Genomic DNA, 230,686 nt, shown 5'->3' on the forward strand with positions numbered 1-230,686 from the left:
CACATCAGCGACTCCAGCATCACGCTGTCGGCGTCCAGCCAGCCCCGTTCGAAGGCGGCCATGTGCATGGCATATTCACCGCTGACCTGATAAGCAAACGTGGGGACCTGCAACTCCTGCTTGACTCGTCTTACAACATCCAGGTAGGGCATACCCGGCTTGACCATCACCATGTCGGCACCTTCGGCAAGATCCAGTGCCACCTCATGCAAGGCCTCGTCACTGTTGGCTGGATCCATCTGGTACGTGCGTTTGTCGGCCTTGCCCAGGTTACCGGCGGAACCGACGGCATCACGAAAAGGGCCATAATAGTGAGAGGCGTATTTGGCGCTATACGCCATGATGCGTGTGTTATGCAGTCCTTCCTGTTCCAGTACGTCGCGAATGGCGGCGATGCGGCCATCCATCATGTCGGATGGCGCCACCACGTCGGCACCGGCTTCTGCATGGGAAAGCGCCTGTTTGATCAGGGTATCTACAGTCCGGTCGTTGATCACGTACCCTTGGTCATCGATGATGCCGTCCTGTCCATGACTGGTGTAGGGATCAAGCGCCACATCGGTCATGATACCCAGTTCCGGCAAGGCGGCCTTGAGTTCGCGCACACTCCGTTGGACGAGACCGTCGGCATGGTAGGCTTCCTCGGCAAATTCGCTTTTCAAATCGGGGTCGACGACAGGGAATACTGCCAAGGCGGGAATGCCGAGAGTCATCGCCTCACGAGCCTCGTCGATCAATAAGTCGATCGAGAGTCGCTCGACACCGGGCATCGATGGTACGTCTTCACGTCGCCCGGTACCTTCCAGTACGAAGACCGGCCAGATCAAATCATCTGGCGTCAGGGTGGATTCGCGCATCATACGACGTGAGAAGTCCTGCTTGCGCATGCGCCGAAGTCGGGTCTTTGGGTAATGACGCGAGGTAGTAAAGCTCAATGTCTCTCTCCGGTCGAAGCACGCCTTGACCGTCGCCTCTGCCTAGTCTGGTTGTCTAAGATGACAATCTTGTGACAAGCGAGGTCGGCGTAAGGAACCAATGGGGAACATCTTGATGATGTCTTGAAGTATATCAGTGCCGTCACACACCGACAGTGTCGGCTTGTCGCACGGCAAGGGGGCAGGACGACGGATCAGTCGTTCCGAGTGTCATCCGTATCGGTGGAGTCGCGCCGGACCAGTCGCCCGAACAGGATTCCCACCTCATAGAGCAGATACATGGGAACGGCCAGCAGGCTTTGGGAGATGATGTCCGGTGGTGTCAGAAGCATGCCGATGACGAAGCATCCCAGTACGATATATGGGCGCTTTTTGGACAGGCTTTCGACAGTGGTGGCGCCCGAGAAAATCATCAGGAAGGTGGCTATGGGGATCTCGAAGGCGACACCGAAGGCAAAGAAAAGCTTGAGTACGAAATTGAGATATTGGTTGATATCGGTCATCACGGCCACGTCTTCCGGCCCGGTCTGAGTAAAGAACTCGAACAATAACGGAAAGACGACGTAGTAGGCGAAAGCCGCGCCACCGTAAAACAGGCCCACACTCGAAGCCAGCAATGGTATCGCCAGGGATTTCTCGTTGTCGTACAACCCAGGGGCGATGAATGACCAGGCTTGATGCAGCACATAGGGTACGGCGATGAAAACGGCGACGACCAGTGTCAACTTGAACGGTGCGAGGAAGGGAGAGGCCACTTCCGTGGCGATCATCTGTGAGCCTTCCGGCAACAACGCCATGAGCGGCTGAGCGACGAAGGTGTAGATATCGTTGGAAAACGCATACAACGCGAGGAAGATGATGCCGATGGAGATCACCGAACGCATCAGTCTCGAGCGCAATTCGATCAGGTGTTCGATCAGCGGCGCCTGGGAATTGTCTTGATCCTTGGAGTCATGCGAGTCGGTCATGTTGACGAATCGTCCTTGTCAGCCGGCGTGGAGTCCGATGGAGCTCCCTGGTCCGTCGCAGACGGCGGCACTGAAGCACGCCTCGACAGCGCCTTGTCAAGGCGCTGTCGGACGTCGCCCCGCGTATCATCGACGCTGTCATGGGCATGATCAGTCTCGGCAGGGCGAGGTTTATCGATGGGAGCATCGTCGGGTTCGGCGTAGCTTTCGACGTCTCGCTTGACCTTGTTCAGGCCATCGTCAAGTTTCTTCTGCTGCTGATCGAGTTTCTGCCGCAGCTCTTCGGCCTCCAATTGTGCCGAAATCTCGCGTTGCATTCCCGAGACGGTACGCTTGATCTTGCCGATCCAGAGGCCGAGTGTGCGCGCAGCCTTGGGGAGCCGTTCAGGGCCGAGCACCAACAGACCCACAACGCCCAGAAGCAGGAGTTCCAGGAAGCCGATATCGAACATTGCCGGTTACTTTCGCTCGTCCTGGTCCTCGACCTTATGTTCGGCCTTGACGTCGTAAGTCGCGCCTTCGTCATCGTCGTGACTGACGCGCTGCTGGGAGTCGTCCTTGGCCTCGTCTTTCTCTTCCTCGTGCATGGCCTTCTTGAAGCCCTTGACGGCCCCACCCAGGTCACCCCCGACATTACGCAACTTCTTGGTGCCGAAGATGAGGATAATGATGCCCAGCACGATCAAGAGTTGCCAGATACTGATACCACCTAACATAATGCTTCCCCTCAATGGCTGGCCCCGGGGCCAGGTTAATCGGTCGATCGGGCGGCCTTTTCGTCTAATCCGGAGACACCGAAACGGCGTGCCAGTTCTTCCAGGACGTCGTCATGGCTGATGCCCAGATGTGATAACATCACCAGACTATGAAACCACAGGTCGGCCGTTTCGGCGATCACGGCTTGATGACAACCTTCCACGCCGGATTCCGTCTCCTTGGCTGCCAGAATGGTTTCCGTCGCTTCCTCGCCGACTTTCTCCAGGATCTTGTTCAATCCTTTATGGTGCAATGAAGCGACGTAGGAGGTGTCCGGGGCGGCCGAACGTCGTTGCTCCAGTACCAGGGCCAATTGTTCGAGTGTATCACTCATCAGACAGCTTCCTCGGTCTCATGTCCGCATCGTATGGCAAGATACCCATTAGTGCCAGGCCAACAACAGTATTCCCAGTCCTGCTGCGGTGAGTATCGGCCATGGCTGACCCGCAACCCACCCCAGCAGCGGATCCCAGGCCAGGGCAACGGCAACCAGCAGGAGGCCGATACGGATCCGGCGAGCACTACGTGTGACATGACGCATGTGTCGGCTGACGCGATCCATGGCGTCTGCCTGGCGTCGTCGTTGCTTGTGATCGACTTCCGCTCGGACCAGTGCCTGGTGCGCCAGTACCGGCAATTCCGGTAACTGGCGCGTCAGTTCCGGCGCCTGCCGCTTGAGCGAGTTCCAGAGCCCCTGAGGACCGGCTCGCTCGTGCATCCAGCGTTCGAGATAGGGCTTGGCGGTGCTCCAGAGGTCCAGGTCGGGGTAGAGTTGACGCCCAAGCCCCTCGATATTGAGCAGCGTCTTCTGCAGCAGCACCAGTTGCGGCTGGACTTCCATGTTGAAGCGTCGTGCCGTCTGGAACAGTCCCAGCAAGACTTGACCGAAGGAAATGTCCTTGAGCGGTTTTTCCAGGATCGGTTCGCAGACAGCACGGATCGCAGCCGCAAATTCATTGGCACGCGTATCCTCTCCAACCCATCCCGATTCGATATGCAGGGCGGCGACTTCATAGTAATCCTGGTGGAAGAATGCCAGCAGGTTGCGTGCCAGGTAGTCCTGATCTTCACGGGTCAGGCTACCGACGATGCCACAGTCGATGGCGATGTATTGTGGATCGCGGCTGGTCCCTTGGGTAACGAAGATATTACCGGGGTGCATGTCGGCGTGGAAGAAGTTATCGCGGAAGACCTGAGTAAAAAATATCTCCACGCCGCGTTCGGCGAGCTTTTTGAGGTCAGTGCCCTGAGCTTTCAGGGCATCGAGGTCGGCAACCGGCACACCATGAATGCGTTCCTGTACCATGACCCGTCGTCGCGTCAGTGGCCAATGAATCGCGGGAACATAGAGAAGCGGCGAATCCTTGAAATTGCGTTTGAGTTGCGAAGTGTTGGCGGCTTCCTTGTGGAGATCGAGCTCGTCGAAAAGCGTCGATTCATAATCGGCGACGACTTCTACCGGCCTGAGGCGACGGGCTTCCGGAATCCACCTCAGGAAATAGGCCAACCGGTAGAGTAGCGCGATGTCCTGGCGCATGACGCGTTCGATACCCGGACGAATGATCTTGACCACGACATCTTCATCGCCATGCAGTCGTGCTGCGTGTACCTGAGCCACCGACGCCGAGGCCAATGGATGGCGGTCAAAAGTGGCAAAGGCGTCGGCCAGTGGCGTCTCCAGTTCCCGTTCGACCAGAGCGACGGCCTCATCGCCGGAGAAGGGGGGCACCTGATCCTGAAGTCGCCGGAGTTCGTCGGCAATATCCGGGGGCAGCAAGTCCCGACGAGTGGACAGCATCTGCCCGAATTTCACGAAGACTGGTCCCAATGCTTCCAGAGCCAAGCGTAGCCGTTCGCCACGGGGGCGTCGGCCGACGGGGATCAGACGTAAGGGTGACAGACGGAAGGCCAGGCGTAATAACCAGGGGAGTCGGTCCAGTGGAATCAGAGTTTCCAGACGAAAACGCGTGACGACCCAGATGATGCGCAGCAATCGAAAGCTCATGTCACTCCTCGCTGCCTGTCCAGACGTTGCTGCACTCGCTCCACCCTGGCGTTTAATCGGTCGAGGGTCGTTTCAAGCTCGGTAAGATGGTCCCGGACCACAGCAGCCTGCCGGCGACCGGGGAGCAGACGGACTTCTTCCCGCAGGTAATCGCAGAAGTCCGCGCTGAATTCACGGCGAGCCCGGTGCTCGATACGCACCAGACAACGTAGCCCTTCCGCTACGCCGTGGGCGGGTCCATGTCCCATCCAGCGGGCGAGTTGACCTTCCCAGTCGATATCCAGGTCCAGCAACAGATCGCGGACGGCCTCAAGTCGCATGATGTCGCCTCGAACGGTCAAGTGGCCACTGAACATCAATTCTTCGATGGAACGCCCGGCCAGCAATTCCCTGAGCGTACGCTCGTCCAACTCGACCTCAGTGTCGAGGCGATCATCCTCATGTGGTGCGCCGAATGTCAGCGAGATGCCTTCGGGGGTGACGCCGAGCAGAGCGTCAACGCGCGGACGGACCAGGCGAAACAGCAATCGCGAACCTGCAAGCCGGGACAGTCGCGCCGGCGCTGCCGGGTCTCTGGCCAGCAGGGTATTGAGGAAATGTTCCAGACCAAGGCGCCACATTACAACTTGATGCCGCGATGCAGGGCGACAATGCCGCCGGTCAGGTTGGTATACTCGACACGCTCGAGACCGGCGGACTCCATCATCGACTTGAGTGTTTCCTGGTCCGGATGCATGCGAATCGATTCGGCGAGATAGCGGTAGCTGTCGGGGTCACCGGCTACCCACTCTCCCATCTTGGGCAACATGCGGAAGGAGTATTCGTCATAGACGCGTGACAACATTGCATGGCGTGGCTTGGAGAACTCCAGGATCAACAGTCGACCGCCGGGTTTGAGGACTCTGGCCATGGAGCGCAGTGCGGATTCCTTGTCGGTCACATTGCGTAGACCGAACGCGATGGTGATGCAATGGAACGCATTGTCAGGGAAGGGCAGGCACTCTGCGTTGGCCTGCACGTACTCCACATTCCCTCCCACACCGCGGTCGAGCAGCTTCTCGCGCCCGACTCGCAGCATGGACTCATTGATGTCCGCCAGCACGACTCTGCCTTCAGGGCCCACGCGACGCGAGAACGGCAATGTCAGGTCACCGGTGCCGCCGGCGATATCCAGTACCTGATGGCCTCGGCGTACCGCAGAACGTTCGAGGGTCAGGCGTTTCCATACCCGATGGATCCCCAGTGACATCAGGTCGTTCATGAGGTCGTAGCGTGCGGCAACCGAATGAAAGACATCGGCGACTCGCGAAGCCTTCTCCTCGAGTGGTACTTCCTGGTAGCCGAAGTGGGTGGTGCGATTGTCCATCTGTGATCCCCGGTCAGACTGCGAGTGACGCCATTGTAGCTTCCTGATGCTACGCTTGTCTTTGTCGAGGAGTGAGGCGGAGCCTGGCTCGCTGCAGGCCTAGAGCTCCTTGAACTGAATGGTTTTCGGCTGACGAGATTCTCCGGCGTCTTCCAGGCGACGCAGGTAATCGGCCCAGTTGGCTTCCTGATTGATCGCCAGCGAGTACAGGTAGTCCCAACTGTATAGGCCGCTATCATGACCATCGTCGAAATGCAGCTTGAGGGCGTAACGCCCGGCTTGCGTGATGTTCTGAAGTCCCACATCCTTCTTGCCGACCTGTAATACGGCGGTATCGCCACCATGACCGCGTACCTCCGCCGACGGTGAATAGACACGCAGGTACTCGACCGAGAGCCGGTAACTTTCGCCATTCTGGTAGGCGAGTTCCAACTCACGGGCCTTCTTGTGGTAGTGAACACGGATCGGGATAGGAGCGGACATGGGATCACCTTCGGTGAGACGTCGGAGGGAAGCGGATGACATCCACGTCCCTCTTCCGTCTTCGTTCTGTCTACGTCGAGCGCCATCGCCGCATCTTATAGAATATAGCGCGACAGGTCTTCATCGACGGCGAGTTCGCCGAGTTGCGAATCGACGTACTCGGCGTCGATCGTCAACGGACTTTCCAGATCGCCACCCTTGAACGAGGCCTCATCCAGCAGTCGCTCCATGACGGTGTGAAGGCGTCTCGCTCCGATGTTCTCGGTGCCTTCGTTGACTTGCCAGGATATCTGGGCGATACGCTGAATTCCCTCGTCGGTAAAGACGATTTCCAGGCCATCGGTCGCCAGCAGCGCTTGATACTGCTTGGTCAACGAGGCTGATGGCTCTGTTAGGATGCGCTGGAAATCATCCGGCGTCAGGGCTGCGAGTTCCACGCGGATCGGGAGACGTCCCTGAAGCTCGGGGATCAGGTCGGATGGCTTGGAAAGGTGGAAGGCTCCTGAGGCGATGAACAGGATATGGTCGGTTCGCACCATGCCATGCTTGGTCGATACGGTGGATCCCTCGATCAACGGCAGAAGGTCGCGTTGGACGCCTTCACGTGAGACATCCCCACCGCTGGACTGGCCGCTGCCCTTGGCGACTTTGTCGATCTCGTCCAGGAACACAATACCGTGCTGCTCGACGGCATCAATGGCCCGGCGCTTGATCTCCTCATCGTTGACCAGCTTGGCAGCTTCCTCATCACGCAGCAATTGCCAAGCGTCCTTGACGGTGACGCGTTTGGTCTCGGTCTTTTGTTTGCCCATGTTGGCAAACAGACTCTGAAGCTGGTTGGTCATGTCTTCCATCCCAGGCGGCGTCATGATGTCGATTCCGCCGGACTGGGGTGTTACCTCGATATCGATTTCCTTGTCATCGAGTTGGCCTTCACGGAGCTTCTTCCGGAATGTCTGGCGCGTGGTGTTGTCGGTACGCGGTTGGTCCTCCTGACCACGCGGTGGGGGTAGCAGAGCATCGAGGATACGATCCTCCGCCGCGTCATCGGCTTTATGGCCCACCTCCTCTTTTGCCTGTTCGCGTACCATCTTGATCGCCGACTCAGTCAGGTCCCTGATGATGGACTCGACGTCCCGGCCGACATAACCGACTTCGGTGAACTTGGTGGCTTCGACCTTGATGAAGGGCGCGCGCGCCAACTTGGCCAATCGGCGGGCAATTTCGGTTTTCCCTACGCCGGTCGGGCCGATCATCAGGATGTTCTTCGGCGTCACTTCCGGGCGAAGTTCATCGTCGAGTTGCATGCGGCGCCAGCGATTTCGCAGTGCGATGGCCACGGCGCGCTTGGCATCCTGTTGTCCAATGATGTACTGGTCCAGAGCGTGAACGATCTCGCGGGGTGTCATCTGAGTCATGGCTCAAAGCTCTTCCATGGTGAACTGGTGATTGGTGTAGACGCAGATGTCGCCTGCAATTTCCAACGATTTCTCGGTGATCTCGCGGGCAGACAGCTCGGTATTCTCGAGCAGGGCGCGGGCGGCGGATAGCGCGAAATTGCCGCCTGAGCCGATGGCAATGATCCCCCGCTCGGGCTCGACGACGTCCCCATTGCCGGTAATGATCAGTGAGGCGTTCTTGTCGGCGACTGCCAGTAATGCTTCGAGACGTCGCAGGGCCCGGTCGGTTCGCCAGTCCTTGGCCAGTTCCACGGCCGCTTTGACCAGGTGTCCCTGGTGTTTTTCAAGCTGGGCCTCGAAGCGTTCGAACAAGGTGAATGCGTCGGCGGTACCACCGGCGAATCCCGCGAGCACCTGGCCACGATAGAGACGCCGTACCTTGCTGGCGTTACCTTTGAGTACTGTATCGCCCAGGGAGACTTGACCGTCACCGGCCAAAGCGACCTGATCACCGCGGCGTACGGATACGATGGTGGTCATTGAGAGGCTCCGTCGCGAGGGGCGGCTTATGCCACACCCAGTGTGATTGAACGTTCCCATTCGGTGCGAATAGAGAACGCCATTGATAGCATGTTGAATGAAGTGCGGGCGCAGGCAGGTAAAATCAAGCGCGAATGCGGAGATCGGCTGGTAGACCAACGTACGGTCATGATGTTCTGGAATTCAATTCTGTACCTGGATCATCAACGGCTCGATACCCTGTGCCATCATCAGGTCCTGGGCCCGGTTGAGCTCACTGTCATCGGTATAGGGGCCGACCTGGACGCGATGGAAAATGTCGCCTTCGCTGGTCTGAACCTCGTTGACGCTGGCCGTCAGGCCGACATCTCGCAGGCGGCCTGCCATGTTGCTGGCATCACTGGACTGCCGGAACGAGGCAGCTTGCAACATGTATCGCTGACGTTGCTCGGAAGCCTCGCGGTTGTCGGCTTCGGCGATACGCTCGAGTTCAGCGGCGATAGGGTCGGTTGCCTCGCTATCATCGTTACTCTGACTCGTTTGTTCGGCATCATCGACAGTGGCGGTGGCGGTATCGACAACGCTGTCCATGCCTGGTGCGATCACCTCGGATTCCGGCAGTAAGGTATAGAATTCGAAAGTCGGCATGCGACCTTCGTCACTGTCGGAAGCCTGACCGCCGGGTTCCCCACTTGGACTCGAGGACTCGGTACGTTCCGGTGAGGATGCCTTGGGCAGGACCGTTGCCATCGGTTGCGGTGCAGAATCCTGCAGGTATTGTGCCAGGAAGAAACCAGCGATGAGTCCGCCCACCCCCCAGAACCAACCGGGAAAACGTGGGCGAGACGACTGTTTCGCAGATCGCTTGCGAGTCGTGGCACCGCGCCTTGAGCCTGATCCTTTGCGAGCCGCCATCGGTTACATCTCCTCCGGAGCGCTGACTCCCAGCAAGTCGAGACCGTTGCGGATGACTTGACGTGTGGCGAGTCCCAGGGCCAGACGGGCATTGCGCAAGGCGTCATCCTCGACCATGACTTTTACGGCGTTGTAGCAGGTGTGGAAGTCGCTGGCCAGGTCTTGCAGGTATTGGGCCACCTGTTGCGGTTCATGCATGCTTGCCGCATGGGCGACGACCTCGGGATACCGGGTCAGGCGATTCATCAGCGCTTTCTCCTGATCGGTATCAAGCCGGGAAAGATGGCTCATGGCCTGTGTATGGTCGAACGCCAGCCCCTCGGCTCGCGCTTTGCGTAATACGCTACAAACCCGAGCATGAGCATATTGAATGTAGTAGACCGGGTTGTCATTCGATTGCGAGCGGGCCAGGTCGATGTCGAAGGTCAGTTGCGAATCGGCGCGCCGGGCTGCCAGGAAATAGCGTGTCGCATCACGACCGACTTCGTCGATCAGGTCACGTAGCGTGACGTAGCTGCCGGCCCGCTTCGAAAGTTTGACTTCGACGCCCGAGCGAGTGACCAGCACCATCTGATGCAGGACATAATCAGGCCAGCCTGAAGGAATACCGGCTTCCAGTGCCTGTAAGCCTGCCCGTACCCGGGTGACGGTCGAGTGATGGTCCGCTCCCTGCTCGTTGATGACTTGTGTGAAGCCGCGCTGCCACTTGTCCAGGTGGTAGGCGACATCCGGCAGGAAATAGGTGTAATCGCCATCGGACTTGCGCATTACCCGATCCTTGTCGTCGCCAAAGTCGGTCGTGCGCAGCCACAGCGCGCCATCGCTCGTGTAAGTATGTCCGCCCTCGATCAGTCGCTTGGCGGTCGTCTCGACCTTGCCATCATCGTACAACGAGGACTCAAGGAAATAGACATCGAATTCGACGCCGAATGCCTTCAGGTCAAGATCCTGTTCGCGACGCAGGTAAGCGACGGCAAAGTCTCGGATCGCGTCGATATCGTCGGGGTCGGCCTTGGCCGTGACATGCCTGTCGTCGGCATGTACCGTCTCGCCGGCTAGATAGCTCTTCGCGACGTCGATGATGTAGTCGCCACGGTAGCCGTCTTGCGGCCACTCCTCATCGTCCGGACCCAGGCCCTTGGCGCGTGCCTGTACCGACCCGGCCAGATTGGCGATTTGGGCACCGGCGTCGTTGTAATAAAACTCACGCGTGACATCGTAGCCTGTGGCCTCGAGTAGCCGGCATATGCTGTCGCCGATGGCCGCGCCTCTACCATGACCGACGTGCAGTGGCCCTGTCGGGTTGGCGGACACGAATTCGACCTGCACTTTTTCGCCGGCGCCGGCTAAGCTGCGGCCAAAGGCGTCGCCAGCGTCGAGAACCCTGGCGACAATCTGTGCCACAGCGTCGGTGGCAGCAAAGAAATTGATGAAGCCCGGGCCGGCGATTTCAGTGCGACGCACGGTCGGGTCGTCCGGTATGGCAGCGTTCAAGATCTCAGCCAGATCACGCGGTTTCTTGCCCGCCGGCTTGGCCAGCATCAGCGCCAGATTGGTGGCGTAGTCGCCGTGAGCCTTGTCCTTGGTGGCCTCGACCTTGATGGTCGGGTCGCTATCGTCGGGAACATCGCCTTGCTGTTTGAGCGTGGCGAGAGCGTCCTCGAGCAGCGCAGTGATCGTTTCTTTCATGGAGTCCGGTTGTCCTGTGGCTCTGGCGTAGCGCGAGTCGCTGACAATGGTGAATCTCGCGGCAGAAGACGTGTCAGCATCGGTGTTGCAATGAGTGGCCGTCTATTATCGACAATTGCGGTGTCGCTTTAAACCCTGACTCGGCGTTGCCGGGGCGATTCTAGCTCAGTGTCTGAGGATCAATATCCAGAGACCAGCGTATCCGACGGGCGTATGGCGATGTTTCCAGCCAGTCGATCAGCCAGGAACAGCTTTCGTGAAGTTTGCTGCGATGGGTACTGGATAGCATTAACTGGACATGATAGCGCCCTTGGCGGCGTTCCATGGGAGCTGGCACGGGGCCCAGGCATTGCGTGGGATTGTGCCGATGTTGATCCAGCATGGCTTGCACGGCCTGTGCCGCAGACTCGGCGATGGCCATGACTTCATCGTCGCGAGGGCTTTCGAAGCGAGCCAGGGCCAGAAACCGATAAGGAGGGAGCGCAGCGATTCGGCGTTCTTCCAGGATATGCTCGGTCAAGGCTTCGTAGCCTTGCTCAGCCAGCAGCGTCAAGTGCGGGTCGTCACTGTGCAGCGTCTGCACCAGGACTCGGCCCGGGTGATGGGCACGTCCGGCACGTCCGGCGACTTGCTCCAGCAGCTGGGCACTATGCTCCAGCGCTCGAAAATCGCTGGCATACAGGCCGGCGTCGGCATTGACCACCACCACTAGAGTGACATGCGGCAAGTGGTGGCCTTTAGCCAGCATCTGCGTGCCGACCAACAGGCAAGGGGCACCGCGACGCACCGTGGCTAATGTCTTTTCAAGCGTTTCCTTGCGACGAGTGCTGTCACGATCGATACGGTGGACAGGCGTCTCGGGAAACAGGCCGGCGAGGGTCTCTTCCGTCCGTTCCGTGCCGGCGCCCAATGGCCGCAGGTCGGCACTGCCACAGTCCGGACAAGCATCGGGCAGCGGTCGATGAGCTTCGCAATGGTGACAGACCAGTTGCGGGGGCTGCCGATGGAGTGTCAGCCTGGCATCGCAGAGATGGCATTCGGCCAACCAGCCACAGGCCTGGCAGGCCAGTGTAGGCGCAAACCCGCGGCGATTGATGAAGACCAGAACCTGGTGGCCGGCATTCAGTGTGGCCTCAATGGCATCGATGGTCGGGGGAATCAACCCACCGCGGTTGGGACGGCCACGCATGTCGATCAATTCGAGCCGAGCCGGTGCATGACGGCTGGCGCGCTGGGTCAATCGAAGGTGGCGATAATGGCCCGCACGGGCATTGGCCAGACTCTCCAGGGCGGGAGTGGCGCTGCCCAGAATGACCGGTATGTCGTGATGGCGAGCGCGGACCAGAGCCAGATCACGGGCGTGGTAACGTAATCCGTCCTGCTGCTTGAGGGAGCCATCGTGCTCTTCATCGACGATGATGACACCAGGAGCCGACAGTGGGGTGAAAATGGCTGATCGGGTGCCTATGATGATTGGCGCGCGGCCGCTCCAGGCCGCCAGCCAGGCATCCAATCGTTCGGCATCGGTCAGGCCGGAATGCATGGCCACGACGGGGACCTGGAAACGACGTCGGAAGCGAGCCAGAGTCTGTGGGGTCAGGCCGATTTCGGGGACCAGAACGAGAGCTTGTCGCCCTCGGCCGATGATGGCTTCTATGAGTTGCAAGTAGATCTCTGTCTTGCCACTGCCGGTCACACCATGCAAGAGCGTGGGTGAAAACCGGTCCAGACCGTCATGTAATGCGGCGAGCGCCGTCGCTTGCTCCTGGTTGAGGGTGAGTGAGGGTTCCGCCAGTACATGACGGGGTGGTGTGGCAACGATCAACGGTTCGGTCTGCCGATGGGCAAGTCCCTTGTTGCGTAACCCTTCCAACTGGTGACGGGTGAACCCTTGTGCCGTGATGGCGGAATGGATCAGCCCCCGCGGATGCTGCTGAAGCAGCGCGAGTAATTCCCCTTGGCGTCTGGCGCGCCCCAGGTCCCGAGCACTGTGCTGTTTCCCGTCTTCGGTCAGTTGCCAGCGCTCATGGGTTCGGGCAGCCAGTGGTCGACCTTGCCGCAAGAGGACCGGTAGGGTCTGGTGCAGGGTGTCTCCCAGTGCATGCTGGTAATAGCGAGCGGTAAAACGTCCTAGCCAAAGCCAATCCTCGGGAAGCGGTGTGTCATCAAGCCAGGCCAGGATCGGTTTGAGCTTGTCGATGGACATCTCGCTATCCTGTCGGCATTCGATGATGATGCCGACCAGCTCTCTCCGGCCGAAAGATACACGGACTCGCTGTCCGGGGTGCCAGCCACTGGGGGGAGGCTCCGCTCCCGGCTGATAGTCGAACAGGCGACGCACGGGGGTGGGTAGAGCAACTCCCAGAACCTTGGGTGGGGGGATATCCTTGTTTGGCAATTGGCCTCCGGCATTGGGTTTGCTATAATACTGGCCCTCTATGGCGTCTCTGCCTAGGAACCGGTCCGCGGATCCGTGCTGTCGGGTCTGCGGTAGATAACCTGTATGCGGTGCCTGGCTCAATGATCAGGTGGCGGCATACCGCTCAAGAGGCATCACGATGAAACAAGCTATCCATCCCGAATACAAGCGTGTTACCGCAACGTGTTCCTGCGGTTCGACCTTCGATGTCGGCTCGACCGCCGATCATGATCTGTATCTGGACGTTTGCTCCCAGTGCCATCCGTTTTATACCGGAAAGCAGAAGCAGGCAACGACTGGGGGACGAGTCGAGCGTTTCAACAAGCGGTTCGGTGCCGCCATGCGTCGGGGGTGACGACTCCCCTGGCATCACTTTTTCATCAGTGATGACTGGCCGACGAGAAACCCGCCCGGTATGTCCGGGCGGGTTTCTTGCTGTATGGCGACCATCAGGTTGATCCGTGTCTTGAGGAATAAGGTCAACGTTATGTCCAATAGTGCGGCCATAAGGTTGAATGTATATGGAAAGGTTTTTCAGGCATATTACCAAACCCCAATAAAGACAATAACTTGAGGTAAGTTGTGGCTAGAGGGGTTTTTCTATATTCTGGCGCGACATCCTCATGACATGATCGGACGACACGCATGACTGACGCCAAGAAACAAGCGGCTCTGGATTATCACTCGCAACCGATTCCCGGCAAGCTCTCCGTGGAACTGACCAAGCCAACCAGCTCTGCCAAACATCTGGCCTTGGCGTATAGTCCCGGTGTGGCCGAACCTTGCCGTGAGATCGCCAAGGATCCTGAAAACGCCTACCTCTATACAGGCAAGGGGAATCTGGTCGCGGTCGTTTCGGATGGCAGCGCCATTCTTGGCTTGGGCAACTTAGGGCCGTTGGCCAGCAAGCCTGTCATGGAAGGTAAGGGGGTACTGTTCAAGAAATTTGCCGGTATCAATTCCGTCGACATTGAAGTTGATGCCGAAAGCCCGCAAGCCTTTGTGGATACCGTTGCCCGTATCGCGGATACCTGGGGTGGCATCAATCTCGAAGATATCAAGGCGCCTGAGTGCTTCGAGATCGAACGTACCCTGATCGAACGCTGCAATATCCCGGTATTCCATGATGATCAACATGGTACGGCCATCGTGACAGCCGCTGGCCTGCTCAACGCTCTGAACATTGCCGGCAAGACGCTTGAAGAGGCGCATATCGTGTGTCTTGGAGCCGGTGCTGCAGCGGTCGCATGCATGAAGCTGCTGGTATCGTGTGGAGCCAAGGCAGAGCATATCGACATGCTCGATCGTAAGGGGGTGATTCATAGCGGGCGTGAAGACCTCAATCAGTACAAGGCGATGTTTGCAACCGAGACCGATCGGCGCACACTGGATGATGCGATTGATGGTGCGGATGTATTCGTTGGGCTGTCCGGCCCGAATCTGCTATCTCCGGAGCAACTCGGCAAGATGGCTCCCAATCCAGTAGTGTTTGCGTGCTCGAATCCCGATCCGGAGATCCATCCGGACGTGGCTCATGCGACTCGCGATGACGTCATCATGGCTACCGGGCGTTCCGACTATCCCAACCAGGTCAATAACGTACTGGGGTTTCCCTTCATTTTTCGCGGGGCTCTGGATGTACGGGCGACGCGTATCAATGAGGAAATGAAAGTGGCTGCCGTGCATGCCCTGAAGGACCTGGCGCGCGAAGAGGTGCCGCAGATAGTCCTTGATGGCTATGAAATCGACACCTTGTCGTATGGACGCGGGTATATCATTCCTACGCCGCTGGATCCCCGTTTGTTGGGACGGATCGCCTCCGCCGTCGCCCAAGCGGCAGTCGATTCTGGCGTGGCTCGTAAGCCGTATCCGGCAAACTACCCACTGCAAAGCGTTGACGAGATCTACGCTGGCTGATTGATGGTCGGGTACCGTCGTGACGGACTGAGAACGCCGGCCACTGGCCGGCGTTCGTGATTTGCGTCCCCGTTATTCCCAGCTATAGAGAATCGACGCGCTGGTCGTCAGATCCTGGCGGGAATCGGTATCTGCAGGGGGCTGGGAGTTGCGTTTGATCTCATGCGATAACCGTAAAGCCAGCTTGGAGTTGAGCTTCGCTGTCAGCGATGAGAGAGAGCGTGTCGTTACGTTGTCCTGGGTGCCCTCCATGGAGAATTCCTGAGCAAGCGTCGCGTTTGGCGAAAATGCCCACTCATAATCCAGCGCGCCATAAGCCACGGCTTGATTCTCGACCTCATTGGTATCGGTGATGGAGTCGCGTCGATACCCCGGGCCCATCTCCAACGATAACTGATGCGTGTCGTTATCGAGGACCTGCCGACCATATCCTCCGATGGCTGTCAGCTGTTGGTCATAGCCACTGAAACGATCCTTTTCCCAACGAGCGAAACCGAATAAATAGTGGGGACCGTTGAAGTCATAGCGTTCACGCCATGCGGCGAGGTATTGTTCGGCGCTGGTGTCATCGTCGCGCGAGACATTGCGAATTTCGCCACGTAGACGGTGGGTCCAGCGGTCTTGAAGCCACGTGAGCGTGCCTTTCGAGATCAGTGACTGACTATCGGTGTTACCGGATAACCGGGTGTATCCCAGTTCGATATCGCCACTGAAGCGGGGATCTTCGTCCCCGGGGGCAGGCGGTGAATAGAACGGATCAGCATGGCAGACGGCGGCACTCATCGACAAGAGCACTGCTATGGCCAGGCCCGCTAGCAATGGTGGCATCAGTAGGCTCCCAGTTGCCTATCGAGTGTATGGACTCCACGCGGGGCAGGTGATCTAGGCAATGACCGGGCGGCATCCTTCCGCCCGGTGTGATCCGGAGTCAGAAGATGGCTTCGTAGGTGCCCGTGCCTTGGGAACCACTGTCGTCCTCGAGCTCACTATCGATGGTTCTCGGCTGATACTCGGGCAGATGGTTGGTGCGGAAGAGTTCCTGAATGCCACCTTGCTGATTGTCGCGTAACAGTCGGCCCGTCTCGGGGTCAATGCGCTCGGTCACGATGGTCTCCGGACGTTCAGGAATGGCCGACGGCTGACCATCGAGGGCGTCAGACATGAAATCCATCCATATCGGCAACGCTGCCTGTCCGCCGTATTCGCCGGTCGTTTCGTAGTTATCCTTGCCGATCCAGACCGTCGCGACCAAGTTGTCGTTGAAACCGGCAAACCAGGCATCACGATAGTCGTTGGTCGTACCGGTCTTGCCGACGATATCCTCCCGCCCCAGCTCCAGGGCGCGACGGCCGGTGCCGCGTTCAATGACATCACGCAGTATGTCGCGCAGGATATAGACAGCTCCTGGGTCCGCGACACGTGGCGCGACGGCATAGGACTTGCCATCGATTTTCTGTTCGGTCTGGTCGTCATTGCAGTCGCGGCAGGCAACACGAGGTGAGGCCTCGTCGATGACTTCGCCGTCTTCGCCGCCACGTGTGACACGCTCGATGAACCAGGGAGTGACCTGAAAGCCGCCATTGGCCAGTACAGCGTAAGCGTTGGTCATCTCCAGTGGTGTCAGGTCGGCGCTGCCCAAGGCCAGGGACAGTCCATTGGGCAAGCGTTCTTCGGCAAACCCGAAACCTTCCAGGAACTCTTTGGTGGGGCCGAGCCCTAATTGCTGTAGCACACGAACCGTGACCAGGTTGCGCGACTGGGCCAGCGCATCTCGTAACCGCGTCGGTCCACGGAATTCGCCGCCGGAGTTGACCGGGCGCCAGGTCTCACCGGCATCCGCTTGCACGATTGGAGCGTCGTTGATCACTGTCGCCGCCGTCATTTCATCGCTTTGCAATGCGGCGAGATAAATGAACGGCTTGAAGATCGAGCCGGACTGACGTCTGGCTTGGGTCGCCCTGTTGAACTTGCTTGCCGAGAAGCTGAAACCGCCCTGCAGGGCCCGGATGGCACCTGTCTTAGGATCGACCACGACGATCGAGCCTTCTGCATCGGGGCGCTGTGACAGACGCCATTCACCGTCGTCGCTCGCGAGAATGCGTACCAGGTCGCCTCGGCTGGCAATCTCCGCGGCGGAAGACGGGACGTTGCCCCGACTGTTCGCACTGTAATACGGGCGTGCCCATTCGAGTCCATCCCAGTCAATGGTGATCAACTCGCCTTCACGCGAAAGCACGCGCATCTCGCGCCCCTCGCTTGCGACGACAATTGCGGGTTGCAGCGGACCATAGCCCGGTGTGCGCTCAAGGACGCCAAGCCAGTTGCTGACGTCACCGTCGATGCCTTCGACCTCTGTTTCACTGCTTTCGGCGGCTTGGCGAGCGGTTTCCATGACCTCCGGCGATTCCGAGAGCTCTTCTTCCAGCCCGCTGCGTTCGGTTTGTTCCTGAGCTTCGACCAGGCTGGCGGGGATATCGGACCTCTCTGCCCCTCGCCATCCGTGTCGCGTGTCATACTCGATCAACCCTTGGGTCAGTGCGTTCTGAGCCATGGGCTGGAGCTCGCTGTCCAGTGTCGTGCGAATGTGATAGCCACTGGAGTAGGCTTCATCGCCGTAGCGCTCAACGGCAAACTGACGTGCCATCTCCGCCATGTAAGGCGCGTCGACCTCGACTTGCGCCGTGAAACGGCGGGCGGTGACGGGGGCGGCGACGGCCTCCTGGTACGCGTCCTGGTCGATGTAGTCCAGTTGGCGCATGCGATACAGGATCCAGTTGCGACGAATCAGCGATCGCTCCGGGTTGGCAAGTGGATTGAGTTCCGATGGCGCCTTCGGCAACCCTGCGATCATTGCCTGCTGGGCCAGGGTCAACTCGTCGAGCGGTTTGTCATAATAGGTATCGGCCGCCGCGGCAATGCCATAGGCACGGTTGCCGAGGAAGATCTTGTTGACATACAGCTCGAGTATTTCGCCTTTATCGAGCACCTGTTCCATTTGTAATGCCAGGAGAATCTCGCGGATCTTGCGGGTATATGTCTGGTCCAGGCTCAGCAGGTAATTGCGTGCCACCTGCATGGTGATCGTACTGCCCCCCGATTGAATGTCACCGCCACTGGCCGCTAGTTCGAAGGCGGCGCGCGCCAGACCTTTGGGATCGACGCCGGGGTGATCGAAATAGCTACTGTCTTCGGCGGCGAGCAGGGCATTGATCACGCCTTCCGGAATTTCGTCGAATTCCACAGGGATGCGTCGCTCGGAGCCGTATTCGCCGATCAGCTTGTCGTCACGCGTGAAAATTCGTAGTGGCGTTTGCAGTTCGAAGTTCTGCAGTTGACGTACGTCGGGCAAACCAGGCGCGAAGTATAGGGCAGCGCCGACCACGACCAGCAGGCTGGCTGCGCCCAGCGACAGCGCAAGCCAGGCCGCCGAAACGATTAACTTTTTGAACAGCTTCATGAAATAGCATTACCCGTAATGATCGGTAGCATTCGGACGGCGACGAGAAAGATGATCCATCAAGGCGGCCATTATAGGAACTTGGTTGCAGACGCACCAGCTTTGAAACCAAGACAGTGTGTTCGCGCGAGAGTTTCTGAGCTATGATGCATCTGGAATAGCTAATATGAAGCGGCTGACACTGGCCAGGAAGGCCGGTTCGCCGGGTAAGAAAACCAACAGGGAACGGTTGGGAGAATAAGCCAGTGCGGTTGAAAAGATCCAATCAGGGAATGATTGGAATCGATATCACCTCGTCGATGGTCAAGTTGCTTGAACTCATGCCATTGGCCAGAGGTTATCGTATCGAAAGCTGCACGTTGCAACCATTGCCAGCGGGAACAATGGTCGAGCGACGTATCCACGATGTCGACGCAGTGGTCGAGTCGGTTCGTAACGCACTCGAGAAGGCCGACGTCGCGGCAGTCGACGCATGTGTTGCTGTACCGTCCGGTTTGACGATCCTCAAGAGACTGTCAATGTCGTCCTGCTGGACGGATGAAGAAATAGAGGCCCGTATTCCCCTCGAAGTGGGCGACGATTTTCCCTTTCCCTTCAATGACGTCGCCTTCGATTTCCAGGTCATACCATCCGTGATGGATCACGACGGCCGGCAAACCGTTCTGTTGGCCGCGTGTCGGCGACTCGATGTCGACCGACTGGCCGACACTGTGTCGCAAGCCGGATTGCGCCTTCAGGCAGTCGATGTCGAGCCATTTGCGATGGCCCGAGCCTTGTCAGTACCGGCGCGCAAGGAGGGAGGTGAGCCTCAGTGGTGTACTGCCTTGGTCGATATCGGGGCAACGACCACCACGCTTCATGTCCTGTGGGATGGTTTGAGTCTCTACAGTCGAGACACCCCCTTCGGCGGCCACCAGCTAACCGAGAGTATTCGCGACCATTACCAGTGTGGTTGGGAGCAAGCGGAGGCCATCAAACGCCATGGTCGGCTGACGGCCGATGAGTTGGCGCAGGTAGTTGCTCCCTTTCTCGATACATTGGTACAGCACATTACCCGTTCGCTCCAACTCTATGAAGCAACGGGGCATCATCGCGATATCGGTCGTCTGGTGTTGGCGGGGGGTGGCTCGGTAACGCCAGGGCTGCGTGAACGTTTGGTACTGCATAGTGATCTGGACGTGGCGATAGCGAACCCGTTGCGGTCCATGTCGATATCGGATGACCATCATTGGCAATGGATGATGAACGCATCGCCGATGTTGCTGACTGCCTGCGGCTTGGCAATGAGGTCGCGAACATGACGGTAGCGATCAATCTGCTGCCCTGGCGTGCCGAACGGCGCGCGCGTCGAGCCAAGCGGTTCCATCGTATGTTGATATCGGTAGTGACGCTGGGCGCACTACTTGCCGGTAGCGCTACGCTACATCTGCGGCAGGCGCTCTCGGCTCAGGAGCGACGCAATGTATTCATTGAAGCACGTATCGAGCGGTTGGACCGAGACATTCGCAGGCTCGATGAACTGGAACGAGAGCACCAAAGGATTCAGGCGCAGATCGATGTGTTGACGCGGTTGCAGTTTCGTCGCCCGCATAGCGTGCGCATCGTCAATCAACTGACCGCAAGTCTCCAGGAAGGTGTGTATTACCGGCATCTCTCGCGTCGGGATGGGGCGCTTTATCTCGCTGGAGTGGCAAGTAACGACGCTCAGGTATCCGAGCAACTGCGCGCCTTGGCCAAGGCGCCTGTCTTCGATATCCCCGAGCTTTCAGCCGTCGAGTCGGGATCTGGTGGGGAGCGTCGCTTTGAACTCAAGATAACGGAACGGCGATCACCCTGGGAGGGACTCCATGCACCTGAAGCGTGAGTGGCAGTCCCTGCGTGAGCTGGAATGGCGGGATCTGGATATTCAGGAGGTGGGGCGCTGGCCAGTGTCATTGCAACTTCTCTGCGGCGGGGTGGTCACTGTGGCGCTCGGCTTGGTGCTGTACGGGTATCTTGTCATGCCTGCCAAGCAGGCCCTGATCGCCGCAGAGGAGCGCGAACAGGAACAACTGGCCGTGTATCGCGACAAGGCGCAGAGGGCGGTCGATTTAGCCTCGCTACGGGCCAGCGTGTCGATGCGTCGAGCGCGCCGAGATGCGTTGTTGGTGATGCTGCCCGATGATGCGGAAATTCCGGCGCTCATCGATTCCATCAGTGGTATCGCTCGCGACAATCAGTTGATGGTCGATGTCATTCGTCTGCGTGAACCGACAGTCAAGGATTTCTATATCGAACAGGACTTCGATATTCAAGTGCGCGGCGGTTATCACCATATCGCCGCATTCATGGCGGGCGTCGCAGGCTTGTCGCGCATCGTGACCCAACATGACTTCACGTTGGTACCGATCGGCAAGGAGGGGGAGTTGCGCCTATCGATGCTGGCACGTACATACCGGTATCGGTCGGACGCTGCCACCGAACCCGGCCTGGAGTCCAATTGATGTCTGGGACGCGCGTCATTGCATTGATCTTGTCGGGAACGTTGGCAGGCTGTGTCGACCCAGACCTGGGGGCGCTAGGCAATTACCTGGAAAGCCAGCGCGCCCGTTCGGACGTCATTAACGATGGCGGCCTGGGGGTGACACCGGTCTATCGGGCGGTGCCGTATACGCAAGATGGTGCGCGCAGCCCGTTTCGTGCCTACGATGAGCGGTTGCCGGAGGCAGCGGCGTCATCCAGAGGCAGTGTGCCCGGCCCGGGCCGGTCCCCCGAATCGCTGGCCGTCTATGATCGTCAGTCGCTGTCCCTGGTGGGCATCATCGACATTGGCGGCATGCGATCGGCGCTGATCCGAGATCCGGCAGGTCGCGTACATGACGCGCGGGTCGGTGATCATGTGGGGACCGAGTTTGGCGAGATCGTCGCGATTGGCGATGGTGGTATCACGCTCATGGAACGAGTGGCTGGAGAGGATGGTGGTTGGACCGAGCGAGTCAGCCAGTGGTTTCTCGGTGACGATGCCTGATAGCGCAGTGTGGTGGAAACAAGGACGTGGCGTGAGGAGGGAGCGCAATGACAGGGCGGATTGGCGAGGCTGGCCTGCTGGCTGCGGGGTTGCTGTCAGTGAGTATGTCCGTTTGGGCAATAACTCCCACGCAGCCGCCAGAGTCGCGGCCGGAGGTGACTGGCGATGGAACCACCTCGTCGGGGACATGGGAAAACGAGCCCATGGACGAGGGGCGCGCGCCGGATCCAATGTATTCCGGCCGCCGGCTTTCCTTGGACTTTCGCGGAATCGATGTGCGCGAAGTACTGGCGGTCATTGCTGAGTTCACTGACATCAATGTGGTGGTCAGCGATAGTGTCGTGGGCGAGGTGACTCTCAGGCTCCAGGACGTGCCCTGGGACCAGGCATTGGACCTGATTCTCCAGAGCCAGGGCTTGGCTAGCCACCGCGAAGGTAACGTGATCCTCGTGGCGCCGGCCGAGGAACTGGCTGCACGTGAGCGGGAAACAGTCGATAACCTGGGTAGCAGGGAAGCATTGCTGCCATTGGAAACAGAATACCTGCCCGTGCGTTACGCCAAGGCCGAGGCATTGGCGGCATTGCTGCGAGGCAATGATGGTCTGGGGGTGCTGTCGGCTCGTGGTCGTATTGGTGCCGACGCTCGGACCAATACCTTACTGATCCAGGATGTGCGTGACCGTATCGACAGGATACTCTCGTTGGTCGAACAGCTCGATGTCGCAGTCCGGCAGGTCCAGATCGAGGCCCGTATCGTCATTGCAAGAGACAGCGTCACCAAGGAGTTGGGCGTCAACTGGTCGGCTGCAAGTACCCGCGGTTTCAGGCAAGGCGCCGGTGATGTCGGTTACAGTGCCAAGGATCTCAACCCGGACGACCTCAACCGCGCCGAGGGTGGCCTGGAGGTCGACCTGGGCGATCAGGCCGATGCCTCGACAGGCTTGAACTTCGGTTATTTGGCAGGCGACGTGCTGCTCGATCTGGAATTGCGGGCGTTGGAGAGTGAAGGCAAAAGCCAGACCCTTTCTCAGCCCAGGATCATTACAGCGAATCAGCGGGCCGCCGTGATCAAGCAGGGAACCGAAATTCCCTATCAGGAATCGACGTCCAGTGGAGCCACCAGTACGGAGTTCAAGGAAGCCGTTCTGTCGTTGGAGGTCACGCCCCAGATCACCCCGGATGACAGCATCGTCATGGACCTGGCGATCAACAACGATACGGTATCCGAGCGCAGCGTCGGTGGTGCCCTGGCCATTGATACCAGTCAGATCGAAACGCAGGTGCTGGTCGGCGACGGTGAGACCGTGGTGTTGGGGGGTATCCTGACGCGGGATCAGATGCACAGCTTGCTGAAAACTCCGCTTCTGGGAGACCTGCCGATCTTGGGTCAACTTTTTCGCTATACCCAAGACTCCAGTGAAAAGGTAGAGTTACTGGTATTCATCACTCCTCGAATCATCGATGACAACGTGGCCGTTCACTAATGCAGGATCTTCCCAATCTGTTTCTGGTAGGCCCTATGGGGGCTGGCAAAAGTACGATCGGCCGTCTGTTGGCGGCTGAAATGTCTCGTGAGTTCTATGACAGTGATCACGAGATACAGCGGCGTTGCGGGGCCGATATTCCCTGGATATTCGATGTCGAGGGCGAGTCGGGATTTCGCGAGCGCGAGCAGCAGATGCTCGATGAACTCAGTGGCCATGACAGTATTGTATTGGCGACGGGGGGCGGTGCGGTGATGCGGGAGGCCAATCGCCGAACCCTGCGTGAACGCGGTACGGTGATTTACTTGTATACCACCGTAGAGCAGCAATTGCGCCGGACGGCAAAAGATCGTAATCGTCCCTTGCTGCAGACCGGTAACCCTGAAGAAATTCTGCGCGCCATGTTCGCCAAACGGGATCCTTTGTATCGAGCGACAGCCGATCTCATCGTCCGTACGGATCGCCGAGGTCCACGCTCGGTTGCCAATGAAATCGTGCGGCGCGTCACGCGATTGATCGACCCACTGACGTGTAAAGCGTGATGAAAACTTCCTTCACTGCCATGCAAGAGACCGCCATGCCTTCCAGCCACGATACCCGTACATTGACTGTCGACCTGGGTGAGCGAAGCTACCCGATTCATATCGGTACTTCCCTGCTTGGCAAGCCGGAGTGGTTGCAGCCGTATCTGGCCGGTCAACAGGTCATGGTGGTGACTAACGAAACCGTGGCGCCGCTATATCTTGAACGTTTCAAGGCAGGCCTGCCTACGGGGTTGGACGTGCGTGAGGTGGTCTTGCCGGATGGCGAACACACTAAGTCGCTGGACTCGGTAGCACTCATCTGGGACGCCTTGTTGGCGGCGGGGTTCAACCGGCGTTGTACGCTGGTGGCGCTGGGCGGCGGCGTCGTCGGTGACATGGCCGGCTATGCCGCGGCATGTTACCAGCGCGGTGTGGCGTTCGTTCAAGTGCCGACCACTCTGCTCTCCCAGGTCGACTCCTCCGTAGGTGGCAAGACCGGCGTGAATCATCCGCGCGGTAAAAACATGATCGGTGCCTTCTGGCAACCCAAGGCCGTGCTTGTCGACACCGACACACTGACCAGCTTGCCGGCACGAGAGATGTCGGCAGGACTGGCTGAAGTGGTCAAGTATGGCCTGATTCGCGATGTAGACTTCCTGGCATGGCTGGAATCACGGATGGTTGACATGCGTTCGCTACAGGCTGACGCGATGCGTGAAGCCATACTGCGCAGTTGTGCTATCAAGGCCGCCGTGGTTGCCGAAGACGAGACCGAACAAGGAGTGCGTGCCTTGCTGAACCTTGGCCACACGTTCGGTCATGCTATCGAAGCGCACCAGGGCTATGGGGCGTGGCTGCATGGAGAAGCGGTAGGCGCCGGCATGGCCATGGCAGCAGACATGTCAGAACGCCTTGGGTGGCTTGGCGCGCACGAGGTAGCGCGTGTCGAGCGCGTCATCGAGGCGGCTGGGCTGCCATTGGCTGCGCCTGAGTCCATGTCGGCGTCCGATTTTCTGACGGCCATGCGCCTGGACAAGAAGAACGTGGATGCGCGCATCCGGTTGATCCTGTTGCGTCAGCTCGGAGAGGCCTATATCGAGGAGTCGGTTCCGCCGGCCCAATTGGATGCGTTACTGCGCGACTATCCTCGTCGTTGAGCCGAGCGAGGATCGAAGACAGCTAGAATCCGCATGTCTTATGCATAATTGGCATGGCTCGGCTGGCCAATGACCGGGAAGTGATTATACTCTTATTCCTAAACTGTCTTTTCTACATAACATTCTGATATTCGGCGTTTTTTGTTGTTGATATAATGCCGAACAGGCAGTTTTGTGCCGTTTTTGTGGCATTGCATGGGGGCAGGAATTGCGTGAAGGGGCGGGCATCGCTATGCTGTACGGCCTTTTTCCGCGTCAGAAATACGCCATTTTGGCCAACAAAAATACAAAATAACCTTATAATATAGCACTGAATATTTCTGGACACAAGAGACCTGATCCCTGGTTGAGGCACGCCCATGAAACGAGGTTTACACCAGCCTGGCGAATACCGTGACAACTGTGGCTTCGGCCTGATTGCCCATATGGAGGGGCAGGCGAGCCACGAATTGCTCAAGACGGCCATCGAGTCCCTGACCTGTATGACCCATCGCGGCGGCATTGCCGCCGATGGCAAGACAGGTGATGGTTGTGGCCTGCTACTGAAAATGCCCACCGACTTCATGCGTTCCGTGGCACGTGAAAGCCTAGGCGTCGAGTTGGACGATGGGTTTGCCGTCGGCACCATCTTTCTGCCCGACGATGATGATCGTGAAGCCCGGGCGCGTGCGATCCTGGAAGGTGAACTCCAGTCCCGCGGACTGGCCGTGCGAGGCTGGCGCGATGTGCCGACGGATGCCAGTGTCTGTGGCCCCATGGCAAGAGACTGCTTGCCACGTATCAGGCAGGTATTTGTCGAGGCCAGCGACGATCGGGTCGACGCCAAGCTCAATGTCGACCTGTTCATGGCGCGACGCCGGGCCGAAGAGTCGCTGAAACACGAGGACGACTTCTATGTCTGTTCGCTGTCGACCAAGGTAGTTTCCTACAAGGGGCTCATGATGCCCGTGGATCTGCCGACGTTTTATCGTGACCTTGGTGATGAGCGTCTGGAAACGGCAATCTGTGTTTTCCATCAGCGCTTTTCCACCAACACGGCGCCGCGTTGGCCTCTGGCACAGCCCTTCCGCTTTCTGGCCCACAATGGCGAGATCAATACGATCGAGGCCAATCGTGGCTGGGCCAATTCGCGTAAGGAAAACTTCGTCAACGAACTACTGCCCGATATCGTCGAACTCGATGAGATCGTCAATACGTCGGGCTCCGATTCGTCGAGCATGGACAACATGCTCGAGGTATTGATGGCCGGCGGTATGGATATCTATAACGCCATCCGGATGATGGTTCCGCCGGCCTGGCAGAATGTCGAAACCATGGATGGCGAATTGCGCGCTTTCTATGAATACAACTCCATGCATATGGAACCCTGGGACGGGCCGGCCGGCATGGTAATGACCGATGGGCGCAATGCCGTCTGCATGCTCGATCGCAATGGGTTGCGGCCGGCACGCTGGGTGGTGACGCGTAACGGCTTCATTACCCTGGCTTCGGAGACCGGCACCTATGACTATCGTCCCGAGGATGTCGTCGCCAAAGGGCGTGTCGGTCCTGGCCAGGTACTGGGCATCGATACCGAGACCGGTGAGCTACTGCATACCGAAGATATCGATAAGCGTCTCAAGTCGGCGTATCCCTACAAGCGTTGGTTGAAGGATCAGGCCCAATACCTTGAGTCCGCCTTGACCGAACTGGCGCGTTTCCAGCCGCTCGAGTCCAACGACCTGAACAGCTACCAGAAGATGTTCCAGATCAGCTTCGAGGAGCGTGATCAGTTGCTGCGTCCACTGGCGGAGAGCGGCCAGGAGGCGGTTGGCTCGATGGGGGATGATACGCCGATGGCCGTGCTGTCGAGGCATCGGCGATTATTGACCGATTATTTCCGTCAGAAGTTTGCTCAGGTCACCAATCCGGCGATCGATCCGCTTCGCGAAGCCATCGTGATGTCGTTGGAGACATGCTGCGGTGCTGAACTCAACGTCTTCGAGGCGACGCCCGAGCATGCACATCGCTTGATCCTGACGACGCCCATCTTGTCGCCACGCAAGTTTACCGCTCTGGTAAGCCAGGACGATCCAGCGTTCGCCAGCCATCACTTGGCGCTGGCTTATGACCCGGAAGACCTGGGGCTGAAACAGGCGATCCTGAGGCTTTGCCAGCAAGCGGAAGAGGCCGCCAGGAATGGTAAGGTCATTCTGGTGCTCTCCGATGCCAAGCTGGTAAAAGGACAGTTGCCGATTCACGCCGCGCTGGCCGTGGGGGCGATTCACCACCATCTCGGCCGCAAGGCGCTCAGGCCGCGGGTCAATCTCGTGGTCGAGACAGGCTATGCCCGTGATGCTCACCAGATGGCAGTCCTGTTCGGCGTTGGAGCGACCGCCGTCTATCCCTGGTTGTCCTATCAGGTCATGGCTGACATGCATCGCACGGGAGAATTGACCGGGAGCCCTGCGGATGCCCGTGAGAATTATCGCAAAGGGCTACAGAAAGGGTTGTTCAAGATTCTTTCCAAGATGGGAATCTCGACCCTGGCTTCCTACCGTGGCTCACAATTGTTCGAGGCGGTAGGCCTCTCATCCGAGGTGATGGAGCTATGCTTCGCCGGCATGGCATCACGCATCGAGGGGGCCGGTTTCAGCGAATTGCAGATGCAGCAGGAGTGGCTTGCCCGTGACGCCTGGATTCCGCGCAAGGATATTGCCCAGGGGGGCTTGATGAAGTTCGTGCATAACCACGAATATCACGCCTATAACCCCGATGTCGTCATGTCCCTGCAAGAAGCCGTGCAGCAAGGCGATTACCAGAAGTGGAAGACGTTCGCGCAACTGGTCAACGAGCGTCCCGTCGCCACCATTCGCGACCTGCTTGCACTCAAGCCGGCACCCGAGCCGTTGCCGCTGGATGAGGTCGAGTCGGTCGAGGATTTACTACCGCGTTTCGATAGTGCCGGCATGTCGCTGGGCGCGCTGTCGCCGGAGGCTCATGAAGCGCTGGCGCAAGCCATGAATGAGACGGGTGGACGTTCCAACTCCGGTGAGGGGGGAGAAGATCCGGCGCGTTACGGCACCATTCGTTCTTCCAAGATCAAGCAGATTGCATCGGGCCGTTTCGGTGTGACCCCAGCCTACCTGGTCAATGCCGAAGTGCTGCAGATCAAGGTAGCCCAGGGCGCCAAACCCGGCGAAGGCGGTCAGTTGCCCGGCGGCAAGGTCAATGAGTTGATTGCGCGTCTACGCTACTCTGTGCCGGGGGTAACGTTGATCTCGCCGCCACCGCACCACGACATCTACTCGATCGAGGATCTGGCACAACTGATCTTCGACCTGAAGCAGGTCAATCCCCAGGCCCAGGTGTCGGTGAAGCTGGTCTCCGAACCGGGTATCGGCACCATTGCTGCCGGTGTGGCCAAGGCTTATGCGGATCTGATAACCGTTTCCGGTTACGACGGCGGGACGGCCGCCAGCCCGCTGACTTCGATCAAGCATGCCGGGAGTCCCTGGGAGCTAGGGTTGCCCGAAGTTCATCAAGCGCTGCGGATCAATAGCCTGCGTGACAAGATTCGCCTGCAGACCGATGGTGGCTTGAAGACCGGACTCGATGTAGTCAAAGCGGCCATTCTCGGCGCCGAAAGCTTCGGTTTCGGCACGGCGCCGATGGTGGCATTGGGTTGCAAGTATCTGCGGATCTGTCACTTGAACAACTGCGCCACCGGCGTGGCTACTCAACACCAGTATCTGCGAGACGAGCATTTCCGCGGCACCGTGGATATGGTCAAGCACTATTTTCGTTTCATTGCCGAAGAAGTGCGTGAGCTGATGGCCATGATGGGCGTGAGAAAGCTGACAGACCTGATTGGGCGCACGGATCTGCTCGAGATGATCGAAGGACAGACGCCATCACAGCGTAATCTCGATATGACGGCGTTGCTGGAAAATGACTTCGTGCCTGCCGATGCCCCCCAGTTCTGCCAGGTCGAGCGCAACGTTCCGCATGATCCGGGAGCCAAGAACCAGGAGGTGCTCGACGCCTTGTTACCGTCGATCGAGGCCAAGTCGGGCGGTGCTTTCGACTTCGAGATTACCAACTGCGATCGCTCGGTTGCGGCCCTGACCTCCGGTGCCATCGCCAAGCGATACGGTGAAGCTGGCCTCGAGGACGCGCCGATCACCATTCGTTTCAAGGGGGTGGCCGGCCAGAGCTTCGGGGTCTGGAATGCACGGGGTCTGAACCTTTACCTCGAAGGCGACGCCAACGATTATGTCGGCAAGGGCATGAATGGTGGGCGGATTACCATCGTACCGCCGGCCGAGAGCACCTTCGAAAGCCACAAGACGTCCATCATCGGCAATACCTGCCTCTATGGCGCGACCGGTGGCAAGCTGTTTGCCGCGGGTCAGGCAGGTGAACGTTTCGGGGTGCGCAATTCCGGCGTTCATGCCGTTATCGAGGGGGCCGGCGATCACTGTTGTGAGTACATGACAGGGGGCCTGGTCTGCGTGCTTGGCGAGACCGGAGTCAACTTCGGTGCCGGCATGACGGGTGGATTTGCCTATGTCATCGACGAGGATCGCACCTTCGTCGACAAGTACAATCATGAACTGGTGGAAATTCACCGTATCAACACCGAGACCATGGAGGCTTACCGACGCCATCTGCGGGAAGTCATTGAGGAGTATGTGGCCGAGACCGGATCCCAGCGGGGACGGGCGATTCTCGATGACTTCAGTGCCTATATTCGCCACTTCTGGCTGGTGAAGCCCAAGGCGGCAAGCCTCAACAGCTTGCTGGCCGAATCCCGTCGGCGGCCTGAGTAAGCGAGGAGAGAGACCATGGCAAATCAGTTGAACAATGACTTTCAGTTCATCGACGTGGGCCGTCAGGACCCACAGAAGAAAGCGGCGAGAACCCGGGCCAAGGAGTTCGCTGAAATCTACGAGCCCTACAAGCCCCAGGAAGCGGCAAGTCAGGCACATCGTTGCCTGCACTGTGGCAACCCCTACTGCGAATGGAAGTGCCCGGTCCACAACTATATTCCTAACTGGCTGAAACTGGTCAGTGAGGGCAACATCCTCGAAGCGGCAGAGATGTCGCATCGCACCAATTCGCTGCCCGAAGTGTGTGGCCGTGTGTGTCCTCAGGATCGACTCTGTGAGGGTGACTGTACCCTGAACGATGGCTTCGGCGCGGTCACTATCGGGTCGGTGGAAAAGTACATTACCGATACGGCATTTGCGCTGGGTTGGCGACCCGACATGTCCAGGGTGGAGTGGACCGACAAGCGGGTGGCCGTCATTGGTGCCGGACCGGCTGGATTGGGCTGTGCCGATATTCTGGTACGCAATGGCGTCAAGCCGGTGGTATTCGACCGATATCCGGAAATCGGTGGTCTGCTGACGTTCGGCATTCCCGAGTTCAAACTCGAGAAACATGTCATGGAGCGACGTCGGGCGGTGTTCGAGGAAATGGGCGTCGAATTTCGTCTCGACACCGAGATCGGCAAGGATGTCGCGATCAATGCATTGCTCGACGACTATGATGCCGTTTTCATGGGTATGGGCACCTACAAGTACATGCAGGGTGGCTTCCCGGGCGAGGACCTTCCGGGTGTCTACAAGGCGCTGGACTATTTGGTAGCCAACGTCAATCACTGCCTTGGTTTCGAAAAGAATCCTGACGATTTCGTGTCTCTGGAAGGCCAGCAAGTCGTGGTGCTGGGGGGCGGCGATACCGCCATGGATTGCAACCGGACGGCGATTCGTCAAGGAGCTGCTGACGTCACGTGTGCTTATCGCCGAGACGAAGAGAACATGCCGGGGTCCAAGAAGGAAGTGACCAATGCCCGTGAAGAGGGAGTCGAATTCCTGTTCAACCGCCAACCCGTGGCGGTGATCGGTGACGACAAGGTCGAAGGGGTGAAGCTTGTGCGCACACGTCTGGGCGACCCCGATGAAAACGGTCGCCAGCGTCCGGAAGTGGTGCCCGGCTCCGAAGAGATACTGGCTGCCGATGCCGTGATCATCGCCTTTGGCTTCCAGCCGTCCGACATCGATTGGCTCGAATCCAACAATGTGATGGTAGACGACCGTGGCCGCATCAAGGCCTCCGAACACGATGCCTATGCTTTCCAGACCAGCAACGAGAAGATCTTTGCTGGTGGTGATATGGTGCGCGGTTCCGACCTGGTGGTCACGGCAGTCTACGAGGGACGTCAAGCTGGCGAGGGTATCCTCGACTATCTGGGGGTATGAGCCCGAAATTGAGCCCTTAGGCCGAATCTGCTAATCTGTCGTCCCATCCTGGCGCGGTTTCCTGCTGCGCCTCTAGCTCACGTTTCGACAGGTTTTCCATGACGCGATATATCTTCGTGACCGGTGGCGTTGTGTCCTCTCTCGGCAAGGGCATAGCGTCAGCGTCACTGGCGGCGATCCTCGAGGCGCGCGGCCTCAAGGTCACCATGCTCAAGCTGGACCCCTATATCAACGTCGATCCCGGCACCATGAGTCCATTTCAGCATGGTGAAGTGTTCGTCACTGAAGACGGGGCCGAAACCGATCTCGACCTGGGACATTACGAACGCTTCATTCGTACCAAAATGACCCAGGGCAACAACTTCACCACCGGTCGTGTCTACGAGAATGTACTGCGCAAGGAGCGCCGGGGCGACTATCTGGGTGGCACTGTACAGGTCATTCCGCACATTACCGATGAAATCAAGCATCGCGTCTACGAGGGTGGCAAAGGGTTCGACGTCGCATTGGTCGAGATCGGTGGGACTGTCGGCGACATCGAATCACTGCCGTTTCTCGAGTCGATCCGTCAGATTCGCAGTGAAGTCGGCCCCAATCAAGCCATCTTCATGCATCTGACCCTGGTGCCCTATATCAAGACGGCTGGGGAAACCAAAACCAAGCCTACTCAGCATAGCGTCAAGGAACTCCGGTCGATCGGCATTCAGCCGGATATTCTCATCTGCCGTAGTGAAGTGGAGCTTGAAGAGAGTGAGCGTCGCAAGATTGCGCTGTTCACCAACGTCGAAGAACGGGCCGTGGTACCACTCCAGGACGCTGATAGTATCTATCGGATTCCTTTGATGCTCAGTGAGCATGGGCTGGACGAGTTCGTTTGCGACAAACTTCGGTTGGATGCTGCCGAGGCAGATCTGTCCGAGTGGATCCATGTGCTGGATGCCAAGCTCAATCCACTCAAGTCGGTCAATATCGCGATGGTCGGCAAGTACATGGAGTTGCTGGATGCTTACAAATCACTGAACGAAGCCTTGATCCATGCCGGGATTCAGGGGCGCGTCAAGGTCAACGTCGACTATATCGATTCCGAAGACATCGAGCATCATGGGGTCGAACGGTTGGCCGGCAAGGACGCGATTCTCGTGCCGGGAGGCTTCGGTGGGCGCGGTGTCGAAGGCAAGATAGCGACAGCCCAGTTTGCGCGTGAAAACCGTATTCCTTACTTGGGGATCTGCCTGGGAATGCAGGTTGCAGTGATCGAATTCGCTCGTCATGTGGCGGGATGGGACGATGCCAATTCCACGGAATTCACCCACGATACCCAGCACCCTGTGGTTGGCCTGATTACCGAGTGGATCACTCCCGAGGGAAGAATCGAACTGCGTGATGCAGCCTCCGATCTGGGAGGCACGATGCGTCTTGGCGGCCAAGTGTGTCATTTACGGCCAGGCAGCAAGGCGCATCAGGCCTATGGCACCGAGGAGATCGTCGAGCGCCATCGCCACCGCTACGAGGTCAACAATCAGTTCGTCGACGGCCTCGAGGAAGCTGGACTGGTGGTATCGGGCAAGAGTATCGATCAATCGCTGGTCGAGATGATCGAGCTCCCCGACCACCCTTGGTTCGTGGCTTGTCAGTTCCATCCAGAATTCACCTCGACACCGCGAGATGGTCATCCGCTGTTCTCGGGATTCGTGAACGCAGCCTTGGCCAAGAAGCAGGAGCGTGTGCGTCAGCAGACGCCTCAGCAGGGATAAGCGTGTTCACTATCGAGGTGAGGAGAACCGCATGACCAACCAGACAACCATCGAGTTCGCCGGCCTGAAGGCCGGTAATTCATTACCTTTCATGCTGCTTGGCGGCATGAATGTGCTGGAATCCCGGGACACGGCGATCGAGGTGGCCGAAGCCTATGTCGATGTGACTGCCAGACTGGGCATCCCTTACGTGTTCAAGGCCAGCTTCGACAAGGCCAACCGTAGCTCGGTCCACTCCTTTCGTGGGCCCGGGCTGGACGAGGGATTAGCGCTTTTGGCAGAGATCAAGGAGCGTTTCGGTGTACCTGTGATTACTGATGTCCACGAGCCCTGGCAGGCTGCACCAGCAGCGGAAGTTGCCGATATCATCCAGTTACCGGCATTCCTGGCTCGTCAAACGGATCTGGTTGTCGCAATGGCTGAGACAGGGGCCGTGATCAACATCAAAAAACCTCAGTTTTTGGCTCCGCACGAAATGCGTCATATCATCGGCAAATGTGAGGAAATCGGCAATCGGCGGCTAATTCTCTGTGAGCGCGGTACGAGTTTCGGTTACAACAACTTGATAGTGGATATGTTGGGCTTCGGTGATATGAAACAGACCGGTTATCCGCTGTTCTTCGATGTCACCCATTCATTGCAGCGCCCGGGTGGGCGTGCCGATAGTGCCGATGGTCGCCGTGCACAGGTGCTCGAACTCGCGCGTGCAGGGATAGCCGTAGGGTTGGCCGGTGTGTTTCTGGAGTCGCATCCGGACCCCGACAATGCCAAGTGCGATGGTCCCTGTGCCTTGCCACTGGATAAACTCGAGCCATTTCTGGCTCAACTCAAAGCGCTGGACGACCTGGTCAAGGGGTTTCCGGCACTTGAGATTTCCTGAGCGGAGCCGTGAACCACCGACTCAAGCTGAACAACGCTGACTGACGAAAGGACTGCATCACCATGACCAAGATTGTTGACGTTAATGCACTCGAGGTGCTCGATTCGCGTGGTAACCCGACGGTGCAAGCTGAAGTGGCGCTGGAGAATGGCGCCAAGGGTGTGGCATGTGCTCCCAGCGGTGCATCGACAGGCTCGCGTGAAGCGCTGGAACTACGAGATGGTGACAAATCGCGCTATCTCGGCAAGGGGGTTCTCAAGGCGGTTGGCGCCGTCAACGATTCGATTCGTGATTGTCTCATGGGAATGGATGCCGCCAATCAGCGCCGTATCGATGAAGCCATGCTCGAGCTCGATGGCAGCGATAACAAGGCCAACCTGGGGGCGAATGCCATCCTTGCGGTATCGCTGGCGGCTGCCAAGGCTGCGGCCAATGCCCGAGGCGTCGAGTTGTATGCTCATGTAGCCGAACTGTTTGGCCGGCAAGGGCAGTATACGATGCCGGTCCCCATGATGAATATTCTCAATGGCGGGGAGCACGCCGACAACAATGTCGATATTCAAGAGTTCATGATCCAGCCTGTCGGCGCATCGAGTTTCCGTGAAGCGTTGCGTATGGGGGCCGAGACCTTCCATGCACTCAAGAAGGTGCTCGCTGCACGTGGCTTGTCCACTGCGGTGGGGGATGAGGGGGGCTTCGCTCCTGACCTGGGCTCCAATGCAGAAGCGTTGGAGATCATCAAGCAGGCCGTAGAAAACGCGGGTTACCAACTGGGCAAGGACATCACCCTTGCGCTGGACTGCGCTTCTTCAGAGTTCTACAAGGATGGCCGCTACGACCTCTCGGGGGAAGGCAAGTCTTACGATGCGGCAGGTTTTGTCGACTATCTGGCCGAGTTGTGCGACCAGTATCCGATCGTTTCGATCGAAGATGGCATGGATGAGTCCGACTGGGATGGTTGGCAGGCACTGACCGACAAATTGGGCGATCGTATCCAACTGGTTGGTGATGATCTCTTCGTGACCAACACTCGTATCCTCAAGCGTGGCATCGATGAGCAGATCGGTAATTCCATTCTGATCAAGTTCAACCAAATCGGCTCGCTCTCGGAAACCCTCGATGCCGTCAAAATGGCGCAGGATGCCGGCTTCACTGCCGTGATCTCGCACCGTAGCGGTGAAACGGAAGACACCACCATCGCCGACCTGGCAGTGGCCACCAACGCCGGACAGATCAAGACCGGCTCGCTGTGTCGTAGCGATCGTGTCGCCAAGTACAACCGCTTGCTAGTGATTGAGCACGCACTTGGCGATCAGGCCGTTTATCCAGGTCTCAAGGCGATCAAAGGGCAGTGACTCAGGGGGATTCTGGGCAGTGTCGGGGGGTTGAGTCGTCAAGGACGTAAGCGATCGCTTAAGGTTTTGTAGGAGATCGCTTACAAAACGCTTAGGAAGTTGGCGACATTGATCAAAAAGTAACCAGTTAATTTATGTATGAAAAGATATAAATTACTGAAATTGCTAGGTTCGCTGTTTTCCTCGGCGTGATGTTACGAGTCAGGACGTCGCAAGAGACCACCTTGAGAACTCCTACCCAACTGCCAAAATGGACTCGGGATGTGGGAAAGCGAGGATTGCTTTTCCGGCAGGATGCCAACGGGATGCTAGTCGTGGTGCGCCGGGTGTGACAGGACGTCGCCTCCCGGCAAGGACGTCACCATAGGAGTCGAGCCAACGGACTGGCTCAAGGGAGTAGCTGGGAGCGGGCGACCTTCGGGTCGCCTTTTTCCTGTCTCAATACTCGCGTGTACGCCACGCGTTCTTCACTCGCGTTCCAGATACTCCAGCTTGCCCGACTTGCCATCCCATGATTCCGCGTCTTCGGGCGGATCTTTCTTTTCCGTGATATTCGGCCATGTCTCGGCCAGCTCCGCATTCAACTCCAGGAACTCTTTCTGGTTATCAGGCAATTCGTCCTCGGAGTATATGGCTTCGGCAGGACATTCCGGTTCGCACAGGGCGCAGTCGATACACTCGTCGGGATGGATGACCAGGAAGTTGGGACCCTCGTAGAAGCAGTCCACCGGGCAAACTTCGACGCAGTCGGTGTACTTGCACTTGATGCAGTTCTCGGTGACGACGAATGTCATGGAATCTCCTAGGTCGTGACTACGTGTGCGATGGTCACTGGAAGGTTCGTGTTATAAGCGACTGAGCCATTATAAGCCGCTATTCTAATGGCGCCCTATTCTAGTCGTGTGCTGCATACCCGGCAAGACGCCCCGGGATTGACAAGGAAGAACGATTGGGCATGAGCTCATGTCGCTAAGAAAGCGTTGAACGAATCACCGTGCGGTTCGGAGCGTAAGTCCGCTGTGAAGCACTCGAATCACGGCCCACCTCCTGTGCTGCAGGGTGTCGTCTACAAGTTTTCACGCCATTCATACAGCATATTCAATGCCTGGCGCGGTGTCAGTCCATCCAGGTCCAGGGAGGCTAGCTGGTCGATCAATGGGTGCGGCACCGTGGCGAACAGGTCCGCTTGCTGAGGTGTCGCGACACTGTCTTGCGGATCCGAGGCGGTTGAGGTAGCTGGTGCTTGCCAATTACCCTGATCGATTTCCTGTTGCTCCAGTGTGGCCAGTTTGTCTCGGGCACGAGCAATCACACTTTGCGGTACGCCTGCCAACTGGGCAACCTGCAGTCCATAACTCTGGTTCGCCGGCCCCTCTTCAACTCGGTGCATGAAGACGATGCCATCCCTGTGTTCGGCAGCAGTCAGGTGTACGTTGGCGACGCCATCGGCGTGTTCGGCCAATGCAGTCATTTCGAAATAATGCGTGGCGAAGAGAGTAAAGGCGCGTGTCCGGGTCAGGTGCTCGGCGCTGGCCCATGCCAGCGACAGACCGTCAAAGGTGCTGGTTCCTCGGCCAATTTCGTCCATCAGGACAAGGCTCTGCTCGGTGGCATTGTGCAAGATGCTGGCGGTCTCCGTCATTTCGACCATGAATGTCGAACGGCCACCGGCCAAGTCGTCGCTAGAGCCGATACGGGTGAATATCCGGTCCACCGGTCCGATCTCGGCACTGTCGGCCGGAACGAAACTTCCGGTATGGGCGAGCAGAGTGATCAGAGCCACCTGACGCATGTAGGTCGACTTTCCGCCCATGTTGGGGCCCGTGATCATCAACATGCGTCGCGAGTCACCCAGGCTCAGGTCGTTGGGAACGAAGGGGGTGTCGCTGACTTGCTCGACAACCGGATGGCGCCCGCCATGGATGACGATACCTGGCACCTCGGCAAGATGGGGACTGACGAAGTCCAGTGCTTGAGCGCGTTCGGCGAACGTCGTCAGGACGTCCAGTGCCGCCAGCGAACGGCCACTGGCTTGCAAGGCATCCAGATCGGTATTGAGGGTCTCTAGCAAATTGTCATAAAGATGCTTCTCGCGTGCCAGGGCACGCGACTTGGCTGAGAGCGCCTTGTCTTCGAATTCCTTGAGTTCAGGGATGATGAAGCGTTCGGCATTTTTCAGAGTTTGACGGCGAATGTAGTCGGCTGGCGCTTCGCGGGCCTGGGCGCGCGGAATCTCGATATAGTAGCCATGGACTCGATTGTAGCCGACCTTGAGACCCGTCAGCCCCGTCCGTTCACGTTCGCGAGCTTCCAGCTCGATCAGGTAGTCGCCCGCGTGTTCGGCCAGGCCCCGGTATTCATCGAGAGTGTCATCGAATCCGTCGGCGATTACGCCGCCATCGCGAATCACTACGGGGGGGTCGTCGACCAGCGCACGATTCAGTGTCTCGCTCAACTCCGGGTAGGGGCGGATATGCCGTTTTAGGTCGTCCAGTGCTGAGCCTTCGTCGAACGTCGTCAGGGCTTCCTGCAGATCGGGCAGGGCGTTCAGTGCCTCACGCAGGCGTGCCAGGTCGCGAGGACGGGCGCTACGTAGGGCGACCCGCGCCAGGATACGCTCGATATCACCGATTCGCTTGAGGTGGTCGCGCAGCGTCGTGAAACCATCGTCGTCAAGCAGACGCTGTACTGCCGACTGGCGCGCGCTGACCTGGCCATGGTCGCGTAAGGGTCGATTCAACCAGCGTTTGAGCAAGCGCGATCCCATGGCCGTAGCGGTCGTGTCGAGGACACTGGCTAGCGTGTTGTCGGTGTTGCCACCGAGGTTGGTATCGATTTCCAGGTTACGGCGGCTGGCGGCATCGATGATCACGGCATCATCGCGACTTTCGACGCCGATGGCCGTGACATGTGGCAGGCGAGAACGTTGCGTGTCCCGGGCATAGTCGATGAGCACACCCGCTGCGGTGAGTGCACACGCCAGATGGGCGCAGCCGAAACCGCGCAGATCGGCAACGCCTAGCTGGTCACATAACAGCCGTGTGGCAGATTCCTGGTCGAATAGCCAGTCGCTCTGCCGTCGTATGCCACGGCGTTCGTTGAAGGCGTCCGGCAGGCTGACGCTTTCGGCGACCAGTAATTCAGCCGGGTCGAGCCGCTGCACCTCGGCGAGCATTTCCGCCTCGCCCTCGACTTCCAATACACTGAAACGGCCGCTGGACAGTTCCAGCCAGGCCAACCCCCAGCGTTCGCCTGTTTGGTTCAGGGCCAGCAGCAGGTTGTCGCGACGTGCATCGAGCAACGCTTCGTCATGCAGCGTGCCGGGGGTGACGATGCGCACGACTTGCCGTTCGACCGGTCCCTTGGCGGTATTGGGGTCGCCCATTTGTTCGCAGATGGCGACTGATTCCCCCGATTTCACCAATCGAGCCAGGTAACTCTCGGCACTATGATAGGGAACGCCGGCCATGGGAATCGGTTTGCCGGCGGATTGGCCACGCTGGGTGAGGGTAATGTCGAGCAGGCCGGCGGCGCGCTTGGCGTCATCATAGAACAGTTCGTAGAAGTCGCCCATGCGGTAGAAGAGCAGCACATCGGGGTGCTCGCGCTTGATGTTCAGGTATTGCGTCATCATGGGCGTATGCTGAGTACTTGCCTGTGACATGGACATCCTTGAAAGTGGATCGCTATGGCGTCAGTGCCGCATGACACGGGCGCCTGCATTTCATCGACAAAGGCTTTATTCTACGCCCATGAAAGGCATCCGTCAGTGGCGTGATGTGGTCGGCCAAGGGAGTGTTATCGTGTCCGAAGTGGTTCTCGAAGCGCAAGACCTGGCGTCTCTCTCCGAACGCCTGGGCGAATTGTGCCGAGCGCGCGGTGTGATGCTGACAACGGCGGAATCCTGTACTGGTGGCGGCGTGGCTAGCGCGATCACGGATGTTGCGGGGAGCTCCGACTATTTCGAGACCGGTTATGTCACGTATGCCAATGCCGCCAAGGCCCGGCTATTGGGGGTGCCAACCGAACTCATCGACAGCCACGGCGCGGTGAGTCGTGCGGTCGTCGAAGCGATGGTTGCCGGGGCTTGCCGAGAGAGCGGGGCCTCTCTGGGGGTCGCCATCAGCGGTGTGGCTGGCCCGGGAGGTGGCAGCGATGACAAGCCTGTCGGCACCGTATGGCTAGCATGGGGTGATAGTCAGCGACAGCAGGCCGAACGGCAGCACTTTGCCGGTGATCGCCGCGCTGTACGCGAGCAGTCGGTGCGTGTCGCGCTGATTGGCCTGATCCGATGGCTGGAAGCGGCGTAAAAATTTTAGGATCAAAGCTAGGCGGCAAGGCGATTTTTCGCCATAATACTGTGTAGCCATACAGTACTTTCCCCTTTGACGATACCAGGAGGCCATGCATGGCACAGGACGACAACCGTTCCAAGGCGCTGAACGCTGCCCTTTCTCAAATCGAGCGCCAGTTCGGCAAAGGGACCGTGATGCGTCTGGGCGATGCGCCACGGGTGACGATGCCTTCGGTATCCACCGGCTCTCTGGGACTGGATATCTCCCTAGGGATCGGTGGACTGCCGTTCGGCCGGGTGGTGGAGGTGTTCGGGCCTGAATCTTCGGGCAAGACGACACTGACGCTGTCGGTGATAGCCGAAGCGCAGAAGCAGGACAAGACATGTGCCTTCATCGACGCCGAACACGCTCTGGACCCGAATTATGCCGAAAAACTCGGGGTCAACCTGGATGATTTGCTGGTCTCGCAGCCGGATACCGGTGAGCAAGCGCTGGAAATCTGCGACATGCTGGTTCGCTCCGGCGGTGTCGACGTGATCATTATCGACTCGGTGGCCGCGCTGACGCCACGTGCCGAGATTGAAGGCGAAATGGGGGACTCTCATGTCGGTTTACAGGCACGACTGATGTCGCAGGCACTGCGCAAGATTACCGGAAACATGAAAACGGCCAACTGCATGGTGGTCTTCATCAATCAGATCCGCATGAAGATCGGTGTCATGTTCGGCAGCCCCGAAACCACCACCGGTGGTAACGCACTCAAATTCTATTCCAGTGTGCGTCTGGATATCCGTCGTACCGGCTCGGTCAAGCAGGGCGATGAAGTGATCGGTAACGAGACCCGAGTCAAGGTCGTCAAGAACAAGGTGGCGCCGCCGTTTCGCCAGGCCGAGTTCCAGATACTCTACGGCAAGGGGATCTACCATGCCGGAGAGGTGGTCGACTTGGGAGTCCAATGCAATCTGATCGACAAGGCGGGTGCCTGGTATAGCTACAAAGGCAGCAAGATCGGTCAGGGCAAGGCCAATGCGGCGCAACACCTCGAAGACAACCCCGCCACCATGGAGGAGATCGAGTCGCAGATACGAGCTCAACTACTGGCATTGTCCGAGCCGGATAAGGCGGAGTCGGACAAGGAGGGGAGCGAGTCGGATGAGGCTGTAGCGACGGACGATGAACGTAACGAATTGCTGTAACACGTCGACAGCATCCGACGGATGAGTGAGAGCCAAGCCATGACGAGGACGACGGAGGTTGCCGATTCAGCGTCACCGCGGGATGATGCTATCCGGCTGCTGGCACGCCGGGAGTATGCCCGTGCCGAGCTGGAGTCGCGTCTCTCCACGAAGGGGCATGCGCCCCAGGCGATTGCCGAATGCCTGGATGCCCTGGCTGAAGAAGGCCTTCAATCGGATCGACGGTTCGCCGAACATTTCGTGCGATCCCGTCTCATGCGTGGCCAGGGGCCGGTCAAGATTCATGCCGACGTCAGTCAGCGTGGCGTTCCCAGGGAGTGGGCCGATGAGGCGTTGGCCGACGCTGATGTCGACTGGTATCAACTGGCATGCGAGGCGCTGGCCAAGCGTTTTTCCGAGCCTGGCGAGCGACCGAGAGACCGGGCGCGCCGCGAACGCTTTCTCGCTGGTCGAGGGTTTGATTTCGCACACGTCCGCTATGCATTGTCGCATGCCTGGGACGATGAACGGTGATACCAACACCGACCATTGACCAGCGCTGAAAGTTACCCCTTGTCTGCGTTATACTGATGGCTTTGCATGGCCTTGGGCCGCTTCGCTTATCGCCACGGATTCATTATGAAAAGCGCAGATATTAGACAGGCCTTCCTGACATACTTCGAAGAGCAGGGGCACACCATCATACCGTCGAGTTCATTGGTGCCCGACAATGATCCCACGTTGTTGTTCACCAATGCGGGGATGGTGCCATTCAAGGATGTATTCCTGGGGCGCGATCCTCGTCCTTATGTACGGGCGACCTCGGCTCAGCGGTGCGTACGTGCCGGCGGCAAGCACAATGATCTCGATAATGTCGGCTATACCGCTCGTCACCACACCTTTTTCGAGATGCTGGGCAATTTCAGCTTCGGTGACTATTTCAAGCGCGAGGCGATTCGCTTCGCCTGGGAGTTCCTGACCGAGCGTCTAGGGCTGCCCGCCGATCAGCTGTGGGTAACCGTGCATGTCAGCGATGATGAGGCCGAGAAGATCTGGAAAGAAGATATCGGCGTCGATCCCGAGCGCTTTTCCAAGCTCGAAGACGACAACTTCTGGCAGATGGGGGATACCGGTCCTTGCGGCCCGTCGTCGGAAATCTTCTTTGATCATGGTTCCGACGTCTGGGGAGGGCCTCCCGGTAGCCCCGAAGAGGATGGCGACCGCTACATCGAGATCTGGAATCTGGTCTTCATGCAATTCGATCGAGATGCACAAGGCACTTTGCATCCGCTGCCCAAGCCGTCGATCGATACCGGTATGGGGCTGGAGCGTGTGGCTGCAGTACTGCAGGGAGTGCACTCCAACTACGAAATCGACCTGTTCCAGAACCTCCTGCAGGCGGCATCCGCAGTAACCGGGCATACCGATATCCTGTCGCCGTCACTATGCGTGATTGCCGATCATATTCGCTCCTGCGCCTTCCTGATCGTTGATGATGTCCTGCCTTCGAACGAAGGGCGCGGATATGTGCTGCGGCGGATCATTCGACGCGCTGTACGCCATGGACATAAGCTGGGGGCGCAGGAACCCTTCTTTCATAAGCTCGTTGCGGCATTGGACGCCGAGATGGGAGATGCCTATCCCGAATTGCGTCAGGCTCGCGCTCGTATCGAGAGTGTGCTGGCCAAGGAAGAAGAACAGTTCGCACGAACACTCGATCATGGCATGGGGTTGCTCGAGACAGCCCTGAACGATCTCCAGAGCGATGTGCTGCCAGGGGAAACCGTATTCAAGCTTTATGACACCTATGGATTCCCGTTCGACCTGACGGCAGATGTCTGTCGCGAACGCGGTGTCACCCTCGATGAAGTCGGTTTTCAGCGTGAGCTGGAGGCTCAGCGAGAGCGTGCCCGTGCTGCCAGTCAGTTCGGTACCGACTACTCAGCGGCCATGGAGATCGAAGGCGAAACGGCGTTTACCGGTTACGACCAGTTGGAAGACAGCGCCGAGGTGGTAGCGCTACTCGACACTCAAGGCAATCCGGTCGATGCCCTTGCCGGCGATCAACGCGGCGTGGTGGTGCTCGACCGCACACCTTTCTACGGGGAGTCCGGCGGCCAGGTCGGCGATACTGGGTATCTGCATGCCGAGGGAGGACGGTTTCAGGTCACCGATACGCACAAGCAGGGAGGCCACCATCTACACCATGGCGTGATGGTCTCAGGGCATATGAAGGCCGGTGCGAGTGTGACGCCACGAGTCGATGCGGCCTTGCGTGCGGCCACCATGCGAAACCATTCGGCAACCCACCTGCTCCATAAAGCGTTACGCATGGTGTTGGGGGATCACGTACAGCAGAAGGGATCGTTGGTTAGTGCCGAGCGCTTGCGTTTCGATTTCAGCCATTTCGAGGCGATGACGCCCGAGCAGTTGTCCGAGGTCGAAGCCATCGTGAATGCGCAGATCCTGGAAAATGCGCCGACTCGTATTGAGCACATGAGCCTCGATGAAGCCAAGGCCAAGGGGGCGGCAGCGCTATTCGAGGCCAAATACGCCGACAATGTGCGTGTATTGACCATCGGGGCAGATGATTTTTCCATCGAGCTGTGTGGCGGGACTCACGTGGCGCGCAGCGGCGATATCGGTTGTTTTCATGTCATTGCCGAAACAGGGATTGCCGCTGGCGTACGTCGAATCGAGGCGATCACGGGAGAGAGCGCACTGGACTATTTCCGTGAGCAGGAAGCGCGAGTGATGCGTATTGGTGAGCGTGTCAAGGCCAAACCGGAGCAGGTGGAAAGTCGCGTCGAATCGCTCATCGAGCGCAATCGTAGCCTGGAAAAGGAACTCGAGCGTTTGAAAGCCAAGCTGGCCAGTGCCGCCGGCAGCGACATGGTGGACGAGGCCCATGACGTCGCTGGCGTCAAGCTCCTTGCCAAGCAGCTCGACGGTGTCTCTGGCAAGGAGCTGCGAGGCGTGCTCGACCAGCTCAAGCAGAAGCTGGGTTCCGGTGTCATTGTCTTGGGTGTTGCCGACCGCGAGGCGGGCAAGGTTAGTTTGATTGCCGGCGTGACCGATGATCTTACCGGCCAGCTCAAGGCCGGTGAGTTGGTCAACCATGTAGCCGCCCAGGTCGGCGGTAAAGGTGGCGGTCGCCCGGATATGGCTCAAGCCGGCGGCAGTGACCCTGGCGCGCTTCCCCAGGCGTTGGCGAGCGTACCGACCTGGGTCGAGGCACAACTCATTTGAGTCGATGTGGTCGGGGCGATCCCGACCCGAGTTTTCTCATTCACCCGTTCGGCAGCATGTCGAATGTAACCAGGGTAAGCTGTCTATGGCGCTATATGTACAAAAATTTGGCGGAACCTCGGTAGGCTCCGTCGAACGCATCAAGGCCGTGGCGGAGAGGGTCAAGCGGTTCCGTGACGAGGGCCATCAGGTCGTGGTGGTGGTTTCGGCAATGAGCGGTGAAACCAACCGTTTGATCGATCTGGCCAGTCAAATTAACGACGAACCGACGCCGAGAGAGATGGACATGCTGGTGTCCACCGGAGAGCAGGTCACCAGTTCGCTACTGGCCATGGCGCTACACCGGTTGGGCGTGGCGGCGACGTCCTATACGGGAGGGCAGGTCGGTATACAGACCGACAGCGCTCATACCAAGGCCCGTATCCAGCGTATCGAGACCGAAGAATTGCGTGCCGACCTGGATGATGGGCAGGTTGTCGTCGTCGCCGGTTTCCAGGGGGTCGATGACGAAGGCAATATCACGACGCTCGGGCGTGGCGGCTCCGACACCACTGGGGTGGCGTTGGCAGCAGCCCTGGGGGCGGATGAGTGCCAGATCTATACTGATGTCGATGGCGTCTATACAACCGATCCGCGGGTCTGTTCACGGGCGCAGCGTCTTGAAGCGATCACCGTTGAAGAGATGCTCGAGTTGGCGAGCCTGGGCTCGAAGGTGTTGCAGATACGCGCCGTGGAATTCGCCGGCAAATACAATGTCGCGTTGCGTGTACTTTCCAGTTTCGAAGATGGCCCCGGCACCTTGATCGTTGCTGATTCAGATGAAGAAGAGGACTCCATGGAAGAACCGCTGATCTCCGGTATCGCCTTTACCGATAAAGAGGCCAAACTCACGCTGCTCAATACGCCGGATGTACCGGGTGTCGCATCACGCATTCTGGGCCCTATCGCCGATGCCAACATCGAAGTCGACATGATCGTACAGAACGTGGCGCCAGTGGGGGATTACACCGACTTTACCTTTACCGTGGCCAAGAGCGATTACAAGCAGACCATGCAGATCCTCAAGGAGCAGGTGCTTCCGGACCTGGGTGGCGGCGAACTGCGAGGTGATGACAAGATAGCCAAAGTCTCGCTGGTGGGGGTCGGCATGCGTTCCCATGCCGGTGTAGCGTCACGGATGTTCCGAGCGTTGGCGGACGAGAACGTCAATATCCGCATGGTCTCGACATCGGAAATCAAAATCTCCGTCGTGATCGACGAAAAGCATATGGAACTGGCCGTGCGAGCACTGCATAAGGCCTTCGGTCTGGACAAGCAGGATATCGAGCCTGAGTGAATCCAGCACGCATGGACACGCTGATGGGGTCTACGCTAGAGGGAAGAGAGCATAACGGTGGTGTAGCGGCTTTCTTTCAACGTCGTTATCGGCTGATATTGTATTGAGGATTTGGCCGCAAGCGATGCATGGCGCATAATCGGCCGTCACACATCGCTTCTAGCCTAGGCATCCCGTTGGAACAGTCTGAGAAGGAGATCAGCTATGCTCATCCTGACCCGCCGTGTCGGCGAAACCTTGATGATCGGTGATGACATCACCGTGACCGTACTAGGGGTAAAAGGCAACCAGGTCCGTATCGGGGTTAATGCGCCCAAGGACGTTGCCGTTCATCGCGAAGAGATCTATCAACGCATACAGCGTGAACGGACCGATGATGACGATGACGTATTGTCCTGAATTCGCCCGACAAAAAGTTCGGTCGAGAGTTGGACAACGAACGGCATAAACGGTAAGATGCGCGCCGTGTTGATGAGGGAGAGATGGCCGAGTGGCTGAAGGCGCTCCCCTGCTAAGGGAGTATGGGGTTGATAGCCCCATCGAGGGTTCGAATCCCTCTCTCTCCGCCAATCCACGTCGATTGGCTGGCATCGATACACAAGAGATAAGGTTTGCGCCCGTAGCTCAGCTGGATAGAGTACCTGACTACGAATCAGGCGGTCGGAGGTTCGAATCCTCCCGGGCGCGCCATCTTTCCGAGCGGGCTCTGAGCCCCTCGCCTGCCTTGGGTCGAGTGATTTTCATCCTCGCATCAGGTGCGGATAACGTCAGCGCCCGTAGCTCAGCTGGATAGAGTACCTGACTACGAATCAGGCGGTCGGAGGTTCGAATCCTCCCGGGCGCGCCAAATTATGACCCGTCCTCCATGAGAGGGCGGGTTTTTCGTTTTGTTGCTCGCCGGGCCCGATCCTGCTGTCTGCCAATGGAATGATGCCGTCTGTCTCGGAGTCCGCGATCGTTTAGAGCGCCACACGTTGTTGTCGGCGCTCTTTTTTTAGTCCATCAAGAAATGCATCGAGTTGCGTTACACGACGAAGCGACATGAAACGATGCGCCGATTCGCTGTCGAGCGAACGCATGTGATTCAACCATTGTTTAAGCAGCGATACCACTATTCGTTCGGGAAGTATGCTACGCTGCAATGCGGCATAAGCGTTCAGAATGTTGGCTCGAGCCGACCATGGGGTAGGCGATAACTGTTCGCCGGTTTGTTGCCAGTGACGAATGCGGTACGCCAGCCACGGGTCTGCAAGCGCCCCGCGCCCTAGCATGACATCACGACATCCCGACAAGCTGCGTATACGCCAATAATCTTCAAGGCGCCAGATATCGCCATTGGCGATGACAGGAATGTCTAGATGGCGTCGCAGGCGATCGATCCATTCCCAATGTGCGGGTGGACGATAGCCTTCATCGCGGGTGCGCGCGTGGACCACGAGATGCTTTGCACCACCGTTTTCGGCCGCGCGTCCACAATCCAGAGCAAGACGGCGGTGGGAAAAGCCCAGGCGTATCTTGGCAGTTACCGGGCACGTGTCGCCGACCGCACGGTTGACTGCGGTGACGGTGCTCTCGACCCGAGAGGGATCACGCAAGAGGGAAGCGCCACCATCATGTCGGTTGACGGTCTTGGCGGGGCAGCCGAAATTGAGATCGATACTGGTGGCCCCGAGATCACAGGCCTGACGCGCATTCTCGGCGAGAGCGTGCGGATCGGAGCCGAGGAGCTGCAAGTGTACGGCGATGCCGCTAGGTGTCTTGGCCTGCTGTGTAGCGAGTTCGGGACAGTGTTTGAGAAAGACACGTGGAGGCAAACGATGATCTATCACACGTATGAATTCGGTCACGGTCCAGTCGAAGCCGGGACATTCAGTGAGTAGGGCGCGAGTATTGGCATCGATGACTCCTTCCATGGGTGCTAGGCCAACACGGCCTCGATGTAGTAAATTAACGACGTTTTGATCGGTCATGGAACTCTTCAACTCGCAGGGAGGCCATTGGTTTGGCACCATCAAGGGGTGACTCACCAATGTGCCATTGCATGACGTTCGGAAGCAGGCAGGTTATTGTACCAGTCGATGATGGCCTGTCGTGACATTATGACCGACCACTGATATCTGCCAAGGGAACGATTACCATGCAGGATCCACAACTGCTGCAGGAAGGTCTGAGCCTGATGGCCTTCGGTATGGGCTTCGTGTTCATCTTCCTGACCGTGCTGGTCGTGGCGACCACCTTGATGTCGGTGCTGATGGGTCGGTTGGCGCCGACACCAGCACCGGTCGATAGCGGCTCTCGAGCCGTGAAGCCATCCCAAGAACACGACGACGAATTGATGGCGGTGATCAGTGCCGCTCTGCATCGCTATCGCCGCCGCCGCTAGTTCGGTATAAGCCGCCATGCCGGCACATTGCCGAACGACTTCGCGGTCTCCTGTACAACTTCATGAGAATGATACACATAAGGACAAGGTCATGAGTGAGACCCAACGCCCGCTGGGCATCACCGACGTGGTGTTGCGTGATGCGCATCAGTCGCTGTTTGCCACTCGCATGCGCCTCGATGACATGCTGCCGATTGCCGAGAAACTCGACCGAGTCGGTTTCTGGTCGGTGGAATCCTGGGGAGGTGCGACGTTCGATGCTTGTATTCGGTATCTGGGAGAAGATCCCTGGGCGCGCATCAGAGCCCTGAAGGAAGCCATGCCGAATACTCGCCAACAGATGCTGTTGCGTGCCCAGAATTTGCTCGGATATCGGCATTACGCCGATGATGTCGTCGACAAGTTCGTTGAGCGCGCTCGTGTCAACGGGGTGGATGTGTTCCGCGTTTTCGACGCCATGAATGACCCACGCAACCTGGAACGGCCGATCAAGGCGGTTGTCGATCAGGGGGGACATGCCCAGGGGGCTATCTCTTATACCGTGAGTCCTGTCCATACCATCGACGGTTGGGTCGAGCTTGCCAAACGTATCGAGGACATGGGCGCTCACTCGGTGGCCATCAAGGACATGGCGGGCCTGCTGACACCCTATACCGCTTTCGAGCTGGTATCACGACTCAAGCAAGCGCTGTCGGTCCCCATTCACATGCAGAGTCACGCCACGACGGGGATGTCGACGGCAACCGCCGTCAAGGCCGTCGAGGCTGGTATCGACAATGTCGACACGGCGATATCCTCGATGTCGATGACTTATGGCCATAGTCCCACCGAGTCGCTCGTGGCGATCCTGAAAGAGACCGAACGCGATACTGGGCTCGATCTTGAGCAATTGGAAGATATCGCCGCGTATTTCCGTGAAGTCCGCAAGAAGTACGCAGACTTCGAAGGATCGTTGAAAGGCATCGATTCGCGCATTCTGGTTGCCCAGGTGCCGGGTGGCATGCTGACCAACATGGAAAATCAGCTCAAGGAGCAGGGTGCCGGTGACAAGCTCGACGACGTCCTGGTTGAAATCCCCAGAGTACGTGAAGATCTGGGATTCATTCCGCTGGTGACGCCGACATCGCAGATCGTCGGTACCCAGGCCGTAATGAATGTCATGATGGGAGAGCGCTACAAGTCGATCTCCAAGGAAGTCCAGGCACTGCTGAAAGGCGAGTACGGCGCGGCACCGGCTGCTTTCAATTCGGAACTCCAGCAGCGTGTGCTGGAGGGGAGCGAGCCGATAACCTGTCGTCCCGCCGATCGCCTGGAACCGGAAATGGATCGCTTGCGAGCGGCACTCAAAGAGAAGGCGAGCAACGAGAACATCCGTCTGGAGAGCGGTGAACGGGAAATCGACGATGTCTTGACCTATGCCCTGTTCCCGCAGATTGGCCTGAAATTCCTGCAGAACCGTGACAATCCCGATGCCTTCGAGCCGGCTCCACAGTCCCCTGTGGAGAATGCCCGGGACAGTCAGCCGCTGGCGAAGACGTCAACGACAATGCCCTCCGCTCCCGCGACTGGGTTGGAAACCTATACCATCACCGTCAATGGTAAGCAGTATGTGGTGGAGGTGGCCGAGGGAGGTCAAATCGACCAAGTGCAGGCCAAGGACAGCAGTCAGCCATCACCTACGACTGCCAGTGGGGAAAGCGCGCCTGTCGCTAGCGGCGAAGCGATTACTGCGCCGCTGGCCGGCAACATCTTCAAGGTGAACGTTTCTCCCGGGGACAGCGTAGCCGAGGGCGATGTCGTGATCATTCTCGAGGCCATGAAGATGGAAACCGAGGTGCGAGCCACCGGCGCCGGCACCGTGTCCGACATCAAGGTCAAGGAGGGCGACAGCGTCGCCGTCGGCGATACGCTGATCGTGCTTTAAGGACAGCCGCATGGAACATCTGCTAACACTCTGGTACGGCTCGGGACTCTATAATCTGGAATGGGGCCAGGCGGTAATGATCGTCATTGGCCTGGTCCTGCTGTACCTGGCGATCAACAAGAAATTCGAACCGTTGCTGCTGGTACCAATCGGGTTCGGCGGTATCCTGGCCAATATCCCCGAAGCGGGACTGGCACTGTCTGCCGCCGAACAGGCTGCGCATCTGGCGCGCCCTGAAGTGCTCGAGCAACTGGGCGGTGCGCTGGGAGTCAATCTTGAAGCCGGCGCCGGTGTCGAGACTTGGCGGCACACCATCACCGAGGCGCTACATAGTGATCTGTCGCCGGCGTTGCTGCGCGATGCCAATGACATGGCTCAGGATGCCGGTTTCGTTCATGGCATGCTGTATCAGTTCTATAGCGTTGCCATTGCTTCCGGTGTCGCCCCGCTGGTGATCTTCATGGGCGTCGGTGCCATGACGGACTTCGGGCCATTGCTGGCCAACCCTCGCACGCTGTTTCTCGGTGCGGCCGCCCAGTTCGGCATTTTTGCCACTCTGATGGGGGCGGTCGGTCTGTCGGCGATGGGCTGGATGGATTTCTCGCTCAATCAGGCAGCGGCTATCGGTATCATCGGTGGGGCAGACGGTCCGACCTCGATCTATGTATCGAGCATTCTCGCGCCAGAGTTGCTGGGGGCCATTGCCGTCGCCTCCTACTCCTACATGGCGCTGGTGCCGTTGATCCAGCCACCCATCATGAAAGCACTGACTTCCGCACGAGAACGACAGATCGTCATGACTCAATTGCGGCCGGTCTCCAAGCTGGAGAAAATCTGCTTCCCGCTGGTGCTGCTGATCCTGGTCGTTCTGTTCTTGCCGGATGCCGCTCCCTTGTTGGGCATGTTCTGCTTCGGCAATCTCATGCGTGAATGTGGCGTGGTCGAGCGGCTTTCCGATACCGCGCAGAATGCCCTGATCAATATCGTGACCATCTTCCTGGGATTATCGGTAGGCTCCAAGCTGGTCGCCGATCGTTTCCTGGCGCTGGAAACGCTGGGAATTCTCGGGCTGGGGATCGTTGCCTTCGGTATCGGAACGGCGTGCGGTATTCTCATGGCCAAAGTGATGAACAGTGTGAGTCGGATGCCCATCAATCCGCTGATCGGGTCGGCGGGGGTTTCCGCCGTTCCCATGGCGGCCAGGGTGTCCAACAAGGTGGGACTGGATTACAACCCACACAACTTCCTGTTGATGCATGCCATGGGCCCCAACGTGGCCGGGGTCATTGGATCGGCGGTGGCCGCCGGTGTGATGATCAAGTACTTGGGGTGAGCGAATGATGCGCGGCGCCATCGGGCGCCGCGTATCGTTTTCATGATCGCCTCGTGGCGATCACCACGGCACCGCGGCACCGTCGGTGCGTGGCTCCGTGCCAGCCGACAGAACCCCGGTGGCCGGATCGCGTCTGATGATCTGGCCGCGGCCGAAACTCAAGCCATCAACGCGCTTGACGATATGGTGACCTCGCCGTTGCAACGCTTGGGCAACGTGATCGGGGAAATGCGGCTCGACTTCCACGGTCGTGCCCTCGGTCCATTTCCAGCGGGGCAGGTCCAATGCTGCTTGTGGATTCAGGCCATCATCAAGCATGGCGCTGACGACTTGCACATGTCCCTGAGGTTGCATGAATCCCCCCATCACGCCGAAAGGGCCGATTGCCTCGTCGTTACGGGTGATGAAGCCGGGAATGATCGTGTGATAGGTCCGCTTGCCTGGTTCCAGGCAGTTGGCATGATCGGCATCCAGAGAGAAGGACCAGCCACGGTTCTGTAAGCTAATGCCCGTGCCGGGAACGACCACTCCCGAGCCGAAGCCTTTGAAGTTGCTCTGGATGAAGGACACCATGTTTCCGTCCTCATCCGCGGTAGCCAGGTAGACAGTACCTCCGGTAGCCGGACTGCCGGGTTCAGGGGTCCGCGCACGGTCGCCAATCAGCTCGGCACGTCGAGCGAGATACTCAGACGACAGCATTTGCTCGCTGCTGGGGCCCATGGAGTCACATTCGGTGATATAGCGTAGACCGTCTACATAGGCGAGCTTGGTGGCCTCTATGCGTTGATGTAATGTCTCGACTGTGTCGCGCCCCGGCTGCCCCAAGCATTCCAGCATGCCGAGTGCCTGCAGAGCGATCATGCCGCAACCGTTGGGTGGAATTTCCCAAATATCGCAGCCACGGAAGTGCGTGGCGATGGGGTCCACCCATTCGGGATGAAAGGCGGCTAGATCCTCTTTGCGCAGGAAGCCGCCATGTTTGCGGGAGAAGTCATCCATGCGCGTCGCCAGGTCCCCTTCGTAGAAGTCTCGCGCGTTACTGTCGGCGATAGCCTTCAGCGTACGGGCATGATCCGGTGCCTTCCATAGCTCGCCGGGGGTCGGCGCACGGCCGTTGGGAGCAAAGGTGTCGAACCAGGGAGCGAAGACAGCATCCTCATAGGCGCCGTACTCGTCGAATGCTTCTGCCCATAGCTGTTGAACCACGGGCGAGACCGGGAAACCTTGCTCGGCAATATCGATGGCAGGCGCCAGCAAATCGACAAATGGCAGCTTGCCGAATCGGTGGGATAGCGCTGCCCACGCTGCGGGCGCACCGGGTACCGTAACCGGCGTCAACCCATGAACCGGCATGCTGTCGAGGCCCTGTGCATGCACCGCTTGGCGGCTGATGCTGTTGGGAGCAGGGCCACTGGCGTTCAAACCGTGGAGTGTGCCATCCATCCACACGATGGCGAAGGCATCGCTGCCAATACCGTTGGAGGTTGGCTCAACCACGGTCAGGGCTGCCGCAGTGGCAATGGCGGCATCGACGGCATTACCCCCTTGTGTGAGTATGTCCCGGCCGATCTGGGCGGCCAGCGTTTGCGACGTAGCCACCATCCCGCGTTGGCCATAGGTCATCATGCGCCGGGAAGGGCTGGGATAATAATGTGCATCGAATGGCATCAGGAATCTCCTCAAGTGATGCGGCTGGCGAGATGCGCCTGGCACGTCGATTCAGGGGCGCGGCTTGCGTCAACCGAGGAATATACCGCCATAAACGAGAGCGCCGGCAACGACAAAGGCTGGATGTATCTTGAAACGCAGCAGAGCAATGGCTGCCGCCAGACCGATCAATACGGTATGTACAGCACCGGCTCCATTGAGACCATCCGTGAAAAAGCTCCAGGTCAGCCATGCCATCATCATGGCGATTACCGGGCGTACCCATTGGCTCATGCGCTTGACGCGCGGAGAATCCCGGTGGCGATAGAGCAGTCCCAGGGCTCCCAGCATCAACAAGAGCGAAGGCACTACCGTGGCGAAAACAGCGATCAGGGCGCCGCCGATCCCGGCAACATCGAATCCTACCTGGCCTGCCATCTTGGTGGCGATCGGGCTGGGTAGCGAGTTGCCGAGTGCCAGGGTCTCCGCGAATTCCTGACCGCTCATCCAACCGTAGCGGCCAACGACTTCCGCCTCGATCAACGGAATGATCGCCGGACCTCCGCCATAGCCGATGATGTTGGGGATGAAAAACGCCAGGAACAGGTGCCAGTAGATCATGACGTTTCCCCCTTGCTCGATGCAGAGGGACGCAGCAGGGCAGCGGCCAGAAGCGCACCGACGACCAGCCCGGGGTGAACGCCGAGCCAGTAGATGATAGTGCCGGAAGCGGCCATCATGGCTAGCGTGATCCACGGCCCCAATGTCAGACGCGACTTGCGCCAGAAGTCCCATGTCAACTGCCCCATCATGATCATGACGACAGGCACCACACCTTGGCCCATGCCACGGATCCAGTCGACGTCTCGGTAGCGACTGAATAGTCCCAGCAGCAGGATCATGGCCACGATCATCGGGAGAATGACGGCCAGTACGGCATTGATGCAGCCAATGACACCACCAATGCGGTAGCCGATGTAACCGGGAATCTTGGTGGCAATGGGGCCCGGCAACGTATTGCCGATGGCGAGAATATCGGCAAACCTGTCGTCATCGACCCACGCATGGCGGCTCACGACTTCCTCGCGAATCAGGGGGATCATGGCCGGACCGCCGCCGAATCCCAGTAGGCCAATACGCAGGAATGACCAGAACAGGGCAGGTTGTGTTGACAGTATCATCTCGAACTATCCTTAGTCGCGAGTGCGTGGCTTGGGCGAGCGGTTCTGATCGATTTGGTATAGTTTGACTGATTTTTTGCTTTTCATCGTTATATAGTAAAAAAATCGATTATTCGTGCAAGCCAATATAGGGGTGGTGCAGTGCAGGGTCAAGCGACGTGGTAGCGAGCGATCGTGGGGAATAAAGCGGTCAGTCCGGTAGGAATAGGCGTCCCTTGAGTCGAGCATGAAGCTCAGTTGACGAAGGACCATCGTCCTCTGGCCAACCTACGGACAGGGTGACCCCGGCGCTGTCGTAATCGGCCCGTTCGATAGGAATGGCGTGATCGGCTAACCAGGCCCTGGTCTCTGCTTCACTGGCGAAATCGACTTGCAAGCGACGTTGTCGTCGTTCGATGTGGTCCCGGCGGGGCAGACTGGCAAGAGCCTGGTTTACCGCCTGGGCATAAGCTCGCGCCAGCCCCCCGGTACCGAGTTTGGTGCCGCCGAAATAGCGAGTGACAACACAACCGATCTGGCCCAGATCAGCACCTTCCAGCACGCGGTACATCGGCCGGCCGGCGGTGCCACCGGGCTCACCGTCATCGGAAAAGCCGATGGCATTCTGTTCGCCAGGCGCTCCGGCGATGAAGGCATGGCAGTGGTGGCTGGCATCAGGGTAGGCTTGCCTGGCCTGATGCAGCAGGATGTCGACATCCTCGATGCAAGACGTATAGGCAACCCAGGCGATGAACCGGCTTTTTTCGACGTTCAGTTCGCTATCGTGCCGTTGGCCTGGCTCCAGGTCGGGGATCGAGTAACGCATCAGGCAGCCGTCGCGGGTTGGCGCATCACACCCATGACCAGTCCGAGCACTTGAATGTCGTCGTTCTTCAGATAAATGGGATCCATGTCATGGTTGGCGGGCTGTAATCTCACACCGGATTTCTCGATATAGAACTTTTTGAGAGTGACTTCCTGATCGTTGATCATCACGACGGCGGTCTCGCCGTTTTCGGCGCTTTCTTGTCGCTCGATGATGATGACGTCACCGTCGAAGATGTTGCAGTCGATCATGGAGTTTCCGCAGACCCGAAGGGCGTAAGTGTTGCGTTTGACCATGCGCGATGGTATCTGGACATAGGATTCATCGGGGCAGGCCTCGATAGGTAGACCGGCCGCTACGCGACCCAGCAAGGGTATATCGATCAGATCCTCATCCTTGATCTCTTCCCAAGCATCGCTCATGGGCAGGTTAGGCTGTCGGTACAGGTAGTGCGGAGTCGTTTGCAGCATGATCATTACTCCCTGGACGCGGTGCAGGCCTGTCATGCAGGGCGCATGATGACCTGTTTATATTTACAGTTATTTTGAAGCTTAGCAACCTTTGACGATCTGGCAAGTGGATCGGCCGGCATGGATCTTGTACGTCGATGGACCGTTGCCTGATCTTACACTAAAGTCATTGGCTGACGCAGCGCCAATGCTGGCGGGGAAAGGGCTTTCCATGTAGAGTGCCGAGCGGATTACCGATGCTGGGAGACACTGGTGAGCTTTCGCCTGCAAGCACAGGAGTTGACCTGTGAGCGCGACGATCGTTGCCTTTTCCGTGACCTCGACATTGAGGTGGGAAGTGGTGATCTGGTGCGCATCGAAGGTCCCAATGGTAGTGGGAAGACCACCCTGCTTAAAATTCTTTCCGGTCAACTGGACGATTATCGGGGCTCTCTCTCGTGGTGTGGCCAGGACTTGAGATCGGTGCGCGGTACCTTCCTTGCTAATCTGCTTTATCTGGGGCATACGTCAGGCGTCAATGCGGGATTGACTGCGTTGGAAAACCTGGCCTGGTATCAGGCATTGAGTGGTGATATCGGGGACACTGCCGGTCGTATGGCAGCGCTGGCGTCGGTCGGGCTTGCAGGTTTCGAGGACGTCCTGGTAGCTCAGCTCTCAGCCGGTCAACAGCGTCGTGTCGCACTGGCGCGCCTGGAACTGACGCCACGCCCACTGTGGATCCTCGACGAACCGTTCACCGCAATCGACAAGGAGGGTGTGGCCGCTCTGGAACATCGACTTGTCAGTCATGTGAGTCAGGGGGGCAGCGTGCTGATGACGACGCATCACGAAATGCCTTCCCTTGGTCAGGTACGTTCCATTCGGCTGGGCGAGATGAGGTGGCAATGAGTCATGTCGGTCCCCTCACGTTACGGGAACCCCGTGGCGGTCTTGGAGTCGCAGTGGTGGCTACCCTACGTCGGGATATGACGTTGAAATTGCGTCGTCGCAGCGAAGTCATGAACCCGCTGGTGTTTTTTGCCCTGGTCATAACGCTGTTCCCGTTGGGGGTCGCCCCCGAGAGCAAGCTGTTGTCGACGATCGCGCCGGGATTGTTATGGGTAGCGGCGTTGCTGGCGACACTGCTTTCGCTGGATTCGTTGTTTCGGGTGGATTTCGATGATGGCAGCCTTGAACAGATGATGCTGTCGCATCAGCCATTGGCGATGCTGGTGTTGCCCAAGGTGGCGGCTCACTGGCTATTGACGGGTTTGCCGCTGGCGTTGATGGCGCCCCTTTTGGGTGTTCTGCTGTCATTGCCGGCGGGTAGCTATGGCGTACTCAGTCTCTCGCTGGCACTGGGGAGCGCCAGCCTGAGCCTGGTGGGCGCCATCGGGGCAGCGCTTACCGTCGGCGTGTCGCGGGGGGGCGTGTTATTGTCATTGCTGGTGTTACCGTTGTATATCCCGGTACTCATATTTGGTACTGGCGCCATTCAGGCGGCGATCGCCGGCAGCGGTGTAGCGCCGCATCTGGCAATGTTAGGCGCGATGCTTGCGGCCGCGCTCATGCTGGCACCCTGGGCCATTGCAGCGTCGCTTCGCATCAGTCTCAATGGATAACGAGCATAATTAATGACAACGACCGATTGAGGACTAGCTAAGGCATGTGGCGCATTATTCACCAACTCGGGTCTCCCAAGGGCTTCTATACCTTGAGTGCGAGACTGCAACCCTGGGTCTGGGCTGCCGCCGCGTTGCTGATGCTGATCGGTGGCCTTTGGGGGTTGCTGTATGCGCCGGCGGATTACCAGCAGGGCGATAGCTTCCGCATCATCTACGTTCATGTGCCGGCGGCATTCCTGGCACAATCGATTTTCGTTGGCCTTGCCGTTGCCGCCGTCGTTTTCCTGGTCTGGAAAATCAAAGTCGCCGACATGGCTGCATCGGTCATGGCACCGTTCGGTGCGGGAATGACATTCGTGGCTCTGTTTTCCGGTGCTGTATGGGGAGTGCCGACATGGGGGACCTGGTGGGTATGGGATGCGCGTCTTACCTCGATGCTGATCCTGTTATTCCTCTACATTGGCATCATTGCGCTGCGCGGGGCATATGCGCACCGAGACAGCGGCTCGCGAGCCGCTTCCGTGCTGGCCATCGTTGGCGTGATCAATATCCCTATCATCAAGTATTCTGTCGAGTGGTGGAATACCCTTCATCAGCCGGCCACGTTCAGTATCACCGAGCGCCCAGCAATGCCGGCGGAAATGTGGCTCCCCTTGCTATTGATGGTGGTCGGCTTCTATTGCTTTTGCATCGCCTTGACGCTGATGCGCACGCGCAATGAAATACTGCGCCGGGAGTCGAGCAAACGCTGGGTGCGTGACTTGGTGAGGGGGCAGTGATGGCGTTCGATTCTGTGTCTTCCTTCCTGGCCATGGGGGGGTATGCCGCTTATGTTTGGCCTGCTTGGGGAGTGACCCTGGCGTTGTTGGTGGGTGCAGTGATCCATGCGCGGGCCGAACGACGCCTGTTGATGCGCGATCTGAAGCGTCGGGAACGCCGCCAGACTCATGTCTCGTCGAAGGAAGGCGTCGATGCATCCTAAGCGCAAGCAGAAACTTTTCATTATCATGGGCTTGCTTTCCCTGGCGGCGATTGCCGTCGGGTTGACGCTTTATGCGCTGCGCAGCAACGTCAACCTGTTTTTCAGCCCGATGCAGATTGCCGACGGAGAAGCCCCGATGGAGCGCCAGATTCGAGCCGGCGGTATGGTCAAGGAAGACAGTGTGTCGCGTAATTCCGAGAATCTGGATGTCGTGTTCACTGTCACCGACTATGTGGACGATCTGGAAGTGCGCTACAGCGGTATCCTTCCCGACTTGTTCCGGGAGGGACAGGGCGTCGTGGTCGTAGGCGAGATGAGGGAAGGCGGGTATTTCCAGGCCAGCGAGGTCATGGCCAAACATGACGAGAATTATATGCCCAAGGAAGTGGCCGATGCGCTCGAGGAATCCGGCTATTCACCCGAGGATTATGGGGTAAAGGTCAAGGGCGCCGATTAATGGAGCTGCCATGCCGATCAAGATGATTCCTGAAATTGGCCACTTCGCTCTGATCGTCGCGGTATTGATGGCGGTGATTCAGACCGTCATGCCACTGGCCGGTGCGGCCACGCGACGCCCTCTGTGGATGGCTTACGCTTCCCCGATGGCAATGGGGCAGTTCATTTTCGTTCTGTTCGCCTACTTGTGTTTGACAGCCAGCTACATGCTGGACGATTTCAGCGTGGTCAATGTCGCCAACAATTCCAACTCGATGTTGCCTTGGTATTATAAGTTCAGCGCCGTATGGGGGAATCATGAGGGCTCGGTACTTCTGTGGAGTCTGATCCTTGCCGGTTGGGGGTTCGCTGTCAGTCGCTGCTCGACGGGGCTGCCGCGCGATATGGTGGCCCGCGTGCTCGGCGTGATGGGGATGGTCTCGGCCGGTTTCCTGCTGTTCGTGCTGGTGACCTCGAACCCCTTCGAACGTTCGCTCCCCAGGGTTCCCGCTGATGGTGCCGACCTGAATCCCCTGTTGCAGGATTTTGGTCTGATCATCCATCCGCCCATGCTATACATGGGATATGTGGGGTTTTCCGTGGTCTTCGCGTTTGCGATTGCCGCCTTGCTCGGTGGTCGGTTGGACTCGGCCTGGACGCGTTGGGTTCGCCCCTGGACGAACGTAGCCTGGGCATTTTTGACCGTTGGCATCGCACTGGGGAGTTGGTGGGCCTACTATGAACTCGGCTGGGGCGGCTGGTGGTTCTGGGACCCTGTCGAGAACGCGTCCCTGTTGCCCTGGTTGACCGGCACCGCCTTGATTCATTCGCTGGCAGTGACCGAGAAGCGGGGAAGTTTCAAGAGTTGGACCGTGTTGCTGGCCATCTTCACCTTCTCGTTGTCGTTGTTAGGCACGTTTCTGGTGCGCTCTGGCGTACTGACATCGGTTCATTCGTTCGCCAATGATCCCTCACGCGGTCTGTTCATATTGGTCCTGTTGGGCATCACGGTGGGGCTGTCCCTGTTGGTATTCGCACTGCGCGCCCCTCGGGTCAGTCATGTCGTCGGATTTGGACTGGTCTCACGGGACTCGCTGCTGCTGGTCAACAACATTCTGCTTGTCATCATGACTGTCACGGTGTTGTTGGGAACACTGTACCCCTTGCTGCTTGATGCCTTCGGACTGGGCAAGATCAGCGTTGGTCCTCCGTACTTCAATGCGCTGTTCGTACCGTTGACGGTACTGTTATGCATCTTCATGGGACTCGGGCCGGTTGCTCGCTGGAAGCGCATGGCCGGTGGTGAGTTGCGTCGCCGCTTATGGCTCGCCGGTGTGGTCGCCCTGGCCATCGCCGCTTTGGCACCGCTCGTCTATGGCGGTGAATGGAATCTCTGGGTATCGCTGGGATTGGTGGCAGCGCTCTGGGTCGTGTTGCCGCTGGTGCGTGACATGACCGACAAGGTTCGCAAGGCAGCGTCGCTCTGGCAGGGGGTGCGGCGTCAGTCCCTGGCGTATTGGGGCATGGTGCTGGGCCATCTTGGCATGGCGGTCACGATCGTCGGAGTCACGGTGGTATCCAACTACAGCGTTGAGGAAAACGTGCGTATGGCGCCTGGCGATAGTGCCGACGTGGCAGGCTACACCTTCACTATGACTGGGTTGGAGAGTCGGCGTGGCGCCAACTTCCTGGCCGATACCGCAATCATGAAGGTCGAAGGCGATGACGGTGAGCACCTCTTCGTCATGGAACCGGAAAAGCGTCTCTATCTCGCGCGTGGCATGCCGCTGACCCAGGTGGCTTTGCGCCCCGGCCCGCTGCGTGACCTGTACGTGGCGATGGGTGAGGAGCTCGATGGCGATGCCTGGGCGATGCGTCTCCAGTACAAACCCATGGTGCGTTGGTTGTGGCTGGGTGCGATACTCATGGCGTCCGGTGGCTTGCTGGCTGTTGTCGACCGTCGCTACCGACGCCGGTCGACCGTCCAGTCGGGCAGTGAGTCGAGTTCGTCGGCACAGGAGGCGACGGCATGAAGCGTCGGTTGCTATTGCTGTTGCCGTTGGCTGGATTCATCGGGTTGGCGATCTTCCTGTACATGGGGTTATCGATGGACCCGTTCGGTCGTGATTCGGCACTATTGTCCGAGGAATTTCCCCCCTTTGAACTGTCGACGCTCGCGGAGCCGGATCGTCGTGTCGACGAATCGCTGTTCGAAGGGGAGGTCACGGTCGTCAATGTGTGGGGCGAGTGGTGCCCGACCTGCAAGCAGGAAATGCCGCAGTTGCTTGATCTGGCCGATCGTGGCATTCGCCTCATCGGCATCGATTACAAGGATACGCGCGATAAAGGGCGTGAATTCCTCGATGAGTTCGGTAACCCCTTCGAACTCAACATTTTCGATCCCAATGGCGACCTGGGCTTCGAGCTTGGCGTTTACGGCGCACCTGAGACATTCATCGTCGATGCTGACGGCGTGATCCGCTATCACCATACCGGCTACATCAAGCCAGAAGACGTGCGTGACACCATTTTGCCGGAGGTGGAAAAATGGCAGCGATAGGCCGCACCCTGATGGTACTGTGCCTGGTTGCTCTGGCTGGCGCGGTCAATGCCGATGCCGTGCGCGATTTCGATGATCCGGTCGTGGAAAAACGCTACCGTGAGTTGACGGCGTCGATGCGTTGCCCCAAATGCGAGAATCAGGCAATCGATGATTCCAACTCGCCGGTTTCCGCGGATATGCGCGATCGGGTGTATACCCTGCTTCAGGAAGGACGTTCGGATCGAGAGATTCAGGATTTCATGGTGGATCGTTTTGGCGACTATGTGCTCTACAACCCACGCCTCGAAGGGCGAACCCTGTTGCTCTGGGGGCTGCCTTTTGCATTGCTTGTCGTGGGTGCCACCGTCGTTGCCCTGATCGTGAGAGTCAGGCGCCGTGCATCCGCTCAGGCACTCTCGGCAGAGGAGCGTGCCCGGCTGGATGAGTTGATTCACAGCGAGAGGACCGAATGACGATACTCTGGCTTGCCTTTGCGCTGCTGTTGCTGCCGGCCCTGTGGCTGCTGGTTCGCCCATTGCGTCTGGCATCCGGCGTGCGCGATACCCAACAGTCCTATGAAGCCAATGACGTCACGACACAGCAGAATGTGTCAATTTATCGCCGTCGCCTGGCGTCACTGCAAGCCGCACGCGACCGGGGAGACGTCGACTCCGTGCGTTTCGAGGAGGATCGCCTCGAGCTTGAGCGCAATCTGCTCGACGATACCCAGGATACGGCGCGCCGCCCTCTCAAGCATGCTGGCTCGGGACGTATCGCCGTACCTGTCGTCATGCTATTGATGGTGGCAGCCAGCGTGGTGTGGTATCAGCAACGAGGCAGTGAAGGCGACTTATCGTTGTATGCCACTCAGCAGAAGGTAAGCAACCACCCCGATGGCTCGAACGCGATGATGATCGAGGCACTCGAGCGAGAAGCTGTTGCGCAGCCCGGCAATCCCAACGTCTGGTCCTCGCTGGTTCCTCTGTATCGAGAAACCGGCCAGGCGTCGGAAGCGATCCAGGCGTTGGAGCGCTTGATCGAGTTGGAAGGTCGCCATCCATCGCTGCTTGCGCAACTGGCGCAGACCCAGTATTTCGCTGCTGATCGAACCATGAGCGATGAGACGCAAGCTTTGGTGGATGAGGTGTTGCAAGCGGATCCACGCAATCCGAGCGTGCTCGGCATGCTGGGAATCCAGGCTTTCGATGAGGCGCGTTACGAGGAGGCCATCGAGCATTGGCGCCGGGCGATTGCGGGCCATGACAATCCCGATGCCGCCGCATCGCTACGTGAAGGCATTGCTGAAGCCCAGCGTCGGCTGGGCGTATCGGAGCCCAGGGTCGATGCCGGCATGGCCGGGACTGCCGGCATTCGCATACGCGTCAGTCTCGATGAGGCACTGGCTGATCGGGTCGAGACGGGCGATACCGTATATGTGATTGCCCGCGACCCGGAAGGCGAAGGCCCGCCTCTGGCCGTGGCGCGTGCACGAGCCGATGAGTTGCCGCTGACGTTGACGCTCGATGATGGCCATGCCATGAGCGAGCAGGCGCAACTTTCCGATGTCAGCGAAGCGAGACTCATGGTGCGTGTGTCCTCCAGTGGCCAGGCCACTCCCCAGCAGGGCGATCTGTTCGGTGAGCACGAGGCCGTTCCTGTAGGGCGTGACGAGACGGTGGATATCGTCATCGATCGGGTATTCGACTGATGCGGTTGACATCGATCAAGCTGGTAGGTTTCAAGTCATTCGTCGACCCGGTAACCGTTCCCTTTGACGGCAACATGACAGCCATCGTCGGGCCCAACGGGTGTGGTAAATCCAACATCATCGATGCCGTACGGTGGGTCATGGGGGAATCCTCGGCCAAGACGCTGCGCGGCGAATCGATGACGGATGTCATCTTCAACGGTTCCACGACGCGCAAGCCGGTCGGCCAGTCATCCATCGAATTGTTGTTCGACAATCGCGATGGAAGCATGGGCGGGCCGTATGCCCAGTACGCTGAAATTGCCGTCAAGCGCCAGGTAAATCGCGATAGTCAGTCGACCTATTTCTTCAATGGCCAGAAATGCCGTCGTCGCGATATCGCCGACTTGTTTTTGGGCACTGGCCTGGGACCGCGCTCCTACTCAATCATTGGTCAAGGCATGATTTCGCGCTTGATCGAAGCACGCCCCGAGGAGTTGCGCGCCACCCTCGAGGAAGCCGCGGGCATTTCCAAGTACAAGGAGCGGCGCCGCGAGACCGAAAACCGTATGCGCCGCACGCAGGAAAACCTGGCACGGCTCGATGACATTCGCGAGGAACTGGATAAACAGCTGGAGCGCCTCGAACGCCAGGCCGAAGCGGCCAAACGCTATCAGTCGCTGCAGCAGCAGGAACACCGCTTGAAGGGGGAGCTGGCCCTGTTGCGGGCCCGCGCTCTGCGTCATGAGCAGCAGGAAGATGAACGGCGTGCCACTGAATTGGAAACGGCGATAGAGCGCGAATTGCTGGGCCAACGGCAGTGTGAGACACGCCTTGAACAGGCGCGTGGCGATCACGATAATCTCGCTGCAGAACTCGAAGGACACCAGGCCCGTTTCTACGAGACCACGGCCGCCATCGCCAGACTCGAGCAGGATCTGGCGCATGCGCGCTCACGCGAGTCGCAGTTGGCTAGCGATCTTGAGGCCACTCAGCGGGAACTGGCTGAACTCGATGAACTCGGCGGGGCGGATGCCGAGCGGCTGGTCGAGCTGGACGAACGACTTGCCGAGATCGACCCCCGGCGGGATGAGGTCGCTGAATCCCTGGCTCATCTGGAAAGCGAGATCGAGGAGGCCGAGTCCCGTCATGCTGAGATCGCCGAGCGCTGGGAAGCCCTCAGCGAATCGCACCGCCAAGCCGGTTACGAGGCGGACCGGGCCCAGGATCGGGTACACAACTTGGAGCAAGCGCTAGAAGCGCTTGCCGCCGAAGAACAGCGTCGTCGCCAACAACATGGCGAGTTGCCCGATATCGAGGCGCTTCAGACTCAGCGTAGTGAACTGAACGAGCAGCGAGACAATGCCGAAGCTGCATTCGAGCGTGTCGAAAACCGGCGTCTCGAGTTGCAACGACAGCGTAGCGCGATTCAGCAGCAAATCTCGGACGATGAGCAAGTGCGCGAATCCGAACGTCAAGTCAGAAGCCGGCTGCAAGGGGAACTGGCATCATTGGACGCGTTGATTCAGGCCGGGCTGGCGGATCATGATGCGGCGCTCGAGGAATTCCTGGCACAGAAGGGGCTCGACGATGCACCGCGTCTGGGGGAATGTCTCCAGGTCGACCCGGATTGGGAAGAGGTCGTTTCCTGGGTGCTCTCTCCCTGGATCGGTGCTCGGTTGGTACCTGACACTCGCTGGCGGGATACGCTGGAAGGACTCACCAGTGGCGAACTCCCGTTGTTGGCCGCTCGGGATGACAGCGAGCCTGCCGCTGCCGGTCGGCTGGCCGCGAAGGTGCATGGTGCCGGTGCCGCTGGCTCACTGTTGGCCGGCATCATATGTGCCCGCTCCCATGATGACGCCTGGCAACAGCGGTCATCGCTGAAGGCCGGCGAAAGCCTGATCACGTCTGACGGCTTGTGGCTGGGGCGGGACTGGGTACGACGTCGTTGTTCCGCGGAAGCCGGTGACAGCCTGCTGACCAGCCGCCGTCGCCGTGACGAAGTGGCCGAGGAACTGGCAACGATCGATGCCCGGCTGACCGATCAGGATCAGCGTCTCGACGAGGCGCGAGAACGGCTGCGTGAGTGTGAAACGGAGCTGGAACATTGCCACCAGGATTCGCTCGACCGTGATCAGCAACGCCAGCAGGTCAAACTGCGCGAATCCAACCTGGCGACACGGCTCGACCATAGGGAAGCGCGTGCGCGCGAACTCGACGAGGAGTTCGAGAGATTGGCTGAGCAGCGCGAGACGCGTCGCGCTGAACTCGAGGAGGCGCGCAATCAGTGGCAGGTTGCAATGGCAACGCTCGATGACACGACACGCCAACGTGGCTCCATCGATGAGGAGCGTCGCCAGGCTCAGGAGCATTTGACTGCACTCCGTGATCGTCGACGGCCGTTGGCCGAACAGTCACAACAGTTGGCCCTCGAGCATCAGCGCTTGACTACCGAACGATCTGGCCTGGTTCAGCAGCGCCAGCGCGCGGAACAATCGCGAGCGCGCTTGTTGGAGAAACGTGATGAATTGCAGGCTCAGCGCGAGCAACTGCGGGAGCCAGAAGCAGACAGCCAGGAGCGTCTGGAGGCATTGCTTCAACAACGTGACCGTGATGAGCGCGCGCTGAATGAATGTCGTGATCGGGCTGCCGGGCTGGCGGAGCAGTTGCGACACGATGAACAGGCTCGGCAGCAACACGAGCAGGAACTGGCACGTTTGCGTGAGCAGCTTCAGGAAACGCGCATGCAGATTCAAGCACTGATGCTGAAAGCCGAGACTCAGGATGAGCAGCTTACCGAGCTGGGTCACGATGCCGAGGAACTGGCCCGCACACTGGATGCCGACGCTACCGAGTCGGCCTGGCAGAGTCATCTCGAGAGCGTCACTGACAGGATCCGTCGTCTTGGCGCCATCAACCTTGCGGCTATTGAAGAATACGATCAGCAGGCCGAGCGTCGCGATTACCTCGATGGACAACATGCCGAATTAAGTGAAGCATTGGAGACATTGGAGCGGGCTATCCGCAAGATAGATCAGGAAACGAGGACTCGATTCAAGCAGACCTTTGATCGGGTCAATGCAGGTCTGGGGGAACTTTTTCCCAAGGTCTTTGGTGGTGGAACCGCATGGTTGACGCTGACCGGCGAGGATTTGCTGGAGACTGGGGTTGCGATCATGGCATGCCCTCCCGGCAAGAAGAATACATCCATTCACTTGCTATCCGGTGGCGAAAAGGCTTTGACAGCACTGTCGCTGGTTTTTGCTATATTTCATCTCAATCCGGCACCGTTTTGTCTGCTCGATGAAGTCGATGCCCCTCTTGATGATGTCAATGTGAGTCGCTACGCCAATCTGGTTAAAGACATGTCCGAGTCGGTTCAGTTCATTTATATCACCCACAATAAGATTGCGATGGAATCCGCAGAACGATTGCTAGGTGTTACCATGCAGGAACCTGGGGTATCTCGGCTTGTCTCAGTCGGCGTTGAAGAAGCGACAGAGTTGGCTGACGCATGAAAGGCTTGCAATGACCCGTCCAACCGGTTTACAAGGAAAGAAGACCGATGAAGTTCAGGGACTACCGAAGGGCGATTGCTCTGGGCGCAAAAAGTTCCCCACCAGAAATTGATGGAACTTGACATTCAAAAAAAGTGGCCCTTTTTTTGGAATTCGCGCTATGCTGTTGACGAACAATGTACAGGCATGGCGCCTAAGCAAACAGGCAAGACGACCCATGGAACTAAGAGAGTGGCTTATCATCCTGGGGCTGGCGCTGGTGACCATCATCGTTATTGATGGTGTTCGTCGCCTTCAGCGCCAGCGTAGAGTCCCCCGCTTGGACCGGGCCGACAGCGCGTCGACCGGCGGGAGTGAGGGGAAGGAACCGGTGGATCCCGAACAGGCTGCCCGCGAAGCGGAAGTCAGTTGGGAGTTGCCTAACGGCGGCGCTCGGGTCATCAGGCCGGCGGAGCACGACGTCAAACCCAAACCCAAGATAAAACGACAGGATCATCCTGGTCCGTCTCGTGTGCTGTCGGAGTGGCGTCGTCAATATAATGATGCGTCATCCGACCCGTCATCGACTGCTGCCGAGGCATCCCCCTCCCGGGAAACGTCCTCTCCTGCCAGGGAATCCAGTCGAGAGACAACGCGCGCTCAGACGTCCAGGCCAGCTCCCGAGCAACAACCTCGGCCTGAGGTGGCGGCTCGTGATGAAACGGCAGGGACGCATGCAGCCGTCGGCGACGAACGAGTCGCGCAGGACCGGTCTGACCGCAGCGCATTTCCGCCTTCCCCTGAAACCGAGTCACCTACGGGCGAGGCGGCTTATACTGGCGTCAGCGCCGATGATGACAGCGCCGCTAGCGATGGTGACGAAGCCCGGCGTGAGCCGACTCTGGCTGCCTTTTCCGCCGATGAGGCCAATGAAGCAGATGCCGCTGCTGCGCCACTCTCTGCGGATCCGGAAGATCATGGCGATTACCATGATGCGGAGCGTTATCGTCTTGTCGATGTGGAAGGCGTGACCGATTCGCTGAAATCCAAGTCCGCCAAGGTCGGGGCTTCCGTGCAACGCTTCGGCACCTCCCTGCAAAAGGGGCTGTCGGAGCGCAGGGAACATCGCAAGAAGCATAAGCTCGACAAGGCGCAAGCCAAGGCTGAAGAACAGGCACGCAAGAATAGCCGTCGCCAGCAGGCCCAGGCCGAGAAGGACGCCCGGGAAAAAGAAGCTCGGCTAGCAGCAGAGCGTGAGCGCCTGGAACGCGAAGCCATCGACGCCCAGGATTACGATGATCCCCTCTTCGTACCGCGTGGCGCGCCCTCGGCCTCCGATCATTCGGCCGGCGCTCATGACGACGAGCGCTCCAGCACGGCGGAATACGCACGCGACGGTAGCGATGAAGGCTCGCCTGGAGTGACGTCACATCCTTCCTTCGAACGTGTGTTGCGTAATGACGTGAATGCTGATCATGCGCGTGAGACATTGGTGAATGCCGAAGAAGTCATCGTCATCAGTGTCATGTCGCATGAGGAGGAGGGGTTCTCCGGCGCCGCCTTGCTTGACCTGTTGCTGGCATGCGGTCTGCGTTACAGCAGCGATATGGGAGTCTTCCACCGTTTCGAAACCGAAGATCCCAACAGCGAACTGCAATTCTCGATGGTCAACGTGGTGAAGCCGGGGACGTTCCCCATCCAGTCGATGGATGATTTCCGAACGCCCGGTGTGACGCTGCTGATGCCACTCCCTTGTGCGAGTGACACCTTGTCCTCGTTCGAAGCCATGGTGGAAACGGCCATGGTAGTGGTTCGTCACCTTGGCGGTGAGCTCAAGGATGAGAACCATAGTGTCATGACCGCTCAGACTGTCGAATTTGCCCGTCAGCGGGTCCAGGAGTTCGAGCGTCGGCATCGATTGCACCGCTATCAGGCAACGTAGCGGTAAACCAGTCGCGTGAAGCAGTGAGGAAACCAACCTCGTGACACATTCACGGGGTTGTTTTCTTCCGGGCAAATATCAAGAATCGTTGGCTTACGGCTTACCCCTTCGACCGAGACAGGATCGCATGACCCAGCCCGACAAGGACACGCTCGACGACGTTGCGCGACTGCGCCGCGAGCTTGAAGATGCCAACTACCGCTATTACGTGCTCGACGAACCGGCCATTCCCGATGCCGAGTATGATCGTATGTTACGTCGTCTTCAGGAGATCGAATCCGATTATCCTGAGTTGGTGACGCCGGATTCGCCGACCCAACGTGTCGGAGCAGCACCCGCCGATGGTTTCCCCGAAGTCGAGCATGCCGTACCCATGTTGTCGTTGGATAATGCCTTCGATGAAGAAGAGCTGGCCGCTTTCGTCAAACGCCTTGGCGAACGGCTGGAACGGGATGCTGAACAGCTCGCGTTCTGCTGTGAACCCAAGCTGGATGGAACCGCTGTCGCGCTGGTGTATGAAAATGGCGTTTTGGTCAGTGGCGCGACGCGTGGCGATGGTCGCACTGGTGAAGGTATCACCACCAATCTGCGGACGCTGCGCTCGATTCCTCTGCGACTGCGCGGTGATGAAGTCCCCGGTCTGCTCGAGGTTCGTGGCGAGGTGATCATGAGCCACCAGGGGTTCGAGGCTCTCAACGCACGTGCTCGAGAGCATGGCGATAAGGTCTTCGCCAATCCCCGCAACGCTGCTGCAGGCAGCCTGCGTCAACTCGATCCACGCATTACGGCGACCCGCCCGCTGGAATTCTGCGCTTACCAAGTGGCTCGACTCGATGAGGATCTGACAACGGGCAGCCATTCGGCATTGATGGAGCGCCTGCAAGGCTACGGCTTTCGCACCAGTCCGGGGTGGCAGGTGGTCAAGGGCACGCACGGGTTGATCGATTATTGCCGTTGGCTCGGCGAGCGCCGCGACGCGCTGGGCTACGATATCGATGGTGCCGTGATCAAGGTCGATGACCTGCGCTTGCAGCGGGAACTGGGCTTCGTTGCCCGCGCACCGCGGTGGGCGACCTCCTTCAAATTTCCAGCCCAGGAGCAGATTACTCAGCTCAACGATGTCGAATTTCAAGTCGGTCGTACTGGTGCGATTACGCCTGTGGCGCGCCTTGAACCGGTCTCCGTGGCGGGCGTGACCGTGTCCAACGCGACCCTGCACAACGCAGATGAAATCGCACGTCTCGGTGTAAAAATCGGCGACTGGGTCGGAGTGCGACGAGCCGGTGATGTCATCCCCCAGGTGGTGCGCGTGTTGGAAGATCGGCGACCCGACACGGCACAGGAGATTGTCTTTCCCGAACGGTGTCCCGTCTGCGGTTCCCAGATCGAGCGTCTCGAAGACGAAGCGGTGGCCCGTTGTTCCGGCGGGTTGTATTGCAGCGCTCAACGCAAGGAGGCGTTGAAGCATTTTGCCGGCCGCCGAGCACTGGATATCGATGGTCTCGGCGAGAAACTCATCGATCAACTGGTCGACAAGGGCTGGGTCGAATCGCTAGGCGATCTGTTCCGTCTGACCGTCGATCAGCTGGCCGAATTACCACGCATGGGCAAAAAGTCATCACAGAACCTGGTCAATGCGCTGGAAGCGTCCAAGGACACGACACTGCCGCGCTTCATCTATGCACTGGGGATCCGCGAAGTCGGTGAAGCGACTGCTGCCAATCTGGCCCGACATTTCGGCACGCTGGAGGCGCTGATGGCGGCCGACAAGGCATCGCTGGAAACCGTGGACGATGTCGGGCCGGTGGTGGCTGCACATATCCATATTTTCTTCCAGCAACCGCATAACCGCGCGACCATCGATGACCTGAGACGGGCAGGACTGCGCTGGGCGGAGAGCGTCGTCGAAGTGCGTCCGCAGCCGCTGACGGGCCAGACCTGGGTGTTGACCGGCACGTTGGAATCCATGACGCGCGATGAAGGCAAGGCGCGTCTTCAGGCGCTGGGAGCCAAGGTGTCAGGTAGCGTCTCGCAGAAAACCGCCTGTGTCGTTGCGGGACCCGGCGCCGGAAGCAAACTGGCCAAGGCCGAAGAGCTTGGTGTCGACGTGCTGGATGAGGCGAGTTTCATCGAACGACTCAATGAATGGGAGAGTCAGACATGAGCGGACGTTTCGTCGAGGTACCCCATACCATGCTGCCAGGCGAGACGCTGGATGCACTACTGGAAGCCTTCGTGACTCGCGAGGGCTATGACACGACCGATACCGGCGACGGCATGCGTGGTTGGGTCCGTGAGCTCAAGCGACAGCTGGAGCGCGGCGACTTGTTGATCGCTCACGATCTTCAGACGGAGATGACCGAAGTGATGACACTGACGCAGTGGCGAGCTTTCGGTCGTGATGTCGGCGATGACGAAGAAGGATAGCGTCATCATGTCGGCGGCGGGCTCCCTGGGGGGCATGGAGGAGCCCACCCAGGGGAAATGGCGGGATGTCGGGTTACAGTAGCAGCGGGATCCCCGTCCCAGAGATCAACAGAATCAACGCGCCGCCAAGACGCGAAGAGATTTGCGCGAAAGGCATCAACTGCATGCGCCGCGCTGCGGAAAGCACGGCGACATCTCCGGTTCCGCCCATGTTCGCCATGCACAGCCCTGCCGTAATGGCCGACTCGATCGGGTAGAAGCCTACCAACTTGCCGAGCAGGCCAGCGCCCAGAGTGGCTCCCGTCACCACGGCGAAGACGATCATGACATAAGTGGGTGTCAGGGCCTCGATCACTGTGCCCAGATCCGTATAGGCCACACCGATACCGAACAACAAGGCAAACGTCCAGTTCCGGGCGACGAAGCCATACCACTGGCTGGCGGCGTCTGCCAGCGTTTGTGGCACCATGCCTGTGATCTTGAACAGGGCGACCAGAATGATCATCAAGGCGTAAGGGTGCAGTGGAACCAACTGGCCGAGCAGTTGCCCGCTAACGTAAAATCCCAAGGACAGCATAACGCCGATACCCAGGGCACCGAGATCCAGTTGGGGCTGGTGATCCTCGAGCTCGACCCCGGCCATGATCTGCCCATTGCCGGTCAGGTTGGGATAGCGTTCACCGAGTTTGGCGAGCAGGCTGGCAAAGACAATGGCGAAGACATTGCCCAGCGCCAGGGCAGGCACCAACAGCGAAATATAATAACTGGCCGGCTGGCCCAGCAACTGTTCATAGATCTGGCTCATCGGCACTGCACCCGCTCCCATGCCGCCACCAAGGATCGGCAAGGTGATCACCAGCACGGCATCGCCGATGCTGAAACCGACCAACATACCGGCGAGTGCGGCTAATACGACGGCGCCAATCACCGCACCGATAATCGGTACGAAGTAGCGTGTACCGATTTGCACGAGTGCTTTCGGATCCATGCCCAGGATACTGCCGGTAATCAGGGCGGCGATATAGAAATTGAGAAAGCCTCCGCCTTTCATGAAATCGGTGACCGTCGTGTTGACGCTATCCGGCATCACCGGGAAGTACATCAGCGTCGCAGCACCGAAGATAGCCAGGATGGCACCTCCGCCCAGGTAGGTACGTACGATCGGCATGCGGTCACCAACGAAGCCGAGGGCCTCACCGAAGATCATCATGATCAGCAGACCGCCAATCATGCCCGTTGGCAAGGAGTCGGTATAGATGGCGGCCAGCAAGACTATGGCCATGAGGGAAAACGCGGGCACCGGCATGCCCGCAACGCGTGGCCAGCTTGGGCGATTGTCAGTGCGTTTGGCAGTAGAGGTCAGGGTATGATTCATGGCGTCTCCTTCGAGCCGCCGCTGTCAGGATAAGCGGTCGGCCTCTTGGCCGTTCAGGGATAGCTTGGGTGTGGGCAGGATAAGTGCTGAGCCGTCGTGACCAAGATTGGCGAAGTTTGTAAATTGTTTTGTCATTATTGAAAGCGCTGCCTGGCGTGACGTCAGAGCAGGCTGGACTAGCCAATACCACCTTGGTCTAAAAACTGATGAAATAGGGGCGTCGAGCACAGGATGATCGGAACACCCGGGTGAAGCGTTTGCGACCACGACTGAATATTCTGATTTCACTACTGGCGGCACTCATGGTGGTGCTGTCGCTGGGCGTGGCCTTGTGGTTATTCACGGTCCAGTTGAGAGAGACAGCGGAGCAGGATCAGGCGACGCGCGTCACCGATCTGGCACGCAGCCTGGCGGAACGTGACAGTGTGCGTCGAGCATTACAGGCGAATGCAGCGAGGTCCGATAGCGCACTGCAAGCCGATGTCGATGGACTTCGTCGTGCACTGGATGTCGATTTCATGGTGGTGATGGACAAGCAGGGTATCCGCCTGACGCATCCCAATCCCAAGCGCATTGGGGAACCGTTCGTTGGGGGCGATGAAAGCGCTGCACTGGCTGGAGACCATTATGCCTCACGATCGCAAGGCACTCTGGGAACGAGTATCCGTGGGTTTGCCCCGGTATATGACGACAATGGCGAAACCATTGGTGCCGTGGCGGTCGGGGTGACGCTCGATTCTCTGACATCGCTGATAGCGGATAACCGCCAGCGTGTCGTCCTGGGGGTCCTGGCCTTGATGGCTTTGGGCATTGTCGCGGCCTCATTACTGGCTAGCTTCATCAAGCGTGTACTGCTGGGGCTGGAACCCGACCAGATCGCACGTTTGGTCCGGGAGCATCGCGCCTTGCTGGAGTCGGTGCATGAAGGGATTCTGGCCATCGATGCACACCAGCGCCTGACCCTGGTCAATCCGGCGGCGCAACGGCTGTTGGTGCAAGCCGGTATTGCTATTCCCGTGCCCGGTCATCACGTCGAAGAGTGTCTGCCGGGTACCGGACTCGTCGATGTATTGATCAGTGGTCGTCAGATTCTGGATCGGGAAGTCACGTTCAACGGGCGTGTCGTGATCGCCAACCGTGTTCCCATTCTGGAAGGAGGGCATGTCGTCGGCGCTCTGGCCACGTTGCGTGAGCAGAGCGAAGTTCAGCGACTGGCCGAGGAACTGACGGGCGTCCGCCGTTATGCGGAAGCACTCCGGGCTGCCAGTCACGAATTCAAGAATCGCTTGCACGTGATTCTGGGGCTGGTTCAACGCCGTGATCTGACGTCGCTGCGTCAGTATCTGGGAGAACTCAGCGATCAGCATCGCCTCGACGATGAAGGTATCGCGACGCGCCTGCGTGATCCGGTGCTGGCCGGCTTTCTGTTGGGCAAGCGTAGCGAAGCCAGCGAGCGAGGAATCCTGTGCGAGGTGGATATCGAGACGCCGTTGCCGCCACCTGTCGATACCGATTTGACGCATACTCTGGTCACTGTCATCGGCAACTTGTTGGAGAATGCCTTCGAAGCGCTCGACGACCAACAGCGTCGCCGAGTGCGGCTAACGCTGTCGCTCGACGAATCGGTGCTGTCGCTCCAGGTCGAGGATACCGGCAAGGGCATTGCCACTGCGGAGCAGGAGCGCATTCTGGAGCGAGATGTTTCCAGCAAAGGCGAGGGCCGGGGACTCGGGCTGGCGCTGGTGCAAGACCGACTCGATGCCCGGGAGGGGCGATTGTCACTCTACTCGGCGCCAGGCCGAGGCACCCTGGTGGAGGTCGAGTTGCCTTATGTGTCTTCAACTCATACAGACCGGGGGGACTAAGCGATGCGAGTCATGATCGTCGAAGATGATCCCATGGTCATGCGGCTCAACATCGATTATCTACAGCGTATACCGGGGATGACCGTCGTGGCGTGTTGTCAGAATGTTCCCCACGCTCAGGAAGTCCTGGAGCGGGAAACGGTCGATCTGATTCTGCTGGATATCTATCTGCGTGACCGCAGCGGCCTAGAGATCATGTCGTGGTTGCGTAAACGCGGCCGTGACGAAGATGTCATTCTGATCACCGCTGCCGACGAGATGGATACCGTGCGGTCGGCTCGGCGCTTGGGAGTCAGCGATTATCTGGTCAAACCATTCACCTTCGAGCGATTCCAGGAGGCCGTTCAGGTCTGTGCACAGTCACGAACGGCACTGGCGGCATTACCCGAACGGGTGGCGCAGCGCGATATCGATTCTCTCTTCAAGCCGCCGCGAAGATCGATGTCATTGCGCCATGACGGGTTGCCCAAAGGTCTCACCCCCTTGACCCTGGCTCAGGTAGCGGATGCGGTGTTGTCGCAGGGTGAAACGCATTTCGCGACCGATGCCCTGCATGGTGCAACCGGTATGTCCCGGGTATCGTTACGTAAGTACCTCAAATACCTGGTTGAACAAGGCATGCTCGAGGAGTCCTTCCATTATGGGCAAGTCGGACGCCCATCGTTCAGCTATCGTTGCCGTGATCGCCAGGCGCTGGCGGCGTTGACGCGTCACGAGTAATCAATCATGCCCCCGTATGATGTCTCGAATCAGGCGCCTGCCGGGATTCAAGTGATCGTTGAGTGAACTCTCCAGGGGCATGGGTTCGTCACATAGTCGCGATGCAATCACCTCGGCGCACAGCGGGGCACTTGCGAGTCCTCGCGAGCCATGGGCGGCCGTCACCCAGAGGCCTTCATGATACCGACCGCTAACCGGCGGAACCCGCGTTGCATCCTTGGCCAGTGTCGCGTAGGCCTGGCGCCAGGTGTCCGCTTCCGGTACCGGGCCGGCATAGGGCGACTTGTCGGGGCTGGCAGCACGAATGGCGCAGCGCGCCGTTAGTCGGTCAGGTGACAGCAGCGCACCGGCTCCGTGCAACTCGGCGACATAAGCGGGCAGGGTACGTTCCAGCTCGGTCAGATTGGCTTCGTGGTCGGCGGGCCGTGGTCGTGCATCCGCGTCATTGGGTGTGAAAGTGGCACCGAAAGTCAGTCGGCCATCAAAGGCGGGTGGTACATAACCGCCTGCACATACGACCCGACGGAGCTCGGTCATGCCTGATGGCAAGGGTAACGAGGATATCTGGCCGCGTATCGGCTGGCAGGGCAGCCACGAGAGGTCGCGAAAGGTATTCGCCTGCCAGGCGGTGGCGACGATCACATGCTCGGCCGACAGTGCAGCGCCATCCGTCAATGACACTCGCCAGCCCTCGTGAGTCCTCACCAGGTCATCGACGTCTCCTTGTCGCCACGTCACGCCGGGCATGGCCGCCAGATGATGGCACAAGGCATCCGGTCGTACCCAACCCGCCTGCGGATAATCGAGCCCGCCATGGGTCAGCGGCGTTCCGGCCAGTTCGCTCGCTGTCGAGGCATCGACGGGCCTTACGATCTCCGCCGGCAGAGGATGATTGGCAAGGAATCGCTGTTGGCGACGCCGCTCACGGTCGGACGTGGCCAGTTGCAGGACGCCACAGTCCTGCCATAGCGTCCGGTCGGGATCGAGTTCGGCCAGCCAGCGTTGGCTATATATCAGGCCGGCGAGATAGATGTGGCTCTGCAGGTTGGTATCGGCAGCCAGTTTGATGTAGAGCGCGCCCTGGCGGTTGCCCGACGCGCCTGCCCCCGGCGCGTGCCTATCCAGCAGTGTCACTTCGATGCCGCGGCGAGCCAGGGCGTGGCTGACTGTGGTGCCGGCCAGCCCCGCACCGATGACCACGACATGATGAGGTGGCTTGGCTTGAGGAGGACGGTACCAGGGGGTCGCGTCTCGCGTCGTGTCGTCGCGCGGTGCATCGATGACACCGGCGAGCATCTCGCGCTTGCGACCGTAGCCAACCCGTTTGTGCCAGTCGAAGCCTGCTGCCTTGAGACCGCGCTTGACCACGCCGGCACAAGTGAAGGTTGCGAAGGTGGCGCCCGCCCGGCTCTTGCGTGCCATGAGCTCGAATAGAGGTGCCTGCCACATGTCGGGATTCCTGGCAGGAGCGAAACCGTCCAGGAACCATGCATCGGCACGACCGTCGAGTTGGGCCAGGCGTGTCACACTGTCCCCAAAATGCAGGTCCAGGATGACTCGGTCGTCGAGCCAAAGTCGGTGCACACCAGCGACGGGATCGGGCCATTGATCGGTCAGTCGCTTGGCTTTCGCGGCGATATCGGGCCAGGCTGTGAGTGCGCGAGCCAGATCCTCTCGTCGCAATGGGTAACGCTCTGTGGATACGAGATGGAGGCGCGCCCTGGCGGGGGCATGCCGCTCGAAACAGGTCCAGGCACACAGCATGTTGAGTCCGGTCCCGAACCCGGTTTCGGCGATGGTGAAGGGGCGTGATCGTGTCCAGGCCGCAAAGCGTTGCGGGAGATCATTGCCATGCAAGAAGACGTGTTCGGCTTCGGCACGACCATCGTGACGGGAAAAGTAGACGTCATCGAAGACGGTCGAGTGGGGCGCCTCCTGCTCCGTATCGTCCCGGCGCCAAGCGAGAGTCGCGGTGTCCAGGGCGGCCAGCGGGGGGAGGGCATAAGGATTCGACATGGCCTGATGTTGATCAATATTTGAACGATGAAAGAGAAGCGGCGCTAATTCTCGGACCGGTGAATGCGTCCGCCGTGTTTCAACAGAGTTTTCCACAGTCACTGTGAAGAAAGCGCTTGTGGAAAACTCCGTGTTGGCATGCTGTCGTCGCGTTCAGGGAAGCACTTTCTTGAAGGGTTTCACCGTCACCTTCGAGTAGACACCCGCGATTACGAACGGATCGGCATCGGCCCATGATTGGGCAGATTCGAGGTCATCGAACTCGGCGACTACCAGGCTGCCGCTGAAGCCGGCATCGCCAGGCGTTTCGGCATCGATGGCGGGGTGTGGGCCGGCGAGTATCAGGCGTCCTTCGTCTCGCAGTTTTTCGAGACGCGCCAAATGGTCGGGTCGTGCCGCCATGCGCCTGTCAAGGCTATCTGCCACATCTTCGCTGATGATTGCGTAAAGCATTGCTGAATTTCCTCGTTCAGGTAGAGCACACCGGGACATGCGTCCCCACTGAAGACATTGACCCCAATCAGTGGGGCGCGCACCATAACGAACCTATTCTGACAAAGACGCCTGTCGGCGTCATGCCAATGACCGTTTCTCACGCTCTGACCGATTCATTGGTCGACGCCCAGGGCATCGACCTGCATATGCATTCCACCGCGTCCGATGGTGCCTTGTCACCGGCGGAGCTCGTAGCGCTCTGTCACCAGCGTGGACTGACCCATATTGCGTTGACCGACCACGATACCATGGCGGGGGTCGAGGCCGCCGAGGCAGCGGCCAGCTCGTTGGGTCTTCAGGTCATGCCCGCAACGGAACTATCCTGCCAGTGGCGGGGCGTCAATATTCACGTCGTCGGTCTGTTGCCCGAGGGCGCGCAGGGTGACCTGGTCGAAGGTCTCCGCCGTCAGTCCGAGGCACGGCGTGCACGGGCGCAGGAGATTGCCCGCCGTCTCGAAGGGGTGGGGTTGTCGAATGCGCTGGAACGGGCGCAACAACAGGCGGGGGGCGAGCGGCCGCTGGGCCGCCCCGATTTCGCTCGCGCCCTGGTGGATGCCGGATTGGTACCGGACATGGCTAGTGCCTTCAAGAAGCACCTCGGCGCCGGTAAACGGGGAGACGTCAAAATGCATTGGCCCTACCTCTCCGAGGTGGTGGAATGGATTCGCAGTGCCTCGGGCGTGGCGGTCCTGGCGCATCCTTTGCGTTATGGCCTGACGCGACGCAAGCGGGGACAACTGCTGGATGATTTTCTGGCAGCGGGAGGGGAAGCCGCCGAGTTGGTCAACGGATTCCAGAATCCGGATGTGACTCGGGATCTTGCCCGGCAGCTCGACGCACGCGCCATGTTGGGCTCCTTGGGAAGCGACTTCCATTTTTCCGGTGGGCCCATAGCGCCCGGAACCATGAGCCCGTTGCCACGTACGGCATTGGCACCGGTCTGGTCGCACCCGACATTGAGCCAGTACGCCGGGGCCGGTGCGAGAAGGACGTGATGCCTCATGGCGATGATCATGTCGCCAGTCACTCTTACTACATGGCCGAGGCCACCAGTTCTCTCTTATGCTGGTAAGAGCCATGTTCCGATGGACGCAAGGAGAGACCATGAGCCAATTCTTCCAGATGCATCCCGAAACGCCACAGAAGCGGCTGATTGATCAGGCCACGGCCATCATCCGTAACGGTGGAGTCATTGCTTATCCGACCGATTCCGGCTATGCCCTGGGGTGCCACCTGGGTGACAAGAAGGCCATCGAGAGAATCAAGTGGCTGCGTTCGCTGGACGACAAGCATAATTTCACTCTCGTATGCTCGGATCTGTCCCAGATCGGCACTTATGCCAAGGTCGACAATGATGTCTTCCGCCTGCTCAAGACGTATACGCCCGGTCCATATACCTTCATTCTCAATGCCACGACCGAGGTGCCGCGCCTGTTGTTGCACCCCAAGCGTCGTTCGATCGGCGTGCGCGTCCCCGATCACCGTATTGCGAAAGCGCTGCTGGAGGCACTGGGTGAGCCGCTGATGAGCGTGACCCTGATCCCGATCGGTGAAGAACTGCCGATGACCGACCCCGAGGAGATTCGGGAGCGTTACGGCGCGCATCTGGATCTAGTGATCGATGGAGGAGCTTGTCATCTCGACCCCACCAGTGTCATCGATCTGCGGGAGCTACCGCCGACTATCGTGCGTCAGGGCCGAGGTAACGTGACCCCGTTTCAACTGTGATGGTTCCCAAGCCAGTGCGATGCGCCCTATGTCTCCTCGGCATCGGACGCATCGTCTTCCCGGGTACGCGGATCCGGAGTGTCTTCATCCAGCCAGGTACCGCAACGCAGGCAGTAGCGCGCCTTGTGCTCATGTCGGTCGTAGCCACAACCGGGGCAGGCTTCGTCGGAGTAGCGGTCGGCGCGGATCGAGCGAATCACCTCGGCCGAAAAGACGCCGGTCGGCACCGCGATGATCGAATAGCCGAGCAGCATCACCGCCATCGAGATGAACTGTCCCAGCGGAGTCACCGGTGTGATGTCACCATAGCCGACGGTGGTTAGGGTCACGATACCCCAGTAAACGGCGCGGGGAATGCTGGTGAAACCGGCGTCATCGGGTTCGATCAGGTAAACCAGCGAACCGAAAATGGTGACCAGCATGAATACCGTGAACAGGAACAGCAGAATCTGATGCGAGCTGCGCTTGAGCGCTTCGACCAGCAGCCGTCCCTCACCGACGAACTGCATCAGCCGCAAGACACGGAAGATGCGCAGCACACGCAGGATACGCACCATCACCAGCGACTGGGCACCAGGGACCACCAGCAGTAGCCAGGTCGGCAATATGGCCAGAATATCGACGATGCCGTAAAAGCTCTTCAGATAGAGCCAGGGCCGCTCCAGGCAGTACACACGCACCGCCAGCTCGATGGTGAACACGATGGTGAATCCCCACTCGGCCCAGTAAAAGACCGGGCCATACGCTGCGTGCCAGACGGGCACGCTATCGAGCATGACCACGGCGACACTGGCGAGTATCAACACCATCAACACGATATCGAAGCCCTTCGCCATTGGCGTGTCGGATTCGAATATCACTTGGAAGACCCGCGTACGCAGGCCTTCACCAGCAGGTTTCAGATGCGGCAACACGCATGGGCTCCTTAGTGAAGTCGACGCCGTCAGCGTTGGATGTCATATATTGCCCGTGACAATGCCAGGGCCGTCTGTCCCGACTCTCGGGTTAACCACGGCGTTTTCTTCAGTGCCTCCGCGAGCGACGCCGATAGTCGGCGAATCGTGGCCGTCATAGCGTCATCGTCACGTTCCGCGAGCCGGCTCAGTATCGCTTGGGCCTGCGTTTGAAAGCCAGTCTGGCCACTGTCCGTTGCGGCGTCCAGCGCCGCAATCGCGCAGGAAAATTGGCCGGCAGGATGATCGGGGCAGGGCGGCAGCGTCCAGTCGTTGGTCAGCAGTGAAGTCCCTCGTGCTGCCTTGCTGGTCGAGGCCGGTCTCAGTGTCACCGCGTGAACCAAGTGGTCTGCACTAGACCACAGACTGTCAGGGTGACCTTCCTTGAGTTCCAGTTCGATTTCATGGATCGGCAAGCGGCGTCCCGCTGCCCGGATTTCGCCGTTGTCCCAGGCCAGCTCGATGCGCCCCTTCTCGTCCTCGAGTAGCCAGGTCGTACGTTCGAAATCGGTCGTGAAGCGTGGTTCGAGGGCCTCGAGCACATCGGTGCCGAAGGTCTGGAAGGGTGGTAGTGACGCCAGGTTGTCGAGATCCAGGGTCTCGCCTTCGATCGGCCACTCCCACTCGCCTCGTACCGTGAGTCCGGTATTGGCATCGCCAGCGGTTTTCAGGGTCTGTACGTACCCCGTGGGTGTTCGACGTATCCGCAGGGCAACTTTTGCCGCCTGCAAGGCTCCCTGTGGTGTGTCGAAGTAAGTATTGCCTAGTCGCTTGCGTTCACTGTCGATGCCTTGCAACCAGACCACATCAGTCGGTGAAGCAGCAGCCCGAGGGGGGAGCGCGAGTTTCAGTTCGACTTCCTGACTCATGGCGATGGTATCCAGTCGGTAAAATTTTCGTGAATCTTATATGAATTTTTCATGACGATGACGTCGTCAATCACTATACTGACGCCGCCATTCCTCAAGCGTATGACAGAACGTTATGGTAACTTCCAATCCCTTTTCGGCGATGTTCGGCCGTTCGCCATTCCAGCCATTGCTGGCACACATCGTCAAGACGAGCGAATGTGCCGATGAGCTGGTGCCATTCTTCAAGGCCACGCTCGACGGCGACTGGGAACAGGCCTCACGTCATCGTGAAGCGATTACTCGTCTCGAACATGAGGCCGATGAACTCAAGACCGATTTGCGCCTCAACCTTCCCAACACGATGTTCCTTCCGGTCTCTCGGTCGGATCTGCTCGATCTGATCAGCGTACAGGACAAGATCGCCAACAAGGCACGCGATATCACCGGCATCATGCTGGGACGTTGCATGCAGGTACCCGAGCCATTGGCAACGCCGATGAGTGAGTACCTCCAGACGGCGGTTGCATCCGTGTCACAAGCCCGCAAGGCGCTGGAAGAGTTGCAGGATTTGCTGGAATCCGGGTTCGGACGCAATGTGTCCGACGTCATGCAGAATCTGATCCGCGAGTTGCACCTGCTCGAGCATCAAGCCGATGACCAGCAAATCACGATACGCCGGAAACTCTTTGAACTGGAGAACGAACTTCCGCCGGTGGAAGTGATTTTCCTCTACAAGATCATCGATTGGATCGGGGAATTATCCGATCGCGCTGAACGTGTGGGCAGCCGCTTGCAAATTCTGACCGCTCGTTGATCTGACACCCGCCGTCCCGGCGGGCGTCTCGTTTCTGGGTGCTTCATTCCTGACCGACAACCTCATAGGAACCGTCCCTATGTCGATCATTGCGCAACACGGCGATATTTTCCTCATCCTGGCATGTGCCTTCGGCTTCTTCATGGCCTGGGGCGTGGGAGCCAACGATGTGGCCAATGCCATGGGCACCTCGGTGGGCTCCAGGGCAATCACTATCAAGCAGGCGATCATCATCGCCGTGATCTTCGAGTTCCTCGGCGCCTGGCTGGCGGGTGGTGAGGTTACCGATACCGTTCGCAAGGGTATCATCGATCCCGCATTACTTGAGGATGATCCTCAATTGCTGATCTACGGAATGCTGGCGTCACTCCTGGCGGCAGCGATCTGGTTACTGATCGCGTCCAACCGTGGCTGGCCGGTATCGACCACGCATTCCATCGTCGGCGCGATCGTCGGTTTCGGTGCCGTAGGCCTGGGAATGGAAGCCGTTGGTTGGGGCAAGGTTGGCCAGATCGCTGCGAGCTGGGTGGTATCGCCGCTGATGTCCGGCTCGATCGCGTTCATGTTATTCAAGACGGTCCAGCACCTGATCTTCGAGAACGACGATCCCTTTGCCGCTGCCAAGCGCTATGTCCCTTGCTACATCTTCCTGGTTGGTTTCGTGGTGGCCATGGTCACCTTCACCAAAGGGCTCAAGCATGTCGGGCTGGATATCGGCTTTGGTGCGAGCTTTCTGATCTCCATCTTGATGGGCCTGGCAATCATGGCTTTGGGCATCGTGCGGGAACGGCGGCTCGAGTACAAGCAAGCAGAGCAGGATACGTTCGGTTTCGGCGGGGTCGAACGCGTCTTCGGCGTCTTGATGCTGTTTACGGCCTGTGCCATGGCGTTCGCCCATGGCTCCAACGACGTAGCCAATGCGGTCGGGCCGTTGGCGGCAGTCATCAGCGTGGTCGAGAGCGAGGGTGCCGTCGACACGGCAGCGCTAGTGCCCTGGTGGGTTCTGATACTGGGCGGCGGCGGCATCGTGGTCGGTCTGGTGACCTACGGTCATAAAGTCATCGCCACCGTCGGCACCGGCATTACCGAGCTCACACCAAGCCGCGGTTTTGCCGCCACTTTGGCAGCCGCAACCACGGTGGTGCTCGCGTCGGGAACCGGTTTACCGATCTCCACGACCCATACACTGGTCGGTGCCGTACTGGGGGTCGGGCTGGCGCGGGGTATGGCAGCACTTAACCTACGCGTCATCGGCACCATCGTGATGTCATGGTTGATCACCCTGCCGGCCGGAGCGGCTCTGGCGATACTGTTCTTTTTCATGCTCAAGGGGATGTTCGGCTGATTCGCGCTACGTAAATGATTATCAACTTGTTGGATCATGCGCGTCGTGATACTTTTTCAAATGAGAGTGTGTTTCATTGTCATTGGGAGAGATGAGTCATGACGGATCCAAACAGGAAACCCCGGCGTATCGTGAATGCACGTCGCGTGCTGGCCGTAGGCACACTGGCTGCCACTGCTCTGGGTAACGTAGCCCAAGCTGATTCCGACACGGCACCACTGGGTGGCAATGCGTCCGATAGCTTGCTCCTGGCGTCCGCTGAAGGTGAGGGCGAAGGTGCCGGTGCAAGCGGTGGAGAAGGCGAGGGTGAAGGAGAAGGAGAAGGAGAAGGCGGTGGGGCCAGTCTGGCGCCGGAAGTTTCCCTGATGCGGGATCTTGGCTTCATGACCGGCCATCTGCGAGCCGGTATGGCGCTGTATGAAGCCGGTGATCTGGAAGCCGCCAAGACTCACATGGGCCACCCCATCGAGGAAAAATACGATGCAGTGGCTGAACCCCTGCAGGAACGTGGTTTTGGTGGATTGAAAGACCGCCTTCTGGAGCTGAGTGCCGCCGCCGAAGAAGAAGCTGACGTCGCTGAGGTTCGCCGTCTGTTCGATGAAGTCATCGCGGGCGTCAATGAGGTACGAGCCGACTCCTCCGGCACGGCACGCGATCAGTTGATGGGCCTGGCAGCGCTGACTCGTGTTGCGGCACAGGAGTACGATGTCGCGATTGCGGATGATGGCTCGATCGACAACCTCCATGAATATCAGGACAGCTGGGGTTTCCTGCGCACTGTTGAAGAGCAAGCAGGCAAGTGGGCTGATAGCGATGATGCCGCTGCCGGGGAAGCCGCCGGGAAGATCCTGGAACAGATCGACGCCGTCAAGGAGGCCTACGGCGACCTGCAAGGCAATGATATCACCAGACCGGATCCCAGCCTGTTGTTCGGCGCTGCGGCACGTATGGAACTTGCTGTCATTGCTATGGACTGACTCGCATGATGATCATCGGGAATGTGCTGGACCCGTATGAAGTGGCGGCCTTGCGAGAGGCCGCTGATACCTTGACGTATGACGATGGTCGAAAGACCGCAGGGCGCTATGCCCGCGACGTGAAACATAATACCCAGGCGGGGGCCGCGCCTGAACGTGATGCCATCCTGACCAAGGTCAAGACGGCATTGAATCATCATGATGTCTTTCGGAGTGCGGCCCGACCGCGCCATTTCGCACGTCTGTTGCTGTCACGCTATGGTCCCGGCATGGAGTATGGATCCCATGTCGACGATCCCATCATGCAAGGCAGCCGTACCGATCTGTCCTTCACCCTCTTTCTGTCGGAACTCGATGCCTATGACGGTGGAGGGCTAGTGATCGAGGATGCCATCGAAGAGCGTGTCCTGCGTCTGGCGCCTGGTGATTTAGTACTGTATCCCACCAGCGCCTTGCACCGGGTGGAACCCGTCACTCGGGGCGAGCGCCTGGCTGTCGTCGGCTGGGTCACCAGTTGGGTCCGCGACGCTGCCAAACGCGATATCCTGTACGATCTTGATGAAGCCACTCGAGCCGTTTTCGAGGCGCAAGGGAAAACGCCTGCATTCGACCGACTCCTGAAGGCCAAGAGCAACCTCTATCGGATGTGGGCAGACGGGTAGAGACGGTAAGTGTCGAACCATGAGTACGACACGGCGCTGTTTGAGCTACCAGCAGGCAGTGACAAGTCGGCGCTGCTGATTCATTGATCCGCCGCCGCCTGCCGGTAGTGCCGCGACCAAGGCTCCTTTGCTACACTCGTCGTTTCCGATTCACTCGTCGTGCCGGAGTCAGGCTCTTGAATACCGCGTTACCCTTCGTTGATTGGTTCCGCCATTCATCGCCCTACATCAATGCTCACCGTGGGCGAACGTTCGTCATTCTCATCGAAGGCGAGGGGATGGCCTGTGATCATGGTGAGCAATTGGTGCAGGATCTGGCATTGCTGCATACCCTGGGGGTGCGGCTGGTCGTGGTCTTCGGCATCCGCCCTCAGGTACAGTCTGCGCTGGTTGACGCGAATATCGAACCGTCTCGCCACGAAGGACGTTGGATCGCTGATCATGAAGTCATGTCGCGGGTCGAGCGGGTCGCTGCCGAACAGCGCTTATGGCTGGAAGCCCGGTTGTCGTTAGGGCTGCCCAACACGCCGCTGCATGGCATTGAACTCACGGCCGTATCGGGCAATCTGGTCATGGCCAAGCCACTGGGCGTACGCGATGGCATCGATTTCGACCATAGCGGTGAAGTGCGTCGGGTGCGGGCCGTAGCGATAGAAGGCCTGCTGGATCAGGGAGTCATGCCGGTACTGCCTCCCTTGGGATATTCCAGCACCGGTGAAGTCTTTGATCTGGATGCGGCAGAAGTCGCCCAGCAAGTCGCAGTCGCGCTCAAGGCCGATAAGCTGATTTTGCTTGGCGATGCCGAAGGCCTCCACGACGATCAAGGTCGGTTGCTGCGCCAGATGAGCCCGGCGGAGGCCGAGCCGCAGCGTCGTCAGGCGGCGATCGGCAGTGAACTGGCTCGTCATCTGTCGGCTGCCTGCGCAGCCGCCAGACATGGGGTGGCACGCACTCACCTGGTGTCGTGGCGTGACCGCGACGCCCTACTCGGTGAGCTGTTCACTCGCGACGGCGTCGGCACCATGATCACTCAGCATCGCTATGAGCAGTTGCGACCTGCCGAGCTCGGCGATATTGCCGGTCTGCTGGAACTCCTTGAACCGCTCGAAACGCGGGGGATGCTGGTGGCTCGTTCACGCGAGCGGCTCGAACACGAGATCGACGACTACGTCGTCATCGAGCGTGACGGAATGATCGTTGGTTGTGCCGCATTGCATGCGTTTCCCGACGATGCGATGGGAGAGCTGGCATGTGTCGCAGTCCATGATGATTACCGGGGTGGCAAGCGGGGCGAGATGTTGTTGGCCGAGATCGAACGACGCGCCCGGCGCTACCGACTGACGAAACTGTTCGTGCTGACCACTCATACCAGCCACTGGTTTGTCGAACATGGCTTTCAGCAAGCGGATATTGCCGACCTACCTCCCCTCAAACGGGATACCTACAATCAGGCGCGCAAGTCGAAAATCTTGCTCAAGTCTCTGACCTGACCCATCTTTCAGCACCTTCTTGCATACCGATGACGACTACCGGACGGCCTCTGAACCATGGCGTCCGTTATCGTATGCGTTGGTGCTGGCCTACACCTCGAAACTAACTGTCTCCAATTAGAGACGATTTAACTTTCTGATTTATAAGCAAATAGCAGATGGAAGCAAAATGGTGTTGCCATGTGGCGACATTATGGGCGGGTAACGTCCCAGTAATCTCAGATTGTCTCGGACTATGGCGGTAATAATGCCAATGTCATGTTTTTTAACTATATGATTTAAATGGATTTATAGTTTATTGGCACAGTGATCGCTACATGTAGGGCGAGCAACAGGGAAACGGTTCATTACGGCTCGAATCGTTTCTCGGTCGACATCGAAAGGGCAGGTTAACACCACCCTGTGCGTCCTACCCAATCGATTCGACCAGCGTCTGCTCCACGCGATGTGTGACTTAGGTTGCGATGAGACAGGTACCGCCGACTGGCAAGGATGTGTACCGGTTGGGCAAGGATGCCCTGGCAAGGATGCCTCTCCCCTTCGGGGGATCGAATTTCAGTGACGACGCCACGGCGGCGTCACTAAACCGAAGAAGCCGGATGGTACGCCGTCCGTGCACAGTAGAGAGCACCTGGTGAGCTATGACTCTACTGTGCGGCTTCGGGGCCTCGGGCCCATGAGGGGATGTTGGTGAAGTCTTTCGACCAGGCGAAGGCAGCACGATATTCTCTTACCCTTCAGTTCCCTGCGTACCTTGGGCCGGCCTTGCCGGCCCTCTTTTTTTGCGCAGCTGTCTACCATCGTGCCTGAGCCATGACGATCGGTGAATGAACTAGCACCACGGTCCGGGAAAGAGTCTGTTATCCTGAGTGAATCAATCCATGACTTCGCATATTCACCTTCTACATAGAACGATTGTCATGACCACCCAGGTTTCTCGCCGCTGGCGACCTCGTTCACTCTGGCAATTGGTACTGCTTGCCTTTATCGCGGTCATGCTGCCGCTGGGCATTCTCATGTTTCAGGCCAGCCAGGCACTGTCGGAACTTACACGGCTGGCGGACGTGAGTGCGCGCCAGGCGGTGGAAGAGACGCGTCGTGCGCGTACGTTATCGACATTGGCACTGGAGTTGGAACGTAGTGCCAGGCAGTACGCCGTTGTCGAACAGGAAGGATTGCTCGACATTTTTTCCGATCGGTTGGATGAGTTCAGTGAACTTCTCGACCAGCAGCGCCGCCTACTGCCTGACAACCCCAACATTGCCGCGCTCGACCGCCAGGTCGAGGAGCTCAAGCAGTTGCCTGAACTGCCTATTGAAGAGTTTCGTGAGGCATTACCGCAATTCTCGACCTTCGCTCAGCACACCGACGCCGTACGTGTGGCTACCAACTCCCAGATAGACAACCGTATCGACTCGATTCGTGATCGCGCCAGTACCGTTCAGACGCGGGTCTGGTTGCAGACAGGTGCATTGGTGTCGGCCAGTCTGTCGCTCATGCTGCTGTTCTCATGGTTGATCAATCGACCGGTGCGTCAGATCGAGCGCCGTATCCTGAGTCTGGGCAGCGTAGGAACCAAACCCGATCCCGTGCCGATCCAGGGACCCGCGGAGTTGGTCAGCCTGGGCGATCGACTGGACTGGCTGTCATCTCGGCTATCCGAGCTCGAGGCGCAGAAGCAGCAGTTTCTCAGGCACATGTCGCATGAGCTCAAGACACCACTCGCTAGCGTTCGTGAGGGGACGGCGTTGCTCGATGACGGTGTGGCCGGTGAATTGACGCCTCGCCAGCGCGAAATCGTTGACCTGATCGACCGCAGCAGTCAGGAGTTGCAGAACCTGATCGAGGAGTTGCTCGATTACAACCTGTTGCAACATCACAAGAGCTCACCGGGTGGCCAACGTTTCGACCTGGCAACCGTCGTCAAGGAGCTGCTGGCCAAGCATCAATTGGCTCTGGAGCATAAAGGCATGCAGGTGATCTGGTTCGATGCACCACTGGAATGGCAAGCCGATCGTGCGGCGACGGGACGCATTCTCGATAATTTGTTGTCAAATGCCATTGCTTACGGCGAGGATGGCGGTTATCTGGAAATTCGGGCCCAGTACCGGGGGCATTCCCTGGTCGTGGAGGTGGCCAATAGTGGCGATGCAATCGCTGATGCCGATCGTCCACGACTCTTTGAAGCTTTTTACCAAGGGCGCGTCAAACGCAAGGGGCCGCTGAAAGGCTCCGGTATCGGATTGTCGGTGGCCGCCGACTGCGCTGCTTCTCAGCAAGGGAGTCTGGAACTGGTCGATGACGACCGTATGCCGGTGTGCTTCCGGCTGACGCTGCCCTGGTTGCCTGCCGAATCGCAATCCGTGGGAGCCGATACGAGGCCGTCCTTGACGGTAGATTCACAAAGCGTCGACGCAAGGAACCAATGAATCATGCAATATCGCGTGTTACTGATCGCGTTAGCGGCCGTATCGCTGACGGGATGTGAAGGGTTTCCCCTCAACCTGGAAGAGACGAAACCCGAACAAGAGATGGTCGTTCCCGCCCATTGCGATGGCGAGATTCCTACTCTGGACGATAACGACTGTCTGGTGGATTCCTGGATCGATTTCGGCCTGGCGTCCCAGCGTTCCGATAGTGAATGGCGTGAAGAGAAGCTAGGCCAACTGGACGAAGATGAACCGAGCGATCGCCTGGCTCGTGCCATGGTACTCGCTTGGGGCAGCGAACAGCAGTGGGATGCTGCGTCCGAGTTGCTCAAGTCGGATCTGCATGCGGCACCGAGCGACCTTCAGCCCCTGCTACGTTACTGGCTCAATGAACTGGAAGGTCGACGTAGCCTCAATGAACAACTGGCGACCAGCGAAGCGAGCCGCAATCAGTTGGCGAATGAAAACGACGAGTTGGTAGAGAAACTCGATGCCCTGACGGCCATCGAGCGTAGTATTAACCTCAGGCAACAGATGCCATGACGCAACCGGGAGAGCGATCGTGAAGCAAGCGGCCCATATTCTTCTGGTGGATGATGATACCAGCCTGCTGACCCTGCTGGGCATGCGACTGGAAAGCAGCGGCTTTCGTGTAACCACGGCGGAGAGTGGACGCCAGGCGCTCGACAGCCTGGCGCAGAGTCGGCCGGACGTGGTGTTGTCCGATCTGCGCATGGACGAAATGGATGGCATGGCGCTATTTCAGGAACTGCAGCGGCGTGCACCGGGGTTGCCAGTGATCATTCTCACCGCACATGGTTCGATTCCCGATGCCGTGAGCGCGACGCGCCAGGGAGTCTTCAGTTTCCTGACCAAACCGGTAGATCGGGACGAGCTGTTTTCGGCCATCGACGAGGCCTTGGCCCAGACCCCCACTCCCGGCACCGATGCGGACAGCGCCTGGCGGGAAGCCATCATTACCCGCAGCCCCCACATGGAGCGCGTGCTTGAACAGGCCCGCATGGTAGCGGGGTCGGATGTCAGCGTCTTGATCACCGGTCCGTCGGGTTCCGGCAAGGAGCTGTTGGCCAATGCGATCCACCAGGCCAGTGGCCGTGCCGACAAGCCGTTCGTTGCCATTAATTGTGGCGCATTGCCGGAGCAATTGCTGGAGAGCGAACTGTTCGGTCACGCCAAGGGGGCGTTCACTGGTGCCGTCAATCAGCATCAGGGGCTCTTTCAGGCCGCCGAAGGCGGTAGCCTGTTCCTCGATGAGATTGGGGACATGCCGCTGTCGCTCCAGGTCAAACTGCTGCGTGCGATTCAGGAGCGCCAGGTCCGACCGTTGGGCTCGACCACCTCGATACCGATCGACGTGCGCATCATCTCGGCGACGCATCGCGATCTGGACCGTGCCATGAGCGAAGGCGATTTTCGCGAGGACCTCTATTACCGACTCAATGTGGTCAACTTGAAACTGCCGCCGCTGAAAGAGCGGGCAGAGGATGTACCATTGCTGGCCAAGCATCTGGTCGCTCAGGCGGCGGCACGCCATAAACCGTTCGTCAAAGGGTTCTCGCCGGAAGCGCTCAATCTGCTGGCGTCCAGTGCCTGGCCGGGTAACGTCAGGCAACTGGTCAATGTGGTGGAGCAGTGCGTGGCGCTGACCAGTGCCCCGATCATTCCGGAAGCGCTGGTATCGCAGGCCCTGGTTGCCGAAGAGAATGCGCTGCCGTCGTTCAATGAGGCGCGAGCCAGTTTCGAGCGCAGTTACCTGATCAAGGTGCTCAAGATCACCGAAGGCAACGTCACACAGGCAGCACGGATTGCCGGACGTAATCGTACCGATTTCTACAAGCTTCTGTCGCGTCACGAACTCGAGCCTGGCAGTTTCAAGCCCGGTGGCGATGCGCCGATGGGCAAGGCGCATCATATATCCTCATGACGTCGTGAACCGCTGCTTCACCTCCACCTCGAGCCGGCCATCGCCGAGTCGAGCACTCAAGCCTTGTCCCGGTTGGGTATCCTCGGCCCGGCGGATCACATGGCCCTGCTGATCCTGCAGTATCGAGTAGCCACGCCCCAATACCGCCAACGGACTGACTGCCTGCAGCTCTCGAGACAGTGACGAAAGCCGCGTCTGACAGGTGTCCAGCCGTCTCGGCATGGCCCAGTGCAGACGTGATTCCGCTTGCGCCAAGCGTTGCCTGGCAAACTGCACTTGCTGTTGTGGGTCGAAGACATAGAGACGCTGGCGGGCATGTCGCTCGCGTTGCCGCTCGACGTTCAGTTGTGAGGTCATGGCCCGTTTCAGTCGTAGCGAGAGCTGTGCCAGATGGTGCTGTTGTTGGGCCAGGCGTTCGCCGGGATGACGCAATCTGGTTCGTAGATGGTCGAGCCGCTGGGCGGTCTGGTTAAGCCGCCCTTGTTGAGCCCGGGTCAGCCTCGACAGCATGGTATCCAGGCGCTGTCGCAGGTCTCGTGCGTCGGGCACCAGTTGTTCCGCAGCGGCGGATGGGGTCGGCGCACGACAATCGGCAGCGAAGTCGGCCAGTGTCACGTCCGTTTCATGACCCACGGCCGACATCACCGGCAGTCGGGAGTGAAAAATGGCCCGTGCCAGATGTTCGTCATTGAAGGCCCAGAGGTCCTCCAGGCTACCGCCGCCACGTGTGATCAACAGAGCATCGCGTTCGGGCGTGAATCGCCCATCGCGATTGAGTATCGCCAAAGCCCGAATCATCGCCGGCGCTGCGTCCTGCCCCTGAACCGGCACCGGCAGAACACTCACCCGGCTGATGGGCCAACGCGCGGATAACACAGCCATGACATCGCGAATGGCTGCACCGGTCGACGAGGTCATTACGACCAGGTGGCGTGGCGGGTAGGGCAGCGGCCTGGCATTGGCAAACACGCCTTCGGCCTGCAATTTCTGTTTCAACTGCTCGAAGGCGGCCAGCAGGTCGCCCGCACCGGCCGGCTGCACCGCTTCCACGATCAACTGGTAATCGCCACGCGGCTCGAATACCGACACCTTGCCGCGTAGCCGAACACGATCGCCGTCCCGTAGCGGTGTAGCGGCAAAGCGAGCCCGATTACGAAACAGGGCGCAACGCAACTGGGCCCGCTCATCCTTGAGGGTGAAGTAGACGTGCCCCGACGCCGGTCGCGCGACGCCCGACAACTCACCTTCCACCCATATCTCGCCGAAATCGCGCTCCAGCAGCAGGCGCGCACGGCGGTTGAGTTCACTGACGGTGAGGGTGGTGTCGTTGGCCATGGCTATCGCTGTACCTTGGGCAGTGTCGCATGAGTCTAACATGTCGATACCACTGCCCTGCCAATGAACGGCGCCCTTCCTGAAGGAAAGGGCGCTAGTCATGAAGGAGTGCTCCGTTTATCGGAACCACAACGCGGTCATCGGCGTGAATGTCACGAATAGCAGGACGGCGAACATGGCAAGGAGGAACCATTTGCAGTATCCCATGACCTGTTCGATCTTGAGGCCTGTGGTTGAACAAACGGTAAGTAACACGCTGGCTACCGGAGGTGTCTGCTGACCGATGCCCAGGTTGAGGCAAACGATCACGCCGAAGTGCACTGGATCGATGCCGAGTTCGATCGCCATGGGCAGCAGCAGCGGCACTACTACGATGATCGCTGCGCTGGCATGCAGGAACATGCCCAGCAACAGCACGAAGACATTGATGATCAACAGGTTGAGTACGTAACTGTCGGTAATGCCTCCCAGGGCACTGGCAATTTGCTGGGGCAACTGCTCATTGGCCAAGTACTGACCCAGGATGGCCGAGCCGGCCACGATCATCATCACGACGGCGGTCTGGCGGGCTGTTGTCACCATGAGTTGCCAGATGATCCGATAATCCAGGTCGCGTGTAATGAACAGACCGAACAGCAAGGCGATCATTACCCCGATTCCTGCCGCTTCGGTCGGGGTATAGATACCGGCAATCAAACCTCCGACCACGATGACCGGAATCGCCAAGGGGATCAGGGCACGCTTGAATGCGGTGCCAACTGCCTTGACTTCGAAGTTGCCCTCGCGCGGGTGGTTCTCGCGTCGGGCGAACAGCCAGGATGTCAACATGAACGCTGCTGCCAGCAACAGACCCGGAACGATTCCCGCGATGAAAAGGTCGCGAATGGAGGTATTAGTCGTCACTCCGTACAGCACCATGGGAATCGAGGGGGGAATGATAATCCCGAGAGTGGCGGATACCGCCGTAATCGAGGCGGCAAAGGGTTTCGGGTAGCCGCGCCGTTCCATCTGTGGCACGAAGATTTTCGACATCACGGCGGCATCGGCGACAGCGGAACCACTCATCTCAGCCATGAACATCGAGGTGACGACATTGATGTGGCTCAGGCCTCCACGGAGCCAGCCCACCAGCGATGCAGCCAGGTCAATCAAGCGTTGGGCGATACTGGTGGCGCTCATCAATTCTCCCATCAGAATGAACAATGGGATCGCCAATAGCACCAACGAGTTGGTCCCCGAGTAGATCTGCACTGGGATCATCAAGAGATTGATATCCGCGATCCACATGGAAAGAGCAGCGGTTACCATCAGGGCAAAACCGACTGGAACACCCAGCAGGATGATGCCGAATAGCATTGCAACAACACCCCAGGCCATCAGGAATTCCTCCAGCGTTGAACAAGGCGAACGCTTAATGCCACGACCATCAGGGCACTGGCGAGCGGTAGTACGCTCATGAATACGCCTTGTGGGATGGGTAGTGTTTCGATGGAGCGGCCACCAACACGCTCGATCATCTGCCAGGACGTGATGCCGAGAAGAACGAAGAAACCGATGACTGCCATGTCGCCAAACACTTTGATGACCCGTTTTAGTAACGGTGGAAAGGACTCAAGCAACATGTCGAAAGCAATGTGACCTTGTTCCCTGGTAGCTAGATAGGCACCCAGGAAAGCGATCCAGACCAGCAGGAACCCCGGTACTTCATCGGCCCATACCAGACCGGATCCGAGCACATAGCGATAAAAGACATTCAAGCAGACGGCAATGGCGGTGAGGGCCACCAGGGCCCCCACCACGATTTCGATCAAACGATCCAGATATCTCAGCATCGTTGCGGCTCCAGGTATTACTCGACGTCAGCGGACTGGCGGACGATCTCCAGCCAGTCACTTCCGTGGTGGTTCACATAGTCGTCGTAGACGGACTGTACTTGTTCCCGGAACGCTGCCAGGTCAACGTCGTTGATCTCCAGTGCGCTCCGCATCGCTTCGAGATTGGACTGTTCGATCTCGGCAGCCTGACTATAGGCATCGTCACGCATGTCATTGGCGACTTCGGCAAAGACCGTCTGTTGTTCATCGTTCAATGAATTCCAGAAACCGGGAGAAACCAACAGGAATGAAGGCGTGTAGACATGACGAGTCAGCGACAGGAAGTCCTGCACTTCATACATTTTTTGGCCATAGAACCCGTAGGTTGCGGCTTCGGCTCCATCCACCACGCCGGTCTGCATGGCGGTAAAGGTTTCTCCCCACGCGACCTTGGCCGGTGCCGCGCCCAGTGAGGCAAAGATCTGCTGGCGGAAGTCGCCGCCGGAGATGCGTATCTTCATGCCCTCCAGGTCGGCAGGTTCCTCGATGGGATGACTGGAATTGATGATGTGCCGGAACCCGTTTTCATAGATGCCCAGCACCTTGGCGCTCATGCTGCCTTCGATCGTATCGACCAACGCATCTTCGAGACCGTTAGCCATTGCCCGTTGTACATGCTCGCGGTCTTCGAACAGCCATGGCAGGTCGAAGAACCCCAGTTTGTCATCGACCTTCATGACGCCTGAGGCGACATTGACCATCTCGATCGTATCGAGCTGAAGGTTGTCGATGAGTGCAGACTCCTTGCCCAACTGACCGTTAGGATACAATTCAAAGTCGAACTCACCGGGTAGTCGTTCCTCGACTCTCTCGGCGAACATTTCCGCTTGTTTGGCCAGCGGAGATTGCGCCGAGACATGTGTGGCAATGCGGACTTCTTGAGCGGCATCGGCATGCGCGCCGAGTGCAAACAAACTGATTCCGGCAAGTCCGGTCAGCAGGAAGGTCTTGTTGTTGCTCATGACGTTGCTCCTTGAAAGGTTGTCATTGGGCTGTAGTGGCAGGGGATAGAGGCCATCCACCTAGCGGATATCGAAGCTGTAATGGAACCAGTCGAGCCGACCTCGACTCAGCCGCCACTCCAGCGGTCGTTCGTCATAGCCTCTGGCCAGACGAGCGATTTCGATGACCTGGGCTCCGGGGGACAGACCCAGATGGTGTGCCGGGGATGCCGGCACCGGGCCGGCGGAAAGCGTGTCGGTTGCACGAAAGACCACTTCGCCGCATACCTGTTCATACAGGGGATAAAGCAGGTCTCCCCAGGCATCGGGAGGCAGGTTCAGCAAGGCCTGGAAGCGCACCTGGGATAGATAGATGATTTCATGCAGTAGGGGCATCTCATCCACACGGCGCACACGCTCGATTTCAATGAGCTCGCTGTCATCGGACAGGTCGAGGTGACGACAGATATCAGTCGTTCCCGGCACGACCCTGATATCAAGCAATTCGCTTTTCGGGTGCAGTTGCACACCTTCGCGATCGGTCAGGCGGAAGAAGCGGGCAAGTGAGTGGCTGAAATCCGCCCGGCGTACGAAGGTTCCTTTTCCATGCTGGCGTTCCACCCAACCACGGTCGACGAGCATGTCGATCGCTTTGCGAGCCGTTCCCGGTGCGACACCGTACGACTGGGCGATGTGCATCTCCGATGGCAGCACATCCCCCGGTTTCAGGCTGCCTTGCTGAATGTCGGACAGCAGCGCCTGGTAAATTCGGTAATAGCGCGGGCTGCGAGATTCGTCTTGCTGAAGATTGGCTTGCATGGTCATATGCTCTAGTGTACTTATGGTCTTATATAAGAGTTAATATCTATGACACGTAATTCTCCCGAGGACAAGCCGGATTCGACCAATGTCTAAAATCGTTGATACCCACGCCCACGTCTTCACCGATCGCTGTCGCTTCGCGGACAACCCCCGCCACCGTCCTCGCTATGAGGCACCTTTGGCCACCTATCTCGATTTACTGGACCACTGGGGAATTGACTGCGGCGTGCTTGTACAACCCAGTTTTCTCGGCACCCACAATGAATACCTCATGGAGTGTCTGCGCCGGCACCCGGATCGACTCAGGGGCGTGGCGGTTATCGATCCCCAAGTGAGTGATGACTCGTTGGAAGACATGGAGTCAGCAGGCATCCGAGGGACGCGTTTGAACTGGATCGGACGGACGGTAAGCGAATTACAGACGACAGGATGGACAGACCTATTCACACGCCTTGAGTCGCGACGCTGGCATGTGGAGATCCAGGCCGAGGGACGTATCTTGTTAGACATCCTCGATCTGTTGGCTAGCTGGGAACTGGATCTGGTGATCGACCATTTCGGCCGGCCACAGGCCAATGCCTGGCGTGACCCCGTCATCGAGCGGCTGTGCACGGGCACGGCAACCCAGCGCTATTGGGTCAAGTGTTCGGCCCCCTACCGCAGCCAAAGCGATGGCTTTTCCGACGTCTGTAAACGGTTGCTCGAGTCACTGGGACCGCAACGACTGATGTGGGGCAGTGACTGGCCCTGGACGGAACATGAGCATCTCTATAGTTATGAGCGAGCACTGCACGACATTGAGCAGTGGATACCCCAGCCGGAGCTGGAACAGGTCATCCGCGAGACGCCGCGGCAGTTCTACGGTTTCGATACATAACGAGCCGACATCGTACGACATGTATCCCTGTTTAGGTGGTCATGCGTCTACCGTAGCTCAACAACACGGGCATCAGCAGGACCAGCACCGTAATACGCAGTAGGTGATGCGAGGTCACGAAAGCGGGGTCGATGCCCAGCGAGAGGGCGACCAGACTTAATTCCGGTGCGCCGCCCGGCATGTAGGCCAGCAGTGCCGCCGCTAGAGAATAGCCCGTCGTTGCATGCACGCCCCAGGCGGCCAGAATGGCGATCAGCAACAGGGCGACAGTCTGCAGTGCGGCCATCAGCAGGTTGTATCCTACCTTGGATAACGACGTGCCGGTGAAACGTACCCCTACCGAGACGCCGATGATGACCTGGGCCAGGGCGATGATGGTCGGTGGAATCGAGGCATGGGTGATGCCGATCAAGTGTAGCACCGCCGAGATCAGGGCCGGTCCGAAGAGTAGGGCATTGGGTAGGTGTAGCCGACGTCCCAGCCAGATACCGGCCACTCCAGCCGTGGCGAGCCAGGCGGTATCTCCCCACGTCGGGAACCATAACCACTGGACCAGGCTCGACTCGCGAGGTTGCAGGCTGACATGGCCGATGACTTGCAGAACGGGGGGAATGGCAATCAGTAGGATAAGGATGCGCACGGCATGGGTCATGCCCACGGTGCGCAGGTCGGCGTGTGAGTCCATTGCCATGAGTGTGACCACCGAGACGCCACCCGGCACCCCCGAGTAAAGAGCGGTGTCCAGAGAATATCCAGCAACACGATGCGAGAACCAGACTGAAAAGGCCATCATGACGGCGGTAATCAACAACATGATGATCAGGCTGGTTCCCCACAGAATCACATCGCCGGACAAATCGGGCGTGAAGGCCGAGCCCAGCATCACACCGATGACCACCAGCACTGCTTTGCGCGATGACGTCGGTGGGCGGAGTCGAACACCGGCCAGGCTGACCGCGGTCGTCGTGATCATGGCACCCAGCAACCAGGGCAAGGGCATGTGCAACCAATACGCGAGGCCGCCACCGCCGATGCCCAGGAATAGTGTCGGCAGGAATTTGCCTATCGCGATCATGCGCTTGCTGACGGTACCCCTCACGCTGAACTGGTCTCCAATGCCATATATGGTGTCGAAACGACGAGCCCGCTTGGATGGGATAGCGGGCTCGCGGGGAACGGAATGGGCGGGATCAGTCGTCCTCGACCCGTTGCAGGGATCGGCTCCTGGGCTGCATTTTCGACAGCAGCTTCGGTAACAGCCAGGGAAGCACCAAAAGCGCCGCTGCGGCGATCCATAGCCCCACGGAAATCCCGGACTGCCAGAGGATACCGACATCTCCACCGCTGATCGATAGCGCGCGGCGCAGGTTTTGTTCCATGAGTCCGCCCAGTACGTAACCGAGAATCACAGGCGCCAGAGAGAACCCCAGCTTGCGCAGCAGATAGCCGAACACCCCGATGATCAGCATCAGGTAGATGGCGGTCAGGTCGGAATGGAGCTGATAGACCCCCACGAAGGCCAGAATGGCGATACCTGGCACCAGTATCCAGCGAGTGATTGCAGGCGAAACGCCACTGTTCAGTGTGCGTCCCGATGTGGTCGGTCCGTATACGGCACAGCGGCTACGTGACCAGGTTGGCGACCGTCTTTACCCGATACCCATCGATGCGTCGTTGCTGGCCTTTGTCGACCCGCTGCGCCGCAATGCCTTCATGGAGCGTTGGCAGCGAGAGTTCGAACGGCGTTAGTCGGATTCCCGCTGATTGCCGGGGCGGCCCTGCCACAACCCCTGTAGCGTGCCAGCCAGCAGCCCACCTCGCGTTGCCGAAACCCGAGCTTAGCCGTTATAATACTCGATTAACTTCCTCACGCCCCGTCCGCCATCAGTTCAATGGGTGTTGCCGCTATGTTACGTATGGCCCAAGAAGCGCTTACGTTCGATGACGTATTACTCGTTCCCGGCTACTCCGATGTCCTGCCCAAGGATGTCAGCCTCAAATCCCGCCTAACCCGCAACCTCGAACTCAACATCCCGCTCGTCTCCTCTGCCATGGACACCGTGACCGAAGCACGCCTGGCGATCGCCATGGCCCAGGAGGGCGGCATCGGCATCGTGCACAAGAGCATGACCATCGCCGGTCAGGCCGCTGAGGTGCGCAAGGTCAAGAAACACGAAAGCGTGATCGTCAAAGACCCCGTTACCGTGGGGCCCAAGGCCAAGCTGCAGGACCTGTTGACGATGGCCGACGAGTACGGGTATTCCGGCTTCCCGGTCGTGGAGGGCGACGCCCTGGTCGGGATCGTTACCGGGCGTGACATGCGTTTCCAACCCAACCATAGCGACAACGTCGAAGCGATCATGACACCGCGCGACCAGTTGGTCACCGTGCCGGTGGGTACGTCGCTGGATGTCATCAAGGGCAAGATGCAGAAGAGCCGCATCGAAAAGATCCTGATCGTCGATGACGACTTCCATCTGCACGGCCTGGTCACGGTGCGCGACATCGAGAAGGCCAAGACGTATCCCCATGCCGCCAAGGACAGCGATGGCCGTCTGCTGGTCGGCGCTGCCGTCGGCACCGGGCCGGAAACGCCCGATCGTATCGCCGCCCTGGTCGAAGCCGGTGTCGATGTCGTCGTCATCGATACCGCCCACGGTCATTCCAGGGGAGTGATCGATCGCGTGGCCTGGGTCAAGGAGCATTATCCGCAAATTCAGGTAATCGGAGGCAACATTGCCACGGCCGATGCCGCACGCGACCTTGCCGAAGCCGGCGTCGACGGCGTCAAGGTCGGCATCGGCCCCGGTTCCATCTGTACCACGCGCGTGGTGGCCGGTGTCGGCGTGCCCCAGGTCACGGCCGTATCCAACGTGGCGGAAGCGCTGAAAGCCTACGACGTCCCGCTGATCGCCGATGGCGGCATCCGCTTCTCCGGGGACCTGGCCAAGGCGATCGCGGCCGGCGCCAGTTGTGTGATGGTCGGCGGGCTGCTGGCCGGTACCGAGGAAGCGCCGGGCGAGATCGAGCTCTACCAGGGGCGGACCTACAAGGCCTATCGCGGCATGGGCTCGATGGGGGCCATGGCTCAGACTCAGGGCAGTGCCGATCGCTATTTTCAGGACAAGGACGCCGGCGCCGACAAGCTGGTGCCGGAAGGCATCGAAGGCCGCGTTCCGTACAAGGGCGTGATGAGCTCCATCGTCCATCAGTTGATGGGCGGTCTGCGTGCCTCGATGGGCTACACCGGATGCCGCGACATTCAGGAAATGCGTACCAAGCCGGAATTCGTGCAGATCACCGGGGCCGGCTTCAACGAGTCGCATGTGCATGATGTGCAGATTACGAAGGAGGCGCCCAACTACCGGGCGGGCTAACTCAAGCTTGACGCCGGAAGCTTGAAGCGGGAAGTTGATCCCCTCGGAGACTTCCCGCTTGCGCGTTTTCGGCCCTGTTGCTTCCCAAAGGAAAGGCCAGATGACCGACATTCACGCCCACAAGATCCTGATCCTCGATTTCGGCTCCCAGTACACCCAGCTCATCGCGCGCCGCGTGCGTGAGATCGGCGTCTATTCCGAAGTGCGCGCCTTCGATATCACCGAGGCCGAGATTCGCGAGTACAACCCCAACGGCATCATCCTTGCCGGTGGGCCGGAATCGGTGACCGAGCTGGATTCCCCGCGTGCACCGCAGTGCGTGTTCGAGATGGGGCTGCCGGTGCTGGGGATCTGCTACGGCATGCAGACCATGGCCGAACAACTGGGCGGCCAGGTCGAAGGCTCGCAGAAGCGCGAGTTCGGCTATGCGCAGATCCGCATCGACGCCGAGACGGCGCTGTTCAAAGGCATCAAGGATCACGTCGATCACGACACCGACAAGGCGCTGCTCGATGTATGGATGAGCCATGGCGACAAGGTCGCCAAGGTGCCTGCCGAATTCACGGTGACCGCCTCTACGCCGAGTTGCCCGATTGCCGCCATGGCCTGGGAAGCGAAACGCTTCTACGGCGTGCAGTTCCACCCCGAGGTGACCCACACTCTGCAAGGGCAGCGCATCCTCGAACACTTCGTGCTGGATATCTGCCAGTCCGAACGGCTGTGGACACCGGCTCAGATCATCGAGGACCAGGTCGCCCGCGTGCGCGAACAGGTCGGCGAGCGTCACGTATTACTGGCCCTCTCCGGCGGGGTGGACTCCTCCGTGGTGGCCGCGCTGTTGCACAAGGCGATCGGCGATCAACTGACCTGCGTGTTCGTCGACAACGGTCTGTTGCGCAAGAACGAAGGCAAGCAGGTGATGGAAACCTTCGCCCGCCACATGGGCGTGCGGGTACTGCGTGTCGACGCCGAGGAGCAGTTTCTCTCCAAGCTGAACGGCGTGGACGACCCCGAAGCCAAGCGCAAGATCATCGGCAACACTTTCATCGACGTGTTCGACGATGAAGCCGGCAAGATCGAAGGCGTCGACTTCCTGGCCCAAGGCACCATCTACCCCGACGTGATCGAATCCGCCGCCTCCAAGACCGGCAAGGCGCATGTGATCAAGTCGCACCACAACGTCGGCGGCTTGCCCGAGACGATGAAACTCTCGCTGGTCGAACCGCTGCGCGAGCTGTTCAAGGACGAAGTACGCAAACTCGGCCTCGAACTCGGCCTGCCCTACGACATGGTCTACCGCCACCCCTTCCCGGGACCGGGCCTCGGCGTGCGCATCCTCGGCGAAGTCAAAAAAGAGTACGCCGACATCCTGCGTGAAGCCGACGCCATCTTCATCGAGGAACTGCACAAGGCCGACTGGTACCACAAGACCAGCCAGGCCTTCGCCGTCTTCCTCCCGGTGAAATCCGTCGGCGTCGTCGGCGACGGGCGCCGCTACGAATGGGTCATCGCCCTGCGCGCCGTCGAGACCATCGACTTCATGACCGCAAGATGGGCCCACCTGCCGTATGAGCTGCTCGAGACCGTCTCCAACCGCATCATCAACGAGCTGGAAGGCGTCTCCCGCGTGACCTACGACGTCAGCAGCAAGCCGCCCGCGACCATTGAGTGGGAGTGATCACCGGGTAGGGGGCGTTGAGAGGCGTCTGTCCCGGGCGCATCATCCGCTTCATACGAAAGCCTGCCTTGATCGGCAGGCTTTTTTGTTGCACAACGTTACCAAGCTAAGATGAACTTGGATTCAGCTGCTGAGGCAGTGGCCGATAGAAAAGTAAAAGACAATGCGGAAGATGTCGCAGGGAAAGGATGTTATCCCCGGACGGTAGTGTGGCTATTTGTGTGATAATGGAGTCGTTTGGTTTGGAGTTGACACTCAGCCATAATTGAATGAATAGTCGAGCCAAAAGATGAGTGGATGTATGCTCCCAGGCTAAGACGTTCCACCGAACACCTAGTGGGAAGCTCCAGCTGTGTAATGACGGCGGCGTATAAAGCTTAGTTAAGGCTTTTTTTACCATAAAGTTAAAATTGAATAAACCGCTGCATTAAAATCTAATATAAGGCAAATATTTTTTGGATAGGTTCCCGCCTATACATATAATTTTGAAATGTATTTGAAGCGGTCAATATAAATGTTTATCGGAAGTATGTAAGGATTTTATTATGCAATAATATTTTAAATATGCGGGAAGCTTTTGGCTTGAAAGTTATCAGGTTTAATTTTTTCCATAGTGGGGAATTTTTGGTTTGAACGTTTTCCGATAATAGTTGGCGAAGTTTGAGCGTGGAAAAAAGATCAGTCTTTTTTGAATGTGATGAGCTTTTTAAAGAATAAATAAGCTCTTCGGCTTCGGAGCATAGGGAGCTCACTATAATTTTACTTCAGATAAACTAATTCAAGGAGTTAATTTGAATTATTATAAAGACTACTTAGATCAAGTTGAAGAGTACTTGGTAAAGATGAAGAAGAATGCGCGACTTCTTATAGAGGAAAACATATGGGACTCAGTTAGATACGAAGACGTAGAATTGTGGCTGCAAAACTTCTCCGGCGATGAAGAAAAATTGTTAGCAGGGCTTCTTTTAGACAACCTAGTATTTAGGTCTGCAGAGCAAACTTCTTCACTCCTTAATAGTGCTATCGATTGCTCTTTATCTCATGCTATTTATAACAATCCCTTAGATGTTTTGAGAGGGGAAGACTATAAGAATATATTAACATCTCGCTATGGTAATCCCGATATTAAAGTGGTGCCTGTAATTAGGGATTTAGATCCTCCTACCAAAAGCGGGCCTGCAATTGCGCGTCTATACAAGCGCCATGTTGGCTTGGCTGAAGAGCATATGATATGGCCATGGCTTGTGGAAAAAGAGTATGCGAAAGGTGTTAGGACTTTCGTTTTTATTGATGATACTTTAGCGACTGGAAATCAGTTCTCTGAATTTCTTGAGAAGTATGCAAATCTTGGTATTCTAGATGCTACCTTAATCTACATCCCACTGCTTGCGCATAGAGAAGGTTTAGAGAAGATTAATAGAGAGTACCCAAAAGTTATAATTTCACCAGTAGAAACAGTAGATGAAAAGGATAGTTTTTTTGAATTAGGTAATGCCTCTATGTTTGATGATTTAGAGAATTTGTATCTTGTAGTGGCAGAGAAGTATTTAAACAGAAGATTGTTCAAAATAATGTGTAAAGGGTATAAAGGGTTGGCATTGACCTTTTCTTATAACCACTCAACACCTAACTCTACGTTACCGCTCTATTGGTATGAGGATGAACACTTCAAACCCTTACTAAGGAGGTAGTTATGATGACTGAGACTTCAGAGATTACAAAACTTAAGCATTCTCTTACAAAAAATAGGTCAGAGCACTTAGGGAAAGATGTTTGGAACGACTTCGTCGTTCCTAGGTTTTTTAATAGGGTAGATTTAACGTCGGAAATGCCAATCCGCCTGGAAGGTGGGAGAGGAAGTGGTAAGACGATGCTGTTAAGGTACTTATCTTATCACAGTCAGTTTTCTTTAAATAGACACTTCATAACGGATGAAGATGTTTCTCGTATTGGGCTTTATTGGAAAGCTGATACCCAATTTTTAAGGTTGATGACAAAACGAAGCATAGGCGAAGACACATGGCTCATGCTTTTTGATCATTACTTAAATCTGAAAATAGCCTATGAAATGCTGTCTAGTATATTTTCTCTTTCGGATAGCCATTATGGGAAAGTGACACACAGACAAGTGGCCGGTACTGTTCTAGAGGGTGTTTCAGACTTTGGTTTTGAAAAGGAGGGGATTAATGATGTTTATAAAGAGATAGGTAGACGAATAAGAAAGACTGAGATGATAATTCAAAATATTAAGGATGTTCAAAGCCTGAATTTTTTACCAGTCTCTTTTATTGCCCATTTGGCTGAAAGTGTTTTACATAGTTTTCCATGTTTGCAAGGGAGTCTTTTTTCAGTATACATTGACGAGTATGAGAATTTATTAAGCTATCAGCAAAGAGTTATCAATACTAGGATAAAGCACTCGGAGCCCCCTATAATATATAATATAGCAATAAAAAAGAACGGGATGTCAGAAACTTCAACACTCAGTCATGAAAAGCTAGAAAATAAAGCTGACTTTTCAATAATAAATCTTGATGATCAAATTGAAATGAGTGGCTTTGATGTTTACGTGTCTGAAATTTTCCTTAAAAAACTGGGGGAGTCCTGCCCAAATGTAATAGAATCTTGTGATATAGATCTTTCTGTTTGCCAAGAAGTTGACAAAATTGATGCTAGGTATGATTGTAAGTATGAAGCAAGCTGTAGAGAAGCTCTAAATCGTATTTTTCCGGGACGTACACATTATGATTTGGCAGAAGAGGTTTTTAATACCCCTAGTTTTTACAATAAGATGGTTTCTGAGATAAAAAGGGCTTTAGAACAAAAGAAATGCGCCAAATATCATGAGGAAGATTTTGTAAGTGGCGACCATAAAAAAGCATCTATTGTTTGTGCGTCATTACTGTTTAGACGGAACATCAATCCTGAAGATGTGGCCGCTGAGTTATTTAGGCTTCGTAACGGAGAGAAAAATAAATTTACGGACAAGACAGCTTGGGAGCATAATTACTTTATCGGATGTTATTTGAGGATTGTGAGGGCATATAAGACTAATAGTACGTTTTACTCGGGGTTTGATGTTTATACATCTTTATCTGGTGGTAATGTAAGGCACTTTTTGGAGTTGTGCAGAACCGCAATTAGCCTTGTTGGTGATAATGACCTCGCAAAAGATTTTGTTGTCAGTAGGAAATTACAGCATATAGCTGCAAGAAATACAAGCGAGGAACTTGTTAGGGAAATTCAAAGATTTACTCCCTTGGGGAATCAGTTGAATAATTTCGTACGAGGTCTTGGAAGGGTTTTCCAGCTTTGTCAAGACAGAGAATCTCAAAGTGAGACTGAGGTGACTCATTTCGGGATAAAAGACGATCAAGGTGTTTTCAAAGAAGAAGACCAGTTTTTCTTGGATGAAGCTGAGAAGTGGGGGGTTCTTAAGGCGATAGAATCAACAAAAAACAAGTCACTAAGTGCTTCTCCAACGTATGATTATATATTAAACCCTGTTTATTCTCCGTTCTTCCTTATAAGTTATAGGAAAGGGAGGAAATTGGATATTGATGCTGTTGACTTTAAGGCTCTGTTTCAAAGTGGAGAGGCAGCAGTTAACTCATCAATTGGTAAAAAGTTGCGTTTGCTGTCAAACTCTAATGAAAATTCTTCCACTGATATGCAGGCGAGCTTGCTGTGATTGATATAAAGTCGGCTTCTTCCGAGTACCCTGTTGAGTTTCCGGATAAATTTTCTCATGGGTTTGTAGGTGCTGGAATTGATGATAGAACAAATGCTTCTGTTGAGCATGTGCATGATTCATGTGAAAATGTTTTTGTCTTGGAATATGATGGTGAAAATCTAAATATTAAAGTAGATGGCATCGCAGTAGAATGCCACGATTTTCCTGAGTTTTTTTCATCTTTGTCCGCCAACTCAATCATCGTTGATTCTACTAGTCTTGATATCCCTGAGCTTGCTATTCTTCTCAAGTCTGCGATAAATGAGGCGGGTTTGGAGATATTTTTTATATATTTTGAGCCCAGCGATTACTCTGTTGTAAATAATGGGGCTCTAACGCTAGAGGATTTTGGTTTATCAGATAGAATAATAGGATTTGAAGGAGCAGGTATTCCGACTTTATCAATGCCCGTAGAGGGTGAAGTCCCACGGAAGTTTGTTTTTTTTGTTGGTTATGAAGCTGGACGGTTGCAAAGTGCAATTGAAACATATGATATTATGAGCGATGAAGCAAAGATTTTCTTTGGCATGCCCGCTTTCCGGCCTGGATGGGAGGTTAAGTCAATCAAGAGAAGCCTTCCCGTGTTAAGCGAGCAATCTATAACTGGAAGTTCTGGATATTGTTCCGCTAGTAATGCACGAGATGCCCTACGAGTTTTGAGAGAGTTTGACAATTACAAAGAAGAATTTTTGATGTATGTTCTTCCTCTTGGGACTAAACCATGTTCGATAGCAGCCATTTTATTCAGTTTGGAGAACGAGGGACGTGCTAGGTTGCTTTATGACCAGCCAGGAAAGAAAAGTGGAAGAAGCTATGGGGTTGGCAGAAAACATTATTACAGGTGCCTTTTAAAATGAGTTTTTATGAAACCCCAGCGAATATCGTACGATTGATTAAGAAGCATGTTCCTGCTTCTTCAACAAAAATTCTTGACCCAGCGGTGGGAGAGGGGGCGCTTCTCTTTTCGCTAAGCGCGTTTCATCTTAATCGTCAGGTAACTATTGTTGATATTGATGACAAACGCTTGTCAGGTGTTTTGTTAAGATTCCCAAAGTCTCAGACAGTAAATGAGGATTTTTTAAGCTGGTCAAGTCGTGGTGAGAAAAGGTTTGATTTAATCGTAGCTAATCCTCCGTTTTCTGGAAAATCTCATAGTAGAGTAATCTATGAGGGCCGAAAGGTTCCAATTGAGCTAGCTTTCATAAGGCGATCTGTAGAGCTTTTAGAAGAAAATGGAAGTCTGATCGCAATAGTACCAGATTCACTGATTAACTCTTCAAGTTTCTTAGTGGATCGTAAGTGGCTTTTTACTCAGGGCGAGGTGAGGTATGTATATCAGTTACCGGAGAATTCTTTTTTTGGTATTGAGGCAGCTTTCTTTTTAGTTGTTTTTAAGAAAGCTGGAGTGGGCGGGCAATTGCGCTTACGCAAACTTGAAGAAAAAGGTGGTGGCGAAGAGATTACTGTGTCCAAAGTTACCCTTGAAGAAACAGGATTTCGATTGGACTACTTGTATTATGCTGAAAGAGAGGTTTATGGTGAAGTTGTTAAAAGCCTAGGAAATGCTGACTTATCTAAACTTGGTGATATTTGCGATGTTTCTAGAGGAAGGAAAAGGAGTAACTATAAGTCATCTGGCCTAATTCATACAGACTGCTTTGAGTCTGGATTTTGGGTTCGGCGAGGTAAAGCAATAGATATATTTAATGTTGAAAGATGGGTTGTGGCTGTCAGAAGGGTGTCAAGAAATGCACATTTAACTTTTGGCATTGTGAATGCTGAAGATGAAGAATTTTGCACGGATTGTTTGATTATTGTTAGGCCTGATTGCAGATCTGTTTCCCCCATAGAAATTCTTTTCTATCTTAGAGTTATGTATAGTAATTTGCACGGCGGTTTTTATCTTCTTAAAGGGGTGGGGGCGAAATTTCTTTCTGTAGAGCAAATTAAATCGCTTCCTTATTATAGAATCACATCTATTTTCCGTGAGGAATTTTCTGAATATTGCAATTTGCTTTTTATGATGGATTTTGAAGGCTGTAAGAAGGTCGAGGAGAGAGTTTTTTTGAAGTTGGCTGGAGGTGGGAATGTTGAGAGTTTTTATGCTGTTGGAAAGAGTAAAGAAAAAGATGAAGAGGAGGGGGTTGTAAACTACTACTGAATTTTTTGAATTTTTATTTTAGTACCTATCGATTTTAATTACGGCTAAGCAGCTACTTCGATGCCATAGACCCTCCGGGCGCCTATGCTGCCCTCTCAAGCCGTCAGACCGTGAGAGCATAGATTGCTTTTTATTGATGGAGGAGGCTTCCATGATCGGCGGCTTGATAGGGGTACTGGATGACATCGCCGCATTGGCGAAGTTGTCCGCAGCATCACTGGATGATGTGAGTGCCGCCGCTGGGCGTGCGACGGCGAAGACCGCCGGGGTGGTGGTCGATGATACGGCGGTGACGCCGCAGTACTTGCAGGGGGTGACGGCGGAGCGTGAACTCTGGATCGTGAAGAAGATCGCGCTGGGGTCGATCCGCAACAAGCTGATTTTTATCCTGCCGGTGGCCTTGCTGCTTAATCACTTTTTGCCCGTTCTATTGCCGATCATTCTGATGGTTGGTGGTACCTACCTGGCCTTGGAGGGCGCGGAGAAAGTCTGGCACAAGCTCTCCGGGGAGCAGGATGACGACAAGCCAGCGGTAGAAAAGGGGCCGGAGGCCGAGAAAAAGATCGTCAGCAGTGCCGTTCGGACCGACCTGATTCTGTCCGCCGAGATCATGGTCATCGCGCTTTCCGCCGTTTCTCATCAGGGGTTCTGGTCACAACTAGCGAGCCTGGTGGTGGTCGCGTTTTTCATCACCATTCTGGTGTATGGCGTGGTGGCGCTGTTGATCAGGATGGACGATCTCGGCCTGAAGCTCGCCCAGTGGGATAGTTCGGGAATGAAGGAGCTGGGCCGGCGTCTGGTGACTGCCATGCCTAAGGTGCTAACGGCCATCTCGGTCGTGGGAACCGTCGCCATGCTCTGGGTGGGCGGGCATATCCTGCTGGTCAACCTGGGTGCCGATGGCACGGGGTGGTGCAACGCGCCCTATGCGTGGGTACACCATGTCGAGCAGGGCATCGGCGAGGCAACTGGTGGACCGCTTACGGCCGTCTGGTCACCGATGGCTATGAAGGCTATGCCGAGGTCGTGCGCCGTAACGGCCTCACCCATGCCGGCTGCTGGGCGCATGCTCGTCGCAAGTTCGTCGAGGCCCGGAAGGTGCAGCCCAAGGGCAAGACCGGTAAGGCCGACTGGGCCATCAACCAGATCCGCAAGCTCTACGCGGTGGAGAAACAGGCCAAGGCGCTGGAGCCCGAGGCTCGCCGAGCACTGCGTGAGCAGCAGAGTCGACTACTGATCGACCAACTGCGTACCTGGCTCGACAAGTCGCTGAACCAAGTGCTGCCGAAGAGCGCGCTGGGCAAGGCGCTGCATTATCTGGATGGTCAGTGGGAGCGACTGACACGCTTCCTCGATGATGGCCTGATCCCGCTGGACAACAACCCGGCCGAGAACGCCATCCGCCCCTTCGTGGTGGGCCGCAAGAACTGGCTATTCAGCCAGACGCCGAGCGGTGCCCACGCCAGCGCAGCGATCTATAGTCTGATCGAGACGGCCAAGGCCAATGGGCTCTCACCTTACGACTACCTGCAGTTCGTGTTCGAGACCCTGCCGACGCTCGGCGCGGATGACGAGCTCGATTCGCTACTACCTTGGAACTGGAAGGATACCCTGCCGGCTTAAGATGGGGTTCGTGGACCGCTTACGCCCGATGTCGTAGTGAGCTTGCCGCGTCCAGCCTGAATCTCCGGTCTATCGGTGGCACCAACGGCAGCACGCTTAGTCCCTTGCCCGTACGGATTTCCGTGCGGTCATGACACCGATATTCTCGCGTACCACTGCTTAGCCTGGCCCAGTCCTCTGCTAGGTTCTGCTGTTGACGGACGTCAGCGAGATAAGTCGAGCACCACAACCTCGACCCGACCTGCCGTCACAGCTGGGTGCTGGTCGAGTGCATTTTGTAACTCGGAGGCAGTGGTCGGCTTGGCACCGCCGTCGGGCCGCGCGGGGACAAGGTAGGCAGATCCAAACCAGAATGTGAGGAATAGGCCTTGTCCCTTTGCCTGCCAGTGCCCAGTGTAGAATGCCTCCAATTGACCTTCGATTGCGTTCCATAGACCTGGATGCTGCTGCCGTTTGGCCTCTAATGGCAACAGCAGGCCGTCATGCTGGAATATGATATCGGCGCGCTTATCCTGAGGCATGTCGGCCTCACCGATGATGTCGATCGACAGGGGTGTGAGGTGGCCGCGCAGCAATGAGACGGTCCTATCGCGGCACTTGTTCTCGGTGCGCGGGAGACCATCATCAGTCCAGTACAGGTCGATCTCATCTTCCGAACTACCGCGTAGCCGCCTGCCTAGCTCTCGCAGCTCTTCGACCACGATCGCGCGTAGATCGGCAACGCTGCCCGGCGGACCGCCATCAAGCACCATCTTAATCTGGTCGAACGTTGGCGGAGCATAACCTTCGTTAGCCTGCTTCTGCCGCTGATCGGAAGATACCATTCGCAGCGCCCATGTGTAACTGTCCTCAGGCGCGTCTCTTAGCGTGGTGAGCGCAGCTACGGCCTCAGTCGATACGTCGCTTGCTAGGCGAGTGATCAACGTTCGGATGTATTCCGCAGCGTCCCATAGGTTAGTGTCGCCGGCTGTCACACCACTTGGTCTGTTAACCTCTGGCCACTGCCCGCGAAAGGTTGTGATAATCCAGACGAGTTGTTTGACCGATAGAAAGATGCTGGTTCCTTCGTAACGCCTACCATGTCCAGCTCGGTCTCGGAGATGCCAAATCAACTCAGGCTCGATTGCACCGTCCAACCGTGCACGTGCCGCATCGAAATCTACGATTAGCGCTACCGCCTGCCAATTCCGCCGCCGTTCGTCGCCAATTTCCCGCTCCTGTCGATCGACAACCAGTCCTCGGAGCGCGTCACGGCGGTTTGAGCGCAGCAAGCGATCGATCATCTCGGCCTCTGCCTCAACCGACATGTCGGGGTAGCGGAATAACCAGTCCTGGGCAAGATCAGCGCTGAAGCCGCCGCCCTCGCTGCTCATGAACGCCCAAAGATGGTCCACATGCTGACGCTGCAGCCTCAACTGCGGCTGGATATAGAGCCGCACCACCTGCTCCCAGCGTCCTCGCCGCTTCAATTCAGCCTCGATCTTGGGTGCGAGTTCCTCCAGCCCGGCGTGATCCCCGGTCGCTCCATGCCAGCACTCGAACAGGCCAGCGGCCAGCCGCTCGCTGCTGACCCCCTCAAACGGCTCACCCCGCGTGCGGACTCGCTCTGAGAGCGCTGCGACGATGATATAGACTGCCTGCCAGAGCTTACTCTGGGCGTAGCTCAACGCGATCTCTTTAGCACTAGGTCGCGGCGGACGAGCCTGGAGAAACGCCTCGAAGCCTTCGAACGCTGCCGCTGCGATCTCTTCCCCAAGCCACTCCGCAACGCGCTCGTGTGCTGGCACGTCGTCGCTAGTTTCTCGAAAGTGGTTGAGGTATGCCTTTGCGGGCGGGAGGATTCGGCCATATTGGCCCGATTTGACCCCTTCGATATTGGCAAGGAAATTGCGGCGATGTTCGGCGAACTTGGCTGCCTGCTTCGCTTTGCGCTTTCGCTCTTCTTCCTCCCGTTTAAGCTCCCATTCAGGAACCTCTCGCTCGGCTAGGCCATCAATCCAGGCAAGAAGATCAGGCCTGTGCTGGACCAAGGACTTGGCGGCTTCACGTAGCCCCTTGCCTTCTTCTCCCCAGGGGCGGCCTAGGACAACAATATCGTGCCACTGTTCGTCGTTGCGAGTATCTGGGTCGATTGTTTGAAGCAGGCTAATAATTTCGGCCTGTGTGGGGTACAGGTCGATGACACCACGGTGAAGTGGAAAGGCTCGCTGCCAGATATTCTTGTCACCAACCTTGTCGATTAAGACGTGCCGCTGGATTGCTTGGCGTACCGTAGGGTTCGCCTTCAACCACGATCCGATCTCCTTGCTATGATCACGCCGGTATGAAGTTTGATCGTCAAAAGGTTCGAGCCATTGCCAAAGACGTAGCGGATCAATTGGACCGCCATTCTGGAGGCGTTTGAGCACTAGGGCATATTGAAGATCGATCAAATCATTTTCTTCGATTCCTGCGTGCGCGGGGAGGAGTGCATCCGCCTGCGCGGCAAAAAGATCAAGTAAACCGTCCAGCCGCGCGATAGGCACATGCTTAGCAAGGCGATAGAAACCAAATACAGTGATCTCCTCGGAGTCTTCTCCGATCGGGCACACCGATACCCCATCGCGGGCAAGGACAATCGCGACAATCTGCTCATCGCTGAAAGTATCTATGCCGATGTCATCAAGCAGCTCATGCGCTAGCCGAAGTGAGTCCGTCCGCACCTGCCGTCGCAATTTTTCGAGCAGTATAGGCCAGTTTTCGCCACCAATTGAAATCAGTACGTGTGCGCTTTCATGACGGATACCGTACGATTCGGCTTCATCGAGCATAAGTGTACGCAGCAGTGTACGTTGTCCGTTTGCCGTTGGCGCGTATTTGAGCTGTTGCAGTAAAAGAAGCCGCAGCCCGAACTCGGCTCCCCGGTCGCCAACTACGCGCGCAACCTCCTCCATTAGCGGCGGTGTTACTAACGCCGCCGCACGATACTCCTGCCACCCGATGAGCCGCGGGTTGTCGGTGGCGAGCCGCTCAAGCGCCGCGAACAGCCGCCGCGCCTGCTCGGGCGTCAGCGCCACCGCGTCGCCATACTCGACCACACCCATCGGATCCGCATCGATAACCGCGTCTGCCAGATGCGGGTCGCGCGCCAGCCAGGCGTGTAGGCCGCGAAGAGAGGCGGGCACTAGCCCATGCGATCGGAATTTCTCAAGCAGCCTTTTCCGCTTCGCCCGAGTGTCGGCGCGAACAGCCAGCCAGCGCGCGCCGACAAACTCACCGACGCGGCGATGGGTGTAGGTCAGACCGTCCAGATCAGTCGCGAAAAGGTTTGTATTTGCCGCCAACTTCACGTGACCGTTATCAAATGCCTCAACCTCTGCCAGTGGCAGCGCCTTGTCGGTGGGGTCGATCGTGCCGCTTGGTTGATCGACGATGCGCGCGTAGCCGGACAGTACTAGCGCGGAAAATGCCGCCCCTGCCGCGTCGAGCACGACTTCGCGAGGCAGTTCCTGCTTGACCTGGTTTCGTTCTTTCCTGAGAGTCTCAATCGCTTGCTCAAGCAGTGCGCCGCTTGTCGCTGGCAACGGTTGGTCGGATGGCAGAGCGGCGATCAGCTTTAGTGTTTGCGGGTTTCCGAGAAAGTCGATGCCGAGTAGATCGAAATGATCGAGCAGCATGCATGCGTGGGCCTCGTCGTTGGTCAGTTGAGTGAGAAGTTTGTGTTGGTCGCCGCGATCGAGTGGATAGAGATGTGCTTCAAGGGGCGGTACTCCTTCATATTGGTCGGCAATTGCCAGTGCCGAGACCGCTGCACGCCACTCTGCCACTCTGCAGCTGAGGATAAAGGGTGGGTAGTCGAGCTCCCCCAGCTTCCGCAATACTAGGTCGACTGCATCGCCATCGGATTGCGCTGACACTTCATCGAGCGCGTCGATTACTAGGCGTTCATTATCACCAAGCAGCGTCTCGGGCCGCGACCGATTAATCAACTGATGCGCGCGGCAGAAAGCGTTGCCATCTTTCTTTCCTAGCTCTCTGAGCAGCTCGGTCTTTCCCATGCCAGCCTCGCCAAGGACGATGACCGGCTCGCTTCGCTTGAGCAAGTCATCCTGATCCAATTGATGCTGGCCGTTTTGACTGGAAAACCAAAGCTTTCGGCTAAAATAGCTCACACACACGCTCTCTTGGCCAAGTTGAACCCCACTGCTAATTCTTAGCCTATCATTTGTTAGTTTGGGGGAGGCATGGCCTGAGGTAGTCGTCTACGGAGAAAAAGGAGCGTGGCAGTCTAGGCAGTGAAAAATGCCGACCTGATGTGGTTTGTTTGACGCCACGCGCCTAACCTCGCCGTACAGGCAGGCACCCTTGCTTGATCTATTACCTATCTCCTGGCATTTCGCTCGCCCGGAACAGCGCCAAGACTAACACCTATACGTTTGCCATCCGTCGAGTTGATGCTTCTCCACCCATCAATGCACGATCTTCAAATGCGTGAACGTGTCCCGTGCGTGGTCTTCGCGGGATAGCGGCGGACGCGGTCGGCGGTCTCCGTGGTGAATTCCGCCATGTCCTCGGCGAACAGTGCTGGTGGACCGATGGCGTTGAGGATCGCCGGTTCGATGTCGTAGTCGAGGTTGCCGGATTCGTCGGAGAGGGCGTGCGCATGCGTGCAAGATGCCTGTAGTACTCGAACTATCACGTTCTCTTGACCGGTTTCATGGCGCGTAGTTTGATGCATGGTGCCGACAGGCTCCGCCTGAGCTGACGGAGCCTTTACGTACGGAGTTGAGACGTTTTTCATGGCGTAGTGCAAGGCACGTCGCGTCGCTTCGCAAACCCCAAAAGCAGCATTTGCACCCCCATCCCCAGCAGGGCGACGACACCCGCGCCCATCGAAAGCATGTCGATAGGCATCTGCAGTGCCAAGGCCAGGCCGCCGAGCGAGGCACCCAGGGCGCTGCCGAGATAGAGCGCGGATTCGTTCAAGGCCACCGCGAGATTGCCGTCTCCCTGGGATTCGCGGGCCTTCATCAACTCGTTGTTCTGCGGCACCTGCAGTGCCCAACCCACGGCGCCCCAGAGGGCGATCGGGATCAGCGCCAGCCAGGGGCTGATGCCGAGTAGCAGTGGCAGGGCGATCAGCGCGATACCCAGTAGCAGCATGATGGCGAAGGTGAGCCTGGGGCCTGAGAAGCGGTCGACCAGGGCGCCGATCAAGAAGCTGCCAAGCACGCCGCCTACGCCCCACACCCATAGATAGGGCGTCACCGAGTGCTCGCCATACGCGCCGACCAGCGGCGCGATGAAGGTGTACATGCCCAGGCTGGCGATGGCGGCCAGCAGGGAGATGCCGAGCGGGCCGACCACCCGTCGGTCGATCAGGATGGAGAGCTTGCGGCGCATCGGCACCACCTGGGTGGCGGGCATGGGCGGCAGACGGTAGATCAGGCCGACCAGCGCCACCAGCCCGAGCAGTGCGATCAGCCACAGGGCGGCCTGCCAGCCCCAGCGTTCTGCCAGCAGCAGGCCGATCGGTACGCCGAGTACGGTGCCACTCGCCATGCCGCCCATGATGATCGAGATCGTCTTGCCGCGCTCGTCCGCCGGCGCCACGCCGACCGCCGCCGCGATGCCGATGGCGAGATAGGTGCCTGCCGCCATGCCGGCCAGCACGCGCCAGACCATCAGGGCGGCGAGGCTGGTCGTCAGCGCACTGGCTGCGTTGGCGATCACGAACAGCCCCAGCATCAGAAACAGCCCGCCGCGTTGGCGATTCGCGGGCAGCAGGGCGACGCACAGCGGCGACCCCAGCCCGTAGGCGAGTGTGAAGGCGGTGACCAACTGGGCGGCCACGGAAACGGAGACCGTGAAGTCGGCCTGGATCAGCGGGATCAGCCCAGCGGTAACGTAAGAGGCCATGCCTAGCGCGAAAGCGCCGATGGCTACCAGGTAGGTGGTGCTATGTGAGCCGCGTGTCATCTGTACTCTCCTTGATGCGTCGAATGGTGTTGCAGGGAAGTACGCGGAGTGTGCGGCGGGCTTTAAAGGGTTACAATTTAATCATTTATGCTATTACTCAAGGCAACAGCATGGCTCAGGAACGCACGCTTGCACGCACACGGCCCGAACTCGCCGAATTTCTGCGCACCCGCCGCGAGCGGATCTCGCCCGAGTCGGTGGGGCTCCCGGCGGGCGCGCGTCGGCGCACGCCGGGGCTGCGGCGCGAGGAGGTCGCGACCCTCGCGGGTGTGGGGGTGACCTGGTACACCTGGCTGGAGCAGGGGCGCGAGATCGGTGTGTCATCGGCCTTTCTCGATAACCTGGCGCGGGCGTTGCAACTGGATGCGGCGGAGCGGCGTCATCTGTTCCTGCTGACTCACCAGCGCCCGCCAGTCGAGCCGGGCAAGACCTGGTGTCAGGTGCCGCCCCTGGTGAAGCGCCTGATGAACGATCTGACGACACGCCCCAGCTACGTGCTGAATCTGCGCTGGGACGTGCTGGCGTGGAACGAGGCGGCGGCGCGGGTGTTCGGCTTCGCCAGGCAGCCGGCGGCGTATCGCAATCTATTATGGATGCTGTTCGCCGACGCCGAGCTGCACCGGGTGATCGCCGATTGGTCAACTCAGGCGCCACGCATTCTCTCCAGCTTCCGGCGCGACTACGCGCGGGCGGACGACGACCCCGCCATCGGCAACCTGGTGAAGGAACTCTCCGCGCACTCTCCCGAATTTCGCCAGTGGTGGCACCGCCACGAAGTGGACGCCCCTTGCCAGGGTGTGCGCTCGCTCGATCTCGATGGCCTGGGCGAGGTCGGCTTCGAGCACACCAGCCTGATCGTCGACGAAGGACGGCATCTGCGCCTGGTGGTCTACGCCGTACAGGAAGGCGATCCCCAGGCCGAGGCTTTCGCGCGCTGGGTGGCTGGCGAAGCCGGGGGCTAGGGCCGCTCAGCCCTCCCGATTCGACGTGTGGCGCCTGAATTGGGCTCTGTGTCTTCGGGAAAGGGCTTGGGTAGGCTGTTGGCCAGGGTGCGTGGCCGCGTGATCTTCGCTTGACGGATTTCTTTGAATTTTTCTATTTTTAGGTTTTTTTAGCACTTCAAAAGACGTATTTTTGAAGAGTAGGGTTGGCTTTTCTTTGAATATGTAAAGATTAAAGTGCTATGGGCGCCACTAGATCAAGAAACCTAAAGAAGGTGCTGGACGCGGTACCGGCAGGCTATCTCGTGGATGCCCGATGGCTCACGGCCCAGGATATCGCTTACGAGACCTTTCGGGACTACGTCAAGCGTGGCTGGCTCGAGCGCGTCAGCCGAGGTCTTTTCCGGCGCCCGGTTCCGTCGGGAGACGAGGCGGATGTCATCGACTGGAAAGTCTGTTTGCTTTCCATGCAATGTATCATGGGTTATGACGTCCACGTGGGCGGTGCAACAGCCCTCGATCAGCAGGGGTACTCGCACTACCTGAGGTTGGGTAGCCCGGGGCCAGTCTGGGTCTACGGCAATGCTATCCCGAACTGGCTCGGCAAGCTAACGCTCGATGCGCCCGTCAAGACTCGACGCATGACGCTGTTTGACGATCCCGCCCTGGGGATGACGAATTATGCAGCCGAGACCGAGACTGCCCGTCCGTGGTGGGACTGGAAGATCACGATGTCGACACCTGAGCGTGCGATTCTGGAAGCGATGGATGAGCTTCCCGATCAAGAGAGCTTTCATAATCTGGACATGGTGTTCCAGAGCCTGACGACACTGCGGCCAAAGTTGCTGACAGCGCTGCTTCATCAGTGCCGGAAGATCAAGGTAAAGCGACTCTTTTTCGTTTTCGCCGATCGTCATGATCATCCTTGGCGAAAGCGCCTCGACCCCAATGCGTTCGATCTTGGGTGTGGGGACCGTGCGCTTGTCAGCGGCGGCAGGATACATCCCCGTTACCGTATCATGGTTCCTAGGGAATTCGTCGATCTGGAGGCGGACGATGGCGCGTGAAAGCTACGAAGCCCAGGTCGCGTTGTTGGTAGGCCTACTGCCTCACGTTGCCAAAGAGTCAGACTTCGCGCTGAAAGGTGGCACAGCGATCAATCTGTTCCATCGTGATCTTCCCCGGCTGTCAGTGGATATCGATTTGACCTATGTGCCGGTTCGGGGCAGGGACGAGAGTCTTGTGGGGATCAATGCCGCGCTGGATCGCATCGCGGCTGGCGTCGAGAGTGGTATCCCGAACTCCAATACGCAACGCATTCGAGGCGGTAGTGGTGGCGCGACTCGTCTCCTGGTTCGCCGGGGTGGTGTCGAAATCAAGATAGAGACCTCGCCGGTGACTCGCGGTGTGGTCCATGATCCGGAGTTTCTGGCCGTCTCTGACGCCGTCCAGGACGAATTCGGTTACGCGGATATCCAGGTTGTCTCCTTCGAGGATTTATTCGGAGGCAAGTTAAATGCAGCCTTGGATCGGCAGCACCCCCGCGACCTCTACGATGTGCGACTACTCTATGAAAATGAAGGGCTAACGCACGACCTTTTCCGCACCTTCTTGGTGTACCTGGCAAGCTCGCCACGCCCGGCCCACGAGCTTCTGCATCCTAATAATATTGACCTGGACCGTCCCTACACGCAGGAGTTCGAGGGAATGACCCGAAACCCGATCAGTCTCGGTGAGCTTCGGGAAACTCGCGAACGACTGGTAAGGGATATCCAGTCCCGATGCGATGATGACACGAAGCGATTTCTATTGGGTTTGCATGATGGTACACCTGATTTCACCGCCATCGACCGCCCGTTCGCGGCGGATTTGCCTGCCATTCGTTGGAAAATCCTCAACCTCGAGCGATTGAGAAACGAAAACGCTGCCAAGCACGCCGAACAGCGAGAAGCGCTGGAAGCACTGTTGGGTTAAGCGAGCAGGAAACCGAGCGCGACTTGCTGCTGGGTTGATGCGCTGATGCTGAGTTACCGGATTCGTCGGAGAGGATGAGTTTGAACCAGAATTAACTGTCCGGGACTGCCGGACAGTTCGCCCTAGGAGTTTAAATTGGATGCCCGGAAGACATCGGGACAGGTCTACTCATGCATCGAACTGCTAAGGAATTCTTACAAGTTCGATTACCTTTGCCCGCTACGACCTGTCGCTACTCACCGATGCACCCAATCCAGATGCTCGAACGCGCCCCGGGCGTGATCCTCGCGGAACATCTCGTGGTCCCGGTGCAGGCGGTCGGCGGCCTCGACGGCGAATTCCACCATGTCCTCGGCGAACAGTGCCGGTGGGCCGATGGCGTTGAGGATCGCGGGTTCGATGTCGTAGTCGAGGCTGCCGGATTCGTCGGAAAGGGCATGCACGGTGGCGAGTACGCTGCCGCAGATGTGGGCGTACTCCCTCCATTCGCTCTTGGAGAGATCGTCGAGGTCGATATCGTCGCGGAACGGCGCGCGTTCGCGGGATAGATAGCTGTGGCCCTCGAACGTGACGTGGCCGTAGAAGACGTCGCCGCGTATCAGGTGCACGGCCTGGGCATGGCTGATGCGTTCGGCGAGCGTGTCCATCTCGTAGGCGGAGGGCGGTACCAGGCCGGAGAGGGCGGAGCGCCGGGCCTGCTTGTACTCGATGATCATGTCGTCCGTGCCGTCGCGCCGGGGGCCTTCGATCAGCACGTAATAGCGGTTGAGCCCCAACGAGGCGGTGCCCTGGCCGAGACGTATCGCCACGTCCTTCACGCGCATGCCATTCTCGCCTTGCACCCGGGCGCGCGCCGGCACGTCGATCTCGTTTTCCTCGACTAACCGGTCGGTGATCGCCTGGAATTCGTCACGGCGAGACGAGATCGGCACCAGTTTCTTGGTCGGACGGAAGCCGCTGCGCGTCTCGTCGAGGTAGTCGTCGGCCAGCCACTCGGCACGGTCTTCATCGGCGTCCTCGAACAGCTTGCGGATGAGCTTCGGCGCGTTGTCGTGACGCATCTCCTCGTCCTGCTCGGTGCCTTCGTGGGCCAGCCGCTCCATTGTCTCGAGGTAGCCCTGTACGAAGCGGCGCACGATCTTGACGCGATGCTTGTGCTTGAGCTCACCCTCGGTTTCGGAGGCGATCATGAAGCCGACCGCGCCGCGCTTGATATCCCAGGTGAAGGGCGCGTAGTAGGCCTCGTCGAAATCGTTGACCGAGAAGATCGGCACGTTGTCCATGTTGGGCATGACGCCGAAGTTGCCGGGGTGGACGTCGCCGAGCGCGAGCACGGTCGGCATCCAGGCATCGTCGCCGGCCATGTCGCGATAGAACAGCAGCGCCGTGCCGCGAAAGAACGAAAACAGCGAGTCGGAGAGCTGGTCGAACTTGGCGTCGGCTTCCTCGCAGCCGTCCGCGATGCGCGTCTGATGATCCTCGCGCAGCGTCTGGCGCACGTGCCGGCGACGCTCGAAGCCGGTCAGAGCGCGCGGGCGCAGCACGAACTCGCCGGCCGCCACCGCCTCGGCCAGCCGTTTGAAGGTATCAAAACGTGTCGCCACCGGGGCGGTCTCTTCGTATGACTGCCGTTCGAGTGCTGCCGCCAGTTCGGCCTTGTTCATCGATGAACGTCCCGCGATCTCCTGCTGTTGAGCTTGCTCGTAGAGTGCCTTGCGCGTTGGTTCCGATTCACTAGCCATGGATCCCCCTTGCCTGTCTTGGCTGCGCTTGGTGTCGATAGATCGTTGACGTCCAGCATGCATGACTTGACGGAATGATGCATGTCTTCGCCGTGACAGTGTTGCAGTGGCAGCCGTCTCGGGCATTACAGTGCGTCGAGTTCCACTATCTGTCCGTCAGCTTGCGTGAAGCGCTCGAAGTAGTCTGCGGGGTCGAGCAACTGATACGGGAAGTAGAGTCCGGCCGGGGTGGCAGGATTGCCATCGAGCCCGGTAAGCCGTTCGAGCACCATGGTAACGCCGAGTCCTGTGAGCGGCATCTGCCCTTCGGGATGGGTGACTGCATGGCGGGTGCGAAGTGAATGTCCTGAATGATCTTCTCCCGCGAGCTCAATGATGATCTCGGTCGACATCGGCTCGCCACGACGGCGGCTCGAACTGACGCCTATGGCCAGGTTGAATTCGACGTTGGGTGCACCGGTCACAGTGGCGAGGCCGAACACGTCGTGAGGCGATAGCCCGGTAGCTTGCAGTATCGCCCCATCGGCTGCGCGGAAGCGGGTCTCGAGGTCGTCGTCGCTACGCCAGACCCAGGCACCGTCGCGGCGTGCCTGGACGGCAGGAATGGCCTGCGTCTGACGCTCCAGGTCGTCGAAGGAGGCCGGGCCGCCTTCGTCCTGCTCATCCAGCAAAGCGCCGATGCGAATCGTGTCGATGCGACGGAATGTCTTGGCGAACTCGAGCGCGGGAATCGTCGTCGCTCCCACCAGCCATTCGGTACCCAGAACCACTGGGGCAGCGTCCGGTCGGTGCATGTAGGCCGCGACCTCGGGACCGATTTCATACATGGCGGGCGAGATGCTGATGTAAGGCACGCCACGTCGCTGAGCGAATCGGAGCACGGCGGTGGTCGTGTCGGTAAAAAAGATCGCGATGGCGCGGATAGGGCGCTCACCGAGTCCGAGGTCGTCGGCGGTAAGGTCGACCGTCACGCCCTCGGCATCGCCGATGTCGGCAGCCGCGCGTTGTGCCTTGGCGAGATCCCGCCCGCCAATCAGCAGGGGGAGTCCCGGGTGAGTCTCGCGCAGGAAGCGTGCCGTCTGGCGACCGACGATACCGGCGCCTCCAATGAGCAGGATGGGATCGAGTGTCATGAATGTTCTCCGGGTTGAGGACTAACCTACTAATGGTAGGTTTTTGAACATTAACCTACTCGTGGTAGGTTTTCAATCTGCCAGAGAGCATGGAAGGGGGGAGAGCGTGAAGCGCAGTGCAAGCGAGACAGGACAGAAAACAGGCGCCCGGCGGCTCTCCGGGCCCCAGCGGCGGCATCAATTACTCGATACGGCGTTGCAGATCGTGCGGGAAGAGGGTGCGGATCGACTGACGCTGGGCTATCTGGCCTCACGTGCCGGCGTCTCCAAGCCGGTCGCTTATGATCACTTCGGGACGCGCTCGAAGCTGCTGATCGAGCTGTACAGGCTGATCGACCGGCGGCAATCCGATGCGCTGCGCGAGACGCTGACCACCGAAGGGCGAAGCTTCGAGGAAACCGCGTCGCTGCTCGCGGCCGCTCACGTACATTGTCATGCCGACACCAGCGGCGAGTGGCATGCCATTGGCGCCGCGCTGGCGGGCAGTGAAGAAAAGGAGGCGGTCTATCAGGAGCTGCTCGATGGCTACGTCCAGTTGTTCGCGACCGCGTTGAGGTCATATTGTTCGCTTGAGGATACTGAGCTCGAACGTCGCTGTGTCGGCTTGATCGGTGCGGGTGACGCGCTCTCGGCGGCCATGGTGCGCGGCCATTGCAGTGAAGCCGACGCGGCACAAGCTTTCGCCTTGTTGATACGCGGTGGGCTTCGGGAGATGCCTTGATGCCTCATCGCAAACCTCCTCCCCTCACCAAAACCTGCCCTGTCTGCCAGCGTCCCTTCACGTGGCGAAAGAAGTGAGCGCGAGAAAAGGTCACGCGACTCATTAACGTCATACCTCCATCTGGCGCAAGCGCAGCGCAGACGATGAAGACGCCCGGAGTCGAGATCGTGGCCAGCCTGATAGGAGGCCATACGGCAGGCCTGTGGCGTTTCAGATCAGCGTCTATTACTTCTAATTTTTCCGTTGAACTCAAGCAATGGAGTCTCCAGGAACTCCGGGACGGTTCAGGGGCCGGTGTCTGCGTCCGGTGAGATTATCAAAACTGGTTAGCTCTTACCGGTTTGAACCATGGCTATACTATTTATGTTATGGCTAGTCTTTCAGTACATCCCCGACCACAATTAGAACCGTTGCCACCATAGACAACCCGATACCCACGCACTTAGGGGCATCAATTGTTTCTCGGCGAACAATGCTGCCTAATATAACGGGTACCAAAGGGTACATCGAAACAATGATTATACTGATGATGAGTAACTGTCCCTGCCGCGAAAAGGTGTATAACGTAAGACCCAACGCGCTGATCCCTCCCGCAATACTTGCAAGGGCCGGGTATGCTTTGGGAAGACATGTTCGATGGTAGCAAAAGGGGAGTAAGCACACCGCCCCGGTTATCATGCAGATAGTAATGCCGGAAAAGGCTGCTGATTCTGGGATTCTCCCCAACGCGTGTAATTGGATGGCAAAGCCTGAACCCGCCGCAAAGCCAAAGCGGTAGCCGTTGTCAGCAGTCTTAGTCTGTAATATGGGTGTTAATTGGTTTCCTCCGGCGATTAACCAGATAGCGGGGATAGCTAAAAGGACTCCAAGCCATACTATTGGTGTTGGTGACTCGCCTAGTAGGGCTACGGATAAGCACAGCGCCAATATGACCATGCCTACAGCACTAATAGGGACGACGGCACTAAAAGGAGCCCTGGCTAGACCCATATAGAGGCATTGGGCACCAAGGGCTGACCCAATTCCAGCTATTAGACCCCACCACACTGCTTCAAGTTGCCATATGGAAAATATCAAGGCAAAGCACGTTGCAACAACTGACCCACCGAGGTGTGTATAAAATGCAACCCGTAATGGTGGGTAGCGTTCAGCAACAAGTCCATTAATCAAATGTGTCATCCCAAGCAAAGCCATGGCCGAAAATGAAAGTAACAAAGTCATATTAAGATGCCAATGTGTTATAATTTGTTTATAGGAACCATCGCCGTTGTGTACCTCGTGCCTATAGCATGCAAGAGTGGAAAAACATATTATTCATGGTTTTTGTGGTATATATTGACTTCCTGCCCGGGGGGAGATAAGTGCCAAGTCCTCTGTTAATGGTTTTCTTGCTTATGGCTTGTTGCCATATTAATAAAGTCGATAGGGATGCTGGTTGAATGTGTCCTATGATAAATCTAACAATGTTTTTGTTTTCTTTTTTAACTAATGATATTCTATAAAAGTCTCTGCACCAAAGCAAGTAAAAATACTCTGGATAGCTATCGAGCTGTTTTGTGGTCATAGCTAATTGATGAATTTTTTGTGCATCTTTTACTAAAGGGTGATAATATCGGTATGACATTTTCAGTTAGCCCCATGAGATTGATGCTTTGATTCTATTTTTAACAAGCTGTTTTAGTAAAATCGAATTTTCTCATAAGGGATATGAGGTCGTGTGATGATCAGAGGAACTGAAATCACGGTGTCGCAACTAAGAGCGTTTTTATGTGTTGTGGAAGAACGGTCTTATACCAAGGCGGCAGATCGCTTAGGAGTTAGTCAGTCAGGGGTAAGTCATTCTTTGCAATCACTTGAACGTGTAGTGGGCGGCCAACTACTGAGAAAAGAACATAACGAGTTACATGTGACCGCGCTAGGTGAGATTGTTGTAACGAGCGCAAAGAAGATTTTGAGTGAGCTGGGTACATTGAATTATCAGCTTGAGAATATGAAGGGGGCCGTTGATAAATCATTAAGAATCGGTGGGATCCCCAGCGTGTTAAAAGGTCTTATGACGCCGTTTATTGATGATTTTTCGAAACGTTACCCCCGCTCTGTTAGTTTAGTGTTGGAAGGGGTAGAGGATGAGGTGAAAGAGTGGGTGGAAAGTGGTGTCATTGATATTGGCTTTATCACGGATATAACACACATCAACGCAGCCTATTGGAGAGAAAATTTTTCTTGGGAAGAAGTATGCTGTGATGAGATCCTGGCCGTGTTACCTGAAAGCCACGAATTGGCGACTTACGAGGCAATCGGGGTGTCAACATTAACGGACTATCCTCTCATCATGTCATCCGGTGGTTGCGAAGCACTGATACATCAAATATTTGCGAAATCACTGGATGACACCCACTCCTTTCAAATCGATTTCTGGGTGCGTGACACTGCGACATTACTCGATATGGTAGCAGCTGATGTAGGAATCAGTCTTGTGCCTAGGTTGGCTTTGCATTCTCATTCTACTAAGAAAGTGGCCGTAAAAAGCCTGACACCTAACATTGATAGAACGGTTATTGCCTTTTGGCCGAAACGACAGCCGATAGGGAAGGTGGGGACTTTGTTTCTAGAGCATCTTATCGGTGATAATCGGTAAAAACAGATGATTGATTATAGATTGGTAATAGGCTTTAAGCGATAGTGAAAGCATTCGGGCTAGTTACATGCTATGCCTTATTAAATGCCTAAGTCGAAAGGCTTGTTGATTTGTAATAAATTTCTCTACATAATTTCCATTATTAAGGCTACTTATTGTTGTTTTCTCAATTTTTACTTCGATTTATTCCTTTATTGTTGCAAATTTACTTTGCTCAATGTCTTCGCTTTAGGGCTGTCGGCTAGAATATCCATTTCTTCCCGATCTGCAGTTATCGTTCGTTTTGTCTTATACTATTCGGAACAATTGGCCTCGGCTTGTGAGTCGCATTCCTCGCGCTTTTCTGTTCCATGAACCTCTGGATTATAATACAGTGTCACACTGGTAGAAAGCTATCTCGCCAACTTTTTAGGGTCCATGGGACACTCCTTTGTCCATGACAAAGACTAAGTTATCACTCGTTCTACTGCATGTTCTATATGCTCAACTCTGTGATATAAACCTCTTACACGATATGTCATTAATCACTTACATCGTGTTGGTCGGATTGAAAAAACGCTATTGGGGTATTCCTTCCTCAGTCTTCTTCACTCACTCGTCTCTTAGCCGCGTCCAGGCGGGCCTCGCAAGGTTTCGACTAGGGTCAGCCAATGGCGGGAGGAGAGGGCGCCGCTGATACGGGCGCCCGAGCGAGGGTATAGGATCACTTGAAGCGGGAGCGGGCCTTTTCGAAGGACGCGCTCAGTGAATCCCAGGCGCGCTCCGCACCGTCCTTGATGTCGTCCCAAGCGTCATCGCTGGAATTGCGCAGCTCGTCGAGCTTCTGGCGCACTTCCTCGCGCTTCGCTTCAAGACGGTCAGCCTCCTCCTCCCGTTCGATGCGGGCATCGGCCTCGTTGCTCTTGGCACGGGCCCTCAGTTTGTCGATCTCGGCCTGCCATTCGTCCAACTTGGCCTGCAGCTTCTGCTCGTAGGCTTCCCTGTTGCTCATGGGGCTCTCCTTTCCGTCTTGGGGGGTGGAACCTTCAAGATAGCCTGTCGTCGAGCCGACAGGGAACTATCTGCTCAGGGTGGCATATCCAGCCGGGGCTATCGCAAGGGCAGAAGGAATGACAGTCCGCAAAGGTTACGCGACATCCCCCGTCAACGCGGTCCATACAGCGGGGCCGCTGATGAAACGTGGGAACGGTCCTGTTACAGCGTCTCTTCCAGGAGCAGGGACAGCCGCTTGTGATGCAGGTCATCGGCGGCCGCATCGTAGGAGGGCGCATCCTTGGCCGTGAAGCCATGGGCTGCGCCCTTGTAGAGTTCGGTGGTGAAGTGCACGCCGGCGGCGGCTAGCGCCTCGTCCATGCGGGCGATCTGCTCGGGGGGCAGCAGTTCGTCCTTGTCGGCGTGGCCGAAATAGACGCGCCCCTCGATGGTGCCGACCTCATGCACGGGGCTGTTCGGGTCGTCTGCCTCTGCCAGTCGAGCCGAATGGAAACCGGCCGCAGCCGCCACGCGATCGGCGTGTTCGGCCGCCATGCGCAGCGCGAAAGCCCCGGTCATGCAATAGCCGACCGCGCCTATCTTGCCGTCCGCGAACTCGGCCTCGTTGTCGATGCAGCCCAGCAGGGCGACGAAGTCGCGGGATTGCGCTTCGGGCGTGAGGTGGTCGGCATATTCGACCAGCGTCGGTCGCACGTCTGGGTCACGGAAGGACTTGCCCTCCGGCACGACGGGGCCACTTGCATCGCGGTAGTAGACGTTGGGCATCAACACGGCATAGCCGTGGTTCGCGATTTGCTGGGCTTTCTCGTGATAGCAGGGGCGCAGACCGCCGATATCGGTGAACAGCACTACGGCCGGAAGGGGGCCGTTGGCGCCCTCGGGGGTGAAGACATGCGCGTCGATGGTGCCGTCGGCGGCGGAGATTTCGATAGCACGGGACATGAATGGGCTCCGGGTTGTCGATGGTGAAAGGATGTCGTCAGAGGCGAAAGTCACTAGAGACGAATCTAACCGGAGACAGGCCCTGTTGACGAGGTCGTTACTCTCCCGCTCCGCTGATCATCCGCAGCTCCTGGAGGCTTGACCCGTTTGAGAGCCTCCTCCAACTTTTGATGATGCAGCCGAGGGAGTAGGGTTGGCCAGGCAGAGAATTCTTCGCGTCTGTCGCTAGATACGCCTGTTTATTCCGGCCTTCGCATTCTCTTCGATGGTGACCGGTGTGCTCCGCAAGCGCAGGGCATCGCGCTTCGGTGGCGTCTGGAACAGGCGTCCGTATTCGCGCGTGAACTGCGAGACGCTCTCGTAACCCACCTCGAAGGCAGCATTGCTCGCTGAGAAACCTTCGTCGAGCATCAGGCGGCCCGCGTTAATGTCCGCCTTCTATTGTTGCCTCTGCTTGAGACCCTCGCCTCAAGCGATCGGTCTGGTTTCCTCCGGACTGCCGGCTTCGTGCTGAGTTATCTCGCCAATTGAAGTGTCCCGGGCGTAGCGGGCGGGTGGCACTCCGACATGGCGGCTGAAGGCCACGCTAAACGTGCTGGCGGAGCTGTAGCCGACCCGCTCGGCGACGTCAGCGATGCTGGCTTGTCCTCTGCGCAGCCAATCCTTGGCCAATGCCATGCGCCAGGCGAGCAGGTATTCCATCGGAGCGCTGCCCACGGCGCGGCCGAACCGTTCATAAAACGCGGATCGGGAAAGCGTCGCTTCTTTCGCCAGTTGCGCAACCGTCCATGGCCGGTCGGGACTCTCATGTATCCGGCGGATCGCGGCGGCGAGGCGCTCATCAGCAAGGCCGCGCAGTAGCCCGGGCGATGTATCCGTCTGTCCACTGGAACGAAGAGCTTCGATGAGCAGGACTTCCAGCAGGCGTTCCAGGACAACTTCGCGTGCCGGTCGTTGCGCACGCGATTCATCGCTGACGAGTTGCATGAGCGTGGCTAGCCGATTTACGCCCCGAATATGCACGAGCTGCGGCAGCAGCGAGGCGAGCAGAGCCGCATCCGGGGAGCGAAAGACACAGTAACCTACCAGCAGGCGAACATCGGGAAGGCCGTCGGGGCTACCAAGCCGGAATTCGCCATCGGGCATCGCGATGGGAGTGAGATCCATGTCCTTCACTTCTGTTGGCGTGCGGCTCGACATCGTGAAGTCATTCGCCGAGGGGATCAGCGCGAAATCTCCCTCACGAAGGACGATCTCGTCGTGACCGCCGGCTGCCAGACGGCACTCCCCTTCAAGAATGGCGCAATAGTAGGGGCGTCCGACCTCTGTGCGGCGAAGGCTCCAACGGCCTGCGCCGCTGACCCGTTTCGAGAACGGGGCAGCGGGTTGAAGCAGCGTGACTATTTGAGCGAGCGGATCCGTCAATTCAGGACATATGCCAACAAAATATGGACTAACTATTGTATATCATCCGGTTTCGGCTTGCCATACTCGGTTCCCGGCATATGCAAGAGGCGCTCTGTACCGGGGAGTTCTCCCGCAATCTTCTGTGAGCGTGACTCACCCGACACCATTTCCGCCATACAAGGATAACCACCATGCAATACCGCAATCTCGGCCGTACCGGCATCCAGGTCAGCCCCTACTGCCTGGGCGCGATGATGTTCGGAGGAATCGCCAACTCCGATCACGATGAATGCGTGGGCATGATCCACAAGGCGCTCGATTTTGGCATCAACTTCATCGACACTGCCGACGCATACAGCCAGGGCGAGTCCGAAGAGATCGTCGGCAAGGCGCTGAAGGGGAGGCGGGACGACGTTGTGCTCGCCACCAAGGCGTCTCTCCCGATGGGTGACGACCCCAACCGCCGTGGCGGGTCGCGGCGCTGGTTGACCCGCGCGGTCGAAGACTCGCTGCGTCGCCTGCAGACCGACCATATCGACCTTTATCAGATTCATCGGCTGGCGCCGGACACCGACATCGAGGAAACCCTGTCGGTCCTCACCGACTTGATGCGCGAGGGCAAGGTACGCGCCATCGGTGCCTCGACCGTTCCCGCTTCCGACATCGTGGAGGCGCAATGGGTCGCTGAGCGACGCGGGCTGGCTCGCTTCCGCACCGAGCAGCCGCCTTATTCCATTCTCAATAGGTCGATCGAGCGGGAAGTGCTGCCTGTCTGCCAGCGTTATGGTATGGGAGCGATGGCGTGGAGCCCGCTGGCCAAAGGCATGTTGACCGGCAAGTACCGTAAGAGCGGAGAGCGGCCGGACTCGCTGCGCGTGACATATTTCCCGAAGGCGATGACTGACGAAGCTAGCCTCGATGCAGTCGAGCAGCTCATCCCGCTGGCTGAGAGCGCGGGCCTGTCATTGATCCACATGGCGCTGGCCTTCGTGGTGACGCATCCGGCGATGACATCCGCCATCATCGGTCCTCGCACACCCGAGCAACTCGACGACCTGCTCGCCGGCGCGGAGGTGCAGTTGAGCGACGAGATTCTCGACCGGATCGACGAAATCGTCCCGCCGGGCGTCGATGTGGCGCCGTTGGAGAGGGCGGCCTACGTACCGCCGGCGATCGCGCAGACGTCCCTGCGTCGTCGTACGCTCACGCAGCGGGCGGCCGACGATGCCGGTACTGCCGGGGAGCAGTATGGGGGCGGATGACATGAGGAGCATTTGCCGCGCTGATACGAAGGGGGGCAATGACAACGCCATACTACAATTGCCTTAGTAAAATGCTGGGCGTTTACTTCGGCGTTTCAACCCCTCGTAAATTGTCGGTCACGGTATTTTTGGAACTCATATCGACGCGCGAATATTACATTCGCAGCTCTCGCAGCAGGTCGATGAAAGCACGCAGGCTTGGCGGTACATGTCGGTTATTGGGGTAGTAGAGAAACAGGCCTGGAATGGGTGGGCACCACGCCTCGAGCACGGTGACCAGCCTCCCATCGTTCAGATGGGCCTGTACGTAGAGTTCAGGCACATAGGCGATGCCCAGACCATCCGCTGCAGCCTCCACCATCAATTGACTGCTATCCAAGGTCAGGGCGCCGGGCACATCGACAGCCACGTCCTGGCCATTCTGATGGAACTCCCAGCGGTAGAGCTTGCCACTCGGCAACCTCTGTCTTATGCATTGGTGAGTGGCTAGATCGTCCGGCGTCTTTGGTGCCGCCCGGCTGCGAAGATAGCCAGGTGAGGCAACGGCAAGAAAGCGCATATCGCGTCCTACAGGGATGGCGATCATATCCTGAGGAACCGCCTCTCTCAGCCTGACGCCCGCATCAAAACCCTGCTCGACAATGTCAACGAGTCGCCCCTCGGCCACGAGATCGAGTTCGACGCCATCATGGAGAGCGAGATAGCGTGGCACGACGGTTTGCAGCAACAGGCGAATCACTCCTTCGCTACCGTTGATGCGCAACTTGCCCGTGATCCTTCCTTCGGAGCTCGATGCTTCTTCCAGGATCGTGTCCAAATCGCTCAATAACGGTTTCAAACGCCGTAGCAAGCGCTCGCCGCTTTCGGTCAGGGATACGCTGCGTGTGGTTCGGTGCAGCAGTCTCGTGCCTAACCTTCGCTCAAGGGAACGCACCGTGTGACTGAGAGAGGAGCGACTGACACCCAGTAGGTCGGCTGCTCGGCGAAAACTGCAGTGTTCAGCCACTGCCTGGAAGGCCTTGAGGTCGGTTAGCGTTGGCTTGCTCATTGGTGAATAATTTTCACTTCTTCATGCCAATTGTTGGGTATTCTCCAAACAGTGATACTGCCATAGCCTGTGTCTTGCAACACGCGGTTAATGATTCAGGAGATTTCTCGTGTCCAAGACTTGGCTTATCACAGGTACATCCACCGGCCTTGGCCGCCTGCTCGTTGAACGGCTGCTCGAACGTGGCGATCGTGTGGTCGCTACGCTGCGACAGTCTGGCGTGCTGGATGAGCTGCTGGAACGCTACGGTGATCGACTGCATGTGTTCGTTCTCGATGTGACGGATACCAAGGCAATCAGAACCGTCATGCAGGAGGCCTTCGAGCGCATGGAACGGATTGACGTCGTGGTCAGCAATGCCGGTTATGGCCTCTTCGGTGCCGGTGAAGAAGTGAGCGACGCACAGATTGAGCGCCAGATCGCTACGAATCTGACGGGGTCCATCCAACTCATTCGCGCAGTTCTTCCACATCTGCGGGAGCAGGGGCGGCCGCATCGTTCAGGTATCGTCGGAGGGAGGGCAGATCGCCTATCCGAACTTCAGCCTCTACCATGCGACTAAGTGGGGTATCGAGGGGTTCGTGGAATCCGTCGCCAAGGAGGTCGCTCCATTCGGAATCGATTGCCTGCTTATCGAGCCGGGGCCGACTGGAACCAACTTCGCTGCCGGGCTGGATCATGCCCCGCCTCTCGCCTGTTATGACGACACGCCGGCCGGCGATGTCCGGCGGGCGGTGGCTTCCGGTGCCTTCGCCATCAAGGGAGATGCCGCCAAGACAGTCGATGCCATCGTCGTGGCGGTAGACGCCGAGACGCCACCGTTCCGTCTGGCCCTGGGAAGCTCTGCCTATACGTCCATCAGACAAGCGCTGACCGAACGACTCCGCCTGTTGGAAGAGCAGAAAGAGGTGGCGCTTGCTGCTGATCTGGATAGCTGAGACCGATCAGGTTAGTGCATCGCCATCCGTTGGCTGTGCGTCGAAGCCCATGGAGCGCGGAAGCCGGGTGTGCCTGCCCATTCCTGGGCGGTCAACACCATGCTTGCCTCCATGGCAATGGTCTTCATCACGGTCGACCGAGACTGCTCGGCAACGCCGTCGTCTGGAATGTTGGCCAATGGATCGTAGTGAGCAAGAGGGCGGTAAGTTTTCAGTAAGTGAGCGGCTGCGATAGTGACTCCTCCTTTCACCCAATGTGAGGAGTTCCCCATGCCGCTATTTGCCCCGTGTCGTCACTCGCTTCTCTTGGGCCAAGGCATCGAGCTTTTTTAGGTAGGCGTTCTCCGCCCGCAGATACGCCAACTCCTCGAGCAACTCTTCTTGGGAGCGCTCATCATCGGAGCGCGACTCGGGCGGTGGTGACGGAGGCTTCTGAGGCATGGGGCGGCGTCCCTGACGCGTCGGTGCTAAGGCGGCCAAGCCCCCACTATGGTACTGACGCTCCCATCTGCCAATAGCGCCGTCCTCACGGATATCGAACAGAGCGGCCGTCTGGCGATATGACAAGCCCTCCCGCCTCATCCTTTCGAGTACCAGCAGTTGGAAGGCCGCACTTTGGTGACGGTACTTCTTGCGCAGCCCCTCTACGCCATGCTGACGGTAGCTGTCGGGTGGAGGCGTCCAGGCCATGCTGGCGCGCTACCTCCCGTAGGCTGGTGTCCGCACGTAAGCATTGCTGCACAATCCGCTGCTTGAATCTCTCGTCGTACTGCTTGCTCATAGAAACACCCCGAAGGTTGGATTGGGTGTCCAACTTTCGGGGTGCAGTTCAGATGATGAGTGAGTTAATGGCGAAGTACCACGAAGGCCCGTCAACAACTCAATGAAAGTGTTGCACTCAGAGCCTGCTTCCGCCCTATGAATCCAGGATCTAACAGATCTTGTCTCATTGCTTTTTTGAATGCATAATTTGTTATTAACGTTGGAATTAGTAATTTAGTGAGCGTTATCGCTGCTAGCGACCATGGTTGATATCGCTCCGGTAATGTGTCTTGGAGATGGCGCTTTATGGAAAAGATCAAGCAAAACACTTTGCATGGTGAGGTCGCTGAGCGGATTCGTGACATGATCTCCCAAGGTGCACTGGTACCAGGTAGTCGTGTACCCGAAAAGCAGCTTTGTGAACAATTTGGGGTGTCTCGTACCCCCCTAAGAGAGGCACTTAAGGTACTCGCCTATGAGGGCTTTGTGGAATTGTTACCCAATCGTGGTGCTCGTGTTTCAAAGCTCACGAAGGCCACCATCAAGAACACATTTGAGGTCATGCAGAACCTTGAAGCGTTGTCGGGAAAGTTGGCAGGTGATCGGGTCACTGATTCTGAACTGAAGAATATAGAGTCTTTGCATTACCAAATGCTGGCACATTACAAGAAAGGTAATATGCAGGAGTATTTGTTGCTCAACCAGCAGATTCATGAGGCCATTGTAGTTGCCTCCCAGAATGATGTTCTTATTGATGTTTACAAGAATCTAAATCAACGGGTCCGTCGGGTTCGGTTCACTGCGGAACTGAGTAGTGACTACTGGCCCAAGGCGGTTCAAGAGCATAAGGATATGGTCAATGCATTGCGTGCCCGAGATGGAGTTGCACTAGGAGAGGTTCTGAGTCGTCACCTCAAGAATAAGGTGGAAATGTCCAATCTTGAGGATATGGCTGAATAGTCGAGGTCACCAAGACCGCGCCGGCTGCAGGCTGGCGCGGCGCGGTCGGCAATATTGGCTTAGGGGGTTAGTAAAGATTCCATCCGATAGAAATGTACGGCATTGCTATAAAAGAGCCGTCGCCTCTCGTCCTCATTGAATGAAGCCGTGATGTCCATGAAGCCACCGAAGATAGTATTGAAAGAAGCTACCAAGCTATCTACCGGAAAATTACTGGCGAACATGCAGCGTTCGATTCCGAAACACTCGATGGTTTCTAGCACCACTTGGCGATTCGCCTCTATACTCCACGTGGTTCCGGGAACGCCGATCCCCGATATCTTTATTGCCACATTAGGCAGCTTTGCTACCTTGGCAATGGCTTCACGCCATCTACGAAAACCTGTTTCACTACGATCTGCTGGTAGCCCGGTATGATTGATGATCAGTTGGGTTTCCGGAAAGCTTTCAGCTAGTTCGGTGGCTTCGTCGAAGTGCCACCAAGGTGCCTGTAGATCGAAGGAGAGCCCATGTTTGGCTAGTAGGGCGAAGCCGCGGCGCCAAGCAGGGTCGCCCATGGAGCCCGGTATGCCGGGCTCCACTGCCGAGGGTGATGCTGCCGCGGTTGGCTTATGACGGATTCCCCGTACCCGCGGGTAAGCACAATGTGCTTCCAAAACCTCTTCTACATTCGACTGGTCCAGGCGTGCCTGAGCGACCATTACGCTGGGGAGGCCCTCCTGTTCAGCTAGCTGATGGACCCAGCGTGTCTCTTGGATAGGTGTGCGGGGATCCCACTCGGTTTCCACGAAGACCGATCCAACCACCCGGAAGCCCTCAGTATCGCGGCGGTAATCCGCGGGCAGGTAGTTACGCCGGATGGCGCTGTAATCGCCATAGCGAAACGGGATCATCTCCTCGTCGCAGAGCCAAGGCACATAGTTCTGCTCGAGATCCCAAAAATGCTGATGTGCATCAATGATGGGTAGACTATTCATGACATTAGCGCTCCGGCCCGACACCTTCAAGTAGCGACACTATGGCAGCACCATCCAATTCGCCCTTATCCTGGGAAATCAGCATGCTGTAGAGGGAGTTGGCGGTACCCGCCATGGGCATGGAAACGTTCAAGGCATTAGCGGCGTCCTGCAGCATATGCAGGTCCTTGAGAATCTGCCGGGCGTAGCCACGCGGTTCGAAGTCGTTCTCGACCATGCGGGGCAAAAGGTCGTTGAGCAGATTGCTGCCGGCATAGCCCGAGGAGAGGGCGTCGGGGATCTTGCTGACATCGATGCCGAAACGGTTGCCGAGGTTACAGGCTTCGGCGATCACGCAGTAGTTGGAGAGCACGAGTGCCTGGTTGATCAGTTTGGTGGCTTGTCCGGCCCCAACCTCGCCCATTCGAGTGAATTGCCCAAGGGTAGCCATCAATGGTTGGATAGCGTCGATGGTGGTCTGGTCGCCACCGGCCATGATGGCCAGGCGTCCCTCGGCGGCGGCGCCGGGGCCACCGGATACCGGGGCGTCGACGAATTGCATGCCGCTCCGGTCCAGCAAGGTCTGCGCCAGGCGCTTGGTGGTCTCGAGCTCTGTCGTGGAGTGGTCGACCACGGTCTTGCCCTGGCCCTGAGTGACCTCGGCAATGCCACCCTCACCGAGGATGACCGCTTCCACGGCAGTCGTGGAGATCACGCACAGCTGGATGATCTCGGTACGCTCGACGACCTTGGCCGGCGACTCGGCAATCTCGACGCCGTTGGCCCTGGCGGCCTGGCAACAGGCGTCGTCGATGTCGTAGCCGATGACGGAATAGCCACTTTCGACGAGGCGCGAGGTGAAGCCGGCGCCCATCTTGCCGAGGCCGATGAAACCGATAGTTGGCTTGCTTGTCATTTTACTACTCCTTCTTGCCAGTACAGTCATTGTTTGAGGCTCTGCGACTTAGCGCAGGAAGCCTGGCAGCCACAGTACTAGGTCAGTTGAGAATGTAATGATGGCCAGAGTGATCAGCAGGGGGATATAGAATGGCATCAGCGCTTTCAGCAGCTGACGCAGCGACACCTGGGCGATCGATGAAACGAGGAACAATGACAGGCCCATGGGTGGGGTCAGCAACCCGATCATCAGGTTGAAGATGGCGACGACGCCAAGGTGTACTGGATCGACCCCTGCAAGCACCATGGGGGGCGCCACGATAGGCACGATCAACAGGGTCGCAGTGGTCGAGTCGAGAAAGATGCCGGCGATAAAGAAGATCAGGTTGGCGATGAGCAGCAGCATGAGTGGGTCTTTGGATATCTGCAGTATGAATGCAGCAAACTGCTGTGGGATCTGCTCGACGGACAAGATCCAGCCAAACATAGAGGCCGCAGCCACGATGATCAGTATTGCACTTGTTGTCTTCAAAGTGGCCATCATCGAGCTTATCAAGTGCGACCAGGTCAGTTCCCTGTAGAAAAGCGAGCTGACCAACAGCACGTAGGCGACGGTAACAGCTGCGGCTTCCGTCGGGGTGAACAGGCCCAACAACATGCCTGAGATCATCAACACTGGGGCCAGAAGTGCCGGCAAAGCGGGTAGGAATGACCGATACACTTCCCTGGTCGTGGGAAGCCTTGGGGCGCGAGGCATGTCGTGCTTGATGGCCAGAATGGCCGCGGTGATCATGAGCAGCGCCGTGCAAATCAAGGCCGGAACGATCCCGGCGAGGAGCAGTTGCACGATGGAGACGCTCGTGACGGACCCATAGACGATCAACGGGATGCTGGGGGGGAATATCGGACCCACGACGGCCGATGAAGCCGTGACCGCCGCAGAGAAGGGCGCCCCATAGCCGCGTTTCTTCATGGCTTCGATTTCTATCTTGCCAAGCCCCCCCACATCCGCAAGAGATGCGCCTGACATGCCCGAAAATATCAGGCTCGAGAAGATATTGACCTGTGCCAGTCCCCCTGGGGCTCGGCCAACCAGGGTATTGGCAAAATGAAAAATCCTGTCCGTGATGCCGGACTGGTTCATCAAGTTGCCAACAAAGATGAATATGGGCACGGCAACCAATGGAAAACTATCGAGAGAATAGGTGAGGCGCTGGCCGAGAAGCCCTACCGGAAAGCCCTCGATGAGTACATAGACCACGGAAGGAATGAGGATGGCATAAACGACAGGGAATCCGAGCAGGAAGAATACTAAAAAAAGAGCCAGTATCATGAAGCCCATTATTTTTTCCTATATACCGATGCTATGTTTAGGGTGACGAGATCTTAACCCCTGACGGAAGTGCATGAAGGCGGCTCCCGCGAACCCCAGGAACGTGGTGCTGAAGAAGATCCAGTAGGGAATCTTCAGTACGGGGGTAGCCTTGTTGAGATTTGCCAGCACCGTGATGAACGCAGCATAAGCGATGAACAGGCATGCAAGTATGGAGAGCAGGGCTATGACCTTGTAGAGCGCTATCTTCAACTTGCTGGGCAATGTCTCGCGCAATTCAGCCATCTCGATGTTTTCACCGCTCGATATGGCCAACGGATAAGAAGAAAAAACCAGACAAATAAGCAAGAAGCGAGTGAGTTCTCCCGACCCGGGAATGGAGAACCCAAATACGGAGCGAGTGATGACCTGCAGGAAAGGAACGAATATCATTCCTGCGAGCAAGGCTAGGCAGAAAATTTCCAACAGTCTTTTTCCGGTTCTCATGCTTGCGACCCTATGCGGTTGGTAATGGCAGCAAGGGCAACTGCCCTTGCTGCCAAACTATTACTCTATTTCCGAAATTTGCTCGATATAGGGTTCAAAGTTAGGGTAGTCTTCGTTGATTTGTGCAAGGACCTGATCGCGGAAGGCATCCAGATCGAGGCCATTCTCCTCGGTGATGAAGGTCATGCCCTTTTCGGTCAGTTCATCGACCAGGCGAGCCTCACGCTCTTGTGCCCATTGGAGGGATTCCTGGGCTTTCTCCTCGAGTATCCGTGTGATGGTTTCCTGATGGTCTTCATCAAAGGACTGCCATGTTTCCTCGTTGATGAACACGGCCAGTATGGAGTGCATGTGCCCGGTCATTGAAACATGGGACTGCACTTCATAAAGGCTGTTGGACATGAGCATGGTCAGTGGGTTTTCCTGGCCAACCACGAGCCCGGTCATCAACGAGGTCGGAAGTTCGGAGACTTCAACGGGAGTCGGGTCGGCGCCAAACCCATTGACCATGGAAATCCATATGTCGAGCGGTACGGCGCGGAAGGGCTTGCCTTCCAGATCGGCGGGGGAGTGAACGGGGAAGTTGGCGGTAATGTGCCGTGCCCCGCGGTACATCCTGCCGATGATGCGCATGTCGCCCTCTTCAATGAGCCGCTTATTCATTTCGCTGACGACGGGTGATTGCGGGTCGGTGGCTTTCAATGCATGTTCTTTATCACGATAAATGAAGGGAGCATTGAATACGGCTATATCGGGGACGATCTGGGCGAGCGAGGCAAATTCGTGATGTGCTAGTGAGATTGAGCCAAGGGACACACCGTCGACCATTTCAGCGACATCGCCAAGCTGGCTTGCCGGGAACAGGTCGATCGTTATTTCACCGTCGGTGGCCTCTTCGATGGCGGCTGATGCTTCTGACGCATAGCGTGTCTGCGAATCGCCTTCCGAACCGACATGCGCATAGCGCAGTGTTTCGGCCGATACTGAGGCAGAGGCGAAGCTAACAGTTAAAGTGGCAATTGTTAGAGCGAGCTTTTTCTTGAGAAACATCTTGCACCTCTATTTTGTTGACGTGCCGTTAAGGCTGATTTTGTTATCGTTTATCTCTGAGTATTCAGTTACTCAGAGTGTTCTGGATCCATCCTGGCTCTTTCTTGCCTAATTGGCAGCGTGTCCTTGCGATGGCGAAAGATTCCAACCTGCTACACACTTTAGACTATGTCATTATGAACTCATAATTCATTATTGTTTAATAGACTTTTGTCTACCGCTTCGATGCGTCACATGATGCCGACCCATACGACAGGCAATGTTGAAGGCGTGGCGCATGGCCTCGACGTTGGCTTGGCCTTGACCGGCGATATCGAAAGCGGTGCCATGGGCGGGCGTGGTGATAGGGAGTGGCAGGCCACCCTGCACCGTCACGCCTCTTTCAAAGCCAAGCAGCTTAAGGGCGATCTGGCCCTGATCATGGTACATCGTAACGACACCATCGAACTCGCCGTCGTGGGCCCGACGAAAGATGGTGTCGGCGGGGATAGGCCCCTGAGCGGGATAGCCAGCGTCGGCGCACTCGGCGATGGCAGGGGCGATGATATCGATTTCCTCGCGACCGCAGGTGCCGCCTTCACCAGCATGGGGGTTGAGTCCAGCCACGGCGATGCGAGGCTCAGCCACACCCGCAGCCTTCAGTGCGCCATAGATTAGACGGGTGGCACCTAGGATGCGTTCTCGTGTAACGAACGAGGCAGCCTCGCTCAGCGGCACATGTGACGAAATCCGAGAAGTCCAGAGATTGCCTAGAGTATTGAATTCACAGAAATAACTGTCGACCTTGAGACGTTCAGCGAAAAAATGCAGCTCATCTTCATACTTCAGGCCTCCCCGCTTCATCGATAGCTTGTTGAGGGGGGCAAAGCAGATGGCGTCGATCTGGCCTTCCTGAGCCGCATCTAGGCATCGTTTTAATATCTCAAGGACCGAAGCTCCACCTGCCGCACTGACCTGAGCATAGCGAATACCGTCGTGCAGCACAGTCTCTACGGGTAATAATACTGGGCTGTCAGCCTGATGGGCTTCAGCGAACGAACCGACCTCGGGAAGGTGTTGTCTTGTTCCCGCGACTCGTTGACCTTCCTCCCAGAGCCAGCGATCTCCTACGACCACGATCTGGGCTTGGTTGATTGCCTCTTTATCCGATAGGAGCTTGGCGATCAGCTCTGGGCCGATCCCGGCTGGGTCACCCAGTGTTAGTGCGATACAGGGGGGCTGTTGGGACATGGATTCGAGTCTCCGTAGTAGATGTTTTCTTGTTTTCTGCCAGATTCGTCGGTCAGGATTGGCATCTGTAACAATGTTCCTGGATACTTAGGTCTGCTATAACTCGGCGGCGTGGATCCTTGGCAAGTTATTGGATTATATGGCTGCTCCATCACTCACAAGTGCGAGCCGCTCTCTAAGATAACCGCTAACTCGTCGGCGAATTGAGGCAGCAGGTCCGTATGGCTGCGTCATAGTGATCAGTGATAGCCATCAGACTCGTCATCAGCTCGCCCATGGTCGATTGCCCCGCGCCAGAATACTGACAAGCTCGGGCACTGTAGCTTGCGCAAACCCTGAAGACTCGGCTTCGTCCAGTACCTGCACAATGTTCGATGCGGTTTTCCGAGTGGCGTCCAGGTCGGTTGCCATAGCCACGTAATACTCCATGTCTTTATGGGCATTGGCGATACTGAAACGGAAGCCCGACGAGTCGTGGGACAGGATATAAGGACTCAGTCGATCGAGGACCGTTCCTGCTCCGCCCCCCTGAGCCAGTACGTCAATCAGAACCTTGGCGTCGACGCCACCACGCTCGGCGCAGGCGGCCGCTTCGGCCATCACGGTAGAAAAGCCGACCGAGACGAAGTTATGCAACAGCTTCAGAGTATGGCCCGCGCCGACGGGACCGGCGTGCTTGATGTTTTCTGCATAGCTTTGCAGCAAGGGCAGTAGAGTTTCATAGAGATCGTGATCTCCGCCCACGATCAGGTTGAGTCGCCCCTCGGCGGCCTCCTTGGGGGTGCGTGTCATCGGCGCATCCACAAACCGTCCTCCCGCTGCCTCTACTGCCTCGGCAACCTTGACCGTCGAGCTCGGAATTGCGGTCGAGCAATCGATGACCACGGTTCCTGGCTGGATCCCTTGCAAGACGCCGCCTTCATGGAAGAGGACGGCTTCCACTTGGGGCGTGCCCGTGACACAAATAATGATGATGTCGGAGTGGTGGGCCAAATCCGCCCCCTCTGTGAATGGCACCGCCCCCTGGGCCACCAACTCGTCGACTGGTTGGTTGCCGAGGTGGTCGAGAAAACTGAGGGGCCACCCGGCGCGTTGGATGCTGCTGGCGATGCCGTGCCCCATTAAACCGATGCCGATCATGCCAACCCGCTGTTCCGATAACGGCTTGCTGTTCATGTCCTGGTCCTGTGCTGTGTGTTGGTAATGCTTTAAAGGCCACCCATACAGAGATACTTGATCTCGATATAGTCATCGATGCCGTACTTGGAGCCCTCGCGGCCGATGCCGGACTCCTTGACCCCGCCAAAGGGAGCCAGCTCGCTTGAGATGATGCCTTCGTTGATGCCCACGATGCCGCACTCCAGGGCTTCCGCGACGCGCCAGACGCGACCCACGTCACGTGTATAGAAGTAGCTGGCCAAGCCCAGCGTGGTGTCATTGGCCTGGCGGATCACGTCATCTTCATCGTTGAAGCGCAACAGCGGAGCCACGGGGCCAAAGGTTTCATCGTGCATGAGCATTGAGTTAGGGGAGACGTTTGTCAGGATCGTCGGCTGGAAGAAATTCCCCTGTAGCTCGTGGCGCTTCCCACCCAGGTGAACGCTAGCGCCCTTGGCTTTTGCATCCTCGATATGTTGTTCCACCTTTTCGACGGCTGCCAGGTTGATCAAAGGCCCCAGTGCGACTCCGTCCTTGAGGCCGTTGCCGACCTTTTGCGCGCTGACGGCTGTGGCCAGTCGGTCGGCAAAGTCGTCGTAGATCTTGTCGTGAACAAAAATCCTGTTCGCGCAGACACAGGTTTGGCCGGTGTTGCGAAACTTGGAGGCCATAACCCCTGCAACCGCCTGGTCGAGGTCGGCATCTTCGAAGATGATGAAGGGCGCATTGCCACCCAGCTCCATCGAGACCTTCTTGACAGTCTGAGCACAGGCGGTGAGTAGAACCTTGCCCACTGCCGTGGACCCAGTGAAGGAGAGCTTGCGGACTAGCGGATTCGAGGTCAGCTCATCACCCACGTCCCGAGCGCTGCCAGTCACCACGTTCAGTACCCCCCGGGGAACACCGGCCCGCTCGGCGAGCTCTGCCAGCGCCAAGGCCGAGTAGGGCGTACTGGAAGCGGGCTTGATGACTACGGTGCATCCGGCCGCCATGGCTGCGGCGGCCTTTCGAGTGATCATGGCGTTGGGAAAGTTCCAGGGGGTGATGGCCGCGACCACTCCGACGGGTTCCCTGGTGACGACGATGCGGCGGTCATTGGCGTGGGCCGGGATAACATCGCCATAGATCCGCTTGGCCTCTTCGCCAAACCATTCTATAAAAGAGGCACCGTAGGCAATCTCCCCTCGAGCCTCATGGAGAGGCTTGCCCTGTTCTAGGGTCAGGATGTGTGCCAGATCCTCTTGATGTTCCATACATAGATCGAACCAATGTCGAAGGATCGAAGCGCGCTGCTTGGCCGTCCTGGCTTTCCATTCGGGAAGGGAACGATCGGCGGCATCGATTGCTGACCGGACTTGGGCTTGCGTCAGGTGCGGCACGGTCCCCAGCAGCGCATTGTCGGCAGGGTTGGTGACCTCGATGGCGGCCTGTCCCTCGGCATCGGTCCAACGGCCATCGATATAGCAGTGTTGCCTGAAAAGAGTGGGATCACTCAGGTTCATCGAACCTCCTAAGCAGCTTGTTTTATTGAATGAGTCGCCATCTGTCGATCAATCCGCAGACGCAATGTTGGCTGCGATCGAACTCGCCCCTGATGCGTTTCTTAGTCACTCCTTTCCCTGCAGTGGCTGGTATGGGCGGGCAAAAGGATTAACATACCGCTAAACATGAATTATGTATTCAAAAAGATATATTAGACTTTTGTCTGGACTCTGGCTGGGGAGCGTCATGGGGACCAGGAGGGAGAGGCAATCCGCTACTGTCGGTTTACCCTAGCCCACGGCTCTGGCATTCAATTCAGTCGCGGTGAATCAAGGGACTGCTAAAGCCTGGCTGAAGTTTTTTGAGTAATGTTCGCGGGTTTTTCGGCTTGGAAGTTTTGCAGGAGTGAGTCGATAGAGACTTTTCCAGCAGTCAGCGTTGAGCATCCCCGTCACAGCCATAGGTTTTTGAATAATCTTGAAGGGGGTATCTGTTATGGCAGGGCTCGGAGAAGCCGTGCTCAACATCTATGAGTTATTGTTTTTCCAGTAAAAGCTAAGATTGTGGGGACCAAAAGCCTGTGGCCAGCCATCGCTATGGAATAACAGTGGCCAGTATTCCATTGAGCGGGATGGTGTTGGCCATTTACGAGTGCGACACGGCAAGGCGGATACCCTGCCGTGTCGCGCTTCATCTGTTTATGAGGGTAAGTGGGAGGGGCGCTCAGAGTCATTCACTCAACGGTTTCAGATGAGCCAGATAACGCTCCTTGCGTGCCACATAGTTCTTGCTGCTCTCGATCAGGCCGGCCACTTCCTCGGAGCTCAGGGTACGCGATACCTTGGCAGGCGACCCCAGGATTAACGAGTTGGAAGGGAATTCCTTGTTGGAGGTGATCACCGAGCCGGCGCCGATCAGGCAATTCTCTCCGATCCACGCGCCATTGAGGATAGTCGAGTGCATGCCTACCAGGGTGCCGTCACCGATGGTGCAGCCATGCAGCATGACTAGATGACCAACGGTGACGTCCTTGCCGATGCTCAGGGGAAAGTCGGGATCAGTATGGAGCACACAATTTTCTTGAATATTGCTGTTGTCGGCGATGTAGATCGGCTCGTTGTCGCCTCGCAGCACGGCTCCTGGCCAGATGCTGACGTCCTTGCCTAATCGGACGTCACCGATTACGGCAGCTTCGCGGGCGATAAACACGCTGGCATCGTGGCAGGGCGAAATATCCTCGAGCGCGTAGGTGGCCATGTCCTGTCTCCTCTTGTGTTGGACGGTCGTTAACTGGCCGGCAGTCGGTGGCGTCAAAGCTCCGGAATATGGAATACGGTATGAATCCCGGCAAATGGCGTCAATAAATTGAATTCATAATCCTCCTTCTGGAAGTGCCGACTGTTCAACATAACCACATCATCTGTGGTAACGAGTACGTCGGGTAACCGGGGCAGACAAAGGTCTAATTTGAACTAAATGAATTATGAGTTCAGAATTAAATGTGTATAGTCTTGGCGCTCTTTGAACCACGTACTGCGAGCCAGACGGCATGGCGTGGGATGCAACCGGGGTGCGTGAGAATCGTGCACCGCGACGTGCGTCGAACGTAATGACGGCAGATGAGGCCTCCGGCCACCTGCCAGTCTCTGATGAAGCAGGAGGGGTAATGGAGCCGAAATCGACGGCCGAGCTGGAGCTCATCAAAGATGGGCGCATCGCCTGGCTGATCTTCAATCGTCCTCAGGTCCGCAATGCCATGACCTGGGAGATGTACGACGCGCTTGAGGGTTATTGCCAGACTTTAAACGAGGATCCCGATATCGATGTGGTAGTGCTGCGTGGCAGTGGTGGCGAAGCCTTCGTGGCCGGAACCGATATTAAGCAGTTCACTACCTTCGACATGGCTGAGCACGCGCTGGATTATGAACATCGCATTGATGCGGTCATTGGCACCCTGGAGTCCCTGAGTAAGCCCACCATCGCTCTTATTGAGGGATTTTGCATCGGCGGTGGCGCGGCCATTGCCTTGGCTTGCGATTTCCGCTATTGCACGCCCGATCTGCGTTTCGGCATACCCATCGCCAAGACCCTTGGCAACTGTGTCTCCATCACCAATGTATCGCGTCTGGTCGATTTGGTTGGCGCCGCCAGGGCTAAGGAGGTACTGATGCTGGCCAAGCTATTCAAGGCCGAGGATGCGAAGCTGGCCGGTTTGGTGACTGAGATCATTGCGCCTGAGACGATTGAAGCTGAGGTCAGGCAGGTGGCCGAAAGGCTAGGCGGCTTCGCCCCCCTGACTCTGCGAGCCTCCAAGGAGGAGGTTCGGCGTGTACTGGCAGTTCGACGACCCGCCGCCGGCAGCGAAGAGGACTTGATCGCGCTCTGCTACACCAGTCGTGATTTCAAGAGCGCCGTCAGCGCTTTTATCAACAAGACACCCCATTCATGGCTCGGAGAGTAGTGGCCGTTCTATGACTGTTCGTGCCCTATGCCGACCGCAATTTTTCCTATTACAACGAGGTGGCTAGCATGCTTCCCTTAACGAAGATAAAAGTTCTCGACATTTCCCAGATCATGGCTGGGCCTTATTGCACTATGGTGCTTGGCGATATGGGCGCGGATGTCATCAAGGTGGAGAAGAAGGGTGGTGACGACAGTCGCCAGATGGGGCCCTACGTCAATGACGAGTCGACCTGCTTTGCTCAGATCAACCGCAACAAGAAGAGTATTTCGCTGAATCTTAAGGAGGAGGAAGGGCGCGAGATCTTCTATCGGCTCGCCAAGGAAGCCGACGTGATTGTAGAGAACTATCGGACCGGCGTGGCCAAAAAGCTGCAGGTGGATTATGAAACCGTCAAGGCCCTCAACCCTGGCATCATCTACTGTTCCATCTCTGGTTACGGGCAGACCGGCCCTTATAGCCAAAAAGGGGGCTTCGACCTAGTAGCTCAGGGCATGACGGGCCTGATGTCGATGACTGGTGAACCCGGCCGGCGCCCGCTGAAGACCGGCATCGCCGTCTACGATATCGGTGCGGGGATTACCGCCGTATATTCGATCCTGGCGGCCTACATTCACAAGATGAACACCGGAGAGGGGCAGCATGTAGATGTGGCCATAGCTGAGTGTGGCCTTCCCTGGTTTGCTTGGGAAGCAGCAGCCTACTTCGCCGAAGGCACCGTGCCTGAGCCCACTGGCTGGCGCCACCGCGTGTCGGCACCCTATCAGGCGATCAAGGTACAAGATGGCTACATTATGCTGGGCTGTGCCAACCAACGTACCTGGGAGCGCCTTTGCCATGAGGTGATCCAGAGACCTGACCTGCTGGAAGACCCGCGCTTCGTCACTAATTACCTGCGTGGGCAGAACGTGGAAGAATTGGAGGTCGTGCTCGAGGAGATCTTCGTGCAGGATGTGTGCGAATCTTGGCTGGCTAAGTGCGACGAGGCGGGTGTGCCGGCTGGACCTATCAACAACTTTGCCCAAGCTCTGGACGACCCGCATTATCAGGCGCGTGGCATGGTGCAGGCGATAGATCACCCGACCATCGGCAATATGAAGACTATAGGATTCGCCAGCAAGCTCTCCGAGACTCCTCAACAGATTCGTCGACCGGCACCGCTCTATGCCCAGCACACCGACGAGGTCATGGCCGAGTTAGGCATCGACGAGACACGTTGCGAAGAGCTGCGTCGCAAGGGAGTGATCAAGTAACAGAGGGGAGTGGAATGGCACTAAGCTCCTCGTCGCGGTCAAACGTGGCATTGACTACGACGTCAAGATCTGGGGCAAGTCGGATCAGAGCGACATCGACTTCTCCAACGTTAAGATGGCCATGAACCCTTTCTACGAGATCGCCGTGGAAGAGTCGGTTCGGCTGAAAGAGAATGTCGTCGAGACCGTGATCGTCGCTATGACCGTGAAATCCAATGCGGCCCAGGAGTAGCTGCCACAGCCCTGGCGCTGGGCGCCGACTGCGCCGTGTATGTCGAGACCGAGTAGTGCGTTGAGTCGATGGCGGCGGCCAAGCTGCTGGCCAAGGTCGTCGACTGAGAGCAGCCCAGCCTTGTCATACTCGGCAAGCAGGCCATCGACACCGATAACAACCATACCGGCTAGATGCAGCAGGCTGGAACTGGCGGCGCACCAGGTCCGCTGAGCAGGCCTTGTGGGCATCGGGCACGATCGTTCGCATGCGCTTGCCTCTGACCACGCCAAGTAACCCCAACTGCCGTATCAGGCGCTCAACCGTGCCGCGAGCTGCTGGAATGGTCTCGCGGTACCGCTGACGCCACACCTCGCGGATGCCATAGACAACGAAGTTCTCATCCCAGACGCGCTGAATTTCGGTGCTCAGCCAGCTATCACGCTGGATGCAGGGTGGTGCACGATTGGGCCGGGCTTCACGGGCCTTATAGCGCGACAATTAACTTGGCCGGTCGTGTTGCCTCACGATGAAAGGTTACTCTGGTGCCTCATCAGAAATGTTACCGAGTGGTTGTTCCACTTCATTGCTGATCTTCTCTTCATGGTCATATGTCGGGAAAGCAACATCGGTACTACCTTGACCAAATACAAGGTGAAGCGCCATCTGCCTGCGCCACTCTTGGACCCGGCGTTGCAGTGTCCGAAGGTGTCCATCGGAATACGTACCAGGATGCTCCCGTTGCAACCGGTCGATGGTGGCGGCGCTTATGGACATGAGTTTGTCGTGGACCCCGGAATGGGGCTCAGTATCACGCTGCTCGTGATCGCTGCGATCGTGGTACTTCAGAGCGACGTTCGTGGATGTTCTCCACCATGTCGCCTTTCCGCTCGTGGTCACCGGAGTCGCAGTATTCGGCCTTGTCCTGTTCGTCGCCTTCGGGCTGTGTGCCTACGTCACCCTACGCTACACCCTAAAGCCGCTGCGAGATGTATCGGAATCTGCCGCGGCCATCTCACCGCGCTCCATCAACGCCCGGCTGCAGACGGACGCGGTTCCCGCGGAGATTGCTCCCCTCGTAAGCAGACCGAGGCAGCACTGGACAATATCGAACGGTTGCTATCGAGCCTCGGTGGCGATCTCTTGCGGGTGGTGATGCTGAGAATCTACCTGGCCGAGTTTGCGCGCTACGAGCAGCAGGCGGTGGTGGAGGCGCTGCGGCAGCGTTTCCCCATCGCTCCGCCGGCCGCCACCTGGCCGATCGTGTACGGCCTTGCCGAACCGGAGTGGCTGATCGCTATCGAAGCCGAGGCGGTGTTGTCATAGCTCTTCTCGACGAATGAACGGGCCCTTGCCAATGCTCGGCTGCTGACCTCTGCTGCAATATGTGGGGCGACTATCTATGCGCGTGGACTGGATGGCTTGTGGGGCATATACCGGTGCTCGATCGGGCTCCCAGAGGGCGCAGCGAGACGGCGGGTGTCCGGTGGCTCCGCCATGATGAATACGATAGGGTCTCGAGCCCCTCATGATCACAGGGAAACATACGAGAACGAACGGACCAGGCTAACAAGGGCCGGCACTTACGCACCGGCCCGTTGTGGTTCAGGCGAGATGATGCACCTCCTGCAGGCCGTATACCGGTGTGGGGATGCCTTCCATACGGGCCTTGAGTTGCAGCGCCAGGTAGTGGGAGTAGTGGCGCGATTGGTGGAGGTTGCCGCCGTGGAACCACAGCGCTTGTTGCTGGGTGGGTTTCCACATGTTGCGCAGTTCGCCTTCCCAGGGGCCGGGGTCCTTGGGGGTATCGGAGCCCAGTCCCCAGCACTTGCCGACCTTGTCGGCGACGTCCTGCGAGATGATGCGTGCCGCCCAGCCGTTCATGGAGCCGTAGCCGGTGGCGTACACGATCAGGTCGGCAGGTAGTTCGGAGCCGTCGGTGAGCGTGATCGAGTGCGGGTTGATGCATTCGATGCTTACGCCGCTGCGCAGTTTGACCTCACCGGAGGCGACCAGGTCGCAGGCGCCCACGTCGATGTAGTAGCCGGAGCCGCGTCGCAGGTACTTGAGGAACAGCCCGGAGTCGTCGCTGCCGAAGTCGAGCAGGAAACCGGCGTCTTCGAGCTGCTTGTAGAATTCGGCGTCGCGCTCGCGAATCTGGTCGAAGGCGGGACGCTGGAAGTCGGGCAGCACCTTGTAGGGAATCGAGGCGAACAGCAGGTCGGCCTTGTCGTGGCTGATGCCGCTTTGCACCGCTTCCTCGGAGTAGAGCGGGCCGAGCACTTCCTCCATCAGCGAGTCCGACTTCACCACGTGGGTCGAGGAGCGCTGCAGCATGGTCACGTCGGCATCGTTCTCCCACAGTGCGGCGCAGATGTCGTGGGCGGAGTTGTTGGAACCCACTACGATGCACTTCTTGCCACGATAGGCATCCGGCCCGGGGTGCTGGCTGGAATGCTGCTGCTCGCCCTCGAAGGTTTCGGCGCCGGGGAAGTGGGGCACGTTGGGCATGCCCGACATGCCGGTGGCCAGGATCAACTGCCGGGGCCGCAGCGTGACCCGCTCGCCGTCACGATTGACGTTCACCGTCCATGCGCCACTCGCTTCATCGAAGCTGGCGCTCTCGCATTCGGTGGCACTCCAGTAGTTCAGTTCCATCACCTTGGTGTACATTTCCAGCCAGTCGCCGATCTTGTCCTTGGGTGCGAACACCGGCCAGTTCTCGGGGAAGGGGATGTAGGGCAGGTGGTCGTACCATACCGGGTCGTGCAGGCACAGCGACTTGTAGCGGTTGCGCCAGGAGTCGCCGGGGCGAGGGTTCTTCTCCACCACGATCGTCGGCACGTTCAACTGGCGCAGGCGTGCGGCGAGCCCGATGCCACCCTGGCCGCCACCGACGATCACGCAGTAGGGCTGGCGAGTGTACCCGAGTTCGCGCTCCTCGCGCTGGCGTGATTCGAGCCAGGTCTCGCGCGACTTGTTGGCGCCGTGCTCGGCGCCCTTGGGGCGATGCGGGCCGCGTGGTTCGGGGTAGTCCTTGAGTTCCTGCATGGTGGTCAGCAGGGTCCAGCACCGGTCGCCCTTCAGGCGCAGGAAACCCTTGCCGTGGGCGACCCCGGTCTCGAAGGTGAACCAGGCTTCGGTGATGCCGTCCGCTTCCGTGGCCTCGCCGTCGATCTGCCAGTTGCCGGGGCGCGTCTCGCTCAGGGTGGCGTTGAGCATCGACTGGATGGCGTCCTTGCCCTCCAGCGTCTTGAGGTTCCAGGTGAAGGTGACCAGGTCGCGCCAGTAGCACTCCTCGCCGAAGAGCTGCATGACCCGCTCGATGTCACGTTGCTCAAGAGCGGTTTCGAAGTTGCTCAGCCAGTGTTGGACGTGTTGGGTTGGCGTGCGTGTCGTCATCATTGTTTTCCTCATGGTTCGTGGAGACACGCCACACCCGAGGCAGGAAACGTGCCAGCCGCATCAACCTTGCCGCAATAGATGCCAACTAGCTGAAATTGCGATGTATTTAGTGCCACGTGAAGGGGGGGAGGGAGCGTCTGAGGGGTGTAGCACGCGTAACAACTGTCACGTGATGCCAAGGGATACAGCGTTACACCTGTAACCCTCCGACCAAGGGCGAAGGCGCCAGCGATTGACTCCCGGCCGGGTCGGCATAGGCTGAAGGTAGGCGTGGAGTATCGCCACGACAAGAGCGAACGGGCGAAACGGGCCGTGGAGGCTGCATGGAATTGCGCCAGGAGCAGCGCCAGCATATCGACACCCTGGTCCGGCTTAGCGAAGGCCAGGCGATCGGCTTGGGTGGATGCCGCGAGGTGATCCGGCGTTCCTGGGAACGCTGCGTCGGCGAATATCGCCTCGACCCCGGTCGTCCGCGCCCGGTGCGGGTATTGACCCAGCAGGCAATCAACGAACATCGCGAGTCGGTGGACGAATTGCTGCACGTGGCTCGCGCCGGGGTCGATCAGCTCTTCGCCCAGGTCGCGCCGCTGGGCTATGTGCTGCTGCTCACCGATCGCCGCGGCATCACCGTGGAGTTTCGTGGTCAGCGCGATCAGGATCAGGCCCTGCGCCGGGCCGGCCTATATCTCGGGGCCGACTGGGACGAGCGCTATGCCGGTACCTGCGCGGTCGGTACCTGCATTCATGATGCCCATGCCATTACCTGCCATCATCAGGAACACTTCGATGCCACGCATATTAGCCTGACCTGTACCGCGGCGCCGATCACCGATCCCCAGGGGCAGGTGATCGCCGTGCTGGATATCTCTGCACTGCAATCGCCGCGTGCCCACGAGAGTCAGAATTTCGGGCTACCGCTGGTCACGCTCTATGCGCGAATGATCGAAGATGCCTACTTTCTGCATCGCTATCGCGACTGCCTGATCCTGCGTTTCGATACCGACCGTGAGTTCGTGCATCTCAACGGTCGGGGGCTGATCGCCATCGAGGAGGATGGCAGCGTGATCGCCGCCAACGGCGAGGGGCGGGCCCTGATCGATACCCATCTGCGTCGCTGGCCGCCTTGGTCGCCGGGCTGGGTGCCCAGCGCGACCCAACTGTTCGACTGCGAAATCAGCGATCTGCTCGGCCTGCCGGCTGCCAATGACGATCAGCTTCGCGCTTTTCGCGTGCGCGCCAACGACACGACCTGCTTCATTACCTTGATCGAGCCGCGTGGACGTCACCTCGTGACGCGCAGCATGCCGCCATCGCCTGCACCGGTTCCGGCGCTGGATCGGCTGGCATCCGACGACCCGGCCATGTATCGCGTGCTCAAGCTGGCGCGGCGCCTGCGCAACGAGTCGGTGAGCGTGTTGATCACCGGGGAGACGGGTACCGGCAAGGAAGTGCTGGCCCGCTCACTACATGACAGTGGCACACGGGCCGAGGGGCCGTTCGTGGCGGTGAACTGTGCAGCGATTCCTGAATCGCTGATCGAGAGCGAACTGTTCGGTTACCTGCCCGGAGCCTTCACCGGCGGGCGCAGCAAGGGCATGCGCGGGCTGATCCAGCAGGCCGATGGCGGCACGCTGTTTCTGGATGAAATCGGCGACATGCCGCTGTCGCTGCAGACCCGCCTGCTGCGTGTGCTGGCCGAGCGCGAGGTCATGCCGCTCGGCGCCGAGAGAGCCGTGCGCGTCGACATTCGCGTGATTACCGCCACCCACTGCGAGATGACCGAGCTGATTGCCAACGGCCGCTTCCGTGAGGATCTCTATTATCGTTTGAATGGTGCCCAGCTACGCTTGCCGGCACTGCGCGAGCGGGCCGACAAGCACTACGTGATTCGCAGCGTCTACGACTCGCTGGTGGCGGATCGTGGTGCTGACATCCGGTTGCGCGCCGATGCCATGAGTGCACTGCTGGCTTACGCCTGGCCGGGCAACATTCGTCAGCTCAAGAACGCGCTGAACTTCGCCCTGGCGACGGTCGATGGCGACGAGATCACCGTGCATGACCTGCCGGAGGAGTGTCAGGGAGGGCTTGCCGGTGTGCCGCAGATCCTCGAACAGGCGCCACAGGCACCGGCAACCGACGCAGGGCGGTCACTGCATGCGTTGCTGCAGGAGGCAAGCTGGAATATCAGTCTCGTCGCACGGCAGCTCGGTGTCTCGCGGCCCACGGTCTATCGTCGCATGCGCCGGCATGGATTGGTGCCGCCGAATCAGCGCGAGGCATCGTCAGGACAACGGGGTTGAACTGCGTTCGAGGCCTTGCCCATGATCGATGGCAACGTCCACGAGGTCGCAATCCGTCAGCCCTGTTTGCGTCGATCCCAAGGGGCGCGCCATCGCATACCTGAACCTGGCTCAAGCCAGCGGCTATCACCTGGAGCGCCTGAAGTATCCTTGGCGGCCTCTACGGTCCTATCGCGACTTGGCTCGCTACGTGCCGGCCGAGCGGGATCATCATCGGTTTGCCCGTGACGGGATCCTCTATGATTCGACTCGCGAGACCGAAGACTTCCTGCACCATCTGTTGGGTCAGCACCGTTTCCGGGGTCCCAGTCCCGTAGATCCGCCCTTTTGCCATGGCTACCAGCACATCGGCGTAGCGTGCGGCCAGGTTGAGATCGTGCAGGACCATCACGATGGTCGTGCCACGCTCTCGATTGAGGTCGGTCAGAAGATCAAGCACCTCGATCTGGTGATTGATATCGAGAAAGGTCGTGGGCTCATCGAGGAGCAGAATCCCCGTCTGCTGTGCAAGCGCCATGGCGATCCAGACCCGTTGACGCTGCCCGCCTGACAGCTCTTCCACGGCGCGCTCGGCCAGTTCCGTCGTGTGCGTGGCTTCCAGTGCCTCGGCTACGGCGGTCTCGTCGGTGGCACTCCAGCGCGCGAACAGGCCTTGATGGGGATGGCGGCCTCGGCTGACGAGATCGAGCACGGTGATCCCTTCGGGCGCGATGGGCGATTGCGGCAGAAGGCCCAATTGTTGCGCGAGGCGGCGTGCGGGAAGCCGGTGGATGGAGTGACCGTCGAGCAAGACCTTGCCGTGTTCAGGTACGAGAAGCCGCGAGAGCGTACGCAGCAGGGTCGACTTCCCGCAGGCGTTCGCGCCCACGATAGCGGTATTCCTGCCCGGCGGGATCGTCAGGTGGATGTCGTCCAGCACGGCGCGTTCACCGTAGCCCGCCATGAGGTCATGTACGAGAAGTGAGGGACTGCTCACAGGGCGCCTCCGCTCTTGTTGTCGCGAATGATGAGGTAAACGAGATAGGGCGCGCCGAGCACGCCGGTGACGATCCCCACCGGATAGCGCGCGGGTAACAGGAATTGGCCCGCGTAATCGCCCAGAAGAACGAGCAAAGCCCCCACGAGAGCCGAAGGGATGAGCAGCGACCCGTTCCGGCTTGTCAGACGCGCCGCGATCGGACCGGAAAGGAAGGCCACGAAAGCGACCGGCCCCGCAACTGCCGTGGCGAAGGCGACAAGCCCGACCGCAGCGACAATGACGATGACGCGCGTCGCCGTCAGCCGGACCCCAAGCCCTGCGGCTATGTCATCGCCCATGCGCAGGGTTTCGAGATCGCGGCTGCGGCTCAAGAGCAGCCCACCGAAAAGCAGGAGGGCGACGAGTAACGGTAATGCCTGCTCAAGCTGGACACCGTTCACACTGCCGGTCATCCAGCGTAGCGCCTCCTGAAGACTCCAGCTCGGCGCACGCGTGAGCAGATAGGCGGTAAAGCTCTGCAACATTGCAGCAAGACCGATCCCGACGAGGACGAGCCGTGCGCCGGTGACACCTTCCCGCCAGGAGAGGGCATAGATCGCAAGCGCGACGCCCAGCCCCGCGACGACCGCGACGATGGAAACCGCCGGGCCGCTCAGCGACAGCACCACGATAGCGAAGACCGCGGCAGCGCTGGCTCCCGTGCTGATGCCGATGATGTCGGGACTGGCGAGCGGATTGCGCAGCATGGTCTGAAAAGCGACGCCTCCGAGGCCGAAGCAGATTCCCGAGAGGGCCGAGATCACCGCCCGCGGCAGGCGCAATTCGCGCACGATGAACTCGGCCTCTGGCACATCCGCGCCGCCGAGTACGCGGAGCACCGTCACCAGAGGCGTGAGCGACTGCCCCAGCATCAGTGTCAGCACCACCCCCGCCAGCAGACAGGCCAAGAGGGCTGCCAGAACACGCCAGCGCCGTCTTGCACGTTCCCGGCGTATCCGGGCAAGCCAGGCGGTAGCGTAGCCTGGCGGATCGCTTCGTAGCGGTTCGTTCACAGCTCTCTCACCTTGCGCCGACGTACGATCCAGATAAAGACGGGCGCGCCGATAAAGGCGGTGACGATGCCGACATCCAGCTCTGCCGGTCGCGCCACGAGCCGTCCGGTCACATCCGCGAACGTCAGCAGCACGGCTCCCCCAAGCGCGGAAAACGGCAGCAGCCAACGGTAGTCGCTTCCCACCAGCAACCGGCAGGCATGCGGTACGACAAGCCCGACGAACCCGATAGGACCACACACGGCAGTCGTCGCGCCGCATAGCAACACCGCCGCGACCGCCGCCATGGCCCGCGCCGATGCCACTTTCTCGCCGAGCCCGGTTGCCGCTTCGTCCCCAAGTGCAAGCAGGTTGAGCTTGCGGGCCGAAAGCAGTGCAATGACAAGCCCCGCAAGCAGAAAAGGCAGGACCGGGACGATCTGGTCGTTGGTGGCCCCGCCCACCCCGCCGACCATCCAGGATTGCACGAGTCCGGCGATATCGCCGCGCGGCAACACGACCGCCGTGGTCAGGGAACTCAGTGCCGCTGTCGTCACTGCGCCCGCGAGTGCGAGTTTGAGCGGTGTCGCTCCGCCTCGGCCAAGGCTGGCGATGGCATAGACCGCGACAGCAGTCAGTCCGGCGCCCAGGATCGCGGTCCAGATATAGAGGCTGGCGTCTTCAATTCCAAACCACGCCAGCCCGATGACAATGGCCAGTACCGCCCCGGCGTTCACGCCCAGCAGGCCCGGGTCCGCGAGCGGATTGCGCGTAAGGCCCTGCATGACGCCACCCGACAGGCCGAGAGCCGCGCCCGCAAGAATGGCCAGCAGGGTACGCGGGAGCCGGCTCGTCACGGCGGCCTCGCCGATGGTATCGGCCTGACCGCCTAATGCCGCCACGATCTCCGGCCATCCGACATCGCGCGCGCCCAGGGCCACGGAAAGCACCATGGCCACGACGAGCAGGAGTGCCATCGTCACGCCTCCGCCGAGCCGCTTGTGCGCCCTCGGATGCGCGACGGCCGAATACGCGACGGAACGGGCGGGATCATGGGCCCGGCCACGCTCATTCCGACTTGCGCGCGGCGTGCGAGAGCAGATCGGCGTAGTCATCGAGTATCCAGGGGATCGACATTGGCGTGGGGTTGGCGGCGGTACCGAGCGGACTATTGTCCAGCATGACGAGCGAGCCGTGCTCGACCGCGGGCAATCGGGAAGTGAGCGGATGGGCGGATAACCGATCGACCAGGGGCTGCCCGCCATAGGTGACGAGAATATCCACGTCCGCCAGTTCGTCGATGCGTTCGGCACTGATCTCGCCGGCGAATTTGCCTTCGGTCGAGACTTCCTTCACGAAGCGGGGCGACGCCAGCCCGAGATCGTGGAAGAACCGCACCCTTGCGTCATTGTCGGTGTAGAACGAGACACGACTGAGATCCGTGGGGTCGAGGTGAGTGACGAACATCGCCGTCTTGCCCGCAAGCTCGGGATGCGCGGCGGCCGTTGCGGCGATTTGCGCCTCGATCCGCGCGATAAGTGCCTCGCCTTCCTCGGCCATCCCCATGCCTGCGCTGTCGAGCCGGATCATGTCGCGCCAGCCGGTCGCCCAGGGGGCTTCGGGATAGGCGACGACGGGGGCGATCTTGCTCAGCGTGTCGTAGTCGGAGCGGCTGAGTCCGGAATAGGCCGCAAGGATCACGTCCGGCGCGCTGGCTGCAACCGCCTCGAAGTCGATCCCATCGCCTTCGTCGAACAGCTTGGGCGACTCCGCGCCGAGCTCCTCGAGTCGTGCTTCGACCCAAGGGAGTAGGCCATTGCCGTCGTCATCGCCGAAATTCGCAGCGGCAAAGCCCACGGGCACAATGCCGAGCGCGAGTGGCACCTCGTGGTTCGCCCAGGCAACGGTGGCCACCCGCTCGGGTTCTTCCGGAATCACGGTGGTCCCGAAGGCGTGGTGGATTTCGATCGGATACTGTTGTGTCCCGGCCTGCGCTGCACCGAGGCTGCACGCAACCAGAAGCGCCGCACAAACGGCCTGACTTATACGGAACCATTCCATCGTCCCCTCCAACGGATTAAGTCTTTGATCGTGCTGCGCACGGCAACCCTCGGGAACGTCATCCACTTTGGGCAGATAGGCGTCAATGTGCCCCAAGGGGAGTAATACCAGTCAGCATTCACTGACTGGTATTACACGATTCGGCGAGATTGGATGATCAGCATTACCAGCGATAGCTCAGCTTCGCCTTGATTGCGCGGCCCTGATTATAGAAATCCGCCGTGCCGGAGTTGACCACGTACTGCTTGTCGAGCAGGTTGCTGACGTTGACGGTCAGGTCGGTATTCTTGACGAATTGGTAGCCGAAGGACGCATCGAAGAGCGTTGCCGATTCGCTCTTGGCCGAGTTCTCGGCATCGAAATAATAGGAATCGACATAGCGGGCCCCCAGACCGAAACGCATGCCCGTATCCGGCAGGGTATAATGCGTCCATAGTGAGACCGTTTGTTTCGGTGCTGTGGCGAACTGGTTCCCTTCGATTGACGTGCCATCGCTCAGCGTGCCGCGAATCACCTCCTGATCCATATACGAATAGCCGCCGGTCAGGCTCAGGTTGTCGGTCAGTTCGGCCTTGGCTTCCAGATCGAAGCCGCGCACACGGGATTCGCCGACGGTTTCCCGTTCGATGGTGCCGTCACCCTGTACCACCGCGATGCCCACGTTGTCCTTGTTCAGCTCATAAACGGCAGCCGAGAACAGCGCGTTCATACCAATGGGCGCATATTTCACGCCAAGCTCATGCTGCTTGCCGCGCTCGGGTTTCACGCCAATGGTCGGAGGCGCGATCGATTCCACATAGCTGTAATAGGTGGAAACCTCGTCAGTGATTTTGTAGGTCAATGCGCCCCGGTACGAGGTCTCCGAGATGTCGTCGGAGGCAGTGGCTCCCGTGATGTCCTTGCTGGAGAGATCCATCGAGTCATTGCGAACGCCCGCGGTGACGATGACATGGTCATAGAAGGACAGGTTCTGCGTCAGGAAAACCGACCGAGTCCTGTTGTCCTGGTCATTGGCGCTATAGGGGGTCAGGCTGCTCGGGGCGCCTTGATATACGGGGTTCGAGACATCGATCGGATCTCCCGGCGCGTAAACGGACGTGGTTCTGCTGGATTCATCGCGATACTCGATCCCGCCCAGCGTACTGCTGTCGACCGGGCCAACGCTGGTGTCGTATTGCAGGATGGCATTGCCGATCAATTCCTGAGCTTCTCTATCTCTTCCAATATAGCCACGGTCGACCAGTGTGCCGGTTCGTGCCGGATTGTCAGTGATATAGACGTAACCGTAGTCGTCGGTCAGATCGCTGTAGCGCAGGTTGCCGCGCAGGGTCAGCCCGTTATCGAAATCATGGGTGAGCATCCCGGTAATGCTGGACCGATCGACATCGTGAAAGTTGTAATCCGGCTCGCCAAAGAAGTTGCTGCGGTCATATTCCCTGTCGAACGGATAGCCGCCGCTGTTGGGCGTGTTGTCACGCTTCAGGTAGTCGACGATGACGGTCGCGGTGGTGTACGCCGTCGGTTCCCAGGTCAGGCCGCCCATGAAGAACTGCTTGTCGTTTTTGGAGTGATCGTATTCGCGGTCGCTGTCCTGGACTTTGCCGGTGAAGCGATAGGCCAGCGTCTTGTCGGCATCCAGCGTATCCCCCACATCGAGACCGGCCTCCTTGTGATCGAAGGAGCCATACCCCAGGTAGCCTTCGCCAAAGCGTTCGAATTTTGGCCGTTTGCTCACGAAGTTGATCGAGCCACCGGGGTCCGCCGGGCCGAACAGGGTGGAGTTGGCGCCCCGCAGCACCTCGACGCGTTCGTAGGCGTAGGGTTCCTCGCGCACGCCGCGCATCGAGCCGAGTGTCATCCCGTCGCGGTAGGTCGTGGCGTCGAAGCCGCGAATCCTGTAGTAATCGTTGCGGTTGTCGGTACCCCAGTAGCCGGTGAGGATGCCGGGCGTATATTGCAGGACTTCCTCGGTGTTATCGGTGTCTCGTTGCTCGATTTCTTTTTCGGTGATGACCGACACGGAGGCAGGCGTATCGTGGATGCTGGTTGCGACCTTGCCACCCATCCAGAGCTCCCGGGCCACCGTCGTGTTCGCATTGTCGTCCGCTATTGCCTGTGCGTTGACGATAATGGGGGCGAGACGGTACGTCTCCTTATCGTCATTGCCGTCACCTGCCTCCTGCGCGTTCCCGATCATGGGAGCAGTCGCCAGCGTCGTGCCGCATAGAAGGGCAGTAGTGGTCCGTTGCCACCGTAACCGATTGGCGTTGCGTCGGACTGTGCTATTGCTATCAGTCATGTTGAAGATACCTGAAAGTGAATCAACCTAGATAATTTGCGTAGAGCTTCTCGCCGTGACTGTGATGGCCTGCCAGGAGAGGTTCGAAGTTGCCGTCGAGTGGCCTGGTCCCTGATGCTGAGGCACGCTCAAGACATGCTGCGATATACGTTTGCATAAGGATTCCTGGAGCCACGTCCTGGGGCGCTTGCCGATCGATTTTGCGCGCCACGATAAAAATTATCATATGCAAATGAGTTTATGGTTTCAATACATTTGATAACCGTTTGCGTTTGAGCGGCATTGGCTACCATGCTCTTCTGCTTGAGAATCCGGAGGGATGGCGGCCATTCCGGCGCCGGGGCACAGGCACAAACCACTGAATGAGGAGAACCTGGTGGGCTACTGTACCCGGCACGTGGCCGTCAGTGCTTGGGGGATGTCGAGGTCCTGCGCGGAGGGCGCCCGAGACTACCTCTTGCTGATGTTCGGATCGGCAAGATAGCTAGGTTAAACAGGCATAAAACGAAACGGGGCCCGCATAAGCGGGCCCCGTTCGATGAACCGGAAAGGTTCGTGAGCGCTCGTTATCAGGCGAGCGTCTTGATATTCGAAGCCTGGAGGCCTTTCTTGCCCTGAGTCACGTCGAAAGAGACGCTTTGACCTTCCTGCAGGGATTTGAAGCCTTCGGCCTGAATCTCGGAGAAGTGGGCAAACACGTCATCGCCGCCATCGGCAGGAGAAATGAAGCCAAAACCCTTGGAATCGTTGAACCACTTGACGGTACCAGTAGTCATGATAAAAATCCTTTCGCGCTTAGCGCCTTGCTAAAGATCCTGGTGTTACCCAGATGAGTAGCGGGTAAAACAAGAATGATAATTACAGGCCGTCGAAAGAATTCGAGTACTGCTGAAACCATGCTGCTTGCCAACCTACTGACACACACAGTCTCATGCTTGGTGGCCTGGGTCAAAGGCTTTCGTGTTTTATTTTCCCCGCCTGCCGAGTACGCTCCTCCGGCTCTCGGACCTCGAGCGACTACCGCCACTCAGTGCGCCATCATTTCATGGACGATTTCCTGTCCATCCAGGTCGGATGGGTAGTAGGTCGGCCAGTTCGTGACTTCCTCCAATAGAGCGTCGCGGTCGTCGCCCCAGTACAGATGGAAGTGATCGGCGTCAGTCGGGTAGATGGCATGATCACTGAATTGAATGTACTGGGGAAGCCCGTCAGCGTCTTCGGCGAGTTCGAAGATATACCTGACGCCGCGATTGCCCGCTTCATACGTCAGGATTTCGTAGCCGTCATAGGTGTACTCGCCAGATCGTCCTTCATCGCCATCTGCATGGAAAGTGACGGTCTGTCCGTCAATGACGATACGATCCATGTCCGTCTGATATCCCGTCTCATAGTATGCCTTGTACTCGTCGGCCGTCTTGTCACCCTCGTGTTCCGCCTTATGAGCAAACACCTCGTCCAGAATGCCGTCTTCAAGGTAGGGATAGACGGATTGCCAGTCTCCCTCCCAATCGGAAAGCGAGCGGTCTTCTACCTGGCTGTCTTCGAAATAGCCGGCATAGATGTCCTCGTCATGGTCGTGATCATGGTCATGGGTGTGGTCATGACTGTGCGCATGGTCGTGCTCATGCTCGTCCTGCGATGCCGCTGCACTCTGGCCACCCGCCAGTGCCAGTAAGCTGACGGCTAACACACTTGCCCCTTGTGTCAGTACCATTTTCACTGTCAACGCTCCTTTTTCATGCAATGAGATAGGATTGCCCTAAGGCATCAACGAAAGATACGTTATAACATAACAATAATCAATGCCAGCAACTCCCTAATGTTGTCGTCCTCGGGTTGCGTGAGTGCCACGTGACCTCTGCTTATGCGGCTCGAGAGCGTCAACCTTCGCCGGTCGGCCGATCAGCGAAGGTTGCTTGGAAAAGAGGGGCTACCGCCAGACAAGGCGCCTCACTTGGGTCGGCGCACGACCCGCAACGTGCCGCTGCCTCCGCCACCACAGAAGAACCGATCGTGGCCGTTGGACTCGAGCCCCGATATACCCATTCCCGGCGGCATTTCGAGACTCTCCAGGACGTCTCCCGTGCGCGGATCGATGCGTCGTAAATCGCTTTCGTCACTTTCCCAGGTGCCGTGCCATAGCTCTCCGTCGAGCCAGGTGACCCCGGTCACGAAGCGGTTGGACTCGATGGTGCGAAGCACCTCGCCGCTGTGCGGATCGACTTGCTGGATCGTCCGGTCCCGATATCGTCCCACCCAGAGCATGCCTTCAGCCCATGCGAGCCCTGAAACACCGCCCTCAGGGGCCGGAATGGTGTCGATGACACGGCCGCTCTGCGGGTCGACCTTCTGGATGCGGTCTTCGGCGATCTGGAACAGATGCTCTCCGTCGAAGGCGGTTCCCGCATTCGCGGTGACATCGATGGAACGCAGCGTCTCCCCGCTCGCTGGATCCAGGGCGGTCAGCGTGTCGCCGGTGGCAAGCCAGACATGCTGGCCGTCATAGGTGACGCCATGCACGCAGTCGATGCCGGGGAAGGGGCCATGTTCGCTGAGGATGTCGGCTGGTGAGCGGTTCATGTGTCTGTCCTGGTTGCTTGGTTGGTGACTATAGCCTAGCTACCTGGATAAGGGCCGGGGAGTAACAAGGTTGTCGTGAATCCGGGCACGGGCGACGTCATCCAGCGACGCGCCCGCCCACGACCGAACGATTGCACCTTGCCTGCTGCTGAGAGCGCGTCGAGGGCTCGCTGTACGGTGCGCTGGCTGGTGCCGAGCGCCAGTGCCAGGGCCGAGCTCGACCATGCTTCACCGTCGTCGAGCAGGGCGAGTAGCGCGGCATGCTTCTCTTCGATCGGCCGTGCCAGCACCACGACGTCGCCTGTACTGTGCGGCACCAGCTTGAATCCCCGTTTCGTCGCGCTCACATCCGCCAGTGTGCCGAGCTCTGAGCGAAGTCGCCCGATTTCGACCCGTAACCGTGCACGATGCGTTTCATCGGCGAACCGGGTGCGGAAGGCGTGCGCGATGAGCGTGCCCCTCGGCACATCGTCCGGCCAGGCTTCGCCCAGCAAGCGTGCGAGTGTGAACAGTACCGGGCGCCTGGCGAGCGAGGCCACCGTGTGAGCGTCACGCACGACATGGCGACAGGCGTCCACGACGAGTGCCTTCGATGCCAGTAATGCCTCGACCTCTTCCAGTAACAGCAGCCGCTCTTCGCCCTGATCAATCAGGCGTGCGGCGGGCTTATTCAGGGCGAGAAAGGCACTTTCCACTTCCGCCGTCAGTGCAGGAATTCCGGCATGGTGCGCGACGCTTTCGGCCCGGGTGAGCGCCGCGCGTGCCGTTGTCGTCTGCAGGCGGCGTATTGCGATCCCTGCCATCACGAGTTCATGGGCAGTCCTCAAGGCCGGCGGGAAGGGGGTGGGGTCGAGATCGGCGAGCTTACGCTCTGCTTTGTCCAGATGCCCGGTCAGAAGCAGATGTCGGGCCTCGAGGTACCGCGCATGCGCCGCGTTCACCCGGTCGCCGTACTGTTCGAGCGTCGCCCGCGCCGTGCCGAGCGCCTGCGTGGGCCAGTTCAGATCGCGTGAGACGAGCGCGATCTCGGCCTCGGCGATGACGCACCTGGCACAAGCGACGGCTTCTTTCGGGCCGAAGGCGCGCACGGCACGTCTCAGCAGCGCTTTCGCTCGCTCGAAATCGCCAAGCTGCGCCATCGCGATCCCTCGCAACGCTAGCGCCGGTGCATCGTCGCGCAGCGCGATCCGGTTCAATGCGCCGAAGGAATCACCCGCCGTCAACGCACGGGCTGCGGCCGTGATCAAAGAGTCCATCGCAATCCCGCCACACTTGTTACTCCCATCGTTCGGTCACCCGGATTCACTATATCTCATGACCGCGAAGGTTATATCGAGAACGTAACGAGGACATTCGACGAAAGGGGAGTCAAACAATGACGACACATATCACCGGGACGTACGAGGAGTGGCTGGTCGCGCGGCTTGAGCTGCTCAAGGCCGAGAAAGAACTCACGCGAAGAAACGATGAACTGGCTCGCTGGCGGCAGGAATTGCCGTGGGTTCGTATCGACAAGGCGTATCGTTTCGAGACCAATAACGGGAGTGCCTCGTTGGTGGATCTCTTCTGCGGGCGTTCGCAGCTCCTCGTTTACCATTTCATGTTCGGACCCGATTACACGGCGGGTTGCCCGTCCTGCTCGGCGATCGCTGATGGCTTCAACGGTATCGTCGATCACCTGGCCAATCATGACGTCATGCTGTGGGCGGTGTCGCGAGCCCCGTTAGCGAAATTGCAGGCCTACAAGCAACGACTGGGATGGACCTTTCCCTGGGCGTCCTCGCATGGCAGCGACTTCAACTTCGACTTCAATGTCTGGTTCAGCGAAGCGCAACAGCGTGAGGGGAGTATCGAATACAACTATCAGCGCGAGCCGGCGGATCAGTTACGCGACAGCGAGCAGCCTGTCGCCGACATACCCTCGCGATCGACACCCGACGGGGCGACTATCGGTGCTGCCATGAGCGGAACGGATAAGGCCACATACACGCGTGAAAGGCCCGGCATGAGCGCATTCGTGCTCGAGGAGGGGAGCGTCTACCACACCTATTCCACCTATGCACGCGGACTGGACGGTTTGTGGAGCATGTACCAGTGGCTCGATCGCGCACCGAAAGGACGCAACGAGACAGGCATGTGGTGGCGTCGCCACGATGAGTACAATCAGGGCTGAACGGGGGCGACGCATATCCGCAATGGACGTTACTCCCCGGTTGGGGCGCCTCGGCGGCGGATGAGCATCTTGCGCAGTTTCTCGGCGATCAGGCCGGCAATCAACCCCAGCAGTGCACCGCCAAAGAGGGTGACGCCGGCCGTGATGGCGATCACGGGGCGGCAGTCCGGGCGGGCGTCGAATAGGCGCTTGCCAAGCATCAGTTCGACCGCTGCATAGGCGAGCAGGGCACCCACGACCGGCGTGGGAATAGCGGCAAGCCAGGCGATCACCGTGGGACCCTGCAAGGCGGCAAGGGCGCAGACACCGGCCATGACCAGGGGAGCCACCAGGCTGCGGGCGCCGAAACGGTGATGGGCGGCGATGCCGCCGGCACCATGACACATCGGCATGACGCCAAGTGGCGCCAACGCCAGGTTGAGCAGCCCGCTGGAAGCCGCCAATCGGCGTTCGTTCACTCGGTCCGCCCGACCGGGGTAGAGCGAATGGGCCACCGCGGCGGCTACCACCACGGCATTGAGTAATGTCAGCGGCAACTGTGCCATGACGCCGGTGGCGACGGCCCGAGTCGAGAGATCGGTATCGGGTGGTGGCACGGCCGGGTCGAGTGGTTCGGTCGGTGTGCCCAGCAGCAACGCCGAGGCCACGACCAGCAGGGCCCAGGGGCCGCGTGGCCAGACCCAGGATAGTCCCAGTGTCGCCAGCGCCGGCAGAGCGATGAGCCAGCCTTCCGCCATCATCGACAGTGCCATGGCGCCGAGCATCAGGCCGAGGCCGGCCTGCAGACCGGTGACGATGGATTGAGGCAAGGCGCGAGCGACCTGGGTCAGGCGTGGCGTGGCGGCCAGCACCAGAAGGATCAGCCCAATGAGCGCGCCCGCCCAGGCGGTTTCGCTGGCGGAGAGTCCGCCGGTGAGGATGACCGCCCCCAGCGCCTTCATGGGCTGAACGGCGATGGGCAACCGATAGAGCAGGGCGACCAGCAGATAACCTGCGGCGAAGCCCAGGAACACCGGCGTGGGGGCAAGCACCCCCAGGCCCAGGGCGGCAATCACGTAGGGCAACAAGGTGCCGAGGTCGCCGAACGCCCCGGAAACATCGCCGGTCACATCCTTCAGCCGGTGCATGGAAACCGTGCTCCACCGCTTGTCATACCGCTACTCTAGACGCCGAGCCCATGGCTGTCCTTAAGCGGTTCGTCGGCCACCGTATCGCTATGGTGGCGGTGTGCCACCCTTTATGCATCGATCATGCAGGATGAACGATTGACTGCCATAGTGGGAAATAGTCGGGGAAGCGAGGGGCACGCCATGGTCGTAGAGAGCGAGTATCGCTATCTGGAGCGTTGTCTTGAATTGGCGGCCGAGGCCTTGACGGCAGGTGACGAGCCGTTCGGCAGTGTACTGGTCGATGAGACAGGTAACGTTCTTGCCGAGGACCGCAACCGTATCGCCGGGGGCGATTCCACCCAGCATCCGGAGTTTGCGCTGGCTCGCTGGGCGGCCAATCACATGTCGCCCGAGGCCCGTGCCAAGGCCACGGTGTATACCTCCGGCGAGCACTGCCCGATGTGTGCGGCGGCGCATGGCTGGGTAGGATTGGGGCGTATCGTGTATGCCAGCTCGTCGTCTCAGTTGCGGCACTGGCTTGATGCCATGGATGTCGGTCCGCCGCCGGTAGCGACGCTTCCCATTCAGACGATCGTGCCGGGATTACCTGTCGACGGCCCGGTGGAGGGCTTTTATCAGCGTGTGCATGAGTTGCATCGTCAACGACATGGATGGGCGTAGCAGCGAGGGCGAGGTCGGTGGTGGCGATAGCATTCGATGATCGGGTCGATCAGTGGTGGATGGCAAAACGTTAACACGCTATCGTTTGCTAGACTGCACAACCGATCATGGAGTTCTCATGACACAAGAGACCGAGTATACCCCACCACAAGTCTGGACCTGGGAAAACGAGAGTGGCGGCACCTTTGCCAGCATCAACCGGCCCATTGCGGGCCCGACCCATGAGCGAGAGCTACCGGTCGGCGACCATCCGTTCCAACTCTACTCGATGGGCACGCCCAATGGCGTGAAAGTGACGGTGATGTTCGAGGAACTGCTGGCGCTGGGCCATCGCGATGCCGAATACGATGCCTGGCTGATCCGTATCGGTGATGGCGATCAGTTCGGCAGTGGTTTCGTCGAGATCAATCCCAATTCGAAGATTCCGGCGATGGTGGATTACAGCACGCCGGAGCCCACGCGGGTGTTCGAGTCCGGCGCCATCCTGCTCTATCTTGCCGAGACGTTCGGCGCCTTTCTACCCCGCGAGCCTCAGGCTCGCACCGAGACGTTGAACTGGCTGTTCTGGCAGATGGGCAGTGCACCGTTCGTCGGTGGTGGGTTCGGCCACTTTTACTCGTATGCACCGGTCAAGATCGAGTATGCGATCGACCGTTTTACCATGGAAACCAAACGTCAACTGGATGTGCTCGATCGCCGGTTGGCGGAGACCCGTTATCTGGCCGGCGATGATTACACCATTGCCGATATGGCGACCTGGCCCTGGTACGGCCAACTGGTGCTGGGGCGGCTCTACGATGCCGGTGAATTCCTGCAGGTGGACACCTACGAGCATGTGGTGCGCTGGGCCAGGGAGATCGACGACCGCCGGGCCGTTCAGCGTGGGCGCATGGTCAACCGTACCTTCGGCGAGCCGGAAACCCAGCTTCACGAACGCCACGATGCCAGCGACTTCGAGCGAAAAACGCAAGATAAACTGGAATCGGTCGAGTAAACGTCATTCTGAGGAAGAGAGCTATGCCTGCACATGACAAAGTTGAGCTCGGCGGCAAGGTGTTTACTCACTCGATGGTGGAAGCAGAAGGCATCCGCTTTCACACAGTTTCCGGGGGACAAGGTTTTCCGGTTCTACTGATGGCGGGTTTCCCGCAAAGTTGGTATGCATGGCGCCGTGTCATGCCTCTACTTTGCGATCATTTCCATGTGGTTGCGATTGACCTGCCTGGACAGGGGGATTCTGACAAGCCGATAGAGGGTTACGATACACGAACAACGGGAGATCGCGTTCATGCATTAGCGAAAACGCTTGGATTCGAACGCTACCATATCGGCTCGCACGATATCGGCTCGTGGGTGGCTTATCCCTTTGCCGCGCGCTTTGCCGAGGAAGTGGGCCGGCTTGTGATGCTGGATGCCAATATACCCGGCGTAACGCTAAAATCGACCATCGAGGTTGGTCCCCATAACTGGAAAGCTTGGCATTTTTTCTTTCACCAGGTAGCAGACCTGCCTGAGATATTGATTACCGGCCGCGAGCGAAGTTACATAGAGTGGTTCTTCCAGAGTAAAACCTACAATCCTGCCGGCACTTTCTCGCAGGCTGATATCGATGAGTATGAGCGCGTTTACAAACAGCCCGGTAACTTACGAGGTGCGCTGGAATATTATCGAGCAGTATTAGAGGATGTCGAGCAAAACAAGTCTTTAGCGACGACAAAAATAGAAACCCCGATACTCGCGCTGGGGGGAGATGTCGGTATGTCTCCGGACATCTTCGAAGCCATGAAGCCGTTAGCGAGCGATATCGAAGGTGGTGTCGTTCGTCATTGCGGCCATTACATGCCTGAAGAGCAGCCTGAAGAGATCGGGGAAAAAATGATCGATTTCTTTAAGAAGGATGAAAACGGCTAAATGCCTGAGCCGACTATTCTCATAGGGATGACCAATCAAGTCGTGGCCTTAGCCACTTGCATGATGGCGGCCGTACTTAGCTTTCTGGCTACTTACTAGTGACATAGAACTCCGGGCATACAGAGACGCTGTCACCATGCTTGTCGGGCTGCTCTATGACCCGGTCCATCTATGTATGGGACATGCTGCCAAGAGTGTACTGGCCAATGGAGACGGGTCGAACAGTGGTGACGTTTCCTGCCAGCGAGACTCGAATTCGGCGACCTGTATGCCGAGAATTTGTTGGTTGCGGCTAAGGTGTCTAAATAAAGTGGATAAAGTCTCCAGTGTTATGCCTCCTGGACTGGCATACTCAGTTGGAACATGACCAGGTTCCAATACATCGCAATCGAGATGGATATAGCAGGCAACATCCCCCAGCATGGCTAACAGGCGCTCGACGAAATCCGTTCCTGGTGGTACATGCTTTGGTGCGCCGGCATCGATCAATTGTCGTTCGCATGGGTCGAGTGCACGTGCGCCTGCCAAGATGATGCGATCGAGCGACCACCCGGTGCCAAGCCCCGAATCCCACTGTCCAGCTGCAGCGCTGACTACCATGCCGCCAAGGTAGCCTGACTCCGAGTTCCGAGGCGTGTTCAAGTCACCATGGGCATCCAACCACAGTAAAATGGCGTCAGGATGATGACGGGCGATCACTGGTAGAGTTCCCAGGGCCGCGGCACAGCGTGGGAGTACGGTAATAGGAAAGCGATCGTGGTCGAGGGTGTCAGAAAGCGTATTACCCAATTGCCGTAATACCGGCCGTGTGTTCATCAGTTGCCGGTGCCAATCGCCATGGAGCAGGGAGCCTGATTTGCCAATATGGATAGGCGCGACCGAGATGCGATCGGACAGAACTTCTGCTAATCGACTGGCCCCTTCAATGCCCAGTGTGTTGCGGTCGGCCGTGGGAGAGTGGAACAACAACAGGTCCATTGTCATAGTAACACCATTGAACTGGCCCACGATGCGTAGCGCCGTACCTATGGAGACTCGAACATCCTATATTGCCGGCTCGGGATAGTATAGCCACCTCACTCGCTGTCACCGTGAGGATTGGCTGAGATATGACCCGCGATGAGACTGCGTATGGACGGTGATGGTCTGATCATGGGGAAGTGAATTGTGAACGATAATCGTCAAGGAAGAAGAAACTAGAGCGGCAACTGGCTAGTGATGGGACCATGAAGTACGCTTCTCCCTGTCGGAGACAACGCAAGGGAATGACATGGCTTCGATTCGTTGGCAATTGATGGCATTGATCGAACAGGGTGCGATACCGGGCGAGCAGGTGACGCATGCCGTACGCCACGCTGGCCTCTATCCCTCGGGCCGGGGCTGGCTGATCTTTCTGGATCGTCTGCTGCTGTGGCTGGGCTGCCTGGCGCTGGTCTGTTCGGTGCTGTTCTTTATCGCGTATAACTGGGCCGATATGGGGCGCTGGCTTCGTTTCGGGCTGGTGGAAGCCGCATTGGTACTGTCCGTTGCCGTCTACTGGATTGTCGATGGACGCGGCGTGGTGGCGCCGGTGGCGTTGACGTCGGCGACGTTGCTGCTGGGGGTGCTGCTGGCGCTTTTCGGGCAGGTCTACCAGACCGGAGCCGATCCCTGGCAGTTGTTCTTCATCTGGGCGTTGCTGATATTGCCCTGGACGCTGGTAGCTCGTTTCGCCGTGCTCTGGGTACTTTGGTTGGCGCTGCTCAATCTTGCCATCCTGCTCTATTTCCAAGTGTGGGGCAGTCCGTTCGGTATTCTGTTCGTGGGCGATGCATCCGCCCTGTGGGGAGCATTCCTGCTCAACTCGCTGGCGCTGGCTGCCTGGGAGCTAGGTGCCATGCGCTGGCGTTGGCTGGCGACCGGTTGGGCCAGGCGCTTGCTGGCACTGGGTAGCGGGATTCCCCTCACGCTGCTGATCATGTCGATGATCATCACTGAACGTGGCGGCGCGTCACCGGAAGCGATGGTGTATCCACTCTGGCTGGTAGCGCTCTATGCTGTCTACCGTCACTGGAAACCGGAGTTGTTCATGCTGGCAGGAGGCTGCCTGTCGGCGATTGTGGTGATCACTCTCTTTCTCGCCAGACACCTGATCTGGGATGCCGGTGCGGGTAGCTGGCTGTTCATGGCCATGGCGGTATTGGGGTTGGGCGCCGCCGCCGTAAGCTGGCTCAAGCGGTTGCACACGGAGTGGCACTCATGAGTCGCGCCACGCCCTCTCTAAGAGAGACACTGGCGCGCGCCGGCATTGCCGTGGCGGGCAAGGAGCCGCGTCCGTCATTGGAGACTCCCTGGTACGTGCGTGCACTGCAGGCGTTGTCGGGTTGGCTGGCGGCTTTATTCCTGCTGGGGTTCATTGGCCTGGGGGCGATACCGCTGATCGAGAGCAGCCTCGCTTCCATGGTGTTGGGGCTGACGATGCTCGCTACCGCCTATGGACTGTTGAGGAAGACGCCGGGCGATTTCGGTGAACACCTGGCGTTGGCCATCAGTCTGGCAGGACAAGGGCTGGCAGTGTGGGCGGTCGGCACTTTCCTGGGAGGAATGAGCGTCGGCCTATGGTGGGCAGTGCTGGCGCTGCAGGCGGTACTGGCGATGGCGATGCCGAGCTCCACACACCGGATTCTCGCCGCTTTTGCTGCCAGCCTGGCACTTTACATGGTCATGGCACAGAGCGGCATTCCCTATACCGCCAGTGGGCTGATACTGCTGGCCTTGACCTGGCTCTGGCTGAACGAGTTTCGCTGGCCGGCCCGGATGCGGCGCATGCAGTCACTGGGATACGGATTGTTGCTGGGGTTGCTTACCCTGCAACTCGTGGCGTATTTCGGCCAGCCACTGATGGGATGGTGGTATGGTTTCGATACTGCGCTGTTGAGCTGGATGGGGCCTTGGACGGCGGATGTCTTGGCCATGCTGGCGTTACTGCTGTTGCTCCGACACGTGTTTCAACACCAGGAGAGACCCATCGAGCCGGTGATACGCATAGTGGCCTATGGTGCCGTGGTGGTGCTGATGCTGGCTTCGTTCCAGGCTCATGGCGTGATTCAGGGAGGCGTGGTTGTGGTCTTGGGATTCGCTATCGGCAACCGTGTAGTGACGGGGCTTGGAGTGATATTGCTGCTGTTGTCGATAGGGAGTTACTACTACCTGCTCGATGTCACTTTGCTGATCAAGGCCATGACACTGTTCGCCATCGGCGTATTGTTGCTGGCGATGCGCTGGCTGCTGAGGTATCGGTGGCAGACCGCGGAGGGGGATGTCGATGAATAAGATCATCGCAGCCGCGGCCACGTTGGTGATACTGGCGGTGGTCAACTGGGCGATATGGGACAAGGAGCAACAGCTGGCGGAAGGCGAAGTGGTGTACCTGGCATTGGCACCGGTGGATCCCCGTTCATTGATGCAGGGCGACTACATGGCTCTGAACTTCGAGATCGGCAATCGGATCCGCGAGGCGTTGCATGAGCGGGAATCCGGCGAGGGTGTGCCGCGTGCGGCGAACGGTCATGTCATCGTGACTCTGGATGAGCAACGCGTTGCTCACTTTCAGCGGCTGGGTTCCGACCAGCAAACGCTGGCGGACGATGAAATGCGGCTTCGCTATCGAGTGCGCGACGGGCGAGTCGAGTTTGCCACCGACGCCTTCTTCTTCCAGGAAGGGCAAGCCGAGCGCTATGAGCCGGCGCGCTACGGTCGATTCCGCGTCAACGAGCAAGGCGATCCCTTGCTGGTCGCTCTGTACGACGATGACCTCGAGCGTCTGACTACTCCTATAACTCGCTGATGGAATCGAGGATCTCGCGGGGGCGGTAGGGGTAGCGTTCGACATCTGCGCGGGTCGCGATGCCGGTCAGTACGAGGACCGTGTGCAGGCCCGCTTCGATGCCGGCGATGACATCGGTATCCATGCGATCACCGATCATCCCGGTACGTTCCGAATGTGTGCCGAGCTTGTTCATTGCCGAGCGGAACATCATCGGGTTGGGTTTGCCGACATAGTAGGGATCGCGTCGAGTCGCGGCGGTGATCAGGGCGGCGACCGAGCCGGTGGCGGGAAGTGGGCCCTCCGGGCTGGGGCCGGTCACATCGGGGTTGGTGGCGATGAAGCGTGCGCCATCGTTGATCAGTCGAATCGCCTTGGTGATCGCTTCGAAGGAGTAGGTGCGTGTCTCGCCGAGAACGACGAAGTCGGGCGCGACATCGGTCATGACGAAGCCGGCTTCATGGAGGGCGGTGGTCAGCCCTGCTTCGCCGATCACGAATGCCGAGCCGCCGGGTGCCTGATCGCGCAGGAATGCCGCCGTCGCCAGGGCGGATGTCCATAGCTGCGCTTCGGGTACCTCGATGCCGATGCGCGTCAGGCGGGCGCTGAGATCGCGGGGCGTGTAGATGGAGTTATTGGTGAGTACGAGGAAAGGAGTGCCTTGCGTGCGCCATCGGTCTATCAACTCGGCTGCACCGGGCAATGCCCGGTCTTCACGAATCAATACGCCATCCATGTCGGTCAACCAGCAGTCGATTGCACGTTCGGTCATCGTCGTGTCCTGTTCACCCGGTGAATGGAACCAGCATAATGGTAATCTGCTAGCTCCGCAGCCTTCATGTCAGACAGGATTCGGCGTTAGCAAGGCGGGCAGGAAGACAGTCACTGCGATACAGAGGGAGGCGGCTCGGTGAAATCACTGCTACAGGCATACATGAATGTCTCGTTGATACTGCGAGTCACGATCGCGTTGGTACTTGGGGTAATCGTGGGGCTGGTCGGCGGACAGACCGTAGCCAACTGGTTGGCACCGTTTGGCGATCTGCTGTTGCGGCTGTTGCAGTTCCTGATCGTGCCTATCGTGTTGTTCACCCTCATGGTCGGCATCAATCAGGCTAGTCAGGGCAGTATGGGGCGTATCGGCCGGAAAGTGTTTCTCTATTACGTCGGTACGTCCGCGCTGGCGATTACCGTTGGCTTGAGCGTTGCCACATTGTTCAGTCCCGGTAGTGGCATGACGCTGGATGAGAGTGCCGAGGTATCGGTACCCGACAATCCCGGGTTCGTGCAGGCGCTACTCAATGTCGTACCGGACAATATCGTGTCTGCCTTCGCTGAGCTGAATCTGCTGGGCATCATCTTCACGGCGATCGTGTTCGGGGTTGCACTCCTGAAACTGCGCAACTCGGAATCGCAGGCGGCGCTCGGCGAGCATCTCTATCGAATGGTCGAGGGACTCAAGGAAGTGACGCTCAAAGTGATGTCTGGCGTGCTTCAATACGTGCCGATCGGTGTCTTTGCCATCGTTGCCGAGACGGTGGGCGAGCAGGGGGTGGCGACGCTACTGTCACTAGGCGATATGGTCATGGTGCTCTATATCGCGCTCGGCGTTCAGTTACTCATTTACTGCGGTCTCATGGGGCTGTTCGGCGTGAAGTTAGGGGCTTTCTTCCGTGAGGCGCGTACCCCCATGGCCACTGCCTTCGCCACCCAAAGCAGCTCCGGGACGCTGCCACTGACGCTTGAGGCCGCACGTCGCCTGGGGCTGTCGCAAGGAGTTTACGGGTTCAGTCTGCCACTGGGGGCGACCATGAACATGGATGGCGCAGCGATCCGCATTGCCATCTCCGCCGTCTTTGCCGCCAATGTGGTCGGGGCGCCCCTGGATTTGATGAGCATGTTACAGATCGTTCTGATCGGTACGCTCGTTTCGATCGGAACGGCCGGCGTTCCCGGTGCGGGCATCATCATGATTGCCACCGTGTTTTCCCAGGTAGGGCTACCGATCGAGACGGTAGCCTTGCTGACCGCCATCGATGCCTTGGTGGGTATGGGCTGCACGGCACTCAATGTGACCGGCGATCTGGTGGGGACCTCGATCATTGCTCGCAGCGAGGGGGAACATCCGACGGATTCCACGGAAACTCCTGCAGCCGATAGCGGCCCGGCCGGTTAAGGAAAAGTAACGTCGATGACCGAAAAAGAGAAGATGCTTGCCGGCCTGCCTTATCTTTCCACGGACCCGGCGCTGATGGCGGAGAGTCGCCACGCCAAGTCGCTCTGCCACCGTTTCAACATGATGGACCCGCTGGAACCGGAGGCCAGAATGGCAGTGCTGGCGTCGTTGTTGACGATAGAGGGGCAGGCGTATATCGAGCCGAGTTTCTATTGCGATTACGGCTACAATATCCGCCTGGGGAACGGGTTCTTTGCCAATCACCATCTGACCATTCTGGATGCCTGCCCGGTAACGATCGGTCGGCATGTCATGTTCGGCCCGCATGTGCTGCTGTCCACGGCAACGCATCCGCTGGAAGCCGGGGCGCGTCGCGACACCGAGCATGCGGTGCCCATCTCCATTGGTGATGATGTCTGGTTGGGGGGCAATGTCTCGGTCATGCCGGGCGTGACGATCGGCGACCGGGCCGTGATCGGCGCCGGTAGTGTCGTCACTCGCGATATATCCGCCGACTGCGTGGCCGTGGGTAACCCCTGCCGTGTGTTGCGTCGCTTGGCATAGCCGGGGATACGGACACTCACCCTATGGGATTGCTTACTCCATTGCTATCGACAAACGCACCATGTGGTAACTCAGCGGCGCGACTCTGCTCCCTGAGCGCCGTGCCGTCGACGGTGAGCCAAAATTATCGGGCGCAGAAGCGGCGTTTCCCGTGCCGCTTGGAGAAAAGGCCCCAAGCAAAGAAAGCTCGGGGTCTGGATTTGAGCGGCCATCAGACTTGTGCGGCCCCGCCGTCAGCGAAGACCTCGCTCCCGGTCATGAAGCTGCTGTCGTCCGAGGCAAGAAAGAGCGCCAACGCCGCCGTCTCCTCGGGGTGCCCGATACGACCGAGAGGTATCTGCGAGGCAAAGCGTTCCAGCAACGCATCTTCCTCGCCGGCGTTTGCCAAGCCCTTGAGGCCGGGTGTCTCGGTGGCGCCGGGAGAGAGCACGTTTACGCGGATTCCTGTTCCTCTCAGGTCCAGCGCCCAGCTTCGGGCAAAATTGCGGATGGCAGCCTTGGTCGCGCTGTAGATGCTAAACGCAGGTGTTCCCGTCGAACCGGTGGTCGAACCGGTGAGAATGATGGATCCACCGGCCTGCATAAGCGGCAGAGCCTTTTGCACCGTGAACAGCGTTCCCTTGACATTGACGTCGAAGGTCAAATCAAACAACGCCTCGTCGATGGTGCCAAGCGGAGCTAGCTTTCCAAGCCCGGCATTGGCGAAGAGAATGTCTATTCGTCCGCTCTTCGCACGCACCGTCGCGAACAGCCGATCAAGATCGTCCAGACTCGAAACGTCGCCCTGCACCGCGGTCACTCCGGAGCCGATCGTCTCCACCGCCCTGTCCAGCTCCTCCTGACGACGGCCGGTAATGAAAATCTCGGCACCTTCCGCCACAAACCGTTTGGCCGTTGCCAGACCGATGCCGCTGTTGCCGCCGGTTATGACGGCGATTTTACCTTCAAGTCTGCCCATCTCGATCTCCTGGAAAATGATAACTGCTTCGAAATAGAGAATAGAGGCTTGCTTTTCTTTATTAAAGTATGCACCTTTTAGTAAGTACTGACTGGAGCATGCGAAATGACAACATCTGGCTTTATCTGTGGGCTGGACGCTGCGTTGGCTGTTATCGGTGGCAAGTGGAAACCTTTGATCCTGTTCCACCTTGCCCACCAAGCGCGACGTTATGGCGACCTGAGGCGAGCCATCGGCAATGTCAGTGACAAGATGCTCATTCAGCAACTCAAGGAATTGGAGGCTGATGGGATCGTCGACCGGCTCGACTTCAAGGAAATTCCGCCGAAAGTCGAGTATTCCCTCACTGCGTTCGGCCAGACTCTCGCCGAAGCCTTGAAGCCGCTCTGCGCCTGGGGAACGGAACATATGACCGAGGTTGAGAAACTTATGTCACGGCGCTCGGTACCGGCAACGAGTGGGTCATCAGTCAGGTCGAAGGCCGGGCATACTGCCTGAAGAAATCGGCGACATGCTGCGCCAGAGGCGTATTGTCCACCGGAATATCCTGCAGGCTGGCGATGGCGTTTTCGCTGGTGTTTTCGGTCAAGACAGAGCCTGAGTACTTATGGGCGAGTGCCGTTACGTAATCGGCACTGAATTCCGGGTGAAACTGGACGGACAGGGCTGGAAAGCTGTATTCCAGAATCCCGTTGGGGCAATGGTTTGATCCGCCGATGACTCTGGCTTCCGGGGGCACGGAGGTTACCTGATCCTGGTGGAAGACATAGCAGCCTGCCTTGTCGTCGGTCTCCCCAAAGGGCGAGGTATATTGCTGGGCACCGATACCCCAGCCGTTGGTCGCCTTGCTGGTTTGCCCGCCAAAGGCATCCGCCATGACCTGGTGGCCGAAGCAGATGCCGAAGACCGGACGCTTGAGATCGATGGCCTGGCGCAGGAACTGCCGGATATCACGAATCCAGTCGCCATCCTCATAACTGCTGTGGCGGGAGCCCGTCAGGAGATAGCCGTCGTAAGCGTCCGCAGCGGGCATCGCTTCTCCGGATACGGGAGAGCACTCCGCGAAACTGGCTTCAGGCAGGCTCGGTGCCAGCCACTGCCGGATCATGTCCGGATAGGAGCCGAATTGCGGTTTCAGATCGTCGGGCACCAGGCCATTTTCGATGATGCAAAGAGAAAGTGCTGTCATTCAGGGTCTTTCCGAAGTATGTCTCTCAATTGAGCGATAGGGTAACACGGGTTGATGCAGTCGCGATGGCGGTGCCACCAAGGCAGGGCTCATCGCCCTGCATCGCGGTTGAAACCGCTCCTACGAACCCATGCAACCACAACATTCTGTGGCACTGGTTTTCGTGGGAGCGACTTCAGTCGCGATGGCGGTGTCGCCCAGGCAGGGCTTCCGCCCTGCATCGCGGTTGAAACCGCTCCTACGAACCCATGCAACCACAACATTCTGTGGCACTGGTTTTCGTGGGAGCGACTTCAGTCGCGATGGCGGTGTCATCCAGGCAGGGCTTGCCGTCCTGCATCGTGGTTGAAACCGCCCCTGCGAACCTCGCCACTACGCCATCCCGGTGGTATTGGTCGGTGCAGTCGCGACATCGATGGCGGTGTCCGCCGTCTGCAGGGCATCCAGTAACCTGTTGCGATAATCGGGCTGCTTCTTTTCCCCGTGGATGGAGATGATCCCCGTCAGTTGGCCGGCCCGGTAGTATCCCATGGCAAACGGGCTGCCATCGCCAAAGCCTTGATGAAGGTCGCCATCCAAGGGCGCAGCGCTATCGGCGATCGACGGGAGCCCGATACCCTGAATCTTGATATCGAATTGATCACTCCAGAATGAGGGCACGATCGGTTTGGTGTCCTCCGGTCGTGTCCGGGGTGTCTCACCCAGATGCGCCAATAGGGTGACAGCGCCTTTCTTTGCCGTCTCGACGGCGATGTTCCAGTGCTCGATGCGTCGGTGGACCCCATCGAAGAGCGGGTTGCTGAAGCGGGCGATATCGCCGACGGCGATCACGTTGCCGTGTGCCGGCAGCGACATGTCGCTCTGGCATTGTACCCCGTCGGTGATATCGATGCCGTTACCGTCCAGCCACTCCGTGTTCGGTTGGCTGCCTATCGACTCGACCAGAATGTCGGTATCGATCGAGACGCCGTTGCTGAGCGAAACGCGTTGAAGCGTGCCCTGGTCGTCTTCCCCGATCTCGGCAATCCGGGTGTCGAGGTGGAAGGAGACGCCATGCCTCTGATGGTATTGCAACAGGCTGTCGGCGAACGTCGACCCCATGACATTGACGAGCGGTGCCGGTGCGGCATCGATGACGTTCACCTTGCATCCCAGCCGCGTGGCCGTCGCTGCCAGTTCGCAGCCGATGAAGCCGGCGCCGGCAATGGTGACACGACATCCCGGCGTCAGGACCTGCGCGAGTCGCCATGTGTCATCCAGGTGGCGGATGCGGTAGCGTTGCGATTCGCCGCCACTGACAGGGAGTGATCTGGAGCGTAGCCCGGTCGCGATGACCAGTCCGTCGTAGTCCAATGCCTGACCGTCATCCAGGGTGATGCGCCGGTTTGCCATATCCGACGAAACGGCACGTCGCCCGAGCCGCCAGTCGATCTCGCCCAGACGCGGTTTCAGCCCGAGCGCGACCGTTTCATGCAGGGCGTCCACGGACAGCGTCCGAGCATCGACCATGGCCTGCTTGGAGAGCGGCGGACGGTTGTAGGGCAAGTAGGGTTCTTCACCGACCAGCGTGATGGCCCCCTCCCAGCCCTGGCTGCGCAATTGTTCGGCGCTGCGGAGTCCCGCCAGGGAACTGCCGACGATAACGATACCCTCAGTCATGAGCGTCTCTCCCCGGTTACCGACGGACCTTGAAGGTCAAGGGAAGCGATACCGGGCCGGTATTGCCGCTGCGGGGCAGCCATTGGGGCTCGCCGTTCAGACGAATCTGCGTCATGTGTTGGGCCAGCAGCGGCATGGCAATGCTCATGTCGCTCTTGGCGATGAAGTGGCCCAGACAGTGATGGGTACCGCCGCCAAAGCCGAAGTGGGGCGGGCGTTCGGCCTCGATATTGAAGCTGGGGTCGGGCATCGCCCGTGGGTCCGTCCCGGCGGCCTGGGAAAACAGGTGAACGGTCGTGCCGGCGTCGATCTGCAGCCCTTGATACTCGAACGTCTTGATGGCTTCCCGGGTCACCCAGGTCACGGTAGGGTTGGTACGCATGACCTCGGCCACGGCATTGCCGGCCAGTTCCGGTCGCTCGGCGAGCCGCTCCCACTGGTCGGGATGCTGCATGAACGACTCCATGCCCAGGCCGAGCTGGTTGCGTGTCGTGTCCATGCCGCCGAAGATCAACAGCACGAGCATGATCCGCAGCTCGTCATGGCTCAAGGCATCGTCATCCCGCTGTGCCAGAACCAGCTTGGACACGAAATCGTCGCCAGGATTGGCCAGGCGATCGTCGATCAACTGATCCGCATAGTGATACAGGCCTTCCAGCGCCTCCTCGATGCGGGGCAGATCCTGTTTCAGCGTAATGCCCAGTGCCAGCCCGAGCGTGGCCGACCACTTGGCGATCGTGTGCCACTCGCTCTCGGGCAGCCCCAGCATGATGCAGATGACCCGCGCCGCATACGGCTCGGCGAATTCGCTCATGAATTCGCACTCGCCCTTCGCCACCATGGCATCGATCAGTTCCTGCGCCAGGGCCTGGAAACGCGGATTCATCTGCTCCAGCACCTTGGGCGAGAACGCCGGATTCACCAAGCGGCGCAGCCTGGCATGATCCGGGCCCTCCTTGTTGAGCAGCACCTCATTCCACCAGTCGGCGAACTTGCCTTCCGTCACGCCATTGTGGCGGGGCCAGGCGGCACTGCCTTGCCGCAGCTTGGGGTGACGCAACAGCGTCTTCATCTCTTCATAGCGAAGTACCGCCAGGCCGTAATTCGTTCTGGCGAACCAGTTGCGTTCACGGGCGTCATGCACCGCCTGGGAGTGAATGACGAAATCCGGATCGGAGACATTGAAGTATGCACTGTCGAGGGTGTCTTGCGTTGCCGTGTTCATGTCGGTCACCTGATGGTTGTTATTGACATTCGTCTAGGAGGCGCGGTTTACCCGGTTCAGGTAAGCGCTGAATACCTGCTTGAAGCGGTGCCGGTTGTCCGCTTCGTTGTCAGCGATTTCCTGTTTGAGTCGTCCGGGGATATCCGGGTGGTCGGCCAGGAACTGCCGGCCGGATGCCATCTGCTCCCAGGCCGCCAGCCAGGAATCGAACATGACTGGTGTGATCTCCGGATGAAACTGCACCCCCATCTGCCGCCGGTGGATATACGCTTGATGCGCCATGGGCGTGCTGGCGAGAAGATGGGCGGCGGGCGGTGCGGTAAACGCATCGAAATGGAAATTCAGCCACGGGCCGCTCGGAAGCAGTGCCGGATCGGTGGTCTCGACCGGGGTCCAGCCGATTTCCGGCGCGTGATTGCGATAGGTTTCCCCACCGAGCGCGCGAGCCAGCACCTGGCTGCCGAAGCAGATCCCCAATACCGGGTGATTCCGTGCGACCAGGGACGTCAACCAGGCCAGCTCGCCGGACAACCAGGGCAGCGTATGGTCGTAGGGCGATTCAATCGAGCCCATGGCGATGACCAGTTGCTCGTCACCCGGGTCGGGCAAGGTGTCATCGACATAGCGAATGTCGATGTCGAGGGCGTGCTCGTCGAGAATCGCCGGCAGGCTGCCGGTCGTATCCTCTTTGCTGTGTAACAGGACTATCGCAGATGAAATGGTCATCAGGACCTCGGCTCAGAATTGAATCCACGTGGTCTTGAGTTGCGACATCTTGTCGAGGGCGTGCAGAGACTTGTCGCGGCCATTGCCGGATTCGCCGAAGCCGCCGAACGGCACCGTGATGTCGCTACCGTCATAGTTGTTGACCCAGACGGTGCCGGCTTTCAGGTCCCGACTAAGGCGATGCGCCCGTGACAATGACGATGTCCAGACAGCCGCTGCCAGGCCGTAGCGGGTGCCGTTGGCTTCGGCGAGCGCCTCTTCGTCGCTGTCGAAGCGGGTCACCGCCAGTACCGGACCGAAGATCTCTTCCTGGGCGATCGTCATCCCGCGGCTGACATGGTCGAAGACCGTGGCCGGCATATAGAAACCCTCCAGCGAATCGAACGACTGCCCCCGGTAGACCAACTCAGCGCCCTGTTCATAGCCGGTATCGATCAGATTCTGGACGCGCGCGAGATGCTGCCGCTCGATCATGGCGCCCATCGTCGTCGCATCCTCCATCGGGTCGCCGAGCTGCCAACGGTCGACATGGGCCAGGACCCGCTGCATGAACTCGTCCGCTATCGAGCGCTGTACCAGCAGGCGAGAGCCGGCACTGCAAACCTGCCCCTGGTTGTAACAGATCCCTTGAGCAACGGCCGCCGCCACCTCATCGAGATTCTCGGCATCGTCGAACACGATCTGGGGACTCTTGCCACCACACTCCAGAAAGACGGCTTTCATGTTGGAGTCGGAGGCATAGCGCTGAAACAGGCGACCGACGGCCCCCGAGCCCGTGAAACTGATGGCATCGACATCAGGATGAAGGCCCAGCGATGCACCGGCGGTTTCGCCGTAACCGGGTACCACATTCAAGACCCCATCCGGCAGGCCGGCCTCGGTTGCCAGCTCCGCCAGCCGAATGGCCGTCAATGGCGATTGTTCCGCCGGTTTGAGAACGACCGTATTGCCCACCGCCAGGGCCGGGGCCAGTTTCCAGCAGGCGATCATCAACGGGAAATTCCACGGTACGACCGCACCGATCACGCCCAGCGGTTCACGACGAATCGTGGCCAGCACATCCGACGCGGTGGGCGCGATCTGGTCATAACACTTGTCGATGGCCTCGGCGTAAAACCGCACGCACCGGATCGCCAACGGAATGTCGTCCCGTCGCGCATGAGTGATCGGTTTGCCGGTGTCGCGACTCTCCAGCTGGGCGAGTTCCTCGCGATGGGACTCCATGAGGTCGACCAGGTGTAGCAAGTGCTGTCGGCGTTCCTGCGGGCTGAGACGCGACCAATCGTGCGCTGCGGCACGTGCGGCACTGACGGCGAGGTCGATGTCGGCCTTGTCACCCGCGGCCACCGTGGTGAGGAGGGTACCGTCACGTGGCGAGAGGCATTCGAACTGCTCACCCGAGCGCGCTTGGCAAGCGCGACCGTTGATCCATAGATGATTACTTAATGCATTGTTATTCAACATTTTTTCATTCCTGGCGGTGATTGTCCTTGTGATTCAGGAAAGATCGATCCGGGGCTGGTGGATCTGTCAATGAACCATATGAGGTAAAACATTCTATGTCAAATGTATAAATTTGTTGTTCAAATATAGAAATAAAATGCTGATTTTTAATGATTATATTGATTTCATTTCGGACAGGGTGAAATTTAGTCCGTCATTTTTATCGCGGTCGGCGGGGTATTCTGGCGGCTTCAAGGATATTTTTTGGCCAATGTTTGACAGTAAAAATATGGTGGCATATGTTTCATTCGACGCCGGGCCCTAAGGTGCCCTGACACACGCCAGGCCCGGCCCATGACCCAAGCCTTGAGGAGAATGGCTATGAAAGTCTGTGTGGACAGAGGCAAGTGCCAGGATCACGGGCAGTGCGTCATTGCGGCGCCCGAGATCTTTCGCTTCGACGAAAACGGCTCTCTTCAGTACGAAGCCTATCCCGACGACAGCTTGCGGGATATCGCGGAAGAAGCGGCGGATGTGTGTCCCGAGCAGGCGATCACGATCGTCGAGTCATGACGTGACATCCCCATACTGCCGGCACAACAACGATCAACAACAACCGCAGGTGTGACATGAATACCAACCTAGATGACAAGACCCAACAAGACCTGATGAACCGCATTTCCCGCATCGAAGGCGGGGAGCGACCTGAAGAAATGGAAACGGGCGACTGGCTCATGCCGATCGGCGCCTGCGTGCTGATCACGGTCCTGTTGCTGCTGAGTCTGTAACCCCCACTCCGGACCTTTTCCACAACAACAAACGTTTAGAGGTCAACAATGAATACCAGTACCAAGTCCCAACCCTCCCAGGACGAGGCGGCGTCCCACTTCGGAATATTGCCGGCCATGTCTAATGAACGCCCCTTTGGATTGACGGACTACGTCATGATGATGGTGGGGTTCGGTATTGCTGCCTGGAGCTTCCTGATCGGCGGCTATACCGGCAGTGTCCTGCCGGCCAGCCAGGCGATTCCCGTCATTCTCTTCGGTAACGCGATGCCGGTACTGCTGCTGCTCGGGCTGGCGAAGTTCTTCTGCCGCTATGGCGTGGATACCTTCATCGGTGCGCGTGCCGTTCTCGGCTGGTTCGGCAGTAAAGTGTTCCTGGTGGTCTTTGCGATCATCAATCTCGGCTGGATGACGATGGCGTCGTTCATGCTCGGCGAATCCTTCACGACCCTGTTTGCCGAGTTCAACATGCCGGGCTGGATGACCGACCGTTCGATCGGCGCGCCCGTGTTCGCGATCGGCGCCTTCCTGGTCGCCTGGTTGATCGCCTACAAGGGCCCCATCGCCATCAAGCTGTTCAATCGCGTCGGTGTACCGACCATCTTTGCGATCATCGCCGGACTGATCTTCTACATCCTGTGGGTCGAAGGGCTGGACAAGGCCTTCAGCGCCGCGCCGGCCGCGCCCTATGATGACCCTCGCCGCGGTTTGATGTCGGCCATCGAGTGGAACGTCGGCCTGGGCTTCTCCTGGGCAGCCTATTTCGGCCAATGGTGCCGGCTCGCCAAGACCGAGAAGACCGCCGTCTGGGGCAGTTTCATCGGCTGGGGCGTCCTGCTCAACATCGCGGCCATCCTGGGGGCGCTCACCGCGCTGCTGGTCGGCGTATATGACCCGGCGAAGTGGATGATCTCGGCCGGCGGTCCCGTCTTCGGTGTACTGGGGCTGATCCTGCTCATCCTGGCCAACCTGACGTCAGCCACGATCCTGGTCTACTCGCAGGGCATCAGCATGAAAACGATGTTCCCGCAGTGGCCATGGGCGAGGTCAATCGCCACGACACTGCCCGCCATGCTGCTGATGCTCACGCCGGCCTTCTACGACGGCTACACCACCTTCCTCTCGTACATCTCGTTCATCATGGCCGCGATTGGTGCCGTGATGGTGGTCGAACTCGTCATCATTCGGCGCTACAAGGTCGACATGATCGGCATGTACGACCGCTCATCCTCCGTCTACGGCTATCAGAACGGCATCAATTACGCAGCGTACGCGGCGATCATCCTCGGCGGTCTCTTCTACTTCTGGACCTACGACCCCGTCGCCGACGCCCCGGGCCCGCTGTTCCTCTATGTCAGTGCCGGGCTGCCCACCTTCTTCATGACCGCTCTGTTCTACTGGGCCGTACGGCTCTGGCAGATCGGCAGCAAGAAGCAGCTTGGCGCATCCGAAGCGTCATAACACCAACAACAGCATAGGAAGTTGCAAATGACCGCCCTGAATTCACATATCGAAAAGAACATGGATGACGTGAAGATCCAGGAGATCCGTGCACGCATCCAGGAAGCCGGCGTCAAGTACATCTATTACCAGGTCGTCACCCTGGGGGGGAAGCTGCTTGCCAAGGTCGTACCGGCGACCCAGTTGGAGAGGAATCTGGCGAAGGGCATTCAGTTCCACCGTACCGCCATCAGCGACATGCAGTGCAACCGTTACGGTGAGCTGCTGGGCGGGGGGACCCAGGCTGCCGAATTCACCGCCTTGCCGGATCTGGATACGTTCCGGGTCCTGCCCTGGGATCGCTCCGTGGGGGCGTTCCTGTGCCGGGTCTACGAGCCCGGCCATCGCCTCGAGGTCGGCGGGCAACCCCTGCCGACCGACCCGCGCGGGCTATTGATCCGTGCCCATGAAGGTTTCATGGAGCGCCAGGGCATGCAGCTCAAGTCCGGATGCGAACCGGAAATGTCCTGGCTGGGCGATTCCATGAAGATCCATCCGCGCCCGGATGCCAGCCCGGCGTATCAGCTCAGCAACCTGGAACTCATGCGTCCCATCTATCAGAAGGTCATCGACTATGCGACCGAGATGGGCTTCGACATGATCGAAGGGGACTACGAGGACCCCTATCAACTCGAACTCAACTGGATGTTCGATACCTGCGAACTGACCGCGGACCGTCTGGTTCTGTACCGCCAGATCTGCCGCCAGGTCGCCAAGGAGTTCGGGGTCACGGCCAGCTTCATGCCCAAACCCTATACCGGCGGCATGGGCAACGGCTGTCACCACAACCTCAGCCTGTGGCGGGGGGAGACCAATGCCTTCCAGGAAGAGGGGCGCACCGAGCTGCATCTGAGCGATGTCGCCCGCTACTCGCTGGGCGGCATGCTGAAACACACCCCGGCATCCATGCTGATCATGGCCTCGACCGTCAACTCCTACAAGCGCTTCTGGGATGTCGGCCAGTTCGCGCCCGCCCAGGTCAACTGGGGAATGGACAACAAGACCTGCAGCGTCAGGCTCTCGGCGGTCGGCCGTCTGGAATACAAGATGCCCGACGCCAGCGTGAACCCGTACCTGTCGCATACCGCGCTGTTGGCGGCGATCGAGCATGGGTTGGAAAATCAGCTCGATCCCGGCCAGAGCAGCGATGACAGCAGCTATGGGCGCGATATCGACGCCAACGTCCGTATCCCGCTCACGCTCGGCGAGGCGGTCGAGGCATTCGACAAGGACCCGGTCATCAAGGGCGCGTTCCCGGGGCCCCTGGCGACGCTCTATGCCGAACTGAAACACGATGAATGGGCGCGTTACTGCGCCGCCGTCACCGAGTGGGAACTCGACATGTACAAGGAGTACCTGCCATGACAGCGTCTCGCACGCTTAGGGTCATCTGTGCGGACCTGCCCGCGCCACCGCTGTTCGAACGCGATGAGCGGGGAGAGCGACACGGCTACGAAGCCGATGTCGCCCGCCTGATCGCCGAGCAACTGGGTCGGCGGGTCGAATGGGTCTACCGGCAATGGAGCGATTTCTATCCGGCACTCGACGCGGGGGAGGGCGACCTCCTCCTGTGCGGCCAGGGTATCTCCGACTACCGGAAAACCCTGGGCGATTTCACCCGGCCCTACGCCATCTTCGACGAGTCGGTGATGGTCAGGTCGGGTAGCGGCATCACATCACCGCAGCATCTGGAAGGGTTGCGTGTCGGCGCGATCGCCAACAGCCTGAACATGACGCTGACCGAGACTTTCACCGGCGTGGTACCGGTGCCTTTCGACGGGGCCAGTGACGACGTCTTCGGTGACATGGTCGCCGCCTTGCGTTCAGGCGATATCGACGCCCTGGTGGATGACGATGTCGCGCTCGTGCCACTGGAAGCCGATGACTTGACGATTGCTTTCACCGTACCGACGCGCAATGCCTGGGGCGCGGTGGTGGCGAAGCGCCAGCCCGACTGGCTGGCCAGCGTCAACCGGGCGCTCGACGAGATCATCGCCAATGGCGCCCTGAAATCGACCTGGGAGCGATGGATGCCGACGCTCGACTACCCGTTTGAAGCCGGGCAACCGGTTCAGTGAACAGCCATTGACCTGTCGGGCATTCCGGCAATGTACGCGTCACCGTGTATGTTGCCGGGATTTCGGTGTTTACGGGGCTGATGACGGTCGTGACATGGTGTATTTTCAAGCGTAGTCACATGGAATTTATTGCAGGGATGTCGGATGAATCACCTATCTTCCCAACAGGATGTCCCGTTTTTCCGCATTCCCTCCGCGGGTAAGACCGAAGAGGTCGTGCGCCGCCTCATTGAAGCCATCGATCTGGGTATCTTCAGTGAGGAGGATCAACTGCCCAGTGAAGCCGACCTGGCCTCCCAGTTCGGTGTCGCGACGGTCACGGTCCGGGAAGCGCTGTCGCTGCTGCGGGAACAGGGCTTCGTCGAGACCCGCCGGGGACGAAAAGGCGGCAGTTTCGTCACAGCCAACTTTACTATCGCCCATGCCAGGCTGCTGGAAGAGTTTCGCCGCTACAGTGTCTTCGACCTGCGGGATTACGGCGATGAGCGGTCGGCTATCAGTGGCCATGCCGCCCGACTGGCGGCCGAACGCGCCACCGCCGATGATATCGAACAGATCGCCAAGAAGATCCGCATCATGGAAAAAGCGACGGGGCGCTCCGAACAGCGCCGTGCCGACATGCGTTTCCACGTCAATGTCGCCATGGTGTCCCAGTCGGTTCGGCTGACGCAGGCCGAGATGCAGCTCCAGTCGGAACTCGGCATGTTCCTGTGGATCGACCCGCTGGACGCCGCTGCGCTCAACGCTTACGTGGACAGGCTCAAAACGATCCAGGACGCGATCGCCAGGGGCGACGGCGCACTGTCCAGTGCACTATCGATCGACCTGAGCAAGAAAAACATGGAGCGCGTGATCGACGCGCGTCTGAGGTTGGAAGCCACCAACGATGTCACCGGCACGGGAGACGATCAATGACCCGGGACGATTTCGTTTACGGCGGCGCGGCAGGTGACGAGACGGTGCGTGCCTGTGCCAGAAATATCGAAGCCTCGCTGTCCGTCATCATCGATACGGTCGAGAAGGTGCGCGATGACGTCATGTGCCTGTGGGGGCTGGCCGAACGGCAACGCCAACAAGTGCTGAGAAAGGACCTCGCCGAGCTTCAGGGGACCGTCAAACGGTTGCTCGCCGAGACGGACGTGCAGATCAATGGGGCCGGTTTCGTCGTCGCGCCGGACGCCCTGGCGGATGCCCGCATGCATCTCGAATGGTGGCGGGAAGGCGTCAAACCGGGCCATGTCATTCCCCTGAAGGTCAACCTCAATGAAGGCGGTGACACCTTCTACGATTACCCCAACATGCCCTGGTTCTATAAGCCTCAATCCGAACGAGTCGGGCATGTCATCGGCCCCTATGTCGACATGATGGGGGTCGACATGTACATCTGCACGTTCTCGCTGCCGATCCTGTACGACGACCAGTTCCTCGGCATTGCCGGGGCGGATGTTCCCCTGAACAACCTCGAAGCCGTTGTGACGCCTCACCTGGTTGAACAGCAACAGCCCCTCATACTGGTCAACGACGACCTGCGCGTCATCGCCTCCAACTCGTCCCGCTACCTGGTAGGCGACTTCTTCAAACCCTACTCCTATTCGGGCACTCAGGCGTACTACTACATCACCCTCGGCCACTCCGTGGAAAGCTGGCGACTGGTGTGCCTGCATTAGGCATTGTCTGTCCTTCACTCGCCGACTTTTCAGACAGCGCCTAGTCGGAGATATATCTATTCCTGCATGGCTTGAAAGGATGTCGATCAGTCAATGACCTGTCTCGCCACGTGCTCTGGCAACATAGCTTTCAGGTGTCGCAGCTTGTCTGGATTGCGGACGACGTAGATGGTCAGAATACTCCCAGCCCCTATCTCGATAGCCGTAGTCTGCAGGGCGCCATCGTGCTCGACTGAAAGAACGCCGGGCAAACCATCGACTCTGACCAAGCGAGTCCAGAGTGGCTTGGCAGTGATGCCCTTGCGTGCCAAGCCGGCATAGAAACGGCCTATCTTATGGCTACCTTCGATGATCCGTAACGCCGCGCGTCTACGGCCGCCTCCATCGGAATGCAATGTGGCCGTGTCTATCAGCAAGGATTGCAGTTTGGTGTCATTGCCGCTGCGACTGGCTTCGAGGAAGGCGTCGATTAGACGTATGCTTTCCTCTTGATCGGGTTGGAACCGGGGGCGAGAGGCGACGACATGAGTACGTGCGCGGCTGGCAAGCTGCCGGCAGGCAGCCTCAGAGCGTTCGAGTGCCGAAGCAATTTCATCAAACTCCATGTCGAAGATATCGCGGAGGATAAACGCCGCTCGTTCCAGAGGCGAAAGGCGTTCCAGCACCAGCATGAGGGCGGTGGATACGTCTTCCTCTATATGTCCGCCCGACTGTGCTGACGTAGACCATTCCTCGACCAGTGGCTCTGGCAGCCAAGGGCCGATGTAAACTTCTCGTTGCGTGCGGGCTTGCTTGAGCCGGTCGAGGCACAGGTGTGTCACGACACGGGCGAGGTACGCGCGTGGGTCATTAACGTCATTTGGGTCCTGATGGCACCAACGCAAGTAACCATCCTGTACCGCATCCTCGGCTTCGGCAACCGAGCCGAGCATGCGGTAGGCAAGACGGGTCAGATAGGCTCGATGGGCCTCGAAGTCGTACCTATGGTTCGGCTCATCGGTGGCTTGCCCCTGCGTCATGAAGTGACCTCTGTTTGAGCGGATGTCTCTACTGGGTGGAGACTGCGAAATCCGATGGCAAAGCGGTTCCAGATATTGATGGTACCGATCAGGAGGCTGAGATTAGTCAGTTCGGCCTCGCTGAAATGGCGGTGCGCATAGTCATAGATATCATCGGGTGCGTGAGTTTCCGCTACCCGTGTCAGTGACTCGGTCCAGGCCAGAGCGGCACGTTCCCTGTCGCTATAGAGCGGCGACTCCTGCCAGGCCGAGAGCAGGTAGAGTCTCTCTTCGGTTTCTCCGGCAGCACGCGCATCGCGGGTATGCATGTGCAGGCAGAACGCACAACCATTGATCTGCGAAGCGCGTATCTTGACCAGTTCCATCAGGCTCGGTTCCAGCCCGGAGTTCTGAGTGTACCGTTCCAGGGCTTGCATGGCCTGCATGGCGTCCGGTGCAGCAGCAAAAGGGTTCATTCTTGGGGTCATGGATTCGTCTCCATTGATGAGTGTACGCAATGAAGACGAATCAATGGCGGTGTTTGTGACATGGCCGGGCGATTTTTTACCGCTAGCCACAGCGGCGGTATTGCGTGGCCGGCGCACCCTTGCGCCTCATACGACCAATAAACAGGCGGTATGAGGCGCAGCGATGGCGTAGGCGCTTTCCTTCAGCGCTTTTGTGCTGCCAACTGGTCTCTCCGATAGGCGCCCTGACGCTCGAACATCCAGCCCGGGTATTCGGGGGGCAGATCGCTGACCCGATTGAGTTCGGCGAGTTCGTCGTTGCTGAGTTCGACCTGTGTTGCAGCGATGTTGTCATCCAACTGATCGGTTCGCTTGGCACCGACGATGACACTGGTCACCGCATCCTGATGCAGCAGCCAGGCAAGCGCGATCTGAGCGACAGAAACGCCCTTGTTATCGGCAATGAGGCGCATGGTATCGATGCAGTCGTAAGCGCGTTCCATCTCGACGGGCGGGAAATCGAAGTGAGTGCGTCGACTACCCGTTTCGGCCTGGCCTTCACGCGTGTACTTGCCACTTAGCAGCCCCCCGGCCAGTGGGCTCCAGACCATGAGCCCCAGGCCTTCACTCTGCAACATGGGAATGATTTCACGCTCCAGGTCGCGACCGGCGATGGTGTAGTAGGCTTGCAGCGATTGGAAGTGAGCCAGGCCTTGGCGGTTGGCGATGCCGAGCGCCTTCATGATTTGCCAGGCCGCCCAGTTGGAAACGCCGATATAGCGTACGTAGCCATGCTGAACCAGGGTGTCGAGTGCATGCAGGGTTTCTTCGATCGGCGTGGCCGGGTCGAAACCATGCACTTGGTAGAGATCGATGTGATCTACCTGCAGGCGCTTCAGGCTGGCCTTCACGCCTTCCATGATGTGGTAGCGCGAGAGACCTCTCGCGTTGGCGCCCGGCCCGGTTTCGCCGAATACCTTGGTGGCGAGCACCACGTCTTCGCGTGACACCTGGAGATTTTTCAGGGCCTGGCCGGTCATTTGTTCCGACAGTCCTTCGGAATAGACGTCGGCGGTATCGATGAAGTTAATGCCGGCGTCAAGGGCGCGCCCCATCAGCCGGTCGGCATCGTTCTGCTGCAGGTCACCGATCTGGCTCCATAGTTCGCCCTGGCCGCCGAAGGTCATGGTGCCCAGGCAGAGCTCGGAGACGAAAAGACCGGTATTACCGAATTTCCTGTAACGCATATATAGTACTCCTGGTGTCGGGCCGTTCGATGATGCATGGTCGATCTGAGAGTGGGCCGGCCTTGCCGTGACAAGGTGGCTCTGTGGAAATTGTAGTTCGGGATTAGGGGCGACCGATGTGTCGGCCGCGTCTTGCGAGGACAACATTACCGTGTTGGTGACCATCGAATAAGGAATGCTCTATTCTGGTATCCGCACTTCCCCCCAAAGGAAACTCGCTTTGTTCAGTAACGTTCGTCGTCATGAAATTGCCACGTTCCTGAGAATCCGTCGTGCCCGGTTACAACCTGAGCAGGTCGGTTTGTCTCGGGGCACGCGTCGCCGGACGCCGGGGTTGCGTCGAGAGGAAGTCGCCGAGTTGGCCGGTATCAGCACGGAATGGTATGCCTGGCTGGAGCAAACCAGAGATGTACGTCCCTCGCTGGAGACACTGCAGCGTATTTCAGTCGCACTGAAGCTCGAACCGGCCGAACAGCAGCATCTACTGACGTTGGGCGGCTATGGTGCCGAGGGAGTCAGCTACGGTGCGTCGCGTGACGCGATGGTCAGTCCGCAACTCCAGCGGTTAATGAATCAACTGGATGCCTGTCCGGCGTGGGTCACCGGGGCGCGTTCGGATATCCTGACCTGGAACCGGGCGGCAACCGTCATCCATGGTGATCTGCATGATATGGAGGGTCTCGAGAGGAACGGGGCATATCAGTTGTTCATGAATCCACGCATGCGCCGCATGCTGGTCGGGTGGGAGACACATGCCCGGGATTGCGTCGCCAAGTTACGGCTGACCTTCGCTAACTATATCGATGACCCATGGTTCAATGAATTGATCGATACGCTCCTGACGCATAGCGCAGCGTTTGCCGAGTGGTGGAATGAGCACAATGTTCAACTGCCACATGATGGTGTGAAAGCGTACGACCACCCTGACGCGGGGCGGTTGACCTTTGACTATGCAGTACTGCAGGTGGCCGGGGGTAATGGCCTCCCTGTACAACTGGTTACCTACATTCCTAAAAGCGATACACCAACCCAAGCAAAGATGGAAGCCCTGATGGGAAATGCCGGCTATCCGGGGGAGGACGTGGTACAGGAATCCGGCGAGGCAAGCGGGTAGTCGGTCATCTGTCGTCGATGTACATCGGCAATTTCAAGCTGCAGTATCATGAATGTATGTTAAATTAGCTCGCTGTTTCTCTAGGGATTGCCATCACAAGGAACTCATCAATGAGCCAAGATCCAACCTCTGAACATGAGCCTCAGGAAACGGCTTCCACGCCGCCAGGGTCGACATCGTCTCACGATACCGCTCAGGCCGAGCCCGATAAATCGTCAGTCTTCATCCTGTGGGCGCTCTACGGCATCGGAGTCATCAGTGGCGGCTTCGTCACCCTTTGCGGTGTCATCTTTGCCTACATCAAGAAGGGCTCTGCCAGGAATGCGTTTGAAGACAGTCATTGCCGTTACGCTATCAGGACGTTCTGGTATTCACTGCTCTGGACGGTGGTAGGGTTGGCCCTCTCGTTCATCGGCGTAGGGGTGTTCATCCTCGTGATTGCGGCGATCTGGTATATCTACCGCGTTATCAAGGGGTTGATTAGAGCGTCCGAGGGCGCTGAAATCTAAGTCATGCCGAGTGCCCGTCGAGTTCCCCTTGCCTCGCTTGAGACACACTGATGGTCGGCAACGAGGAGAGGCCATCCGGGTGTCGAGTCTCGCCGGAACTGGCGGCGCGTTGGGCAAGATCGATCATTGATCGGCACGTCCACGGCCCGGCCATTGTTTGCGCGAGTGGCGATGGGAGATAGGGATTACCGGTGATGCACCGTGCTGCCTTTGGTGCGGTACATGTCGATATCGGCCTGGCGCATCAATTCCTCAAGGTCGCTCGGGCCATCGTGATAGCGGCAACTCCCGATGCTGACGCTGACACTGATCCAATGGTTATTGGGTAATCGTATCGGCGCGCCAATGGCCTCGGCGAGCCGAGTCCGAATCGTCTCTATGTCATTTGCGTTCCCCGTATTTTCGGCAATAACGACGAATTCATCACCACCGAATCGGGCACAGTGATCGCCGGCACGAGCCAGAGAGGTAATACGCCAGGCGATCTCCTGAAGAACGACATCCCCGGCCGAATGGCCATATTGATCATTGATGGGCTTGAAGTTATCCAGGTCCAGCATGAACAGGGTCAGGGGCTGCCGATGGCGTCGGCTCCGGTTGAGTGCCGATTTGGCGCATTTTTCCAGGCCATTGCGGTTCAGCAAACCGGTAAGCATGTCGCTGGAGGCCATGGTTTCGAGTTCGGCGGTGCGTTCGGCGACTTTTTGTTCAAGCACGGCCTCCTGCTTGCGCAACGATGTCACCAGACTGGCCTGAGCGTCCTCCTTCTGTTTTTTCAGTTTGTTGAAACGAGCCGCCAGCGCGAACGAGAGTAGTAGCATCTCGAGGGCGGAGCCAATCTGTATGCCGTAAATCGTGAAGAAATTGGTCGGCATCAGCCCGACGTTGCGCAAGGCAAAGATGGATGCTCCCACCAGCAGCAGTGTCCAGGCCAGCATGAACAATCGGGCCCCGGGGACTCGCTTCAGGCTGCAGTACAGTGCACAACTCAGTAGCAGCACGCAGGTCACCAGCCCGGTCAGGTCCATGGTTTGTAGAGCCATCTGTACCGGCACGACGAGGGAGAGGCCGGCGGCAGTGAAGCACCAGTAGCGATAGATGCTGAGCGTATGATGCCAGCGGGGACTGTAGGTTGCAGTGTCCAGGAAATTCTGGGCGAACAGGGTGGCCAGGGCGGCGGCCAGCGTGAATCCCAATGCCACCAGCCTAGCGGTATGTTCGGTCAGTGCGCTTCCCCAGACCAGGGCACCTGTACCGTTGAATGCTAGCGTCGCCAGACTGAAGCTGAATACGAACAGGGCGTAGTACAGGAAGACGCGTTCCTTGAGCCCGAATGATAGCAATAGGTTATACAGTCCCAATGCCAGTAGCATGCCGAAATAGGTAGCTAACCAGGCCGATTCACGATTGTTGTCGAGCTGGAAGGCTTCCGACGAGAGAAGATCGGCACTGAGCATCATGCTGCCCTGCGATTCGACATGGGCAAGCAAGGTCACTGTCTCGTCTGGCGCCAGTTCGAGCGGGAATACCGGTTGACGATGGGGTAGGGCGCGCTGTTCGACGGGAATGATGCTGCCGCTATGCTGAGTCGTGGTATTACCATTGCGAACGGTATGGAGCGTCACACGATCGAGAAACGGAAATTCAAACCGCACGAGCCAACGCTGTGACGTCTCGCTGTCATTACGTACCTGGCTGCGTAGCCAGACTGGATGCCGGCTGTATCCCAGATGTAGTTCGGCGCGTTTCATGACCGGCTGCACCTCCATCGATTCAGTGAGCAGGTCATTCGGCGCGAAGGCGTCATTGACGTCGTGAATCAGGGTGGTATGGGGATCCAGAACGAAACGGTGCTGGTTGTCATCCAGTACGAGGGGATCGCTGTTTACCGAGGTGATACTCGTTAAACAAGCAAGCACAAGTAATATGGCGCCAGTGAACCAGCGCACGAACGTATCACGGTACAGTGCCGGAGAGGTCAATCGGAAAACTCGCGTATCAGGCGCCTCATGCCAGGTAATAACGGCACGTTAGCCAATACCTTTATCATGTTTTGCTAGACCGTTCATGCAGCTAAGGCGGAAACGACGTGGATTGTCCTTGGTGTCGTTGCCTTGCCGGGTTCTCGTTTTCCGATGAGTCCGGGAGAGCGCGTTCACTCCACCGAGGTCACCATCACTGGAACGGTACCGCGATGTAGCATGCCCAGCTGTTTGGCGGCACGCTTGGAAAGATCGATAATGCGGCCCTGGACGTAGGGGCCCCGATCATTGATCAGCACTTCCACTTCCCGGCCGTTGTCTTGGCGGGTGACGACAACCTTGGTGCCAAGAGGCAGGCTGGGATGGGCGGCCGTGAGCTCCTGCTGGTCGAAGGGTTCGCCACTGGCGGTAGTTTGCCCCTGGAAGTTGTCGCTGTAATAGGAAGCGATGCCCTGCTGGGATTCCGCTGCCGTTTCGTGGGCTTGCCCTTGGCTGGCACAGCCGGAAGAAAGCAGCGCGATTAGACTACCGATGAGCATCAAGCGGGATCGTGTCTTCATGACATTCCCTCATGAAAAGCGTGGTTTCGAACACTCACTTCCTGCGGTAGAGCGTCGGCTGGTTGGTTGAAGGACAGTGTTTCTATACCGCCGGGAATGATAGCCGGCTCAACGCGAAACAGCAACTTTATATGCTGCAGTGCAATGAGCCCGCCGGCGATCTGTCGCCAGGCGGGGCATTATCAGTAAGGCGTCCTTGACCATGGCGGCTACAACGCAAGCGTCAAGGGGGAGGGGCCGAAGTCATTCCAGCGGCTTGACCCCTTGGCCCGTGAGTTCGGGGAATTCATCGTGCATGGATAGCGGCTCGACGGTCTCGCGTGCTCCCAGGTATTCGGGACGGCGCATTGGCGCAGCGTACGGCTCGTTCAGGGTGTTATCGACGCTGTTGTAGACAAAGAACAGGTTGGAACGCGGCCAGGGAGACATGTTTTCGTTCGAGGCATGCAGGACATTGCATTCGAACAGCAGCAGCGATCCTGCCGGCCCCTTGGGTGCCTCGATGCCGCCATGCTCGGCCAGCCTGGCCAGAGAGCCCTGATCCGGTACGCCAATCTTCTGGGCCTTGAGCGATGCTTTCCAGTTATACTCCGGTGTTTCACCCACACAGGGGATGAACTCCCGATGCGAACCGGGGATGAGCATCAACGGACCGTTGAACTCGTTGTTGTCGGTCAGCATCAATGAGGCACTGATGGCGCGCATGCGCGGCATGCCATCTTCGGAGTGCCAGGTTTCGAAATCCGAATGCCAGTCGAAACCGCTGCCTTCGAAGCCGTATTTGTCGTTGATACGTGACTGGTGGATATAGACTTCGCTGCCGAGGAGCTGACGTACCATGCCAAGGATGCGTGGGTCGCGGGTCAGTTTGTCGAAACGCTCGGAGAGGTGGTGCATGCCGAACACGGAGCGGATCGCACCACTGTTGGGGTCAGTAATGACCTGATCGGAGCGCATCAACTCCTCGTCCTCGGCCATCGCTTTGAGCTCTTCGAAGAACGGCTCGATGATATCTTTGGAGAAAAAGCCCTCGAACCAGAGATAACCGTCACGTTCGTAGCGTGACAGTGCCACTTCATCCAGTGGTCCTTCCCAGCGTTTCTGGTTGCGCGCATGGACGATAGGGTCCTGACGTGGGACTGGTTTGCGATACTCTTTCAAGCGTGTGGGATAAATATCCAGATGGTCACTCATGTGGTCTACCTCGCTATCGTGGTTGACAACATTATGGACAGACCAAATCGATTGCTATCTCCTTGCCGAACGGTGCCGCTACACCGTTCAAGGCAGTGTGTCGGCGTGTACCGTAGACCTCGGGACGATATGGCAGAATTTCAACTCCCTTGCCTTGGGTCGGCAGGGAAAGCGGTAGGTCCGCAAGGCGGGATAGGGCTGGTGGTGCAGGTTTTCCTGAAAAACAACACCCCATTGAGCTAGCGCTGAATGGGGTGGCGTTGACGATAGCATAGTGCTATCCACTTATTGTCACTGATAGTCTTCTTCGTACAGTTCCGCCTTGGCATCGCGCATGACATCTTCGCAAGCAGCTTGATGGGCGAGTTGTGTGAGCAAGCTTTGGGTAACGGAGAAGCCTTTCCCCAAGCAGGTGTCAACATCTTCGCGGCTCACTTCCGGTGTGACGTTGTAATCTATCTTGATCGTTCTTCCGCTACCATCCAGCTTGTCTGCCAGCTCCCGCATTCGCCAAGCGATGCGTTCCTTCCAGCTGGCTGATTCCTCTACGCCTTCGTTCACGTTGAAAGTGCAGCGCCATTCAGGTTTGTAGACCTTCATGAGAACCTCCTGTACTGGCTTGGAAAGAATGATCGATCGTGCTTTTTTCTCCATGCTTGGTAATGTTGCACAGGCACTATACAACGTTTATACCGCGACTTCAGCAACGACTTGTTGCCGGTCGCGGCGACATTGCAGCATGAAGCGCGTCAGGAGAGTGAACGATGAGCAGGGGAAGGCGGCATATGAGTGAACGTTGGAGTGGCTTACGGCGGGTTCGCTGGCTCTTGATCGCCTTGCTGGGTCTGATGTCGACCGGCTGTGCGATGCTGGCGCCGTCCCCACCGCAGAACCAGAGCAACATCTGCGAGATTTTCCGTGAGCAACCCTCCTGGTATGACTATGCGCGGGAGTCCGAAGAAAAATGGGGAACGCCCATCGCCACGCAGATGGCCTTCATCGAGCGTGAGTCCTCCTTCCGGAGCCATGTGCGACCGCCGAGGAAGCGCATACTCTGGATTTTTCCCGGGCCCCGCCCCTCATCCGCGCACGGCTATGCCCAGGCTCAGGATCCTGTCTGGGGCGAATACAAAGCTGATGCAGGCAGTCTCTTTGCCCGTCGCACGCACATGAAATACGCCACCGATTTCATTGGTTGGTACAATGCTCGATCTCACCGACAAGCGGGCATTTCCCTCAATAACCCCGAGCATCTCTACCTGGCATACCATGAAGGTCAGGGAGGATATCGACGAGGATCATACCAAAGTAAACCCCGGGTGTTACGGGCGGCTCGAGAGGTCAGAAACCAAGCCAGCCGTTACCGAAGCCAACTGGCATCCTGTGAAGCGGAATTCCGTTGCCGTCACTTCTACCAGTTCTGGCCGTTCTGTCGCGCATGACGTGATAGCGAATCAACGCAACAGGCGCTAACCGCCGGGAATCGATATATGTGGCGTGTGCTCCTTTGGGTCATCCCCATTTATGCCCTGATCGTACTGCTTGCCTGGCTATTCCAGGACCGCTTGCTGTATCTGCCGCATACCGGGCGTGATTACATTGCCACACCGGATGACTACGATCTGCCATGGGAACCGGTCACCCTGGAAACGGCAGATGCCATCTCCCTCGATGGCTGGTGGCTGCCGATCGAGAAAGAGCGCGGCAGTCTGCTGTATTTTCACGGCAATGCCGGCAACATTTCACATCGGCTGGAGTCGTTGGCACAGTTCCACCAGTTGGGATTGTCGGTGTTGATCATCGATTATCGCGGCTATGGGCGCAGCGAAGGGTCGCCATCGGAAACAGGCACGGCGCTGGATGCACGTGCTGCCTGGGACTGGTTGCGGGAGAGACGCGACACCGACCGGATCGTCATCTTCGGGCGCTCGCTGGGGTCGGCCATTGCCGCAGAACTGGCGCGGGACGTCTCGTCGGCAGCGGTCATTCTGGAGTCACCGTTTCGTTCGGTGCCGCTTCTGGCCCAGCAGATGTATCCGTTCCTGCCGGCTCGCTGGTTGTCCCGGTTCGGTTACTACACCATCGATTATGTCGCCGACCTGGAGGCGCCGCTGCTGGTGATCCATAGCCGTGATGATGATCTGATACCATTCCACGCAGGCCAGGCCGTTTTCGAAGCGGCGAGTGAACCGAAGACCATGCTCGAAATCAGCGGTAGCCACAATACGGGCTATCTCGATAGCGAACCGAGATACCTCGACGGCATCGATACCTTCCTGACCGAGGACGCTGGCCTGCCGCGCGAGTGAGACGTCAACGAGGGTGAAGCCAGCCCGGCAGCATGCTGTAGGGATCGACCGGTGAGCTGGTGTCATAGGAGCGGTTCAAGGCATCGAGCCGTTCAAAGAGTCGCCCGCTCTTGCACTCGTCGAACAGTTCCGTACAGCCACCGACGAATTCACCGCCGATGAATATCTGCGGCAGGGTCTGGACCCCGGTGCGGGCGTTGAGCACGGCGCGTATCTTGCCGCCCCGGTTGTCCTGCTGATAGTCCACGGCATCCAGGTCGATACTGCGGTAATCGATGTCATGATGTTTCAGCACCTTGCGTACCGACCAGCAGAATTCGCACCATTCCAGGGCGAACATCACGATCGGCTGGTCAGGGTCGTTGATGATCTGCGTGACTTCCGCTTCGGCAGCAGGATCGAGAGTGACTGGCCTACTGTCGGGAGCCGTAGAAGGAGACGACACATCGAAACGGTAACCGGGCGTGGAGCGGGAAATATCCAGTTCTTCCTCGGTCATGTCGACGGCGATGCCTTCGAACAGCGGTGTGGTCAGGTAACGCTCACCGGTATCCGGCAGCATGCAGAGGATCGTGGCTCCGGGGTTGGCGGTTTCCGCGATCTGCCGTGCCCCGGCAAAGGTGGCGCCGGCCGAAATGCCGACAAATATCCCCTCCCGACTGGCGAGTGCCTGGGACCAGTACAGAGCATCACTGCCGTTGATGGGCAGGTACGCGTCGATACGTCGACCATCCAGGACCTCTTCCGCCAACTGGGGAATGAAATCCGGCGTCCAGCCTTGCATCAGATGCGGACGAAAGCTGGGGTGGCTCTGGGAGTGAGAACCATCGGGATGGCGTTGCTGAGGAATGCCACTGGCCATGATGGCGGCATTGTCGGGTTCGCAGACGACGATCCGTGTCGTCGGGCTGCGCTCGCGCAGGACACGGGAGACCCCATTGAGCGTGCCTGCCGTACCGACACCGGTGACCCAGTAATCGAGGGGCAGGTCATCGAAGTCGTCGAGGATTTCGACGGCGGTGGTGCGGGCGTGAATCTCCGCGTTGGCGGGATTCTGGAACTGTCGCGATTGCCACCAGCCGTGCGTCTCGGCCAGTTCCCGGGCTTTGGCGACCATCCCGGAACCCTTCTCCGATGCCGGTGTCAGCACGACCCTGGCGCCCAGGAAACGCATCAACTTGCGCCGTTCGACACTGAAGTTTTCCGCCATGGTAACGACCAGCGGATAGCCTTTCTGTGCGCATACCATAGCCAGTCCGATGCCGGTATTGCCGCTGGTGGCCTCGACGACGGTCTGGCCCGGCTGCAGGTCGCCACGTTGCTCGGCATCCTCGATGACGCCCAGAGCCAGGCGGTCCTTGACCGACCCCATCGGATTGAAGGCTTCGATCTTGGCGAACAGTTCAACGCCGGGAGGCGCGAGGTTATTGATACGTACGACCGGCGTATTGCCGATCGTCTCGAGAATGCTGCCGTAGCGCTTGCCCATGACCACCCCCGACGGCGCTCAAGCTCGTTGCCGTACCTCCTATCAATGTAGTGCGAGACGAGCGTCGTCGCTATGTCGAGTTGGCGCGTCCGGTGCGTGGCCAGAACCTGCCAAGCAGGGCCAGACCGATGGCGATCAGGGGGACCCACGCGGTGGAGGAGCCCATCGTGTCCAGAGTGATCCAACTGAGCAGACACCATAGCAGGGGAATCGCCATCAGTGGCCAGGCCCATCGAGCCGGATGAGCGCCGACGAGCAGCCCCAGCGTTGCGATGGCCAGCGGGTCTGGGGTCATCGCGAAGATCTCCGCCATTTGCCAGGAACGGCCTGACATGAGCGGAATCAACGGATGCAACATGACAGCGTAGAGAGTCAGGGCGAGCCCGATGTAGCGAGGGAGGCGCCTGCGGTCGGGGAGCGTCAGCCAACCGCTGGAAAGTACTCCCAGCAAGAGCAGGGCTTGTAGTGCAAAGAGAGGAACGACGTACTCGATCGCCCAGTTGATCGGTGCGTAGCGCTGCCATAGGAAGGCCCAGGCGACGAATCCCCAGCCAGCCGCCAGGATGATGCCATTGAGGCGGCTGCTCCAGGGGCGAGGCCGTAACAGAGCCGTGAGGATCGACAGGCCCGCTAACAGCGCCACGATCTGTAGCGGCCACCAGTCGGCATTATGCAACTCGAACAGTCGCCAATAGACACGCGGCGAAAATAACAGGAAATCTTCCGGCCGATAGGTCCACCACTCGGACATCACAATTCTCCGATCGTCTCCGCGATACGCTGACGCATGTCGTCATCGGGCAGCGGTGACGAGGCAGCGGCCATGTTCTCGCGCACATGTTCCACCTGAGTCGTGGCGGGAATGGCGCAGGTGACATCGGGATGCGAGATGATGAACTTGAGAATGAGTTGTGCCCAGGTCTCGGCTCCCACTTCACTGGCCCAGTCGGGCAGGTCGTGATCCCCGAGTCGGTCTATCAACCGGCCTTGCTGGAAAGGACGGTTGACGATGACGCCGATCTCCCGCTCCCTGGCCAGCGGCAGCAGACGCTGCTCGGCTTCTCTGTCGACCGGATTGTAGGTGAGCTGGACGAAATCCAGCGGGTAGTCGCGCATGATGGTTTCGAATTCGTCGTGGCGACGTCCATGCGAGGTGGTGATGCCGACATAGCGCAACTCGCCGTCGTCTTTCATGGTCAACAGCGTTTCGAGGTTTTCCCGCCAGGCACGCAAGTTGTGGACCTGAAGGAGATCGAACCGGGAAACGCCCCAGTCGGAGCGCGACGCTTCGATCTGGTCGCGCCCCTCGTCAGGACTCGAGGTCCATAGTTTGTCGGCCGAAAAGACCCGCTCATAAGCGTCGAGCTTGTCCAGGCCGTAGCCGATCGTTGCCTGGGACGAGCCATACATCGGTGACGAGTCGATCATACGGCCACCTGACTCGAAAAAGGCCGCCATGACATCAGCGCACTGTTCCAGCAATTCGGGATCGTCACCGACATTGAAGGTGATCCAGCTTCCCAGGCCGACCAGGGGAACCGTGTCGCCGGTTGAGGGGATAACGCGGGTTTTCGGTCCATTGTGCTGGGCCAGTACCTGCCAGGGCGGTAGAGCGGAAGCTGCCGTTGCCATCAGAAGCCCTTGCAAAACCTGTCGGCGGGACATCGGATTGAAGGTCGGCATCGTTATCTTCCTCCTGTGTCACAGGCGCTGGGTGAGGGCGAGTCAGCTCGCACGCGGTGTGGCAGCGTAGTCGATGGGCGGACTTGGCGAAGCCTGACGATCCTTCACTGGTGAGACACCGAAATAGCGCTTATAGTCGCGACTGAACTGCGGCACGCTGCGATAACCCACCGTGGCGGCGATCTGGTTGACATTGAGATCGTCATGGCCCAGCAGCAGTCGGGCCTTGATCAGGCGCAGTCGCTTCAGATACTGCAGTGGCGAGGCGTGAGTGATCCGTTTGAAGTGATGATGGAAGGAGGAAACGCTCATATTGGCCTCGCGCGCCAGGGTATCCACACCCAGGTCATGATCGAAGTTGGCATGCATTTGCGAGAGCACCTGGACGATACGCGAATAATTGCCCCGGTTCTGAATGAGCGCCCGTAACGCCGGCCCTTGTTCGCCCTTCAGCGCTTCGAAGATGACGTCTCTGACCCGTGCCTGTCCCATGACTTGAGCATCCACCCGGTCGTGGAGTGCCCGGACCAGGCGAGTGACCGCTTCCCGAATGCCTGGTGTCATGGCAACCGATGCCATGGGCAGGGGGTCGGCTTCATGGGTGGCGAACGATGTCGAGCCGGCTTCCATGACCAACTCTCCCAGCATGGCAGCGTCGATATGAACCGAGATGGCCAGCAGCGGCGCGTCCGGCGACGCAAAGGTTTCACATTCGAACGGTAACGGCAGGGTCTGTACCAGGTAATGCCCCGGGTTGTAATGGATCTCCCGTTCTCCCAGGTAGCCGATCTTCCGGCCCTGGGCGACGATGGTCAGGCTGGGATCGTACATCAGAGGCGTGCGGGCGACCGGCTGATGGGTGGCAATCAGCGAGACCTGGGGAATCGTCGTGGCAGAGAATCCATCCTCTGTCACCAGGGGGTGCAGCAACTCGACCAGATCGGGAAAGGTCGCGGTCGTGATGGGCATCATCGGTTCTCCGGGGTTCTGGAGAAATGAGCAAAAATCCTGCAGAAACGTTGATCGTCCTCACTGCCTTGAAAGGCCAGAATACTGAGGTTCAGGTCAGTCGACGACCGACGAATCCGTAGGAGGACACAACACCATGAGTCAAGTCAAAGGATATGCCGCCCGTTCCGCCGATTCCGAATTGGCGCCGATGTCGTTCGAACGCCGCCAGCCGCGAGCGGATGATGTCTCCATCCAGATCGATTACTGCGGAGTGTGTCATACCGATCTCCACTTTGCCCACGACGATTGGGGAATCACGCAGTTTCCTGTCGTTCCGGGGCATGAAATCATCGGCCGTGTCACATCGGTCGGGAGCGCCGTCTCGACATTCAAGGAGGGCGATATCGTCGGCGTCGGTTGCATGGTCGATTCCTGCCGTACCTGCCCGGCCTGCGAAGATGGCCTGGAGCAGTTCTGCCTCAATGGCATGACGCCGACTTACAACGGCGAAGATCGCCATGACGGTAGCATCACCTTCGGTGGCTATTCCGATAGCATCGTGGTCAGTGAGCATTTCGTGGTCAAAGTGCCGAGTGCCCTGAATCCAGCCACGGCAGCACCGCTGTTGTGTGCCGGCATCACGACCTATTCGCCACTGCGACACTACGGCGTGAAACCCGGCCACAAGGTGGGTGTCGTCGGCATGGGTGGCCTCGGTCACATGGGCGTCAAGTTCGCCAAGGCACTTGGGGCTGAAGTTACACTGTTTACCCGCTCGAGTCACAAGGTCGAGGAAGCGCGAAACCAGGGAGCCGATCATGTCGTGATATCCACCGATGACGCGCAGATGGAAGCTATTGCCGGGCAACTGGATTTCATCCTCGATACCGTGCCGGTGCAACACGATCTGAATCCGTATCTGAACACACTGTGCTATGACGGGATTCACATCATGGTCGGCCTGCTGGACCCGGTCGATCCGCCGCTCCAGGCCGGCGCGCTGCTGATGAAGCGTCGAGTTCTGGCCGGTTCGTTGATCGGCGGTATGCCGGAAACCCAGGAAGTGCTGGATTTCTGCGCCGAGCACGGCATCGAATGCGACGTGGAGATGCTCGATATCCGGAATATCAACGAGGCCTACGAGCGGATGCAGCGCGGTGATGTGAAGTATCGTTTCGTGATCGACATGGAGACCTTGAAAGCGGCCTGACATCGGCCCAACGTACCAGGAAATGAGGCCGCTAAGTGGATCAGTAAGGAGGGTTCGATGAAGGTCGTGACATTACGCCATCCCGGCGGGCTGGATCAGCTTGAAGTGCAGGACCGCGATGCGCCCGGCGAACCGGGGCCGGGCGACATCCGTGTGCGGCTGCATGCCAGTTCGCTCAATTTCCACGACTACGGTGTGGTGTCCGGTGCCATGCCCACCGAGGAAGGTCGTATTCCCATGTCCGATGGTGCCGGCGTGGTGGAAGCCGTCGGCGAGGGTGTCGACGAGTTCCGGGTCGGCGACTCGGTCGTCTCCACCTTCTTCCCGACCTGGCTGAATGGGCCGGCACCGGTTGGCGACTTCAAGACCGTGCCGGGTGATGGTGTCGAGGGGTATGCCCGCGAGCAGGTCGTGCGCCCGGCGAACTGGTTCACTCTGGCACCCAGGGGCTACACTCATGCCGAGTCGGCGACGCTGACCACCGCGGGCCTGACAGCTTGGCGCGCCCTGGTGGTCGATGGTGGCATGAAGGCCGGCGACACGGTGCTGGTGCTGGGTACCGGCGGTGTATCGATCTTCGCGCTGCAATTCGCCCGAATGATGAACGCCCGAGTGATTGCGACCTCCTCCTCCGACGAGAAGCTGGAACGGCTGCGCGAGATGGGGGCCGAACACACCATCAATTACCGCACGGATCCGGAGTGGGGCAAGACGGTCAAGTCGTTGACCGGTGGGCGTGGCGTCGATCATGTGATCGAGGTCGGCGGTCCCGGTACATTGCCGCAGTCGATAGACGCCGTGCGCATCGGTGGGCATATCTCCTTGATCGGGGTACTGACCGGCCGCGGCGGTGATATACCCACCGCCAAGCTGATGGCCAAGCAGGCAAGACTCCAGGGCCTGATCGTCGGCAGTCGCGCCACTCAACAGGATATGATCCGTGCCATCGAGGCCAGTGATATGCATCCGGTCATTGATCGCACCTTCTCCCTGGATGATATTGCCGATGCCTTCCGTCACCAGGAATCCGGCCGCCACTTCGGCAAGATATGTCTGTCGATGTGAACGAGAAGGGCACAACGTCGGGAGTACGAGTGGTACGCTAGCGTGAACCGCTTACCACACCGTCGGTTCAGGGAGGAGCCATGCCGATTGTGACATTTAGCATCATCGCGATTACCGTTGCAGTGTCGCTGATGGCGTGGCGTTCGAAATCGCTTCTCGATGCCCTGATTTATTGGCCACCCGGTGTCTCGCGCGGACAGTGGTGGCGTCTACTCAGCCATGGCTTCATTCATGCCGATGGCGCGCATCTGCTGTTCAACATGATCACGTTGTACTTCTTCGGTACGGTGATGGAGCAGGTGCTGACGTCGCGTATCGGCCTGTTCGGCTTCGTGCTTTTTTATCTGACAGGCATTCTGGTCGCCATCCTGCCTAGCCATATTCGTCACCGAGGCGATCCACGCTATCGTAGTCTGGGCGCATCGGGGGCAGTGGCTGCCATGCTGTTCGCCTACATTCTCCTTCAGCCATGGTCGATGTTGTTCGTCTTCTTCCTGCCGGTGCCAGCGATTCTGTTTGCCGTGGTCTATGTGGCCTATTCGTTCTGGGCCGATCGTCGTGGTGGTGGCAACATCAACCACAGCGCTCACCTGTGGGGTGGTGCCTGGGGCGTGGCATTCATGCTGTGGCTGGAGCCACGCCTGTGGCAGCGATTCCTGGGTGAAGTGCTGGCTCCCCTCGGTATGTGATATGGCGCAGATCACATCGCCTTTTCGCAGTTGATCATCCAGGGCACGCCATACGAGTCGATACACATGCCGAAGCGCTGTGCCCAGAAGGTTCCCTCGAGCGGCATCTGTATCGTGCCGTTGTCCGACAAGGCATGGAAAATACGCTCGGCCTCTTCGGGGCTATCGACGTTGAGGGTGACATGCGCTCCCTGGATCCCCTGGTAGGGAACCGGACATACCGATGTCGTGTCGGACCCCATCAGCCACTGCCCATCTATCGCCAGTCGGGCATGCATGATTCGGTCGCGCTGTTCGGTGGGGACCTGATCGCCACAGTCCTCCGGCATTTCTCCATAGGTCGCCATGGCCTCGATGTGACCACCGAGACAGCGTGCATAGAACTGGAACGCCGAATGGCAGTTGCCATCGAATATCAAGTACGTGCTCAGGTGCATGATCTCGTTCTCCTGTTGAAGACAGACGGCGTGCTCGTCACTCTCTGGTCGAATGGACGAGTTCGAATTCGACAGTATCCCGTCAGCGAGACGTGATTTTCATGGCAGTCAATGCAAGCCACTGCCATGCTTTATACAGGGCATGCCTCCACGGATAGTGAAGGACGATGGCCGATGTCAATTCGCGCAGTCATGCATTCGGGATTCCTCTGGCTCCTGGGAATGCTATTGATGATCTGGGCCGGTATCGCCAATGGTCGCGAACTGGCCGTGGATCCCGACACCATGGTCGAGGTCGAGGTTGCCTCCGTGGCGATTGCCGTCCCGGTGGGGACGCCGGTCGTGTTATTGCGGGCACCTGGCTCGCAAGAGGTGATTCCCATCCTGATCGGTGCCACCGAAGCCGATGCGATCCAGCGTGGATTGCGGGATGAACGACCGCGCCGACCCATGACTCATGAGTTGCTCGATAGCGTTCTCGACGGCGTCGATGTGTCGCTGGAGCGGGTCTATGTCGATGCCATCGAAGACAATGCCTTCCTCGGCATGCTGGAATTGAGAAAGGCGGGCCAGGAAGAGACGATTCGTATCGATAGCCGGCCCAGCGATGCGATCGCACTGTCCCTGCGCACTGGCGCCACCATTCATGTCGCGCCCCGGGTCCTGGAAGCTGCTCGGCGCATCGATTACCAGGGGGTGGACGACCAGGTCGTCACGGCTTTGGGAATCACAGTGACCCCAGTGACCGATGATCTAAGGGAGGCTTTCGAGTTGCCGGATCGGCCAGGAGTGCTGATTAGCGATGTGGCTGGCCTCGCCGAGGAAGCCGGTATAGAGCCTGGCGCGTTGCTGTTCGAAATCAATGGCCGTACGGCTGAAACACCGATGCGTTTTCTGGAACTCGTCCGCAAGACGCCATCGAACGAAGAGGTGCATTTGCGCTATTGGCAACAGGGCAAAGCGCAGGAGCTCGAGTTGCCTGCCGATGTTCCTTCGCTAGGCCCCGGTGAATCAGCGCGAGAGGAGCCGGGGTTACGCCTGTAGATCAGTGAGACAAGCAAGGGGTCAATTCGATGGTTGATAGGGAAATGGATAATCCGCTGACACTGCATATCGGACGGGAAGAACTGGTCATACGGCGCCGTTATGAAACGCTCAGCATTGTCAATGATTTCTTCATCGCCATATGGTTCTTGATTGGCAGTGTGCTGTTTCTGTATCCGAGTCTGGAAAAAGCGGCGGTCTGGATGTTCATCGTCGGCAGTTTCCAATTCCTGATTCGACCCGCCATTCGTTTGACGAGTCACGTACACCTGCAGCGGTTGCCTGCTAGCCAGTGGGATCACTGACTCCCGCCGAGTCGGTATGGAATGTCGAAACGACACCTCGTCGGGCGACTAGCTAATGCCTAAGTCGTCTTGTGCGAGGAGTGCCATCATGAAATACCTTTGTTTGATCTATAACAGTGAAGAGGCGTTGGCCAGCATACCCGACAGCGACGTCGAGGCCGTTGTGGCGGCATGTCGGTCGCACTGCGATAGTTTGAGTGCGAGTGGGCATCTGCTGGCATCGGCGCGTCTTGATACCGTCGATGCGGCAGCGACGCTGCGTTTTCACAATGGCGGGTCGGTTGTGACGGATGGCCCCTTCGCTGAAACCAAGGAGCAACTCGGTGGTTTCTATCTGATCGATGCCCGGGACTTCAACGAAGCTCTTCGTATCGCTGCGTGTATCCCACCAGCGCGCCTGGGTGGTATTGAGGTTCGCCCCATCAGGGATTGTGATCTGCCATGATGGTATCTGCGCTTGACCTCAACCTTGGTTGAAGTTTTATAAGTGTGTGCATTGCCGCAACGGCAGGTGATGTCTTGGGTCCCGGGCGATGACAGGGAGGTCGTATGAACGAAGAGAATCAACCACCGAGCTGGCTGACCGGCGCTCGGGTTCTGCTATTGGGGCGTGCGCCCGAAGTACTCGATACGGTGAAGCAGGAACTCCTCGAATTGGGCGTCGACGTCCGGGGCACGACGGATATCGAAAATGCTGCCGACCGTTTCGATGCCACAGAGTTCGATCTGATCGCCTTTGGCCGAGGCGTGTTGGGCCCCGCCAGCGACTGGTTGAAACAGGCATTCACACGTCAACATCCGCAGATACGTTTTCTGGATACCTTGGCGCCATTGGCCGTGGGGCAGATCCTGGCAGCATTGACCGGCAAGGATCGCGATCCTGAACTCGATCTCGATGCCTACTTCGCCAGAATCGGCCATACCGGTCCTCGCTCGCCAACCCTGACGACATTGCGTGCACTCCATGAACGTCACCCGGCGTCCATCGTGTTCGAGAATGTCGACATCCTCCTGGGACGGGATATCGATATTTCGCCCATGGCGGTCGATACCAAATTGATCGAGAGGCACCGTGGCGGCTATTGTTTCGAACACAACAGCCTGTTCAAGCGTGCCCTGGAAGCGATCGGCTTCGACGTCGAGGGGTTGGCCGCACGTGTCCGCTGGCGTTCACTGGCAGGTGCGGCACCCCGGCCGCGAACGCATATGGCCTTGCGGGTCATGGTGGAGGGACGTCCCTGGCTGGCCGATGTCGGGTTCGGCGGCAATGTGCCCGTTGCTCCATTACGCCTGGATACGACGGAACCGCAGGCGACGCATCACGATATCTATCGAGTGATTCCTTTCGGTGACGGGCTGTTGGTGCAGATGCAACTCGATGCCACCTGGACATCACTCTATGAGTTGTCACTGGAGCCGCAACTGGACGTCGACTATGAACTACTCAACTGGTTCACCGCGACGCACCCGAGCTCTCACTTTCGCTATCACCTCAATGTGGCCCGCACGACGTCGGACGCACGTTACACCCTGGCCGACCGTCGCTTCACCATTCGCCCCCCGGGCGGAGAGGTCGAACGACATCTGCTGGACAGTGACGGGATCGCGCACGTGCTGCGCGATACCTTCGGACTGCCCGTCGAAGCCGACTGGCGTCCGATGATCGAACGGGCGGCGACAGCGAACGATTGAACGAGAAGGCCGGTCCCCTGAAGGATACCGGCCGTGACCCGGGGTCGTAGGCTCATTGTCGCAATGATCGGGCATCTGCATGGCTGCCATGTTGTCGCGGGTTTTCCGTTCCACATCGCGGGTCAGGTCGCTGTACTGGGGGCCTGTGCCCTCCTCGATAGTGTCGTTGTGGTATTCAGCGTTGGGGTTCTCCCTCGCGTTGCCGGCTTTCCCACGCCGGGACGACGAAGACAGGCGCATTGGAGGGTGCCAGTGGTTCCCGTCCCAGGATGTGATCGGCTCCTTTTTCCCCGATCATGATGGTCGGGGCGTTGATATTGCCATTGGTGACCGTGGGCATGATCGATGAGTCGACGACGCGCAGGTTGTCGATGCCGTGCACTCGGCATTCGGGGTCGACCACCGCCATGCTGTCGGTTCCCATGCGGCAACTACCGCAGGGGTGATATGCGGTTTCGGCGGTGCGGGCGACCCAGTCGTCGATCTCGTCGTCACTCTGCACGTCCTTGCCAGGGGAGAGTTCTTCGTCCCGGTAGGGGTCGAAGGCGGGCTGGGCAAAGATCTCGCGGGTCAGCCGCAAGGCATTGCGATAGGCTTGTTTATCCTCTTCTGCTTGCAGGTAATTGAAGACGAGTTCCGGCGGGGCAGCCGGATCGCTCGACTTGAGACGGACACGGCCTCGGCTTTTGGGTTTGTTGGCGCCCAGGTGAACCTGAAAACCATGCCCCTCGGCGGCGCTGGAGCCATCGTAGGCGATAGCGCCCGCCAGGAAGTGGTACTGCAGGTCGGGGTACTTCAGCCCGGCCCGACTACGGATGTAGCCGTTGGATTCGAACTGGTTGCTGGCCCCCAGGCCTTGCTTGAAGAAGAACCAGCGCGCACCGATCCATAACTGTCCCAGCGGGTTGAGCCAGCCATTCAGGGTGATCTTCTGTCTACAACTCTGCTGGACCCAGACTTCCAGATGATCCTGCAGGTTTTCTCCGACGCCGGGCAGGTCGTGAACCACCTCGATCCCATGCGCCCTGAGATGCTCCGCAGGCCCGATGCCGGATAGCATCAGCAGCTTGGGGGAGTTGAAGGCGCTGGCGGAGAGGATGACTTCACGCCGCGCCTGGACGCGAACCGTCTTGCCATGCTGACGGTATTCGACGCCGACGGCCTGCTTGCCTTCCATCAGGAGTCGCGTGGTCAGCGCATGCATTTCGAGCGTCAGGTTGGAGCGCTTCAGGGCCGGCTTGAGATAGGCATTGGCGGTGGAGGCGCGCACGCCATCACGCACCGTCATGTCCATGCGACAGAAGCCTTCCTGACGGTAGCCGTTGTAATCCTGGCTTTCACCATAGCCCGCTTGTCGGCCTGCCTCGATGAAGGCGCGATACAGCGGATTCTTCATGTTGTTGCCATTGCAGACGCCCAGGGGGCCGCCGGTGGAGCGGTAGTCGTCTGTGCCATACAGGCAGTCCTCGGCCCGCTTGAAGTAGGGCAGCACATCGGCATAGTTCCAGCCGTCGGCCCCCAGTTCGGCCCACTCCTCGAAATCCCCGGCGCAACCACGCACGTAAGCCATGCCATTGATGGAAGAGGACCCGCCAATGACTTTCCCGCGGGCCTGATGAATGCGGCGACCCGCCAGGCCCGGCTCCGGCTCGGTATAGAACTCCCAGTCGAAGCGTGGCTTGTTGAGCGGGATGGAAAAGGCGGTGGGCATCTGGATATAGATGGAGTTGTCCTTGCCGCCGAATTCCAGCACCAGCACCTCGTTCTGACCATCGGCACTCAAGCGATCGGCCAGAACGGCGCCGGCCGAGCCGGAGCCGACGATGACATAGTCGCAAGTCCGGTCGAAGCGCGTCTCGGTCATGACATCTCTCCTTGTCTCAGCGTCCTGCCGTCGTGGGATCGTCCGGCATGATGGTGTCACCGCCGGGAAGTTCCCGTTGATGATGCAGGAAGAACAGGTGACGCTCGTACTGGTCGAGAATATCGGCGATCAGTTGTTCCTTGGAGTAGCCGGCCACGTCGTAGCCCTGTCCGCCTTCGATGATATGCACCTCGAGGCGGTAATAATGGGAATCCGCGCGTGTGGCACGAATCGAGAAGGCTGGCATGGCACAGCGCCGTGGCCAGATCTGATAGGTGAAATCCTGTTCGCCGCCCAGATCCACATTCAGGGCCAGGTGCTCATTCTTTCCGTCACCTTCAACGATATCGACCGGGAACCCTTTTTCACTCAGCACCTCACGAATTTCCTCCATGGCCGGCTTGCCGACCTCTTGCAGGAAGCGTCGTGCCTGCTCGTGGCTGGGAAAACTGACGGCACGGGCCAGTCGTTGCCGCCAGTTGCGGGCAGCCCCTTCGCCCGCATCGGTCCGGCCGGACAAATGGCCTGCCATGCTGCCGTGGAAGCTGTCCTCCTTGAGTCCCTCCACCTTCAACGCCTTGAACAGTCCTATCATCATCAAGAAGAGCACGAAGGCGAAGGGCAGCCCCATGATGACTACGGCACTCTGCAATGCCCCCAGTCCGCCGGCCATCAACAAGGCCAGGGTCAGGATGCCGATGATGGCCGCCCAGAGAATGCGCATCCAGCTAGGTGCGTCGTGGTTGGGATCGGTGAGTATCGAGGTCAGGTTCGATAATACCAGTGAGCCGGAGTCACCCGAGGTCACGAAGAACACGATCGCCAGCACGGTCACCACGCCGGTCGTCAAGGCGACGGCGGGATAGCTCTGCAGGAACAGATAGATCGATGAGCCGGGGTTCTCCATGGCCTGTTGGCCGAATTCGGCGACCCCGGTGTCGTTCATGACCAGTTCGATGGCGCTGTTCCCCATGATCGACATCCACGCCATCATGAACGACAGTGGCAGGATCAAGGTGCCGGCAACGAACTGGCGAATAGTGCGCCCTCGCGAGATCCGGGCCAGAAACAGCCCAACGAAAGGCCCCCAGGCGATCCACCAGGCCCAGAAGAACACGGTCCAGGCATTGAGCCAGTCGGAGGGTGGATCGAAGGCATAGGTATTCATCGACAGACTGACGAAATTGCTCAGGTAGTCGCCGACGTTCAGCACCAGGGCATTGAGCAGGAACAGGGTCTGCCCGGAAAACAGCACGAACAGCATCAGTAACAGCGCCAGCAGCATATTGAACTCGGAGAGCCGTCGGATGCCCTTGTCGACGCCGGTGACTGCCGAAATGGCGGAAAACACCACGATCATGATCGCCAATGCCGCCTGGGTGGCTGTGCTTTCAGGAATGCCGAACATGTAGTCGAGGCCGAAATTGAGCTGGATGATGCCGATGCCAAGGCTGGTGGCAATGCCGAAGATGGTGCCCAGAACGGCGGCGATATCGACGGTGTTGCCGATGGCACCGTTGATGCGCTTGCCGAAGATGGGGTAAAGCGCCGAACGGATGGTCAGGGGAAGTCCGTGGCGGTAGCTGAAGAAGGCCAATGACATGCCGACCAAGGTATAGATGCCCCAACCCGACAGACCCCAGTGAAGAAATGTCAGTTCCATGGCATGCCGGGCGGCTGCCACGGTTTTGGGATCGCCCTCCGGCGGTGCCAGGAACTGGGTGACCGGCTCGGCAATACAGAAGAACAGCAGATCGATACCGATGCCGGCGGAGAACAGCATGGCAGCCCAGGTGACCACGTTGAAATCCGGTGTCGAATGTGCCGGCCCCAGCCTCAGCTTGCCGTAGCGCGATAGCCCGATAGCGATGACGAACACCAGATAGGCAACGACGGCTACGAAATAGAACCAACCGAAGGTATCGGAAATCCAGGTCAGCACGGCATTGATCACTGCACTGGCAGATTGTGTGAAAAACATCGTCCACAGAGCGAAGACGACGATACCGATGGTCGAGCCATAGAAGACGAGGGGGTTGATGCGATCCTGGGGTGGCTGCGAGGTGTCCCTTGAGTCATTAGCGTTATTGGCCATACCACACTCCTTCTGAATGGGCATACAAGCCGGCATGTCCCACCGTAGCCGCGATAGACCACGTGCTACGCTGTTCGCAGTAGTTGCTGAGACGAAACGTGGCGAGCGGGTTCATTCTGGGTATAGAGGCTGGAATGAACGATTGTCAAATTACCGCTTGGCATGCCGGTTCGCCTCAACTGACACGTTCCCGCGGGACATGGCGTAAATGACTAGCTGTCTTGCCGCCGGGCAGTGCGGCGATCCTGTCCGCCGCCGTCAGCAAGCGAGGCAAGTCGATGCCGGTGTGGACACCACCGCCGTTGAGTGCATAGATCAGATCCTCGGTGGCGGTATTACCGGTGGCACCGGGGGCGAACGGGCAGCCGCCCAGACCGGCACAAGAACCATCGATGGCCGAGGCGCCGTGATGGATCGCGAACAGCGCATTGGCGATGCCCATGCCGTAGGTATCGTGGCCGTGAAAGGCCCATTTCAACCTCTCGTAGTCATGCCGCTCACGCAGCCGCGTGAAATGATCGGCGACCTGATAGGGGGTCGCCCGGCCGGTGGTATCGCATAACGCCACCTCCAGATCCAGCCCTCTGCAGTGATTCAGGGCGGTATTCATCACCCGGTCCACCTGCTGCCAGTCGACCCGACCATCGAACGAGCAGTCGAAGCTGGTGCCCAGATCGAGTCGCAGATAACTGTTGCCGGCCTCCTGCAGGCGCTTGGCAATGGCGGCGAGTTCTTTCAGGGACTCGTCGACGCTGCGACGCACATTGTTCTGGTTGTGGGCTTCGGATACCGAAACCACGAAGACCACGTCGCGCACACCATGCTCGAGTGCCAGTTCCGCCCCTTTCAGGTTCGGTACCAGAGCGGCGAAGCGAATACCGGGACGATTGGCGAAGGCCGCAACCAGGTCACCGGTATCGGCCATTTGTGGCAGCGCCTTCGGACTGACAAACGAGCCGATTTCCAGGCGTGTCACGCTGGCATCGATCAGCGCCTGGATACAACGCTGCTTGTCGGCGGTCGGAAGCGGATCGTGGATCGACTGGAATCCGTCGCGTGGTGCGACATCGACGATATCCACCATGCTGGGAGGCGTGATAGGGGGCATGATGATCTCCCTGTCAGGATGCGAACGGTGCCGACACCGTTGGAATGGCGACACGGGATGGGTCTAAAGGGCCTCGGATCGCCTGCAAGGTTAACGTTAGCGCCACGCAGGCAATCGATCGACATCGTGGAGGACCTGTCACGGATCTGAAACAATGCTAATATGCCGCCGTTGACATTCGCGTCTGCCACCAGGCGCGCCAATCAAGGATGCTGTGTGTCGGTTGCCATTACCCTCGGCCTATGGGCCGTCGTTTTCGTGACTTCCGCCCTCTCGGGGGTCTTCGGCATGGCAGGCGGACTGATCCTGTTATGGTGTCTGCTCCTGGTATTGCCTGCCACTTCGGCGATCGTCGTCCATGGTGTGATCCAGTTGTGCGCCAATGGGTCGCGGGCCTGGTTCTCTCGACATTTCATCGACTGGCGCATCGTGGCGGTCATTGCGTCGGGGGGCGCGCTGGCCGCAATGACGCTGGCGCTGATCGGCTACACGCCCAATACGGCGATCGTATCACTACTGATTGGCGTGATGCCGATCCTGGTATGGATTCCCAAAGCGTGGTTCCGGTTCGATGCCGCGCGTCCGGGACACGCCTTGGCTTGCGGTGTCGTCGCCGGAGGGCTGACCATCGCGGCAGGCGTATCAGGACCCACCATCGATCTGTTCTTCATCCGCACCCACATGGATCGCCGCCAGGTCGTGGCGACCAAGGCCGCAGTGCAGGTCATCTCGCATAGCATCAAGATCGTGTTCTACTGGCAGGCGGCTCTGATCCTGAGTGTCGGCCAGTGGAGCATGGTGCTGCTGGCAGTCCCTTTCGCGATCCTGGGAACTCGCTCGGGCAATGCGGTCCTGCGTCGCTTGACCGATGCCAACTTCCGTTACTGGACCCGCTGGATCGTCACCGCCATTGGCGCGTTCTATTTCCTGCAAGGGCTCTGGATGGTGGTGTAATCCTCATTGATTCCGGAGTCGAGTCAGTCCCTCCTGGGCAGATGAGGCAACCAGGCGCCCCTGGCGATCGTAGATACTGCCTCGAGCGAAGCCTCGGGCACCTCCTGCCCAAGGGCTGTCCATGTCGTACAACAGCCAATCGTTGACCTGGACATCCTGATGAAACCAGATCGCATGATCAAGACTGGCGATCTGCAGGTTGGGGTCTCGGAAACCGATGCCGTGTGGCACCAGCGAGGTAGTCAGCAGGTGGAAGTCGCTGCTGTAGGCCAGCAGGTACCGGTGGAGTGCCGGGTCATCGGGAAGATGTCCTGCCAGCCTGAACCAGAACCTTTTTTGCGGTGGATGATCGTGACTGTTGCCGGTGTCGTCATCGATGTGCAGAAACTCGATCGGGTGGCCGTCGAAACGTTGTACATTGGCACCGTTGGCGATGAGCGTATCCGGGTCATCGAGACCGGGCATGGCCAGTTGGTGATGGTGGCCGCCCTCGCAGCCGTGAAAGGAGGCGCTACAGAAAAAGATGGGCTTGCCGTACTGAATGGCGGTGACACGTCGAGTCGTGAAGCTGCCGCCATCGCGCACGGCATCGACTTGATAGACCACGGGGCGTGCAGCGTCCCCTGGGCGCAGGAAGTAGCCATGCAGTGAGTGAACCTGGCGTTCCGGGATGACGGTCTGACTGGCGGCTGATAGTGCCTGCCCCAGCACCTGTCCCCCGAATAGCTGAGGGAACCCCAGATCCTGGCTGTGACCGCGGAACAGGTTTTCCTCGATCATTTCCAGGCCCAACAGAGCGACCAGGTTATCTAGCGCGTGTGACATGATAGGGTTCCTTGATCTTTAGTCCTGAGTCGATAGAGGCGTCGTCATGCGTAGTGACGAATTCTACATGCATCGGGCGCTGGACCAAGCGCGTCTGGCGTTCGCTGCCGGTGAGGTGCCAGTGGGCGCCGTTGTCGTGGATGCGAACGGAGTCATCATCGGCGAAGGTTACAATGCGCCGGTCAGCCACCTCGACCCGAGTGCGCATGCCGAAATCTGCGCCATGCGGGATGCTGCCGCCTGTATGGGGAACTACCGGCTCGATGATTGCTCGCTGTTCGTGACGCTTGAGCCGTGCCTGATGTGCGTCGGAGCGATCATCCATGCGCGCGTGTCGCGCTTGGTCTATGGGGCGGTCGAACCGAAGACGGGGATGGTCGAATCCAGAGCCAACCTGGTGGCGCAACCTTGGCACAATCACTCTGTCGTCGTTCAGGGAGGCGTTCTGGCACCGCGGGCTTCGAAACTGCTGCGTGCCTTCTTTGACGAGCGCCGCCGGTCATGACGGGACATGATCCCGCGTTTACAGTATCGGTGGTACGGTGTCGAAAAGGTGGTTGTTGTCGTTGGGAGGCGGTTCGTCGAGTTGGTAAAATTGTTGCTGGCTACGGTCGACGTAGTTGAGGATTTCGTAGTAGCGGCGAATGTTGCGGACATAGACAACGGGTTCGCCGCCGCGGGCATAGCCGTGGCTGACACGGCTATGCCATTTCTGGTTCTGCAGCAGGGGTAGCGCTTCACGGACATCGGCCCACCGGTTGGGGTCGCCATCGCGCATTTCAGCAATCTCCTGGGCATCATAGAGATGGCCCAGCCCGACATTGTAGGCTGCCAGCGCCATCCATAGCCGATCGGGTTCTTCAATCTCTTCGGGCAGTCGTTCCATCACTTCTCGCAGGTAGCGAGCGCCGCCATGGATACTTTGAGCGGGGTCCAGACGGTTATCGACGTCCACTTCCTCGGCGGTCGGATTGGTTAGCATCATCAGGCCGCGGACACCGGTCGGGGACGTGGCTTCGGGGTCCCAATGGGACTCCTGATAACCCAGTGCCGCCAGCAATTTCCAATCGAAACCGGTCTCCCGGGCGGCTTCGCGGAACAGATCGGAAAACTTGGGCAGGAGTTCGCGCACGTGACGAATGAAGCGTCGCGCACCGACATATTCCAGGTAGTCGTCGTGACCGAAATGGCGACTGATCAATTCATCGAGTATGCCGTCGTTCTTGAGTTGACTCAGGAAGCGGTTAGCGGCCTGTTGTAACCCCAGACCTTGATCGGCGGGAAAGGCCCAGCTCATGCTCAAGGGTTCGCCCAGCGTGAAACCGTCTTCCACGCCGGGGAAGAATAAACGGTTGTATTTGAAATCATGGGCATGGATCACGGCTGCATCGAACCGTCCTTCTTCGATGAAACCCAGCAGATCAGCGACTTCGACCTCCGTGGCCTCATGCCAGGTCAGTTCCGGCATGGCATCCTGCAGTTTACGTAATGCCATGCTCGTGCCCGATCCCCGTATGGTGGCGATTTCCAGACCGATCAAATCGGCGGGCTCCGTGACGGGTGGTAGCTCGCGGCTGTAGACCACCAGTGGCTGCAGCCTGAGGATGGGCTGGCTGTAGATCAGGTCAGGGTCGGCCGGGTCGAGCGGCAACGCTGCTGCACCGAGGTCGCCTTGCTCTTCAAGCACGGCGTCCAGTACTCCCTGGATATCGCTACGGGTTTCCATGGAGAGGCTGACGCCGAGATAATCGGCGAACCGCTGCAGTAACTCGTACTCGAACCCAGTCGGGCCGTGACGGCCTTCGTAGTAGGTCGTAGGCGTGTTGCGGGTGAATACGCTGAGGAAATCCCTCTGCTTGATATCGGCAAGGTGTTGGCTGTTATGGGAAAACTGCCGGTCGGGTATCAGTGCCAGCAAAAGCGTGAAACATGGCAGAAGATACCATCGACGATAGTGCAGCAGATGGGACAGCAGGGCCTTGGGCATGTCGATACGGAGTTGCGGGAAGACGGCTTACCATAACTGCCTGATGCCAGGCTGTCATCCCGTCCATTTCGCGTGACTGTCGCTTTCCAGTATCATGGCGATTTATCGTCGCTAGCTGCGGCCCTCATTCATGCTCGTTTTCAGAGGCTTGATCGACCATGCTCGAACTGCGAGGTGCGCCTGCCCTTTCTGCCTTCCGTCACGCCAAGTTGCTGGCCGCACTGCGGGTTCATGTCCCCGATATCGACTCCCTGCATGCTGAATATATCCACTTCATCGATCATGATGATGCGTTTTCCGATGCCGATCGTCAGGTGCTCGATCGGTTGCTCGATTATGGTGAGCCCGCTGTTGAGGAAGGTCGTGAAGGGCATCGGTTCGTCGTGGTACCCAGATTGGGCACGGTATCCCCCTGGTCCTCCAAGGCCACCGATATCGCCCACAATTGCGGTTTGACATGCGTACGTCGGTTGGAGCGAGGCATTGCGTACCGGATCAAGTTGAGTGGGCCCTTGTCGGAGGAGGCCTTCGAGGCGATCGTCGCCACGATTCATGACCGGATGACGGAGTCGGTCCTGGCCAATACCTCGGATGCTGCCAAGCTGTTTGCCCACCACGAGCCTGCGCCTCTGGGGCAGGTGGATATCATGGCTGGCGGTCGGAAGGCTCTGGCAACCGCCAATGCCGAATTGGGGCTGGCGCTAGCCGAGGACGAGATCGATTATCTCGTCGAGGCATTTCAGGCGTTGGCCCGCAATCCCTCGGATGTCGAATTGATGATGTTCGCCCAGGCCAATTCCGAACATTGTCGCCACAAGATCTTCAATGCGGATTGGACTATCGATGGCGAGCCCCAACCGGACTCGCTGTTCAAGATGATCAAGAATACATTCGAGCATGCTCCGCAGGGTGTCCTTTCGGCGTATAGCGACAATGCAGCGGTCATCGAGGGAAAGGAGGCGAGGCGTTTCTTTCCGACGCCACTGACGGGAGCCTCGCATGGACGGGCCAGTTATGTGAGCGAACGTGAATCCGCTCACATACTGATGAAGGTCGAAACCCATAACCATCCGACTGCCATCGCTCCTCACCCCGGTGCGGCAACGGGGGCTGGCGGGGAAATCCGCGATGAAGGCGCAACCGGCATTGGCGGCAAGCCCAAGGCGGGGTTGACGGGCTTCTGTGTTTCCAACCTGCGGATTCCGGAGTTCGTCCAACCCTGGGAAGCCTTCGACTACGGCAAGCCCGATCGAATCCAGTCGGCTCTCGATATCATGCTCGAAGGGCCCATCGGCGGCGCGGCGTTCAACAATGAGTTCGGACGTCCCAACCTGACAGGCTACTTTCGCAGTTTTGAACAGGATGCCGTGGGGAGCGAAGGTGTCGAGCGCCGCGGCTATCACAAGCCCATCATGCTGGCGGGCGGTTACGGCAACATTCGCCCGCAACACGTCGAGAAAGGCGATATCCCGGTCGGCGGCAAGCTGATCATCATGGGGGGCCCGGCGATGCTGATCGGCCTTGGCGGTGGTGCGGCATCAAGCATGGCATCGGGCAGCTCCAGCGAGGATCTCGACTTTGCGTCGGTGCAGCGAGGCAACCCGGAAATGGAGCGCCGAGCCCAGGAAGTCATCGATCGTTGCTGGGCACTGGGCGATGGCAACCCCATTCGTTTCATCCATGATGTCGGGGCGGGCGGTTTGTCCAATGCACTGCCGGAACTGGTCAAGGATGGGGGATGCGGAGGCAGGTTCGAGCTGCGTGCCGTACCCAATGCCGAGCCTGGGATGAGCCCTCTGGAAATCTGGTGCAACGAAGCCCAGGAGCGATATGTATTGGCGGTTGCCGCCGCGGATATGGAAATATTCGAAGCGCTTTGTCAGCGTGAGCGCTGCCCCTATGCCGTGGTCGGCGAAGCGACTGAAGCGCATCACCTGTCAGTGAATGACGGTCACTTCGACACCCGGCCGGTAGACCTGCCGATGAGCGTGCTCTTCGGCAAACCGCCCAAAATGCAGCGTGAGTTTAGCCGGGAGGTTCGTGAGCTACCCGGTATCATGCTGGATAATCTCGATTTTAGAGAGGCGCTGGATCGCGTGCTGCGTCTCCCTACCGTGGCGTCGAAGAGCTTCTTGGTCACCATCGGCGATCGCTCTATCACGGGGCAGGTGGCGCGCGACCAGATGGTGGGGCCTTGGCAGGTTCCGGTTGCTGACTGTGCCGTGACGACGGCCAGCTTCGACACCCATGCCGGAGAAGCGATGGCGATGGGAGAACGCCCTCCGGTAGCACTGATCGACCCTGCCGCTAGCGCTCGCCTGGCGGTTGCCGAAGCGCTCACCAATTTGGCTGCGGCCCCCATCGAACATCTCAGCGACGTCAAACTCTCGGCGAATTGGATGAGTGCCGCCGATCATCCGGGCGAGAATCAAGCGTTGTATGACGCTGTGCATGCCGTGGGTATGGAATTGTGTCCGGCGCTCGGCATTGCCATTCCCGTTGGCAAGGACTCGATGTCGATGCGTACCGATTGGCAGGAGATCAACGATCAGGGGGAGGCCGAGGATAAACGGGTCACTGCGCCGCTCTCCCTGGCCGTGACCGGCTTTGCGCCCGTCAGCGATGCCATGCGGACGCTGACGCCGCAGATCAGTATGGAGCAAGATGAGAGCGACCTGATTCTCATCGATCTGGGCAGCGGTCAGAACCGGCTCGGTGGCTCGGCTCTGGCACAGGTCTATGGTCAGGTAGGCGATAGCTGCCCGGATGTAGACGATCCGGAAGATATCAAAGCGTTCTTCTCGGTGATCCAGGGGCTCAATGCCGATGGCAAATTGCTGGCATATCATGACCGTAGCGATGGCGGCTTGCTGGTGACGTTGCTGGAAATGGCCTTTGCGGCTCATGCCGGTCTCGAGATCAAGCTCGATTGGCTGATCGATGAGCCTTATGAAGCCGTCGATGCCCTGTTTGCCGAAGAGTTGGGGGCGGTGATTCAGGTACGGCGTACTGACACGGAGTTCGTGCTTACCCAATTGGCGGCGGCAGGGCTCGATATCTGTGGCGTCATTGCCCGGCCGCGTTACGACGACCAGGTGCGTGTCACGCTGTTCGAAGAGCCATTGCTGGAAACCACGCGCATACTGACGCAACGTACGTGGAGCGAGACGAGTTATCGTATGCAGGCATTGCGCGATAACCCCGATTGCGCCAAGAGCGAATTCGACAACCTGCTTGATGATCGCGATCCCGGCCTCTCGGCCGAGCCCAGTTTTGCGGTCGAAGACAATGTGGCTGCGCCGTTCATCAATTTGGCGCGTCCTGCGGTGGCCATACTGCGCGAGCAGGGTGTCAATGGTCAGACGGAGATGGCCTGGGCCTTCGATCAGGCTGGTTTCGAATCGGTCGACGTCCATATGAGCGATATTCTACAAGGGCGTGTCAGCCTGGATGCCTTCAAGGGGCTGGTGACGTGTGGCGGCTTCTCTTATGGCGATGTCCTGGGAGCTGGAGGGGGTTGGGCCAAGTCGGTGCTGTTCAACGAGCGTGCCCGAGACGAGTTTGCCGCTTTCTTCGTCCGCGACGACAGCTTTTCGCTCGGTGTCTGTAATGGTTGCCAGATGCTGGCTCAGCTCAAGTCCTTGATACCTGGGGCAGAGCACTGGCCCCGGTTCGTGCGTAACGAGTCGGAGCAGTTTGAAGCTAGGGTGTCGATGGTTCAGGTCGAGCATAGTCCCTCGATCCTGTTGTCTGGCATGGAAGGGTCGCGTCTACCCATCGCGGTCGCGCATGGTGAGGGACGAGTCGCCTTCGAGGATAGTGGGCGGCTGCGTCGCATGCAGGGCAGTGAGCAGATCGCGCTGAGGTATGTGGACAATTATGGTCAGGCGACGACCCGTTATCCGGCCAATCCCAATGGCTCTCCAGCGGGTATAACGGGGCTGACGACGCAGGATGGCCGGGTCACCATCATGATGCCGCACCCCGAGCGTGTCGCTCGAGCGGTTACCAATTCCTGGCGTCCCGCCGGTTGGTCTGAGGATGGTGCCTGGATGCGGTTGTTCCGCAATGCTCGTGTCTGGGTAGGGTGAGGAGCCTGATGTGAACGACGCGGTCAGCGAAGCGTACGTTGCGTCGACGACATCGGTCGAACAGGCGGCCGTACTGGCCCGTCTGTTCGATAAGCCAATAACGGAGCTCCCCGAGGATCTTTACATTCCCCCCGAAGCGCTGCGCGTCTTCCTGGAAGCGTTCGAGGGGCCGCTGGATCTGCTGCTGTATCTGATTCGCCGCCAGAACCTCGATATTCTCGGTATCGATGTTGCTGCCATCACTCATCAGTACATCGAGTACGTGGAGTTGATGAAGGCGATGGAGATCGAACTTGCCGGCGACTACCTGGTGATGGCCGCGATGTTGGCCGAGATCAAGTCCCGCACCTTGTTGCCGCGTCCACCCAAGGGGGACGATGAGGATGATGAGAGCGATCCACGCGCTGAATTGATCCGTCGCCTTCAGGAGTACGAACAGTTAAAATCCGCTGCCGAGTCTCTGAATGAATTGCCGAGGCAAGGGCGTGACTGGTTTTCGCCCCAGGCGGGTCTGCCGACACTGGAAACGCGCGTGGTGCATCCGGATGTCGAGCTGGATGAACTGCTCCGGGCGTTGGCTGGAGTCCTTAAGCAGGTGGAACTCTCCCAGTCGCACCAGATCAGCCGGGAGGTCCTGTCCACGCGTGATCGCATGCTCAAGATCATGGATCGGTTGCAACGAGAACGCTTTACCCCGTTTGAATCGTTGTTCACGCTGAGCGAAGGAAGGGCCGGCGTCGTCGTGACGTTCATGGCGATTCTGGAGCTGTCCAAGGAGGCCATGATCGAGATTGTCCAGAATGCGCCGTTATCGCCGATCCATGTGAGGGCGCGTCTCGAGTCGACACCGGATGCTTCGTCAACGGTGGAGACCGAGATTGACGATACTGGCGAGGATCCGTTCCTGGCTAGAGAGGCCTTCAGCGGCAGAGCGGATGATGATGATGAATGATCCGGTTGGCCAACTCGACGGGATTCTCGAGGCCGCCTTGCTGGCGGCAGGGGAACCGCTGTCGAAAGAGCGCCTGGAAGCCCTGTTCGATGAACATGAGCGGCCCTCTCGACAAGCACTGGATGATGCGTTGTCTCGTCTCGAGTCACGGCTGATGCAGAGTGCACTGGAGTTGGTGCAGACGGCATCCGGCCATCAGGTTCGGATCCGTCAGCGCTTTTCACCCTGGGTGTCGCGATTATGGGATGAACGACCGCAACGTTACTCCCGAGCACTGTTGGAGACGCTGGCGCTGATTGCCTACCGTCAACCAGTGACACGTGGCGATATCGAAGAGGTGCGAGGCGTCACGGTCAGTTCATCGATCATGCGCACGTTGACCGAGCGAGGCTGGGTGCGTGTCGTTGGCCATCGTGATGTCCCCGGTCGTCCTGCGGTCTATGCCACGACACGCCAGTTTCTCGATGATTTCGGGCTGCAAACGCTCGATGCCTTGCCGCCCATGCATGAACTCAAGGATATCGGGGCATACGACGTGGCTGCGCTGGATACCGATGAGACCAAGGCCGAGGGTCAGCCACCAGAACTGGCGCAGGAGCATGAGGACTCGGCAGCGGAGGAAAATTCAACGACGGCCGGTATGGCCGGCGACCAGCAACACGCCGAGACGGCGTCCGAACGGTCAGGCTTGAGCTTCGCCGATCTTGAAGCCCGTCTGGCCGAACGTGCCCGCACGAGCGTCGATGACGACGGCCGTGCGGGGGCGGAAACTCCCCAGGTTGAGAGGTCAGACGACCCATGAACAGCAGTAATACCACCGAAAAATTGCAGAAAGTTCTCGCTCGTGCCGGGATGGGCTCGCGCCGTGAGATGGAAAGTGTCATTCAAGAGGGGCGCGTCAAGGTCAATGGCCAGGTGGCGACGCTGGGCGATCGGATCGATGTGCGCGACAAGGTGCTGTTCGATGACCGACCCGTGGTGCTGCGTGGTGTCGATGAAACGCCGCGGCGAGTCATCATGTACAACAAGCCGGAAGGCGAGTTGTGCACACGGAAAGACCCCGAGGGCCGGCATACCGTGTTCGAACGCTTGCCGCGGCTCAAGGGCGAACGCTGGATCGCGATCGGTCGCCTGGATATCAATACCAGTGGGTTGTTGCTGTTTACCACGGATGGTGAACTCGCCAACCGCCTTATGCATCCCTCCACGGAGATCGAAAGAGAATATGCCGTGCGTGTGATGGGGGAAGTCTCTCAGGCCCAGGTCAAGACCATGGTGGAAGGCGTCATGCTCGACGACGGCCCGGCGCGTTTCACCGATGTTCAGGAATTTGGCGGTGAAGGTATCAACACATGGTTCCATGTGGTGCTGATGGAAGGGCGCAATCGTGAAGTGAGGCGTCTTTGGGAATCCCAGGGACTGACGGTGAGTCGTCTCAAACGGGTACGTTACGGCAATATCTTCCTGGATAAGCGTGCCAGGGCAGGCGAATGGACCGAACTCACGCAAGAGGAGGTCGACGATCTCTCTCAGTTGGCAGGCCTCGACCCTCGCAAAGTGCCGGAGTTAACCCCGGATGAGAAGAATCGCTGGAGCCGCGATAAAAACAAGCGGCGTCCAGTACAGGGCATGCGTAAACCCAAAGGGCGCAAACACTGAAATAGGACTTGCGAGGCGCAGGCGTTATCAGTAGTATGTGCGCCCTGTTGGAGGGCGAGCGGTAATATCCCTCCGATTCGGTGGCGGGTCGTTAGCTCAGTGGTAGAGCAGTTGGCTTTTAACCAATTGGTCGAAGGTTCGAATCCTTCACGACCCACCAGATACCGTTTCGGCCGCGCTCCTTCGCCTCTCTTGTCTGTATTGTTGGACACTAGTTTTGCGGGTCGTTAGCTCAGTGGTAGAGCAGTTGGCTTTTAACCAATTGGTCGAAGGTTCGAATCCTTCACGACCCACCAGATAGTCGCCCTCGGCCCCTCATGGCCGGGGGCGTTTTCTTTGGGCGGCATCGCCAGCCGGTCGTGTGCTACCCGTCTGACTCGGCAGTTACGATTTCTTGGTCTCAAAAGGGAGAAATCGTGCTAACTTCTGGTCTAGAATGATAGCAGGCGAAATCGTGCGGGAGTCGCACGGTTCTACGTCAGGGGCGTCGCTCGGGCAGAGAGTCCGTGGCAGGCGCATCTGGTGCCATGCAGGGGGAGCCCCTGCCAGTCGCAGTGGTAGACACGATGACGATCATGACCTCTCGAGCCGAGGTGCGCGAGTACCTGGCCCGCGCCTATTGCCCGACGCGGATTCCCGCCGAGGATGAGGCGCGTATCGACGAAATCAAGCGCCTTTTGCATGAACGCAATGCCGTGCTGGTGGCGCATTACTACACCGACGATGCCATTCAACAGCTTGCCGAAGATACCGGTGGCTGTGTGGCGGATTCCCTGGAAATGGCCCGCTTTGGCGCTCGCCATGAGGCATCGACGCTGGTCGTGGCCGGCGTGCGTTTCATGGGAGAAACGGCCAAGATTCTCTCGCCTGAGAAGCGGGTATTGATGCCAACGCTGGAAGCGACCTGTTCGCTGGATGAAGGGTGCCCTCCCGATGAGTTCAGTGCCTTCTGTGATGCGCATCCCGACCGCACCGTAGTGGTCTACGCCAATACTTCAGCAGCTGTGAAGGCTCGCGCCGACTGGGTCGTCACGTCTTCCATCGCCGTCGACGTGATCGAGTACCTGCAGGCTCGCGGAGAAAAAATCCTATGGGCACCGGACAAGCACCTGGGGCATTACATTCGCGAGAAAACCGGTGCCGACATGCTGTTGTGGGATGGTGCCTGCATCGTTCATGAAGAGTTCAAGGCCAAGGGAATCGAGGACCTCAAGTCGCTCTACCCCGATGCCGCAGTGCTCGTTCATCCAGAATCGCCAGCGTCGGTCGTTGATATCGCTGATGTGACAGGCTCGACCTCGCAATTGATTCAGGCCGCCAAGTCGCTGCCGAACGAGCAGTTGATCGTGGCCACCGACCGCGGCATCTTCTTCAAGATGCAGCAGGCCGTACCGGATAAGATGCTATTCGAAGCGCCTACCGGCGGGAAAGGGGCGACTTGCAAGAGCTGCGCCCACTGCCCCTGGATGGCCATGAATGCCCTGGATAATCTGGCGGGCTCTTTGCGCCACCTGGACGGCGAGATACTCGTCGACGACGGGCTGCGCCAACGAGCACTGAAACCGCTGGAGCGGATGCTCAACTTCAATTCCTGAGTAACGCGCGGTGCAGTTCGTGACGAGGTCGTGGGTATTGTCATGCTCGTGGCTTAGAACTGCTCCAGGGTTTCGCGATAGTCGAGGAAATCCTTGCGGCGTTGTTCGATGCGCTGCAGTAGCCTGGTGTTTCCTTCGCGGGTGGCAACGTCGTCAGCGATGTCGAGTTGGCGAATGGCGCGATCGATCCGGCCGGTGAGTTGCAGTTCTTCCGCACGTGCCAGATGTCCCCAGCCGTTGCGACCGGTATTGCCGGCGGCTTCCGTCAGCAGAATGAAAATTTGCGGGTCTTCGGGACGATTATCGGCCAGGTTGCGAAGCAGGTCGTAGGCTTGTTCCGGGTCACTTTGCAGCAGGGCTTCCGCCTGCAATAGCTGGGTCGGCGTATGGCCTGGGAATAACCGCAGTAAACGCTGGGCACGGCTTTGGGTTTCCTCATGGTTACCTGCATCCAGGGCCACTTCAACGGCAGTGGCGGGTATCATGGTCAGGTCGGGAAGCTCGGTCGCCAATTGGTCGAGACGATTGAGTGCGCCTTGCAGGTCGCCGCGTTCAGCACTGACCAGTGCCTCGAGATAGCGGCGTGCCTCCGGGGCCGGGTCGCTCTGGGCCAGGCGTGTGATTGCCTGGTTCGGGTCATTGCGGTGTAAATCCAGTAGTGCCCGGGCTCGGATCATGTCGTATTGTGGCGTAGCGTCTCGGCGATTGGATACGCTCAGTTGTGCAGCCCGTGCTTGTGTATCGCTGATGCGGGACTCCGTGACGGGGTGCGTAAGCAGGAACTCTGGCGGGTTCCCGCCTTGCAAGCTGGCCATGCGTTGCATCGAGCGGAACATCTCGACCATTGCGTTGGGGTCGAAACCGGCTTCGGCCAAGGCCCGTAGACCGACGCGGTCGGCTTCCTGTTCGTAGCGGCGTGAATAGGCCAGCTGATCCTGCAGGAAAGCGGCTTGCGATCCCATGGCAGTGGCAATGCCCGCTTGTCCGCCACCGCCGGCGGCAATCAGCATGCCGGCAAGCAGGGCGGCCATGGTGGGGAGCTGGGTCTCTTCGGCCCGCTGTTGCTGTCGGGCGTGGTGGCGCTGCGAAATGTGGCCCAGTTCGTGGGCCAGTACCGAGGCAAAGGCATCTTCGCTGTCGGCGAAGGAGAACAACCCGGCATTGACCCCGATGATGCCTCCGGGAACGGCAAACGCATTCAAGAGCCGGCTGTCGATCAACGTGACCAGGGGCTGAATATTGCTCAAGTCACTGTGTGGTAATAAACGGTTCACCAGCGACTCGACATAATGCTGGCTGATGGGATCCTGCCAGCTCGGTGCCTGGGCGCGGAATTGACGTAGCCAGGCGCGTCCGAGACGGTACTCTTCCTGGGTCGCGGTGCTGCCGCCGGTTGAGCCGAGTTGTGGCAGGCCATAATCACTGGTTTGTGCGAAAACCGGCAAGGCGCTGACAATGAGCAGGCCAGTGGCGGCGACACAAGGAAAAATGAAGCGTCTCATGTTCCTCCTCGCAGGTTCGGCTGACGGCAGACAGGACTTGGCTTTTGACATTGATTCTTCCGCCAAAGTGCCTGTAAATTTCGAAAGCGTATCGTCGGCGTCGTACGGCGGTGACATTATGGTCCTTTTTCCGGGAGTTAGCATGGTCCTGCAACCCGATGATGTGCTTGATGCCTGTGGCCTGCCCTGTCCACTGCCGCTGCTCAAGGCCAAGCAAGCGCTCTCGCGTATGTCTGCGGGAGAAGTACTGGAGGTCATGGCAACCGACGCTGGCTCCTGGCGTGACTTCGAGACGTTCGTCGCCCAGACCGACCACGTCATGGAGGCGCGTGAGACGCGCGATGACGTATATTACTACTGGATTCGCAAGGGGGATGGGGAGCCGCTGGCATGACTCTCCGCAAACTCCTGAAAAACTGGATCGAACGCTATTTTTCCGATGAAGAGGCGGTGATCCTGCTGGTGGTGCTGATACTGGGGTTTGCGGCCGTCATCTGGTTCGGTCGTATGCTGGCTCCGTTCTTTACCGCACTGGTCATCGCCTTTCTGCTGCAAGGGGCCGTCAATTGGCTGATGCGTATCGGGATACCGAAAATGCTGGCCGTCATGGTGGTCTTTCTAGGTTTCGTCGGTTTGCTGATGGCTGTGGCATTGCTGCTCATGCCATTGATCTGGAATCAGCTGGTCAGCTTGGTGCAGGAAGCGCCTCGCATGTTCGCTAGTGGTCAGCAGCTTCTGGATGACATCCAGGAGCGATACCCGCACCTCGTCACACCCGACCAGATCCAGAACTGGATCGATGTAGCCGGTCGCGAACTCACCCAGGTCGGGCAGCGTGCATTGACCCTGTCCCTGGCATCACTTGGTAACTTGATGGATTTGATCATTTACCTGGTGTTGGTGCCGATCCTGGTATTTTTCATGTTGAAAGACAGTGATCGACTGGTCGGCTTCATGCTGTCTCTGTTGCCGCAGAAGCGCACGCTGATGTCGCGGATCTGGCAGGAGATGGATGATCAGATTGCCAACTACGTGCGTGGTAAGTTCATCGAGATCTTCATCGTCGGATGTGCGGCGTTTCTGACGTTCGGGTATTTCGGGTTGCCCTATACGGCGTTGTTGGCTGTGATGGTGGGGTTCTCCGTGCTGGTACCGTACATCGGAGCCGCAGTGGCTACGTTACCGGTCGCTGCAGTGGCCGGCTTCCACTTTGGCATGGGTGACCAGTTCGTCTACGTGCTGATCGCCTATGGCGTGCTGCAGGCGCTGGATGGCAATGTTCTGGTCCCCATCCTGTTTTCCGAGGCCGTCAACCTCCATCCCGTATCGATCATTCTGGCCGTGCTGTTCTTCGGCGGAATCTGGGGCTTCTGGGGGATCTTTTTCGCGATCCCCCTGGCCACGTTGTTGAAAGCGTTGGTCTACGCCTGGCCGCGTGGCATCAAACACCGGGGTGATCAGAAGGCACGGGAGGCGTTGGCTGAAGAGTAAGGGCTAGCCGGCATGCAACGACTGGGCGGCTGATAGCACGTCGTCGACATGGCCAGGTACCTTGACGCCTCGCCATTCACGGGCCAGCTTGCCATCCGTGTCGATCAGGAAGGTACTGCGTTCGATGCCGACGTGTTCCTTGCCATACATTTTTTTCGTCTTGAGAACATCGAACAGTTGGCACAGCGTCTCATCCTTGTCGGAGATCAGCTCGAAGTTGAAGGCTTGCTTTGCCTTGAAGTTTTCCTGCGCACGGATACCGTCGCGAGATACGCCGAGAATCACCGTATTGGCGGCATCGAAAGCCTCTTTGCGGTCGCGAAAGTCGCCGCCCTCCGTGGTGCAGCCGGGGGTGCTGGCCTTGGGGTAGAAGTAGATGACTACCTGCTTGCCCTGCAGGTCTGAGAAGGCGATGGTGTTGTCTCCGGTCGCGGAGACGGTGAAATCGGGAACGGGTTGACCGACGCTGACGCTCATCAAAAACTCCTTGAATGATACGATCTGAGCCTCAGATTACACGCAACCGCTGCGCTGCTGTAAAGTACCAGACATCTGCACTGCAGGCGCCGGGGCCAGTGAGTTCTGTACAGGCTTTCATCGCCTGAGTACCATCTAACCCTTGGGCGCCATGCGATGGCGAGTTTGGACGTCATTCCAATCGGTAAAGGTCGGCCAACGATTCGTAGAGGACAAGCAGGATGATCACAGGCAGCATCGTCGCCTTGGCGACACCGATGAAGGCGGATGGGAGCATAGACTGGGAGGCATTGCGTCGGCTGGTGGACTTCCATCTTGACAATGGCACCGATGGCATTGCCGCCGCAGGCACGACGGGCGAGCCGACAACCATGTCGTTCGCCGAGCACTTCGACGTGATTCGCACCGTGGTCGAGGAGGTGAATGGGCGTATTCCGGTCATTGCCGGTACTGGGGCCAACGCGACCTCTGAAGCCGTCGAGCTGGCACGTTATGCCAAGGAGGTCGGTGCTGATTATTGCCTGTCGGTGTGTCCGTATTACAACAAGCCGACTCAGGAAGGCCTGTATCAGCATTTCAAGGCAGTCGCGGAAGGTGCCGACATGCCTGTGATTCTCTATAACGTGCCGGGGCGGACCTGCTCGGATCTGTATAACGAAACCGTATTCCGCTTGGCCGAGCTGAACAATATCGTGGGTCTCAAAGATGCGACGGGCAACCTCGAACGTGCCGAGGAGCTCGTCGATCGTCTCAAGGGTAGTGATTTCATGCTCTACTCCGGTGATGACGCGACAGCCTGTGACTTCATGTTGATGGGAGGTCATGGCGATATTTCCGTCACGGCCAATGTCGCTCCGCGTTCGATGCATGAACTCTGTCGGGCTGCAGTTGCCGGAGATACCGACAGCGCGCATCAGATCAATACTCGCTTGATGCCGCTGCATACGCTGCTGGGCATCGAGGCCAATCCGATACCGGTAAAATGGGCCCTCAATCGTATGGGCTATGTCGATACCGGTATCCGCCTACCGATGACATGGTTATCCGAAAAGTACCACTCCACGGTTGGTGAGGCTCTGCAGATGGCCGGTGTCGTTGATGCCTGATATGCAGTGCCTGCAAGCCCGTGAACCGAACCCACAAGGTGGATGCATGAAACCTGCGCTGAAATGGATGCCGCTGGTCGTGGCGATTGCTCTTGCGGCAAGCGGCTGCGCTAGTGATGAGGGTTACTATCACGACCGCGACATCGATTACACCGAGGCCGAGATGGCGCCTCCGTTGACGTTGCCGGAGTCGCGCAATACCAGTGACTATCGCAATGCAATGCCGGTGCCGGCAGTCAACGGTACGTTCAGTTCGGCCTCAGACGGTCGGTTCGAGCCACCGCGACCTCAGCCGATGGGTGGTAGCTCCCTGCGCGATTTTGTCGAGGCACGTGAAATGGGAGATGACCGGTGGTTACTGGTCTCTCTGGAGCCGGCAACGCTCTGGCCACAACTGGAAGCCTTTGTCGAGCGCCAAGGTATGAGAGTGTCGTCTAGCGATCCTCAGCGCGGCATGCTGGAGACGTCTCGAGGCACGCTACGCGTTCGCCAGGGAATCGGCGCCAATGCCAGCGAGGTTCGTTGCACTCAGGGTGGTGCGGTCGCCGAAAACTGCCTGTCGTCATTGCACGACTACTTGAAAGGTCAGGGACAAACGGCCAGTAACTCGGCCTTGGCCAGTGAGCGTCGTAGCAATACCGAGGAGTCCGGGCCCAGCATTCAGCGCGACGGGGAAGAGTGGGTGTTGATGCTGAACGCCACATCTACCGATCGAGTCTGGGCCGAGCTCAGCCATCAGCTCAATGAATATTTCGACCAGGAAGGGCGTCAGATGCTGGTCGAGGAGAACCCGCAGAGCGGGGAGTTCCTGATCGATTACATGACGATGACGGAACGTGAGCGTGGGTTCGTGTCGATCGTGTTCAGTCCCGATGTGCGTCAAACGCCACAGCGCCTGCGCTTGAGCGTCGAGGCTGCCTCGTCGGGGGGCACGGTGGTGCGTGCCACGAATGCAAGCGAGAAGCCGTTCACCGAAGCGGATGCCCGTGAACTGCTCGATGAGCTGGCAACACTACTGCGCTGATGTTGACCGGGTCCGCTGGCGAATTCTCCGACGGTACAATGCCGTCAACCGGGTTGCATTTCGCCTCGCTGGGAAGTGGCAGCAAGGGGAATGCGACCCTGGTCAGCGATGGTGAGACCCATGTCCTGGTCGACTGTGGTTTCGCCATGCGTGATGCCGAACGGCGTCTGGCGGATCTGGGGATGACGGCCGCTCACCTCGATGCCATCTTGCTGTCCCACGAGCATGGCGATCATATACGGGGAGTCGGCGCATTGGCGCGGCGGCACGGTTTGCCTGTCTATCTGACACCGGGTACGTGGTTGTCGAAACGTCTGGGCAACGTGCCGTACCACCACTGGATTACGCCGCAATCTCGATTCGCTATCAATGGGCTGGAAATCGATCCGGTCACTATCCCTCATGATGCTCGAGAACCGGTACAATTTCGCTTCCGCGCCAGAGATCGCACGCTTGGCATACTGACTGACCTCGGCTATTCCAGTCGTCACGTCGTGGATTCCTTCCAGGGCTGCGATGCGTTGATCCTGGAATGCAATCATGATCGCCGTATGTTAGCGGATGGCCCTTATCCCGCTCAGCTAAAACGTCGAGTAGGCGGTCATTGGGGACACTTGGCCAATACCCAGGCGGCGGAACTGCTGTGTGCGTTAGGATTGGATCGGTTGCAGCGTATCGTTTGCTCCCATCTGTCGGAACAAAACAATCATCCCGAGCGGGTGCTGGAGGCGCTGGTTCCTCTGCTCGATGGTGATGAATCACGGCTGAGCGTCGCCACCCAGGATCGCTGCCTCGACTGGCAACGCATCAGCTAACTCGGTATTTCGGAGACCCCCATGGAAAAGCGTCAAGAACTCTATGCCGGCAAGGCGAAATCGGTGTATTACAGCGATGACCCGGAGCGGTTGATTCTGCATTTCCGCGACGATACCAGCGCCTTCGATGGCGAGAAGAAAGAGTCGCTGGCCCGCAAGGGCATGGTCAACAATAAGTTCAATGCCTATATCATGGGCAAGCTCGAAGCGGCGGGGATTCCCACCCATTTCGACGGCTTGCTCAATGACACGGAATGCGTCGTCAAGAAGCTCGACATGCTCCCCGTGGAATGCGTTGTACGCAATCTCTCCGCCGGTGGTCTCTGTCGGCGTCTCGGTGTCGAGGAGGGACTGGAACTCAATCCTCCAACCTATGAACTGTTCCTCAAGGACGATGCGCAACACGACCCCATGATCAATGAATCGTTGGCGGAGACCTTCGGTTGGGCGACATCGGCGCAACTGGCGGAAATGAAGCGCTTGACCTATCGCGTCAATGATGTCCTCAAGCAGTTGTTTCTCGATGGCGATATGCTGCTGGTGGATTACAAGCTCGAATTCGGCGTATTCCACAACGAGATCGTGCTCGGGGATGAGTTTTCACCCGATGGCTGCCGGCTCTGGGATGCCAACACCCGCGAAAAGCTCGACAAGGATCGATTCCGTCAGGGACTTGGTGGCGTGATTGAGGCCTACGAGGAAGTGGGCAGGCGGCTTGGTATCACGTTCTGATGCGCATCCTGTTCAGGTCATGATGAGATCGGTAACGACCATGAACACCGTGCCATCTTCATCCTGGCGAGCTTGAAAGTGGATATCGAGGTCACGCAGGCGTAGTCCATGGCGTCGGTTCTCGGCGCCCTTTCGATAGGCTGGACGAGGATCCTGGGCGAGCACTTGAACGATCAACTCGCGCAGGGTGTCCCGGTCATTGCGCTCGGTGAGAACTGCCTCGGCTGCCTGGCTGAATTGCACCGGACACATGGCTGGCGGTACGTCGGCATAACCGGCCCGTGCCTCGGAGGGGGTCTCGGCCCATGGCAAATGTGGCTTGATGTCCACGACGGGCGTTCCATCGACGAGGTCGTGCCCTCGTAACGCCAGCCGTACTCCTTGCCTGGTGTCGATGGCAACCAGTTCGACCAGAGACAGTCCCAAGCGATTTGGACGATGAGTGCTGCGGCTGGCGAACACTCCGATCCTGGCATTGCCGCCCAGGCGAGGCGGGCGGATCAATGGCGTCCAGCGGGTGGGGCTGCGATGGAAGACGAAGGTCACCCACAAATGGCTGAATGCTTCCAGACCACGGACCGTCAAAGGGTCGTCATAGGGCGGCAGCATGACCAGCGTGGCACGTGCGGCCCTGGCAAGCCCCGGCTGACGGGGGATACCGAACTTGTCCGGATAATCGCTTTCGATGCGACCAATGGCATCGATGGAAAAGGTGTGCGCGGAATTGGGGGCATCGGCATGTGTCATGAATGGCATTATGCGGTTTGATGGTGTGTGACGCGAATGATGTGTGGTTGGGTGGCGTGACGGTTTTCGTTACGCTTGGAAGTTGGCCGGTGATGACAATAGGGCAATGTGCTGATCGATACTCGACAGCCGGATGGCACATGACGCGGGGACAACCATGAAGCAAGCCGAGAGCGGAGCGCGTATTCACTATCGCGACGCCCGCCCACGTGATGGCGCCGATCAGGCCGAGGTGT

209 protein-coding genes, 5 tRNA genes and 5 pseudogenes (2 of these 219 only partly in view) are annotated in these 230,686 nt (G+C 58.4%); 119 read left to right on the top strand and 100 right to left on the bottom strand.

Features of this window, described 5'->3' with window-relative positions:
* The 14 genes from hemB to FVV99_RS06805 form a co-directional block, all read right to left on the bottom strand.
* Positions 1–935, bottom strand: partial view of a porphobilinogen synthase gene (hemB, locus tag FVV99_RS06740; RefSeq protein WP_148253299.1) — the 5' portion only. The gene continues 73 nt to the left of window position 1, outside the view; only the first 935 of its 1,008 coding nucleotides appear in the window; the start codon lies at positions 933–935; the stop codon falls past the left edge of the window.
* 194 nt (positions 936–1,129) lie between these two features.
* The gene (gene tatC / locus FVV99_RS06745; protein WP_148253300.1) at positions 1,130–1,903 is read right to left on the bottom strand and encodes a twin-arginine translocase subunit TatC; all 774 of its coding nucleotides are present in this window, start codon (positions 1,901–1,903) and stop codon (positions 1,130–1,132) included.
* Positions 1,900–2,355 (bottom strand): Sec-independent protein translocase protein TatB, encoded by a 456-nt coding sequence (gene tatB, locus FVV99_RS06750; RefSeq protein ID WP_148253301.1) that lies wholly within the window; start codon positions 2,353–2,355, stop codon positions 1,900–1,902. Before tatB ends, tatC begins: the two co-directional genes overlap by 4 nt.
* 6 nt (positions 2,356–2,361) lie before the next feature.
* Complete coding sequence (tatA, locus tag FVV99_RS06755; RefSeq protein ID WP_148253302.1) at positions 2,362–2,619, bottom strand: Sec-independent protein translocase subunit TatA; 258 nt, start codon at positions 2,617–2,619, stop codon at positions 2,362–2,364.
* A gap of 35 nt (positions 2,620–2,654) precedes the next feature.
* Positions 2,655–2,993, bottom strand: a complete 339-nt coding sequence (locus FVV99_RS06760; protein WP_148253303.1) for a phosphoribosyl-ATP diphosphatase — start codon at positions 2,991–2,993, stop codon at positions 2,655–2,657.
* 48 nt (positions 2,994–3,041) lie between these two features.
* A complete protein-coding gene (gene ubiB / locus FVV99_RS06765) occupies positions 3,042–4,664 on the bottom strand; it encodes a ubiquinone biosynthesis regulatory protein kinase UbiB (RefSeq protein WP_148253304.1) in 1,623 nt (540 codons plus the stop codon).
* A complete protein-coding gene (locus tag FVV99_RS06770; RefSeq protein WP_148253306.1) occupies positions 4,661–5,284 on the bottom strand; it encodes a ubiquinone biosynthesis accessory factor UbiJ in 624 nt (207 codons plus the stop codon). The genes ubiB and FVV99_RS06770 overlap by 4 nt, the downstream gene beginning before the upstream one ends.
* The gene (ubiE, locus tag FVV99_RS06775) at positions 5,284–6,030 is read right to left on the bottom strand and encodes a bifunctional demethylmenaquinone methyltransferase/2-methoxy-6-polyprenyl-1,4-benzoquinol methylase UbiE (RefSeq protein WP_148253308.1); all 747 of its coding nucleotides are present in this window, start codon (positions 6,028–6,030) and stop codon (positions 5,284–5,286) included. Before ubiE ends, FVV99_RS06770 begins: the two co-directional genes overlap by 1 nt.
* Positions 6,031–6,129: 99 nt before the next feature.
* Positions 6,130–6,513 carry a gamma-butyrobetaine hydroxylase-like domain-containing protein gene (locus FVV99_RS06780; RefSeq protein WP_148253310.1) on the bottom strand — a complete coding sequence of 128 codons (384 nt, stop codon included), beginning with the start codon at positions 6,511–6,513 and terminating at the stop codon, positions 6,130–6,132.
* Positions 6,514–6,608: 95 nt separating this feature from the next.
* On the bottom strand, positions 6,609–7,931 hold the full coding sequence (hslU, locus tag FVV99_RS06785) for an ATP-dependent protease ATPase subunit HslU (protein ID WP_148253311.1): 1,323 nt from the start codon (positions 7,929–7,931) through the stop codon (positions 6,609–6,611).
* 3 nt (positions 7,932–7,934) lie between these two features.
* Entirely contained in the window at positions 7,935–8,453 is a 519-nt protein-coding gene (gene hslV, locus FVV99_RS06790; protein ID WP_148253312.1) for an ATP-dependent protease subunit HslV, read from the bottom strand.
* 183 nt (positions 8,454–8,636) lie between these two features.
* Positions 8,637–9,347, bottom strand: a complete 711-nt coding sequence (locus FVV99_RS06795) for an SPOR domain-containing protein (protein ID WP_148253313.1) — start codon at positions 9,345–9,347, stop codon at positions 8,637–8,639.
* Between the two features lie 3 nt (positions 9,348–9,350).
* Positions 9,351–11,036, bottom strand: coding sequence for an arginine--tRNA ligase (gene argS / locus FVV99_RS06800; protein ID WP_148253314.1), 1,686 nt, complete (start codon positions 11,034–11,036; stop codon positions 9,351–9,353).
* Positions 11,037–11,196: 160 nt separating this feature from the next.
* Complete coding sequence (locus FVV99_RS06805; RefSeq protein WP_148253315.1) at positions 11,197–13,434, bottom strand: primosomal protein N'; 2,238 nt, start codon at positions 13,432–13,434, stop codon at positions 11,197–11,199.
* A 160-nt stretch (positions 13,435–13,594) separates the two neighbouring features.
* Between FVV99_RS06805 and rpmE the strand changes: the two genes are divergently transcribed.
* Together rpmE and FVV99_RS06815 are read left to right on the top strand one after the other, a co-directional pair.
* Positions 13,595–13,810 carry a 50S ribosomal protein L31 gene (gene rpmE / locus FVV99_RS06810; protein WP_148253316.1) on the top strand — a complete coding sequence of 72 codons (216 nt, stop codon included), beginning with the start codon at positions 13,595–13,597 and terminating at the stop codon, positions 13,808–13,810.
* Between the two features lie 290 nt (positions 13,811–14,100).
* The gene (locus tag FVV99_RS06815) at positions 14,101–15,372 is read left to right on the top strand and encodes a malic enzyme-like NAD(P)-binding protein (protein ID WP_148253317.1); all 1,272 of its coding nucleotides are present in this window, start codon (positions 14,101–14,103) and stop codon (positions 15,370–15,372) included.
* A gap of 72 nt (positions 15,373–15,444) precedes the next feature.
* On the opposite strand, the gene FVV99_RS06820 is transcribed toward FVV99_RS06815, so the two are convergent.
* Together FVV99_RS06820 and FVV99_RS06825 are read right to left on the bottom strand one after the other, a co-directional pair.
* Positions 15,445–16,200, bottom strand: coding sequence for a DUF481 domain-containing protein (locus FVV99_RS06820; protein ID WP_148253318.1), 756 nt, complete (start codon positions 16,198–16,200; stop codon positions 15,445–15,447).
* Positions 16,201–16,300: 100 nt separating this feature from the next.
* Positions 16,301–18,829, bottom strand: a complete 2,529-nt coding sequence (locus FVV99_RS06825; protein ID WP_148253319.1) for a penicillin-binding protein 1A — start codon at positions 18,827–18,829, stop codon at positions 16,301–16,303.
* Positions 18,830–19,074: 245 nt separating this feature from the next.
* On the opposite strand from FVV99_RS06825, the gene pilM reads away from it, so the two are divergent.
* The 12 genes from pilM to eno all read left to right on the top strand — a co-directional run bounded on the left by pilM (position 19,075) and on the right by eno (position 35,235).
* A complete protein-coding gene (gene pilM, locus FVV99_RS06830) occupies positions 19,075–20,130 on the top strand; it encodes a type IV pilus assembly protein PilM (protein ID WP_148253320.1) in 1,056 nt (351 codons plus the stop codon).
* A complete protein-coding gene (locus FVV99_RS06835) occupies positions 20,127–20,693 on the top strand; it encodes a PilN domain-containing protein (RefSeq protein WP_161598970.1) in 567 nt (188 codons plus the stop codon). Before pilM ends, FVV99_RS06835 begins: the two co-directional genes overlap by 4 nt.
* Positions 20,677–21,312 carry a type IV pilus inner membrane component PilO gene (locus tag FVV99_RS06840; protein ID WP_148253322.1) on the top strand — a complete coding sequence of 212 codons (636 nt, stop codon included), beginning with the start codon at positions 20,677–20,679 and terminating at the stop codon, positions 21,310–21,312. Before FVV99_RS06835 ends, FVV99_RS06840 begins: the two co-directional genes overlap by 17 nt.
* Complete coding sequence (locus FVV99_RS06845) at positions 21,312–21,836, top strand: pilus assembly protein PilP (RefSeq protein ID WP_148253323.1); 525 nt, start codon at positions 21,312–21,314, stop codon at positions 21,834–21,836. Before FVV99_RS06840 ends, FVV99_RS06845 begins: the two co-directional genes overlap by 1 nt.
* Before the next feature lie 47 nt (positions 21,837–21,883).
* A complete protein-coding gene (locus FVV99_RS06850) occupies positions 21,884–23,320 on the top strand; it encodes a type IV pilus secretin PilQ (RefSeq protein ID WP_148253324.1) in 1,437 nt (478 codons plus the stop codon).
* Positions 23,320–23,862 carry a shikimate kinase AroK gene (gene aroK, locus FVV99_RS06855; protein WP_148253325.1) on the top strand — a complete coding sequence of 181 codons (543 nt, stop codon included), beginning with the start codon at positions 23,320–23,322 and terminating at the stop codon, positions 23,860–23,862. Before FVV99_RS06850 ends, aroK begins: the two co-directional genes overlap by 1 nt.
* Complete coding sequence (gene aroB, locus FVV99_RS06860) at positions 23,862–25,001, top strand: 3-dehydroquinate synthase (RefSeq protein ID WP_236645330.1); 1,140 nt, start codon at positions 23,862–23,864, stop codon at positions 24,999–25,001. The genes aroK and aroB overlap by 1 nt, the downstream gene beginning before the upstream one ends.
* Positions 25,002–25,360: 359 nt before the next feature.
* Positions 25,361–29,812 (top strand): glutamate synthase large subunit, encoded by a 4,452-nt coding sequence (gltB, locus tag FVV99_RS06865; protein WP_148253327.1) that lies wholly within the window; start codon positions 25,361–25,363, stop codon positions 29,810–29,812.
* A 15-nt stretch (positions 29,813–29,827) separates the two neighbouring features.
* A complete protein-coding gene (locus FVV99_RS06870) occupies positions 29,828–31,246 on the top strand; it encodes an FAD-dependent oxidoreductase (RefSeq protein WP_148253328.1) in 1,419 nt (472 codons plus the stop codon).
* Positions 31,247–31,344: 98 nt separating this feature from the next.
* Entirely contained in the window at positions 31,345–33,000 is a 1,656-nt protein-coding gene (locus FVV99_RS06875; protein WP_148253329.1) for a CTP synthase, read from the top strand.
* Positions 33,001–33,031: 31 nt separating this feature from the next.
* Positions 33,032–33,880: a 3-deoxy-8-phosphooctulonate synthase gene (kdsA, locus tag FVV99_RS06880; RefSeq protein ID WP_148253330.1), complete on the top strand. Its 849-nt coding sequence runs from the start codon at positions 33,032–33,034 to the stop codon at positions 33,878–33,880.
* Between the two features lie 62 nt (positions 33,881–33,942).
* Positions 33,943–35,235 (top strand): phosphopyruvate hydratase, encoded by a 1,293-nt coding sequence (gene eno / locus FVV99_RS06885; protein ID WP_148253331.1) that lies wholly within the window; start codon positions 33,943–33,945, stop codon positions 35,233–35,235.
* A 467-nt stretch (positions 35,236–35,702) separates the two neighbouring features.
* Here eno and fdxA read toward each other — a convergent pair whose 3' ends face one another.
* A complete protein-coding gene (gene fdxA, locus FVV99_RS06890) occupies positions 35,703–36,029 on the bottom strand; it encodes a ferredoxin FdxA (protein ID WP_148253332.1) in 327 nt (108 codons plus the stop codon).
* 272 nt (positions 36,030–36,301) lie between these two features.
* Positions 36,302–38,899 (bottom strand): DNA mismatch repair protein MutS, encoded by a 2,598-nt coding sequence (gene mutS / locus FVV99_RS06895; protein ID WP_148253333.1) that lies wholly within the window; start codon positions 38,897–38,899, stop codon positions 36,302–36,304.
* A 136-nt stretch (positions 38,900–39,035) separates the two neighbouring features.
* Here mutS and FVV99_RS06900 point away from each other — a divergent pair, with 136 nt between their 5' ends.
* The 9 genes from FVV99_RS06900 (at position 39,036) to FVV99_RS06940 (ending at position 46,137) form a co-directional block, all read left to right on the top strand.
* Entirely contained in the window at positions 39,036–39,545 is a 510-nt protein-coding gene (locus FVV99_RS06900; RefSeq protein ID WP_236645352.1) for a CinA family protein, read from the top strand.
* A gap of 98 nt (positions 39,546–39,643) precedes the next feature.
* Complete coding sequence (recA, locus tag FVV99_RS06905; RefSeq protein ID WP_148253335.1) at positions 39,644–40,726, top strand: recombinase RecA; 1,083 nt, start codon at positions 39,644–39,646, stop codon at positions 40,724–40,726.
* Positions 40,727–40,765: 39 nt separating this feature from the next.
* Positions 40,766–41,239 carry a regulatory protein RecX gene (locus tag FVV99_RS06910; RefSeq protein WP_148253336.1) on the top strand — a complete coding sequence of 158 codons (474 nt, stop codon included), beginning with the start codon at positions 40,766–40,768 and terminating at the stop codon, positions 41,237–41,239.
* A gap of 105 nt (positions 41,240–41,344) precedes the next feature.
* Positions 41,345–43,954, top strand: coding sequence for an alanine--tRNA ligase (alaS, locus tag FVV99_RS06915; protein WP_148253337.1), 2,610 nt, complete (start codon positions 41,345–41,347; stop codon positions 43,952–43,954).
* Positions 43,955–44,039: 85 nt separating this feature from the next.
* Positions 44,040–45,290, top strand: a complete 1,251-nt coding sequence (locus FVV99_RS06920; RefSeq protein WP_148253338.1) for an aspartate kinase — start codon at positions 44,040–44,042, stop codon at positions 45,288–45,290.
* Between the two features lie 204 nt (positions 45,291–45,494).
* Complete coding sequence (csrA, locus tag FVV99_RS06925; protein ID WP_148253339.1) at positions 45,495–45,689, top strand: carbon storage regulator CsrA; 195 nt, start codon at positions 45,495–45,497, stop codon at positions 45,687–45,689.
* 77 nt (positions 45,690–45,766) lie between these two features.
* Positions 45,767–45,859: transfer RNA gene (locus tag FVV99_RS06930), tRNA-Ser, on the top strand.
* Positions 45,860–45,903: 44 nt separating this feature from the next.
* Positions 45,904–45,980: transfer RNA gene (locus FVV99_RS06935), tRNA-Arg, on the top strand.
* Positions 45,981–46,060: 80 nt separating this feature from the next.
* A tRNA-Arg gene (locus FVV99_RS06940) sits at positions 46,061–46,137 on the top strand.
* A 112-nt stretch (positions 46,138–46,249) separates the two neighbouring features.
* Here the strand turns inward: FVV99_RS06940 and FVV99_RS06945 are convergent.
* Complete coding sequence (locus FVV99_RS06945) at positions 46,250–47,203, bottom strand: tRNA dihydrouridine synthase (protein WP_148253340.1); 954 nt, start codon at positions 47,201–47,203, stop codon at positions 46,250–46,252.
* A gap of 224 nt (positions 47,204–47,427) precedes the next feature.
* Here FVV99_RS06945 and FVV99_RS06950 point away from each other — a divergent pair, with 224 nt between their 5' ends.
* From FVV99_RS06950 to FVV99_RS06960, 3 genes are all read left to right on the top strand, one after another.
* The gene (locus tag FVV99_RS06950) at positions 47,428–47,673 is read left to right on the top strand and encodes an OadG family protein (RefSeq protein ID WP_148253341.1); all 246 of its coding nucleotides are present in this window, start codon (positions 47,428–47,430) and stop codon (positions 47,671–47,673) included.
* Positions 47,674–47,764: 91 nt separating this feature from the next.
* Positions 47,765–49,597, top strand: coding sequence for a sodium-extruding oxaloacetate decarboxylase subunit alpha (gene oadA / locus FVV99_RS06955; RefSeq protein WP_148253342.1), 1,833 nt, complete (start codon positions 47,765–47,767; stop codon positions 49,595–49,597).
* A 10-nt stretch (positions 49,598–49,607) separates the two neighbouring features.
* The gene (locus FVV99_RS06960) at positions 49,608–50,930 is read left to right on the top strand and encodes a sodium ion-translocating decarboxylase subunit beta (RefSeq protein ID WP_148253343.1); all 1,323 of its coding nucleotides are present in this window, start codon (positions 49,608–49,610) and stop codon (positions 50,928–50,930) included.
* 60 nt (positions 50,931–50,990) lie between these two features.
* On the opposite strand, the gene FVV99_RS06965 is transcribed toward FVV99_RS06960, so the two are convergent.
* From FVV99_RS06965 to lexA, 5 genes are all read right to left on the bottom strand, one after another.
* The gene (locus FVV99_RS06965; protein ID WP_148253344.1) at positions 50,991–52,598 is read right to left on the bottom strand and encodes a gamma-glutamyltransferase family protein; all 1,608 of its coding nucleotides are present in this window, start codon (positions 52,596–52,598) and stop codon (positions 50,991–50,993) included.
* A gap of 69 nt (positions 52,599–52,667) precedes the next feature.
* On the bottom strand, positions 52,668–53,198 hold the full coding sequence (locus FVV99_RS06970) for a chromate transporter (protein WP_148253345.1): 531 nt from the start codon (positions 53,196–53,198) through the stop codon (positions 52,668–52,670).
* Entirely contained in the window at positions 53,195–53,758 is a 564-nt protein-coding gene (locus tag FVV99_RS06975) for a chromate transporter (RefSeq protein WP_148253346.1), read from the bottom strand. The genes FVV99_RS06970 and FVV99_RS06975 overlap by 4 nt, the downstream gene beginning before the upstream one ends.
* 190 nt (positions 53,759–53,948) lie before the next feature.
* Positions 53,949–54,563 carry an IMPACT family protein gene (locus FVV99_RS06980; RefSeq protein WP_148253347.1) on the bottom strand — a complete coding sequence of 205 codons (615 nt, stop codon included), beginning with the start codon at positions 54,561–54,563 and terminating at the stop codon, positions 53,949–53,951.
* Positions 54,563–55,033, bottom strand: a complete 471-nt coding sequence (gene lexA, locus FVV99_RS06985; RefSeq protein WP_148253348.1) for a transcriptional repressor LexA — start codon at positions 55,031–55,033, stop codon at positions 54,563–54,565. The genes FVV99_RS06980 and lexA overlap by 1 nt, the downstream gene beginning before the upstream one ends.
* Before the next feature lie 252 nt (positions 55,034–55,285).
* Here lexA and ccmA point away from each other — a divergent pair, with 252 nt between their 5' ends.
* The 13 genes from ccmA to FVV99_RS07050 all read left to right on the top strand — a co-directional run bounded on the left by ccmA (position 55,286) and on the right by FVV99_RS07050 (position 70,152).
* On the top strand, positions 55,286–55,921 hold the full coding sequence (ccmA, locus tag FVV99_RS06990; RefSeq protein WP_148253349.1) for a cytochrome c biogenesis heme-transporting ATPase CcmA: 636 nt from the start codon (positions 55,286–55,288) through the stop codon (positions 55,919–55,921).
* On the top strand, positions 55,918–56,634 hold the full coding sequence (gene ccmB / locus FVV99_RS06995; RefSeq protein ID WP_148253350.1) for a heme exporter protein CcmB: 717 nt from the start codon (positions 55,918–55,920) through the stop codon (positions 56,632–56,634). The genes ccmA and ccmB overlap by 4 nt, the downstream gene beginning before the upstream one ends.
* Before the next feature lie 44 nt (positions 56,635–56,678).
* Positions 56,679–57,416 carry a heme ABC transporter permease gene (locus FVV99_RS07000; RefSeq protein WP_148253351.1) on the top strand — a complete coding sequence of 246 codons (738 nt, stop codon included), beginning with the start codon at positions 56,679–56,681 and terminating at the stop codon, positions 57,414–57,416.
* Positions 57,416–57,619, top strand: a complete 204-nt coding sequence (ccmD, locus tag FVV99_RS07005; RefSeq protein WP_148253352.1) for a heme exporter protein CcmD — start codon at positions 57,416–57,418, stop codon at positions 57,617–57,619. The genes FVV99_RS07000 and ccmD overlap by 1 nt, the downstream gene beginning before the upstream one ends.
* Positions 57,609–58,076 carry a cytochrome c maturation protein CcmE gene (gene ccmE, locus FVV99_RS07010; RefSeq protein ID WP_148253353.1) on the top strand — a complete coding sequence of 156 codons (468 nt, stop codon included), beginning with the start codon at positions 57,609–57,611 and terminating at the stop codon, positions 58,074–58,076. The genes ccmD and ccmE overlap by 11 nt, the downstream gene beginning before the upstream one ends.
* 10 nt (positions 58,077–58,086) lie before the next feature.
* Positions 58,087–60,087, top strand: a complete 2,001-nt coding sequence (locus FVV99_RS07015; RefSeq protein ID WP_148253354.1) for a heme lyase CcmF/NrfE family subunit — start codon at positions 58,087–58,089, stop codon at positions 60,085–60,087.
* Positions 60,084–60,614, top strand: coding sequence for a DsbE family thiol:disulfide interchange protein (locus FVV99_RS07020; protein WP_148253355.1), 531 nt, complete (start codon positions 60,084–60,086; stop codon positions 60,612–60,614). Before FVV99_RS07015 ends, FVV99_RS07020 begins: the two co-directional genes overlap by 4 nt.
* Complete coding sequence (locus FVV99_RS07025; protein WP_148253356.1) at positions 60,602–61,069, top strand: cytochrome c-type biogenesis protein; 468 nt, start codon at positions 60,602–60,604, stop codon at positions 61,067–61,069. Before FVV99_RS07020 ends, FVV99_RS07025 begins: the two co-directional genes overlap by 13 nt.
* The gene (ccmI, locus tag FVV99_RS07030) at positions 61,066–62,304 is read left to right on the top strand and encodes a c-type cytochrome biogenesis protein CcmI (RefSeq protein ID WP_148253357.1); all 1,239 of its coding nucleotides are present in this window, start codon (positions 61,066–61,068) and stop codon (positions 62,302–62,304) included. The genes FVV99_RS07025 and ccmI overlap by 4 nt, the downstream gene beginning before the upstream one ends.
* A complete protein-coding gene (smc, locus tag FVV99_RS07035; RefSeq protein ID WP_148253358.1) occupies positions 62,304–65,804 on the top strand; it encodes a chromosome segregation protein SMC in 3,501 nt (1,166 codons plus the stop codon). Before ccmI ends, smc begins: the two co-directional genes overlap by 1 nt.
* A gap of 217 nt (positions 65,805–66,021) precedes the next feature.
* On the top strand, positions 66,022–67,725 hold the full coding sequence (gene zipA / locus FVV99_RS07040) for a cell division protein ZipA (RefSeq protein WP_148253359.1): 1,704 nt from the start codon (positions 66,022–66,024) through the stop codon (positions 67,723–67,725).
* A gap of 127 nt (positions 67,726–67,852) precedes the next feature.
* Positions 67,853–69,889, top strand: coding sequence for an NAD-dependent DNA ligase LigA (gene ligA / locus FVV99_RS07045; RefSeq protein ID WP_148253360.1), 2,037 nt, complete (start codon positions 67,853–67,855; stop codon positions 69,887–69,889).
* A complete protein-coding gene (locus tag FVV99_RS07050; protein ID WP_148253361.1) occupies positions 69,886–70,152 on the top strand; it encodes a YheU family protein in 267 nt (88 codons plus the stop codon). The genes ligA and FVV99_RS07050 overlap by 4 nt, the downstream gene beginning before the upstream one ends.
* A 73-nt stretch (positions 70,153–70,225) precedes the next feature.
* On the opposite strand, the gene FVV99_RS07055 is transcribed toward FVV99_RS07050, so the two are convergent.
* Entirely contained in the window at positions 70,226–71,527 is a 1,302-nt protein-coding gene (locus FVV99_RS07055; RefSeq protein WP_148253362.1) for a 2-hydroxycarboxylate transporter family protein, read from the bottom strand.
* A 248-nt stretch (positions 71,528–71,775) separates the two neighbouring features.
* Between FVV99_RS07055 and dcuS the strand changes: the two genes are divergently transcribed.
* Both dcuS and FVV99_RS07065 read left to right on the top strand, forming a co-directional pair.
* The gene (gene dcuS, locus FVV99_RS07060) at positions 71,776–73,392 is read left to right on the top strand and encodes a DcuS/MalK family sensor histidine kinase (RefSeq protein ID WP_201745047.1); all 1,617 of its coding nucleotides are present in this window, start codon (positions 71,776–71,778) and stop codon (positions 73,390–73,392) included.
* A 3-nt stretch (positions 73,393–73,395) separates the two neighbouring features.
* Positions 73,396–74,112: a response regulator gene (locus tag FVV99_RS07065; protein ID WP_148253363.1), complete on the top strand. Its 717-nt coding sequence runs from the start codon at positions 73,396–73,398 to the stop codon at positions 74,110–74,112.
* Here FVV99_RS07065 and mnmC read toward each other — a convergent pair whose 3' ends face one another.
* Positions 74,113–76,128 carry a bifunctional tRNA (5-methylaminomethyl-2-thiouridine)(34)-methyltransferase MnmD/FAD-dependent 5-carboxymethylaminomethyl-2-thiouridine(34) oxidoreductase MnmC gene (mnmC, locus tag FVV99_RS07070; protein ID WP_148253364.1) on the bottom strand — a complete coding sequence of 672 codons (2,016 nt, stop codon included), beginning with the start codon at positions 76,126–76,128 and terminating at the stop codon, positions 74,113–74,115.
* 153 nt (positions 76,129–76,281) lie between these two features.
* On the bottom strand, positions 76,282–76,581 hold the full coding sequence (locus FVV99_RS07075; RefSeq protein ID WP_148253365.1) for a YciI family protein: 300 nt from the start codon (positions 76,579–76,581) through the stop codon (positions 76,282–76,284).
* A 128-nt stretch (positions 76,582–76,709) separates the two neighbouring features.
* Here FVV99_RS07075 and FVV99_RS07080 point away from each other — a divergent pair, with 128 nt between their 5' ends.
* The gene (locus tag FVV99_RS07080) at positions 76,710–77,618 is read left to right on the top strand and encodes a PHP domain-containing protein (RefSeq protein WP_148253366.1); all 909 of its coding nucleotides are present in this window, start codon (positions 76,710–76,712) and stop codon (positions 77,616–77,618) included.
* 109 nt (positions 77,619–77,727) lie between these two features.
* A complete protein-coding gene (locus tag FVV99_RS07085; protein WP_148253367.1) occupies positions 77,728–78,351 on the top strand; it encodes an L-threonylcarbamoyladenylate synthase in 624 nt (207 codons plus the stop codon).
* 26 nt (positions 78,352–78,377) lie between these two features.
* Here the strand turns inward: FVV99_RS07085 and FVV99_RS07090 are convergent, their stop codons facing one another.
* Positions 78,378–79,262: an ion transporter gene (locus FVV99_RS07090; protein ID WP_407921336.1), complete on the bottom strand. Its 885-nt coding sequence runs from the start codon at positions 79,260–79,262 to the stop codon at positions 78,378–78,380.
* 32 nt (positions 79,263–79,294) lie between these two features.
* A complete protein-coding gene (locus FVV99_RS07095; protein WP_148253368.1) occupies positions 79,295–80,173 on the bottom strand; it encodes a CYTH domain-containing protein in 879 nt (292 codons plus the stop codon).
* Positions 80,174–80,288: 115 nt separating this feature from the next.
* Here FVV99_RS07095 and FVV99_RS07100 point away from each other — a divergent pair, with 115 nt between their 5' ends.
* From FVV99_RS07100 to glrR, 8 genes are all read left to right on the top strand, one after another.
* Positions 80,289–80,969 (top strand): TIGR00153 family protein, encoded by a 681-nt coding sequence (locus FVV99_RS07100; protein WP_148253369.1) that lies wholly within the window; start codon positions 80,289–80,291, stop codon positions 80,967–80,969.
* A 79-nt stretch (positions 80,970–81,048) separates the two neighbouring features.
* Positions 81,049–82,314 (top strand): inorganic phosphate transporter, encoded by a 1,266-nt coding sequence (locus FVV99_RS07105; RefSeq protein WP_148253370.1) that lies wholly within the window; start codon positions 81,049–81,051, stop codon positions 82,312–82,314.
* 98 nt (positions 82,315–82,412) lie between these two features.
* On the top strand, positions 82,413–83,291 hold the full coding sequence (locus FVV99_RS07115) for a hypothetical protein (protein WP_201745048.1): 879 nt from the start codon (positions 82,413–82,415) through the stop codon (positions 83,289–83,291).
* 5 nt (positions 83,292–83,296) lie between these two features.
* Entirely contained in the window at positions 83,297–83,953 is a 657-nt protein-coding gene (locus FVV99_RS07120) for a Fe2+-dependent dioxygenase (protein ID WP_148253373.1), read from the top strand.
* Between the two features lie 176 nt (positions 83,954–84,129).
* Positions 84,130–85,443 (top strand): amino-acid N-acetyltransferase, encoded by a 1,314-nt coding sequence (argA, locus tag FVV99_RS07125; protein ID WP_148253374.1) that lies wholly within the window; start codon positions 84,130–84,132, stop codon positions 85,441–85,443.
* Between the two features lie 920 nt (positions 85,444–86,363).
* Positions 86,364–87,872, top strand: coding sequence for a sensor histidine kinase (locus tag FVV99_RS07130; protein ID WP_148253375.1), 1,509 nt, complete (start codon positions 86,364–86,366; stop codon positions 87,870–87,872).
* Positions 87,873–87,875: 3 nt separating this feature from the next.
* Entirely contained in the window at positions 87,876–88,415 is a 540-nt protein-coding gene (locus FVV99_RS07135) for a hypothetical protein (RefSeq protein WP_148253376.1), read from the top strand.
* Between the two features lie 16 nt (positions 88,416–88,431).
* Positions 88,432–89,817 (top strand): two-component system response regulator GlrR, encoded by a 1,386-nt coding sequence (glrR, locus tag FVV99_RS07140; RefSeq protein WP_148253377.1) that lies wholly within the window; start codon positions 88,432–88,434, stop codon positions 89,815–89,817.
* On the opposite strand, the gene xseA is transcribed toward glrR, so the two are convergent.
* The 5 genes from xseA to FVV99_RS07165 all read right to left on the bottom strand — a co-directional run bounded on the left by xseA (position 89,812) and on the right by FVV99_RS07165 (position 94,786).
* Positions 89,812–91,152 carry an exodeoxyribonuclease VII large subunit gene (gene xseA, locus FVV99_RS07145; protein WP_148253728.1) on the bottom strand — a complete coding sequence of 447 codons (1,341 nt, stop codon included), beginning with the start codon at positions 91,150–91,152 and terminating at the stop codon, positions 89,812–89,814. The genes glrR and xseA overlap by 6 nt on opposite strands.
* Before the next feature lie 117 nt (positions 91,153–91,269).
* On the bottom strand, positions 91,270–92,529 hold the full coding sequence (locus FVV99_RS07150; RefSeq protein WP_148253378.1) for a TRAP transporter large permease: 1,260 nt from the start codon (positions 92,527–92,529) through the stop codon (positions 91,270–91,272).
* Entirely contained in the window at positions 92,529–92,984 is a 456-nt protein-coding gene (locus tag FVV99_RS07155) for a TRAP transporter small permease (RefSeq protein ID WP_148253379.1), read from the bottom strand. Before FVV99_RS07155 ends, FVV99_RS07150 begins: the two co-directional genes overlap by 1 nt.
* Before the next feature lie 17 nt (positions 92,985–93,001).
* Positions 93,002–93,988 (bottom strand): TRAP transporter substrate-binding protein, encoded by a 987-nt coding sequence (locus FVV99_RS07160; RefSeq protein WP_148253380.1) that lies wholly within the window; start codon positions 93,986–93,988, stop codon positions 93,002–93,004.
* 60 nt (positions 93,989–94,048) lie between these two features.
* The gene (locus FVV99_RS07165; protein WP_161598971.1) at positions 94,049–94,786 is read right to left on the bottom strand and encodes a GntR family transcriptional regulator; all 738 of its coding nucleotides are present in this window, start codon (positions 94,784–94,786) and stop codon (positions 94,049–94,051) included.
* Between the two features lie 88 nt (positions 94,787–94,874).
* Here FVV99_RS07165 and FVV99_RS07170 point away from each other — a divergent pair, with 88 nt between their 5' ends.
* Positions 94,875–95,666 (top strand): amidohydrolase family protein, encoded by a 792-nt coding sequence (locus FVV99_RS07170; RefSeq protein ID WP_148253382.1) that lies wholly within the window; start codon positions 94,875–94,877, stop codon positions 95,664–95,666.
* Between the two features lie 31 nt (positions 95,667–95,697).
* Here FVV99_RS07170 and FVV99_RS07175 read toward each other — a convergent pair whose 3' ends face one another.
* Positions 95,698–96,765 carry an AbrB family transcriptional regulator gene (locus FVV99_RS07175; RefSeq protein WP_236645332.1) on the bottom strand — a complete coding sequence of 356 codons (1,068 nt, stop codon included), beginning with the start codon at positions 96,763–96,765 and terminating at the stop codon, positions 95,698–95,700.
* A gap of 91 nt (positions 96,766–96,856) precedes the next feature.
* A complete protein-coding gene (locus tag FVV99_RS07180; RefSeq protein WP_236645333.1) occupies positions 96,857–97,207 on the bottom strand; it encodes a tripartite tricarboxylate transporter permease in 351 nt (116 codons plus the stop codon).
* On the opposite strand from FVV99_RS07180, the gene FVV99_RS07185 reads away from it, so the two are divergent.
* The 9 genes and pseudogenes from FVV99_RS07185 to tnpC all read left to right on the top strand — a co-directional run.
* Positions 97,191–97,415 carry a hypothetical protein gene (locus FVV99_RS07185; RefSeq protein WP_236645334.1) on the top strand — a complete coding sequence of 75 codons (225 nt, stop codon included), beginning with the start codon at positions 97,191–97,193 and terminating at the stop codon, positions 97,413–97,415. The two genes, FVV99_RS07180 and FVV99_RS07185, sit on opposite strands and share 17 nt — an antisense overlap.
* A 158-nt stretch (positions 97,416–97,573) precedes the next feature.
* A complete protein-coding gene (guaB, locus tag FVV99_RS07190; RefSeq protein WP_148253383.1) occupies positions 97,574–99,043 on the top strand; it encodes an IMP dehydrogenase in 1,470 nt (489 codons plus the stop codon).
* 100 nt (positions 99,044–99,143) lie between these two features.
* Positions 99,144–100,721, top strand: a complete 1,578-nt coding sequence (gene guaA, locus FVV99_RS07195; protein ID WP_148253384.1) for a glutamine-hydrolyzing GMP synthase — start codon at positions 99,144–99,146, stop codon at positions 100,719–100,721.
* Between the two features lie 791 nt (positions 100,722–101,512).
* Positions 101,513–102,412: a phosphoribosyltransferase-like protein gene (locus FVV99_RS07200; RefSeq protein ID WP_148253385.1), complete on the top strand. Its 900-nt coding sequence runs from the start codon at positions 101,513–101,515 to the stop codon at positions 102,410–102,412.
* A 2-nt stretch (positions 102,413–102,414) separates the two neighbouring features.
* Positions 102,415–104,412 carry an ORC-CDC6 family AAA ATPase gene (locus FVV99_RS07205; RefSeq protein ID WP_148253386.1) on the top strand — a complete coding sequence of 666 codons (1,998 nt, stop codon included), beginning with the start codon at positions 102,415–102,417 and terminating at the stop codon, positions 104,410–104,412.
* Positions 104,409–105,311, top strand: a complete 903-nt coding sequence (locus tag FVV99_RS07210) for a hypothetical protein (protein WP_148253387.1) — start codon at positions 104,409–104,411, stop codon at positions 105,309–105,311. The genes FVV99_RS07205 and FVV99_RS07210 overlap by 4 nt, the downstream gene beginning before the upstream one ends.
* On the top strand, positions 105,308–106,615 hold the full coding sequence (locus FVV99_RS07215; protein ID WP_148253388.1) for an N-6 DNA methylase: 1,308 nt from the start codon (positions 105,308–105,310) through the stop codon (positions 106,613–106,615). Before FVV99_RS07210 ends, FVV99_RS07215 begins: the two co-directional genes overlap by 4 nt.
* Positions 106,616–106,766: 151 nt before the next feature.
* Positions 106,767–107,576 (top strand): annotated as a pseudogene (locus tag FVV99_RS07220) (DUF808 domain-containing protein); the annotation flags it as partial.
* 23 nt (positions 107,577–107,599) lie between these two features.
* Positions 107,600–108,238, top strand: a pseudogene (tnpC, locus tag FVV99_RS07225) (IS66 family transposase); the annotation flags it as partial.
* Positions 108,239–108,441: 203 nt separating this feature from the next.
* Here the strand turns inward: tnpC and FVV99_RS18520 are convergent.
* The 3 genes from FVV99_RS18520 to FVV99_RS07240 form a co-directional block, all read right to left on the bottom strand.
* Positions 108,442–112,389, bottom strand: a complete 3,948-nt coding sequence (locus FVV99_RS18520) for an NACHT domain-containing protein (RefSeq protein WP_161598972.1) — start codon at positions 112,387–112,389, stop codon at positions 108,442–108,444.
* Between the two features lie 311 nt (positions 112,390–112,700).
* Positions 112,701–112,955 carry a hypothetical protein gene (locus FVV99_RS07235; RefSeq protein WP_201745049.1) on the bottom strand — a complete coding sequence of 85 codons (255 nt, stop codon included), beginning with the start codon at positions 112,953–112,955 and terminating at the stop codon, positions 112,701–112,703.
* A gap of 59 nt (positions 112,956–113,014) precedes the next feature.
* Positions 113,015–114,196 (bottom strand): MFS transporter, encoded by a 1,182-nt coding sequence (locus FVV99_RS07240; protein ID WP_148253389.1) that lies wholly within the window; start codon positions 114,194–114,196, stop codon positions 113,015–113,017.
* Between the two features lie 110 nt (positions 114,197–114,306).
* Between FVV99_RS07240 and FVV99_RS07245 the strand changes: the two genes are divergently transcribed.
* From FVV99_RS07245 to FVV99_RS07255, 3 genes are all read left to right on the top strand, one after another.
* Positions 114,307–115,158 carry a helix-turn-helix transcriptional regulator gene (locus FVV99_RS07245; protein ID WP_148253390.1) on the top strand — a complete coding sequence of 284 codons (852 nt, stop codon included), beginning with the start codon at positions 114,307–114,309 and terminating at the stop codon, positions 115,156–115,158.
* A gap of 221 nt (positions 115,159–115,379) precedes the next feature.
* On the top strand, positions 115,380–116,204 hold the full coding sequence (locus FVV99_RS07250) for a type IV toxin-antitoxin system AbiEi family antitoxin domain-containing protein (RefSeq protein ID WP_148253391.1): 825 nt from the start codon (positions 115,380–115,382) through the stop codon (positions 116,202–116,204).
* Complete coding sequence (locus tag FVV99_RS07255) at positions 116,194–117,111, top strand: nucleotidyl transferase AbiEii/AbiGii toxin family protein (protein WP_148253392.1); 918 nt, start codon at positions 116,194–116,196, stop codon at positions 117,109–117,111. The genes FVV99_RS07250 and FVV99_RS07255 overlap by 11 nt, the downstream gene beginning before the upstream one ends.
* Positions 117,112–117,347: 236 nt before the next feature.
* On the opposite strand, the gene FVV99_RS07260 is transcribed toward FVV99_RS07255, so the two are convergent.
* Positions 117,348–118,853 carry a DUF2252 domain-containing protein gene (locus FVV99_RS07260; protein ID WP_148253393.1) on the bottom strand — a complete coding sequence of 502 codons (1,506 nt, stop codon included), beginning with the start codon at positions 118,851–118,853 and terminating at the stop codon, positions 117,348–117,350.
* A 125-nt stretch (positions 118,854–118,978) separates the two neighbouring features.
* The gene (locus FVV99_RS07265) at positions 118,979–119,986 is read right to left on the bottom strand and encodes a Rossmann-fold NAD(P)-binding domain-containing protein (RefSeq protein WP_148253394.1); all 1,008 of its coding nucleotides are present in this window, start codon (positions 119,984–119,986) and stop codon (positions 118,979–118,981) included.
* Positions 119,987–120,092: 106 nt separating this feature from the next.
* On the opposite strand from FVV99_RS07265, the gene FVV99_RS07270 reads away from it, so the two are divergent.
* Both FVV99_RS07270 and FVV99_RS07275 read left to right on the top strand, forming a co-directional pair.
* Positions 120,093–120,707: a TetR/AcrR family transcriptional regulator gene (locus FVV99_RS07270; protein ID WP_148253395.1), complete on the top strand. Its 615-nt coding sequence runs from the start codon at positions 120,093–120,095 to the stop codon at positions 120,705–120,707.
* On the top strand, positions 120,707–120,784 hold the full coding sequence (locus FVV99_RS07275; protein ID WP_148253730.1) for a DUF2256 domain-containing protein: 78 nt from the start codon (positions 120,707–120,709) through the stop codon (positions 120,782–120,784). The genes FVV99_RS07270 and FVV99_RS07275 overlap by 1 nt, the downstream gene beginning before the upstream one ends.
* Before the next feature lie 295 nt (positions 120,785–121,079).
* Here the strand turns inward: FVV99_RS07275 and FVV99_RS07280 are convergent, their stop codons facing one another.
* On the bottom strand, positions 121,080–121,928 hold the full coding sequence (locus FVV99_RS07280) for a DMT family transporter (protein ID WP_148253396.1): 849 nt from the start codon (positions 121,926–121,928) through the stop codon (positions 121,080–121,082).
* A gap of 499 nt (positions 121,929–122,427) precedes the next feature.
* Here FVV99_RS07280 and FVV99_RS07285 point away from each other — a divergent pair, with 499 nt between their 5' ends.
* Complete coding sequence (locus FVV99_RS07285; RefSeq protein WP_148253397.1) at positions 122,428–123,345, top strand: LysR family transcriptional regulator; 918 nt, start codon at positions 122,428–122,430, stop codon at positions 123,343–123,345.
* A gap of 703 nt (positions 123,346–124,048) precedes the next feature.
* Here FVV99_RS07285 and FVV99_RS07290 read toward each other — a convergent pair.
* The 4 genes from FVV99_RS07290 to FVV99_RS07305 all read right to left on the bottom strand — a co-directional run bounded on the left by FVV99_RS07290 (position 124,049) and on the right by FVV99_RS07305 (position 126,705).
* On the bottom strand, positions 124,049–124,336 hold the full coding sequence (locus tag FVV99_RS07290) for a sll1863 family stress response protein (protein WP_092568360.1): 288 nt from the start codon (positions 124,334–124,336) through the stop codon (positions 124,049–124,051).
* A 203-nt stretch (positions 124,337–124,539) separates the two neighbouring features.
* Complete coding sequence (locus FVV99_RS07295; protein WP_148253398.1) at positions 124,540–125,280, bottom strand: dienelactone hydrolase family protein; 741 nt, start codon at positions 125,278–125,280, stop codon at positions 124,540–124,542.
* A gap of 225 nt (positions 125,281–125,505) precedes the next feature.
* Complete coding sequence (locus tag FVV99_RS07300; protein WP_236645336.1) at positions 125,506–125,691, bottom strand: hypothetical protein; 186 nt, start codon at positions 125,689–125,691, stop codon at positions 125,506–125,508.
* A gap of 57 nt (positions 125,692–125,748) precedes the next feature.
* Entirely contained in the window at positions 125,749–126,705 is a 957-nt protein-coding gene (locus FVV99_RS07305) for an AraC family transcriptional regulator (protein ID WP_148253399.1), read from the bottom strand.
* A gap of 173 nt (positions 126,706–126,878) precedes the next feature.
* Here FVV99_RS07305 and FVV99_RS07310 point away from each other — a divergent pair, with 173 nt between their 5' ends.
* Entirely contained in the window at positions 126,879–127,949 is a 1,071-nt protein-coding gene (locus FVV99_RS07310) for an aldo/keto reductase (protein ID WP_148253400.1), read from the top strand.
* 154 nt (positions 127,950–128,103) lie between these two features.
* On the opposite strand, the gene FVV99_RS07315 is transcribed toward FVV99_RS07310, so the two are convergent.
* Entirely contained in the window at positions 128,104–128,997 is an 894-nt protein-coding gene (locus FVV99_RS07315) for a LysR family transcriptional regulator (RefSeq protein WP_148253401.1), read from the bottom strand.
* 109 nt (positions 128,998–129,106) lie between these two features.
* On the opposite strand from FVV99_RS07315, the pseudogene FVV99_RS07320 reads away from it, so the two are divergent.
* Positions 129,107–129,935, top strand: a pseudogene (locus FVV99_RS07320) (SDR family oxidoreductase).
* Positions 129,936–129,946: 11 nt separating this feature from the next.
* Here FVV99_RS07320 and FVV99_RS07325 read toward each other — a convergent pair.
* From FVV99_RS07325 to FVV99_RS19045, 3 genes and pseudogenes are all read right to left on the bottom strand, one after another.
* Positions 129,947–130,207: a hypothetical protein gene (locus FVV99_RS07325; protein ID WP_148253402.1), complete on the bottom strand. Its 261-nt coding sequence runs from the start codon at positions 130,205–130,207 to the stop codon at positions 129,947–129,949.
* Between the two features lie 4 nt (positions 130,208–130,211).
* Positions 130,212–130,625, bottom strand: coding sequence for a helix-turn-helix domain-containing protein (locus tag FVV99_RS07330; RefSeq protein WP_148253403.1), 414 nt, complete (start codon positions 130,623–130,625; stop codon positions 130,212–130,214).
* A 10-nt stretch (positions 130,626–130,635) separates the two neighbouring features.
* A pseudogene (locus FVV99_RS19045) lies at positions 130,636–130,716 on the bottom strand (hypothetical protein); the annotation flags it as partial.
* Positions 130,717–131,003: 287 nt separating this feature from the next.
* On the opposite strand from FVV99_RS19045, the gene FVV99_RS07340 reads away from it, so the two are divergent.
* Positions 131,004–131,657, top strand: a complete 654-nt coding sequence (locus FVV99_RS07340) for a GntR family transcriptional regulator (RefSeq protein ID WP_148253405.1) — start codon at positions 131,004–131,006, stop codon at positions 131,655–131,657.
* 59 nt (positions 131,658–131,716) lie between these two features.
* On the opposite strand, the gene FVV99_RS07345 is transcribed toward FVV99_RS07340, so the two are convergent.
* The 9 genes from FVV99_RS07345 to FVV99_RS07385 all read right to left on the bottom strand — a co-directional run bounded on the left by FVV99_RS07345 (position 131,717) and on the right by FVV99_RS07385 (position 141,506).
* Complete coding sequence (locus tag FVV99_RS07345; RefSeq protein WP_148253406.1) at positions 131,717–132,634, bottom strand: amidohydrolase family protein; 918 nt, start codon at positions 132,632–132,634, stop codon at positions 131,717–131,719.
* A 4-nt stretch (positions 132,635–132,638) separates the two neighbouring features.
* Positions 132,639–133,529 (bottom strand): NAD(P)-dependent oxidoreductase, encoded by an 891-nt coding sequence (locus tag FVV99_RS07350; RefSeq protein ID WP_148253407.1) that lies wholly within the window; start codon positions 133,527–133,529, stop codon positions 132,639–132,641.
* Between the two features lie 48 nt (positions 133,530–133,577).
* Positions 133,578–134,852, bottom strand: a complete 1,275-nt coding sequence (locus FVV99_RS07355; RefSeq protein WP_148253408.1) for a TRAP transporter large permease — start codon at positions 134,850–134,852, stop codon at positions 133,578–133,580.
* Positions 134,853–134,861: 9 nt separating this feature from the next.
* Entirely contained in the window at positions 134,862–135,329 is a 468-nt protein-coding gene (locus tag FVV99_RS07360) for a TRAP transporter small permease (RefSeq protein WP_148253409.1), read from the bottom strand.
* Positions 135,330–135,389: 60 nt separating this feature from the next.
* Positions 135,390–136,379 carry a TRAP transporter substrate-binding protein gene (locus FVV99_RS07365; protein ID WP_148253410.1) on the bottom strand — a complete coding sequence of 330 codons (990 nt, stop codon included), beginning with the start codon at positions 136,377–136,379 and terminating at the stop codon, positions 135,390–135,392.
* 192 nt (positions 136,380–136,571) lie between these two features.
* Positions 136,572–137,609, bottom strand: a complete 1,038-nt coding sequence (locus FVV99_RS07370) for a 4-hydroxythreonine-4-phosphate dehydrogenase PdxA (protein ID WP_148253411.1) — start codon at positions 137,607–137,609, stop codon at positions 136,572–136,574.
* Positions 137,610–137,873: 264 nt separating this feature from the next.
* Positions 137,874–138,836: an NAD(P)-dependent oxidoreductase gene (locus FVV99_RS07375; RefSeq protein WP_269090057.1), complete on the bottom strand. Its 963-nt coding sequence runs from the start codon at positions 138,834–138,836 to the stop codon at positions 137,874–137,876.
* On the bottom strand, positions 138,818–140,269 hold the full coding sequence (locus tag FVV99_RS07380; protein ID WP_148253413.1) for an NAD-dependent succinate-semialdehyde dehydrogenase: 1,452 nt from the start codon (positions 140,267–140,269) through the stop codon (positions 138,818–138,820). The genes FVV99_RS07375 and FVV99_RS07380 overlap by 19 nt, the downstream gene beginning before the upstream one ends.
* A 709-nt stretch (positions 140,270–140,978) precedes the next feature.
* Entirely contained in the window at positions 140,979–141,506 is a 528-nt protein-coding gene (locus FVV99_RS07385) for a gamma carbonic anhydrase family protein (protein WP_148253414.1), read from the bottom strand.
* A 409-nt stretch (positions 141,507–141,915) separates the two neighbouring features.
* Here FVV99_RS07385 and FVV99_RS07390 point away from each other — a divergent pair, with 409 nt between their 5' ends.
* From FVV99_RS07390 to FVV99_RS18750, 3 genes and pseudogenes are all read left to right on the top strand, one after another.
* Positions 141,916–142,710, top strand: coding sequence for an enoyl-CoA hydratase/isomerase family protein (locus tag FVV99_RS07390; protein WP_148253415.1), 795 nt, complete (start codon positions 141,916–141,918; stop codon positions 142,708–142,710).
* 20 nt (positions 142,711–142,730) lie between these two features.
* Positions 142,731–143,963 (top strand): CaiB/BaiF CoA transferase family protein, encoded by a 1,233-nt coding sequence (locus FVV99_RS07395; protein ID WP_236645337.1) that lies wholly within the window; start codon positions 142,731–142,733, stop codon positions 143,961–143,963.
* A gap of 49 nt (positions 143,964–144,012) precedes the next feature.
* Positions 144,013–144,365 (top strand): annotated as a pseudogene (locus FVV99_RS18750) (electron transfer flavoprotein subunit beta/FixA family protein); the annotation flags it as partial.
* On the opposite strand, the gene FVV99_RS19050 reads toward FVV99_RS18750, so the two are convergent.
* Positions 144,319–144,675: an IS3 family transposase gene (locus FVV99_RS19050; RefSeq protein WP_148253416.1), complete on the bottom strand. Its 357-nt coding sequence runs from the start codon at positions 144,673–144,675 to the stop codon at positions 144,319–144,321. The pseudogene FVV99_RS18750 and the gene FVV99_RS19050 overlap by 47 nt on opposite strands.
* A gap of 231 nt (positions 144,676–144,906) precedes the next feature.
* Here FVV99_RS19050 and FVV99_RS18760 point away from each other — a divergent pair, with 231 nt between their 5' ends.
* A complete protein-coding gene (locus FVV99_RS18760) occupies positions 144,907–145,500 on the top strand; it encodes a Rid family hydrolase (protein ID WP_236645338.1) in 594 nt (197 codons plus the stop codon).
* 279 nt (positions 145,501–145,779) lie between these two features.
* On the opposite strand, the gene FVV99_RS07420 is transcribed toward FVV99_RS18760, so the two are convergent.
* Complete coding sequence (locus tag FVV99_RS07420) at positions 145,780–147,576, bottom strand: NAD(P)/FAD-dependent oxidoreductase (RefSeq protein ID WP_148253733.1); 1,797 nt, start codon at positions 147,574–147,576, stop codon at positions 145,780–145,782.
* 326 nt (positions 147,577–147,902) lie between these two features.
* Between FVV99_RS07420 and FVV99_RS07425 the strand changes: the two genes are divergently transcribed.
* Positions 147,903–149,879: a sigma-54-dependent Fis family transcriptional regulator gene (locus FVV99_RS07425; RefSeq protein WP_148253417.1), complete on the top strand. Its 1,977-nt coding sequence runs from the start codon at positions 147,903–147,905 to the stop codon at positions 149,877–149,879.
* 160 nt (positions 149,880–150,039) lie between these two features.
* Here the strand turns inward: FVV99_RS07425 and FVV99_RS07430 are convergent, their stop codons facing one another.
* The 9 genes from FVV99_RS07430 to FVV99_RS07470 form a co-directional block, all read right to left on the bottom strand.
* Positions 150,040–150,855 (bottom strand): ABC transporter ATP-binding protein, encoded by an 816-nt coding sequence (locus tag FVV99_RS07430; RefSeq protein ID WP_148253418.1) that lies wholly within the window; start codon positions 150,853–150,855, stop codon positions 150,040–150,042.
* Positions 150,852–151,910 (bottom strand): FecCD family ABC transporter permease, encoded by a 1,059-nt coding sequence (locus FVV99_RS07435; RefSeq protein WP_148253419.1) that lies wholly within the window; start codon positions 151,908–151,910, stop codon positions 150,852–150,854. Before FVV99_RS07435 ends, FVV99_RS07430 begins: the two co-directional genes overlap by 4 nt.
* Positions 151,907–152,866, bottom strand: a complete 960-nt coding sequence (locus FVV99_RS07440; RefSeq protein WP_236645339.1) for a FecCD family ABC transporter permease — start codon at positions 152,864–152,866, stop codon at positions 151,907–151,909. The genes FVV99_RS07435 and FVV99_RS07440 overlap by 4 nt, the downstream gene beginning before the upstream one ends.
* Positions 152,867–152,957: 91 nt before the next feature.
* Complete coding sequence (locus FVV99_RS07445) at positions 152,958–153,950, bottom strand: iron-siderophore ABC transporter substrate-binding protein (protein ID WP_148253421.1); 993 nt, start codon at positions 153,948–153,950, stop codon at positions 152,958–152,960.
* Between the two features lie 163 nt (positions 153,951–154,113).
* A complete protein-coding gene (locus FVV99_RS07450; protein WP_148253422.1) occupies positions 154,114–156,249 on the bottom strand; it encodes a TonB-dependent siderophore receptor in 2,136 nt (711 codons plus the stop codon).
* Positions 156,250–156,818: 569 nt separating this feature from the next.
* Positions 156,819–157,025, bottom strand: a complete 207-nt coding sequence (locus FVV99_RS07455) for a cold-shock protein (protein WP_092568357.1) — start codon at positions 157,023–157,025, stop codon at positions 156,819–156,821.
* Positions 157,026–157,276: 251 nt separating this feature from the next.
* On the bottom strand, positions 157,277–157,963 hold the full coding sequence (locus FVV99_RS07460) for a metal-binding protein ZinT (protein WP_148253734.1): 687 nt from the start codon (positions 157,961–157,963) through the stop codon (positions 157,277–157,279).
* A 236-nt stretch (positions 157,964–158,199) separates the two neighbouring features.
* Positions 158,200–158,829 carry a Vgb family protein gene (locus tag FVV99_RS07465; RefSeq protein WP_148253423.1) on the bottom strand — a complete coding sequence of 210 codons (630 nt, stop codon included), beginning with the start codon at positions 158,827–158,829 and terminating at the stop codon, positions 158,200–158,202.
* 35 nt (positions 158,830–158,864) lie between these two features.
* Entirely contained in the window at positions 158,865–160,085 is a 1,221-nt protein-coding gene (locus FVV99_RS07470) for a tetratricopeptide repeat protein (RefSeq protein WP_148253424.1), read from the bottom strand.
* A 119-nt stretch (positions 160,086–160,204) separates the two neighbouring features.
* Between FVV99_RS07470 and FVV99_RS07475 the strand changes: the two genes are divergently transcribed.
* Entirely contained in the window at positions 160,205–161,002 is a 798-nt protein-coding gene (locus tag FVV99_RS07475) for a DUF899 domain-containing protein (RefSeq protein ID WP_148253425.1), read from the top strand.
* Positions 161,003–161,031: 29 nt separating this feature from the next.
* On the opposite strand, the gene FVV99_RS07480 is transcribed toward FVV99_RS07475, so the two are convergent.
* Positions 161,032–162,129, bottom strand: coding sequence for a putative sulfate/molybdate transporter (locus FVV99_RS07480; RefSeq protein WP_148253426.1), 1,098 nt, complete (start codon positions 162,127–162,129; stop codon positions 161,032–161,034).
* A gap of 183 nt (positions 162,130–162,312) precedes the next feature.
* On the opposite strand from FVV99_RS07480, the gene FVV99_RS07485 reads away from it, so the two are divergent.
* From FVV99_RS07485 to FVV99_RS07495, 3 genes are all read left to right on the top strand, one after another.
* A complete protein-coding gene (locus FVV99_RS07485) occupies positions 162,313–162,792 on the top strand; it encodes a nucleoside deaminase (RefSeq protein ID WP_148253427.1) in 480 nt (159 codons plus the stop codon).
* Positions 162,793–162,910: 118 nt separating this feature from the next.
* On the top strand, positions 162,911–163,786 hold the full coding sequence (gene yghU, locus FVV99_RS07490) for a glutathione-dependent disulfide-bond oxidoreductase (RefSeq protein WP_148253428.1): 876 nt from the start codon (positions 162,911–162,913) through the stop codon (positions 163,784–163,786).
* Positions 163,787–163,809: 23 nt separating this feature from the next.
* On the top strand, positions 163,810–164,703 hold the full coding sequence (locus tag FVV99_RS07495) for an alpha/beta fold hydrolase (protein WP_148253429.1): 894 nt from the start codon (positions 163,810–163,812) through the stop codon (positions 164,701–164,703).
* 153 nt (positions 164,704–164,856) lie between these two features.
* Here FVV99_RS07495 and FVV99_RS07500 read toward each other — a convergent pair whose 3' ends face one another.
* Positions 164,857–165,687: an arginase family protein gene (locus tag FVV99_RS07500; RefSeq protein WP_148253430.1), complete on the bottom strand. Its 831-nt coding sequence runs from the start codon at positions 165,685–165,687 to the stop codon at positions 164,857–164,859.
* 286 nt (positions 165,688–165,973) lie between these two features.
* Between FVV99_RS07500 and FVV99_RS07505 the strand changes: the two genes are divergently transcribed.
* The 3 genes from FVV99_RS07505 to FVV99_RS07515 are packed head-to-tail and all read left to right on the top strand — an operon-like array spanning position 165,974 to position 168,529.
* A complete protein-coding gene (locus tag FVV99_RS07505; protein ID WP_148253431.1) occupies positions 165,974–166,945 on the top strand; it encodes a DUF2157 domain-containing protein in 972 nt (323 codons plus the stop codon).
* A complete protein-coding gene (locus FVV99_RS07510; protein WP_148253432.1) occupies positions 166,942–168,015 on the top strand; it encodes a DUF4401 domain-containing protein in 1,074 nt (357 codons plus the stop codon). The genes FVV99_RS07505 and FVV99_RS07510 overlap by 4 nt, the downstream gene beginning before the upstream one ends.
* On the top strand, positions 168,008–168,529 hold the full coding sequence (locus FVV99_RS07515; RefSeq protein ID WP_148253433.1) for a GDYXXLXY domain-containing protein: 522 nt from the start codon (positions 168,008–168,010) through the stop codon (positions 168,527–168,529). Before FVV99_RS07510 ends, FVV99_RS07515 begins: the two co-directional genes overlap by 8 nt.
* Here FVV99_RS07515 and FVV99_RS07520 read toward each other — a convergent pair.
* A complete protein-coding gene (locus FVV99_RS07520) occupies positions 168,516–169,280 on the bottom strand; it encodes an HAD-IIA family hydrolase (protein ID WP_148253434.1) in 765 nt (254 codons plus the stop codon). The genes FVV99_RS07515 and FVV99_RS07520 overlap by 14 nt on opposite strands.
* A gap of 162 nt (positions 169,281–169,442) precedes the next feature.
* Here FVV99_RS07520 and FVV99_RS07525 point away from each other — a divergent pair, with 162 nt between their 5' ends.
* Both FVV99_RS07525 and FVV99_RS18985 read left to right on the top strand, forming a co-directional pair.
* Positions 169,443–170,684, top strand: a complete 1,242-nt coding sequence (locus FVV99_RS07525; RefSeq protein WP_201745058.1) for a dicarboxylate/amino acid:cation symporter — start codon at positions 169,443–169,445, stop codon at positions 170,682–170,684.
* 15 nt (positions 170,685–170,699) lie between these two features.
* Positions 170,700–171,248: a sugar O-acetyltransferase gene (locus FVV99_RS18985; RefSeq protein ID WP_148253436.1), complete on the top strand. Its 549-nt coding sequence runs from the start codon at positions 170,700–170,702 to the stop codon at positions 171,246–171,248.
* Positions 171,249–171,459: 211 nt separating this feature from the next.
* Here FVV99_RS18985 and FVV99_RS07535 read toward each other — a convergent pair whose 3' ends face one another.
* On the bottom strand, positions 171,460–172,206 hold the full coding sequence (locus tag FVV99_RS07535; protein WP_148253437.1) for an SDR family NAD(P)-dependent oxidoreductase: 747 nt from the start codon (positions 172,204–172,206) through the stop codon (positions 171,460–171,462).
* Positions 172,207–172,311: 105 nt separating this feature from the next.
* Between FVV99_RS07535 and FVV99_RS07540 the strand changes: the two genes are divergently transcribed.
* On the top strand, positions 172,312–172,704 hold the full coding sequence (locus tag FVV99_RS07540; protein WP_148253438.1) for a winged helix-turn-helix transcriptional regulator: 393 nt from the start codon (positions 172,312–172,314) through the stop codon (positions 172,702–172,704).
* Here FVV99_RS07540 and FVV99_RS07545 read toward each other — a convergent pair.
* The 5 genes from FVV99_RS07545 to FVV99_RS07565 all read right to left on the bottom strand — a co-directional run bounded on the left by FVV99_RS07545 (position 172,676) and on the right by FVV99_RS07565 (position 178,469).
* On the bottom strand, positions 172,676–173,395 hold the full coding sequence (locus tag FVV99_RS07545) for a type 1 glutamine amidotransferase (protein WP_148253439.1): 720 nt from the start codon (positions 173,393–173,395) through the stop codon (positions 172,676–172,678). The two genes, FVV99_RS07540 and FVV99_RS07545, sit on opposite strands and share 29 nt — an antisense overlap.
* Positions 173,396–173,767: 372 nt before the next feature.
* Positions 173,768–175,054: an NAD(P)/FAD-dependent oxidoreductase gene (locus FVV99_RS07550; RefSeq protein ID WP_148253440.1), complete on the bottom strand. Its 1,287-nt coding sequence runs from the start codon at positions 175,052–175,054 to the stop codon at positions 173,768–173,770.
* A gap of 16 nt (positions 175,055–175,070) precedes the next feature.
* Entirely contained in the window at positions 175,071–176,279 is a 1,209-nt protein-coding gene (locus FVV99_RS07555; RefSeq protein ID WP_148253441.1) for a cytochrome P450, read from the bottom strand.
* A 33-nt stretch (positions 176,280–176,312) separates the two neighbouring features.
* Complete coding sequence (locus tag FVV99_RS07560; protein ID WP_148253442.1) at positions 176,313–177,005, bottom strand: type 1 glutamine amidotransferase; 693 nt, start codon at positions 177,003–177,005, stop codon at positions 176,313–176,315.
* Positions 177,006–177,017: 12 nt separating this feature from the next.
* A complete protein-coding gene (locus tag FVV99_RS07565; RefSeq protein ID WP_148253443.1) occupies positions 177,018–178,469 on the bottom strand; it encodes an aldehyde dehydrogenase in 1,452 nt (483 codons plus the stop codon).
* 360 nt (positions 178,470–178,829) lie between these two features.
* Between FVV99_RS07565 and FVV99_RS07570 the strand changes: the two genes are divergently transcribed.
* The 7 genes from FVV99_RS07570 to FVV99_RS07595 all read left to right on the top strand — a co-directional run bounded on the left by FVV99_RS07570 (position 178,830) and on the right by FVV99_RS07595 (position 184,481).
* Positions 178,830–179,021 carry a ferredoxin gene (locus FVV99_RS07570; protein ID WP_148253444.1) on the top strand — a complete coding sequence of 64 codons (192 nt, stop codon included), beginning with the start codon at positions 178,830–178,832 and terminating at the stop codon, positions 179,019–179,021.
* A gap of 56 nt (positions 179,022–179,077) precedes the next feature.
* Positions 179,078–179,236: a hypothetical protein gene (locus FVV99_RS18525; RefSeq protein ID WP_161598974.1), complete on the top strand. Its 159-nt coding sequence runs from the start codon at positions 179,078–179,080 to the stop codon at positions 179,234–179,236.
* Between the two features lie 117 nt (positions 179,237–179,353).
* Complete coding sequence (locus FVV99_RS07575) at positions 179,354–180,697, top strand: cytosine permease (protein ID WP_175529837.1); 1,344 nt, start codon at positions 179,354–179,356, stop codon at positions 180,695–180,697.
* A gap of 27 nt (positions 180,698–180,724) precedes the next feature.
* Positions 180,725–182,101 (top strand): glutamine synthetase family protein, encoded by a 1,377-nt coding sequence (locus tag FVV99_RS07580; RefSeq protein WP_148253446.1) that lies wholly within the window; start codon positions 180,725–180,727, stop codon positions 182,099–182,101.
* Positions 182,098–182,814 (top strand): substrate-binding periplasmic protein, encoded by a 717-nt coding sequence (locus FVV99_RS07585; RefSeq protein WP_092570234.1) that lies wholly within the window; start codon positions 182,098–182,100, stop codon positions 182,812–182,814. The genes FVV99_RS07580 and FVV99_RS07585 overlap by 4 nt, the downstream gene beginning before the upstream one ends.
* A gap of 144 nt (positions 182,815–182,958) precedes the next feature.
* Complete coding sequence (locus FVV99_RS07590) at positions 182,959–183,729, top strand: FadR/GntR family transcriptional regulator (RefSeq protein ID WP_148253447.1); 771 nt, start codon at positions 182,959–182,961, stop codon at positions 183,727–183,729.
* Positions 183,726–184,481 carry a cache domain-containing protein gene (locus FVV99_RS07595; RefSeq protein ID WP_148253448.1) on the top strand — a complete coding sequence of 252 codons (756 nt, stop codon included), beginning with the start codon at positions 183,726–183,728 and terminating at the stop codon, positions 184,479–184,481. The genes FVV99_RS07590 and FVV99_RS07595 overlap by 4 nt, the downstream gene beginning before the upstream one ends.
* A gap of 86 nt (positions 184,482–184,567) precedes the next feature.
* On the opposite strand, the gene FVV99_RS07600 is transcribed toward FVV99_RS07595, so the two are convergent.
* The 3 genes from FVV99_RS07600 to FVV99_RS07610 form a co-directional block, all read right to left on the bottom strand.
* The gene (locus FVV99_RS07600; RefSeq protein ID WP_148253449.1) at positions 184,568–185,500 is read right to left on the bottom strand and encodes a sigma-70 family RNA polymerase sigma factor; all 933 of its coding nucleotides are present in this window, start codon (positions 185,498–185,500) and stop codon (positions 184,568–184,570) included.
* A complete protein-coding gene (locus FVV99_RS07605) occupies positions 185,497–185,967 on the bottom strand; it encodes a carboxymuconolactone decarboxylase family protein (RefSeq protein WP_148253450.1) in 471 nt (156 codons plus the stop codon). The genes FVV99_RS07600 and FVV99_RS07605 overlap by 4 nt, the downstream gene beginning before the upstream one ends.
* A 182-nt stretch (positions 185,968–186,149) precedes the next feature.
* Positions 186,150–187,193 (bottom strand): aldo/keto reductase, encoded by a 1,044-nt coding sequence (locus FVV99_RS07610; RefSeq protein ID WP_148253451.1) that lies wholly within the window; start codon positions 187,191–187,193, stop codon positions 186,150–186,152.
* Between the two features lie 220 nt (positions 187,194–187,413).
* On the opposite strand from FVV99_RS07610, the gene FVV99_RS07615 reads away from it, so the two are divergent.
* The gene (locus tag FVV99_RS07615) at positions 187,414–188,307 is read left to right on the top strand and encodes a helix-turn-helix transcriptional regulator (protein ID WP_161598976.1); all 894 of its coding nucleotides are present in this window, start codon (positions 187,414–187,416) and stop codon (positions 188,305–188,307) included.
* 110 nt (positions 188,308–188,417) lie between these two features.
* The gene (locus tag FVV99_RS07620; protein ID WP_148253453.1) at positions 188,418–188,816 is read left to right on the top strand and encodes a DUF4870 family protein; all 399 of its coding nucleotides are present in this window, start codon (positions 188,418–188,420) and stop codon (positions 188,814–188,816) included.
* 1 nt (position 188,817) lies between these two features.
* Here FVV99_RS07620 and FVV99_RS18920 read toward each other — a convergent pair whose 3' ends face one another.
* The 5 genes from FVV99_RS18920 to FVV99_RS07640 form a co-directional block, all read right to left on the bottom strand.
* Positions 188,818–188,943 (bottom strand): hypothetical protein, encoded by a 126-nt coding sequence (locus FVV99_RS18920; protein WP_269090056.1) that lies wholly within the window; start codon positions 188,941–188,943, stop codon positions 188,818–188,820.
* Positions 188,944–189,001: 58 nt separating this feature from the next.
* Positions 189,002–190,798 carry a diguanylate cyclase gene (locus FVV99_RS07625; protein ID WP_236645340.1) on the bottom strand — a complete coding sequence of 599 codons (1,797 nt, stop codon included), beginning with the start codon at positions 190,796–190,798 and terminating at the stop codon, positions 189,002–189,004.
* 173 nt (positions 190,799–190,971) lie between these two features.
* Positions 190,972–191,358, bottom strand: coding sequence for a septal ring lytic transglycosylase RlpA family protein (locus tag FVV99_RS07630; protein ID WP_148253454.1), 387 nt, complete (start codon positions 191,356–191,358; stop codon positions 190,972–190,974).
* Positions 191,359–191,601: 243 nt separating this feature from the next.
* Positions 191,602–192,552: an ectoine hydroxylase gene (gene thpD / locus FVV99_RS07635; RefSeq protein ID WP_148253455.1), complete on the bottom strand. Its 951-nt coding sequence runs from the start codon at positions 192,550–192,552 to the stop codon at positions 191,602–191,604.
* Positions 192,553–192,843: 291 nt separating this feature from the next.
* On the bottom strand, positions 192,844–193,152 hold the full coding sequence (locus tag FVV99_RS07640; RefSeq protein WP_148253456.1) for a hypothetical protein: 309 nt from the start codon (positions 193,150–193,152) through the stop codon (positions 192,844–192,846).
* Positions 193,153–193,337: 185 nt separating this feature from the next.
* On the opposite strand from FVV99_RS07640, the gene FVV99_RS07645 reads away from it, so the two are divergent.
* Both FVV99_RS07645 and FVV99_RS07650 read left to right on the top strand, forming a co-directional pair.
* Entirely contained in the window at positions 193,338–193,994 is a 657-nt protein-coding gene (locus tag FVV99_RS07645) for a transglycosylase SLT domain-containing protein (protein WP_201745050.1), read from the top strand.
* 48 nt (positions 193,995–194,042) lie between these two features.
* Positions 194,043–194,861: an alpha/beta hydrolase gene (locus FVV99_RS07650; protein WP_148253457.1), complete on the top strand. Its 819-nt coding sequence runs from the start codon at positions 194,043–194,045 to the stop codon at positions 194,859–194,861.
* Between the two features lie 4 nt (positions 194,862–194,865).
* On the opposite strand, the gene FVV99_RS07655 is transcribed toward FVV99_RS07650, so the two are convergent.
* The 4 genes from FVV99_RS07655 to FVV99_RS07670 form a co-directional block, all read right to left on the bottom strand.
* Positions 194,866–196,350 (bottom strand): pyridoxal-phosphate dependent enzyme, encoded by a 1,485-nt coding sequence (locus tag FVV99_RS07655; RefSeq protein WP_148253458.1) that lies wholly within the window; start codon positions 196,348–196,350, stop codon positions 194,866–194,868.
* A gap of 70 nt (positions 196,351–196,420) precedes the next feature.
* On the bottom strand, positions 196,421–197,101 hold the full coding sequence (locus FVV99_RS07660; RefSeq protein ID WP_148253459.1) for a DUF6064 family protein: 681 nt from the start codon (positions 197,099–197,101) through the stop codon (positions 196,421–196,423).
* Positions 197,101–198,033, bottom strand: coding sequence for an aldo/keto reductase (locus tag FVV99_RS07665; RefSeq protein WP_201745051.1), 933 nt, complete (start codon positions 198,031–198,033; stop codon positions 197,101–197,103). Before FVV99_RS07665 ends, FVV99_RS07660 begins: the two co-directional genes overlap by 1 nt.
* 42 nt (positions 198,034–198,075) lie before the next feature.
* Positions 198,076–199,002 carry an AraC family transcriptional regulator gene (locus FVV99_RS07670; RefSeq protein ID WP_148253737.1) on the bottom strand — a complete coding sequence of 309 codons (927 nt, stop codon included), beginning with the start codon at positions 199,000–199,002 and terminating at the stop codon, positions 198,076–198,078.
* Positions 199,003–199,138: 136 nt separating this feature from the next.
* On the opposite strand from FVV99_RS07670, the gene FVV99_RS07675 reads away from it, so the two are divergent.
* From FVV99_RS07675 to FVV99_RS07685, 3 genes are all read left to right on the top strand, one after another.
* On the top strand, positions 199,139–200,194 hold the full coding sequence (locus tag FVV99_RS07675) for an NAD(P)-dependent alcohol dehydrogenase (RefSeq protein ID WP_148253460.1): 1,056 nt from the start codon (positions 199,139–199,141) through the stop codon (positions 200,192–200,194).
* A gap of 57 nt (positions 200,195–200,251) precedes the next feature.
* The gene (locus tag FVV99_RS07680) at positions 200,252–201,259 is read left to right on the top strand and encodes a zinc-dependent alcohol dehydrogenase family protein (RefSeq protein ID WP_148253461.1); all 1,008 of its coding nucleotides are present in this window, start codon (positions 200,252–200,254) and stop codon (positions 201,257–201,259) included.
* A gap of 80 nt (positions 201,260–201,339) precedes the next feature.
* On the top strand, positions 201,340–201,948 hold the full coding sequence (locus FVV99_RS07685) for a rhomboid family intramembrane serine protease (RefSeq protein WP_148253462.1): 609 nt from the start codon (positions 201,340–201,342) through the stop codon (positions 201,946–201,948).
* Positions 201,949–201,959: 11 nt separating this feature from the next.
* On the opposite strand, the gene FVV99_RS07690 is transcribed toward FVV99_RS07685, so the two are convergent.
* The gene (locus FVV99_RS07690; RefSeq protein ID WP_148253463.1) at positions 201,960–202,385 is read right to left on the bottom strand and encodes a VOC family protein; all 426 of its coding nucleotides are present in this window, start codon (positions 202,383–202,385) and stop codon (positions 201,960–201,962) included.
* Positions 202,386–202,559: 174 nt separating this feature from the next.
* Here FVV99_RS07690 and FVV99_RS07695 point away from each other — a divergent pair, with 174 nt between their 5' ends.
* From FVV99_RS07695 to FVV99_RS07710, 4 genes are all read left to right on the top strand, one after another.
* Complete coding sequence (locus FVV99_RS07695) at positions 202,560–203,429, top strand: bifunctional nuclease domain-containing protein (protein ID WP_236645341.1); 870 nt, start codon at positions 202,560–202,562, stop codon at positions 203,427–203,429.
* A gap of 29 nt (positions 203,430–203,458) precedes the next feature.
* Positions 203,459–203,734 carry a YrhK family protein gene (locus FVV99_RS07700; protein WP_148253464.1) on the top strand — a complete coding sequence of 92 codons (276 nt, stop codon included), beginning with the start codon at positions 203,459–203,461 and terminating at the stop codon, positions 203,732–203,734.
* Positions 203,735–203,822: 88 nt separating this feature from the next.
* Positions 203,823–204,179 carry a YciI family protein gene (locus FVV99_RS07705; RefSeq protein ID WP_148253465.1) on the top strand — a complete coding sequence of 119 codons (357 nt, stop codon included), beginning with the start codon at positions 203,823–203,825 and terminating at the stop codon, positions 204,177–204,179.
* 104 nt (positions 204,180–204,283) lie between these two features.
* Entirely contained in the window at positions 204,284–205,426 is a 1,143-nt protein-coding gene (locus FVV99_RS07710) for an arylamine N-acetyltransferase family protein (RefSeq protein WP_148253466.1), read from the top strand.
* Positions 205,427–205,601: 175 nt separating this feature from the next.
* On the opposite strand, the gene betA is transcribed toward FVV99_RS07710, so the two are convergent.
* The 3 genes from betA to FVV99_RS07725 form a co-directional block, all read right to left on the bottom strand.
* On the bottom strand, positions 205,602–207,290 hold the full coding sequence (gene betA, locus FVV99_RS07715) for a choline dehydrogenase (protein WP_148253467.1): 1,689 nt from the start codon (positions 207,288–207,290) through the stop codon (positions 205,602–205,604).
* A 16-nt stretch (positions 207,291–207,306) separates the two neighbouring features.
* Positions 207,307–209,385, bottom strand: coding sequence for a choline BCCT transporter BetT (gene betT, locus FVV99_RS07720; protein WP_148253468.1), 2,079 nt, complete (start codon positions 209,383–209,385; stop codon positions 207,307–207,309).
* Between the two features lie 175 nt (positions 209,386–209,560).
* Positions 209,561–210,493, bottom strand: coding sequence for a hydroxymethylglutaryl-CoA lyase (locus tag FVV99_RS07725; RefSeq protein ID WP_148253469.1), 933 nt, complete (start codon positions 210,491–210,493; stop codon positions 209,561–209,563).
* A gap of 216 nt (positions 210,494–210,709) precedes the next feature.
* On the opposite strand from FVV99_RS07725, the gene FVV99_RS07730 reads away from it, so the two are divergent.
* Positions 210,710–211,447, top strand: a complete 738-nt coding sequence (locus FVV99_RS07730) for a sulfite exporter TauE/SafE family protein (protein ID WP_148253470.1) — start codon at positions 210,710–210,712, stop codon at positions 211,445–211,447.
* Between the two features lie 3 nt (positions 211,448–211,450).
* On the opposite strand, the gene FVV99_RS07735 is transcribed toward FVV99_RS07730, so the two are convergent.
* Complete coding sequence (locus tag FVV99_RS07735; protein WP_148253471.1) at positions 211,451–212,272, bottom strand: acyl-CoA thioesterase; 822 nt, start codon at positions 212,270–212,272, stop codon at positions 211,451–211,453.
* Between the two features lie 46 nt (positions 212,273–212,318).
* Between FVV99_RS07735 and tadA the strand changes: the two genes are divergently transcribed.
* Positions 212,319–212,777 carry a tRNA adenosine(34) deaminase TadA gene (gene tadA / locus FVV99_RS07740; RefSeq protein WP_148253472.1) on the top strand — a complete coding sequence of 153 codons (459 nt, stop codon included), beginning with the start codon at positions 212,319–212,321 and terminating at the stop codon, positions 212,775–212,777.
* Positions 212,778–212,795: 18 nt separating this feature from the next.
* On the opposite strand, the gene mltF is transcribed toward tadA, so the two are convergent.
* The gene (gene mltF, locus FVV99_RS07745; protein WP_148253473.1) at positions 212,796–214,259 is read right to left on the bottom strand and encodes a membrane-bound lytic murein transglycosylase MltF; all 1,464 of its coding nucleotides are present in this window, start codon (positions 214,257–214,259) and stop codon (positions 212,796–212,798) included.
* A 158-nt stretch (positions 214,260–214,417) separates the two neighbouring features.
* On the opposite strand from mltF, the gene purL reads away from it, so the two are divergent.
* The 7 genes from purL to nadA all read left to right on the top strand — a co-directional run bounded on the left by purL (position 214,418) and on the right by nadA (position 222,556).
* A complete protein-coding gene (purL, locus tag FVV99_RS07750) occupies positions 214,418–218,350 on the top strand; it encodes a phosphoribosylformylglycinamidine synthase (protein WP_148253474.1) in 3,933 nt (1,310 codons plus the stop codon).
* 10 nt (positions 218,351–218,360) lie between these two features.
* A complete protein-coding gene (locus FVV99_RS07755) occupies positions 218,361–219,302 on the top strand; it encodes a segregation and condensation protein A (RefSeq protein ID WP_148253475.1) in 942 nt (313 codons plus the stop codon).
* Positions 219,295–220,104, top strand: a complete 810-nt coding sequence (gene scpB, locus FVV99_RS07760) for an SMC-Scp complex subunit ScpB (RefSeq protein WP_148253476.1) — start codon at positions 219,295–219,297, stop codon at positions 220,102–220,104. The genes FVV99_RS07755 and scpB overlap by 8 nt, the downstream gene beginning before the upstream one ends.
* The gene (gene rluB, locus FVV99_RS07765; protein WP_148253477.1) at positions 220,101–220,961 is read left to right on the top strand and encodes a 23S rRNA pseudouridine(2605) synthase RluB; all 861 of its coding nucleotides are present in this window, start codon (positions 220,101–220,103) and stop codon (positions 220,959–220,961) included. The genes scpB and rluB overlap by 4 nt, the downstream gene beginning before the upstream one ends.
* A gap of 85 nt (positions 220,962–221,046) precedes the next feature.
* Positions 221,047–221,121, top strand: a tRNA-Lys gene (locus FVV99_RS07770).
* A gap of 61 nt (positions 221,122–221,182) precedes the next feature.
* A tRNA-Lys gene (locus FVV99_RS07775) sits at positions 221,183–221,257 on the top strand.
* A gap of 270 nt (positions 221,258–221,527) precedes the next feature.
* The gene (nadA, locus tag FVV99_RS07780; RefSeq protein ID WP_148253739.1) at positions 221,528–222,556 is read left to right on the top strand and encodes a quinolinate synthase NadA; all 1,029 of its coding nucleotides are present in this window, start codon (positions 221,528–221,530) and stop codon (positions 222,554–222,556) included.
* Between the two features lie 53 nt (positions 222,557–222,609).
* Here the strand turns inward: nadA and FVV99_RS07785 are convergent, their stop codons facing one another.
* Positions 222,610–224,058, bottom strand: coding sequence for a M48 family metalloprotease (locus tag FVV99_RS07785; protein WP_148253478.1), 1,449 nt, complete (start codon positions 224,056–224,058; stop codon positions 222,610–222,612).
* Between the two features lie 142 nt (positions 224,059–224,200).
* Here FVV99_RS07785 and FVV99_RS07790 point away from each other — a divergent pair, with 142 nt between their 5' ends.
* Both FVV99_RS07790 and FVV99_RS07795 read left to right on the top strand, forming a co-directional pair.
* Positions 224,201–224,452 carry a sulfurtransferase TusA family protein gene (locus tag FVV99_RS07790; RefSeq protein WP_148253479.1) on the top strand — a complete coding sequence of 84 codons (252 nt, stop codon included), beginning with the start codon at positions 224,201–224,203 and terminating at the stop codon, positions 224,450–224,452.
* Positions 224,449–225,549 (top strand): AI-2E family transporter, encoded by a 1,101-nt coding sequence (locus FVV99_RS07795; protein WP_148253480.1) that lies wholly within the window; start codon positions 224,449–224,451, stop codon positions 225,547–225,549. The genes FVV99_RS07790 and FVV99_RS07795 overlap by 4 nt, the downstream gene beginning before the upstream one ends.
* 3 nt (positions 225,550–225,552) lie before the next feature.
* On the opposite strand, the gene FVV99_RS07800 is transcribed toward FVV99_RS07795, so the two are convergent.
* A complete protein-coding gene (locus FVV99_RS07800; RefSeq protein WP_148253481.1) occupies positions 225,553–226,026 on the bottom strand; it encodes a peroxiredoxin in 474 nt (157 codons plus the stop codon).
* 221 nt (positions 226,027–226,247) lie between these two features.
* On the opposite strand from FVV99_RS07800, the gene dapA reads away from it, so the two are divergent.
* Genes dapA through purC form a run of 4 tightly spaced genes read left to right on the top strand, consistent with a single transcriptional unit; the run spans position 226,248 to position 229,703 of the window.
* On the top strand, positions 226,248–227,132 hold the full coding sequence (gene dapA / locus FVV99_RS07805; protein ID WP_148253482.1) for a 4-hydroxy-tetrahydrodipicolinate synthase: 885 nt from the start codon (positions 226,248–226,250) through the stop codon (positions 227,130–227,132).
* A 46-nt stretch (positions 227,133–227,178) separates the two neighbouring features.
* Positions 227,179–228,156: an outer membrane protein assembly factor BamC gene (locus FVV99_RS07810; RefSeq protein WP_161598977.1), complete on the top strand. Its 978-nt coding sequence runs from the start codon at positions 227,179–227,181 to the stop codon at positions 228,154–228,156.
* Between the two features lie 38 nt (positions 228,157–228,194).
* Positions 228,195–228,971, top strand: a complete 777-nt coding sequence (locus tag FVV99_RS07815; protein WP_148253484.1) for an MBL fold metallo-hydrolase — start codon at positions 228,195–228,197, stop codon at positions 228,969–228,971.
* Positions 228,972–228,992: 21 nt separating this feature from the next.
* Entirely contained in the window at positions 228,993–229,703 is a 711-nt protein-coding gene (gene purC / locus FVV99_RS07820; RefSeq protein WP_148253485.1) for a phosphoribosylaminoimidazolesuccinocarboxamide synthase, read from the top strand.
* A gap of 12 nt (positions 229,704–229,715) precedes the next feature.
* On the opposite strand, the gene tsaA is transcribed toward purC, so the two are convergent.
* Positions 229,716–230,450, bottom strand: a complete 735-nt coding sequence (gene tsaA / locus FVV99_RS07825) for a tRNA (N6-threonylcarbamoyladenosine(37)-N6)-methyltransferase TrmO (protein WP_148253486.1) — start codon at positions 230,448–230,450, stop codon at positions 229,716–229,718.
* Between the two features lie 157 nt (positions 230,451–230,607).
* Here tsaA and FVV99_RS07830 point away from each other — a divergent pair, with 157 nt between their 5' ends.
* A protein-coding gene (locus tag FVV99_RS07830; RefSeq protein WP_148253487.1) for a GNAT family N-acetyltransferase crosses the window boundary here: on the top strand, positions 230,608–230,686 show its 5' end (the start). 431 nt of this gene lie beyond the right edge of the window; only the first 79 of its 510 coding nucleotides appear in the window; it begins with the start codon at positions 230,608–230,610; its stop codon lies off the right edge, out of view.

It is taken from the genome of Aidingimonas lacisalsi, from assembly GCF_008079445.1.
GTDB lineage: Bacteria > Pseudomonadota > Gammaproteobacteria > Pseudomonadales > Halomonadaceae > Aidingimonas > Aidingimonas lacisalsi.

Coding starts and splice junctions, on each gene's coding strand:
- tatC (WP_148253300.1), bottom strand. CDS start 1,903: ATGACCGACTCGCATGACTCCAAGGATCAAGACAATTCCCAGGCGCCG.
- tatB (WP_148253301.1), bottom strand. CDS start 2,355: ATGTTCGATATCGGCTTCCTGGAACTCCTGCTTCTGGGCGTTGTGGGT.
- tatA (WP_148253302.1), bottom strand. CDS start 2,619: ATGTTAGGTGGTATCAGTATCTGGCAACTCTTGATCGTGCTGGGCATC.
- FVV99_RS06760 (WP_148253303.1), bottom strand. CDS start 2,993: ATGAGTGATACACTCGAACAATTGGCCCTGGTACTGGAGCAACGACGT.
- ubiB (WP_148253304.1), bottom strand. CDS start 4,664: ATGAGCTTTCGATTGCTGCGCATCATCTGGGTCGTCACGCGTTTTCGT.
- FVV99_RS06770 (WP_148253306.1), bottom strand. CDS start 5,284: ATGTGGCGCCTTGGTCTGGAACATTTCCTCAATACCCTGCTGGCCAGA.
- ubiE (WP_148253308.1), bottom strand. CDS start 6,030: ATGGACAATCGCACCACCCACTTCGGCTACCAGGAAGTACCACTCGAG.
- FVV99_RS06780 (WP_148253310.1), bottom strand. CDS start 6,513: ATGTCCGCTCCTATCCCGATCCGTGTTCACTACCACAAGAAGGCCCGT.
- hslU (WP_148253311.1), bottom strand. CDS start 7,931: ATGACTCAGATGACACCCCGCGAGATCGTTCACGCTCTGGACCAGTAC.
- hslV (WP_148253312.1), bottom strand. CDS start 8,453: ATGACCACCATCGTATCCGTACGCCGCGGTGATCAGGTCGCTTTGGCC.
- FVV99_RS06795 (WP_148253313.1), bottom strand. CDS start 9,347: ATGGCGGCTCGCAAAGGATCAGGCTCAAGGCGCGGTGCCACGACTCGC.
- argS (WP_148253314.1), bottom strand. CDS start 11,036: ATGAAAGAAACGATCACTGCGCTGCTCGAGGACGCTCTCGCCACGCTC.
- rpmE (WP_148253316.1), top strand. CDS start 13,595: ATGAAACAAGCTATCCATCCCGAATACAAGCGTGTTACCGCAACGTGT.
- FVV99_RS06815 (WP_148253317.1), top strand. CDS start 14,101: ATGACTGACGCCAAGAAACAAGCGGCTCTGGATTATCACTCGCAACCG.
- FVV99_RS06820 (WP_148253318.1), bottom strand. CDS start 16,200: ATGCCACCATTGCTAGCGGGCCTGGCCATAGCAGTGCTCTTGTCGATG.
- FVV99_RS06825 (WP_148253319.1), bottom strand. CDS start 18,829: ATGAAGCTGTTCAAAAAGTTAATCGTTTCGGCGGCCTGGCTTGCGCTG.
- FVV99_RS06835 (WP_161598970.1), top strand. CDS start 20,127: ATGACGGTAGCGATCAATCTGCTGCCCTGGCGTGCCGAACGGCGCGCG.
- FVV99_RS06840 (WP_148253322.1), top strand. CDS start 20,677: ATGCACCTGAAGCGTGAGTGGCAGTCCCTGCGTGAGCTGGAATGGCGG.
- FVV99_RS06845 (WP_148253323.1), top strand. CDS start 21,312: ATGTCTGGGACGCGCGTCATTGCATTGATCTTGTCGGGAACGTTGGCA.
- FVV99_RS06850 (WP_148253324.1), top strand. CDS start 21,884: ATGACAGGGCGGATTGGCGAGGCTGGCCTGCTGGCTGCGGGGTTGCTG.
- aroK (WP_148253325.1), top strand. CDS start 23,320: ATGCAGGATCTTCCCAATCTGTTTCTGGTAGGCCCTATGGGGGCTGGC.
- aroB (WP_236645330.1), top strand. CDS start 23,862: ATGAAAACTTCCTTCACTGCCATGCAAGAGACCGCCATGCCTTCCAGC.
- gltB (WP_148253327.1), top strand. CDS start 25,361: ATGAAACGAGGTTTACACCAGCCTGGCGAATACCGTGACAACTGTGGC.
- FVV99_RS06870 (WP_148253328.1), top strand. CDS start 29,828: ATGGCAAATCAGTTGAACAATGACTTTCAGTTCATCGACGTGGGCCGT.
- FVV99_RS06875 (WP_148253329.1), top strand. CDS start 31,345: ATGACGCGATATATCTTCGTGACCGGTGGCGTTGTGTCCTCTCTCGGC.
- kdsA (WP_148253330.1), top strand. CDS start 33,032: ATGACCAACCAGACAACCATCGAGTTCGCCGGCCTGAAGGCCGGTAAT.
- eno (WP_148253331.1), top strand. CDS start 33,943: ATGACCAAGATTGTTGACGTTAATGCACTCGAGGTGCTCGATTCGCGT.
- fdxA (WP_148253332.1), bottom strand. CDS start 36,029: ATGACATTCGTCGTCACCGAGAACTGCATCAAGTGCAAGTACACCGAC.
- mutS (WP_148253333.1), bottom strand. CDS start 38,899: ATGTCACAGGCAAGTACTCAGCATACGCCCATGATGACGCAATACCTG.
- recA (WP_148253335.1), top strand. CDS start 39,644: ATGGCACAGGACGACAACCGTTCCAAGGCGCTGAACGCTGCCCTTTCT.
- FVV99_RS06910 (WP_148253336.1), top strand. CDS start 40,766: ATGACGAGGACGACGGAGGTTGCCGATTCAGCGTCACCGCGGGATGAT.
- alaS (WP_148253337.1), top strand. CDS start 41,345: ATGAAAAGCGCAGATATTAGACAGGCCTTCCTGACATACTTCGAAGAG.
- FVV99_RS06920 (WP_148253338.1), top strand. CDS start 44,040: ATGGCGCTATATGTACAAAAATTTGGCGGAACCTCGGTAGGCTCCGTC.
- csrA (WP_148253339.1), top strand. CDS start 45,495: ATGCTCATCCTGACCCGCCGTGTCGGCGAAACCTTGATGATCGGTGAT.
- FVV99_RS06945 (WP_148253340.1), bottom strand. CDS start 47,203: ATGGAAGGAGTCATCGATGCCAATACTCGCGCCCTACTCACTGAATGT.
- FVV99_RS06950 (WP_148253341.1), top strand. CDS start 47,428: ATGCAGGATCCACAACTGCTGCAGGAAGGTCTGAGCCTGATGGCCTTC.
- oadA (WP_148253342.1), top strand. CDS start 47,765: ATGAGTGAGACCCAACGCCCGCTGGGCATCACCGACGTGGTGTTGCGT.
- FVV99_RS06960 (WP_148253343.1), top strand. CDS start 49,608: ATGGAACATCTGCTAACACTCTGGTACGGCTCGGGACTCTATAATCTG.
- FVV99_RS06965 (WP_148253344.1), bottom strand. CDS start 52,598: ATGCCATTCGATGCACATTATTATCCCAGCCCTTCCCGGCGCATGATG.
- FVV99_RS06970 (WP_148253345.1), bottom strand. CDS start 53,198: ATGATCTACTGGCACCTGTTCCTGGCGTTTTTCATCCCCAACATCATC.
- FVV99_RS06975 (WP_148253346.1), bottom strand. CDS start 53,758: ATGATACTGTCAACACAACCTGCCCTGTTCTGGTCATTCCTGCGTATT.
- FVV99_RS06980 (WP_148253347.1), bottom strand. CDS start 54,563: ATGCGTTACTCGATCCCCGACCTGGAGCCAGGCCAACGGCACGATAGC.
- lexA (WP_148253348.1), bottom strand. CDS start 55,033: ATGCTGCAAACGACTCCGCACTACCTGTACCGACAGCCTAACCTGCCC.
- ccmB (WP_148253350.1), top strand. CDS start 55,918: ATGAGTCATGTCGGTCCCCTCACGTTACGGGAACCCCGTGGCGGTCTT.
- FVV99_RS07000 (WP_148253351.1), top strand. CDS start 56,679: ATGTGGCGCATTATTCACCAACTCGGGTCTCCCAAGGGCTTCTATACC.
- ccmD (WP_148253352.1), top strand. CDS start 57,416: ATGGCGTTCGATTCTGTGTCTTCCTTCCTGGCCATGGGGGGGTATGCC.
- ccmE (WP_148253353.1), top strand. CDS start 57,609: ATGCATCCTAAGCGCAAGCAGAAACTTTTCATTATCATGGGCTTGCTT.
- FVV99_RS07015 (WP_148253354.1), top strand. CDS start 58,087: ATGCCGATCAAGATGATTCCTGAAATTGGCCACTTCGCTCTGATCGTC.
- FVV99_RS07020 (WP_148253355.1), top strand. CDS start 60,084: ATGAAGCGTCGGTTGCTATTGCTGTTGCCGTTGGCTGGATTCATCGGG.
- FVV99_RS07025 (WP_148253356.1), top strand. CDS start 60,602: ATGGCAGCGATAGGCCGCACCCTGATGGTACTGTGCCTGGTTGCTCTG.
- ccmI (WP_148253357.1), top strand. CDS start 61,066: ATGACGATACTCTGGCTTGCCTTTGCGCTGCTGTTGCTGCCGGCCCTG.
- smc (WP_148253358.1), top strand. CDS start 62,304: ATGCGGTTGACATCGATCAAGCTGGTAGGTTTCAAGTCATTCGTCGAC.
- zipA (WP_148253359.1), top strand. CDS start 66,022: ATGGAACTAAGAGAGTGGCTTATCATCCTGGGGCTGGCGCTGGTGACC.
- ligA (WP_148253360.1), top strand. CDS start 67,853: ATGACCCAGCCCGACAAGGACACGCTCGACGACGTTGCGCGACTGCGC.
- FVV99_RS07050 (WP_148253361.1), top strand. CDS start 69,886: ATGAGCGGACGTTTCGTCGAGGTACCCCATACCATGCTGCCAGGCGAG.
- FVV99_RS07055 (WP_148253362.1), bottom strand. CDS start 71,527: ATGAATCATACCCTGACCTCTACTGCCAAACGCACTGACAATCGCCCA.
- FVV99_RS07065 (WP_148253363.1), top strand. CDS start 73,396: ATGCGAGTCATGATCGTCGAAGATGATCCCATGGTCATGCGGCTCAAC.
- mnmC (WP_148253364.1), bottom strand. CDS start 76,128: ATGTCGAATCCTTATGCCCTCCCCCCGCTGGCCGCCCTGGACACCGCG.
- FVV99_RS07075 (WP_148253365.1), bottom strand. CDS start 76,581: ATGCTTTACGCAATCATCAGCGAAGATGTGGCAGATAGCCTTGACAGG.
- FVV99_RS07080 (WP_148253366.1), top strand. CDS start 76,710: ATGACCGTTTCTCACGCTCTGACCGATTCATTGGTCGACGCCCAGGGC.
- FVV99_RS07085 (WP_148253367.1), top strand. CDS start 77,728: ATGAGCCAATTCTTCCAGATGCATCCCGAAACGCCACAGAAGCGGCTG.
- FVV99_RS07095 (WP_148253368.1), bottom strand. CDS start 80,173: ATGAGTCAGGAAGTCGAACTGAAACTCGCGCTCCCCCCTCGGGCTGCT.
- FVV99_RS07100 (WP_148253369.1), top strand. CDS start 80,289: ATGGTAACTTCCAATCCCTTTTCGGCGATGTTCGGCCGTTCGCCATTC.
- FVV99_RS07105 (WP_148253370.1), top strand. CDS start 81,049: ATGTCGATCATTGCGCAACACGGCGATATTTTCCTCATCCTGGCATGT.
- FVV99_RS07115 (WP_201745048.1), top strand. CDS start 82,413: ATGACGGATCCAAACAGGAAACCCCGGCGTATCGTGAATGCACGTCGC.
- FVV99_RS07120 (WP_148253373.1), top strand. CDS start 83,297: ATGATGATCATCGGGAATGTGCTGGACCCGTATGAAGTGGCGGCCTTG.
- FVV99_RS07130 (WP_148253375.1), top strand. CDS start 86,364: ATGACCACCCAGGTTTCTCGCCGCTGGCGACCTCGTTCACTCTGGCAA.
- FVV99_RS07135 (WP_148253376.1), top strand. CDS start 87,876: ATGCAATATCGCGTGTTACTGATCGCGTTAGCGGCCGTATCGCTGACG.
- xseA (WP_148253728.1), bottom strand. CDS start 91,152: ATGGCCAACGACACCACCCTCACCGTCAGTGAACTCAACCGCCGTGCG.
- FVV99_RS07150 (WP_148253378.1), bottom strand. CDS start 92,529: ATGGCCTGGGGTGTTGTTGCAATGCTATTCGGCATCATCCTGCTGGGT.
- FVV99_RS07155 (WP_148253379.1), bottom strand. CDS start 92,984: ATGCTGAGATATCTGGATCGTTTGATCGAAATCGTGGTGGGGGCCCTG.
- FVV99_RS07160 (WP_148253380.1), bottom strand. CDS start 93,988: ATGAGCAACAACAAGACCTTCCTGCTGACCGGACTTGCCGGAATCAGT.
- FVV99_RS07165 (WP_161598971.1), bottom strand. CDS start 94,786: ATGCAAGCCAATCTTCAGCAAGACGAATCTCGCAGCCCGCGCTATTAC.
- FVV99_RS07170 (WP_148253382.1), top strand. CDS start 94,875: ATGTCTAAAATCGTTGATACCCACGCCCACGTCTTCACCGATCGCTGT.
- FVV99_RS07185 (WP_236645334.1), top strand. CDS start 97,191: ATGGCGATACCTGGCACCAGTATCCAGCGAGTGATTGCAGGCGAAACG.
- guaB (WP_148253383.1), top strand. CDS start 97,574: ATGTTACGTATGGCCCAAGAAGCGCTTACGTTCGATGACGTATTACTC.
- guaA (WP_148253384.1), top strand. CDS start 99,144: ATGACCGACATTCACGCCCACAAGATCCTGATCCTCGATTTCGGCTCC.
- FVV99_RS07205 (WP_148253386.1), top strand. CDS start 102,415: ATGATGACTGAGACTTCAGAGATTACAAAACTTAAGCATTCTCTTACA.
- FVV99_RS07215 (WP_148253388.1), top strand. CDS start 105,308: ATGAGTTTTTATGAAACCCCAGCGAATATCGTACGATTGATTAAGAAG.
- FVV99_RS07235 (WP_201745049.1), bottom strand. CDS start 112,955: ATGCATCAAACTACGCGCCATGAAACCGGTCAAGAGAACGTGATAGTT.
- FVV99_RS07240 (WP_148253389.1), bottom strand. CDS start 114,196: ATGACACGCGGCTCACATAGCACCACCTACCTGGTAGCCATCGGCGCT.
- FVV99_RS07245 (WP_148253390.1), top strand. CDS start 114,307: ATGGCTCAGGAACGCACGCTTGCACGCACACGGCCCGAACTCGCCGAA.
- FVV99_RS07250 (WP_148253391.1), top strand. CDS start 115,380: ATGGGCGCCACTAGATCAAGAAACCTAAAGAAGGTGCTGGACGCGGTA.
- FVV99_RS07255 (WP_148253392.1), top strand. CDS start 116,194: ATGGCGCGTGAAAGCTACGAAGCCCAGGTCGCGTTGTTGGTAGGCCTA.
- FVV99_RS07260 (WP_148253393.1), bottom strand. CDS start 118,853: ATGGCTAGTGAATCGGAACCAACGCGCAAGGCACTCTACGAGCAAGCT.
- FVV99_RS07265 (WP_148253394.1), bottom strand. CDS start 119,986: ATGACACTCGATCCCATCCTGCTCATTGGAGGCGCCGGTATCGTCGGT.
- FVV99_RS07275 (WP_148253730.1), top strand. CDS start 120,707: ATGCCTCATCGCAAACCTCCTCCCCTCACCAAAACCTGCCCTGTCTGC.
- FVV99_RS07280 (WP_148253396.1), bottom strand. CDS start 121,928: ATGACTTTGTTACTTTCATTTTCGGCCATGGCTTTGCTTGGGATGACA.
- FVV99_RS07285 (WP_148253397.1), top strand. CDS start 122,428: ATGATCAGAGGAACTGAAATCACGGTGTCGCAACTAAGAGCGTTTTTA.
- FVV99_RS07290 (WP_092568360.1), bottom strand. CDS start 124,336: ATGAGCAACAGGGAAGCCTACGAGCAGAAGCTGCAGGCCAAGTTGGAC.
- FVV99_RS07295 (WP_148253398.1), bottom strand. CDS start 125,280: ATGTCCCGTGCTATCGAAATCTCCGCCGCCGACGGCACCATCGACGCG.
- FVV99_RS07300 (WP_236645336.1), bottom strand. CDS start 125,691: ATGCTCGACGAAGGTTTCTCAGCGAGCAATGCTGCCTTCGAGGTGGGT.
- FVV99_RS07310 (WP_148253400.1), top strand. CDS start 126,879: ATGCAATACCGCAATCTCGGCCGTACCGGCATCCAGGTCAGCCCCTAC.
- FVV99_RS07315 (WP_148253401.1), bottom strand. CDS start 128,997: ATGAGCAAGCCAACGCTAACCGACCTCAAGGCCTTCCAGGCAGTGGCT.
- FVV99_RS07325 (WP_148253402.1), bottom strand. CDS start 130,207: ATGGGGAACTCCTCACATTGGGTGAAAGGAGGAGTCACTATCGCAGCC.
- FVV99_RS07330 (WP_148253403.1), bottom strand. CDS start 130,625: ATGGCCTGGACGCCTCCACCCGACAGCTACCGTCAGCATGGCGTAGAG.
- FVV99_RS07340 (WP_148253405.1), top strand. CDS start 131,004: ATGGAAAAGATCAAGCAAAACACTTTGCATGGTGAGGTCGCTGAGCGG.
- FVV99_RS07345 (WP_148253406.1), bottom strand. CDS start 132,634: ATGAATAGTCTACCCATCATTGATGCACATCAGCATTTTTGGGATCTC.
- FVV99_RS07350 (WP_148253407.1), bottom strand. CDS start 133,529: ATGACAAGCAAGCCAACTATCGGTTTCATCGGCCTCGGCAAGATGGGC.
- FVV99_RS07355 (WP_148253408.1), bottom strand. CDS start 134,852: ATGGGCTTCATGATACTGGCTCTTTTTTTAGTATTCTTCCTGCTCGGA.
- FVV99_RS07360 (WP_148253409.1), bottom strand. CDS start 135,329: ATGAGAACCGGAAAAAGACTGTTGGAAATTTTCTGCCTAGCCTTGCTC.
- FVV99_RS07365 (WP_148253410.1), bottom strand. CDS start 136,379: ATGTTTCTCAAGAAAAAGCTCGCTCTAACAATTGCCACTTTAACTGTT.
- FVV99_RS07370 (WP_148253411.1), bottom strand. CDS start 137,609: ATGTCCCAACAGCCCCCCTGTATCGCACTAACACTGGGTGACCCAGCC.
- FVV99_RS07380 (WP_148253413.1), bottom strand. CDS start 140,269: ATGAACCTGAGTGATCCCACTCTTTTCAGGCAACACTGCTATATCGAT.
- FVV99_RS07385 (WP_148253414.1), bottom strand. CDS start 141,506: ATGGCCACCTACGCGCTCGAGGATATTTCGCCCTGCCACGATGCCAGC.
- FVV99_RS07390 (WP_148253415.1), top strand. CDS start 141,916: ATGGAGCCGAAATCGACGGCCGAGCTGGAGCTCATCAAAGATGGGCGC.
- FVV99_RS18760 (WP_236645338.1), top strand. CDS start 144,907: ATGCTCCCGTTGCAACCGGTCGATGGTGGCGGCGCTTATGGACATGAG.
- FVV99_RS07420 (WP_148253733.1), bottom strand. CDS start 147,576: ATGACGACACGCACGCCAACCCAACACGTCCAACACTGGCTGAGCAAC.
- FVV99_RS07425 (WP_148253417.1), top strand. CDS start 147,903: ATGGAATTGCGCCAGGAGCAGCGCCAGCATATCGACACCCTGGTCCGG.
- FVV99_RS07440 (WP_236645339.1), bottom strand. CDS start 152,866: ATGGCACTCCTGCTCGTCGTGGCCATGGTGCTTTCCGTGGCCCTGGGC.
- FVV99_RS07445 (WP_148253421.1), bottom strand. CDS start 153,950: ATGGAATGGTTCCGTATAAGTCAGGCCGTTTGTGCGGCGCTTCTGGTT.
- FVV99_RS07450 (WP_148253422.1), bottom strand. CDS start 156,249: ATGACTGATAGCAATAGCACAGTCCGACGCAACGCCAATCGGTTACGG.
- FVV99_RS07455 (WP_092568357.1), bottom strand. CDS start 157,025: ATGACTACTGGTACCGTCAAGTGGTTCAACGATTCCAAGGGTTTTGGC.
- FVV99_RS07460 (WP_148253734.1), bottom strand. CDS start 157,963: ATGGTACTGACACAAGGGGCAAGTGTGTTAGCCGTCAGCTTACTGGCA.
- FVV99_RS07465 (WP_148253423.1), bottom strand. CDS start 158,829: ATGAACCGCTCACCAGCCGACATCCTCAGCGAACATGGCCCCTTCCCC.
- FVV99_RS07470 (WP_148253424.1), bottom strand. CDS start 160,085: ATGGACTCTTTGATCACGGCCGCAGCCCGTGCGTTGACGGCGGGTGAT.
- FVV99_RS07475 (WP_148253425.1), top strand. CDS start 160,205: ATGACGACACATATCACCGGGACGTACGAGGAGTGGCTGGTCGCGCGG.
- FVV99_RS07480 (WP_148253426.1), bottom strand. CDS start 162,129: ATGCACCGGCTGAAGGATGTGACCGGCGATGTTTCCGGGGCGTTCGGC.
- FVV99_RS07485 (WP_148253427.1), top strand. CDS start 162,313: ATGGTCGTAGAGAGCGAGTATCGCTATCTGGAGCGTTGTCTTGAATTG.
- yghU (WP_148253428.1), top strand. CDS start 162,911: ATGACACAAGAGACCGAGTATACCCCACCACAAGTCTGGACCTGGGAA.
- FVV99_RS07495 (WP_148253429.1), top strand. CDS start 163,810: ATGCCTGCACATGACAAAGTTGAGCTCGGCGGCAAGGTGTTTACTCAC.
- FVV99_RS07500 (WP_148253430.1), bottom strand. CDS start 165,687: ATGACAATGGACCTGTTGTTGTTCCACTCTCCCACGGCCGACCGCAAC.
- FVV99_RS07505 (WP_148253431.1), top strand. CDS start 165,974: ATGGCTTCGATTCGTTGGCAATTGATGGCATTGATCGAACAGGGTGCG.
- FVV99_RS07510 (WP_148253432.1), top strand. CDS start 166,942: ATGAGTCGCGCCACGCCCTCTCTAAGAGAGACACTGGCGCGCGCCGGC.
- FVV99_RS07515 (WP_148253433.1), top strand. CDS start 168,008: ATGAATAAGATCATCGCAGCCGCGGCCACGTTGGTGATACTGGCGGTG.
- FVV99_RS07520 (WP_148253434.1), bottom strand. CDS start 169,280: ATGACCGAACGTGCAATCGACTGCTGGTTGACCGACATGGATGGCGTA.
- FVV99_RS07525 (WP_201745058.1), top strand. CDS start 169,443: ATGAATGTCTCGTTGATACTGCGAGTCACGATCGCGTTGGTACTTGGG.
- FVV99_RS18985 (WP_148253436.1), top strand. CDS start 170,700: ATGACCGAAAAAGAGAAGATGCTTGCCGGCCTGCCTTATCTTTCCACG.
- FVV99_RS07535 (WP_148253437.1), bottom strand. CDS start 172,206: ATGGGCAGACTTGAAGGTAAAATCGCCGTCATAACCGGCGGCAACAGC.
- FVV99_RS07540 (WP_148253438.1), top strand. CDS start 172,312: ATGACAACATCTGGCTTTATCTGTGGGCTGGACGCTGCGTTGGCTGTT.
- FVV99_RS07545 (WP_148253439.1), bottom strand. CDS start 173,395: ATGACAGCACTTTCTCTTTGCATCATCGAAAATGGCCTGGTGCCCGAC.
- FVV99_RS07550 (WP_148253440.1), bottom strand. CDS start 175,054: ATGACTGAGGGTATCGTTATCGTCGGCAGTTCCCTGGCGGGACTCCGC.
- FVV99_RS07555 (WP_148253441.1), bottom strand. CDS start 176,279: ATGAACACGGCAACGCAAGACACCCTCGACAGTGCATACTTCAATGTC.
- FVV99_RS07560 (WP_148253442.1), bottom strand. CDS start 177,005: ATGACCATTTCATCTGCGATAGTCCTGTTACACAGCAAAGAGGATACG.
- FVV99_RS07565 (WP_148253443.1), bottom strand. CDS start 178,469: ATGTTGAATAACAATGCATTAAGTAATCATCTATGGATCAACGGTCGC.
- FVV99_RS07570 (WP_148253444.1), top strand. CDS start 178,830: ATGAAAGTCTGTGTGGACAGAGGCAAGTGCCAGGATCACGGGCAGTGC.
- FVV99_RS18525 (WP_161598974.1), top strand. CDS start 179,078: ATGAATACCAACCTAGATGACAAGACCCAACAAGACCTGATGAACCGC.
- FVV99_RS07575 (WP_175529837.1), top strand. CDS start 179,354: ATGTCTAATGAACGCCCCTTTGGATTGACGGACTACGTCATGATGATG.
- FVV99_RS07580 (WP_148253446.1), top strand. CDS start 180,725: ATGACCGCCCTGAATTCACATATCGAAAAGAACATGGATGACGTGAAG.
- FVV99_RS07585 (WP_092570234.1), top strand. CDS start 182,098: ATGACAGCGTCTCGCACGCTTAGGGTCATCTGTGCGGACCTGCCCGCG.
- FVV99_RS07590 (WP_148253447.1), top strand. CDS start 182,959: ATGAATCACCTATCTTCCCAACAGGATGTCCCGTTTTTCCGCATTCCC.
- FVV99_RS07595 (WP_148253448.1), top strand. CDS start 183,726: ATGACCCGGGACGATTTCGTTTACGGCGGCGCGGCAGGTGACGAGACG.
- FVV99_RS07600 (WP_148253449.1), bottom strand. CDS start 185,500: ATGACGCAGGGGCAAGCCACCGATGAGCCGAACCATAGGTACGACTTC.
- FVV99_RS07605 (WP_148253450.1), bottom strand. CDS start 185,967: ATGACCCCAAGAATGAACCCTTTTGCTGCTGCACCGGACGCCATGCAG.
- FVV99_RS07610 (WP_148253451.1), bottom strand. CDS start 187,193: ATGCGTTACAGGAAATTCGGTAATACCGGTCTTTTCGTCTCCGAGCTC.
- FVV99_RS07620 (WP_148253453.1), top strand. CDS start 188,418: ATGAGCCAAGATCCAACCTCTGAACATGAGCCTCAGGAAACGGCTTCC.
- FVV99_RS18920 (WP_269090056.1), bottom strand. CDS start 188,943: ATGATCGATCTTGCCCAACGCGCCGCCAGTTCCGGCGAGACTCGACAC.
- FVV99_RS07630 (WP_148253454.1), bottom strand. CDS start 191,358: ATGAAGACACGATCCCGCTTGATGCTCATCGGTAGTCTAATCGCGCTG.
- thpD (WP_148253455.1), bottom strand. CDS start 192,552: ATGAGTGACCATCTGGATATTTATCCCACACGCTTGAAAGAGTATCGC.
- FVV99_RS07640 (WP_148253456.1), bottom strand. CDS start 193,152: ATGAAGGTCTACAAACCTGAATGGCGCTGCACTTTCAACGTGAACGAA.
- FVV99_RS07645 (WP_201745050.1), top strand. CDS start 193,338: ATGAGTGAACGTTGGAGTGGCTTACGGCGGGTTCGCTGGCTCTTGATC.
- FVV99_RS07650 (WP_148253457.1), top strand. CDS start 194,043: ATGTGGCGTGTGCTCCTTTGGGTCATCCCCATTTATGCCCTGATCGTA.
- FVV99_RS07655 (WP_148253458.1), bottom strand. CDS start 196,350: ATGGGCAAGCGCTACGGCAGCATTCTCGAGACGATCGGCAATACGCCG.
- FVV99_RS07660 (WP_148253459.1), bottom strand. CDS start 197,101: ATGTCCGAGTGGTGGACCTATCGGCCGGAAGATTTCCTGTTATTTTCG.
- FVV99_RS07665 (WP_201745051.1), bottom strand. CDS start 198,033: ATGCCGACCTTCAATCCGATGTCCCGCCGACAGGTTTTGCAAGGGCTT.
- FVV99_RS07670 (WP_148253737.1), bottom strand. CDS start 199,002: ATGCCCATCACGACCGCGACCTTTCCCGATCTGGTCGAGTTGCTGCAC.
- FVV99_RS07675 (WP_148253460.1), top strand. CDS start 199,139: ATGAGTCAAGTCAAAGGATATGCCGCCCGTTCCGCCGATTCCGAATTG.
- FVV99_RS07680 (WP_148253461.1), top strand. CDS start 200,252: ATGAAGGTCGTGACATTACGCCATCCCGGCGGGCTGGATCAGCTTGAA.
- FVV99_RS07685 (WP_148253462.1), top strand. CDS start 201,340: ATGCCGATTGTGACATTTAGCATCATCGCGATTACCGTTGCAGTGTCG.
- FVV99_RS07690 (WP_148253463.1), bottom strand. CDS start 202,385: ATGCACCTGAGCACGTACTTGATATTCGATGGCAACTGCCATTCGGCG.
- FVV99_RS07695 (WP_236645341.1), top strand. CDS start 202,560: ATGTCAATTCGCGCAGTCATGCATTCGGGATTCCTCTGGCTCCTGGGA.
- FVV99_RS07700 (WP_148253464.1), top strand. CDS start 203,459: ATGGTTGATAGGGAAATGGATAATCCGCTGACACTGCATATCGGACGG.
- FVV99_RS07705 (WP_148253465.1), top strand. CDS start 203,823: ATGAAATACCTTTGTTTGATCTATAACAGTGAAGAGGCGTTGGCCAGC.
- FVV99_RS07710 (WP_148253466.1), top strand. CDS start 204,284: ATGAACGAAGAGAATCAACCACCGAGCTGGCTGACCGGCGCTCGGGTT.
- betA (WP_148253467.1), bottom strand. CDS start 207,290: ATGACCGAGACGCGCTTCGACCGGACTTGCGACTATGTCATCGTCGGC.
- betT (WP_148253468.1), bottom strand. CDS start 209,385: ATGGCCAATAACGCTAATGACTCAAGGGACACCTCGCAGCCACCCCAG.
- FVV99_RS07725 (WP_148253469.1), bottom strand. CDS start 210,493: ATGCCCCCTATCACGCCTCCCAGCATGGTGGATATCGTCGATGTCGCA.
- FVV99_RS07735 (WP_148253471.1), bottom strand. CDS start 212,272: ATGTCACACGCGCTAGATAACCTGGTCGCTCTGTTGGGCCTGGAAATG.
- tadA (WP_148253472.1), top strand. CDS start 212,319: ATGCGTAGTGACGAATTCTACATGCATCGGGCGCTGGACCAAGCGCGT.
- mltF (WP_148253473.1), bottom strand. CDS start 214,259: ATGCCCAAGGCCCTGCTGTCCCATCTGCTGCACTATCGTCGATGGTAT.
- purL (WP_148253474.1), top strand. CDS start 214,418: ATGCTCGAACTGCGAGGTGCGCCTGCCCTTTCTGCCTTCCGTCACGCC.
- scpB (WP_148253476.1), top strand. CDS start 219,295: ATGAATGATCCGGTTGGCCAACTCGACGGGATTCTCGAGGCCGCCTTG.
- rluB (WP_148253477.1), top strand. CDS start 220,101: ATGAACAGCAGTAATACCACCGAAAAATTGCAGAAAGTTCTCGCTCGT.
- nadA (WP_148253739.1), top strand. CDS start 221,528: ATGACGATCATGACCTCTCGAGCCGAGGTGCGCGAGTACCTGGCCCGC.
- FVV99_RS07785 (WP_148253478.1), bottom strand. CDS start 224,058: ATGAGACGCTTCATTTTTCCTTGTGTCGCCGCCACTGGCCTGCTCATT.
- FVV99_RS07790 (WP_148253479.1), top strand. CDS start 224,201: ATGGTCCTGCAACCCGATGATGTGCTTGATGCCTGTGGCCTGCCCTGT.
- FVV99_RS07795 (WP_148253480.1), top strand. CDS start 224,449: ATGACTCTCCGCAAACTCCTGAAAAACTGGATCGAACGCTATTTTTCC.
- FVV99_RS07800 (WP_148253481.1), bottom strand. CDS start 226,026: ATGAGCGTCAGCGTCGGTCAACCCGTTCCCGATTTCACCGTCTCCGCG.
- dapA (WP_148253482.1), top strand. CDS start 226,248: ATGATCACAGGCAGCATCGTCGCCTTGGCGACACCGATGAAGGCGGAT.
- FVV99_RS07810 (WP_161598977.1), top strand. CDS start 227,179: ATGAAACCTGCGCTGAAATGGATGCCGCTGGTCGTGGCGATTGCTCTT.
- FVV99_RS07815 (WP_148253484.1), top strand. CDS start 228,195: ATGCCGTCAACCGGGTTGCATTTCGCCTCGCTGGGAAGTGGCAGCAAG.
- purC (WP_148253485.1), top strand. CDS start 228,993: ATGGAAAAGCGTCAAGAACTCTATGCCGGCAAGGCGAAATCGGTGTAT.
- tsaA (WP_148253486.1), bottom strand. CDS start 230,450: ATGACACATGCCGATGCCCCCAATTCCGCGCACACCTTTTCCATCGAT.